Below are 192,827 nucleotides of genomic sequence, written 5' to 3' on the forward strand. Positions count from 1 at the left end.
CTCGATGCGGGCCTGATCGACCACGCTGCCATTGAGCATGAGCTCAATGGCGTCGCCGCGGTTCATGTCGGCCCACGGCGGGATAAAGATCTTCAGGCCCCTGTCGGGGTCCAGGTCCACGGCCGCGGCGATGTTGATCCCCCATTCTCCAGAGTCGAGGATCGGTTGGGTACGGTCAGGGATTTCCAGTTGCAACAACGCGTTGGGCGCGAGGTTGCGGGGGGGCTGAATGAGCATGGGCGGGACTCCAATCGCGTGTTGGGGGGTAAAAGGCGATGGCGTTATTTAGAACCGGGGGGCGGGGGCTGGCTACTGTCAGAAATTACAGGTCGGGGTGGGTTTTCGACGAACGGTTGTAGGTGGCATCATGCTGCTGGTGGTGTTTTTGTGCCTGGCGGCGCTGTATGAAAGCGGGTCGATCCCGACGCCTCGGCCCAAACCGCACACTGGCGCCTGCGGCCGATTGTCATGACCTCCCTGGTGTTCATCTTCGCCGTGGTGCCCCAGGCGATTGCCACCGGCGTCATCGGCGGCATGAGCATCGCGACGTTGGCGATGCTGTTTGTGGTGGAGATGAAAATGGTGCGCAAGCGGCATAGGGATCGTTGAAGCTTCTCTGAAGCTGGGTGTTATGCCGGTGTCTAGTCCTGAAATAGGTTTACACCTGTTTCACTCTCAAAACGCCCGATGCACCGCATCGGGCGTTTTGTATTTCAAGGCCAGATGTGGCCGCTCCGCGTTGTAGATCAGCACCGATTCATCAACCATTCTCACCGCGTCGGCCAGGTTCTTGGGGCGATGCAGCAAAAATTCCGTCTTCAAAATTCCGTTTACTCGCTCCACCATCGCGTTTTGGTAACAGTCATAGCCATCGGTCATCGAACAAGTGACCCCGTGCTTGGCGTGGAATCGCTGGTAAAGGTCGGAGCAATATTGAGCCCCCCGGTCGGAGTGATGGACCAGCGGCTGCTTGGTTTTTCTTCCTCCCACAGCCTTCTTCAGCGCCTTGAGCACCGATTCTGTATGCAGGCTCTCATGCACATGATGTCCCACTATTTTGCGTGAGTAGGCGTCGGTGATCAGGCTCAGATAAGCAACACCCTCTTGGGTAGGCAGATAGGTTATGTCCGCAACCCAAATTTGCTCAGGACCAGTGGCAACGATTTGCTGCGCGCCTGCCTTGAGCAGATTTGGATGGCGGCGAAATCGATGATGGCTGTGGGTGGTCTTGTGGTAGGCCCGCTTGCGAGGGACTAACTCTCGCGCTTCTCGCAGGATCCTGAACAGGCGATCGCGCCCCACCCGCAGCCTCGTTTCTGCTTCAGCATGCAGCAAATAGTGCAGCTTACGGGTTCCCAGCCTTGGCTGGCGCCGACGCTTCTCCAAGACGAAATCCACAACCTTTTGATCGTCGCTGGCCTTCGCATCAAAAGCTCGGTTGCGCTTGTAGTAAGCCTGACGTGAAATGCCCATGAACAGGCAAGCCCTGCTGATACTCAGGTCTTTGATTTGCCCTTGCGTGAGGACTTGCCGGGTCGCTTTTTTACGATGGATACACCGTAATCGTTCTTCAAGACGTTGACGACAGCCTCGAAAAACTGAGCCTTTTGATTGCTCAGCTCAAGCTGTTCTTCAAGCTCTTTGATCCGCTGCTCGGGTGTCAGCGGTACCGTGGGCTCGGTCATGGGCCTGCTCCTCAGCACTCGAATAGACGCGCCCTGGCTCCAATCCTGCCGACCATGCTTGCGTAGCCACACCAACACCGTTGACCGGCCCTGGATGCCATAGCGCCGTTGAGCCTCTTTATAACTCAACTCGCCCTTTTCGACCTGGTCGACCACCGACAATTTAAAAGCCAGCGTGTAATCGCGCTGACTGCGCCTTTTCCCCGAATCCATTGCTCCCTCCTGAAAATAGGTCAGAACGTGTAAACCTTATTCAGGACGGGACACGGCAAACAAAAAGGCCCGCAACGATGCGGGCTCAAGGGCTTTTCGATAACACCTGTGGTGAGCGAGCAAGCCCGCTCGCCACGGGCCTTTAGAAGTAATACGGGAACTTGAGGCTAAAGGAGAAGTCCGGCGCATCCGGGGTCATGCCCAGGGACAGTTGCGGCACGATGGTCAGGTGGTCGGAGGCGGCGATGGTCATGCCAATGTTGAAGTAGCCGGCGTTGGCGTCGCTGGAGACCACCGATTCCCAATCTCCGCCGTCCGGCTTGAGCTTGCTGCGGCGCTGGATCAGGTCGGACATCGAGAACGACATACTCATCTTCTCGTTCAAGGCGAACGCGATACCCATGCCGACCTGGAAGCTGTCGCCGATCTTCACGTCACCCGGTTGTTTCTGGCTGACCTGTGCGCTGATGTCGCTGAACGATTCCTGCAGGTTGTGGGTATAGGAGAGTGTGCCGAACAGCACGGCCGGATCGAACGTCTTGACCAGCGAGAGGCCGGGCGTAATCGACCACACGCCGTTGCCGGTGGGTAGGCTTTCCGGTACGAACAGGTTGTTGTTGCCCGGCGACTCGATCAGCTTGATCCCAAATGGGTCCTTGCCTGTCGGCGCCTTGACCCGCAACGTGAACACCGCATCAGGGGTGTTGGCCGATTCGTCGAGGAACTTGTAGGCGACCCCAGCGTTGATATCGCCAATGGTCGGGTCGCGGCTCACGTCCTCCTGGCTGGTAACCTCCGCGCCGCCGCTGTTGGCGCCGCCTGACTGGTACGTGGACTCGCGATAGATCACGGGCACGTTGAGGTCGAACTGCCAGCGGTTGTTGTAGTTGTAGCGACCGGTCAGGTCCAGGGTCCAGGTGTCGGCCTTGATTCGATCCAGGTTGATGTTGCCCAGGAAGATCGAGTCCAGCGCGAGGAAGCCGTTGAGGGTCAATTGCTTGGTGTCGTAGTGCGAGTAGGTCAACCCGGTCTCGACACTGAACTTGCCGCCGCCGAAGAAGCCGCTGGCCTCGTCATACAGGTTGGACACGCTCTGCGCCGGTTGTGAGTCGTCGGCCAGGGATTGACCGTAGGATGAACCGCTGCCGCCACCGCCCGCGCCCCCCGACGCTGCGCCTGCACCGGTGCCGCTTTTCTGGTTGGCACCGGCCAGCGCGGCCGGTGACTTGACCAGGCGCTTTGGCTGCGGAACGGCCGGTTGATCCTCGACCTGGCGCACCCGTTGTTCGAGCACGGCCAGGGCTTTTTGTTGCATGTCGTAGCGTTGTTTCAGTTCCAGCAGTTCTTGTTTTAGTGCCTCTACATCTGGGTCCGATGCGGCCTGCAGCGCCGCGGCAGGGAAAAGGGTACTCAAACAGATGACAGCGCGTAGAGAGGCCGATCGATACATGAAATAAGCCGTCCGTTGAAGACCAATGATCGAAAATCAGCGTAGTTCAATATCCCAGGTTGCGTAGTCCTTTGAGTTGACTGAGGTTCTGCATTGTCCCGGCATTTGGGTTGAGGTTGTTGTTGAGCACCACATTGAGCTGGGTGAGGTTGCTCACCGCGTTGCTGTTGCCCAGTAGGGTGGTGTTTTGCAGCAAGCCACCCTGGGCTGCCTGTTGCAGCACCGAGCCCTGGTTGTTGTTGGCCTGGATCGCCATTTGCACGCCGCCATTGACCGCCGCAACCGTCGCGCTACCGGCCGCGTTGCTGGTGATGAACGTCTGGCCGCCCAGCAATTGACCTTGTGGCGGGGGCAGGTTCGGTGCGCTACTGGCTTGGCTGACATTGATCGAGACATTGTTGTTGGACGTGTTGCCATCGCCGGCGGCGCGCGTGACTTGGGTTACGCCCTGGGTGGTGTTGAGCCCGGCGCCGCCGATGACATTGCCGTTGCCTTGGGTCGGCGCCGGGTTGCCGTTGCCGTTGACCGGTTGATTGATGGGGGACACATAGAATTCGGGTTTTACCGTCGAGGCCTGGATCTGCATGCTACTGCTGGCACCGATCAGGTCGCCGTTGGCGTTGCGCCAGGTGCTGCTCATGACCACGCCAAAGCTGATGATGCGCCCCGGCATGACATAACGACCGCGCAACTCGGACAGCTGCTGATCGCTCACTTCGATAGGTTTGAAGCCTTCGGCGGCGAAGCACGAGGCGCTCGCTGCCAGGCAGGCGGTGGCCAGCCAGTATGAGGTTTTCATCTGCTGCTCCCGGAGCATCCTGCCCCTTTGTTTTATAGGCGCTAAAAAAAGTCACTCTGGATGAAGCCGAAATCCATCAGCTCGGCATCTCTGACCGGGCTGAACTCGTCGAGCTTGCTCTTGGCGGTCAACGGCACGGGAGGATCGCGCAAGGCGTTGTTCTTGTCGTACCCCGAGCCGACGATGGCGAAGACTATACCGTTCCAGCCTTTGGCAAAGTCGTCATGGCTGTAACGCTTGTGGCCCAGCACTGGGTCGCCGATGTAGACCCATTGTTTGTCGGCCCGTTGCAGCACCACGAAATGCTTGTAGCCACGAATGTCCAGCAGCACCACGACAGGGATCGACACCGATTCGAGCTTTTCAGATGGGATCCTGTAGCCCCTGGCACGCATGCCGATGCTTTCGACGTAGCGTTTCATGTCCAGCATGGAAAAACCTTGAGTACGCACCAGGTCCGGGTCGGCGGTGACCAGCATGCCCTTGATGGTGTGTTCCTCATCGACGTCGAGCCAATAGGCTTGGCGCAGGATGGTCGCGAGTGCGGCGGCGCCGCAGCTGAAGTCGGTTTTCTGTTCGACAATGTCGCTGAACTTGCGCTCACGAAGACTCTGCACCTGCTTGTAGACCAGCATGCCGCCAGGCAGGGCGGCAACGGGTATCTGGGCGGCCTGGGTGACACCACACAAGCACAGCAGTACGGTGAGGGCGGCCATGCGCATGATCGATATGCCTTTATCTGGGGAGTGGAAAAGCCCCGTTACCGGGGCTTTGATCACTTGCGCAATTACCGAGCGGAGTTGACTGACGAGATGGAGGTGTTGTTCACCTGCATGTTGCCGGTACCCGCCGATACGTTGCCGCCGATGTTGCCGGACGAACCGTTGAACGCGTTGGTCAGCGAAGCATTGTTGACCACCGGATTGGTCCAGCCAGTCTGCACCAGTTGTTGCGAGGTGGTGGTGCTTTTCAGGTCAAAGTCGCCAGCGACTTTGATTTTTTGAGGCTTGTTGTTGTTGTAGTCGTGGTCGTCGTCGCCACCTTTTTTGTCATGGTCACCACCGCTACCCTTAATTGGAGTCAGAGTACCTTCGGCGTCGAACGTGCCACTGCCTTTGGTGGAGGAGGTGGTAGTCACAGTTTTGTATTCCGGTGTGCCGATGTTGTTAACCAACAGCTTGGTGGACTTTTGATCAGTCGAGGCGTTCGCAGTGGCTACACCGCTACCGGCAGAGGCAATGGCGGTGTTGTTTTTCTGTTGGTTGAACTGACCGGCGGTCACGTTCAGGCCCAGGTTGCCGGAACTGCCGTTGCCGGAATCGTTGATCGACGCTTTGTTGGGCGTCGACAGGTTCAACGCGGTGTTACTGGTGTTAGTTTGGGTCGCAGTCGACGAAGCACTGGCGCCACCGCCACCGAAAATGAAGCTTTCATCCGAGGACGCGATAGCCAGCTGGTTGTCTTGCTGGTTGCCGTCGCCTGCCGCCACGTTGCCGTTGATGTTGCCGCTGGAGCCGTTCATGGTGTGGTTGGCCTTGGCAGTGTCTTTAGTGCCATAGTTGTTCACCACGTTGTTTTCGCTGGTTTGCGTGTCTTTTACGGTGGCGCTGGAAACGTGGTTGCCGCCGTAGAAGTCGTTACCTGCTTGTGCTGCCATTGCCATCACTGCTGCCAGAGCGAAAACCAGTGGTTTAAGAGCCATTGTAGGTTTCATGGTGTTTCTCCGTGACGCTTGTTGGTTGGTTAAGTGTTGGATCACTTGTCGCACTGCAAATTGGGTCAGTTCGCGACCCGGATGCTCAGGGTGTTGGCCATGCTGTTTCCCACCCCTGCACTCTGGTTCACCTGGATCACTCCACTGCTGCCGGTGAAGGCCTGGTCGCTGGTAACGACCTGGCGGCTACCGTGTGAGGTCCCAGTTGCTCCTGAGCTTGCTGCAGACACCGCCACGTTCTGTTGGGACAGGGCGCTGTCATCAACGCCTTGCGGAGCAGCACCAATGCTGATCCGCAGGGCGTTGGCCATCTGGTTACCGGCCCCGGCGCTCTGGTTGACGCCCAGGACTCCGTTGCCATTGCTGAAAGAGTTGCCGCCGATGGTGGCCGACGCGTGCGTCGACGGGTTGGCGGGGGTATCGATGTGCTGGTCCACGCGAGTGGTCGCCGAGCCGCCTGTGGCAATGGCCCGCACGTTGGCTTGCTGGCTCTGGTCGCCGGCCGCTTGGTTGATGTCCAGGATGCCGTTGTACTGCGCACCGGAGTTGTGGATGCTCGCGTTGTTCTGCACCGGGGCGCTGGAGTCGGCCATGGCGCCGGTACTGGCCAGCAGGGCGATGACGATCAGGGCGCGATTCATTTCATTGCCCCCCCGAGGGCGCCAAGCGGGGCAAGGCCGGTGGACAGGGCACCGTTGACGGTGTTCGCGATCGAGGCCCCGGCGCCTGCACCGACACCGCTGCCACCGCCCACGCCAGGCAGGTTGCTGGCACCGGTCATCGAATTGATGTTCTGCGCACCGTTATGGTTGGCGTTGAAGTTGACCATGTTGGCAATCGACGAGCCGCTGGCGACGCCGGCGAGTTCACCGTCGGTGGTGACGGCCCGAACGGTGGCCGATGGATTGGCACTGACACTGGTCTGGATAGTGCTGGTGCCATAGTTGCGACCCCAAGGTGTGGGGTCGACATTACGTTCCAATACGATGTTGCCATTGGTGCCCTGGGCCTGGGCACTGAGACTGACGATCGAGCTGGCTGCAGCTGCGATCAGCAGTAGGCATGTCATGCCTTGATTGAGAGTTCCCACGGCAGCAATTCCTTCTATCAGTGGGCTGGCCTTTGTCAGCGTTGTGAGGGAGAGAGCAGGAGCTGTGCCGCTTTTCGATTAATCAATGAATTCAGTGGGTTAAAAGAAGGCGTTGAAAAAGAAGGGCGATTGGGTGTTTCAGTGTTGAGACAGTGTTCAGCACCGTTACCCGGTATCGGCGCTTGTATGGCTCTAGAACAAGGGTTTGCGCAAAGGTGTTGCAGTGACTTAACAGTCAGTGTTGCAACGCGATGAACCCCCTAAACTGGGGCATCAGAGGGGCGCGGGGTGTTTCACCAGCGTAACAATCAAGGCCTAAACCAATGAACAGGAGCGGCAAAAAACCAGGTCGGTGGGCAGGTGATTAATACTTAAGCAGTAACTCGACCGCCGCAAACGCCTGGCGACGACGCTGGGCCCAGTCGCCTTCGATCAGTTGGAACCGTTCCCGATGTTGCACCAGCCAGTGTTGCGTGGCGTCAAAAAAGGCCTGGCGCTGACTAAGGTCCGGCTGGCAGCGTTGGCCGTCATCGGTCCAGTCCACCGCTTGCGGGGACAGCAGCAAGTGCAGGTCATAGTGACGGGCCAATAGGGCCTGCTCGAGCCAGGGTGGGCAGTCGCCGAACAGGGTCCGGCTCCAGAGCATGTTACTCAGCAGGTGGGTGTCGAGGATCAGCAAGGGGGGCTGGTCGGCCCGGGCGGCGTCTTCCCAGGCCAGTTGCCCTCGGGCGATCTGCGGGATGTCCGCCAGGCAGGTGTCAATGCCGGTCTGGTCAATGAAGTGGCGCACGTACTCACCCACCAGCAGCCCACCAAAGTGCGCGTGCAGCTCGGCCGACAACCAGCTTTTGCCGCTGGACTCGGGCCCCGTCAGTACCAGCACCTTCATGTGCGCAGCGCCGGGGCGACCCGCCATTCACGCAGGCCCTGGACGGCCAGCAGGGTGAACAGTGCATACAGTCCGGCCGTCAGGTACAGCGCTTTGTAGATAAATAACCCGACAAAGATCACGTCGACCGCAATCCACAGCGACCAGCACTGCACGCGCTTTTGCGCCATCCACCACTGCGCCACCAGGCTGAAGCCGGTCAAGGCCGCATCCAGCCAGGGCTGTGCCGCATCGGTCCAGTGGGCCATGGCCGCGCCCAGCGCCAGGCTGGCAACGGCGCCGATGGCCAGGTCCCGCGCCATTGTCCCGCGCCCCAAGCGCGTGACTTGCCGACCCTGGTGGCTGTCGCCGCCGCGCGTCCACTGCCACCATCCGTACAGTTGCAAGCCGGCGTAGATCACCTGTAGCAGCATGTCCGAGTAGAGCTTGACCTCGAAGAAGATCCAGCTATAGAGCAGCACCATGACCAGGCCAATCGGCCAGCACCAGGGGTTCTGTTTGACCGTCAACCAGACGGCGATCACGCCGAGGGCGGCAGCAAACAGTTCAAGCCCGGACATGGCGGTTCCTTGGGGAAATCGAAGAGGGCGCCGATTGTACAGTGCCCCGCACGTTTTTAGGCGCAGTGGGAGCGAGCCCGGCTTGCCGGCGAAGAGGCCGGCCCAGTCAACATCACCATTGACTGACCCACCGCTTTCGCGAGCGGGCTCGCTCCCACGGGGATCCGTGTCGAGCGCCGGATTTGCATTCGCTGAGGACTGAGCGTGGGAGCGAGCCCGCTCGCGAAGGCGCTGTATCAGTCGGCATCTCAGTCAGCTGACAGGCTGCATTCGCCGGCAAGCCGGTCTCGCTCCCTGGTCCACGGCGAACACACATCCGGGGGCAGCTCAATTCCTTGTAGGAGCGAGGCTTGCCCTAATGCCAGTCAGTTAAGGCGCCAAACCTGTGGGAGCGAGCCTGCTCGCGAAGACGGCAACACAGCCAACATCTCCGTTGACTGACCTACTGCTATCGCGAGCAGGCTCGCTCCCACGCGGGTTTCGCTTAACTGACTGGCATTAAGGCTTGCCCGCGAAGGCGGTAAGTCTGGCGACATCGATGTTGAATGGGGCAAGCCTCGCTCCTACGGGCTCAACCCAGATTCCTGCTCGCAATGGCGGTGACGAGCGGCATGGCTAAGACAGTTGCTCCCACGTTGGTCGACGCCGGACACAAAGCCTGCACCCAGCTCAGATCCTTGTGGGAGCAAGCAGGCTCGGCTTTCGGGCCGGGGGCTACACCCGGAACTGCCTGAGCAACCCATTCAACTGCTCGCTGAGGTCTTTCAACTGTACGCTGGCGGCACTCGACTGTTCGGCGGCCAGGGCGTTGCTGTGGGACAGCCCGGCGGCCTGGGTGACGTTCTGGTTGATGTCTTCCACCACGTGGGCCTGTTGCAGGGTGGCGCTGGCAATCGAGGCGTTGAGGCCGTTGAGTGTGCGCAGGGCCTGGCCGATGGCGTTGAGGCTCTCACCGGCCAGTCCGGCCTGTTCGATGGTCAGTTGCGAGGCGCGGCTGCTGTCGCCGATCACCTGCACGGCGGCTTCGGAATGACGCTGCAAGCGCTCGATCATCGACTGGATCTCGGCGGTGGACTTCTGCGTGCGCTGTGCCAGCAAGCGGACCTCATCGGCCACCACGGCAAACCCGCGCCCCTGCTCACCGGCCCGCGCCGCCTCGATGGCCGCGTTGAGTGCGAGCAGGTTGGTCTGGTCGGCAATCGAGCGGATCACTTCCAGCACGCCACCAATCTGCGTGCTCTCACTGGCGAGGGTGCGGATCACCTCGACCGCCTGGTCGATGGTGCCCGACAGTTGGTCGATCTGCTGCAGGCTGTTGTCGATGTTGACCTGGCCTTGTTGTGCCTGGACCTCGGCGTCGCGCACTTCGCTGGCCGCGTGTTCGGCATTCTTGGCCACGTCTTGCACGCCGTAGGTGACCTCATTGATGGCGGTGGCCACCTGTTCCATCTGTTGCGACTGCTGCTGGCTGCGGGCCTGAGCCTGGGTAGCGTTGTCGTCCAGATTGCTTGAGGACTGGCCCACGGCACTGGCGGACACCTGCAATTGGCTGATCACCTGGCGCAGCTTGGCGGTAAAGGCATTGAAGTGTCGGGCCAGGTCGGTGACTTCGTCCTGGCCATGGGTGTCGAGGCTACGGGTCAGGTCACTTTCGCCGCTGGCGATGTTGGCCATGGCCTCCACGGTTTCGCGCAGCGGGCGCACGATGCTGCGAGCGATCAGCCGCACCAGCAGCGCCATCACCAGGGCGATGGTCAGCCCGGCAACGGAGGCTTCCCAGACCTGGGCGCGGAACTCGGCTTGCATGTCGTCGATGTACACCCCCGAGCCGATGATCCAGCCCCAGGGTTCAAACAATTTGACGTAGGAGGTCTTCTGCACCGGGGTGCTGGCGCCGGGCTTGGGCCAGGCATAGTTGACCATGCCGGCGCCCTGGGCCTTGGCGATGGTGACCATCTCGTTGAACACGGCAAAGCCGTTCGGGTCCCTGATCGCCGACAGGTTCTGGCCATCAAGCTTGGGATTGGCCGGGTGCATGATCATCACGGGGGTGAGGTCGTTGATCCAGAAGTAGTCGTCCTGGTCATAGCGCAAGCCACGCACCACGCTCAGGGCCTGCTGTTGCGCCGCGTCGCGGGTCAGGGTGCCGGCGCTTTCCAGGCCGTGGTAGTAGGCCAGCACGCCACTGGCCGCCTGGACCACGTGCTGGGTCTTTTGCGCCTTGGCCTGATACAGGTCGTCGTGGATCTGCTTGAGCATCAGCACACCCAAGGTCAACAGCATCAGCACGGCCACAATCAAGATGAGCCACAAACGTCGGCTGATCGACATACCGCGCAAGCTATTCATACACATCGCTCCCCGTTCTTGTTCTTGTCATCAATCCGTACTGGCATTCAGGCATGCTTTGCCAGCGGCGCCTATGCGACTCAAGTCCAATAACGACACAGCGCTATTGAGGCATGTCTGATAGGCTTTCGGCCCTGCACGAGAAAACCTTAATAGGCGCGCATTTCACGGGATTTTTACGGGCTCACGTAGATCCTGCGGGCCTTGCGCTGCTGTAAACACCTGAACACTATTAACGTGGCATGCCTGGGGGCATCGCCTCATGGGGGATTGATGGATCTTTGGACCGCCGCACAGGCATTGATTTTGGGGGTTGTCGAAGGGCTGACCGAGTTCCTGCCGATTTCCAGCACCGGGCACCAGATCATCGTCGCCGACGTGCTCGACTTCGGTGGCGAGCGGGCGATGGCCTTCAACATCATCATCCAGCTCGGCGCGATCCTGGCCGTGGTCTGGGAGTTTCGCCGCAAGATCCTCGACGTTGTCACCGGGTTGCCCACCCAGCGCAACGCGCAACGGTTCACTGCCAACCTGTTGATCGCCTTCCTGCCGGCCGTGGTGCTCGGGGTGATCTTTGCCGACTTCATCCACCATTACCTGTTCAATCCGATTACCGTGGCCACCGCGCTGGTGATCGGCGGGATCATCATGCTGTGGGCCGAGCGCCGTGAACATACGGTGCATGCCGAGACGGTCGATGACATCACCTGGAAGGATGCACTCAAGGTCGGATTCGCCCAGTGCCTGGCGATGATTCCCGGCACCTCGCGCTCCGGTTCGACCATCATTGGCGGCTTGCTCTTCGGCCTGTCGCGCAAGACCGCCACCGAGTTCTCATTCTTCCTGGCCATGCCGACCATGGTCGGTGCCGCGGTGTATTCGGGCTACAAGTACCGGGACCTGTTCCAGGCCGCCGACCTGCCGGTGTTCGCCGTCGGCTTCGTCACCGCGTTCATCTTCGCGATGATCGCGGTCAAGGGCTTGCTCAAGTTCATTGCCAGCCATAGCTACGCCGCGTTTGCCTGGTACCGGATCGCGTTCGGCCTGTTGATCCTGGCGACCTGGCAATTCGGCTGGGTGGACTGGGCAGCCGCCAAGCCATGAGTGCGCCGGCCAGTGGCCGCGGGATTCAGCACCCGCGGCTCAAAGCGCTGGTCTTGGTGGCGCTGTGCGCGCTGCCGGCCGCGGGCTCGATCCTGATGGGGCTACGCGGGGTCTCGTGGCTGCCATTGATCGCCTACGGGGCGGTCAGTGTGCTGGCGTTCTTCCTGTACTGGAGCGACAAGCGCAAGGCGCGCACCGACCGCTGGCGCACGCCGGAGAACGTCCTGCATGGGGTGGAATTGGCCGGTGGCTGGCCGGGTGCGCTGATTGCCCAGCAAGTATTCCGGCACAAGACGCGCAAGGTCTCGTACCAGGTGCTGTTCTGGATCATCGTGTTGCTGCACCAGGTGTTCTGGATCGATCAACTGTTCCTGAGCGCGGGGTTGTTCAGCCTGCTCTAAAGCAGCAAGCCAACCTGCACCCGCTTGGGCAGCTTGCCCACCACCAGTTGGTGCGAGCGTTGCAGCAAGCCTTGCAGTTCATCGGCGCCCAGCGGGTAGGGCGTTTGCATGATGATCCATTGGGCCCGCGCCAGATAAGGCGCCGGCCCGATGCCCGGGCGGTCGACGTGGCCCAGGAACAGTTCCTTGTCGACCTTGAAGGCCAGGGACTCACCACGCAGGTTCTGCAGCGCGAACATCTTGTTGCCCGCCACCGAAAACACCCGCACGCCGCCCCATTTGTAATCCTCCCGGGCGCCCGGCAGGCCCAGGCAGAAACGGGCGACGTCGTCTTCGTTCATCGGTTTCATAGCGCGCGGTCCCCGCAGTCTTTGAATGATTCCGTCAGATGGTCGATCCAGGCCCGCACCGCCGGCAGCAAGCCGCGTCGATGGGGATAGACCGCCAGCAACCAGCCGCCGGGTAACGACCACTCGGGCAGCAATTGCACCAGGGTGCCGGCTTGCAACTCTTCTTCGCAATACATCATCGGCAGCAGGGTGAAGCCAAGGCCGGCGAGGGTGCAGGCCTTACGCACGATGAAGTCGTCGATGCCCAGGCGCGCCTCCAGCGCCAGGTCGCAGCTCTGGCCCTGGCCATCGAGCATGCGGATATGCACCAGGCGGTCGGCCTCCAGGGCGCCAATCACCGGCACCTGTTTCAGGTCCTCGGGGACGCTGATTGGATGAGCCGCGGCAAAGGCCGGGGTGGCGATCATCACCATTTGCGCCTGACGCAGACGCCGGGTTACCAGGAGCGGGTCTTCATCGCCCAGGTCACGAACCCGCAAGGCCACATCGACGCCCTCGGTCACCAGGTCGACCCGGCGATTGAGCAGTTGCATCTCCAGTTGCACCAAGGGAAAGCGTTCGAGAAAGCTGCTGATCACCGCGGGCAGGAACTCATGGGCCAAGCCCACCGGGCACGACACCCGCAAGCGTCCACGCGGCTCGCTGGACATGCTGGCGACGGCTTCGTCCGCCATCTCGGCCTCCAGCAGCATGGCCTGGCAGTGGCGCAGGTAGCGTTCACCCACGGCGGTCAGCTTGAGCTGGCGGGTGGTGCGCTGCAACAGGCGGGCGCCCAGGCGCTCTTCCAGTTCGGCGATGCGCCGCGACAGGCGCGACTTGGGAATGCCCAGCAGCCGCCCGGCGGCGGCGAAACCACCGGCTTCGACCACCTTGGCGAAGTAGAAAAGATCGTTGAGGTCTTGCATGGCGTGGCTCGACTGTCCTATCAGTGGGACGAACTATCGCATTCTTACTGACTAATCAGCTATTGGTTTCGCCTGTAGGATTGTCCCAACTCGATCGCCCTGTGGCGATCCTCACTTGGAGAGCCCACATGAAACTTCTACACATTGATTCCAGCATCCTTGGCGACAACTCGGCTTCCCGTCAATTGAGCCAGCGCGTCGTCCAGGCCTGGAAAGCCGCCGATTCCGAAGTGGTGGTCACTTACCGCGACCTGGCCAGCGATGCCATCAGCCATTTCTCCGCCGCGACCCTGGTGGCCGCCGGCACCAGCGCCGAACTGCGCGATGCCGCGCAACAGCACGAAGCCGACCTCGGTGCCCGGGCCCTGAGCGAGTTCCTGGCCGCCGACGCGGTGGTGATTGCCGCGCCGATGTACAACTTCACCATTCCCACCCAGCTCAAGGCCTGGTTCGACCGCATCGCCGTTGCCGGCCAGACCTTCCGCTACACCGAAGCGGGCCCTGAAGGCCTGTGCGGCAACAAGAAAGTCATCGTGGTCTCCACCTCGGGCGGCCTGCACGCCGGCCAAGCCACCGGTGTGGCGCACGAAGACTACTTGAAAGTCATGCTCGGCTTCATGGGGATCACCGATGTCGAGTTCGTCCGTGCCCATGGCCTGGCTTACGGTGACGAAGTTCGCACCAAGGCGATGAACGATGCCAACGCACAGATCAGCGAGCAACTGTTCGCCGCAGCCTAAGGTGTTGCTCAAGGGTTAGCCGTTCACGCGGCAACCACTGGCTCCGCGCGTTGATCGAGAGTAAAACGATCAAGGCGCGGAGCTTTTTTGTTTCAGTCGTTAGCAGGACGCCCGGCAAACTTGGCCCGGGATATGCACTCCCAGGTTATTGGCGCCGTTCTACGCAAGCCTTCAGGCCAGCCCTTGCGGGCAACGGCGCTGAATCCCAGGGGATTGGGCGCGAACGGCTATTTCAATCGGGTAATACGGTGGGGCATCCCATGTCACGTCTCAGGGCACTGTTACTGATCTGCCTGCTTGGCAGCCTGGGATCGGTGCATGCCGCGCCTGCGCCGCCGCCGCATTGGAGCGTCGGCTACCACGCGATGAGCTTCCTCGATCCGCTGGACCTGCAACCGATGCGCGCCATCGCCTTTTATCCCTCGACCGGCATCGAACACGCCAGCAAGGTCGACGGCTACCTGATCCAGGCCACCGAAGACGCCCGCGTCGCCATTGGCCGCTACCCGATCCTGATGCTGTCCCACGGCAACACCGGCACGCCGCTGGCCTTGCACGACCTGGCCACGTCGCTGGCGCGCAAGGGCTTTGTGGTGGTGGCCGTGATCCATCCCGGCGATAACGCCCAGGACCACAGTCGCTTGAACACCCTGAGTAACCTGTATGGGCGGCCGATCCAGATCTCCGAAGCGATCACGGCGACCCTGTCCGACCCGATGCTGTCGCCCTTTGTCGACGCCGAGCAGGTCGGGGTAATCGGTTATTCGGCGGGGGGCGAGACCGCGTTGATCCTGTCCGGTGCCACGCCCGACCTGGACCGCCTGCGCCGCTATTGCCAGGAGCGTCCGGACGACCGCGACGCCTGTAACACCCAGGGTGAATTGATCGTCGACCGCGATGACTTGCAACCGGTGGCCGACCCGCGGGTACATGCGTTGATGTTGCTGGCGCCGTTGAGCCTCAAGTTCGGCCGGCAGACCTTGGCCGGTGTGCATGTCCCGGTCCTGCTGTACAGCGGCGATGGTGACACGCTGGTGGCCGTCGATAAGAACGCCGAGGCCTTGGCGCGCAAGTTGCCCGTGCCCCCGGACTTCAAGCTGTTGGCCGGCGCCGGGCACTTTGTGTTCATGGCGCCGTGTACCGAGGAGCAATTGCACGCGATGCCGGCGTTGTGTACTGATGCCGATGGTGTTGATCGCGAGGATATTCACCGGCATTTGATCAATGAAGCCGGGCGTTTCTTCTCTCAGGCCCTGACCAAGCCGAACCGGGCAGGGATGCAGACGGTGGATCAGTAGGTGTGGGAGCAACTGTCTTAGCCATGCCGCTTGTCACCGCCATCGCGAGCAAGAATCTGGGTTGAGCCCGTAGGAGCGAGGCTTGCCCGCGAACCGGCCAGCCCATTCAACATCGATGTCGTCAGGCTTACCGCTTTCGCGGGCAGGCCCGCTCCCACAAGGAATCCGGGCCTGACACGGGATGTGTGTTCGCCGTGGACCAGGGTGGGCGTGGGCTTGTCGGATCGCCGCACCGTCGCGAAGGTGGCCTTCCGGTGATCTGTCTCCTGTGGATGTATCCAGGTCCACTGTGGGAGACACACTGTGGGAGCGAGCCCGCTCGCGAAGGCGGCCACATTGCCGGCCAATCTCTTGCTGATGCACCTCAATCCCTTTGGGAGCGAGACCGGCTTGCCGGCGAAAACGGCCCTTCGCTCGACCCATGTCTAGCCACCGGACACCGCTCTCGGCGGCTCCAGGTCCTGGCTGAATGCTAAGATGGCGACCCAATTCACCCAGGGCCCGCCACGCGCCATGTCGGAAAAAGACACCATCTCCATTCACTTGGTACGCGAAGCCCTGCTGCAGGGATGTGCGCCAGGTGCTGTCAGCGCTCAAGTGCTGCAAAAGGTTGGGATTGACCCAGGGGTGCTCGACGTGGCCGAGGCCCGGGTGCCGGCCGCTGCGTATGCCAAATTGTGGCGTCTGCTGGCCCGGCGTGGCGATGATGAGTTTTTTGGCATGGACCCGCGCCGGCTCAAGTCCGGCAGTCTGGCGTTCCTGTGCCAATGCGCGATGGCCCAGCCGACCCTGGCGGCGGGGCTGGTGGCGGGCCTGGGGTTTTTGTCGTTGATGCTCGAACGCCTGCCCGCGCAACTGGTTCGCCAGCAGAGCCTGGCGGAGATTGTCCTGCTTGAAGACGCCGCGCCGCGCCGCGCGTTTACCTATTTCACCTACTGGATGATTGTCCATGGGGTGGCGTGCTGGCTGGCGGGGCGGCGGATTCCGATCCTGGCCATCGAGTTGCGCTGCGCCGAGCCGGACTTCTGCGATGACTACAAGGTGATGTTCTCCGAGAACCTGCGCTTTGACCGGCCCCGCACCCGGATGATTTTTGCCGCCGATTGCCTCGATCTGCCGATCAAGCGCAGCACGGATGAACTCAAGCGTTTCCTGGCCCATGCGCCGGCCAATATCCTGGTCAAGTACCGCGATCCGCAGAGCCTGGCGAACCGGATCAAGCACGACTTGCGCCATCTGAACGCCGAGCACTGGCCGGAAACCGAGCGCCTGGCCCAGCAGTTGTGCATGTCGGCGTCGACCCTGCGCCGGCGCCTGGCGGAAGAAGGGCAGACCTATCAGGGCTTGAAGGACAGCGTGCGCAAGGAGCTGGCGATTGTCTGGCTGGCCGAGCCGGCCATCAGTTTCAGCGAGATCGCCACCCGCCTGGGGTTTGCCGATACCAGTTCGTTCTACAAGGCGTTTCGCAAGTGGTCGGGGTCCAATCCCGGGCATTACCGGGCCTTGATTCTCAGTGAGGTTGGCTGATTCAGCGGCTGGGTTCTTCGCCTGCAAGCCGGTCTCGCTGCCACTGTGAACGGCAATCCCCTGTAGGCGCGAGGCTTGCCCGCGAAGAGGCCCACCCAGCCAGCACAACACCTGACGCTTGGCCAAACCAGTCAAGCAACTTGAAAGCTTTGACCATTGTCCCCCGCGCCCCGCAGCGCCAGTATTTCGCGGATTCTCGAGGTTCCCCCACGCCAATAAAAAGTACAGAGGGATGCTGGTCATGCGCGATTACGGGTCTGCGACTTCACAGTTCAACTATCAGCACACCGTCGATGCGACGCTTGCCGGCTCGTTGACGGCGCTCAACGCGTGCGTCGAGTGCTGCGACCGGCATGCCTTGCCCGGGCGTATTGCCTTGTTCTGGGAGGGTCGCGATGGCGCCGACGCCACCTATACCTTCAGTGAGCTGCAGGACCAGGCCGCGCGCTTTGCCAACTTCCTCAAGGCCCAGGGCGTGAAGCCGGGCGACAAGGTCGCGGGCCTGTTGCCGCGCAATGTCGAGCTGCTGATTGTGGTGCTCGCCACCTGGCGCCTCGGCGCGGTCTACCAGCCGTTGTTTACCGCGTTCGGCCCCAAGGCCATCGAGCACCGCCTGGGCAGCTCCGGCGCCACCGTGGTGGTGACCGATGGGGTGAACCGACCCAAGCTCGCCGAAGTCGCCGGTTGTCCCACGGTCGTCACCGTCGGCGGGCCGAAGGGGCAGGGCATCGTGCGGGGCGACTTCAGCTTCTGGGCCGAACTGGCCCAATACTCCAATCAATGCGAGCCGGTGCTGTTGACGGGCGACGACCCGTTCCTGCTGATGTTCACCTCGGGCACCACCGGCCCGGCGAAAGCCTTGTCGGTGCCGCTCAAGGCCATCGTTGCGTTCCAGGGCTACACCCGCGATGCCGTGGACCTGCGCCCCGAAGACGCGTTCTGGAACCTCGCCGATCCGGGCTGGGCCTACGGCATCTACTTCGGCGTGACGGGCCCCTTGTCCATGGGCCATCCCATCACTTTCTACGATGGCCCGTTCACCCTCGAAAGCACCTGCCGGGTGATCAACAAATACGCGATCAGCAACCTCACCGGCTCACCGACCGCGTACCGGCTGTTGATTGCCGGTGGCGAGGCGTTCGCCCGCTCGATCAAGGGCCGGCTGCGGATTGTCAGCAGCGCCGGCGAGCCGTTGAACCCGGAAGTGATCCGCTGGTTCGCCGACAACCTGGACGTGGTGATCCACGACCACTACGGCCAGACCGAACTGGGCATGGTGCTGTGCAACCACCACGGCCTGGCGCACTCGGTGCACGTCGGCGCGGCGGGCTTCGCTTCGCCGGGGCACCGGATCGTGGTGCTCGACGATGCCTGTAACGAACTGCCGGCCGGCGAGCCGGGCATCCTCGCCATCGATCGCAGCCAGTCACCGATGTGCTGGTTCGCCGGCTATGAAGGCGCGCCGACCAAGGCGTTTGTCGGTAACTACTACCTCAGTGGTGACACCGTGGAGCTGAACCCGGACGGCAGCATCAGTTTTGTCGGGCGCAGCGATGACGTGATCACCACCTCCGGCTACCGCGTGGGGCCGTTCGATGTGGAAAGCGCGCTGATCGAGCACCCGTCGGTGGTGGAAGCCGCCGTGGTCGGCAAGCCTGACCCGGAGCGCACCGAGTTGGTGAAGGCGTTCGTGGTGCTCGGCGCGCAGTACCGCGCCTCGCCGGAGTTGGCTGAGGAGCTGCGCCAACACGTGCGCAAGCGTCTGGCGGCGCACTCGTATCCCCGTGAAATCGAATTTGTCAGTGACTTGCCCAAGACCCCGAGCGGCAAGTTGCAGCGCTTTATCTTGCGCAACCAGGAAATCGCCAAGGCCCAAGAGGCCGCGGTCGACAAGACTTCCGCTTGAACCCAAGGACACCATGATGCAGATCCAGAACAAGGTTTTTATCGTTACCGGCGGCGCGTCAGGCTTGGGCGCGGCCACCGCTGAGCTGTTGGTCGGCGCCGGCGCCAAGGTGATGCTGGTTGACCTCAACGCCGAGGCCGTCGCGGCCCAGGCCCAGCGGATTGGCGCCCGAAGCGTAGTGGCCGACATCGCCAACGAAGACGCCGCCCAGGCGGCCGTCGAGGCAACGGTGGCAGCCTTTGGCGGCCTGAACGGGTTGGTCAACTGCGCCGGGATCGTGCGCGGCGAGAAGATCCTCGGCAAGAACGGTCCGCATCTGTTGGCCAGCTTTAGCCAGGTGATCAACGTCAACCTGATCGGCAGCTTCAACATGCTGCGCCTGGCCGCCGCGGCCATCGCGCAAACTGACGCCGATGCGCAGGGCGAGCGCGGGGTGATCATCAACACCGCTTCGGCGGCTGCCTACGACGGGCAGATCGGCCAGGCGGCCTACGCGGCGTCCAAGGGCGCGATTGTCAGCCTGACCTTGCCCGCCGCCCGTGAACTGGCGCGCTTTGGTATCCGCGTGATGACCATCGCCCCCGGCATCTTCGAAACCCCGATGATGGCCGGCATGCCCCAGGAAGTCCGCGATTCCCTGGCCGCCGGCGTACCGTTCCCACCGCGCCTGGGCAAAGCATCCGAGTACGCCGCGCTGGTCAGGCATATCATTGAGAACAGCATGCTCAACGGCGAGGTGATCCGTCTCGACGGCGCCTTGCGCATGGCCGCCAAGTAAGGAGTTTTGATCATGAGCCACGCCAACGATCCGATTGTCATTGTCAGCGCCGTCCGCACGCCCATGGGCGGTTTCCAGGGCGACCTCAAGAGCCTGACCGCGCCGCAACTGGGCGCCGCCGCGATCCGCGCCGCCGTCGAGCGTGCCGGCATCGCCCCAGAGGCGGTGGAAGAAGTGCTGTTCGGTTGCGTGCTGCCCGCCGGCCTCGGCCAGGCCCCGGCCCGCCAGGCTGCGCTGGGTGCCGGGCTGGACAAGTCGACCCGCTGCACCACCCTGAACAAGATGTGCGGCTCGGGCATGGAGGCCACGATGCTGGCCCACGACATGCTGCTGGCCGGCAGCGCCGATGTGGTAGTGGCCGGCGGCATGGAAAGCATGACCAACGCCCCGTACCTGCTGGACCGCGCCCGTGGCGGCTACCGCATGGGCCACGGCAAGGTCATCGACCATATGTTCCTCGATGGCCTGGAAGACGCCTACGACAAGGGCCGCCTGATGGGCACCTTCGCCGAGGACTGCGCGCAAGATCACGGTTTCAGCCGTGAAGCCCAGGACGCCTTCGCCATCGCCTCCACCACTCGCGCCCAGCAAGCGATCAAGGACGGCAGCTTTAAGGCCGAGATCGTGCCGCTGACGGTGACGGTCGGTAAAGAGCAGAAGCTCATCACCGATGACGAACAACCGCCCAAGGCCCGGCTGGACAAGATCACCAGCCTCAAGCCGGCGTTCCGCGACGGTGGTACGGTGACCGCCGCCAACGCCAGCTCGATTTCCGACGGCGCCGCTGCCTTGCTGCTGATGCGCCGCAGTGAAGCCGAAAAACGCGGGCTCAAGCCCCTGGCGGTGATCCACGGTCACGCCGCCTTTGCCGACACGCCCAGCCTGTTCCCGGTGGCGCCGGTCGGGGCGATCAAGCGCTTGATGAAGAAGACCGGCTGGACCCTGGATCAGGTCGAGCTGTTCGAGATCAACGAAGCGTTCGCGGTGGTCAGCCTGGTGACGATGGCCCAGTTGGAGATCCCCCACGCCAAGGTCAACGTGCATGGCGGCGCCTGCGCCCTGGGCCACCCGATTGGCGCCTCCGGTGCGCGGATCCTGGTGACCTTGCTCTCGGCCCTGCGCCAGAAAGGCCTGAAACGCGGCGTCGCGGCGATCTGCATCGGCGGCGGCGAAGCCACAGCCATGGCGGTTGAGTGCCTGTACTAACAGGACGCGATCCAAGGTGGGAGCGGGCTTGCTCGCGAAAGCGGTGTACCCGTCAACACGGATATCGACTGACAGGTTGCATTCGCGAGCAAGCCCGCTCCCACCCTTTGACCTGCATTATTTTTTAGGACTGCCCATGCTCCCCAACGACGAACAACAACAGATCCGCGAAGCCGCCCGGCAGTTTGCCCAGGAGCGCTTGAAACCCTTTGCGGCCGAGTGGGACCGCGAGCATCGCTTCCCCCGGGAAGCCATCGGCGAGATGGCCGACCTCGGCTTCTTCGGCATGCTGGTGCCGGAGCAGTGGGGCGGGTGCGACACCGGCTACCTGGCCTACGCCATGGCCCTGGAAGAAATCGCTGCCGGGGACGGCGCCTGCTCAACCATCATGAGCGTGCACAACTCGGTGGGTTGCGTGCCGATCCTCAAGTACGGCACCGAGGAGCAGAAACAACGTTTCCTCACGCCACTGGCCAGCGGCGCCATGCTCGGCGCCTTCGCCCTGACCGAGCCCCAGGCCGGTTCCGACGCCAGCGGCCTGAAGACCCGAGCCCGCCGCGACGGTGACCATTACGTGCTCAATGGCTGCAAGCAGTTCATCACCTCCGGGCAAAACGCCGGGGTGGTGATCGTGTTCGCGGTGACCGATCCGGCGGCGGGCAAGCGCGGCATCAGCGCCTTTATCGTGCCCACCGACTCCCCGGGCTATAAGGTCGCTCGGGTTGAAGACAAGCTCGGCCAGCATGCGTCCGACACCTGCCAGATCCTGTTCGAGGACGTGAAGGTGCCGGTAGCCAATCGGCTGGGCGAGGAGGGCGAGGGCTACAAGATCGCCCTGGCCAACCTGGAAGGTGGCCGCGTGGGCATTGCGGCGCAATCGGTGGGCATGGCCCGCGCCGCGTTCGAGGCGGCCCGTGACTACGCCCGTGAACGGGAAAGCTTCGGCAAACCGATCATCGAGCACCAGGCCGTGGCCTTTCGCCTGGCGGACATGGCCACCCAGATTGCGGTCGCCCGGCAAATGGTGCATTACGCTGCCGCCCTGCGCGACAGCGGCCAGCCGGCGCTGGTGCAAGCCTCGATGGCCAAGCTGTTTGCCTCGGAGATGGCGGAGAAAGTCTGCTCGTCTGCCTTGCAAACCCTCGGCGGTTACGGTTATCTCAGCGACTTCCCGTTGGAGCGGATCTACCGCGACGTGCGGGTTTGCCAGATCTATGAAGGCACCAGTGATATTCAGCGCATGGTCATTTCGCGCAATCTTTGAGAAGGAACGCTTGAACATGAGTTACCAAACCATTTTGTTGGAAGTCCAGGGCCGCGTAGGCCTGATCACCCTGAACCGGCCACAGGCGCTCAATGCCCTGAACGCGCAGATTGTCAGCGAACTGAACCACGCCCTCGACGGCCTGGAAGCCGATCCGCAGATTGGCTGTATCGTCCTGACCGGCTCGAAAAAAGCCTTCGCCGCCGGTGCCGACATCAAGGAAATGGCCGAGCTGAGCTATCCGCAGATCTACCTCGACGACCTGTTCAGCGACAGCGACCGAGTGGCCAACCGCCGCAAGCCGATCATCGCCGCGGTCAACGGCTTTGCCCTGGGCGGCGGTTGTGAGCTGGCGCTGATGTGCGACTTCATCCTGGCGGGCGAAAACGCCAAGTTCGGCCAGCCGGAAATCAACCTCGGCGTGCTGCCGGGCATGGGCGGCACCCAGCGCCTGACCCGTGCGGTGGGCAAGGCCAAGGCCATGGAAATGTGCCTCAGCGGGCGCCTGATCGATGCCGTGGAAGCTGAGCGTTGCGGCATTGTGGCGCGCATCGTGCCGTCGGATGAGTTGTTGGATGAGGCGCTGAAAGTCGCGGCCCTGATCGCCAGCAAGTCGCTGCCGATTGTGATGATGACCAAGGAAAGCGTGAACCGCGCCTTTGAAGTCAGCCTGTCCGAAGGCGTGCGCTTCGAGCGCCGGGTGTTCCATGCCGCGTTCGCCACCCAGGATCAGAAGGAAGGCATGGCGGCGTTCATTGCCAAGCGTCCGGCTGAGTTTGTCGGTAAGTGATGTAGCGCCCCTACTGACGCCATCGCGAGCAAGCCCGCTCCCACAAGGTCCTGCGGGTGCACACCAACCGCGTGTACGACCCAAAACACTGTGGGAGCGGGCTTGCCCGCGAAGGCGGCATGTCTGGCGCCATAACCGGCGCCTGACACACCCTTTTCGCGAGCAGGCTCGCTCCCACAAGGTCCTGCGGGTGCACACCAAACGCGTGTACGACCCAAAACACTGTGGGAGCGGGCCTGCCCGCGAAGGCGGCATGTCTGGCGCCATAACCGGTGCCTGACACACCCTTTTCGCGAGCAGGCTCGCTCCCACATGGTGCTCAGTGAGCACCAAATCGATGATCCTCTGTGGGCGCGAGCACGGGCCCCCGTAGGAGCGAGGCTTGCCCGCGAAGCGATTAAAGGTAGTGCTTCAGTTCCCGGGCAATCACCATCCGCTGGATCTCGCTCGACCCTTCATAGATCTGGGTGATTCGCGCATCGCGGTAGTAGCGTTCCACCGGGTAATCCTCCAGGTAGCCATAGCCGCCGTGGATCTGCATCGCCGATGAACAGACCTTTTCCGCCATCTCGGAGGCAAACAGCTTGGCTTGCGAGGCCTCCGACAGGCAGGGCTTGCCGGCGCTGCGCAGGCGGGCGGCGTGGAGGATCAGCAGGCGGCTGGCGTTGATGCGTGTGTGCATGTCGGCCAGCAGGTTGGCGATGCTCTGGTGTTCGATGATCGGCTTGTCGAACTGCACCCGTTCACGGGCGTAGGTCAGCGCGGCCTCGAACGCCGCACGGGCAATGCCCAGCGCCTGGGCGGCGATGCCGATGCGCCCGCCTTCGAGGTTGGACAGGGCAATCGCCAGGCCCTTGCCCCGTTCGCCCAGCAGGTTGGCCTCGGGAATCGTGCAGTTGCTCAAGGTCACCGCACAGGTGTCGGACGCGCGGATGCCCATTTTGTGTTCGGTGCGGTCGACGATGAAGCCTGGGGTGTCGGTGGGCACCAGGAACGCCGACAGGCCTTTCTTGCCCAGGTGCGGGTCGGTGACGGCGAACACGATGGCCAGCTTGGCGCGCTTGCCGTTGCTGACGAACTGCTTGGCGCCGTTGATCACCCATTGTCCGTCGCGCAACTCGGCGCGGGTACGCAGGTTGTGGGCTTCGGAGCCGGCCTGGGGTTCGGTCAGGCAAAAACAGCCGATGGCCTTGCCGCTGGCCAGGTCCGCGAGCCAGGTGTGCTTTTGCGCGTCGCTGCCATAGTTGAGCACCGGCCCGCAGCCCACCGAGTTATGGATGCTCATGAACGCGCCTGTCGCGCCATCGCCGGCGGAGATCTCTTCCACGGCCAGGGCGTAGGCCACGTAGTCGACGTAGGTGCCACCCCATTCCTCGGGGACGACCATCCCCAGCAGGCCCAGTTCACCCATCTTCGCCACCAGGGCGTCGTCGATCCAGCCGGCCTTTTCCCAGGCGTGTGCGTGGGGCGCGATTTCGCCGCGGGCAAAGTCGCGGGCCATGTCGCGGATCATCACTTGTTCTTCAGTCAGCTCGATATCGTGCATGGCTCAGCTCCCGCTCTGTTCAAAACCGTCGAAGAAGCTTGCCACGTGCCTGGCGTCCAGCGCCTGTACGGTGGGCGGATTCCAGCGCGGGGCCTTGTCCTTGTCGATGAGCAAGGCACGCACGCCTTCGATCAGGTCGCCACGCTCGAACCATTGACGGTCCAGGTGCAGCTCCAGGGCAAAACAGTGTTCCAACGGCAGTTGCCGACCGCGGCGCAGCATCTCCAGGGTGACCGCCATCGCCAGGGGCGAGCGACTCTCCAGCAGGTCCGCGGTGGCCAGCGCCCAGTCGTGGCTGTCGGCGACCGTCACGCTGCGCAGTTGCTCAACGATACTCGGTACATCGGGCAGGGCGAAGAAATGGTCGATGGCCGGGCGCAATGCATCCAGCGGGGCGTTGGGCAGTTGCTGCACGGCCATTTTCGCCAGCAGGCCTTGCAGGTCCTTGAGCGGGGTGTCGTGCCATACGAGCTGATCGAGGCCCTGGTCCAGTTCGGCCAGCTTGGCGCTGTCCAGGTACCAGTCGGCCAGGCCGCAGTACAGGGCGTCGGCGGCGCGAACCTGCACGCCGCTGACCCCCAGGTAAATCCCCAGTTCGCCAGGGATGCGTGACAGGAAGTAGCTGCCGCCGACATCCGGGAAGTAACCGATGCCCACTTCCGGCATCGCCAGGCGGCTGCGCTCGGTGACGACCCGCAGGTCGGCGCCCTGTACCAGGCCCATGCCGCCACCGAGGACATAGCCGTCCATCAGCGCCAGTACGGGTTTACGGTAATGGTGGATGGCCAGGTCGAGGGCGTACTCCTCGACGAAGAACGTTTCATGCAGCGTGTCGCCGCTTTTGAAGCTGTCGTAGAGCGAGCGGATGTCGCCACCGGCACAGAACGCCTTCTCACCCGCGCCACGCAGGACCACCGCGTGCACCTCGGGGTCCTTGGCCCAGGCGTCCAACTGCTGGTGCAGATGGCGGACCATCTCCAGGGTCAGGGCGTTGAGCCCGGCGGGACGATTGAGGGTCAGGTGGCCGATGTGATTGCGTACCTGGGTCAGTACGTCATTGGCTGCGGCGTCAGCGCCGTGGACAGCCTGGGATGAAACCTGAGCAGTCATCACTAACTCCCTGCTTTTATTGTTCTTTAAAGGTGTTCGCACGCGAACGATCCCGGATCGTAACAGCGCAAATTTGCGATGTACAACCGGGATAGATGCAGGTCTGGTGTGCATTTTTGCAGTGAAGATGTTGCCCGTGCCGAGCTTAAGTGAACAGCATTAGCTGCTACAGGGGGGGCTTTGGTCGGCGTGGCCTAGCGCTCAACCCGCTCGGCCAGCACTTGGCCGATGCTGCGGCGCCTGGCGTGCAGTTCGCTGGCGTGGATCAACTGTTCGAGGTCTTCGGGGGTGACATCGAAAAACGCCTGCATGTCCGCCAGGGCCAGCTTGAGGTCCTCGGCCGTGATCGCGTGGGGGTCCATGGGCCGTTGCTCCGCGGGCACCATGGGCACCGGCTCGCTGGGCCCCTTGGGGTAGCGGACCCGCGTCAGGTTGTTGTACGCCAGGGCAGACAACAGCAACACGGCGGCGGCGAGCATCACCGGGCCCAGGACCCGCCAGTCCAGGGCGACGGTCGTCGGGTCCGCCAACACCAGCAGCAAGCCCAACGCCCCGGCCGGTGGATGCAGGCAGCGTAGCCAGCACATCAATATCAGGCCAAGGCCGGCCGCCAGGCAGGCGCTGCCCAGGGTGCGACCGATCAGGTGGGCCACCAGCAACGCCATCACGCTCGCGCACAGATACCCACCGAGGATCGACCAGGGTTGTGCCAGGGCCCCGGATGACACCGCAAACAGCAGCACCGCCGAGGCGCCCAGTGGGCCGATCAGGTGCAGGGCGATGTCCATGCCAAAGACCTGGGCGCAGAGCCAGACGCTGAGCAGGGTGCCCAGGGACATACCGATGGCGGCGCGACTCCATTCGCTGGGGCGGGTGTTGATGGCGGCGGGGATCCAGCGTTCAAGCATGACAGGCAGGGTTCCGGGACAAAGGGCAGGCAAAAAGAAGGGCTCGTCTGGGTGAGCAGAAAGCCCTTTAACGGTTCCAACATTTGGGGGAGGAACGGCGCGCAGTGTGCCGAGCAAACGATCCACTTACAAATTCATATTAATGCGCTTTAAGTTCACTAATTTTGATGCTTGATGACGCGACGCCCACTGAAAAAACACAGGGCGCCACCCATGGCGGCCAGCGCGGCCAGCGCATAGAACATGCTGGCGGCCGGGGTGTGGGCCAGCAGGAAGCCACAAATCACCGGGCTGGCCGCGCCGCCCAGGGCGGCGAGGTTTTGCGCGCCGTAGTAGCTGCCACGCAGTGGCTCGGGCGCCAGGGTGTCGACGAACAGGAACTCGGCCGGGTAGATGATCATCTCGCCCAGGGTGAAGATGAACATCGCCAGGCACCAGTGCACCAGGTTCTGGGCAAGGCTGAAGCCGATCAGCCCGACAATGAACAGGGCCGTCCCCAGCGCAATCCAGTAGCGCAGGTGTTCGCGCTTGAGGAGGCGGCCGACCTGATACTGCAACACGATGACGGTGATCGCGTTGCAGGCCATGATCGCGGCCATGGTTTGCAGGGCGACGGCTTCGTCCTGAGTGACCAGCAGGTATTGCGACAGGTACAGGGTGAAACGGCCATGGACCACGGTGCTGAGCAAGCAGCCGACGGTGAACAGGATGAGCGTGCGGTCGCTCTTGAGGGTGACCAGGGTCTTGATGAAGGACGCCGGCGCGGGGCCGGCCGCGTTCTTGGCGGTCTTGGGCAGCGTGGTGAGGGCACACATGCTCAATAGCGCAATCACCCCGGACACCAGAAATGGCGCTTGAGTCTGCGCTCCGGCAATCGTCACGCCGAGCATCGGGCCGAAGGAGTAGCCAATATTGCTCAGGGTGTAGTTCAACGAGAAGGCCTTGGCGCGCTGGGCCACCGGCAGGTGCTCGCTGAGCATCGCCTTGGAGCCGATCAGGAACAACGCCGTGGCGGTCTCCGTGACGATCAGGGTCAAGGTGGCCAGGTACAGGTTGTGGGCGAAACTCAGTAGCACCATGCCGATGGCGGTCGAGAGCATGCTCAGCACCAGCAGGCGGCGCTTGTCCAGCCGGTCGACGATGTAACCGCCGTACAGCGCCAGCAGCGTCGCGGTGAAGACGCAGATGCCCAGCAACAGGCCAACGTCCTGGGTATCCAGGCCCAGTTGCCGGCTGAGGAACAGGGTCAGCAGCGGGCTGATCAGGGCCCGGCTGATGACCATGGTCAGGGAGCTGAGCAGCAGCCTGCGAATCAGGGGCGAGTAAGTGGCCACGGGCGTGTCGATGTCCTTATCCGAATCAGTGGTCAGTGTGCACAGGCGGTTGGGGTTTGTCTTGGGCGGATGGGGGATTATTGACTGACCTGGCGCCATCGCCGACAAGCCAGTCTCGCTCCCGCAGGAATCTGGGTTGAGCCCGTAGGAGCGAGGCTTGCCCGCGAAGAGGCCAGCCCATTCAACATCGATGTCGCCAGGCTTACCGCCTTCGCGGGCAAGCCTTAATGCCAGTCAGTTAAGCGAAACCCACGTGGGAGCGAGCCTGCTCGCGATAGCAGTAGGTCAGTCAACGGAGATGTTGGCTGTGTTGCCGTCTTCGCGAGCAGGCTCGCTCCCACAGGTTTGGCGCCTTAACTGACTGGCATTAGGGCAAGCCTCGCTCCTACAAGGCGTTGAGCTGCACCCCGGATGTGTGTTCGCCGTGGACCAGGGTGGGAGCGAGCCTGCTCGCGAAAACGGCAGGCCCCGGTGGTTCACGGCAAGCGCAGCAGCACGTAGCGGTCTTTATCGAAGTTGCCGACCAGCGCCGGTTGCAGCGTGCCCAGGGGTGACGACTTCAGGGCCTGGAACTGGCTGTCGTCCATGATCAGCCACACCGGTCCCGCCAGGGCTTGCAGGTCCTGCAGCGAATGGGTGAACTGCGGTTGCAGGTCCTGGTCGAGGTTGACCATGAACTTGATGGCCTTGGCGTCCTTGCCCATGGCATGCAGCACCACGGGGGCCGGGTCCTTCTGGATCAGCGCGAAGGCGGCGCGGCTGAAGGTGCGGGTGTCGTACAGGGCGTGCTGCACCGGCTCGAACACCAGGATGTAGGCCGACCACACCCCGAGCACGGCGCTGAATGCCAGGCCCACGGCGCGCACGCGGGGCTTGAACAGCATCCCCAGTGCGATGACCTGCAACACGCCGAGCACGACCATCACCGCCGTGACAGAACCGAGGTACTCGGGAAAGCGCCGCTTGGCCACCACTAAACCCACGATCAACAGCCCCGGCAGCAGCAGCCACAACGCTTGCATCAGTACGCGCAGCCCCTGCAGCGCCCGGCCTTGGGCGCCTTGGAACGGGTATGCCGCGATGATCGCCGCCATGGGCAGCATCGGTAGCATGTAGCGGGCTTTTTTCGCCATGGGGATCGACAAGCCGATCATGATGATCAGTCCGGCTGCGGTGCACAACGCCAGCAGGCGCAGTGCCGGCCCGCGGTCTTTGCGCCCCACCAGCAGCACCACGGCCAGTACCAGCACCGCCAGTGGATAGGCCAGCGCATAGTTGCCCATGGAACTGGTGAAGTAATACAGCGTGTCACTCGCGCCTTCGCGGCCATCCAGGCGGCCCATGAACTGCATGCGGATCACGTCCTGGACGAAGGTCTCGCCGCCACTGACCTTGGCCAGCCAGAGCAGCAGGCCGATCCCGGCGGCCAGCAACACGGCCGCCAGCACCCCGAACACGATCATCCGTCGCCACTGCCCCGTGAGCAGGTAATAGCTGCACAGCACGCCCGTCGGCACCACCAGGCCAATCGGCCCGCGAATCGCGAAGCCCAGCACCAGCAGCGCGAGAATCAATGGCAGGCGGCGCGGTGCCTGGAAGTGGTCGGCGGCATAGCCCAGGTAGAACACCGAGAAGGTCACGGCCGCGACCATCTGGTCGAGGGACACGGCGCGGGTTTCGGTGATGAAGGTGTTGGACAGCAGCAGCAGGGCGATGCTGATCAGCGCCCAGGTCCGGGAGTAGGGCGCGACCAGGCGGTACATCAGTGTCACGATCACGGCCGAGGCCAGTGCGCTGGGTAGCCAGGCGGTCAATGCGTTGACCTGGCCGAACGGCAGCGACAGCAGCCAGGTAAAGACGGTCGACGTCGCCCAGTAGTCGGCGTAGGGCTGGCCATAGGTGGTGGGGAAGAATCCCGGCCCATGGCGCAGCATTTCCTCGGCAAACAGCACGAAGCGGGTATCGAAGCCAATCGCGGTCTGCTGGTAGACCCCGGCGCAAAACAGCAACAGCGCCAGCACGCCCAAGGCGAGCGAATGCTGGGCAATCCTTGTCGATGAAGATGGGGACACGCAGCCTCCTAGGCGACGACGGTTGGGGATAGCCCTTGTGGGTGCTGGGAAACCGGCAGGTTGTGGGATTCACCACGGCCCATCGGAAAGTAGGTGAAGCCGGCCCGCGCCATGCGCTCGGTGTCGTAGAGGTTGCGACCGTCAAAGATCACCGGGGCCTTGAGGCGCGACTCGATGATCTTGAAGTCCGGGGCCTTGAACTGCTGCCATTCGGTGCAGACGATCAAGGCATCCGCGCCCACGAGGGCTGCTTCCGGGGTCCCCATCAGCGACAGGTTCGGCTGGTCTGGGTACAGGCGTTGGGTTTCCTGCATGGCTTCAGGGTCAAACGCCCGCACTTGCGCACCGGCGGCCCACAGGGCCTCCATCAACACCCGGCTTGGGGCGTCGCGCATGTCGTCGGTGTTGGGCTTGAAGGCCAGGCCCCACAGGGCGAAGGTCTTGCCCCGCAGGTCACCCTTGTAGAACGCGTTGATGCGCTCGAACAGCTTGTGCTTCTGGCGCTGGTTGATCGCTTCGACCGCTTGCAGCAGGTCGCTGGAGCAGTTGGCAGCCTGGGCGCTATGGATCAGCGCACGCATGTCCTTGGGGAAGCACGAGCCGCCATAGCCGCAACCCGGGTAGATGAAGTGGTAGCCGATGCGTTGGTCCGCACCGATGCCCATGCGTACGGCTTCGATGTCGGCGCCCAGGTGTTCGGCCAGTTCGGCGATCTGGTTGATGAAGCTGATCTTGGTGGCCAGCATGCAGTTGGCGGCGTACTTGGTCAGTTCGGCGCTGCGCAGGTCCATGAAGATGATGCGGTCGTGGTTGCGGTTGAAAGGCGCGTAGAGATCACGCATGACCTCGCGCACTTCTTCGCGCTCGCAGCCGATCACGATGCGGTCCGGACGACGGCAGTCGGCGACCGCCGAGCCTTCCTTGAGGAATTCGGGGTTGGAGACGATATCGAACTCAAGGTGCCGACCGGCGCTGTCCAGGGCTTGCTGGATGTACGCGCACAGGGTGTCGCCGGTGCCGACCGGGACGGTGGACTTCTCCACCAGGATCAACGGTTCGACCCGGTGACGGGCAACCGCATCGCCCACCGACAACACATACTTGAGGTCAGCCGAGCCATCTTCATCCGACGGCGTGCCCACGGCGATGAACAGCACCTGGCCGTGCTCGATGGCCATTTTCTCGTCACTGGTGAACTGCAAGCGTCCGCTTTCCAGGTTCTCCTTGACCATGGTCTCAAGACCGGGCTCGAAGATGGTGACGTGGCCCTTTTGCAGCAACTTGATCTTGTTCTGATCGACGTCCATGCACACAACGTCGTGACCGACTTCGGCCAGGACAGTTGCTTGAACCAGGCCTACATAACCGCTACCAATTACGCTGATTTTCATACGGAGTCTCGAGGACAAGGTGTACGTGATGAGTTGATGGTGATCACCCCCAGCATGACCAATGCCACGCCCAGGGTTTTGTACAAACTGAACGATTCGTTGAACAGCGGCAGGCTGGCCGCCAGCAGGTACACCAGCGCGTAGCTGATGCTCAACAGTGAGTAAGCGCGGCCCAGTGGCAGGTCCCGCAGGGCCATCAACCAGCACAGCATTGACAGCGCGTAGGCGAAGATCGACAGCATGACCACACCCAGTGCCAGCCAATCCACCGTGCCGTTGCCCAGGGCCGCCAGCCACTGATCCGGCTGGGGCAGGTGGCTCATGCTCCAGCGCATGCCCAGTTGGGCGCTACTGACCAGTAGCACGCTGCCCATGGCAAAACCGATTCCACGACGCGGGTTCATGCGTGACGCCCCAATAGCACGACACCGGCAATCACCAGCGCCACACCGATCCAGTGCCGGCGATCGATCGTTTCATGGAACACGAAGCGGGCCACCAGGGTGATCAGCACAAAGTTGAGGCTGAGCATTGGGTAGGCGATCCCGACTTCCAGGCGCTGCAACACCAGCAACCAGACCAGCAGGCCCACGCCCAGGCTGGCCAGGGCCAACCACAACCAGGGCGAGCGCAATTTCGTGGCCCAGCCCGAGTCCACCCCGCGCCAGCTTTCAACGGCGTACTTTTGGGCGACCTGGCCCAGGCAGGTGAGCAGGCACGCGCCCAGCAACAAGGCCCAGGTCATGGCGCGCTCTGCGGGATGATCAGGATGACCATGTTGCCGCGCTCGTAACGCTTGCCCTCGTTGGGCAGCAGTTCGACTTCGCGCACTTCATCGTCGCCCTTGACCCGCATCACCACGCCTACCGGGCCGCTCTTGCGTGCTTCGCTCATCCATTGCTGGACGTGCTCGGTGTCGACGCGGCGTGCGGCGGCATCCGGGTAGGACAGGCCGTACTTCACTTCGCCGATGGTGTTGTAGAGCGCCACCTGCGGACGTTGCAGGCGCCAGGCCAGGGCCGAGGCGGCGCCCAGGTCGTTGCTCAACAGGCTCTTGGCCTGGCTCAGTTCGTCGAGGTGTTCCAGGACAAACTGGTCCGGCGTCTTGTTGTACACCGTCGCATGAGGCAGGGCGGCCGGCAGGATCGCCACCAGCAACAGGCTGCCAATGGCCGGTGCGGCCCAGGCACTCCGCGGCCGTACAAGCTGCATCAGGTTGGCCAGGATCCAGCCCATGATCACGATGAACACCAGCACCAGGCTGCCCAGCTCATCGACGTACACCGGCTTTTTCAGTTGCAGGTAGACAATCGCCAGCAGCGTCAGCAGGCCGATGGCCAGGTTCAGTCCGCCATTGACCTTGAACAACCGGGTTTGACCCTGGTTCAGGCGGTCGACGAGGGTGTTGGCCATCAGCAGTACCAGCGGGAGCAGGCACGGCAGGATGTACGCCGGCAGTTTGCCTTTGCTCAGGCTGAAGAATGCCAGCGGCAGGACCAGCCACAGCAGCAGGAAGCCAGTGCTGCCTTGGCGGCGCTTATCCCAGGCCTGTTTGAGCGCGGTCGGCAGGAACGCCACCCAAGGCAAGCTGAAAGCCACCAGCAGCGGCAGGTAGAACCACCAGGGCGAGGCGTGTTGGGCGTCGTCGCCGGCAAAGCGACGAATGTGTTCATGCCAGAAGAAGAACCGCCAGTAGTCAGGCTCCTGGGCATGGACCGCCAGTGCCCACGGCAAGCTGATGACCACCGCGACGGCGACGGCCAGTGGTCCGTAGACCAGCAGTTCACGCCAGCGCTTTTGCCAGATCATGTAGGGCAGGGCGATCAGCACCGGCAGCAACCAGGCGAGAAAGCCCTTGGTCATGAAGCCCATCGCGCAGGCCAGGCCCAACACCGCCCAACTGATCAGCCGGCCGCCGCGGGTGCGGCTGTCCAGGGCAAACCACAGGGCGACGAAACTCAAGTTGACCCAGAAAGTGAACTGCGGATCGAGGTTGCCATAGCCACCCAGCGCGGCGACCACCGCCAGACTCATGTAGAGCAGCGCACTGGCGATGCTTTTGCGGGGGTCGTTCCACAGGCGGCGGGCGATCAGGTAGGCCAGGACGATGCTCAGGCCGGTGGCGAGTGCCGAGGCAATCCGCACGCCGAACAGGTTGTCACCGAACACCGCCTGGCCGATGGCGAACATCCAGTAGCCGGCAACGGGCTTCTCGAAGTAGCGCAGGCCCATGAAGTGCGGCGCCACCCAGTTGCCGCTCAGGAGCATTTCCTGGCTGATCTGGGCGTAGCGGGTTTCATCCGGGATCCACAGGCCATGGGTGCCCAACGGCGCCAGGTAGGCCAGGGCGAAGGCGATCAACAATAAGGGCAAGGCCCAGCGCTTACTCATGTGCCTTGCACTCCCAGCCAGCCTTCACGGCCTTCGAGGGCACCGCGCAGCACACGGCCGGCAGGCAAGCTGCTCGGGTCGGCGGGCAGCAGCGCGCCCAGCGGCTGGAACTTGATGTCACGCGTGCGCGCATCCACCAGCAATTGACGGAAATGGTCTGCCATCAGAATCCCTTCTACCTCGGCATGGATGGTGTAGACGTTCAGTTTCGAGGGACTGAACCGGTCCAGAATGTAGGCGTTGAAAGCATCGGCGGAGACCACCGGACCCACCACTTCATCGAAGGTCGGCAAGTCGACCGGAATCTGTGGTGCGCCAAGCGCGCCGTTCGCCAGTCGCGGCACAAACAGGCTTTGCCCACGACAATCACTGTTGTAGCGAAAGCCAAAACGCTCCTTGGCTTCGATGACGCGCTCATCCGCTCGCCAGCCGGCAGACGCCGAACAGTCAATGGATTGGCCGAGGATATCGCTGAGGGTGTCGACCCCCCGGCGCATCTGTTCGCACAACTGCGCATCGCTCCAGCGCCCGGCATTGGCCTGCCAGCCATGGTGATCCCAGGCGTGCAGGCCGACTTCGTGGCCGGCAGCGGCAGCCTGGCGCATCAAGTGCCCGAGGTCGCGGCCAATGGGTTTGCCCGGCCAGGCGGTGCCGGCCAGCAGAATGTCCCAGCCGTACAGGCCGGCAGCATTGGAACGCAGCATCTTCCAGAGAAATTGGGGGCGGATCAGGCGCCACAAGTGGCGCCCCATGTTGTCCGGGCCGACGCTGAAGAAAAACGTCGCCTTGACCTGTGCTTCATCGAGCATTTCCAACAGCCGGGGCACCCCCTCGCGGGTGCCTCGGTAGGTGTCGACATCGATGCGTAGACCTGCCTGCATTAGCGCTTGTCCGCGATTTCGAGCATGGCCTCGCGCAAGAAGAAGTCCAGCGTGTTGCCGATGGTCTCGCTCATTTCCACGGTGGGCTCCCAGTTCAGCAGGCGCTTGGCGTTCTGGATGCTTGGCTTGCGGTGTTCCACGTCCTGGTAACCGGCACCGTAGAACGCCTTGCTCTCGACATCGCGGAAACCGGCGAACGGCGGGAAGTTGGCGCGCAGTGGGTGGGCTTCGAACTGACGCAGCAGCTCTTCGCCCAACTGACGGATGCTGGCTTCGTTGTCCGGGTTGCCGATGTTGATGATCTGGCCGTTGCAGGCGTCGTTGTCGTTGTCGACGATGCGTGCCAGGGCTTCGATGCCGTCGGCGATGTCGGTGAAGCAACGCTTCTGCTCACCCCCGTCGAACAGGCGGATGGGCGTACCTTCCACCAGGTTGAGGATCAACTGGGTGATAGCGCGCGAGCTGCCGATACGGGCCGAGTCCAGGCGGTCCAGGCGTGGGCCCATCCAGTTGAACGGACGGAACAGGGTGAAGTTCAGGCCCTTGGCGCCGTAGGCCCAGATCACGCGGTCCAGCAGTTGCTTGGAGACCGAGTAGATCCAGCGCTGCTTGTTGATCGGCCCGACGATCAGGTTCGAGGTGTCTTCGTCGAAGTTCTTGTCCTGGCACATGCCATACACTTCGGAGGTCGACGGGAAGATCACGCGCTTGTTGTACTTGACGCAGTAGCGCACCAGCTTCAGGTTTTCTTCGAAGTCCAGCTCGAACACGCGCAACGGGTTGCGGGTGTATTCGATCGGGGTGGCGATGGCCACCAGCGGCAGGACCACGTCGCACTTCTTGATGTGGTACTCGATCCACTCGGAGTGGATGCTGATGTCGCCTTCCACGTAGTGGAAGTTGGGGTGGCTGCGCAGGCGCTCGATGGCGTCGGAACCGATGTCCAGGCCATACACGTCGTACTTGCCGTCGCGCAGCAGGCGCTCGGACAGGTGGTTGCCGATGAAGCCGTTGACGCCGAGGATCAGCACGCGGGTGCGACGCGGGGCGCGGCCCGATTCAGCGCCACGCAGTACGGAGCCATCGACCAGGCCCAGTTCGGCCGCCAGTTGCGGACCGCGCAGGAACAGGCCGTTGTCGTTGCGTTGGCCCGAGGTGATCACCAGCGAGTCTTCGCCACAGGCGATGCGCAGCGGATCGACGCTGATCACCCGGCCTGGAGCCAGGCCTTCATTGCCCTTGGCGACTTCGGCGCTCCAGACAATCAGCTTGTGCTCGCCCACGGCGCAGAATGCCCCGGGGTAGGGTTGAGTCACCGCGCGAACCAGGTTGAACAGGGTTTCGGCAGGCTTGTTCCACAGCAGCTTGCCATCGGCAGGGGTGCGACGGCCGTATACGCTGGCCTTGGATTCGTCCTGGGCAGTCTCGGTGATCTTGCCCTCGATCAGTTGCGGCAGGGTGTCGCGCAGCAGGTTGCTGGCCGCGTCGCGCAGCTTGCCGTGCAGGGTCAGGGCGGTGTCGGAGCGCTCGATGGCCACGCGTTGCTGGGCCACGATGGCGCCGGCATCGGCACGCTTGACCATGCGGTGCAGGGTCACGCCGGTTTCTTTCTCACCGTTCACCAGCACCCAGTTCGCCGGGGCGCGACCGCGGTAGGTCGGCAGCAGGGAACCGTGCAGGTTGAACGCGCCTTTGCGGGCAACGGCCAGCAGGGGTTCGGTCAGCAGGTTGCGGTAGTAGAACGAGAACAGGTAGTCGGGGTTGAGCTTGGCAATGCGCTCGATCCACAGCGGGTGGTTGGCGTCTTCCGGTGCGTGCACCGCAATGCCTTTATGGGCACAGAGTTGGGCGACCGAGCCGTAGAAGGTGTTTTCCTTCGGATCGTCGGCGTGGGTGAACACGGCAGCAATCTCGATGCCTGCGTTGAGCAGTGCTTCGATGCCTGCACAGCCAATATCGTGGTAGGCGAAAACAACGGCTTTAGAACTCATGGCGAAACCTGATCAGTAGTGGTGGAAGGCAGACCGTCGACAATGACAACGGGAGCAGGGGTAGCGGGGTCGTTGCGTAAGACTTTTTCGATGAAGAACCGTGGGCGGGCCCGGACGTCGCCGTACATGCGGCCCAGGTACTCACCCAGCAGGCCCATGCCGATGAACTGGCCACCGGTGAACACGAACAGCACCGCGAACAGGACGAAGGTGCCACCGCCTGCCCACTGGGCACCGAAGGCCAGGCGCAGGACGACCAGCAAGACCGCGAACAGGGCGCCCAGCGCTGCCATGCTGAAACCGATGATGCTCAGCAGGCGCAGCGGGGTGGTGGTCATGCACGTGATCAAGTCGAACATCAGGTTGATCAGGCGCATCGGGCTGTATTTGGAGTCACCGTGCTCGCGCTCGGCGTGCTGCACCAGGATCTCGGTGGTGTGACGGGCAAAGCTGTTGGCCAGGATCGGGATGAAGGTGCTGCGCTCGCGGCAGGCCAGCATTGCGTCGACCACGGTGCGGCGGTAGGCGCGCAGCATGCAGCCATAGTCGCTCATGGCCACGCCGGTGGAGCGCTGCACGGCCATGTTGATCAGTTTCGAGGGGTAGCGACGCAAGGCCGAGTCCTGGCGATTGTTACGCACCGTGGCGACCACGTCGTAGCCCAGCTCCGCTTGTTCGACCAGGCGCGGGATTTCTTCCGGCGGGTTCTGCAGGTCGGCGTCGAGGGTGATCACCACGTCGCCCTTGCACTGCTCGAAGCCGGCCATGATTGCCGCGTGCTGGCCATAGTTGCGGTTGAGGATGACGGCGACAATATGGCTGCCTTCGCGCGCCGCGGCGTCTTCGAGTTGCTGCGCCGAGCTGTCGCGGCTGCCGTCGTCGACCAGGACGATTTCATAGGCTTGCTTGAGCTGCTTGCAGGCCGCTTCAGTGCGGCGCAGCAGTTCCGGCAGGCTTTGTTCTTCGTTGTAGACCGGGATGACGATCGACACGCAATTAATCGGATAAGGCTTCAATGGCTTGGGTCCAGGATTTGTTCAATGGCACCAACGACGCGCTCGACGTCATTGGTCGTCATGTCAGGGAACAGCGGTATCGAACACAGGCGTGCCGAGTTCCATTCGGTATTGGGCAGGTGGACGCCCGGGAAGCGTTGACGGTAATAGGTGTGCAGGTGCGTGGCGATGAAGTGAATGCCGGTGCCGATGTTTTGCTCCTGCAAGGCTTTCATGAAGGCCTCGCGGTCCATGCCGCAGCGTTGTTCGTCGATGCGCAGGATGAACAGGTGCCAGGCGTGCTGTTGCGGGTAGGCCGGTACGCTCAGTGGCTGCACGGGCAGGCCTTCGAAGCGTTGCAGATAGGCCTGGGCAAGCTCGGTGCGCTTGGCGTTGATCGCGTCCAGGCGCTGCAACTGCACCAGGGCAATGGCAGCGTTGATGTCGGCCAGGTTGTACTTGAACCCGGGCTCGATCACCTGGGCCTGGGGCTTGCGACCGCCAGTCAAGCGGTCGTAGGCGTCGACACCCAGGCCGTGGAACTTGAGCATGCGCACCCGATCCGCGAGTTTCTGGTCGTCGGTGACGAACATCGCCCCTTCGGCGCAGGTCATGTTCTTGATCGCATGGAACGAAAAGATCGCCGTGCCCTGGGCACCGATAGCGCGCCCGCGATAGCGAGTGCCGGCAGCGTGGGCGGCGTCTTCGATCACGGCGATCCCGTGTTTGTCGGCCAGGGCGTACAGCGGATCGAGGTCGAAGGCGGCACCGGCATAGTGCACCGGGATGATGGCCTTGGTCCGTGGGGTGATCGCGGCCTCAATCGTCGCGGCGTCGGTCATCAACGTGTCGCGATCGACATCGACGAACACCGGCGTGGCCCCGAGCAGGCAGATCATGTTGGCAGTGGAGACCCAGGTCTGGGACGGTGTAATCACCTCATCGCCGGGGCCGATGCCCAATGCCAGCAGGGTGATGTGCATGCCGCCCGTGGCCGAGGACAAGGCAACTGCATGCTTGCAACCGACGTAGGCGGCGAACTGTTGCTCAAGTTCCTGGTTTTTGGGTCCGGTAGTAATCCAGCCCGAGCGCAGTACTTGCTCGACGGCAGCCATCTCCTCGTCGCCAATCGTGGGACGTGAGAAGGGGAGAAAAGCCTGGTTCATGTGGACCTCGGGTCAGTAAGTAGCAACAACCGCTATAACCTTTGAATGAGCACCAAGCCGGGCTTGCGCGCATCCTCCATGACAGCGTAGTTCAATAAACCAAAACCATATCAATCTGTTAGCCTGCAAATGTGAACCAATACATCAATTGGTGCTGCTCGGCGGGGTTGGCAGGGTGGAACCGTTCGAGTGACTCAATACAGATGCGCAGAGATTAAGCGCGAAAATGTGAAAGCGACATGAAAAAGCAGTGTCCGAATTGTTTTAGTTAATCTTTTACAGCAACTGTTCAGGCTTTCTACCCGAGCACAGAGATCTGGGAAAACGCTTGCGTGCTACATAGGGTGTTAGTAATGAAAACAATTCCAGTTACGCTGTTCGACCGTTAATAGGCTTGAATCCAAAGCAGTGCCCTGTTGACCCACTTTAAAGGCTCCTTCAGCGTGTTCGAGTTACCTGATACACACCAATCGCCTGCCCGCCAGCCCAATCCCCTGAGCCTGTACCTGATGCGCCTGGCACCGTCGAGCCAGTCCACCATGCGCTATGTGCTTCAGGATGCGGCCGATCGCCTGGGTTTTGATGAGCTGAATATAGAAGAGATTCCCTGGCATGCATTGCAACCTGAGGATGTGATCGCCCTGGTGGCGACGTTGCGCCGCGACGGGTATGCGCCCAACACCTCTTCCTTGTACGTCAACGCCGTGCGCGGGGTGATGAACGAAGCCTGGCGCATGAGCTTGATCAGCCAGGAACACCTGTTGAAAATGCGCTCGGTCAAGGGCATCGCGGGCACGCGGCTGTCCCAGGGCCGCAACCTCAAGCGCACACTGATCCACGACTTGATGGCGGTGTGCGACGCCGACCCGCGCCCCCAGGGCCTGCGGGATGCTGCAATCATCGCGATGTTGTATGGTTCAGGGATGCGCAAGTCCGAGTCGGTCAACCTGGACCTGGCGCAAGTCGACTTTGCCGAGCGCAGTTTGCAGGTGACAGGCAAGGGCAATAAGCAGTTGATCAAGTACGCCCCGAGCTGGGCGTTCGCCAAGCTGCAGGCCTGGCTTGAGCTGCGGCGCTCGATGTTGGCGCCGGGGCAGGCGGACGATGGTTTCCTGTTCAATCGCATTCGCCGGGGCAGTCATATCACCCGCGAGCGCATCACCAAGCATGCGATCTACTACATCGCCCGGCAACGCGGCGCCCAGGTCGGGGTGAAAATCATGCCCCATGATTTTCGTCGCTCGTTCATCACCCGGGTGATCGAAGAGCACGACCTGTCGATTGCGCAGAAGCTGGCGCACCACAGCAATATCCAGACCACCGCCAGCTACGACGTGCGTGACGACAACGAGCGGCGCCGGGCAGTGGATCGGTTTGATCTTTGATTTAAAATCATTAATAAACAATGAATTATATAGTATTTATAAAGTACTACTTTAATTTCAGTTCAGCGCCTGTGCTCGCTCGATGTGTCCAGGACATGGGCATCCCCCAGCGTTGAAATGTGCACGGTGCTGCCGGTCGGCGGTGCGCCAAGCCCGGAGCTGCGCACCAGCAACGAGCGGTGGGTGGTCTGCCCGCTCACCGCACACACCTGTGGGTGCAACTCGACGGTCAAGGTGCAGACGTTGCCGCCGAAGTCGCGGTCGGTGATGACTCCCAGGCAGCCGTTGACGTGGCGACTGTCGCGGGTGTCGGGCACCACCTGCAGTTGCTCGGGGCGCAACATGATGTCGGCGGCGCCGCGGTGATCCGGGTTGTTGACCGGAATGCGCCCCAGGTCGCAGGTGGCCCAGCCGCCGTCGACCTGGGCCGGCATCACCACCGCATCCCCCAGGAACAAAGCGGTCTGGGTGTCGACGGGCCGCAGGTACAGGTCCATCGGTTGCCCGGCCTGAACCAGTCGACCTTGGCGCATCACCGCCAGTTGATCGGCAAAGGACAGCGCCTCGGCCTGGTCGTGGGTCACCAGGACAGTGGTGATCCCTGCCTCCGACAGCAACGTGGCCACCCTCTTGCGCAGGGTCGCGCGCAAACCGGTATCCAGCGCCGAAAAGGGCTCATCCAGCAGCATCAGGCGCGGCCGTTGTGCCAGGGCCCGCGCCAGGGCCACACGTTGCTGCTGGCCACCGGAAAGCTCATGGGGCCAACGGTTGGCCATCCGGGTCTCCAGGGCGACCATTTCCATCAACTCCGCGATCCGCTGTTGCTTGGACGCTGCGGTGCCAGGCAAGCCAAACCCGATGTTGCCAGCCACCGTCATGTGCGGGAACAGTGCGCCGTCCTGGGGCACGTAGCCGATCAAGCGCTGGTGCGCCGGGACCTGGGTGGTGGCGTCGACCAGGGTCTGGCCGCTGAGTTGGATACTGCCGGTATCGGGAAACTCGAAGCCGGCGATCATCCGCAGCAGGGTGGTCTTGCCCGAGCCGGAAGGCCCGACGATCGCCGTGCGGCTGCCGGCTGGCACGCTCAGGTTGACGTGGTCCAGTGCAGTCACGTTGCCGAAGGTCTTGTGGAGGGCATTGAGTTCGAGAGCGTTCATCGGCCAGCCGTACGTTTGGATTGGTGGTAGAGAAGGGCGGTCAGCGGTAGCGACAGCAGGATCATGATCAGTGCGTAAGGAGCCGCCGCGGCGTAGTCGATTTCGCTGGTCATGGCCCAGAAACCGGTGGCGAGGGTGCGGGTGCCGCTGGGGGCGAGCAACAGGGTAGCGGTCAGCTCATTGGTGATTGCCAGGAACACCAGCGCCGCGCCCGCCGCCGCACCGGGGGCCGCCAGGCGCAGGGTTACCCGCCACAGCGCCTGGCTTGGCGAGCGACCGAGGCTGCGGGCGATGTTTTCCAGCTCGACCGGGGCCTGGGCGATACCGGCGCGCAAACTGACCAGGGCGCGGGGCAGGAACATCAGCAGATAGGCCAATAGCACCGTGGCCAGGGTCTGGTAGAGCGGTCGGGCGATATGGATGGTGAGGGTGACGAGGGCCAGCGCCACCACAATGCCTGGCAGCGAACTGGTGATGTAGTTACAGCTCTCCAGCACGCGTTGCAGGCGTCCGGGCGCGCGGATCGACAGCCACGCGATGGGGACTGCCGCGGCCGTGGTGATCAGCGCACCGGCGCTGGCCAGCAAGAACGTCTGTTGCAGCGCCGGCAGAATCTCGGCCATGCGCCACACCTGCAGGCCACCGGCGATCAACCATTGCCCCAGGGTCACCAACGGTACGCCCAGGGCCAGCACGCTGGTGATGACCGGCAGCGATAGTGCCAGGCTTTTGCGCCATCCCGTGAGTCGATGAGTACGCTGTGTCCGGGCACTGCCGGAGCCCACGCGCGCGTAACGGGCGTGGCCACGGGCCGCCGCCTCGACACAGAGCAGCGCCAGGCAGCACAGGGCCAGGACCCCGGCCAGCATGTTCGCCGCCGGGCCGTTAAAGCTCGACTGGAACTGATCGAAGATGGCCGTGGTAAAGGTGTCGAATCGGATCATCGCGTACAAGCCGTACTCGGCCAGCAGGTGCAAGCCCACCAACAACGCCCCTCCGCAGATCGCCAGGCGCAACTGCGGCAACACCACCTTGAAGAACACCGCCGTGGGCTTGAGTCCCAGGGACTGGGCAACATCCTCGATGGCCGGGTCCAGGCGTCGCAAGGTGGCCGCCACCGGGAGATACAGGAAGGGGAAGTAGGCGATCACCGAGACCAGGACCCCGGCGAACAAGCCGTGAATGGGCGGCACCAGGCTGACCCACGCATAGCTGTGGACAAACGCCGGCACCGCAATCGGTGCGGTTGCCAGCACCGACCACAGGCGTCGCCCCGGCAAGTCGCTACGTTCGGTCAACCAGGCCAGCGCCACGCCCAGCACAATGCACAGGGGCAGAGTGATCAGCACCAGCAGCAAGGTGTTGATCAGCAACTCGGCCACCCGCGCACGGAACACCAACTGGACGACAGTCGCCCAGCCGGTCTGGATCGAAATGCCGATGACGAACGCCAGCGGCAACAGCGCCAGCAACGACACCGCAATGGATACCACGACCACCCCGCGCGCGGCGCCGGATCGCCGGCGCGACGCCCGGCCGCCAATGGGGGTTGCTGGCGCAACCCCAGCGATGTCCTTCAATACCAAGGGCTCGCTCATCGACTTACAGCAGCCCGGCCTGGGTCATCAACTCGACCACCTTCTTGCTGTTGAGTTTGGAGGCATCCACCGCCGGTGCGTCCAACTGCGCCAGGGGCACCAGTTTGGGGTTCGACGCCGCGCCTTTACCAACGGCGTATTCGAAGGAGTTGCCGGTCTCGAGAATCGCCTGGCCATTCTTGCCGGTGATCCACTGGAGGAATGCCTGGGCCTCTTGCTGGTGCTTGCTGGAGGCCAGGACGCCGCCACCGGAAATGCTCACGAATGCCCCCGGGTCCTTGTGCTTGAAGTAGTGCAGCGCAGTGTTGTTGCTGTTCTCGCCGGTTTTGTTTTGATCGACGAAGGCGTAGTAGTGATAGATCACGCCTGCATCGGCCTGCCCGGCATTGACTGCTTTGAGCACCGCGCTGTTACCACGGTAGGCCGTGGCGTTGGCTTTCATACCCTTGAGCCAGTCCAGGGTGGCGGCTTCACCCTTGAGTTCGAGCACGGCGGCCACGATGGCCTGGAAGTCCGCACCGGCTGGTGACGCGGCCCAGCGACCTTTCCAGGCGGGCGTGGCCAGGTCCATCAGCGACTTGGGCAGTTGGGCTTCGGTCAGCTTGCTTTTGTTGTAGACAAACACGGTCGAGCGCGCCGCGATGCCCACCCACTTGCCCTGGGCTGGACGATACGCTGCACCGACCTGTTCCAGGGTCGAGGATGCCACGGGCGCTAACAGCCCGGCGTTGCTCACCAGCGCCATGGCCGGGGAGTTCTCGGTGAGGAACACGTCCGCCGCAGAGGCGCTGCCTTCCTGGACCAGTTGGTTACCCATTTCGCTGTCGTCGCCATTACGCAGGGTGACTTTGATTCCCGTGTCGCGGGTAAAGCCCTCGACCCAGGCCTTGGTCAAGCTCTCATGCTGGGCGTTGTAGACGACGATGCCTTCACTGTCGGACGCGGCATAGGCATGGCCAGCCCCCAGCAATGCGGTTGCCAGCAACGCGGTCTTTAGAAACGAAGGAAGGCGAGGGTTCATTATTAAGCTCCAGCAAAATAGTTTAAGAATCGGATGGGCGAGCCTTGAAGGTGTTCCTGCGGCATTGCGTACGACTCGCCAAACAATGCGAATCATTCGCAAACCCTGGCGGACAATTTAGGGTGGCGGATGAGAAAAAAACATTAAAAGAATGTTTAATAAGTGTTGTTCGTATTTAGATTCTGGCATTTAGAAGCAAAAAAAGTCGAACACCACGGACATGGCGTTCGACCTCTGGGCAGCGCCTAGGGAAGGGTTGGAATGAATGCCACGCTGGCGTCGGTGCGTGGGTGCAGCAAGCGTTCGCCGTTATCGGGCTGGGTCACCACCACCTGGTGATCGGTCCCCAGGTAGTCCAATGGCAGCGGTTCGCCGCGACGATAGTGGGCGACGATGATGGTGCGCCGGGGGTTCCACGTCTGGCCGCTGGTGTGCTCCAGCCAGGCCATGAACTGCGCACTGCTGCCCTGGCGGGGAAAGTCCTGGGAGGCGGCTACGTAGTAGAACGGGGCGCCGTGGTTTTGCAGGTACATCGGCACTTTGTTGTCGACGTCGACCATGACCATGCGCCATTGATTCCACGGGGCGATCCGGCTGGCCTGGGCCTTGACGTCGTCGCCGAACTGCATCACGCCACCGCCGCCGTTGCTCCAGGGCGCGATGATGCCCAGCACCAACAACACCAGCGCGCCGGCCACGCCGAAGCCGATGCGCCAGCCACGACCGACCCGCGCTTGATCCCACTGGCGGGTGACCCACCAGGCGGCCAGCAGTTGGGCGAACGGCACCAGCGGCAACACGTAGTAGCTGCGGCGACTGCCACTGGCGGTGAAGAATAGAAACAGCAAGCCCAGGCTCCAGACCAACCAGCGCGCGTTTGGCTCCAGGCCGCGCCAGTTGCGCGCCGCCACCCACAGCCCCAACAGCCAGAACGGGGCCCAGGGCAGGGTGTAGACCGGCAGGTAAATCAGGTAGGTGTAAATCGGCCCGAACTGGTCGAACGGCTGGAAGAAGCGCACCACGTTCTCCCGGAACACCAGCCCCAGGCCGCTTTGGCCGTAGGTAGGTGCACCGTAGAAGTGCGACAGCACGAACGGCAGCCCATACACCGCCGCGCCCACGATCAACGCGGCGCACAGGCGTAGGTTGAGGTGACGTCTCCAGCGCCCGTCGTGCAACAGATGGGGCAGCAACACCAGGCCTGGCAGGATGAAGCCGATCAAGCCTTTGAACAGCGAGGTGATCGACAACAACAGGAAGAACACGCAGTAGCGACTGAGTCGCGTGTCGTCCGGCCCGCGCCAGTACCACCAGATCGCCGCCAACACCCCGCAGACCGTGAGGATATCGGCGGTCGCCACCCGCGCCCAGAACACGAAGTAGAAGGTCGTGGCCAACATCCAGCCGGCGATCAGGCCGGTGCCACGGCGAAACAGCTGTTCACCGATCAAGTACACCAACCAGACACTCAGCCAGGCGGCAATCACCGAAGACAGGCGCAGGGACCAGTGCCCCAGGCCGCCGGTGAACCAACTGGCGGCAGTAATCAGCCAGTAGGAGGGCAACGGCTTGTCGTAGTAGGCGCCGCCCATGAGGTATGGGTCGAAATAGTCAGCGCTTTGCAGCATCTGCACGGCGATGTTGGCCCAGCGGGTCTCCGGGCCCCACAGCTCCCGGCTGCCCAAGCCCAGTAGTAGCAACAGTGCCGAGGCGGCCAGCAGGATCAGTAGCGCGCGCGTGTCGTTGTGCCGCGAGGTCATGGGGATCGTCCGGTGCCAGGGTCAGGGTTGTTTCGCGAAGATCAGGATCTGCAGGTTGCCGCGTCGATAGCGCTGGCCATCGATAGGCAGCAGCGCCACTTCCTGCTCCTCGGCAACATTGTTGACCCGCATCACCACACCGACCGAGCCTTTTTTACGGGCCTCTGTCATCCATTGCTGGACCCCGGCCATGTCCACTTTGCGCGACTGCGCTTCGGGGAACGAGGTGCCGTATTTCAACTCGCCAACGGTGTTGTACAGGTCCACCTGGGAGCGCTTTACCCGCCACGCCAAGGCCGACGCCGCACCCAGGTCGTTACTGAGCAGGGACGAGGTTTCACTGAGCGCCGGCAGGTGCTCGGCAATGAACTGGTCGGGCATCTTGCTGTTGACCACCGTGGCCGGCATCGCCGCGGGCAGCAGCGCCACCAGCAACCAGATCCCCAGCGCCGGCATGCCCCAGAACACCAGTGGGCGCAGGGCTTGCAAGGCGTTGGCGAGGATCCAGCCGACCAGCACGATGAAGCCCAGGGACAGGGCAAACATCTCGGTGTTTTCAAACAGTTCGCGGGTCAATTGCAGGTAGATCAAGACGATCAGCGCAACCAACGCCATGGCCGCGTTCAGCAGGCCGTTGATGCGGATTGCCCGGCCGTGTGCCTGGCTGACCTTGTCCATCAGCGTGTTGGCCATCAGCAACGCCAGTGGCAGCAGGCACGGCATGATATAGGTCGGCAGCTTGCCCTTGCTCAGGCTGAAGATCGCCAAGGGCACCAGGAGCCACAGCAACAGGAAGCCGGTACCGGCCTGGGTTTTGGATTTCCAGGCCTGGGCCAGCGTCGAGGGCAGCAGCGCCGCCCACGGCAGGCACGCCACCACCATGATCGGCCCGAAGAACCACCACGGCCGGGTGTGCTGGGCGTCATCGGCGGAGAAACGGCGGATGTGCTCGTTCCAGAAGAAGAACCGCCAGAAGTCGGGCTCCTGGCTGTGGATCGCCAGGGCCCAGGGCAAGCTGACGACAATCGCCACCACCAGTGCCACCGGGCCATAGCGCAGCAGTTCACCAAAGCGCCGTTGCCAAATCATATAGGGCACGGCCACCACTACCGGCAGCAGCCAAGCGAGAAAGCCCTTGGTCATGAAGCCCATGCCGCAGGCCAGGCCCACCAATGCCCAGGCGCCGAGCTTGCCACGCACACTGCGGTTGTCCAGGGCGAACCACAGTGCAACCAGGCTCAGGTTGACCCATAAGGTGAATTGCGGATCGAGGTTGGAGTAACCGGCCTGGCCCGCCACCAAGCCAAAGCTCATGTAGAGCAGGGCGGCCGCGAAGCTTTTGCGCGGATCGTTCCATAGACGACGGGCAATCAGGTAGGCCAGCCAGACACTCAAGCCGGTGCTGAGCGCCGAAGCAATCCGTACCCCGAACAGGTTCTCGCCAAAGATGGCCTGGCCGATGGCGATCATCCAGTAGCCGGCCGCCGGTTTTTCGAAGTAGCGAAAGCCCATGAAGTGTGGAGAGACCCAGTCACCACTGTGCAACATCTCCTGGCTGATCTGCGCGTAGCGCGGTTCATCGGGAATCCACAGGCCGTGGGTCATCAGGGGGAGCAGGTAGAACAGGCCGAAGGCCAGCAGCAGGCAAGGTAAACCCCAGCGCTTGATCATTTACCCATCACTCCTTGTGGTTGACTGGACGCTTGCCAGTGCCCGGCAGGCGCACGCAATGCTGATGGTAGATAGGTTTACGGGTGCTCTTCATGAGACGGCCTTGATATTGAATGACAGTAAAGTGCGTAACTTTCCCCGGCGCGAACGCTCGCGCAGCGAGTTACCCTCTGGCAGGCAAAGTGTTTACATATAAAAGGGATGAGTCTACGAAGCACAACCTGTCCGGTTGCTGTAAGGATCTATGACGTCCCTGCTACACAGGCAACTCTAGTTCAATTGCCGGATGACGCTCACTGTGTGGCAACGCGTTGACGCAGCACAGTGCTCCAGTCTGCGGAGTTGATCGTTCCGAGTACCTTCAGTTGCCCTTCGGCTGTGATCGAAACGAACAGTGCGCTGGTGTATTGGCTGGTCGCGGCATGCTTGAAGCCGGTCTGGGCCTCGAAGTCGCTGATGCAACCGCTGTGCGTCACCAGCACCAGATTGCGATGTGCGGTCTTGTGCGCCACGACGTCGTCGCGCATGGTCTTGCCGCATTCCACCAGCCAATCCTGTTTGGCGGCCTCTTTGCCAAACATGTACTGCGCGGTTTGCAGGGTGCGCGTGGCGGGGCTGCTGAACACGTCCGCCCGCTCCATGCCCAGGCCATTGAACCCGTGGCCCACGTCGGTGGAAGCCATGCTACCGACTTGAGTGATGCCATCGGCAGGGCCCAGGCAAGGGTTGGTCGACTGGTCGCAACGCTCGGCGTGGCGCACCAGCACGGCAATCTCGCCCGCTTGCCAGTGCTCGAAAAGCTGGGACTTTGCCAGTTGATTGCCATCTGCCAGCAACACGGGGGATCTTGTCCACCAGACCAGCCCCATCACCAGCGCGCCGACAAGCACGACGCCTGTCACTAGCGCCAGTTTCATGAACTTGCGCTTGATGGGCTGCCGGGACGGCGCCATGGGCAATGCGGGGCTCACCATGCCTTTCACCAGTCAGTAATCCTTGATCAATAAATATGAGTACCGATAAGCAAAGGCAGTCCAAATAAAACAACCCATGGCCCATCTGTGAGGGGAATGTAGAAGGTAGCAGGTGGGGGAGAAGTGAAACGGATGTGAAAAATTCGATGACGAAAATAACGCTGCATATACAGTTGCAAATCATTTCAATTAAGTGACATCGCCAGCGCACACGGCATGCAGTTATTACATGATGTGCATACCTTCAATTAATCTCTTGAAGACGCAAGTTTAGGGGCGGGTTTATCTCTCGGATTTAGCTTACATACACTGTAACGCGTTGGGTTTAAGAGAAGCTGAGGCGCCCCGGCCCCATCATCGACCGTTGGGAGTACGCACTTGAAATGGATGCCCTGATCACCGCCGCCGCACGTGCGTTGGCCGCAGGCGACCCGTTGGCGGCGCTGGACCGTGTCGCCCTGCGCGAGGATGCGCCTGCGCTGGCGTTGCGTGGCATCGCCATGGCGCAACTCGGTGAGTTTGCCCGCGCCAGGGCCTTGCTCGAAAAATCGGCGCGGGCCTTTGATCCCCATGAACGGGTGGCCCGTGCCCGCTGTGCCGTCGCGCAGGCGGAGATCGCCTTTGCCTCGCGCGACCTGGGGTGGCCGACCAAGGCCCTGGAGGCGGCCTGCACCACCCTTGAGCGCCAGGGCGACCGCATCAACGCAGCCCATGGACGCTATCTCACCTTGCGTCGCTTGTTGTTGATCGGCCGGCTGGATGAGGCCGAGCGGCGCCTGGCTGAATTCGATCCGGAGTCCCTGCCTGCGGCCTTGCAGGCCATCCACGCCCTGATCGTCGCCGGGATCGCCCTGAGGCGCCAAGATGGCCAAGCGGCGCGCACGGCATTGCGGCGGGCCACATCGGCGGCCCACCGTGCGGCGATCCCGGCGCTGCGCGGGGAAGTCGAAAGCGCCTGGCAGCTCCTCGATGCCCCGGCGGCGCGCCTGATGCGTGGGGGGCACGCGCAGCTTGTGCGCTTGGAGCAGGTGCAAGCGTTGCTGGGCTCGGGCGCCCTGGTGCTGGACCTGCGTCGGCAACTGGTACAGCACGCGGGGGTGGTGGTTTCCCTCGCTGGCCGGCCCGTGCTGCTGGCGCTGCTGGCGATGGTGGGACAACACTGGCCCGAGGCCGTCACCCGGGAAACCCTGATCGCCGAGGTGTTTCGCCTGCCGCATCCAGACGAATCCCAGCGGGCGCGCTTGCGCGTGGAAATCGGTCGACTGCGGCGATTGTTGCGGCCACTGGCGAGCCTGATCGCAACCCCGCGCGGCTTCGCCCTGGTGCCGCAGGCCGCTGACGTGGCGGTGCTGGGTTGGCCGGTCGACGGCCCCCACACGGCGGTGCTGGCGGTGCTGATGGACGGCGAGTCCTGGTCCAGTTCCGCCCTGGCCCTGGCCCTGGGTGTCAGCCAACGCAGCGTGCAACGGGCGTTGGACAGCCTGGCCGCGGCCGGCAAGGTGCAGGCCTTCGGCCGCGGGCGGGTGAGGCGCTGGGCGACGCCGCCCGTGCCTGGATTCGCGACGACTTTGTTACTCCCGCTGCCGTGGTCTTACTGATTAGCCTGTACTCACCCACCCACGAGGAGAATGTCAGCATGAAACGTTCAACAGCCAAAATTGTGCGTGAATACGGGCCCTTTGCCGGGATTGAAGGTGTGCACGGCGTGACCTGGGACGGTGAGCGCGTCTGGTTCGCCAGCAACGCAGGGCTTAATACCCTGGACCCGCAGGACGATCAGCCCCAGCTCAAGTTCAGCATGGCCGCCGATGCCGGTACGGCCTTCGATGGCCAGCACCTGTACCAGATCGCCGAGAACCAGATCCATACAATCGACCCGCACAGCGGGCGCATCCTGGGCTCCATCCCGGCGCCGGGCGGCAGTGATTCGGGGCTGACCTGGGCCGAAGGCACGCTGTGGGTAGGCCAGTATCGCGACCGCAAGATCCACCAGATCGACCCCGCGAGCGGCAAGATCCTGCGTACCCTGGAGTCCAATCGCTTTGTCACGGGCGTGACCTGGGTCGACGGCGAGTTCTGGCACGGCACCTGGGACGCCGACGAGCAATGCAGCGAGTTGCGGCGAATCGACCCCAACACCGCCGAAGTCCTGGAAACGGTCGAAATGCCGGCCGGCGTCGTGGTCTCGGGCCTGGAGTCCGATGGGGGCGACACGTTCTACTGCGGCGGCGGCTGGCACGGCGAACTCAGGGCCGTCCGGCGACCTCGCTGAACCCGCCACCTGTGGCGAGCGATCCTGCTCGCCGCAGGGCTTTCCACACGCCTGCCACGTCTGCGCTGCCGGGCTTGATCGTCGTGCTACGGGGTGGGCTCGGCCGTGCAATGGGTCTCCCCGCTGCCGGGCTTCTGGAACAGCGCGTCATTGCCGCTGGACCAGAAACTGTACTCACCCAGGCCGTCGGTGCCGGTGTAGCGCTGGTCCGCCGAACTGGGCATCTGGATCAGGCTGGCCGAGCTGGCGCCCCACTTGAGGTAGACCACATCGGGCCTGGCCCGGAAGAAGGTCGCGGCCAGCGGCACGCTCAGGCCGGCGCAGCGAAACGCCACGGGGCCATCCGTGAGGCGGTCCGGGTCCTTGGTCCGGGCAATGGCCGAACCTTGGCGCAACTGATAGGCCCGCTCGGCATAGCGGGCGAGGGTGCACGACTTGGGTTGTGCCTGGGCGGCGCACTGGTTGCGTTCCAGGGCCCAGAACTGCTGGGCGTCGACCACCTTGTCCGGCGGCGGTACCGCGTGCACGTCGGTGAGCACCAGGCGGTACAGGCGCGTCAGTTCCTTTTCCATGCGCAGCAGTTGTGGATCGCGGCACACCAGTTTCTCGATGACTGCCGTGGTCGTGGCGCAGTTGAAGCTGGTCGTGGGGGCCGGGGTGAAGGTCTCGGCACGGCTGCCGTCAAGGGCCGCCAGGGTACTGGCAGCGAGCAGGCAGGTGCACATGCGCTTGGCCGCGTTCATTGCAGTTCACTCGATTCAGGTCTCTACAGGTTAGAAGGCTGTGGCGAAAAGGTGAGGGTAAAGCAGGGAGAAAGGCCTCCGGATGTCGAAGAAAGCGAGTGGCGAGCAAGCTCGCTCGCCACAGGCGGTGTGTCACTTTTGGGCGCATGCCTGGGCGTTTCAGTAGCACGGTGAGGTGTTACGCGCGCTTCATCGCGTTACGCGTAGCGGGCAATTATCTGCTTAATCAATAGCTTGAGTTTTTGGCGAGGCAATGGCGCGCATTTTGCTTTTATGCATCCGTGGATAATTGGATACAAAAATACAAAAGGTCATGACATGCAGCCTGCCAGCGCTTTTGCCGAACGCCAACCCGTCACTGCCGAGGAGGAGGCCTACAGCTTCATTCTCGAAGCCATCTGCTGCGGTCGCTACGCCAACGGTGCGCGCCTGATCGCCGACGATATCGCCGGTGAAATCGGCATGAGCCGCATGCCCGTGCGCGAAGCCTTGCGCCGCCTCGACGCCCAGGGGCTGGTGATGCTGCGCCCCAATCGCGGCGCTATCGTCAGTGGCCTGAACATTGATGAACTGCATGAGGTGTTCGAGATGCGCAGTGCCCTCGAAGGGCTGGCCATGCGCGTGACCGTGAGCAAGATCACCGTGCGCCAGGTGGCGGCCCTGGAGCGCTTGCTCGACGAGATGGACGACTACCGCGACGAAAGCGCCGAGTGGGTGCGCCGCCATCGGGCGTTCCATGAGTACCTGTGCAACCTCAGTGGCCGGCCCCGGCTGGTCAAGCAGATTGCGGCGCTGTATTCGCTGATCGAAGCCCCCATGCGCCTGTGGTTGCAGCACGTCGAAAAGCCCCTGAGCGCCCGCCAGGAACACGCGTTGATCCTCGATGCCCTGCGCGCCGGCGATGCGATCCGCGCTGAAGCGGTGGTGCGCGAGCACATCGAAGGCACCGTGCCGGAACTGATTGCCTTTCTCCAGGCGGATACATAGAAACGGCCCTAGGGCCACCAACACACCCGTGGGAGCGAGCCTGCTCGCGATAGCAATGGATCAGTAAACATTGAACGTGAATGTGCTGGCCTCATCGCGAGCGGGCTCACTCCACAAATTGAGTGCCGCGTTCCCGTCGTACCGCTCCAGCCAACCCCCTCATCAAGGAGTTCAAGATGCGTTTATCCTCCCTGGCCATCGCCCTGTGCGCGGCCACCTCGCTGACTCACGCCCAAGCCGCCGAGCCCGTGGTGAAGATGTACAACTGGTCCGACTACATTGCGCCCGATACCTTGAAGAACTTCGAGAAGGACAGCGCCATCAAGGTGCAGTACGACATCTTCGACACCAACGAAATGCTCGAAGCCAAGTTGCTGTCCGGGCACTCGGGCTATGACGTGGTGGTGCCATCCAGCCAGTTCCTGTCCAAGCAGATCCGCGCCGGGGCCTACCAGCCGTTGCAACGTGACCTGCTGGCCAACTGGAAACACCTGGACCCGCGATTGATGCAGCGCCTGGAAGCGGCCGACCCCGGCAACCGCTATGCCATCCCGTACATGTGGGGCACGGTGGGCATCGGCTACAACGAGGAGAAAGTTCGCGCCGTGTTGGGCAAGGACGCGGTGCTGGATTCCTGGTCCATGGTCCTGGACCCCGTCAACCTGGCCAAGCTCAAGAGTTGCGGCGTGGCCTTTCTCGATGCGCCGGTGAAGATCATCCCGCAAGCCCTGTTGTACCTGGGCCTGGACCCCAACAGCACCCGGCCTGACGACTACAAGCAGGCGTCGGCGCTGCTCACCCAGCTCAAGCCTTCGGTGACCTACTTCAGTTCCTCCAAGTACACCGCCGACCTGGCGAACGGCGACATCTGCGTGGCCATCGGCTACTCGGGCGATGTGATGCAGGCCCAGACCCGCGCCAGCGAAGCCGGGAAACACATGGACATCCGCTACCTGATTCCCAAGGAAGGGGTGAACCTGTGGTTCGACATGCTGGCCGTTCCCAAGGATGCCGGCAACGTCGCCGACGCCCATAAATTGCTCGACTACCTGCTGCGCCCCGAAGTCATCGCGCCGGTCAGCGACTACGTGGGTTACGCCAACCCCAACAAGGACGCCACCGCCCTGATGGACCCCAAGGTCAGCGGCAACCCGGGGATTTACCCGAGTGACGAGGTCATCAGCCACGCGTTCGTGTCCGCCGACTTGCCGGACAACATCCAGCGCCTGATCACCCGGGAGTGGAACCGGATCAAGTCCGGTCAATGAATGGAAGGCTGTCCACCGGGATGCGATGACCCACTCGTGGCGAGCGAGCGTGCTCGCCACGGGGTGTTGCGGTCTTGAGTGAACAGCGTCCAACCCATGAATAAGCGTTTTGACGAGTGTTGAGCATGTTGAGTTTTTCTGCCCACGAGTATCCCTATCCCTCGCAGCGCCAGAGCGTGTTCGCCCGGCGCGGCATGGTCGCGGCCTCCCAACCGCTGGCCGCCGAGGCCGGCATCGAGATCATGCGCCAGGGCGGCAACGCGATCGATGCGGCGATTGCCACCGCGGCGGCCCTGACGGTGGTCGAACCCACCGGCTGCGGCCTGGGCGGTGATGCGTTTGCCCTGGTCTGGACCCAGGGCCAGTTGCATGGCCTCAATGGCAACGGCCATGCGCCGGCCGCCTTGAGCATCGACGCCGTGCAGGGCGCCGGTCACGGCAAAATGCCGACCTACGGCTGGACGCCTGTGACCGTGCCGGGCTGTCCCTCGGCCTGGGCCGAGTTATCCAAGCGTTTTGGCAAGTTGCCCTTTGCCCAGCTGTTGCAGCCGGCCATCAGCCTGGCGCGCGACGGCTTCCCGGTGTCGCCGGTGGTCGCCCATCAATGGCAGGTGGCCCTGGAGGAGTTCAGCCCCCATCGCGACGCAGTGCTTGAGCCGTGGTTCGACACGTTCCTGATCGAGGGGCGTGCCCCCAAGGCCGGGGAACTGTTCCGCAACCCGGCCCAGGCCCGGACCCTGGAAGAACTGGCCGATAGCGCCTGCGAAAGCTTCTACCGTGGCGCACTGGCCGAGCGTCTAGACAGCCACTCCCGCGCCACGGGCGGCTACCTGCGCGCCAGCGACCTGAAGGACTACCGCGCCCAGTGGGTGGAGCCGATCAGCATCAACTACCGCGGCTACGACGTGTGGGAGATTCCCCCGAGCGGCCAAGGCCTGGTGGCGCTGATGACCTTGAGCATCCTCAAGGGCATGGACTTCGATCACCGCGACAGCCAGCTCACCTGGCACCGCCAACTGGAAGCGATGAAGCTGGCCTACAGCGACGGCTTGCACTACATCACCGACCCGCTGCACATGCGCGTGGCGGTGGCCGACCTGCTCAGCGAGGCCTACAGCACGCGGCGCCGGGAACAGATCGGCGAACGCGCCCAACCGCCACAGCATGGCGACCCCCACGCCAGCGGCACGGTGTACCTGGCCACGGCGGACGCCGAAGGCAACATGGTGTCGTTCATCCAGAGCAACTACCACGGCTTCGGCTCGGGCGTGGTGCTGCCCGACAGCGGTATCGCCCTGCAGAACCGAGGGGAGGAGTTCAGCCTCGACCCCTGCCATGCCAACTGCCTGGCCCCGGGCAAGAAGACCTTCCATACCATCATCCCGGGGTTCCTCAGTCGCGCTGGCGAGCCGGTCGGCCCATTCGGCGTCATGGGCGGCTATATGCAGCCGCAGGGGCATGTGCAGATGGTCATGAACCTGGTGGACTTCGGCCTTAACCCACAAGCGGCCCTCGATGCACCGCGCTGGCAGTGGCTGGGCGGGATGAAGGTGGGCATCGAACAGGGCGCCTCACGGGACTTGGCCAACGCCTTGGCCCGACGCGGGCATCAGGTGGAGATCGCCAGCGACCTGACGGACTACGGACGCGGGCAAATCATCATTCGCGACCCGGTCAGCGGCGTGTTGTGTGGCGGCACGGAGCCGCGGGCTGATTCACATATCGCGGTGTGGTGAGGAGGTAGCACAGCATTGAGCGCCGCCACGCGCACCCAGCAACCGGATCACACAGACCTGCCATCAGCGACAACGCCCCTTCGACAGGGGCGTTGTTCATTAGGTAGCGAGGAGTCCTGACACGCGCTGCTTCGAACTCAATGCGCGGCAACGGCCTGCGCGGGCTGTGCACCCGGTTGCGTACGAATGATCATGAGTCCTGACGCCGCAATGACCAGGGGCACGACCAGCGCCATGTAATAGCCCGCCGGGCCGCCGTGTTCGAGAAACCAACCGCCACTGGCCGAGCCGATAATGGCCCCGACTCGACCCAGGGCAATCGCCCAGCCGGTCGCGGTGGCACGCAAGGCCGTGGGGTAGGCCTGGGCAACCATGTAGTTCAAGACGATTTGTTGACCACCAATACCCAAGCCCGCACAGCCGGCGAGGATGAACACCAGTGTCCAGTTGTCGCCGCTGTTGGCCAGTCCGAGGCACAGGACAATGCCGAAAAGGAACAGGGCGAGCAGCAATAGCCGGGTGTTGACCTTCGGCAACATGATCGACAGGGGAATGGCGCACAGGACAAATACCGCATTGACCGCAACGGTTCCCATGGGTGCTTGGTCCACGGGCAGCCCGGTGGCCTTGAGCACGGTGGGCAGCCAGGACAGGAACATGAACCAGGCCACCCAGTTGAACAGGTAGATGGTCCAGATGCCCACGGTATTGCGCGCGAGTCCGCCGCGGAACAGGGAGGTCACGCGGGTTTTTACATCCATCTCCGGGACACTGAACGTGCTGTTGGCCGGTAGTGGGCTGTGGGTGATGGCTGTGACGATGTGCTCGATCTTGTGCCGACTGGCCACAGGGCGGTGCCGGGTTAAAAAGTACAACGACTCCGGCAGGGCAACTATCAGGACCACCATCAGCAGCAGTGGGACGATACCGCCGACGGCAAAGATGCCTTGCCAGCCAATGGTGGGCAGCATTTTGGCGGCCAACAGGCCCCCAAGGATGGCACCGGCCGGTAGCCCGAGCAAAACGGTGGTCATGATCGTGCCACGGTGTTTCGCGCTGCCGTATTCGGCCGCCAGGGAAAGGACCACGGGTGTCGCCCCGCCCATTCCGAGCCCGGCAATAAATCGCAGCACCAGGATCTGGTCCGTGGTCTGAGCAAATGCCGTCGCCAGGGACGCGAGACCAAACAAGGCCACCGAGCCGATAATCACAGGCCTGCGGCCAAATTTATCGCCCATCAAGCCCATCGTCATGGCGCCGAGCACCATGCCGACGATGCCGGCGGTCAGGATCGGGGCTAACGCCCCAGGGCCCAGTCCGAATGCCTGGGTGATCGAGGGACCGGTGAAGGCAATCGCCTGGGTATCAAATCCGTCGAGGATGGCGACCAGGAAACACAAGCCAAAGACTCGCCACTGAAAAGCGCTTAATCGAGTCCTGTCGATTAGCTCGGGTATGGAATAGTGAGTACTCATGGACGCTCCGATCAAAGGCATTTTTTATCGTTTTTGTGCGCAGGCAAAGCCCGCAGCGTCACAAGCTAAGTTGGATGCTTGCCTGGGTCTAATATCGTTTTGGTGCGCTACGATACCTGGGAGGTATGGCTCACTTACTGCTCCTTGTGGGAGCGAGATCGGCTTGCCGGCGAAGGCGGCCTATGCGGGTGGTGTACATATCCGTTGCTGCGGTAACGGCTGCTGATGGTTTTGCCCTTACGGCGAGTCCCTTTTGGCAAACGCCGGAGTGCCGGCCCAGCCCAAAGGAACCAAAAGGTCTCGCCCCGAGCGTTCGGCCCCTCGCTCAGCCTACCGAAGGGGCGGGTGGATCAAGAGCTGCAGGCGAGCTACCGCTCGGCCTGTTGAGTGGTGAAGGGCAGGGTGGGGTGGCTGGGAGTCTGGTGGTGGTTTTGCTTTTGGTGGGAGCAACCGTCTTAGCCATGCCGCTCGTCACCGCCATCGCGAGCAGGAACCTGGGTTGAGCCCGTAGGAGCGAGGCTTGCCCGCGAACCGGCCAGCCCATTCAACATCGATGTTGTCAGGCTTACCGCCTTCGCGGGCAAGCCTCGCTCCTACAAGGAATTGAGCTGCTCCCCGGATGTGTGTTCGCCGTGGACCAGGATGGGGCTCGCCCGCGAAGAGGTCGGCACAGTCAACATCATCATTGACGGACCCACCGCTTTCGCGAGCGGGCTCGCTCCCACGGGGATCCGTGTCGAGCGCCGGATTTACATTCGCTGAGGACCCGCGTGGGAGCGGGCTTGCTCGCGAAAACAGAGTGTCAGTCACCATCGATGTCGACTGACAGCCCCCGTTCGCGAGCAGGCTCGCTCCCACCGGTTGGGTGTTTTAGCTGGTCGGGATGAACCTGTCGCAGGTTCCTTTTGATCGGCTGAAAACGCTTAGGCGTTGGCGCGGATGCAGGTGCGCAACGCTTCGACCAAGCTTTCCAGCTCGTCTACAGTGGCATCGAACGGCGGTGCAAAGACGGCTTGATCCCCCGACCAGCGCAAGTAGTAGCCTGCTTCGTAGAGTGCCTCGGTGATGCGGTGTCCGCGAATCCCTGGCTGTCCTGGGATGCTGGCGAATTCGACGCTGCCGGAGAAGCCGATGTTGCGGATGTCGATGACATTCGGCTCGTCTTTCAGGGAGTGCAGCAATGCCTGGAACACCTGCTCCTTCTCGCGCACCTTATCGGCGACGCCTTCGCTGGAAAACACCTCCAACGCCGCGAGGCCAGCGGCCACCGCCACCGGGTGGGCGGAATAGGTATAGCCGTGGAACACGTTGTTGGTGAACTCCGGTTGGTCCATGAAGGTGTTGTAGATCTCGCTGGACATAATGACCCCACCGAGCGGCTGGGTGCCGTTGGTGACGGTCTTGGCGAAGGTGATCATGTCCGGGACCACGCCAAAGCGCTGTGCCGCAAAGTTGGCCCCCATGCGCCCGAAACCGCAGATCACTTCGTCGAAGATCAGCAGGATGCCATGCCGGGTGCAGATGTCGCGCAGGCGTTGCAGGTAGCCTACCGGCGGCACGAGTACACCGGTGGAGCCAGCCATGGGCTCGACGATCACGGCCGCGATGTTGGACGCATCGTGCAGCGCCACCAAACGCTCGAGATCGTCGGCCAGGTGCGCGCCCCAGGTGGGTTGTCCCTGGGTGAAGGCCATGTGCTCGTGGCTGTAGGTGTGCGGCAGGTGATCGACGCCCGGCAGGGTCAGGGTCGAGAACATCTTGCGGTTGCCGACCATCCCACCGACCGATATGCCGCCAAACCCCACGCCATGGTAACCGCGCTCGCGGCCAATCATGCGAGTCCGTCCGGCGTTGCCTTTGAGGCGGTGATAACCCAGCGCGAGCTTCAGCGCGCTGTCGACCGCATCGGATCCGCCCGTGGTGTAGAACACGTGATTGAGAGGGTCCGGGGCAAGCGCGGCGATTTTCTCGGTCAGGGTGAACGCTGCTGGATGGCTCATGTAGAACGCCGAGACATAGTCCAGTTGGGCCACCTGCTTCTGTACCGCTTCAACGATTTTCGGATGGCCATGCCCCATGCCGGAACACCACAGGCCTGAGAAACCATCGAATACCTTTTTGCCATCGCTGGTGTGCAGGTAGCTGCCTTGGGCACCGACGATCAGGCGTGGCTTGAGCTTGAACAGGGGATTGGGGGTGAAGCCGATGAAGTAAGAGTTCAGTTGTGCTTGGGTCAGTGGGGTATTCATGGCGCGTTCCTCCGGGATTCATGGTCGTGGACGCAGAGAAGCTAACCAAGCCCGCAATGGGTGCATAGAGCCACTTTTGCTGACTGGCTAGGGCCATCCAGCATCCGCGCCGCCCCGTATCAGTACGCGGGATAGCGGGTCGCGCGCGGTTCTGGGGGCTTTCCAATTGGCTATACGCAGACCGAAAAAGTGGCTCTATTGCCCAGCGCCCATGACTCTTATTGTCCATCCCAGACAAACCACAACGTGCCTTTAACGAGCTTGGAGAAAAACAATGAAAACGAAGCTGCAGAAAGCCAAAGGCTTGGTGAGCGTGACCCTTGCTGTGATTGCAACGCTAGGCACACTGAGTGCTCGGGCGGACCTCGAACAGATCAAGGCACGCGGTTACATGACCGTCGCGACAGAGGACGACTACGCGCCCTACAACTTTGTCGTCAACGGCAAGCCTGAGGGCTTTCACAACGAGTTGCTCATTGATCTCAAGGCGTTCGCCAAGGCGAAAGGCTTTGATGTGCGCCAGGAAATCCTGCCTTGGACCGGGTTGTTGGCGTCGGTTTCCGCGGGTCAATATGACGTCGCCTTCACGGGCGCCATCGTCACCGATGACCGTTTACGGGTGTTCGATTTTGCCCCTCCGTTCGCCACCGCCCAGCATTACTTCGTCAAGCTCAAGCGCGACAACGGCATCACCCAGGACATCAAGAGCCTGTGCGGCAAGCCGGTGGGCGTGCAGGGCGGCAGTTCCTTTGAAGCGCGCTTGCCAGAGCTGGTCAACATGCTCAAGGGCGCCGGCTGTGATATCGGCCAAGTGGTCAAGTACCAGACCTATCCGGAAGCCTACGCAGACCTTGCCAACGGTCGGGTCGAATACGTCATCAACTCGCTGATTGGGGTGAACGACCTGATCAAAGTGCGCGGCAACCTTTTCGAGAAAGGGTTTGCGGTGACCGCCGGCGGCTTCAACGCGTGGCCGGTGTCAAAAAACAACCCGCAAGTGCTGCAGTTCTACACCCAGTTCATGGATACGGTTCGCCAGAATGGCCGACTGGCCGCGCTGCAAACCAAATGGTTTGGCGAGTCCTTTGCCGATTTGCCTACCGGGCCCATTACCAGCGTCGACCAGTTCCATGAGCTGGCGGGCATCCAGTAACGCGTTTCCCACGTCACGTTCGATTCTTGTGTGCTTGTGTGGAGGCGCTTCATGAATTACGAAGCCTGGTTATTGTTGTTCGAGGGGGCCTGGACCACCTTGTGGATCTCCGCGGTTGCCATCGCGCTGGGGGTAGTGTTCGGGCTATTCATTGCCGCTGGCAGGATGTCTCGGGTGCCGTTGCTCGGCCCCCTTCTAGGGATCTATGTCACGTTTGCCCGAGCAACGCCGTTGGTCACGCTGACGCTGTTCCTGTTCCTTTCTGCACCAACGTTCGGCATCGAGATGAACCGGTACGCGGCGGCGATCATTGCGCTGACCGTCAACACCGCCGCCTTCAACGCGGAAATCTGGCGCTCGGCCTTCCTGGGGTTTTCCAAGGATCAGCGTGAGGCCGCGCTATCGAGTGGCATGACGCCCTGGGTGTCGTTCCGCCGGATCATGTTCCCGCAGGTGATGATCAGCAGTTTGCCGGGGCTGGTTAACGAGATGTCGTTCCTGATCAAGGCGAGCCCGGCCATCGCGGTGATCGGGATTGTCGACCTGACCCGGGTCACCAATCGCATCACCTCGGTGACCTACGAACCGCTGCCGCCGATTCTGGCGGCCGCGCTGTTGTACATGCTGATCATCGGCAGCCTGCTCAAGTTGCAGGCGCTTGCCGAAACCAAAGCCAATCGGCTGGCCATGTGAGGGGACGATCATGAGTGAATGGGAAATCATCTGGCAGTCCCGGGACATCTTTCTCAAGGGGCTTGGCAATACCGCGCTGCTGTTCGCACTGTCGTTCAGCGGAGCGTTTCTGATCGGTTGCATGGCCAACTACTTCCTGGATCGCGGCCTGTGGGTCAGGCAGGCCTGTCGCTTGTACATGAGCGTGATGCGCATGGTGCCATTCCTGGTGCTGGTCTATCTGATCTACTACGGCTTGCCGCAGTATGGTATTCGCATCGATGCCTGGACCGCCGGTGCGATAGCGCTGGCGCTCTATCACGGCGCCTACTTTGCGGAGATCTTGCGTGGCAACCGATTGACCCTGCCACTGGGCCAGGTCGAATCGGCGAAGGCCCATGGCTTCAGGCCGTTGCCGATGTACCTGCATATTGTCTTGCCGCAATTGTTGTTTCGTTCGCGGCCGCTGATCGGCAACCAGATGGTCTACGCGATGAAGGACACGTCCTTTTTGTCGATCATCACGGTGCAGGAGCTGACGGCCGCGGCGAACACCGTGCAGTCGAGCTACTTCATTCCGACCAAGGCCTTTATTGTCAGCATCGCGTTTTACATCATCCTCAGCATGCTCATGGATCTGGGCTTGAGACGTGCGGGAACCCAAGGCGTCCAGCGAGGTTTTGAACATGCATGAACATGCAGCGGTACAGATTTCAGGCTTGTCCAAGTGTTTTGGCGGCATCGAGGTCCTCAGGGGGGTGAACCTCACTGTGTCAAAAGGTGAGGTCGTCAGCGTGCTGGGTTCATCCGGCTCAGGTAAATCGACCATGTTGCGTTGCATCAACTGGCTTGAAGTGCCGGATCAAGGCCGGATCGAGATTGCCGGCCAGCGTATTGGGGTAAACGACGCCGGCAAGGCCATGGGCCAACGCGAGTTGGCCGCGATTCGCGCTAAAACCGCGATGGTGTTCCAAGGGTTCAACCTTTGGCCACACCTCACCGTGCTGCAGAACGTCATGGAAGCGCCCATGCGCGTCAAGGGCGTGCATCGGGCCGAAGCGTTGAAGCAGGCCAGTGAGCTGCTGGAAAAGGTGGGGATGGCGGATAAGGCGCAGGCGTATCCGTTCACCCTGTCGGGCGGTCAAAAGCAACGGGTTGCCATTGCGCGCGCCCTGGCGATGAACCCGGAGGTCATCCTCTTTGATGAACCGACGTCGGCGCTCGACCCTGAGCGGGTAGGAGAGGTCCTGCAGGTGATGAAAAACCTCTCCGCCGAAGGCTACACGATGATTGTCGTGACCCATGAAATGGAGTTCGCCCGAGCCGTTTCCGATCAGGTGGTGTTTCTGGAGAAGGGCGAAATCATCGAGCAGGCCACGCCGCAGAAATTCTTCAGCAACCCCGATACCGATCGCGTCAGGAAGTTTTTGGAGCTGATGAACTAGCGCCGGGGGTTACCGCGGTCCCTGTTCGGCAGGTTAGGGTGTGACGCGCCGAGCAGGGCGCTTTATTGATGGGCGCGAGCCATGGAACGTGAGGTTTGAATGTCAGTATCGTTGATTGGCGAGCGGATCCAGGATCAGTTGGACAGACGCTCGGCCATCTCGTTGCAACAGCAGCTGTATCGGCAACTGCGCACGCTGATCGAGGAGGGCACATTGCGGCCTTCCTCGCGGCTTCCCTCAAGCCGCAGTCTGGCGAACCAGTTGAACGTTTCGCGCATTACCATCGTCGCGGCTTTTGACATGCTGACGGCCGATGGCTACCTGGTCGGCTCGGTGGGCAGTGGCACCTTCGTCGTAGAGCAACCGCCGACCCGCTCGCATGTCGCGACCGGCCAAGGGGTGGCCCCGGACGAAATTTCCTTGCGTGGAAGGCTGATACTCTCCGGTGCATCCGGGTTGCAGGAGCGCGAAGGTGCGTTCCTGCCCGGCGTACCCGATGTCTCAGCGTTTCCCTATATCGTCTGGCAACGCTTGCAAAATCGCTACCTGGGCAAAAACCTGTCGCAACTGAGCGGTTATGCCAATGGCGGCGGGTACCTGCCCTTGCGCCGAGCGTTGGCCGACTACCTGCGGGTTGCCCGTGGTGTGCGCTGTGGACCCGAGCAAGTGCTGATCACCATGGGTACCCAGCAATCGCTGGATCTCACGTTGCGCCTGCTCACCGATTCCAACGACCAGGTGTGTATCGAGAACCCCTCACACTGGGCCGGCGCCCTGATGCTCAAATCCCTCGGTGTTCGTTCAATCGCCGTGCCCGTTGATCATGAGGGGATCGTCATGACCGACGAACACTTCGCGATGAACCCCAAGCTGGTGTTCGTCACGCCCTCGCATCAGTTTCCCATGGGCAGCATTCTGTCCAGTGCGCGGCGCGAGCGCCTGCTACAGGAAGCCGAGCGGCGCAACTTCTGGATTGTCGAGGATGACTACGACAGCGAGCTGCGGTACGACATGGCACCGTCGCCCTCCTTGCAGGGTGAGGACCGGGCGGGCCGGGTGATTTACCTGGGGACCTTCAGCAAAGTGATGTATCCGGGGCTGCGCATGAGCTACATGGTCGTCCCAGCGTCGTTGAGCCAATCGATGGTGCGCGGCCTGCTGAGTCTGTACCGGCCTGGGCACCTACCGCTTCAGGCGGCGCTGTCGGACTTCCTCAATGACGGTCACTTGACCCGCCACCTGATCAACGTGCGCCCGTTGTACGCGGCACGGCAGGCCGAGCTGCGCAAATGCATGATCGAAGCGTTCGGCGAGGCGATTTACCTGAGTGGCGGCTTTGCCGGGTTGCACCTGACCTTGCGGTTTCGCGAGCTGCTGGATCTGGATCACTTACAGGCCGAGGCCGCGCGGCGGGACGTCCTGCTGCGGCGATTGAGTGCCTTCAATCACGCGGTGGGTCCTTTCCAGGATGGTTTTGTGCTGGGCTACGGCGCACTCAATCAGGACGACATCGGCGCGGCGGTAAAGCGTCTGCATGAGGCCTACCTGTGCATCCGCCAGGGCGCCCGGAAAAGCGCTAGGGCTGACGCCGGGGCAACCACAGCGACACACACAAGCCACGTTGATTCGCCTCCTCGGTGTAACCCAGGCTGATCCGTCCCCCGGCGCGCTCGACGAGGGTCTTGACGATGGACAGCCCAAGGCCGGAACCCACTTCATCGTTGCCCAGGCTGCGATAAAACGCGTCGAACACCCGCGAGTGTTCCTCACGCGCAATGCCCGGGCCGGAGTCCTTGATCTGCAGCAGCGCCAGGCCCTGGTCAAGACCTGCGCTCAAGTCGACCCGCCCGCCGGCCGGGGTATAGCGAATGGCGTTGTCCACCAGGTTCTTGACCAGGGTGGTCAACTCGACGTCATCCATCAGTACCTGCACGTCGTGGTCGCCTTCGACGCCAATGTCGATCTGCTTGGCCTCGGCCAGTGGCAGCAGGTCCTCCAACACCCGTCGATACACCCCATGCAGGGAAACGGCGGTCGTCGGCAGGCTCGGTGTGGATTGCACCCTGGCCAGGTCCAGCAGTTGATCCAGCAGCTTGCGTCCGCGTTCGATTCCCCGGTGCAATGGCCGCAGCCGTTCGCGGGCCTCGGGCGACATTTCGCTGGCCGCCAGGCGCTCGGCTTGCAAGGACAGGGCGGTCAGGGGCGAGCGCAGTTCGTGGGCGGCATCGGCGACAAAACGGCGCTGGGTTTCCATGGCGTTGGCCACCCGCGCCAGCAGGCGGTTGATGGCGACCACGAAGGGGCGGATCTCACTGGGTAGGTGATGTTCGTCGATGGGGTGCAGGTCCTGTTCGGCGCGCTGGTCGATCTCGGCCGAGAGACTGGCGATGGGGCGGAACACCTTGCGCACCAGGTCACCCACGACCAGCAGCAACACCGGGAACAGGATCAGGAACGGCAACAAGCTGCGCCAGGCGCTTTCGCGAGCGTCTTTGTCGCGCACATCGCTTTCCTGGGCGACGACGATGCGCTCGCCCAACGCCGTGGTCTTGACCAGGATCCGGAACGCCTCTGCGCCGACGTCCCGTGTCGACAGGCCATCGGCCAGGGTGGTGGGGAAGGGCAGCGGGATCGTGGCATCGTCGGTGCCGGTGGCCTTGGCGCCATCGGCCAGGTACTGGACGATCAGCCGGGACTCCTCATCGTCGGCCACCCCTTGCGGGTAGCGCAGGGTCATGTGTTGGCGGTCGAACAGCGAGGCCACCTGGCGCAGGGTGTCGTCCTGCATCTCATGGGCCTCATCGAACGCCGACACGAAGGCAAAGATCGCCGCCAGCATCGCGACCAGAAGGATCGCCAGGGACAGCGTTACCGACAACCTGAGCTGCACCGATTCCCTCAGGCGTTTTTGCCAACCATCCATCCCAGCCCCCGAACGTTCTTGATCACTTGGCTACCCAGCTTGCGCCGCAAACTGTGGATCAGGAACTCCACGGCGTTGCTTTCCACTTCATTGCCCCAGCCGTAGAGTCGGTCTTCGAGTTCACTGCGCGACAGGATTGCCCCGGGGCGTATCAGCAACGCTTGCAACAGGGCAAATTCGCGGCTGGACAGTTGCACGCCTTGGGCCTGTTCAGTGCTGGCCTGTTTGGACACCAAGTCCAGGGATACCACCGCGTTGCTCAGCAACGACAAGGCGCTGCCACCCTTGCGCCGCAGCACGGCCCGCATGCGCGCCAGCAGTTCGGCCATGTCGAAGGGTTTGAGCAGGTAGTCGTCGGCCCCGCCATCGAGGCCGCGCAGGCGCTCGTCGAGTTGGTCGCGGGCAGTGATGATCAGCAGTGGCACCGGGTTGTTGTCGGCGCGGATGCGGGCCAACACCCCATGCCCGTCCTTGCCCGGCAGGCCGAGGTCGAGCAGCACCAAGTCATAGTGCTGGGTCCGCAAGGTTGCCAGGGCGGCGAGTCCATCGCGCACCCAGTCGGTGGCATAGGCGGCGTCCTTGAGCGCGCCCTGGATGGCCTCGCCGATCATCGCGTCGTCTTCGACCAGCAAAATCCGCATGTCCCCTCCTTTTGGGAACGCTGTTTGGTGTGCATTGAAGCACTTGCCCAGGGTTAGTGACATCTCCAATCCATAACCGTGGGAGCGAGCCCGCTCGCGAAGGCTGCGTGTCAGTCACCATTGAGATTGCCTGACCCACCGATTTCGCCGGCAAGCCGGTCTCGCGCCCACAGGTTAAGCGCCTTTCATCGAGTCAAACGCCTTGAGCAGGTCGGTCATCGCCGCCTGGCAGTCGCTCAGGTCGGGACTGCTGGCGCGCAAGGCGTCGAGGGCGTGGTCCAAGGACTTGTCCAGCACATGCCAGTCGGCTGCGGCGCGGGGCTTGAGGCCGGCTTCGGCCGAGTCCCAGGCCGACTCCAGGTCTTTGATCCGCGCCTTGGCGGCGGGCAGTTGGTTGTGCTCGGCGAGGCCGGCAACGTCGGCGGCGATAGTGCGAAAGGCCGACAGGTCACCCAGCTTGGAGCCTGAAACCTGAGCGGTTGCCGGCCCCGAGGTGGAGGCGGTGCTGGGTTTGTCGGCGGGTTTGGAACAACCGGTGGCAATGCTCAGCAAGCCGATGGCCGAGAGGATAGCGAGGTGACGAACTGCTTTTTTAAGAACGTGCATGATGATTCCTTGACGGGATTATTGAGTGAGTGCTTTGCGGCCATTCGTGCTGAACTGCGCCATGGCGACCAGCAGCACGATGACGCAGAGGAAAATCGCGCTGGTCCAGGTGGCGCCCATGCCCAGTCCGCCATAGGTCTTGGCCTGGGTCAGCAGGTCGCCCAGGGAGGCACCGAACGGGCGGGTCAGGATGTAGGCGATCCAGAAGGTCAGTACGGTGTTGGCGCCCAGGCGCCAGGCAATCAGGGTCAGGGCAATCAACCCGGCGAAGATCACCGAGCCCAGGGTGAAGCCCAGGCCCAATGCTTCGGTGGCCAGGTCGCCGGCCGCCGTGCCCAGGGCGAAGGTGCACAGCACGGTGGTCCAGTAGAACCACTCGCGGCGTGGGGTGACGATCTCGCGGATCGACAGGTTGCGCTCGCTGCGGTACCAGAGCGCAAAGTTAAGCGCCAACAGCCCGGAAAACAGCGCGGTACTGGTATAGAGGCTGACGTCGAGCTTGTCGGTGAGCACATCGGTGATCTGCGTGCCGACAATGCTCACCAGCACCACGGTCAACCAGTAGATCCAGGGGGTGTAGACGCGGGTGCGCAGTTGGGTGAACAGGGCCACGGCCAGGAGCCCCAGCATGCCGAGGGTGGTGGGGCCAGCGCCCAGGCCGGCGTCGACGGCGAGAAAGTCGGCGCCGGTTTCACCCACGGTGGTGGAGAGGATCTTGATCACCCAGAAGGCCAGCGTGACCTCGGGTACTTTGTTCAGCCAGCCGGCTGTCGATGAATTCATGGGAGCGTCTCCTTGGCAAGCGCCGCCAGTGGCGCTGGGGAGGGAGACTACTGGGCGAAACTTAGCTGGGACTGAGGCCCGTAAAAACACCCCAATACCCTGTGGGAGCGAGACCGGCTTGCCGGCGAAGGGGCCAGTACTGCCACTATCCATACAGGCTGACACTCCGCCTTCGCGAGCGGGCTCGCTCCCACAAAGGAATGCCGATGGATGTTGAATCCACTCCACCAACGGTCGGTTTCCATCACGCGTGGCGGATTCGTGGCTAGAGTTCATAGCAGGCTGGCCCTGTTGCAGCCCCCGTGATAGCCCAAGAGCCTGGCCACAGTCCGGGCACGTTCAACTGATCAGGAGTGCACGATGGATCTCAACCGTCGTCAATTCTTCAAGGTCGCGGCCGTCGGACTCGGCGGTTCGAGCCTGGCCGCGCTGGGGATGGCCCCGACCCTGGCCTTCGCCGAACAGGTCCGCCACTTCAAGCTGACCCACACCCACGAAACCCGCAACACTTGTCCGTACTGCTCGGTCGGCTGCGGCCTGATCCTGTACAGCGCGGGCGATACGGCGAAGAACGTCGCGCAGAACATCATCCACATCGAAGGCGACGCCGATCACCCGGTCAATCGCGGCACGCTGTGCCCCAAGGGCGCGGGCCTGCTGGACTTCATCCATAGCCCAAGCCGCTTGCAGTACCCGCAAGTGCGCAAGCCCGGCAGCAGCGAGTGGACGCGGGTGTCCTGGGACGAAGCCCTGGACCGCGTCGCCGACCTGATGAAGGCCGATCGCGACGCTAATTTCATCGAGAAGAACGCCCAGGGCCAGACGGTCAATCGCTGGCTGAGCACCGGGTTCCTCGCGGCCTCGGCGGCGTCCAACGAGGCGGGCTACCTGACCCACAAGGTCATTCGCAGCCTCGGCATGCTGGGGTTCGATAACCAGGCGCGTGTCTGACACGGTCCGACGGTGGCAAGTCTTGCCCCGACGTACGGCCGTGGTGCCATGACCAATACCTGGACCGATATCGCCAACGCGAACCTGATCCTGGTCATGGGCGGCAACGCAGCAGAAGCGCACCCGTGCGGCTTCAAATGGGTGACCGAAGCCAAGGCGCATAACCAGGCTCGGCTGATTGTGGTCGACCCCAGGTTTACCCGGACCGCCTCGGTGGCCGACTATTACGCGCCGATTCGTACAGGCACCGACATCGCCTTCATGGGCGGGTTGATCAACTACTTGCTGACCGAGGACAAGATCCAGCACGAGTACGTGCGCGCCTATACGGACGTGTCGTTCATCGTCAAAGCCGGGTTCAGCTTCGAGGACGGGATCTTCAGCGGCTACGACGTGGCCAAGCGCACCTACACCGACAAGTCCGGCTGGGGCTATGAGATCGGCGAAGACGGCTTTGCCAAGGTCGACCCGACCCTGCAAGACCCGCGCTGCGTCTATCAACTGATGAAGGTCCACTACAGCCGCTACAACATTGAACTGGCCAGCCAGGTCTGCGGCATGCCGGTGGAGGCGATCAAGAAGATCTGGGAGGAAATCGCCACCTGCTCGATACCGGGCAAGACCATGACGATCCTCTACGCCCTGGGCTGGACCCAACACTCCATTGGCTCGCAGATCATCCGCAGCGCGGCCATGGTGCAACTGCTGCTGGGCAACGTCGGCATGCCGGGCGGCGGGGTCAATGCCTTGCGCGGGCACTCCAACATCCAGGGCCTGACCGACTTGGGGCTGCTGTCCAACTCATTGCCCGGCTACCTGACCCTGGGCGGGGACGCCGAGCAGGACTACGACGCCTACATTGCCAAACGCACACAAAAACCGTTGCGGCCGGGGCAACTGTCGTACTGGCAGAACTACGGCAAGTTCCACGTCAGCCTGATGAAAGCCTGGTACGGCGCCAATGCCACCGCCGAGAACCACTGGGCCTACGACTACCTGCCCAAGCTCGACATCCCCAACTACGACATCCTCAAGATGTTCGACATGATGGGTCAGGGCCAGGTCAACGGGTACATGTGCCAGGGCTTCAACCCCATCGCCGCGTTGCCCGACAAGAACCGGGTGATGAAGGCGCTCGCCAAGCTCAAGTGGCTGGTGGTGATGGACCCGCTCTCGACCGAGACCTCGGAGTTCTGGAAGAACGTCGGGCCCTACAACGACGTGACCAGCGCCGACATCCACACCGAAGTGATCCGTCTGCCCACCACCTGCTTCGCCGAAGAAGACGGCTCGCTGGTCAACAGCAGTCGCTGGTTGCAATGGCACTGGAAAGGCGCCGACGGACCGGGGGAAGCGCAGACCGACGTGCGCATCATGAGCGAGCTGTTCCTGCGCTTGCGCAAGCGTTATCAGGAGCAGGGCGGGGCGTTCCCCGATCCGCTGCTCAAGTTGTCCTGGCCGTACAAGATCACCGATGAGCCATCGCCGGAGGAGCTGGCCAAGGAAATCAACGGTTACGCCACCACTGACCTGACCGATGCCAGCGGCGCGGCGATCAAGGGCGGCGCGCAATTGAGCGGCTTCGCCCAACTCAAGGATGACGGCAGCACAGCGTCCGGGTGCTGGATCTTCTGTGGCAGTTGGACCGAGGCCGGCAACCAGATGGCCCGGCGCGATAACAGCGACCCGTATGGCATGAAGCAGCACCTGGGCTGGGCCTGGGCCTGGCCGATGAACCGGCGGATTCTCTATAACCGCGCCTCGGCCGACACCAAGGGCCAGCCGTGGGACCCGAAAAAGCGCCTGGTGTGGTGGAACGGCAAGGCCTGGGGCGGCACCGACGTGCCCGACTTCAAGGCCGACTCGCCACCGGAGGCGGGGATGAACCCGTTCATCATGAACCCCGAGGGCGTGGCGCGGTTCTTCGCCGTGGACAAGATGAACGAAGGCCCTTTCCCCGAGCACTACGAGCCGTTCGAGACGCCGATTGGCATCAACCCGATGCACCCGACCAATAAAAACGCGACCAGCAACCCGGCGGCGCGGATCTTCGACTCGGTGTGGGAAACCCTCGGGGTGGCCAAGGACTACCCGTACGCGGCCACCAGCTATCGGTTGACCGAGCATTTTCACTTCTGGAGCAAGCACTGCAAGCTCAACGCGGTCATCCAGCCCGAGCAGTTCGTCGAGATCGGCGAGGTGCTGGCCAAGGAAAAAGGCATCGTTGCCGGCGACAAGGTGCGGGTCAGCAGCAAGCGCGGCTTTATCGAGGCGGTGGCGGTGGTGACCAAGCGGATTCGTCCGCTGAACGTCAACGGCCAGGTGGTGCACCACGTCGGCATCCCGCTGCACTGGGGCTTTACCGGGCTGACGCGCCACGGTTACCTGACCAACACCCTGGTGCCGTTTCTCGGTGACGGCAACTCACAGACCCCGGAATCCAAGTCATTCCTGGTCAACGTGGAGAAACTCTGATGGCCAGCCAAGACATCATTGCCCGCTCGGCCACCACCACGGTGCCGCCGTCGGTACGGCTCCAGGACGAAGTGGCCAAGCTGATCGACACCACCAAGTGCATTGGCTGCAAGGCCTGCCAGGTCGCCTGTTCGGAATGGAACGAGCTGCGCGACGAGGTGGGCCACAACCACGGCACCTACGACAACCCGCAAGACCTCACCGCCGACAGCTGGACGCTGATGCGCTTCACCGAGCACGAGACTGACGCTGGCACCCTGGAGTGGCTGATCCGCAAGGACGGCTGCATGCACTGCGCCGAGCCCGGTTGCCTGGCGGCGTGCCCCAGCCCGGGCGCGATCATCAAGCATGCCAACGGTATCGTCGACTTCGACCAGGACCACTGCATCGGTTGCGGCTATTGCATCACCGGTTGCCCGTTCGATGTCCCGCGCATCTCGCAGAAGGACCACAAGGCCTACAAGTGCACCTTGTGCTCGGACCGCGTGGCGGTGGGGCTGGAGCCAGCGTGCGTGAAGACCTGCCCGACCGGGGCAATCGTCTTCGGCACCAAGGAGGACATGAAGGTGCACGCTGCAGAACGCATCGTCGACCTCAAGAGCCGCGGCTTCGATAACGCCGGCCTGTATGACCCGGCCGGCGTCGGCGGCACCCACGTGATGTACGTGTTGCACCACGCCGACACCCCTTCGATTTACGCCGGCTTGCCTGACCAGCCGGCCATCAGCCCGCTGGTGGGGTTGTGGAAGGGCGTCAGTAAACCCTTGGCTTTGCTGGCCATGGGGGTGGCGGTGTTGGCCGGGTTCTTCCACTACGTGCGCATCGGTCCGCAACGCGAGGATGACGAGGAGCACTCGCCGGTGCATGACCCTGCGGTGCACGAGGTCGATCCGGCGGTGCATACCTTCGACCCACGCGGGGAGAATCGGCCATGAACGAGAAACCGATCCAGCGCTACACCGCCAACCAGCGCAGCAATCACTGGCTGGTGGCGATCCTGTTCTTCATGGCCGCGCTGTCGGGGCTGGCGCTGTTCCATCCGGCGCTGTTCTGGCTGAGCAACCTGTTCGGCGGTGGGCCGTGGACGCGCATCCTGCACCCCTTCATGGGCGTGGTGATGTTCGTGTTGTTCATGGGCCTGGTGATCAGCTTCTGGCGCGCCAACGTTTTCATCCGTAACGATGGGGTGTGGCTGCGGCAGATAGGGCAGGTGATCCAGAACAAGGAGGAGGGCGTGCCGCCCATTGGCAAGTACAACCCTGGACAGAAGCTATTGTTCTGGACGCTGCTGGCGTGCATGTTGGCGCTGCTGGTGACCGGGCTGGTGATCTGGCGCGCGTATTTCAGTGCCTGGTTCGGCATCACCGTGATTCGCTGGTCGATGCTGTTGCATGCACTGGCGGGGTTCGTGCTGGTGCTGAGCATCATCATTCACATCTACGCCGGGATCTGGATCAAGGGCTCGGTGGGCGCCATGGTGCATGGCTGGGTCAGCCGCGCCTGGGCCAGGAAGCACCATGGGCTCTGGTACCGGGACGTGACCGACGACAAATCGGCCGAGCCGCCAATCAATAAAAAAGGATGACCACGTGGCGACGATTCTTGAACCTGGGGAAATAGAAGCCGCGGCCAGTTCGCCGCCGTTCCTGTACCTGCCGCCACCGGACCTGTTCAGCGTCCGGGCGCAGCGTCTGGAGCACCTGGCCGAGGACCATCCGCTGGCGGATTACCTGCGCCTGGTGGCCGGGCTGTGTCGTGTGCAGCAGGACGTGATCGAAGGCCCGCCGCTGGGCGCACAGCCACCGGACCCGCAACGCCAGGCCCTGTGCCGACAACACGGCTTGCCGCCGCTGAGCGCCGACAGCCTGGTGCGCGAGGACGGATGGCTGACCTATCTGCAGGCTCTGCTGCAGCGCTATTCCGTGATGGGGTCACCCACCGAGGCCGTGGTCAGCGCAGTGGCGCAGTTGCGCTACGCGGAACCCGGGCAACTCAAGGCGTGGGCGGTGGCCCTGGTCAGTGGCCAATATGCCTTGGTCCCGGCGCAGTTGGTGCCATTCCTTGGGGCCGGGCTGCAGGCGGCCTGGAGTCACTGGCTGCTGCACATGCCGAACCTCGACCTCAAGCCCGGCGACAGCCTCAGCCAATGCCCGGCCTGTGGTTCGCCGGCCATGGCCGGGGTCATCCGCCAGCGCGGCAAGCACAACGGTTTGCGTTACCTGGCCTGTTCGCTGTGTGCCTGCGAATGGCACGTGGTGCGGGTCAAGTGCATCTACTGCGAGCACAGCAAGGGGCTGGACTACATCAGCGTCGAGGATGATCGCTATCGCCCGGATCACGCGCCACTGCGGGCGGAGACCTGCGCCACCTGCAACCACTATTTGAAACAGCTCTACCTGGAACATGACGCCCACGCCGAGGCATTGTCCGCGGACTTGGCCAGCCTGGCCCTGGACATGCGCCTGGATCTGGAGGGCTATGTGCGCCTGGCGCCGAATCTGCTGCTCGCGCCCGCCGGTGACTGAAACTTTGTGTCTACACTCAGGGCTCAAGTGCTGTGGGGAGCCCTTTGATGCCGTTGACCGAACCTGTGCGTTTACCTTCCATCGACAGCCTGCTGCGCGCTGCCGCGTGCCAGCCATTGCTGGCGCGCTATGGCCGCGAAGCGTTGCTCGGCACCTTGCGCCACTTGCTCGACGACCTGCGCGAGCCGGTGCGCCTGGGCCAACTCAACGCGCTTGAACTGGGCGCCGAGGCCTTGGCGGGCCGGGCCAGCGAGCGCCTGGAGCAGCAGCACCGCAGCCGGGTGAGGCGAGTGTTCAACCTCACCGGCACCGTGCTGCACACCAACCTGGGGCGAGCCCTGTTGCCGGAGGAAGCGATCCGCGCCATTGAACAGGCGGCCCGCTACCCGCTCAACCTTGAGTTCGACCTGCACAGCGGCAAGCGCGGTGACCGCGATGACCTGATCGAAGGCCTGATCCGCGAACTGACCGGGGCCGAGGCGGTGACGGTGGTCAATAACAATGCCGCCGCCGTACTGCTGACACTCAACAGCCTGGGGGCGCGCAAAGAGGGGATCATCTCCCGAGGCGAATTGATCGAGATCGGTGGCGCGTTCCGCATTCCCGACATCATGGCCAGGGCCGGGGTCAAGCTGCATGAAGTCGGCACCACCAATCGCACCCATGCCAAGGATTACGAGGCGGCCATCGGCCCACGCACCGGCTTGTTGATGCGCGTGCACACCAGCAACTACAGCATCCAGGGCTTCACGGCCCAGGTGCCGACCGCCGAGTTGGCGCCATTGGCCCACCGCCACGGGCTGCTGTTGCTCGAGGACCTGGGCAGCGGCAGCCTGCTGGACCTGACTCGCTGGGGGTTGCCCGCCGAGCCCACGGTGCGCCAGGCGCTGCTCGATGGCGCCGACATTGTCACCTTCAGTGGCGACAAGTTGCTCGGCGGCCCCCAGTCGGGGCTGATCGTCGGGCGCAAGGAACTGATCGCCAAGATCAAGAAGAACCCACTCAAACGCGCCTTGCGCGTGGACAAACTGACCCTGGCCGCCCTTGAGGCCGTGCTCGGTCTGTACCGCGACCCTGATCGCCTGGCCGAGCGCTTGCCCAGCCTGTCCCTGTTGACCCGCCCAGCCGCAGACATTCAGGCCCAGGCCGAACGAGTCCAGCCGCTGCTGGCCCGCGTTCTCGGGGCTGGCTGGAGCGTGACGGTGCAACCGACCCTGGGCATGATCGGCAGCGGCAGCCAACCGGTGGCCCGCCTGCCCAGCGCGGCCTTGTGCCTGCGGCCAAATGTGCCAAAGCGTCAGCGCGGACGGCAGTTGCTCACGCTCGAAGCCGCGCTACGCCACCTGCCGATCCCGGTGCTGGGGCGTATCGATGACGATGCCATGTGGCTGGACCTGCGCCAGTTGGACGATGAACCGGCGTGGCGGGCGCAACTGGATGGCCTGCGGGTGGCGGGATGATTGTCGGCACGGCGGGGCATATCGATCATGGCAAGACCGCCTTGCTCAAGGCGCTGACCGGACAGGCCGGCGACCGCCGTCGAGAGGAGCAGGAGCGGGGCATCACCATCGACCTGGGGTTTGTCTATGCCGCCCTGGCGCCCGACGCGGCCCTGACCGGGTTTATCGACGTGCCCGGCCATGAGCGCTTTGTCCGCAACATGCTGGCCGGTGCCCATGGTATCGACCTGGTGCTGCTGGTGGTGGCGGCCGACGACGGGGTGATGCCCCAGACCCGCGAGCACCTGGCGATCATCGAGTTGCTGGGCGTGCCCCGGGCGCTGGTGGTGATCAGCAAATGTGACCGGGTCGAGGTCGAGCGGGTGCAAGCGGTCCAGGATCAGGTGACGGCATTGCTGGCGCCGGGACCCTATCGCGGCGCCGCGCAATTTGTGGTCTCCAGCCTGAGCGGCGCGGGGGTCGAAGCCCTGCGCCAAGCCTTGCTGGTCGCCCAGGGGGACGTGCGCCAACGCAGCCGCCACGGCGGCTTTCGCCTGGCCATCGACCGCGCCTTCAGCGTGACGGGCGCCGGGATCGTGGTCACCGGCACCGCCCTGGCCGGACAGGTGCAGGTCGGTGACACCCTGAGCCTGGGGCTGGCCGGCAAACCGGTCCGGGTACGCAGCCTGCACGCGCAAAACCAGCAGGCGTCGCAGGCGTGGGCCGGGCAACGGGTGGCGCTGAACCTGAGTGCCGAGCGCCTGGCGCTGGAGCAGATCCATCGGGGCGACTGGCTGCTCGCCGAGTGGCTGCATGCGCCGACGACACGAGTGGACATCGACCTGCAGTTGCTCGCCAGCGAACTGCACGCCTTCGAACATTTCACTCCGGTACACGTGCACTTGGGCACCCAGGATGTCACCGCGCGCTTGGCCCTGCTGGAAGGCACGCGCCTGGCGCCCGGTGCCCGGATGTTCGCCCAGTTGTTACTGGATGCACCGGTGCAGGCGGCCCATGGCGATCGCCTGGTGGTGCGCGATCAGAGCGCCCGCCGCACCCTCGGCGGCGGCCGGGTGATTGATCCGTTCGCCCCCAGTCGCCAGCGGCGCAGCGAGGCGCGCCTGGCCCAATTGCAATCCCTGGCGGGGGCTGATGCGCTGGAGCCGATGATGGCGACGCTGTTGGCCAATAGCGAGCGAGGCATCGACCCGCGGCATCTGGAGCGCCAATTCAATCGCCCGCGCAGCACCTGGCAGTTGCCGATGCAGGTCCAACTCATCCATACGCGCCAAGGACCGATGCTGTTTGACGCCCAGCGCTGGGCCGCGCTCAAGCAGCGGGTGCTGGAGCACCTGGCGCGCTGGCATGAGCAGCAGCCGGATGAACTGGGGCCCGACCGCGACCGCTTGCGCCGGTTCGCCGCCACGGCGCTGGAGCGACCGCTGTTCATCAGCCTGCTCGAAGAACTGCTGGCCAGTGGCGCCATCGCCAGCAGCGGGCCGTGGTTACACCTGCCCGGGCACCACGTGCGCCTGAACGCAGCGGATCAGGCGCTGTGGTCGCAGGCGCAGCCGCTGTTGACCCTGGGCGTGTTCGATCCGCCGTGGGTGCGTGACCTGGCAGCGGCCTGCCGTACCGACGAGGCGGCATTGCGCATGCTGCTGCGCAAGCTCGCCCGCCTGGGGCAGGTGCATCAGGTGGTGCGCGATCTGTTCTACCCGGATGCCACGGTGCGCCAATTGGCATCTATGCTGTTGCAACTGGCCGCGGACAAACCGGTGATTGAAGCGGCGGCGTTTCGTGACAAGGTGGGCCTGGGGCGCAAACGCAGCATTCAGCTCCTGGAGTTCTTTGATCGCATCGGCTTGACCCGCCGGCTCGGCGACCAGCGCCGCATCCGTGCGGACAGCGCACTGGCGCAGCCCGCCGGCGACTGATTTCAAGGAAGGCAATCGCGCCCGGTGGCGCGGCCGGGCTTCAAACCCGGTTGGGGGCGGCATCCGCTCCCGGGCAGGTTCGACTCCTGCTGCCTTCCGCCATTTTTCAACACCACGCTGCCGTGCGGTGATCAGCAGTACCCTGGGCATGTCGGTGGTGAGCGAAGGCATCGAGACCGAGGCGCAATGTCAGCAGTTGCTGGCGCTCGGTTGCACCAGGGACAGGGCTACGGGTCGTAACCGTGGCACCACCGGCGGCGCTGGCTCCTTGTTCCAATTCCCCGCGCGAGGATGTGTGGCTTTCTTGATCGATGTCAACGGCAGGGGCCGAACGCTTCTGTAGTCTCCAGGGACTAACAGCCAGTGCTCTCACCGCCCGGTGAGGTGTTCGCCATAGCGCGGGTTGCCTTTGCTCAAGGCGCAAACTCCATGATCTATCCGCTGATCCTGACCTTGCATCTGTTTGCCGCGCTGATTTTTATCGGCACGGTGTTCTTCGAGGTCCTGTTCCTGGGAAGCATCCGTCAACAACTGCCCGCCAGGGTGATGGTATGGGTCGAGCAGGGCATCGCTCGGCGAGCACGCTCACTGATGCCCTGGGTCCTGCTGGTGTTGTTCGGCGCGGGGCTTGGCATGGTCTGGTTACGCTACCTGGCTGTGCTCGCTTCACCATTGACGTCAGCATTCGGCACACTGCTCGCGTTGAAAATCGTGCTGGCGGTGAGCGTGCTCCTGCATTTCCTGGCAGCGATGTGGTTGTTCAAGCGCGGCCGGATGAGTGCGCGATACCAGCACTTGATCCACGCCAGCGTGTTTGGCCACCTGGTCGTTATCGTGTTGCTGGCCAAAGGGATGTTCTATCTGACCTGGTGATCGGCGCTGGCCGGTCGAACAGTCGGTCCGCCCGGGACCACGGCATCGTGATCTGCGACAACGGTCATTGCTCGCAATTGGCCGATGATCAACCCATGGACTGACTTCGAGCCTGCGCTCTGGCGCCAGGTAAGCAGCAAGGCAGAGGAGTGGCGGTATGCACGTGCTCGATCACCGTAAAGCGTTGGCAATCACGCCGCTGTTTCGCTTGGCCTTTCGGCCGTTGTTCCTGGCCGGCGCTCTATTGGCGCTGCTGTCCATCCCCCTGTGGCTGGCGGCTTTTAGCGGCTCGATAAGCGACTGGCAGCCGGCAGGTGGTTGGTTGGGGTGGCATCGACATGAATTGCTGTTCGGGTTCGGGCTGGCAATTATCGCGGGCTTTGTGCTGACGGCGGTGCAGACCTGGACCGGTCGTCCCGGTATCAGCGGCAAGCCGCTGGCGGCCTTGGCGTTGGTGTGGTTGTTGGCGCGCGTAGCCTGGTTGGCCAATGCACCATGGCCGCTGCTCGTGGTGCTGGAGCTGGCGTTCCCGCTGGCGGTGGCCGCGCTGATGGGGATCAACCTATGGCGCGTACGGCAGACGCGTAATTACCCGATTGTCGTGGTGCTGCTGTTGTTGACCATGGCCGACGGGGTGTCTCTGTACGGTCTGCTCGAAGGTCACGAGGGCTGGCAGCGCCAGGGCGCGTTGAGCGGCATCTGGCTGGTCGCGGCAATGATGAGTTTGATCGGCGGACGGGTCATTCCGTTCTTCACTCAGCGTGGCCTCGGGCGGGTCGATGCCGCTAGCACCTGGCCCTGGCTGGATTGGCTGTTGCTGATCGGTTCGGCCGCCGTGGCGTTGCTGTTTGCCGCCGGCCCTGCACTGAGCCCTAATGCTTGGGTGGGCCTGTTGTTTGCGGTGCTGGGGGGCGGGCATCTGATACGGCTGGTGCGCTGGCATGATCGGGCGCTGTGGCGCGTGCCGTTATTGTGGTCGTTGCACCTGGCGTACGGCTGGTTGGCAGTGGCTTGCCTGGGCATGGCCCTGTGGCATTTCGGTGTGGCGCTAAACCCGAGCCTGGCGATGCATTGCCTGACGATAGGTGCGATAGGCGGCCTGGTGCTGGCGATGATTGCGCGGGTCACGCTTGGCCATACCGGCCGTGCGCTGCAGCCTCCGCCGGGCATGACCTTGGCGTTCATCCTGATCAACCTGGCCTGCTTGAGCCGGGTTGCATTGACCCCGTTCTTTCTCATGCCCGCGTTGTGGCTGGCGGGCGTGTGCTGGGCGTTGGCGTTTGCGCTGTATGTCTGGCGCTATGGGCCGATGTTGCTGCGTACGCGGGTTGACGGTCATCCGGGTTAACCCGCTGCGCGCAGTTTTTAGTGGTGGTGATGTACCGTTCTAGGTTGAGCCCAGCCATACAAGGCTGGGCCTGTGCGGTGGCGAATCGCTGATCCGCACCGTCGTAGTGTGTTCGATTGGCCAATCACGTGGTGTATTGAATGGCACTCACCGTTCAGTGGGTGGCCTTGAGTTGCACCTCGGCGGCCGGTCGGGAGCGGGAGATCACGGTGAGGATCGACACAGCGGCGATGACCAGCCCCGGTGAGGTCGCCAGCAGCACGCCGGCGCTCCCCGCACCGGCGGCGAGGATCTGCCCGGCGGCCAGTGGGCCAGCCACCGAGCCCAGGCGGCCGATGGCCACGGCCGCGCCGACACCGGTGGCGCGTACAGCAGTGGGGTAGGACGGCGGTGCCAGCGCGTAAAGCACCAGTTGCGCGGCCATGACGAACAGCCCGGTAGCAAACCCGGCGACGGCCATTGGCAGGATGCCCACCGACAAGCCGACTCCAGTCAGTGACAGCAGCATCCCGGCGTATACGAAGAGCACCACTTTCACGCCATTGCAGCGATCGAGCAGCAGTCCGCCGAGTAACGAGCCGAGGGCGCCGCCCAGGTTGAACAGCATCTGCACCATGCCTGCCTGGGGTTTGCTGAAGCCTTGCTCCAGCAGCAGTGACGGCAACCAATTGAGCAGCATGTACATGACCGTCAGGGTGAAGAAGTAGCTTAGCCACAAGGCCAGGGTAGTGCGGGCGCGGCCTTCGCCGAACAGCGCTTGCACCGTGGAGGGGCGCACACCACCGGATGCGGAGTGTTGCTGGCGGAAGGCGGTGGATTCGGGCAGCAGCCAGACCATCAGTGGCACGACCAGCAAGGGCACCAGGCCGCCGATGATAAAGGTGGTTTGCCAATGTTCAGTGGAGAACATCGCCACCACCGCTGCGAGGGCTCCGCCCAAGGGGACGCCGCAGTACATGACACTGATGGCGGTGCCACGATTGCGCTCGTTCACCGCCTCCGCGCACAACGCGATCAGGTTGGGCAGGGCGGCGCCCAAGCCCAAACCCGTCATGAAGCGCGCCAGTAACAAGCTGGAGTAGCTGTCGACATAGGCCGTGCACAGGGAAAATACGCCAAACAGTAACACGGCACTGATGAGGATTTTCTTGCGCCCGATGCGATCAGCGATCCAGCCACCAAAGAACGCACCAGGCAACAAGCCAATGATTCCGACACTGAACACCCAGCCCATCATCTTCGGGTCCAGCGCAAAGCTTTCACGCAATCCAGCCGCTGCCGTGCCAGCGGCTTGCAGGTCGAACCCCTCGATCAGCGCAACGATAAAGCACAAAGCGATTGTCAGCGTCGAACGACGCGATGGGCTGTCCATGGTGAACCTCAATGTTATTTTTGTTTTGGTGTCGAGCGCTCCCATCGCCGTAGGCACGCTGGGGGAGGCGCCGGCGAATAAGATAACAAATATAACTATAAAGTGTGGATTTACGCCCTGTTGCCGTTCCGATGAATAAAGTCCATATAAATCAAATGACTGGGTTGGATTTCAGCGGCGTGCGTGAAAATGGTTAATGATATTAATGTTCGATTATCGGGCGAAACACCCCTGACACCACAGGTTCACGCCTGATAAACCTTCTTCAGCAAGCGCAGCAGTTCTTCGCGCTCCTGGCTGTCCAGCGCGGCGGTAGCGTCAGCGTCACTTTGTGCGGCGATCTGTTTGAGTTCCTTGAGCAGGGTCTCGCCCGTCTTGCTGAGAAAAATCCCGTAGGAGCGCTTGTCTGGCTTGCAGCGCACGCGCACTGCCAGCGCACGGCTTTCCAGCTTATTGAGCAGTGGCACCACTTGCGGTGGTTCGATGGCCAGCGCGCGGGCCAGGTCGGCCTGCATCAGTCCGGGGTTCTGGTCGATGATCGCCAGGGCCGAAAATTGCGCCGGGCGCAGGTCGTGGGCCGAGAGGCAGCCAATCAGGTTCTGGAACACTTTGAGTTGCGCGCGGCGCATGGCGTAGCCGATCAGGTCGTCCAGTGCCGAGTCCAGCGGTGCCTGCACCTCGGCGTTGGCGGGCGGGGCCTCGCGGAGGTCGGCGAGGGGGGAAGGCTTGGCCATTGCGGATGAGTCCTGAGGAGTGGAGGTTAACAAGGCTATCTATTTTGCCGTGGTTGGTGGCTGATAGCTATGCACACGATTGATCGAGGTTGATGCTACAGGTTCTTTTCAGGGCAGGTGGCGGTCGATGAATTTTGATATTAGTTAATTGACATAACTAATTGAGTGATCTAATTTCCCGTCATCTTCAAGCCAAGAACAAGAGAGCATCCGCATGAGCAACTACGAAGGTCGCTGGACAACGGTCAAGGTCGAGATCGACGAGGGCATCGCTTGGGTCATCCTCAATCGCCCGGAAAAACGTAACGCGATGAGCCCGACGCTGAACCGGGAAATGATCGATGTGCTGGAAACCCTGGAGCAGGACCCGGCCGCTGGTGTGTTGGTACTGACCGGTGCCGGCGAGGCGTGGACCGCGGGGATGGACCTCAAGGAGTATTTCCGCGAAGTGGATGCTGGCCCGGAGATCCTCCAGGAAAAAATCCGCCGCGAAGCGTCGCAATGGCAATGGAAGTTGCTGCGCATGTACACCAAGCCGACCATCGCCATGGTCAACGGCTGGTGCTTTGGGGGTGGCTTCAGTCCATTGGTGGCCTGCGACCTGGCGATCTGTGCCGACGAAGCGACCTTCGGCCTTTCGGAAATCAACTGGGGCATCCCGCCAGGCAACCTGGTCAGCAAAGCCATGGCCGACACGGTGGGTCATCGCCAGTCGTTGTACTACATCATGACCGGCAAGACCTTTGGTGGGCAGAAAGCCGCCGAGATGGGCCTGGTCAATGAAAGCGTGCCCCTGGCGCAATTGCGCGAGGTCACTGTGGAGCTGGCGCGCAACCTGTTGGAGAAGAATCCGGTGGTCCTGCGTGCGGCCAAGCATGGTTTCAAGCGCTGCCGTGAGCTGACCTGGGAGCAAAACGAAGACTACCTGTATGCCAAGCTCGATCAGTCACGCCTGCTCGACACCGAAGGCGGCCGTGAGCAGGGCATGAAACAGTTCCTCGATGACAAGAGCATCAAGCCCGGCCTGCAAACGTATAAGCGCTGAGGTACTGCGGCACTTAGCCGGGCGCATCCTGCCACAGGCGGTTGCGCCCGGGCGCCGCGGTTACATCGTGCGATCGCATTCCCGACAAAGACAATAAAGAGGAATCACCATGCTGGACGTGCCCCTGCTGATAGGCGGCCAGTCGTGCCCCGCCCGTGACGGCCGAACCTTTGAGCGCCGTAACCCGGTGACGGGCGAACTGGTCTCGCGGGTCGCCGCCGCTACCCTGGAAGACGCCGACTGCGCGGTGGCCGCGGCTCACAAGGCGTTTCCCGCGTGGGCTGCCCTGGCGCCCAATGAACGGCGAACCCGTTTGCTCAAGGCCGCCGAGCAGTTGCAAGCGCGCAGTGCCGAGTTCATCGCGGCGGCCGGCGAGACCGGTGCGATGGCTAACTGGTACGGTTTCAACGTGCGGCTGGCAGCCAATATATTGCGTGAAGCGGCGTCGATGACCACGCAGATCAATGGTGAAGTCATCCCCTCGGATGTGCCGGGCAGCTTCGCGATGGCCCTGCGCCAACCCTGTGGCGTGGTGCTGGGCATTGCGCCCTGGAACGCCCCGGTGATTCTCGCCACTCGCGCGATCGCCATGCCGTTGGCCTGCGGTAACACCGTCGTGCTCAAGGCCTCCGAACTCAGTCCGGCGGTCCACCGCTTGATCGGTCAAGTGTTGCAAGACGCCGGCTTGGGCGATGGCGTGGTCAATGTCATCAGTAACGCGCCAGCGGATGCTGCGGCGATTGTCGAGCGCTTGATCGCCAATCCTGCGGTGCGCCGAATCAACTTCACCGGTTCGACCCATGTCGGGCGCATCGTCGGCGAACTCTCGGCACGCCACCTCAAACCGGCGTTGCTGGAGTTGGGCGGCAAGGCGCCGTTGTTGGTGCTCGATGACGCCGACCTGGATGCGGCGGTAGAGGCCGCGGCCTTTGGTGCCTACTTCAACCAGGGGCAGATCTGCATGTCCACCGAGCGTCTGGTGGTCGATGCCAAGATCGCCGATGTCTTTGTCGACAAGCTGGCGGCCAAGGTTGCCACCTTGCATGCCGGTGATCCGGCGGCGCCTGAATCGGTGCTCGGTTCGCTGGTGGATGCCAGCGCCGGGACGCGCATCAAGGCATTGATCGACGACGCCCTGGCCAAAGGGGCGCGGCTGGTGGTCGGCGGGCAACTGGAAGGCAGCATTTTGCAGCCGACCTTGCTCGACGGTGTCGACGAACGCATGCGCTTGTACCGCGAGGAATCTTTCGGCCCGGTGGCCGTGGTGCTGCGCGGCGACGGCGATGAAGCGCTGCTGCGCCTGGCCAACGACTCCGAGTTCGGGTTGTCGGCGGCGATTTTCAGCCGCGACACCGGGCGAGCCCTGGCCTTGGCCCAACGGGTCGAGTCGGGAATCTGCCATATCAACGGTCCGACCGTGCATGATGAGGCGCAAATGCCCTTCGGTGGGGTCAAGTCCAGCGGCTACGGCAGTTTTGGCGGCAAGGCATCCATCGAGCATTTTACCCAGCTGCGTTGGGTTACCTTGCAGAATGGACCGCGGCACTACCCGATCTGAACAGGCGACGCCGTGTCGCGCGTCGTGCGCATGCAAGGCAAAAAATAATAACAAGGGTGCAGCCACCGGTTGCCACGCGAACACCGAGCCACTCCCGAGCGGCTCGGTGTTCGCGTCCTTGATGGAGAACAAACACGTGAGTTCCGAATTCAGATCGCCGTCCTGCGTGCAGGCCAGTGCGCCGCGCTATCGCCAGGTGTCCATCGGGCACCCGAGGATCGAGGTCACCGAGCAGCAGGGCGTGCTGCACATGCGCTCCCTGGAACCACTGGCCGAGTTGCCGATGCGCCTGCTCGATCGCTTGGTGCATTGGGCCCAGGTGCGTCCCGACCAGACGTTTATCGCCGCCCGCCAGGCCGATGGTGACTGGCGCCGGGTGAGTTATGCGCAGATGCTCGACAGTGTCCGCGCCATTGCCCAGAGGTTGTTGAGCTATGGCCTGTCGGCAGACAAGCCGCTGGCGCTGTTCTCGGGCAATGACATTGAGCATTTGCAGGTCGCGTTGGGGGCCATGTACGCCGGTATTCCCTATTGCCCCGTGTCGCCAGCCTATTCGTTGCTGTCCCAGGACTTTGCCAAGTTACGCCACGTCTGTGGCTTGCTCCAGCCGGGGCTGGTGTTCGTCAGCGACGCGGCAGCCTATCAACGTGCGATCGATGCCGTGTTGCCGGCGGACACGCCGCTGATCACGGTCAGCGGCCAGGTGCCGGGGCGTCGCCAGGAGCGCTTTGCCCGCCTGCTTGAGCAACCCGGCGGCGCCGAGGCCGACGCCGCGTTTGCCGCCACCGGCCCAGATACCATCGCCAAGTTCCTGTTCACCTCCGGTTCGACCAAGTTGCCCAAGGCCGTGATCACCACCCAGCGCATGCTGTGCGCCAACCAGCAGATGCTCCTGCAGACGTTTCCGGTGTTTGGCCAGGAGCCGCCGGTCCTCGTGGACTGGTTGCCGTGGAACCACACGTTCGGCGGCAGCCACAACCTGGGCATCGTGCTGTACAACGGCGGCAGTTTTTACCTGGACGACGGCAAGCCGACTGCGCAGGGATTTGCGCAAACCTTGCGCAACCTCAAGGAAGTGTCGCCCACCGCCTACTTGACGGTGCCCAAGGGGTGGGAAGAGTTGGTCTCGGCCCTGGAGCAGGACGCGCAGTTGCGGGAATGCTTTTTCAAGCGCATCAGCCTGTTCTTTTTCGCCGCTGCCGGTCTGTCGCAAAGTGTCTGGGATCGCCTTGATCGGGTCGCCGAGCAACACTGTGGCGAACGCATACGGATGATGGCCGGGCTCGGCATGACCGAGGCCTCGCCCTCATGCACATTCACCACTGGGCCGTTGTCCATGGCCGGGTACGTCGGACTGCCGGCACCGGGTTGCGAGGTGCGCCTGGTTCCCAGGGAAGGCAAGCTGGAAGGACGCTTTCGTGGGCCGCACATCATGCCAGGCTACTGGCGCTCACCGCAGCAGACGGCCGAGGTGTTCGACGAGCAGGGTTATTACTGTTCCGGTGACGCGCTCAAGCTGGTCGACGTGCATGATCCGCAACTGGGCTTGATGTTTGATGGACGCATCGCCGAAGACTTCAAGCTGTCTTCGGGGGTGTTTGTCAGTGTGGGCCCGCTGCGCAGTCGCGCGGTGCTGGAGGGCTCGCCCTACGTGCAGGACCTGGTGGTCACGGCGCCGGATCGCGAGTGCCTCGGCGCCCTGGTTTTCCCTCGGGTGTACGAGTGCCGGCGCTTGTCGGGCCTGACCCAGGACGCCAGCGACGCCGAGGTCCTGGCCAGCGCGCCGGTTCGGGCGTGGTTCGCCAATTGGCTGCAACGACTCAATCGCGAGGCCAGCGGGAATGCCAGTCGGGTGGAGTGGATCGCACTGCTCGACGAACCGGCGTCCATCGATCGTGGTGAAATCACCGACAAAGGCTCGATCAACCAGCGCGCGGTGTTGCAATGGCGGGCGGATAAAGTCGAGGCGCTGTATCGCGACGAAGACGCCTCGATCCTGCGCGCCGGTCCACGCGCCTGATAAGGCACTAGTGCCTGGCCGCGTCGAGGTGACGTGGCCAGACACAAGCGCAGCCGCAGGCCCCGTATCGAAAGATACGGGGCCTTTGTTTACTCGATCGCTTCGTAGGGCAGGCCTACGTAGTTCTCGGCGATGTTCAGGCGCCCCGCGGCGGAGCTGACGAAGTAGTCGAGCTCGGTTTGCTGGATGCGTCGGCCAAAGGCATCGGTGTCGGGAAAACGGTGGAGCAGCGAGGTCATCCACCACGAGAAGCGTTCGGCTTTCCACACGCGGCGCAGGCAGATTGGCGAGTACTTCTCCAGCAGGTCGGTGCGGCCTTCGGCATAGACCTTGACCAGAATGCGATACAGGGTGCTGACATCACTGGCGGCCAGGTTCAGGCCCTTGGCCCCGGTCGGCGGGACGATGTGCGCCGCGTCGCCCAGCAGGAACAGACGGCCATGCTGCATAGGCTCAACCACGAAGCTGCGCAGCGGTGCGATGCTCTTTTCAATCGACGGGCCCGTCACCAGGTTGTCGGCGAGATGGGCCGGCAGGCGCAGTTTAAGCTCATCCCAGAAGCGCTCATCGGACCAGTCTTCGAGCTTTTCCTCGGCACCCACTTGCACGTAGTAACGGGTGCGGGTCTGCGAACGCATGCTGCACAAGGCGAAGCCACGCTCATGGTTGGCGTAGACCAGTTCCGGGTGGACGGGCGGGGTGTCGGCGAGGATGCCGAGCCAGCCGAAGGGGTAGACGCGCTCGAACACCTTCAGCGTTTCTGCGGGTATGGATTGGCGCGATACGCCGTGGAAACCGTCACAGCCGGCAATGTAGTCACAGTCCAGGCGCACGGTTTCGCCGTCACGCTCGAACGTGACGTAAGGGCTGTCGCTCTGCATGCCGTGGGGCTGCACATTCTCGGCGTTGTAAACGGTGATTGCCCCGGCGGCGGCGCGGGCGTCCATCAGGTCACGGGTCACTTCGGTCTGGCCGTAGACCATCACCGTCTTGCCGCCGGTCAACTGTTTGAGGTCAATGTGCTCACAGCGACCATCGAAGGCCAGCTCGAAGCCGTCGTGCACCAGGCCGTTGGCGTCCATGCGTTCACTGACGCCAGCCTCGCGCAACAGATCGACCATGCCTTGTTCCAGGACACCGGCGCGAATACGGGAAAGGATGTAGTCAGGGTCTTTGCGTTCGATGATGACATTGTCGATGCCGGCGCGGTGCAGCAGTTGGCCGAGCAGCAGGCCAGCGGGGCCTGAGCCGATGATTGCGACTTGAGTTTTCATTATTGTCGTCCTGTTGGGTGCGACTGCAGGCAGGGCGCCTTGCAGAGCGCTATTGTTTTTATCTCCTGCATTTTTGATGGCTAAAGAGCAGATAAGAAGGCACTATTCGGCGAGTTACATGGATTTTTCGTGGATCCATGCCATTGGAAGTCAATCGTGAAACCTTCGGCTACGTCTGTCCCGGTCTTCAAACTCTATGGCGAGACCACGGTCTGGCCGACGCCTGATCTGTTGCATTGCGAGTCGATTCCCGCGCGCAGCCAATTGCATGGTTGGGAGATAAAACCCCACTGGCACAGCGATCTGGTGCAGGTGTTGTATGTGCAGGCGGGGCAGGCGGTGCTGGAGGTCGAAGGCCTCACGAGCCGGGTCAACGGTCCCGTATTGCAGGTGGTTCCCGCATTGAGTGTGCACGCCTTTAGGTTCTCCGAGGATATCCAGGGTCACGTCCTCAGCCTGGCGCAACCGCTGGCCGAGCAACTGGCGGCCTCGCTGGACAGCGCGGTGCTCACGACCCCGGGCCGTTACTCGCCGGGGCCGGAATCTGCCTACCTGGACACGCTGTTCGCCGCGATCAGCCAGGAATACAGCCAGCAACAGCCGGGGCGCGATCCGATGTTGCAGTCGTTGATCACGTTGTTGCTTGTCTGGCTCAGTCGCCGCAACCTGGCGCTTGCTGTGCCTGACATCAAGTTGCGCGAGCGTGGTCGAGCGCATCTGCAGGACTTTACCCGAGCCTTGGAACTGCGTTTTCGCGAGCACCTGCCCATCGAGCACTATGCAACGGCCTTGGGGATCAGCGCCGCTCACCTCAATGCCCTGTGTCGACGCCTGTGTGGGCAGTCGGCCCTGCAGATGATCAACCAGAGGCTGCTGCTCGAAGCCAAGCGCAACCTGGTGTACACCTCGATGACGGTCCATCAGGTGTCCGACAGCCTGGGCTTTTCCGAACCGGCCTATTTCTCGCGCTTCTTCAAGCGTGGTACTGGGCAGTCCCCCAAACAATTTCGCATCCAGAGTTAACGGATGTCAGACCTGCAAGGCAGCCAACTGCGGTGAACATCGATACCCGAATCAAATTTCGCCATCTGCTGTGCTTTCTCGAAGTGGCGCGCCAGGGCAGCCTGGCCCGTGCTTCGGATAAGTTGGCGATCAGCCAGCCGGCACTGTCCAAGACCCTCAAAGAGTTGGAAACCCTGCTCGCGGCCACGTTGTTCGTGCGCAGCAAAAGCGGCGCGGCATTGACGGAGGCCGGGGTGGCGTTCCTGCGCTATGCCGGGCCGTGCGTGCAAGCCTTGCGCGAAGGGGTCAGCAGTCTGCGCTCCGGCGAACACGAGCCGATTACCGCGCGGCTCGGCGTGTTGTCCACGGTGGAAAGCCTACTGGTGCCTGAGGTCATCTGTCGCTTGCACGCCCGTCATCCGGCCCTGGTGGTGAGTGTGGTCACCGGGCCGAGTGCCTACCTGTTGTCCCGTCTACGCGTTGGCGAACTGGACCTGGTGGTCGGCCGCATGACGGATAGCCCGCAGATCCTTGGCTTGGCATTCGAGCACCTGTACAGCGAGTCCATGACGCTGGTGGTACGTCACGGTCATCCGCTGCTGGCCGATGCTCAAGGGAGTCAAAGCCTTGAGCACTATCCATTGGTCCTGCCGTTGGCCGGGACGACGATCCGCAAGTTTGCCGACAGCCTGTTTGTGCAGCACGGCCTCAACCCGCCGCGTCAACGCCTTGAAACGTTGTCGTTGACCCTCAGCCGACGCTATGTGCAATGCAGTGAGGCGATTTGGGTCGCACCGTTCGATGCGGTAAGGGAGGACCTGAGTCGAGGCGAGTTGGTGGAATTGGACTTGGGCATTCGCGAGCCGGGTGGCTCGGTAGGGCTGTGCAGCAACCCGGCGTTGCCCATTTCGCCCGCCGCCCAATGGTGTGTCGACGTGCTGCGTGAGGTGGGGCAGGATTATCGCGAGGGACGTTATCCATAACCATTTGGATATGGATAGGGGTGGTTTTTTCAATGTTTGGAGGAGGGCGTATCGAGGGAGACTGGGCGACTGACTGCAGCCCCGCAGTCGTGGCCCATTACACCAAGGAGACCGCTATGTCTGATGCGGACAACGCCCGCTTCGTCATTCGTGACCGCAACTGGCACCCCAAGGCCCTGACGCCAGATTACAAGACCTCGATCCTGCGCTCTCCGCGCCAGGCCCTGGTGAGCATTCCCCAGTCCATTTCGGAAACCAGCGGCCCGGACTTTTCCCACCTGAAGATGAGCCGGCACGACAATGATCTGTTGCTGAACTTCAACAACGGCGGATTGCCCATCGGCGAGCGCATCATCGTTGCCGGTCGGGTCTGCGACCAATACGGCAAGCCTATCCCGCACACCCTGGTCGAGATGTGGCAAGCCAACGCCGGCGGCCGCTATCGGCACAAGAAAGACAGCTACCTGGCACCGATTGACCCAAACTTTGGTGGCGTCGGCCGGACCCTGACCGACCGTGACGGCAACTACCTGTTTCGTACGGTCAAACCCGGCCCGTACCCGTGGCGCAACGGCCCCAATGACTGGCGCCCGGCGCATATCCATGTCTCCATCAGCGGTCCGTCGATTGCCTCGCGCCTGATCACCCAGTTGTATTTCGAAGGCGATCCGCTGATCCCGATGTGTCCGATCGTCAAGTCGATCGCCAACCCCGACGCGGTGCAGAGCCTGATCGCCAAGCTCGACATGAGCATGGCCAACCCTATGGATTGCCTGGCTTATCGCTTCGATATCGTTCTGCGCGGCCAGCGTCGCACCCACTTCGAAAACTGCTGAGGAGGCACGCGCATGCCCGTTCAACTTTTGCCAGAAACCCCTTCGCAAACCGCGGGTCCTTTCGTACACATTGGCCTCGCCCTGGAAGCCGCCGGCAACCCACCCCGCGAGCAGGAAGTCTGGAACGAAATGGCCAAGCCTGGCGCACCGGGCGAGCATATTGTGCTGATTGGCCATGTGTATGACGGCAATGGACACCTGATCCGTGACTCATTCCTGGAGTTCTGGCAGGCCAATCACGAAGGCGTTTACGACAGCGACTACAACCTGGAAAAACCCTTCAATAGCTTTGGTCGCACGGCCACCGCGGATGCCGGTGAATGGACGCTCAAAACCATCAAGCCCGGCGTCGTGCATAACGCAGGCGGGGTACCCATGGCGGCACACATTAACGTGTCACTGTTTGCCCGCGGCATCAATATTCACTTGCAGACCCGCCTGTACTTCGACGACGAAGCCCAGGCCAATGCGCTCGACCCGGTACTGAATCTCATCGAGCAACCGCAACGCCGCGAAACTTTGATCGCCAAGCGCTGCACTGTTGACGGTGGTACGTTGGCCTATCGCTTTGACATTCGCGTTCAAGGCGAGGCGGAAACAGTGTTTTTCGACTTCTAACGCGTCAACCCTTGCGTGTGCTGTATCCGGTTTGTGCCAAGCGATTGAATAAAAACAAGGCAATTACACATGACCCTCTCTGTTCCCGTACCTGCTGTCGGTACGCTCGATGTCCAGGCGTTGATCAACGCCAAAGCACTGTCCACGTATCAATGGCGGGTGGTGTTGCTGTGCTTTTTAATTGTGTTTCTGGACGGCCTTGATACGGCCGCCATGGGGTTCATTGCGCCTGCACTGAGCGCGGACTGGGGCATTGATCGCGCCAGCCTGGGGCCGGTGATGAGTGCCGCGCTGATCGGGATGGTCTTCGGCGCCCTGGGCTCCGGGCCACTGGCGGATCGCTACGGGCGCAAAGTGGTGCTGGTCGTCGCCGTGTTCCTGTTCGGTCTGTTCAGCTTGCTCTCGGCCTACAGCAGCAACATCGAGCAGTTGTTGGCCTTGCGCCTGCTGACGGGGTTGGGGCTGGGGGCGGCAATGCCCAACGCCACCACATTGCTCTCGGAATACACCCCCGAGCGGCTCAAGTCGCTGCTGGTGACCAGCATGTTTTGTGGCTTCAACCTGGGGATGGCGTGTGGCGGATTCATCTCCGCGAAAATGATCCCGTTGCTGGGCTGGCACAGCCTGCTCATGCTCGGCGGGATCCTGCCATTGGTACTGGCCGTGGTGCTGTTGTTCTGGCTACCGGAGTCGGCGCGCTTTTTGGTGGTGCGTCATCACAGCGTGGAACGGATACGCAAGGCACTGGCGCCCATCGCCCCCAGGGAGGTTGCTGCAGCGACAGGCTTCAGTGTGCCGGAGCAATCCGTGGGGCAAAGCCGTAATGTGCTGAAAGTGATTTTCTCCGGGGCTTATAGCACGGGCACCTTGTTGCTGTGGCTGACCTATTTCATGGGCTTGGTCATCGTTTACCTGCTCACCAGTTGGCTGCCCACCTTGATGCGTGACAGCGGCGCCAGCCTGGAACAGTCGGCATTTATCGGCGCCCTGTTTCAGTTCGGCGGCGTGCTCAGTGCCGTGGGTGTGGGCTGGGCGATGGACAAGTTCAATCCGCACAAAGTCATCGGCATCGCCTACCTGCTGGCGGGCGTCTTTGCCTGGCTGGTCGGGCAGAGCCTGGGCAATGTCACGTTGCTGGCGACCCTGGTGCTGTTTGCCGGTATGTGCGTCAACGGCGCGCAATCCGCGATGCCGTCGCTCGCCGCGCGGTTTTACCCGACCCAGGTCCGAGCCACCGGCGTGTCATGGATGCTCGGCATCGGCCGGTTCGGGGCGATTCTCGGTGCTTGGGCGGGCGCAACATTGCTCGGGCTGGGGTGGAACTTCGAACAGGTGCTGACCGCCCTGGTGGTACCCGCGGCGCTGGCGACCGTTGCCGTCGTGGTCAAGGGACTGGTGAGCCATGCGGACGCCACCTGAGACCGGTCTGACTGACTTTTTACATACGGGAGTAACGGCGTGAGCAGCCCCACCAATCACCTCTTCGACGCCTATTTCACACAACCGGCCATGCGCCAGATTTTTTCCGACCACGGCCGGTTGCAAGGCATGCTCGACTTCGAAGCTGCCTTGGCACGCGCCGAAGCCAGCACGGGATTGATTCCCGCCGAAGTGCTCGGGGCGATCGTCACGGCCTGCCGCGCAGAACGCTACGACGTCGATGCGTTGGCCATGGACATCGGCATTGCCGGCAATTCGGCGATTCCCTTGGTCAAGGCGTTGGGTAAACAGGTTGCCGAGCAAAACCCGATGGCCGAGCGCTACGTACACCTGGGCGCGACTAGCCAGGATGTAATGGACAGCGGCCTGGTGTTGCAATTGCGCGCAGCGCTCCAATTGTTGGAAAACGATCTGGCGCGCCTGGCCGATGCGCTGGCGGAACAGGCGTTGCTTCACGCCGCAACGCCGATGGCGGGGCGTACCTGGCTGCAACAGGCAACGCCGGTGACCCTGGGCATGAAAATCGCCGGCTGGCTGGGCGCGATCACCCGGCATCGCCAGCGCTTGGTTGAAATCAAGCCGCGCTTGCTCTGCCTGCAGTTTGGCGGTGCCTCCGGCAGCCTGGCAGCGTTAGGCGATCAGGCTTTTGGCGTGGCCCAGGCCCTGGCCGCGGAACTGCAGCTGAACCTGCCCGATCAGCCCTGGCACACCCACCGTGATCGCCTGGTGGAGTTCGCCAGCGTGCTGGGCATGATCGCTGGCAGCCTGGGCAAGGTAGGTCGTGACCTAAGCTTGCTGATGCAGACCGAAGTGGCGGAGGTTTTCGAACCCGGCGCGCCTGGCAAGGGCGGGTCCTCGACCATGCCGCACAAACGCAACCCGGTCAGCGGCGCGGTCATGATCGGTGCAGCGACCCGTGCTCCGGGGCTGGTGGCCACGATGTTTGCCGCCATGCCACAAGAGCACGAGCGCAGCCTGGGACTCTGGCATGCCGAATGGGAAACACTGCCGCAGCTGTGCTGCCTGGTGTCGGGTTCCTTGCAGCAGGCGCTGCAGGTCGTGCCGGGGCTTGCGGTCGATGCCGAACGCATGTTGCACAACTTGCAGATGACCCAGGGCCTGGTCCTGGCAGAAGCCGTGAGCATCGCCCTGGCCCGATGCATCGGTCGCGACGCGGCCCATCACTTGATCGAACAATGCTGTCGTCGTGCGGTGGAGCAGGGCGCTCACCTACGTGAAGTGCTTGGCAACGAACCACAGGTCATCGCGCATTTGTCTGTCGACGCGCTCGACCGCCTGCTGGACCCCGCACATTACCTGGGTCAGGCACAACGCTGGGTCGAGCGGGCAGTGGCTGACCATCAGGCCTTCACTCTTTAACCCTGGTAAAAGGATTCGGCAATGGACGAGCAACAACGCTACGAAGCGGGCATGCAGGTGCGTCGCGAGGTACTGGGTGACGCCCATGTGAATCGCAGCCTGGAAGGGCTGACACCGTTTAATGAAGAGTTCCAGGAAATGATCACCCGGCACGCCTGGGGTGACATCTGGACCCGTCCCGGCCTGCCACGCCACACCCGCAGCCTGGTCACCATCGGCATGCTGATCGGGATGAATCGCGAGGGCGAGTTGCGCCTGCACCTGCGCTCGGCGAGAAACAACGGCGTGACCCGCGATGAAATCAAGGAAGTCTTGATGCAGAGCGCTATCTACTGCGGCATCCCGGCCGCCAACGCCGCCTTTCATTTGGCTGAAAGTGTCTGGAGCGAAGTAGGGGTGGAGTCATTGGGTAGCCTTGAAACGTAGGCTATCCGTTACGTGTTGATGGCATGAATACCTTGATTGGATAATAACTAAACTAAACAGTCATTTAGTTTAGTTATATCTTAAATGAATAATAAAAGAGTAGGGTGCTTCAACAACATCAATGCTTCAAGCCTTCACCGCTTACTTATCCACGTTGAATTTCTCTAGCAGCCAGTATGATCGACGGGCACCCATCCGGCAGGATCGGGGTCTGCGTATGGGGCCAAGGATTCATGCGGTAACAGCTGCCCATGCCATGCTGGTTTTGTTGGCTCTCAGGGTCATCCTTGGCACCGGAATCTAGCTGATATTTTCCAGCAATGCCTTCCAATTTAGCCGTCTTGGTACTGCCTGCATTGATCTCTGACAGTCGTTGCTCAGCAATAAGAACATCCTCCATATCCTCGTAATCGAAATACTCAACCAGTTCATCAATAGGGTCAGGAATCGTTGCTGCTTTTGATAAGACAATGCGCTTGTGTGTGCCTGTATAGGCCTCAGTGATGTACAAGGTGTCGCCGCCGGCCGATTCCATGTCTGATAACAAATTTGCTGGCAACGGTACGATGAGCTCACCAGTGCCATCGGCAGCGTCTTGGCAGGTCACAGTCCAGCGTTGGTTTTCAGTACCCGGCACACGGTTCATGGTTTTGAGCCCAAGGTGGTCATAGATCGATAATGCCTGCCTGTTGTAAAGCAGCCTCCACTAGCCCTGACATCCATTATGAATGATCGCATAATGTATATTATGTTAAACGAAGTGTTTATCCCTGGCCGCCGTGTATCGAGACCATTGGCTCTGAAGTAAAAATGCCCCTAGATTCCCTCTCAGTAGGCATAGTCCTGATATTTACTTCAAAACCGTATGCCGTAGAGCCAAACTTCCCTCAAATCGTATGCTGTAGCGCTAACTTCTCTATGCGCAACACCTTGCACCTTCAAAGCCGTCGGCTTCCACGCTGGGTTATCCGTCCGCCCCCAGAGCTTGCGACCCGATCACCGCAGCCAGGATCCCCTCCAATTCAATCGTGGAACGTCCAACCTTAAGCATGGCCTCGGCAGTCAGGATGACGGCGATATAGTTGCTCGAGGCCAGCAAGCCTATATCTGCGGCGTCTTCATCCACCAGCGCCCCGTCAGCTCCGTACCGGTACTCGCCTCCTCCTGCGACAGTCACCACCAACTGCAAGGCCTCCTCATCAAGCCCGATCCGATCAAAAGCACGCAGCGGCGTCACAGCGAAAAGCTCCACACCTTCTTTGAGGTCAAACAGAGCGAGCTTATGCCCATCCTCAGTCGGGCTATTGGCCGTCAGGCAGTATGCCAGGAGGCCATTACGCGAAGTCCCGCTCTGGAGGATACGGCCAAAAGCGCCGCTCGACCTCGACAAGCAGCATTTTGTTGAATTCAGCCTGCTTCAGATTCCGTCATCCGCCGTCTCGTCTGTGACGATGAGGGACTCAATACCCCAGTCGCTGGGCACGCACCACTCCTCTCCAAACAGCTCGGCCGGATGCATCGTACGTTCGGAGCCATTGCCGCACGCTAGTGACTTAGCGGGGCAATACCGGTCGCATCCCCAACAGATACGTTCGGGGTGCTTGGGGTTGACGGGGAAGTTCTTGACCATGCTGGTCTCCGATCATTGAGAGGCGCTTTACCAACCTACAGCTTCCGTGCAAAGCCATCGTTGATGGATATCAAGATATCAACATCGATTGCCTGACCTGCCCCATCGTGTTCCTGGGGCTAAGCTATTAACGGCTGAACAGACTTGGAGACGTCGCTCATGCTCAATAAAAACCCTTTGCCTAACGCTCAGATACCCGACCATCTACCGTTGTCGACATGGAACGATCAAGACGCTGCAACATCCATCGAGAGCGATGCGTTTATCACCCCACCGGCGCTGACCAACGCCGAGCTGGTTCACTTGCGTGTCCGCGTGATTGCTCTGGAAAACCTGGTCATCGCGCTGCTGGCAGAAGCCTCGGACCGTCAGCTCGCCGTTGCCCGGGAAATGGCCGATTACATTTTCCCAAGACCCGGTTTTACCCAACATCCCTTGACCGTTCATGCGGCGGCACAGATGACCCACAGCGTCGAACGCGCCCAGAGATTCCGCCAGCGTGACGAGCCAGCGGTTTAATTACTCAAAACTTGATAACAATCATTATTGTTCGCAGCAAAGCTTCCTAGACTCGAGTTCCTACTCGACAGCGCCCAGGAAGACCTTATGCGTACCTACCTCTCACTTGCCCTGCTTTTGCTCGCACCGCTGGCTCAAGCCAAGGAATACCCGATCGGCGAACCGCAGCTGTGTCCGGGACTTGAAGTCGGGGCGGTGTATTTGCAGCCGATCGAAATGGCACCGGCGGGCATTATGCGAGCTACGGCTGATTCCGATGTTCACCTGGAAGCCGATATTCATGCCACCGCTGACAACCGGCAGGGCTTTCAGGAAGGCAGCTTCGTGCCTTACCTCAACGTCTCTTTTAGCTTGAGCCGAGCGGGCAACCTGGACGAGATCAAGGGCGACTTCCATGCCATGGTCGCCAATGACGGCCCGCACTATGGCGACAATGTGAAGTTGCTAGGGCCGGGCAAATATCGGCTGACCTTCACCGTCCTGCCACCTAGCGATCACGCGTCCCTCGGGCACCATACCGATAAGGAAACCGGTGTAGCGCCCTGGTTCGAACGCTGCGAACTGCATTACGAATTCGTCTACGCCGGCATCGGTAAAAAAGGTGGTTATTGAATGAAGCGCCTGTCTCTCGCTTGCTTGATGCTCGCCGGAGCAGTTGCACCGTTGGTGGCCCGCGCGGAGTTGCCGAGCTACGAACTGATACTGCGCGATGGTCACTTCACCCCAGCCTTGCTTGAAGTCCCGGCCGGACAGCGCTTCAAGATCATCCTGAAGAACCACGGCCAGGGACCGGCCGAGTTCGAGAGCACGCCGTTGCGGGTTGAAAAAGTTCTGTCGTCGGGCGTGACCACCTTCGTCGTGATTCACCCGCTCAGGCCCGGCCACTACACCTTTTTCGATGAGTTCAATCCGCAACTACCCGAGGGCGGCATTCTCGCGAAATAACCGGAGCATGTAGGGAGTTTCCATGAATCAATCAATGTTCATCGTCTGGCGCGAAAGCGTCGAGGCCCTGCTGGTGATAGGCATTCTCCAGGCCTGGGCCAGCCAACAAGATCGGGGCAATCGTCTGGTCAAGTTCCTCCTGGGCGGAGTGGTTCTCGGGTTGATGCTCTCAGGTCTGCTCGCGATTCTGATTTTGTTTGCCGGTGAGGCCATGAGCGGCTCCGCCAGTGAATGGTTCCAGGCGTCGCTGGCGCTGGTGGCCAGCCTGCTGATGGTGCAAATGGTCGGCTGGATGCATCGCCATGGGCCCGCGCTCAAGCATGATTTGCGACAACATGCCGATAGCCACCTGGCCCGACGAAGCGGCTTGGGTCTGTTGCTGCTGGCGATGCTCGCGGTCAGCCGAGAAGGCAGCGAAACCGTGGTGTTTCTCTATGGCGCCGGCGCTCAGTTGCGCGGCCCGCAGCTCGGCCTGTTTGCGGTCGGTGGCGTCATGGGCCTGGTGCTGTCGGCCCTCACCCTTGTCCTGCTGCGCAGCAGTCACCGATTCATTTCATGGGGGCGATTCTTTGCGCTCAGCGAAGTGGTCCTACTCATGCTGGGCGCGGCGCTACTCGTCAGCGGCACCGAGCGAATAGGCGGCCAACTGCTCGCCCTCGATTTGCCGGAGCAGGCGTACAGCCTGTTTGGCGAGGCGCTTTGGGACAGCAGCGCGGTGCTGAGTGACAGTCATGGATTGGGTAGTTTTCTGGCCAGTTTTGCCGGTTATCGAGCAACCCCCAGTGGCCTCACCTTGTTGGTATGGCTGGGTTACTGGCTGGTCGTCGGCGGCTGGCTACAACAACGGACTGCGGACAACCTGGCATGCCCGACGTGAGCCGACGCAATCGATGGCTCCAGAGCCTGGGTGACGGGATGCGTCGTCATGCGCTGGTCATTCGCGCCGTGCAGTGGGTCGTGGTGCTGTTCTACGCGTTGCTGTTGATGACCCCGGCGATGTTGCCGCTGCCAGACAGCCAGGCGCGGATCGTCGACAACCTGACCTTGCTCGCACAGTTTTTGTTCTGGGGGATCTGGTGGCCATTCGTGCTGCTGTCGATGGTGTTGTTCGGACGGCTCTGGTGTGGGGTTTTATGCCCGGAAGGTTCACTCAGCGAATGGGCCAGCCACTACGGTAAAGGCTTGGGGGTGCCGCGCTGGTTGCGCTGGGGCGGCTGGCCCACCCTCGCGTTCTGCCTGACCACCCTTTACGGGCAATTGATCAGCGTTTACGACTACCCCCAAGCGGCGTTGTTGATTCTCGGCGGCTCGACCGTGGCGGCGGTCGGCGTTGGCTTGTTGTTCGCCCGGGGCAAACGGGTCTGGTGCCGTTATCTGTGCCCGGTCAGCGGCGTCTTCGCCCTGCTCGCCCGGCTCGCACCAGTGCACTTTCAGGTGGATGAACAACGCTGGATCGCCAACGCCGCGCCACGCCTGCCGCCGCCCAACTGTGCCCCGCTGCTCGATATCCGCCGCCTGCAAGGCGCCAGTCACTGCCACGCCTGCGGACGTTGCAGCGGCCAACGCGGCGCGGTTCAACTCATCGCCCGTTCCAGCAACCAGGAAATTCTTCAGGCCACCGCGCAGAGTTTGTCCCGATGGGACGCCCGGTTGCTGCTGTTTGGCGTGATCGGCCTGGCCATGGGTGCGTTTCAGTGGACCGCCAGCTCCTGGTTCGTCGCCCTTAAACAAACCCTGGCCGAATGGTTGATCGAACACGACGTACTCTGGGCCTTGGAGGACAACGCCCCGTGGTGGTTGCTCACCCATTACCCGCAACTCAACGACAGCTTCACCTGGCTCGACGGTTTCAGCATTGTCGTTTACCTAAGTCTGAGTTCGATGCTGCTTGGCACCGCACTGCAGATCTTGCTGCACCTAAGCGCTCGACTGGCGCAGGATCGCGCACTGTATTGGCCCTTGGCGCTGACCCTCACGCCTCTGGGTGGTGCGGGGTTGTTCCTCGGCTTGTCGGCAACGACGGTGAAATTGCTGCGCTACGAAGGGCTGCTGCTGGAGTGGGTTCAACCGGCGCGGGCCTGCCTGTTGCTGGGCGCGATCAGTTGGAGTTTGCTGCTGGGCTGGAAACGGCTGGGGCGCGAACATATTGTCCTGGCGCGGCGTGTGTCTGGAGGCGTTTGCCTGTTACTGGCCAACGGCCTGGTCGGGTTTGGCTGGTGGTTGCAATTCTGGGGATGAATCTGAGTACCTCAGCACCCGGTCGCCCCCAAAACCTAGACTTTAAAACGTGCCACCGTCTGGTGCAGCGCACCGGCCATCTGTACCAAATCATGACCGGCGGCCTGCGTATGGCGGGCACCTTGCAACACCTGCTCGGAAAAACTACGAATGCCCATCAGGTTGCGGTCCACTTCGCGCGCGACCAATGTCTGCTCCTCGGTGGCGCTGACAATCATCATGTTGCGCTCGTTGATCTGCGAGATGGACCGGGTGATTTCATCCAGTACATCACCCGATGCGTTGCGCCATTTCCAGGGTGGCACGCACGAGGGTGCTGCTGCTTTGCATGGCAGTCACGGCATGGACGGTGTCCCGGCGAATGTTGTCAATCATCTGCTCGATTTCCTGGGTGGACTCCTGAGTGCGATAGGCCAGGGCGCGCACTTCGTAGGCGACCACGGCAAAACCGCGTCCCGCATCACCGGCCCGCGCCGCGTTAAACGCCCGCAAATTGGTTTGATCGGCAATGTTGCGAATCACATCCAGCAGCTTGCTGATGTCCTGTAGCCGCAGCCTCAGTTACCCACGCAACACGAATACTGGAAACAACTCGCGCATGGCCTCCCAAAAATCCGGACGCAAGGCTTGTGCCGACACGCTTGACAGTTGCGGATCGAACATCTGCTCGGTGCGTACCAGTTGCACGGAAAAGCGTTTGACGCCCAGTTCATTCAAGCGTTGGGCCAGGATCAATAGGCGTGCCGGTTTGAACAGATGCCAGTGCACGGTGGTGCGGCATTCGTAATCCACACCACTGGCCAACAGATGTTCGAGGCTGCGCCAGTTCGCTGCTCCGCTGCCTTCGACCCGGGTGATGGCCTGGCAATCCTCGGGCAAAGCCTTGACATCAAAACCGATCCAGTCGGCGCCGGTCAGGGCCTTGGAAAACGCCGCCGGTTTGATCCCGGCGCTGTGCAGACCGATTCGAAAACCCATCGCCCGCACTTCATCCATGGCACTGAGCAAGCCGTCTTGCAAGGTCGGCTCACCGCCGCTGAACACCACCGCATCGAGCAGGTCCTGACGGCGTTGCAGAAACGCCAGCACCCGCCGCCAATCCACTTCATCGGTGCCGCGAGGCGGGATCAACTGCGGGTTATGGCAGTAACGACAACGCCAGGCGCAACCCTGGCAAAACAGTACACAGGCGAGTTGCCCCGGATAGTCGATAGTGGTCAGAGGCACCATGCCCCCAACCCGTAGCGTTCGACTCATTTGCGTTCGGCCTGCGCCACGCTTTCAGCGAAGTGCACCCGCTCGCGGTGCTCGGACTGTTTGCCCGGGTTGAACGCCGAAACCGGCCGGTGATAGCCCATCACCCGGGTCCAGACTTCGCAGCGTTGACGTTGAGCCTGGGGCAGTGTTTGCGATGCAGTCATGGTGAAACTCCTTGGGATTGAGTGGATCGAAATCAATGAACGGTGCCGGGTTGCTATTGGTTCAACAGCAGAACCTCGTCACATTTTGGGCAGAACTCTTGCTCGCCATCTAGGTAGCCGTGCACCGGGCAGATCGAGAACGTCGGGGTCACGGTCAGGTAAGGCAGGCGGAAACGCCCGAGGGCTTTGCGCACCAGTTGCTTACAGGCCTGGGTCGAGGAAATCCGCTCGGCCATGTACAGGTGCAAAACCGTGCCGCCGGTGTATTTACATTGCAGTTCGTCTTGCAGCTCCAGGGCTTCGAACGGGTCATCGGTGTAACCCACTGGCAGTTGCGAGGAGTTGGTGTAGTACGGCGCTTGCGTCGTGCCAGCCTGGAGAATGTCGGGGTAGCGCTTGAGGTCTTCCTTGGCGAAGCGATAGGTGGTGCCTTCCGCCGGGGTCGCTTCCAGGTTGTAGAGGTGCCCGGTTTCTTCCTGAAAACGCAGCAGCGTGGCGCGCACATGGTCGAGCAGTTTCAGGGCGAACTGGCGGCCCTGTACGGTGTGCGTGCCCTCTTTGCCGGTGGTGAAATTGCGTAGCATTTCATGCAGGCCATTGAGACCGATGGTGGAAAAATGGTTGCGCAGGGTGCCCAGGTAACGCTTGGTATAAGGGTACAGACCAGCGTCCATATGGTGCTGGATGACCTTGCGCTTGACTTCCAGGCTCTCCATCGCCAGTTCCATCAACGTGTCCAGCCGTTTGAGCAAACCGCTGGTATCGCCCTTGAACGCATAACCCAGACGCGCACAGTTGATGGTCACTACGCCGAGCGACCCGGTCTGTTCCGCCGAGCCAAACAAACCGCCGCCACGCTTGAGCAACTCGCGCACATCCAGTTGCAACCGGCAGCACATGGAGCGCACCTGATTGGGTTGCAAATCGGAATTGAGGAAGTTCTGGAAATACGGCAGGCCGTAACGTGCAGTCATCTCGAACAGGCGGTCGGCGTTTTCGCTGTCCCAGGGAAAGTCATGGGTGATGTTGTAGGTCGGGATCGGAAAGGTGAACACCCGCCCTTTCGCATCGCCGGTCTGCATCACCTCGATGTAGGCGCGGTTGAGCACATCCATTTCCACCTGCAGGTCGCCGTAGGCAAACGGCATTTCTTCACCACCGATGATCGGGATCTGCTCGCGTAAATCCTGCGGGCAAACCCAGTCGAAGGTCAGGTTGGTGAACGGCGTCTGGGTGCCCCAGCGCGATGGAACGTTGAGGTTATAGATGAACTCCTGGATCGCCTGGCGAACCTGCGGGTAGCTCAATTGGTCCTTGCGCACAAAAGGCGCCAAGTAGGTATCGAACGAGCTGAACGCCTGCGCGCCGGCCCATTCGTTTTGCAGGGTGCCGAGGAAATTCACCATTTGCCCCAGAGCACTGCTCAAGTGCTTCGGCGGTCCCGCTTCGACACGCCCCGGCACACCATTGAGGCCTTCGTGCAACAAGGTCCGCAGCGACCAGCCAGCGCAGTAACCAGCCAGCATGTCCAGATCATGCACATGCAGGTCGGCCTCACGATGGGCCTGGCCGATGGCCTCGCTGTACACCTCGTCCAGCCAGTAGTTGGCAGTGACCTTGCCCGAAACGTTCAGCACCAGCCCACCCAGGGAATAACCCTGATTGGCGTTGGCCTGGACCCGCCAGTCTTCACGGTCCAGGTATTCGTTCATCGACGTGGCCACTTCAACCAGGGTCCGGCGATCGCGACGCAAACGCCCGTGCTGTTCGCGATAGACTATGTAGGCACGCATGGCGAGGAAGTAACCGGCGTCCATCAGCACCCTTTCAACGCGGTCCTGGATTTGCTCGACATGCAGCCGGGGTAATCCTTCCAGCCGGGCCAGTACTGCCTTCAACAAACTCTCGGCTTCCTCCTCGGTATACTCCCCGGTGGCCTTGCCCGCCGAAATCAACGCCCGACGGATTTTTTCTGCATCGAAGGCGACCAGATTGCCGTCGCGCTTGTGCAAACGGTTACATCCCACTGAAATAAGCGTGCTCTGCATTAGGCCCCCAAACACTACATATAGTTTTTTACTAACTGAAAAACACAACATGCAGTGAAGACTACGGGCAATAAGCGGTTCTGCAATTGATCGATATCAAGATTTTCGGACGATTAAAAACCACGTGGGACAGCATGAATCTAGTGTGGGAGCGTACTTGCTCGCTCCCACAGGGGATCTGCGGTGTGTGGCAGAGCGGTTCAGCCACCGCTCATGTTCATGAATCGAACTATCTGCACCTCGCCGGCGGGGTTGAAGTCGTGACGCAATGGCTTGCCGCGCAGGGCTTTTTGCACGGCGTCGATCAGCGGTTGATCGTCCAGCGGATAGCGGCGCAGCAAGCCACGCAAATCCAGCGCATCATCTTGTCCAAGACACAGCAACAGCTTGCCCTCAACGGTCATCCGCACCCGGTTGCAGCTACCGCAGAAATTGTGACTGTTGGGTGAAATGAAGCCGATGCGCGTATCGGGATGGCGCTCCAGCCGCACGTAGCGCGCCGGCCCTCCGCTGTTTTCGGTGCTGTCGAGCAAGCGGTGACGACTGGCAATCAACGCCCGCACTTCGTCGCTGGAGCAAAACGATTCACCCCGTGATCGGCCCACATCCCCCAAGGGCATTTCTTCGATAAAACTGATGTCGATGCGCTGCTCGATGGCGTATTGCACCAACCCCTGGACTTCATCGAAGTTGCGCCCCTTCATCACCACGCAGTTGAGTTTGACCCGCTCGAACCCCGCATCCCGCGCTGCTTCGATGCCAGCCAGCACCTGATCGAGATCGCCGTTGCGGGTAATCGCGCGAAACTTCTGCCCGTCCAGGCTATCGAGGCTGATGTTCATCCGCTTGACCCCCGCCTCCGCCAACGGCCGAGCCAAACGGCCCAGTTGCGAGCCGTTGCTGGTCATCACCAGTTCGCGCAAACCGGGTATGGCAGCGATGTAGCGGCACAGTTCGACAATGCCTGGACGGATCAGCGGTTCGCCACCGGTGAGGCGGATTTTGCGTACACCCTGGCCGACAAACAGCGTCGCCAGGCGTTGCAGTTCCTCCAGCGTCAGGACCTGCTGACGCGGCAGGAAGGTCATATTTTTCGCCATGCAATACACACAGCGAAAATCACAACGGTCCGTCACCGACATCCGCAGATAGTCGATCTGCCGTCCAAAACCATCCTGCATCACAGCGTTCATCACATCTCCCGTTGACCCCAAGGCTCACTGCACCAGCGGTGAGTCGGCGCCCTGCAAGTGGATGCCGCGAATATCCGCCGCGCCGATCAGGGTTTGCAGGTATTGCACCAAGGCTTTTTGCCAGACGCCTTGCTGCAACTGCGTGCGGATCGTCGTCGACACCACTTCATAGGGCAATGGCATGCCTTCGATCCGCTGATCGACACTGATCACATGCCAGCCGTAACGGCTTTCCAGCGGTTTGCTGGCCAGCCCCAGTGCCAGGGTGAACAGTTGGCGTTCCAGTTCAGGCACGGTCTGGCCCTTGCTGATCTGCCCCAACGAACCGCCCTGCGCCTTCGACGGGCAGGCCGAATACTTCAGGGCCAGCTCGGCGAAACTGCCGGGGAACTGCTCCAGCCGCTGCAACAGGATTTCCGCTTGAACCTGCGCCAGTGCGCGGGCTTCGGCATCGTCCGGCGCGCATTCGAGCAGGATGTGTCGTACCGCCAGCAAAGGCGCGCTGTGAAAGCGCCCGCGATTGTTTTCGTAGTAGCGTAGGCTGGTTTCCTCGTCGCACTGCGGCACGTGCACTTCACGTTCTAGCAACAAACGAGTGGCTGCTTCTTCTTCGTTTTCTCCGGCGCCTATCTCCAGCGACACGCCGAGCTCTGTTATGCGCTGCTGCAACAACTCGCGGATCACCAGCGCCCGAGCGGTCAGATACACCGCTTCTTCGCGGTTTTCCGCCGGGTGATATTGCAGCTCCTGGGCCATTGCTTCCGAGGTGATCCACACCTCGTTGACGCTGATGATCGGCCACTCCTGTTCACTGCTGGCGATCAACTGTGCCGGGGCGTCATCGGCCGCCGCAGGCTCAACCGGCAGCGCTGAAAACTGCGTCTCTACGACCGGTGCGATGTCGAGAACATCCTCGTTTTTTTTTGAAGAACCACAGCCACCGCTGCCCCCTTTACCGCCGCCACATCCACATCCACCTGACATGATTGTCTCCTCAGTACTTCTGACGAACGATTTGATAACGACGTCCCAGGTACCAGATCGGTGCACTGATCATGTGTACGAGACGAGTGAAGGGGAACAGCACAAACAGGGTCAAACCGAGAAACACGTGCAGCTTGTAGATCAACCCGACCGGCGCGATAGACGCCGCTGCTTCCATCGGCCGCAACAGCACGGTGTTCTGCGCCCAGTCGGCGAGCATCACCATGACCGAGCCGTCCATGTGTCCGGTGGACGCGACAATGGTCAGCAGACCGAGCAGCAACTGCGCCAGCAGCACCAGCAGAATCAGGATGTCCGAAGGGCTGGACGTGGCGCGAACCCGAGGATCGGTCAACCGCCGCTTGACCAACATCAGCAGACCCACCAGGCACAGCAGGCCGAAGATCCCGCCGGAAACCATCGCCAGCAACTGCTTATTCTCAGTGCTGATCACATGGTGGTAAACCGACGCAGGGGTCAGCAGGCCAACGAAGTGCCCGGCCAGCACGAACAACACACCGATGTGGAAGAAGTTGCTCGCCACACGCATGCCGCGCTGGTTGAGCATCTGGCTGGAGCCGGCCTTCCAGGTGTACTGCGACAGGTCGAAGCGCGCCCAACTCCCAATCAGGCAAATCGCGAGGGCCACATAGGGGTAAACCCCAAACAACAACAGATTCCATTTAGACATTGCCCACCTCCTTGGCTGGCACGGAGGCCAGCGTTTCATGCTGAAAATCGACCCAGTGCAATGGCACCGCGCTTTCTTCCCGAGCCTTGCCCGGAGCGCTTGGCAACGAACTGCAACGGTCCTGCTGTTCGGCCTGGAGGAAGTCCACGGCCTCCTCTTCCCAGATCTTGTCGAGGGCTTCGAGGGAATCGTCCCGGGGTTCTGCGGCAACCTGCGCACGTAGGTCGGCCACCGCTTGATGAGGTTCGGCCCCGGCAATTTGCAGCAGCGCCCGGAAGCAACTGGCGTAAGCACTTTCACGCTCCTCCAGACGCGCCGCGAGCAAGGCCAGCAAGTGCGACACCTCCGCCAGGCCCTCGCGGGCCTCGATGTCTTCGCGGGTCGAAAGGAACTCCAGGTACAGCGGGATATAGTCCGGCAGCTCTTTAACGCCGATGGCAAAACCGGCGGCTTCGTACTGCGCCATCATGTCGACCATCGCCTGGCCACGGTCGCGGGACTCACCGTGCACGTGCTCGAACAACAACAGCGACAACGAGCGCCCTCGGCCAAACAGCGCACCGTAGTGCTCCTGTCCGTCCATCAGGTCATTGGCGCAGATCAGTTCCAGCAACTCGAACAATGCGCCGCGCTGCTTCGGGCTGATTTCCCGGGACTGGATAATCGCTTGCTCGAGCTCATCGCGCCCGCCGGTCAGGGTCTCGGTCGGGTAATCGAGCAGTAGCGAAATCACTTTGAGAATTTGCATACTATTCCTCCCACAACTGCACGGATTTGAGGATGTCGCGGCGGTTGGCTTTCTTCGCACCAAACATGTTGGTGTCGGAGCTGCCACTGCAGCCGCTGCCAAAACTGAAGCCGCACCCGGAGCGCTCGGCGAAAGCGTCGCTCATGGCGTCTTCACGGTGGGCGCTAGGGACCACGAAGCGGTCCTCATAGTTGGCAATCGCCAGGTAGCGATACATCTCTTCGACTTGGGCCACGCTCAAACCGACATCCGCCAGCACTTGCAGGTCCTGGACGCCGTCAACCTGTTCGGAACGTTTGTAGGCGCGCATCGCCAACAAGCGTTTCAGCGCACGCTTTACCGGTTTTTCATCTCCTGCGGTTAGCAGGTTGGCCAGGTACTTCAGTGGAATGCGCAGGCTATCGACGTCCGGGATCACCCCGTTCATGCCCACGGTGCCAGCGGTCGCGGCGTTCTGGATCGGCGACAGCGGCGGTACATACCAAACCATTGGCAAAGTGCGGTATTCCGGGTGGAGCGGCAGCGCGAGCTTCCAATCCACGGCCATTTTGTAGACCGGCGAACGTTGCGCCGAGTCGATCACCGACTGCGGCACACCATCGGCCAAGGCCTGACGGATCACCGCCGGGTCGTTCGGGTCGAGAAATATCTCCAGTTGTTTTTCGTACAGGTCTTTCTCGTCGGCGGTGCTCGCCACTTCGCTGATGCGATCGGCGTCATACAGCAGCACCCCGAGGTAACGGATACGGCCAACACAGGTTTCGGCGCAAACGGTCGGCATCCCGGCTTCGATACGCGGGTAGCAGAAGATGCATTTCTCGGATTTGCCGCTTTTCCAGTTGAAATAGATCTTCTTGTACGGGCAGCCGCTGATGCACATCCGCCAGCCACGGCATTTTTCCTGGTCGATGAGGACGATGCCGTCCTCTTCGCGCTTGTAAATCGCCCCGCTTGGGCAAGAGGCCGCGCAGGTCGGGTTCAGACAGTGCTCGCATAGACGCGGCAGATACATCATGAAGGTGTTTTCGTACTCGCCGTAAATGTCCGCCTGGATCTTGTCGAAGTTCTTGTCCTTGCGACGCTTGGCGAATTCGGTGCCGAGGATTTCTTCCCAGTTCGGGCCCCACTGGATTTTTTCCATGCGTTTGCCGGAGATCAACGAACGCGGACGCGCCGTTGGTTGGTGCTCGCCCAGCGGTGCGGTGTGCAGGTGCTGGTAGTCGAAGTCGAACGGCTCGTAATAGTCGTCGAGGCTCGGCAAGTCCGGATTGGCGAAGATGTTCGCCAACACGCGGAATTTACCGCCGATGCGCGGGTTGATCGTGCCGTTGGCATTGCGAATCCAGCCGCCCTTCCACTTGTCCTGGTTTTCCCATTCCTTCGGATAGCCGATGCCCGGTTTCGATTCAACGTTGTTGAACCATGCGTATTCCATGCCTTCGCGGCTGGTCCAGACGTTTTTGCAGGTGATCGAACAGGTGTGGCACCCAATGCATTTGTCCAGGTTCAGAACCATGCCGATTTGTGAGCGAATTTTCATCTCAGTTCTCCTCAATATCGGTCGGCAGCGGACGCGGCAGGTCATCACCGAACGAACCATCGAGCCAGTCGACTTTGGACATTTTGCGCACCACGACAAACTCATCGCGGTTGCAACCGACGGTGCCGTAATAGTTGAAGCCATAGGCTTGCTGGGCGTAGCCACCGATCATGTGGGTCGGTTTGAGCACGACACGGGTCACTGAGTTGTGGTGGCCGCCACGGGTCTTGGTGGTTTCGGAACCAGGTACGTTCACGATCCTTTCCTGGGCGTGGTACATCATCACCATGCCGTCCTTGACCCGCTGGCTGACCACCGCCCGGGCGGTCAGCGCACCGTTGACGTTGAAGCACTCGATCCAGTCGTTGTCCTCGATACCGGCGCTTTTCGCGTCGTTCTCCGAGAGCCAGACAATCGGCCCGCCACGGCTGAGGGTCAGCATCAGCAGGTTGTCGCTGTAGGTGCTGTGGATGCCCCATTTCTGGTGCGGGGTGATCCAGTTCAGGACGATTTCGATCTCGCCGTTGCTGCGTTTGCCTTTCACCCCTTCAATGGTGCAGGTGTTGACCGGCGGGCGATAATTCATCAGTTGTTCGCCGAACGCCTGCATCCACGGGTGATCTTGGTAGAACTGCTGGCGGCCGGTGATGGTGCGCCATGGGATCGCCTCGTGAACGTTGGTGTAGCCGGCGTTGTAGCTAACGTGATCGTCTTCAAGACCCGACCAGGTCGGGCTGGAAATGATCTTGCGTGGCTGCGCCTGAATATCGCGAAAACGAATCGCCTCATGGGCCTTCGACAGCGCCAGGTGGCTGTGGTCGATGCCGGTGAATTCCGACAGCGCGGCCCACGCCTTGACGGCCACTTGGCCATTGGTTTCCGGGGCCAGAGACAGAATAACTTCAGCAGCGTCGATGGCCGTGTCAATTTTCGGCCGACCGTGGCTGATCCCGGCGTCGCCTTCGTGATGGTTCAGTTCACCGAGAAATTTCACTTCGTCTTCGGTGTTCCAGTTGATGCCCTTGCCACCGTTGCCGTGTTTTTCCAGCAATGGCCCGAGCGACGAGAACTGCTTGTAGATGTTCGGATAATCACGCTCGACCACATGCAGATTCGGTGCGTTTTTGCCCGGTACCGGCGCCACACCTTCGCTTTTCCAGTCGGTGCCGCCAAACGGCTGGGCCAGTTCGCCGACGCTGTCGTGCATCAGCGGAATGGTCACCAGGTCCTTTTCAACGCCCAGATGCCCTTCGGACATGCTGGAAAACGCCTTGGCGATGCCTTTGTAGATTTCCCAGTCGGAACGCGATTCCCACGCCGGGTCGATGGCAGCCGACAACGGGTGAATGAATGGGTGCATGTCCGAGGTGTTCATGTCGTCTTTTTCGTACCAGGTCGCGGTCGGCAATACGATGTCGGAATAGACGCAGGTCGACGACATGCGGAAGTCCAGCGTGGTGACCAGATCGAGCTTGCCGATTGCGCCATCGTCAACCCATTCGGCTTCTTCGGGTTTGCAGTCGCCGACTTGGCCGATGTCTTCGTTCATCACGCCGTTCTTGGTGCCGAGCAGGTACTTGAGCATGTACTCATGGCCCTTGCCCGAGGAGCCCAGCAGGTTGGAACGCCAGATAAACATGTTGCGCGGGAAGTTCACCGGGCTGTCCGGCTGCTCGCAGGAGAAACGCAGCGAACCGTCCTGCAGCGACTTGACCACGTAGTCTTTCGGGTCCATGCCGGCGGCTGCGGCATCACGGCAGATGTGCAGCGGGTTGGTATTGAGTTGCGGAGCGCTCGGCAGCCAGCCGGCCCGTTCGGCGCGGATGTTGTAATCCAGCGCATGCTCGGGGAATTGGGATTTATCGGCCAGCGGCGAGAGCACGTCGTGCATGCTCATTTTCTCGTGGCGCCACTGCGAACTATGGGCGTAGAAAAAGCTGGTGCCGTTCATTTGGCGCGGGGGACGGCTCCAGTCCAGGCCGAACGCCAGGGGCAGCCAGCCGCATTGCGGACGGAGTTTTTCCTGGCCGACGTAGTGCGCCCAACCGCCACCGGTCTGGCCGACACACCCGCAGAGCATGAGCATGTTGATCAGCCCACGGTAGTTCATGTCCATGTGATACCAGTGATTCATTGCCGCGCCGACGATGATCATCGAGCGGCCCTTGGTCTTGTCGGCATTGTCGGCAAATTCACGGGCTATCTGGATGGCTTTTTCTCGGCTGACGCCGGTGATTTTCTCCTGCCAGGCCGGGGTGCCAGGCACCGAGGCATCGTCGTAATCCTTGGCTACGTTGGCGCCGCCCAGGCCACGATCAATCGCCAGGTTAGCCGCCGACAAGTCGAACACGGTGGCCACTTTCGCGACGCTGCCGTCCGCCAGCACCACCTTATGCACCGGTACACGACGGTATTGCACCGCGTCGCCCGCCACATGCTGGAAGTGCTCGTGGGACTCGCCGGCAAAATAGGGGAACGCCACTTCGGCAACGTCGTCGCCGATCAGGCTCAGCTTCAGATCGATCTCGCGACCTTCGCCACCTTCACGGGCAAGAATGTTCCACTTGCCTTTCTCGCCCCACCGATAACCGATGGAACCCTGAGGAGACACCAACTCGCCGTTGATATCGAGGGCGATGGTTTTCCATTCCGGGTTGTTTTCCTGGCCGAGGTTGTCGGTCAGGTCACTGGCGCGCAAGAAACGGTCCGGCTGATAACCGGCCCCCGGTGCCTTGTCGACCATTTGTTTGAGCAGCACCAGCACCGGCAAATCGGTGAAGCGCTTGGCGTATTCGGTGAAATAGGCGCTCGGTTTGTCCAGGTGGAATTCTTTGAAGATCACATGATTGAACGCTTGGGCCAGCGCCGCATCGGTGCCTTGTTTGGGGTTCAACCACAGGTCAGTGAGCTTGGCGACTTCCGAGTAGTCCGGGGTGATCGCGACCGTCTTGGTGCCTTTGTAACGGACTTCGGTGAAGAAGTGTGCGTCCGGGGTCCGGGTCTGCGGAACGTTGGAGCCCCAGGCAATGATGTAGTTGGAGTTGTACCAGTCGGCCGATTCCGGCACGTCGGTCTGCTCGCCCCAAACCATCGGCGAGGCTGGCGGCAAGTCGCAGTACCAGTCGTAGAAACTCAGGCATGCGCCACCGATCAACGACAGGTAACGCGAGCCCGCAGCGTAGCTGACCATCGACATGGCCGGGATCGGTGAAAAGCCGACGATGCGGTCGGGGCCATATTGCTTGATGGTGTAGACGTTGGCCGCAGCGATGATTTCGTTGACTTCTTCCCAGTTGGAGCGGATGAAGCCACCCATGCCGCGCTTGCTTTTATAGGAGTCGGCCTTGGCCTTGTCCTCGACAATGCTCGCCCAGGCTTCGACCGGTGCCATAGTCTGCCGCGCATCGCGCCACAGCTTGAGCAACGGCTTGCGGATTTTCGGGTACTTGAGCCGATTAGCGCTGTAGATGTACCAGCTGTAACTGGCACCACGCGGGCAACCACGAGGTTCATGGTTGGGTAGATCGTTGCGGGTGCGCGGGTAATCGGTCTGCTGGGTTTCCCAAGTGATCAGGCCATTCTTGACGTAGATTTTCCACGAGCAGGACCCGGTGCAGTTCACCCCGTGGGTGGAACGCACGATCTTGTCGTACTGCCAGCGGGAACGGTAAACGTTCTCCCAGTCGCGAGACTCTTTGCGGGTCTCTCCGTGACCGTCGGAAAATTCGTTTTGCTTGCGATTGAAGAACCGCAATTGATCCAGTAAATGACTCACGGTGTACACCTCTCAGACTTGCTGCGGAGTTCTGTGACCCGCCCAAGCAATGGTTGGATTCGGGCTCGACTCAGCAGGGTGTCGCGGCGCCTTTGCGCGCGTACCACCACCAGGTCACCACTATGCAGCTCAGGTAAAAGCCGACGAACATGTAGAAGGCCATCTCCGGCCCCCCGGTCTGGGCCATCGAAGTACCGAAGGATTTCGGAATGAAGAACGCACCGAAGGCGCCCATGGCCGAACTGAAGCCCAGGACGGCGGCCGATTCCTTGCCGGCATCTCTGAGCGCTTGTTCGCGCACGGCGGGTGGTTTTCCGGCAGCGCCCTTTTCATGCAGGGTGCGGAAGATCACCGGGATCATCCGGAAGGTGGAGCCGTTGCCCACGCCGGTGGTGATGAACAGCAGCATGAACATGCCGAGGAAGCCGTAGAAGTTGCCGCCAGCACCGTTCCGAGGCAAAAAGTGCAGCACTCCGAAGACCATCACGATCATCAGCACGAAGTTCCACAGGGTCACTTTCGCGCCGCCGAGCTTGTCCGCCAGCCAGCCGCCCAATGGGCGCACCAGTGCACCGACCAACGGGCCGAGGAAGGCGAATTTCAAGGCGATGACGTCCGGGAAGGAGGTCTTGATCAGCAGCGGAAACGCCGCGGAAAAGCCGATGAACGAACCGAAGGTCGCCAAGTACAACCAGCACATCAGCCAGTTGTGCTTGCGTTTGAAGATCACCGCCTGCTCGCTGAACGATGCGCGGGCGTTGGAAAGGTCATTCATACCGAACCAGGCCAGCACCGTCACCAACACAATGAACGGCACCCAGACGAACCCGGCGTTTTGCAGCCACAACTGACCACCGTCGGTCAGCACCTGCGGCTTACCACCGATGAAGCCGAACACGCCGAAGGTAATCACCAGCGGCACACAGAACTGCATCACCGAAACGCCCAGGTTACCCAGTCCGGCATTCAGGCCCAGGGCCGTACCCTGCTGGGACTTGGGATAGAAGAAGCTGATGTTGGACATGCTCGAGGCGAAGTTGCCGCCGCCAAAACCGCAGAGCAAGGCAATCAACACGAACACGCTGTACGAGGTGCTCGGGTCTTGCACCGCGAAGCCCATCCAGATCGACGGCAACAACAGTGACGCGGTGCTCACGGCGGTCCAGCGCCGGCCACCGAAGATCGGCACCATGAACGAATAAAAGACGCGCAGGGTCGCACCGGATAAGCCCGGCAATGCCGCCAGCCAGAACAACTGGTCGGTGGTGAAGCTGAAGCCGATGGCGTTTAACCGCACGATCACCGTGCTCCAGACCATCCACACCGCAAAGGCCAACAGCAACGCGGGAATGGAGATCCACAGGTTGCGGGTGGCGGTCTGTTTGCCGCTACTTCCCCAGAACGCAGGGTCCTCGGGGCGCCAGTCATGAATGACCGGGCCTTTGTCAGGCTTTTGCAGAACGGACATGTTCTTCTCCTTGGGCAATGCTGGAAAACGGGGGCGAGGTCGCTGGCGGCTGTTTGCCCAGCAACGGGCGTTTGCGTATTTCGCTGAAGTACATCCAGGTGAGGGAGACCCAGACCACGCCGTACATCAACATGAAGCAGGAAGAGCGCACGCCGGTGAGATCCACCAGAGCGCCGAACAGGATCGGCAGCACGAAGCCGCCCAGACCGCCCGCGAGGCCGACGATGCCGGACACCGCACCCATGTTTTGCGGGTAGTCATTGGCGATGTATTTGAAGACCGAGGCCTTGCCGAACGCGAAGGCGATGCCCATGACGAACAGCAGCACGGTGAACAGTGCGGGATTGAGACCAATGTGGAAACTCACCGGGCCGTTGATCGACTGCACTTGCAGTTCGGTTTGTGGGTACGAGAGCAGGAACAGGCAGATCCAGCTGACCCACAGCACCCACCAGGTCACGCTTTGCGCGCCCCAGCGATCCGACATCCAGCCGCCGACGGCACGCAACACGCCACCGGGCAGGGAGAAACAGGCCGCCAGTAATGCGGCGCTTTGCAGACTGAAACCGTATTCCTGCACGTAGTACTTGGTCATCCACAACGCAAGGGCCACATAACCGCCGAAGACGATCGAGTAGTACTGGCAGTAGCGCCACACCGCAGGGTCCTTCAGGGAACTCAGTTGCTCACACAAACTGGCGCCGGTGGCACTGCGGTGCTCTTTGTTTTCGGCACTCAGAAACCAGAACAGCAAAGCGGTAATAAAGAGGATGGCGCTGAAGACTTTCGGCACCAGTTGCCAGCTACCCGCAGCGATCAGTGCCGGTGCGAGGAACTTGGTCACCGCCGCCCCCGCGTTACCGGCGCCGAAGATGCCCATCGCGAAGCCCTGGTTCTCTTTGTCGAACCATTTGGCGACGTAGGCAATCCCCACCGAAAACGAGCCGCCGGCCAGGCCGACGAACAAGCCCAGGACCAGAAACTGCCAGTACGCCGTGGCGTAGCTGATCACGTACAACGGTGCGACGCAGGCCAGCATCAGCACGAAGAACACGCTGCGCCCACCAAAGCGGTCAGTCAGTAGGCCCAAGGGCAAACGCGCCAGCGAGCCGGTCAGCACCGGAGTGGCGGCCAGTAGGCCAAATTGGGTTTCGTTGAGCTGGAGCAGCTCCTTGATCGGCACGCCGAGCACGGCGAACATCATCCAGACCATAAAACACACGGTGAAGGCCAGTGTGCTCATGCCCAGCACCAAGCCTTGTCGTACACGGGGTTGGGGCACAATGTTCTCCAGTCAGTTAGCCATGGCTGCAGACTAGAGACGCCAACCCTTCAAAAACTTGATCCATGTCAACGAAGCCCAAAGGGGCATAGGCCTATGCTTGTACGGTCTACCTCTAAGGAGGTAGTTCGTGGATACCTGAAAAGCCTTTATTTATCAGCTTCTTAAGGGTTTACAGCCACAGCATTGCTGACAAGGAGCCGGCGACAACTCTTTAGAGGTAGCGCATCTGGGACTGGATGCAAAACCGCAATTCGAGGCGCTCCATGTCCAGTCTTTGTGTCTTTCCTCAGGATCAGCGCTGATGATGCGCTGGTTGCGCAGCTCCCTGCCCGCTCGCGCCGGGCTGGCGGTGATCCTCATCGCCATACTCGCCCTCGCCAGTTCGTTGAGCGCCGGATTGATCGCCTGGTTCAGCCAGGGCGATGCCGCCGCTATCAACACCGCCGGCTCGGTACGGATGGAGACTTACCACCTGAGCTGGAAACTGGTCGCCGGCGCCCCCCGCGAAGAAATCGCCGCCATCACCGACAGCCTTCAAACTCGCCTCAATAGCCAGTCCCTCAAAGCGGTGCTGGAAGACGGCCCGTCCACTGATCTGCAAATCAGCTATGGGCAAATCCAGCAACGCTGGAACGAGGATTTGTACCCGGCACTTGAACGCGGCGATGCCGATGCTTTTCAGCTGCAGGCCCGTCCGTTCGTTGAACAAATTAACCAGTTCGTCAACCTGTTGCAGCGCCAAAGCGAACAGAAGCAAGGTTGGCAACAGCTGATCCAGGGTCTGGCCCTGTTCACCACGATGATCGTCCTGCTGCTGGGGCTCTACGAGCTGCAGTACGGCGTCGTCACGCCGTTGCAAGAGTTGGTGGCCGCCACCCAGCGCTTTCGTCGCGGTGAGTTTCAAGTGCGGGTCAACCATCAGTCCCAGGACGAACTGGGCCAGTTGGCCACCAGTTTCAACGCCATGGCCGAGACGATCGAACAGTCCCATCGCACGCTTGAAAGCCAGGTCCAGCAAAAAACCCTCAACCTGCAACAGGCCAACGCGGCCCTGGAGTTGCTCTATCAAAGCAGCCGGAGCCTGGCCACGCGCCTGGCCAATGCCGAGGGCCTGGATGATTTGATCCGGCGCTTCCAGCAACGCCTGCCGGGCTTACGCCTGTCGCTATGCCTGCAAGGCCAATTGCAGGCTCCGGCCCAACAGTTGCTCGCCCTGCACGGTGCGAGCAGCCGGGAAGTCTGCGCCAGCAGCGATTGCGCGACCTGCCAGAAACACCACACGGCCAGCCCGCAAGCGTTCAGCATCAGCAACCAGGGCAATGAATTGGGTGAGCTCAAGGCGCACTTTGTCGACGGGCATCCCGCGCAAGCCTGGGAAACCCAACTGATCCAGGCCCTGGCCAACCTGATTGGCACCTCGCTGTCGCTCAAGCGCCAACGGGAACAGGACCATCGCCTGCTGCTGCTCGAAGAGCGCACGATCATCGCCCGCGAACTGCACGATTCTCTGGCGCAGGCCTTGTCCTATATGAAGCTGCAAGTCAGCCGCATGCAGACACTGATGCGCCGTGGCGAGCCGGTCGAAACCCTGGAAGGCGTGACCGCCGAATTGCGCGAGGGGCTGAACAATGCCTACCGCCAACTACGCGAACTGCTGACCACGTTCCGCTTGCAGATTCACGACGCGGGCCTGGCGCAGGAACTCAAGGACACCGCCGAGGAGTTCTCCCGGCGCGGCGAGTTTCAGGTGCACCTGCACGTCGACGCGCTGGCCTTTCAGCTCTCGGCGAGCGAGCAAATCCACATTTTGCAGATCACCCGCGAGGCGCTGTCCAACTGCCTGCGCCATGCCCATGCCCAAAACGCCTGGCTGGAACTGCGCCAGGACGGCGAAACCGTCAGGCTCTCGGTCGAAGACGATGGGTGTGGCTTCAACGGCAACGTCGATCAGCGCGAACACCACGGCCTGAACATCATGGATGAGCGGGCCCGCAGCTTGCGCGGCCAGCTACAGATTTTTTCCAGTGAACCGCAAGGCACCCTCGTCCAGCTGGAATTCCACCCGGAGTTTCTCGGGCAGAAAACAAAAGGTAGCGTCACATGAACCCGTCCCCACGACATAAAATCCTGCTGGTCGACGATCATCCAATGATGCGTCGCGGCATCCGCCAGATGCTCGAACTCGAAGATGATTTCCTGATTGTCGGCGAAGCCAATCATGGCGAAGAAGCGCTTACCCTGATCGAGCCGCTGCAACCAGACCTGGTGTTGCTCGACAACAACATGCCGCAGATGAATGGCATTGAAACCCTGCGCCGGTTACGGGCCATGCACTACACCGGCAAGGTGCTGCTGTTTACCGTGTCGGATGCCGAAGACGACATTCGCGATGCCCTGCGCCTGGATGCCGACGGTTATCTGCTAAAGGACATGGAGCCCGAACTGCTGATCCAGTACATCCGCGATGCCCTGAACGGCGCTTTGGTCATCAGCCCTGGCCTGACGCAAGTCATGGCCCAGGCGCTGCGCTCGCCGCCGCGTCAAGCGGTGGTGGAACTGACCGAGCGCGAACGCCAAGTATTGAAAACCATCGCCAGCGGCTTCAGCAACAAGGTCATCGGGCACAAGCTGGGCATCACTGAAGGCACGGTCAAGGTTCACGTCAAGAACCTGCTGCACAAACTGGGTTTGCGTTCACGGGTCGAAGCGGCTGTGTGGGCCATGGAGCATCTGCGCAGTGCGGGCTAAGGGGTATGCCTCGTTGGAGGTAGGCCGGTAGAGACATAGGTCAATTGCTCTGGACTCTCTACTATGAGCGTCAGCGGAGGTACGCCATGCTGACCCACCCTTCCATCGTTTTAACGCTGCGTCGTCATCATCTGTTCAACCAACTGCCGGAGAAAGTCTTCGAGGAAGTCTGTGGCCTGGCCATGCTCAAACGCCTGTCGTGCCACAGCACGCTGATGCACCAGGGCGATCCGGCCAAGCGCTTTTTCCTGCTGGTCAGCGGCCAGATCAAGCTGTACCGCCTCACCGGCGAAGGCCAGGAAAACCTGGTGGAAATCATCCAGCCCGGCCAAACCTTCGCCGAAGCCTTGCTCTTCAGCCAGACCCAGACTTACCCAGTCAGCGGCACCGCCCTCAAGGACAGCGTGCTGGTCAGTATCGAGGGCCACCATTACCGCAACGCCCTGGAGGACCAGCCGAAAGTCTGCCTGGCGATCCTGGCGAGCATGAGCGTTCATCTGCACTTGCGCCTGCGGGACATCGACACCTTGACCATGGCGAGCGCGAGCCGTCGGGTGATCAATTTTCTGTTGCAGGAACGCAACCCGGTCACCGGCCTGATTGTCTTGCAGGTGTCCAAACGCCTGGTGGCGTCGAAGCTGGGGATTCAACCGGAAACCTTTTCGCGGATTTTGCATCGACTGGTGGAGTGCGGCCTGATCGAGATGGAACGACGCAACATCAATATCCTCGTGGAAAAAGACCTGGCCGACTTCCAATAGGCGCAATTGACTGCAATCAATGCGCAAAACTGCCGGCCTTGCACACTGGAGGAGCCCAACCATGGAGAACGTCAATGTCCCCTTCAACCTTGCCTTTGGTTTACTCCTGCTCCGGCTGCTCCAATGTCGCCCAACTGGCCAATAACCTGGCTGTGCGACTGGACCGCAGCGGCGTGGCGGAAATGTCCTGCATTGTCGGGGTCGGTGGCCATGTGACCGCGCTGGTCAACAAGGCGCACTCGGGACGGCGGATCTTCGCGCTCGACGGCTGCCCACTGCAATGCGTCGAAAACTGCCTGAAACAGCATGGCCTGCATGCCGATGTGCATCTGATTCTCAGCAATTACGGGTTGCGCAAACGCTACGGCGAGGACTTCACGCAGGCGCAGAGTGATGAGTTGTTTGAAGGGATCAAACAGTTGATTGCCAGCGATGCCCGCCAGTACGAAAACCGGCAAGAAACGACAACCTGAAGCACAACAAAAGCCTAATGTGTGGGCTTGCTCGCGAATGCAAACTGACATTCAACATTGATGCTGAATGAACACCGCATTCGCGATGCAAACCCGTTCCCACAGGTGAATTGTGTGAATTAACCCGCCGCCAACCCTTTCCCCGCTCGTTCCAGATTGCGCCACAGCCAGACCGGTAAGACGTCGGGGTCAAGGCTGTCGATCAGGTTCTTCAGAGCCAGGCCCAGCTCGGTATCACCCTCAATTACCAGGCGCCGGCGAAAAAACAGCGTGTCCGGATCTTCCTGACGGCTGGCCAGCAGCAGAAACTCCCGCCAGTTGCCGCTGATGGTCACGTGCGCCGTGGCCTGCCTGGCGATCTGCAAACCCTCGCGGCCCAGGGTCAGGAACCAGGACAGCCCCAGATCCGGAATGCGCAAGCACAGCCAACGCCCCCGCAGCACTTCGAATTCACCGTTGCGCAACGGCACGGCGAGGCAGCGATTCAGCGCCTGTTGCAACGCCAGTCGTTGCACGGCAAAGGGTACTCGGCGCACCAGCGGCAGCAAGCTGTCGGCCCCTTTCAACAGCCATTTTTTCCGGTTCAACACAGGCCGGCCTCCTCGACGCGCAACATACCGGCCTGGCCGTGCCAGTAGCCGTTGCAGCCTTCGACGAACAGCGGCGGTGTCTCGCCCAGACGAACCCGTTGATAAGCCTCGATCACCTCGGCCATACCTTGCGCACGCGGACTCAGGCGCAGCAGATCGGCACCGCAGGCCACCAGCCCGGAATAATCGGCCAGCAGATTGGTCACTTCCGCCGACATCGTTTGGATGCCGTTAAGGGTGAACAACGGCTGCCCTTCCTGACTGGTCAGCGCCAGACCATCCGGGTAGTTGATGCAGCAGAACTGGCAGTCATCCTTCGGCCGGTTTTCCGCACGGGCGGTAAAGCAGCGGGCGGAATAGGCCAACGGTAAATGCCCGTAGGCGAAGATTTCCACCTCCGGTACTGGGTGGCCGAGTTCGCGGACCTGCTCGATCACATCGCCAATCAACGCTGCCGAACATTCCACTGGCGGCACCCAACGGGTCATTCCACAGTTCAGCAATTGCGTCAGCGCATGCCCGTTGTACAAGTTGAGCGCCGGGCCGCCCACGAACGGCAACTTGCGCTCGGCCAGAAACTGCACCGCGCCCATGTCGTTGGCTTCCACCAGCAATTGGCCGTTGTCGCAGAGCCGGCGCAGGCTGGAGAGTTCGGATGCGGCTTCGATCAGTGTCAGGCTGGAGATCACTAATTGAGCCTGGCTGCAGCTCTGCAACTCGCGCCCCAACCCCAGCCATTGATCCAATGAAAAGGCCCGACGTTTCGAACACACGGTTTCCCCTAGGTAAATCACATCCAGGGGCAAGGCCGACATTTCGGCATAAAAGTGACTGAGTTGCGCTTTGTCCCAATAGAACAGGACCGGCCCAAGACTGAGCTTCATGTTCTGCCCCTCATTGCCATGATCGATGATAAGCACCCAGGGTGGTCTGGCTGCCTTCGGACAAGCCGGCCAGCACCTGCCGCCATTCCTCCTTAACCCGAAAACTGCCCGGCGAACCACGGTGGGCATCCAGCGCCGCCCGCCAGACGCGGGTGACTTGCTCGACATAAGCCGGGCTGCGTTGACGGCCTTCGATCTTGACCGCTTCGACGCCGATGGCGGTCAATTCCGGGAGCAAGTCGAGGGTGTCGAGGCTGGTGGGCTCTTCCAGCGCATGAAATCGTTTGCCGCCGACCAGGAACCGCCCCTTGCATAACGTCGGATAACCGGCCGGCTCATCCGGGGTGTAGCGGTCGATCAGCACTTCGCTGAGTCGCGCGTTCAAGCCTTGGGCGTCCTCACTCCAACGCACTGCCTTGGCCGGCGAACAAACGCCGCACAGGTTCGGCGACTCGCCGGTGATGTAGGAGGACAAGTGGCAACGCCCTTCGGCCATGATGCACAAGCTGCCAAAGCCAAATACCTCGATGGGTACCGGGCTGTTCGCGGCGACCTGGCGCACCTGCGCCAGCGACAACACCCGTGGCAACACGGCGCGTCGAATGCCGTAGCGCTGAGCATAAAACGCCAGCGCCGCAGCATGGGTTGCCGAGCCCTGAACCGACAGGTGCAAGGCCAATTGCGGATGGCGCTGGCTGGCATAGTTGAGCACACCGGGGTCGGCGGCGATCAGCGCATCCACGCCGAAATCGGCGGCCCGGTCTACCGCCCGTTGCCAGCGTTCCCAGCCCTTGGGTTGCGGGTAGGTGTTGACCGCGACGTAGAGTTTGCGTTGATGCTGGCGGATGTGAGCGACCGCAGCGTCGAACTGCTTGTCGTCCATGTTTAGGCCCGCAAAATGCCGGGCGTTGGTGTCATCTCGAAAACCGACATAGACGGCATCCGCGCCTTGGCGCACCGCCGCTTTTAGCGCAGGCAGATTCCCTGCCGGACAGACCAGTTGCATGGGTAATCCTCATGAGAAAACGCGTCTCGACCCTCCTCGCAGGCCTGGGGTACCCCCTAGCCAGGATCGAAAAATGCGCTGCCAGTCTAGCGAGACCGGCAGGCAGGGCCTTGACGACAATCAATTGCAATCAATGCATCAGGTCGGCGAAGGACAGGAACATCACGTTGTCGTGTTTGAGCACTTGCTGCTCGCACTCGATCACCGCCAGCCCGTCGGCCCAACACGCAGCAGTCAACATCGCCGAGCTTTGCTGAGGGTGCAGTTGCACGCTCAACTGCCCGTCAGCGCCGGGGGTCAATCGGGCCCGCAGGTACTGGCGGCGTTTGTTGCGTTGCAACCAGTCGAACCCGGCCGGCACGGCCAACGGCACCGGCATCACATCAGTGGCGCCCTGCGCCCGCAGCAGGAACGGCCGCACGACCACCAACGCGGTAATCAGCGCCGCCGAGGGATTGCCCGGCATGCCGATCCAGGGTTTGCCAGCGACGTCGCCAAAGGCCAGGGGTTTACCCGGCTGAATGGCCAGCCGCCATAAGTCCAGACTGCCCAGTTCCTCGATTGCCTGCTTGAGGTGGTCTTCCTCACCGACCGAGACGCCACCGGAACTCAGCAGCAAATCGCACTCCGAAGAAGCCAGGCTCAGGGCATGGCGGCTGGCGGCCAACTCATCCGCCATGACGCCGTAGTCGTGCACCTCAGCGCCCCAGCCGCGTAACAACGCGGCCAGGCAATAGCGATTGCTGTTGTAAATCTGCCCGCGCGCCAAGGCATCGCCCGGCTCACGCAGCTCATTGCCGCTGCTGAGCAGACACACCTGCAACGGTCGATAAACCGCGACCCGCGCCACGCCGGCACCCGCCAGCAATCCCAGTTCTTGTGCACGCAGGCGTTTGCCGGCCTTGAGCAACAGATCCCCACGGCGCACTTCTTCACCTTCCTGACGCACGTGATCGCCCGTGTTCACCGGTGGCAACCAGACGCGTTCGCCTTCGATCCGGCAGTGCTCTTGCGGCACCACCGTATCGGAACCGGCCGGCAATGGCGCACCGGTAAAAATCTGCACCGCGTGCTGCGCGAGCAAAGGTGAACAGGCCGCGTCACCCGCCGCTATTCGCCCACCCACCGGCAAATACCCCCCCTCGGATGGCAGGTCAGCCGCCCGCAGGGCATAACCGTCCATGGCGCTGTTGTCCCAGGCCGGTAGATTCACCAGGGAATGGATGTCCGTCGCCAGTACCCGGCCCAAAGCCTGCTCCAGAATGATCATTTGCGCCAGCGGGGGCGGCGGCGCCTGATCAAGCAGACGGTGGATCGCCTCGTCCACCGGGATCAGGTGACCAAGGTCGCACACTCGAGCGGTCATGAGCGTGTCTCGCAGGCGTCGATGCCCTGCAGCGATTGCGACTTCAAATGCGGGGCGAAATTGCACGGGCCGGTGCGACTGTCCAGTTGCTCCAGCAGGATCATGTTCCAGGCGGTTCGGCAGGCACCCGGCGAACCCGGGACGCAACACACCAGCACGCCGTTGCTCATCCCGGCCAATGCCCGGGACTGCAAGCTGGACATGCCGATTTCCGCCAGGGACACCTGCCGGAACAGTTCACCGAAGCCTTCAACGTGTTTGTCGAGTAACGGCAAGACCGCTTGTGGCGTGTTATCCCGTGCGGTGAAACCGGTGCCGCCGGTCATGAGTATCACTTGTACCTTGGGGTCGGCGATCCACCGGGAAACGATGGCGCGGATCTGATAAATATCGTCCTTGACCAGCGCCCGGTCGATCAACACATGCCCGGCGGTTTGCAGCAAATCAGTCAGGGTCTGCCCTGAAGTATCGGTGTCAAAGGTGCGTGTATCGGTGATGGTCAGCACGGCGATGTTCAGGGGGACAAACGTGCGTTGCGTCAAATGGGCCATATCCAAGCCTTCCCGTAGATGAGGGTTTGGCCAAGCCTGAACCGGAATCGCGGTCTGGCCTATTCCTCCAACGAGGTACCTCCACAGGACGAATAAAGGCTCAGGGCGCCAGGCGCGCGCGACACCATTCGCCGTTCTGCAAACGGTAATCGAGGCGGTCATGCAAGCGGTCGGCACGCCCCTGCCAGAACTCCAGTCGCTCGGGGCGCAGACAGTAGCCGCCCCAATGCTCTGGCCTCGGTACGCTTTGGCCAACGAAACGCTTGATGGTGGCGGCCAACAGCGAATCAAGTGCCGCCCGACTGGCCAGGGGACGGCTCTGCGGTGACACCCAGGCGCCCAGGCGACTAGCCACCGAGCGTGAATCGAAGTACGCATCCGAGAGCAGCGGATCGAGCCTGGACACCTGGCCTTCAATACGCACCTGACGCTCCAGCCCCGGCCAGAAAAACGTCATCGCGGCATTCGGGTTGGCGGCCAGTTGCAGCCCCTTGTCGCTCTGGTAATTGCCGAAAAAGGTAAAACCCTCGTCGCTCAAGCCCTTGAGCAGCAGGACCCGGCAGTGCGGGCGCCCCTCACTGTCGACCGTCGACAACATCATGCTGTTGGCCTCGACCGGCGCGCACTCGGTATCCCGTGCCTGCTGCATCCACTGTCGGAACATGGCCAGGGGATCGTCCAGCGCCGCTTCATCCTGCAAGCCATTAAGGGTGTAGTCGCGGCGCATTTGGGCCAAGGATAGAGGCATGACGGTGATCTCCGGAGGGTTTGGCCCAGTGTGCGAGCCCCTGAGCAATGCCACCTTGATCACCATCAACATGCCGCGCCGCTCAGGCCTACTTGAGGCGAAGACGTCGGGCCAGTTTGTGCAGATTGCTGGGATCGACTTCCAGCAGTCGCGCGGCGCTGGCCCAGTTCTCTCCGGAAAGACTCAGGGCCTGGAGAATTTTTTGCCGTTGACAATCATTCACCGCATCGCCCAAGGCTTGGAACGGCGCATCCGATATAACCTCTGGCGGCCGCTCGACGAGCGTTCCCGACGCACCCATTGCGCTGTCGAGATCGAGGACTTGCGGCTCCAGCGTCATGATCAACGCGCGACTGGTGCCGCGACTGAGTTGCTTCAACGCAGCGCGGCTGATCACATGCTCCAGTTCGCGCACATTGCCCGGCCAGCTGTACGCCAGCAAGGCCCGCTCGGCGGCGGGCGACAAACGCAAACCCCGCAGGCCGAGCCGCGCCCGATTGAGTTCAAGGAAATGCCCGGCGAGCATCAATACATCGTTGCCGCGCTCGCGCAGGGGCGGGATCGGCACCGGGTACACCGAGAGCCGGTGATACAGGTCAGCCCGAAACAGGCCGTCGCGGATGCTGTCGGGCAGGTGCCGGTTGGTCGCGGCGATGATCCGTACATCGACATGTAACGGCTTGTCCGCACCCAAGCGCTGGATTTCGCCGTTCTGCAAGGTGCGCAACAGTTTGGCCTGAACGCTTAACGGTAACTCACCGACTTCATCGAGAAACAGTGTGCCGCCGTTGGCCGCATCGAAACGTCCGGCGCGGTCACTGGTGGCGCCGGAAAACGCACCTTTGACATGCCCGAACAGCTCACTTTCGGCCAGAGATTCCGGCAACGCCGCGCAGTTAACCTGTATCAGCGGCTTGTGGCTACGCCGCGACAAACGGTGCAGGCGTCGGGCAAACAACTCTTTGCCCACACCGGTTTCGCCCAGCAATAACACCGGTAGATCAGAATCGGCCAGCACATCCAGCTCATTGAGCAACTGGTGCAACGCCTCGCTCTGACCGAGAATTTCGCCATCGTCGGCGGGCGTGCTCACGTCTTGAAGGTCGCTGCGGGACAAGCGCAAGCTGCGGTTTTCTTGTTCAAGCCGGGTCACGCGCACGGCGGCTTCGATCTGCAAGGTGCAACGCTTGAGCTCCTCCCGCGCCCGGCCGTCGAAGGTGCCGGCATGCAGCGCATCGAGGGTGATAGCGCCCCAGATCCGGCCCTCCACATACAGGCTCACGCCCATGCAGTCATGCACTGGCAGTGGTTCGCCGACATGGTTGTCGAGCAAGCCGTCATAGGGGTCCGGCAGGCGGCTGTCAGGTTCGAACCAGGTCGGCTCGCGTGACGCCATGATCGCGGCCAGTCGCGGATGCTGAGCGATAACAAACCGCCGGCCCAATGCTTCATGGACCAAACCTACCGTCGCGACAGGCCTGAGGCTGTCCTCATCCAGACGCAGCAACCCCACAGCACCGCTGTTGAAGTACTCACGCAGGGTCTGCACCAGTCGTTGCAACCGCACGGCATTGGGCAACTCGACAATCAGGTCGGCTGCCAGGCTTTCTCGCAGCATGGTAGTAATCACCCTTTATGGTTCGATTCACCCTAAAGCGTCAGGGTGGCTATCACCACAACTAAAAACCAATCCATATTTATCAGTCGGTTAAATATGGCATACGGGATGCAATGAGCTTGGGGAACCGTTGAAAATCCAAATAAGGAACCCCGATGAGCCAAACCCTAGTGGAACAAAGTCTCGGCCAACTGGCCTGCGACATTCCCGGCGCCACCCGGATTTTTCACACCTTCAAACTGGACTTCTGTTGCGGCGGGCACAAAAGCCTGCGTGAAGCGGCCCTGGCCAAATCCCTCGACCCGATGCTGATTGCCGATGCCCTGCACATTTTGCAAGACGCCGGCGAAACCCAGCACGACTGGCGCAACGAGCCGTCGGAACTGTTGATCGCGCATCTGTTGGCGCGCTACCACGCCCGCCACCGTGAGCAACTGCCGGAACTGATTCGCCTGGCCCGTCGGGTCGAGCACGTCCACGGCGCACGCAGCAGTTGCCCCAACGGCCTGGCCGACCTGCTGACCGAGATTCAACAAGAACTCGAAGGCCATATGCTCAAGGAAGAACAAGTGCTCTTCCCGATGCTGCAACAGGGCATCGGCCCACAGGCTGCGCCGCCGATCCAGGTGCTGCGTTTCGAGCATGATCAACATGGCCTGGCCCTGGAAAAACTGCTCGCCCTGACCCACAACATCACCCCGCCAGCCGATGCCTGTAATACCTGGCGCGCCTTGTATCGCGGGCTGCTGGAGTTTCGCGACGACCTGATGCAGCACATTCATCTGGAGAACAATGTGCTGTTCGTTAATGCCCTCAATCCTCGTCACTGATCAATTGCCGCTTACACCAAACTCGCGCCAGCCCACCGGTTGTCGCGGGTTTTGTCTGTCGGAGGCTTTTGCTACTCAGCCATGCCAATAAAACATGGCCTTGGCGAGGATCACGATCAACACCATGTGCCCGAGGATGCTGCGACGAATCCAGCTCGCCCGGGTGGTGGTCAGGCATGAGCTTTTCAGCCAATACGCCAACAGCAAATAATGGCCGATGATGCTCAAGGCCAACAGGATCTTCAGGCTCAGCAAGGTGCCCAAACTGCTAGCCAACGGCTGACTCAAGGCGCCCCGGTATTGCCACGCCAAACTGATTCCAGCGCCATACAACAGCAACACCACGCCATGCAGCACCTTGCGCGAACGCACGGCAATCGCCTGATCCGCCGTCGACTGCGGCGCATCCGGCAACTTCTGGCGGGCGTGGTGCCAGATCACCACTTCGAAAAACAGCGTGCCGATGAAGGCTATCGCCGCGAGCAAGTGTGTCACCAGCAAAAAGGGATACAGCACTGACCACCTCCTTCCATTCGCCGGCTCAACCCGGATGACCGTCGACCCGAGTGCGCAGCAGCATAGGCCCATAGCGCCAGGCGTATAACGCAAACGCCAGCACCCAGCACAGACCGGCCAGCCACAACGCCAGCAAGGGCAAGAACAGGATCAATACGACCCGACTGAGGCACGCCAGATTGAGCAAAATAAACGCCAGGGTCATGCCCGACGGCGGTTTCAGGGGGCGGCCGGTATGACCCAGGCTGACCCGCGCAATCATCGTCAGCACCAGACCGCCCATTGCACCTATCGTCAGGCAATGCACCGCCAGACTCGGGTTGATCGGCACGCCAAAATGCCACAGAGCCATGCCCAGGCACGCTACCGCCAACCAGCCATACGCCAGGTGCAACGACCACAATAACGGCACGCGCCAAAGTGCCCAGTCATGCCAGCGAACAAGGCGCATCAGATGCCCCGCCGCCAACACTGCAAACAACAGACCCACGCCGATATTCGGTAAAAGCGCCGGTCCTGCGGCATACAGCAACGCCACCAGCGGCGAGCCGATCAACAGCAACCAATCCAGCCACGGCCGCGGCGCAACAGCCTCGACCCGGCCGAGGCCACGCTGGGTAAAGAATGGAATGACCCGCCCGCCGATCAGGCCCATCATCGCCGCCACCAGCCAGATGCCGGTCAGCACGCCCTGGCGCTGCCAGCCTTCGTGACCTTCGACCAAGCCATAAAGGGACAGCCCGTCGGCGCCGGCCAACAACAGCAACACCGCCACAATCGGGTAGTTACGTTTTTGCCGCACCGTCCATAAGGTGAAGCCCATGACTAACGCCACCGCCAGCGGGAATGCCAGTTCCAGCACCGCGAGCAGCGGCCACGGCGCATCGGCCAGCCACGCCAGTCGCGCGCACAGCCACAGCGCCGCCAGGGCGGCCAACGGCTTGCCGCTAAGGCCGGGGCGACCGCTCCAGGTCTTTACAGCAGTCAGGAGAAAACCCGCGATAATCGCCAGCCCAAACCCGAACAACAGTTCATGCCGATGCCAGCCCAGCCAGCCGCCGGCCGGTGTCCAGTGGCCAATCAAACCACTGAACGCGGCCAACCAGAGCGGTATGGCCAACACCGCCAACAGGCAGCCTGCGAGGAAAAATGGCCGGAAGGCCAGCCGTAACAGCGGCGGGATCGCCATCGCTTTACGGCGCTCAAGCACTTGCATAACGCGACTCCTCTAACGTGTTGCAGACCTGACACTCACCCGCAAGCGTCGAGGTAAACCCGGGGTCTATCATCGGGTATTAACGTTCATACGCCGTTGTCGCAGATCAAGAGTGCAAGGGCCGTGCCCCGGGGCTAATCAGCACCAGGGCTGGCGCCCGCGAGCCCAACGGCCAACCAATCTAGGTACAAATAACCCTTAAATGGTCATTACAACCCTAAATAGCTGGGTCTTTTATACCCTTAAACTGACAAGGCCCCGCCAGTAAGGACCTCCAGGCATGGCCCGCGTCTTGCTCAAGTCTCCCCATGCTTTAACAACCCTTAATCCCCTTCGGATACCTGGAGTCGTCATGAATAAAGTCATTCAGCCACTGGCCTGGTTTGTGGTGTTGTGCTCAGTCATGGCCTTGGCCAGCAGCCTTTCCCTGGGCCTCGTCTGACTCAATCGCCAGCCCTTTTTCAACCTTCAGGATCAATTGCCATGGTGCTTCATCGCGTCCACCACCAGATTTTGCGCAGTCATCATTTGTTCGAGCCGTTGAACGAAGAACAGCTGGATGAATTGATGAGTACCAGCCACTTGCTGAGCATCGACAAAGGCGAACCGCTATTTCGCCAGGGCGAGCCGGCCGACTCGTTCTATTTCGTGATTGCCGGGGCGGTGAAAATCTACCGGCTGACACCTGATGGACAGGAGAAAGTGTTTGAAGTCATCGGCGATCGACAAACCTTCGCCGAGGCGATGATGTTGATGGACACCCCCAACTATGTGGCCTCGGCCGAGGCGGTCTGCCCCACGCAGCTCTATCGGTTATCCAACAGCACTTACATGCGCCTGCTTCAGAGCAATAGCCGGCTGACCTTTGCGTTGCTCGGCAAGCTCTGCGTGCGCTTGCATCAACGAGTCAATGAAATCGAAACCCTGTCGCTGAAAAACGCCACCCACCGGGTCGTGCGTTACCTGCTGACGCAACTGGTTCGCTTGCAACCTCTCGACAGCCAATTCGAGCTGCCAATGGCCAAGCAACTGATCGCCGGGCATCTGTCGATCCAGCCGGAAACCTTTTCACGGATCATTCGCCGCCTGATCGATGAAAAAATCATCACTCAGGACGGCCGCCAGATTGCCATTCTTGATCGTCCGCGCCTGGAGCTGTTCGAGTGAACACCCTGCCCGTCTGCCTGTATTGCCAAAAAACCAACCCGTCCAAACAAGCCGAATGCCTGCAATGCAGCATGCCCTTGCCGGTGATGGCCGAACGCGCCCAGGCACGTCGACTGCGCCGGTTCAGGTGGTTCTGCATCGGCCTGACGATTTTTTGCATCGCGATGTTTTTCGGCTTGCCGCGCGGTATTAGTTGATGCCGCTTGGGCTCAAGGCTGAGTCAGTTGGCGATACAACTGTGGCAAGCGCAGCGGTAGTTGCTCAGGCTGACGGATCAAGGTGTAGCCATTGGCGCCGAACATGTACGGCAGATAATCCCCTGCCTCGCGATCAATGGTAATACAGAAAGGCGTCAGCCCCTGACAACGAGCCTCCAGCACCGCCTCGCGGGTGTCTTCAACACCGTAGCGACCCTCGTACAAATCCAGATCATTCGGTTTGCCATCCGTGAGCAACAACAGCAGTTTGCTGCGTCGCTTGCTGCTGCCAAGCAAGCGCGTGGCCTGGCGAATCGCGGCGCCCATGCGCGTGTAATATCCCGGCTTGAGCTTCTGAATACGCCCGCGGGTGTTGTCGTCATAACGTTGAGTGAAGGACTTGAGTTCCTGCATGCGCACTTGCTGACGGCGCAGCGAGGAAAACCCGTACAAGGCGAAATCATCCCCCAGGCCCGATAGGGTTTCGCTAAACAGCAGCAGCGTGTCGCGGATGACATCAATCACCCGATGCTCATCGTTCAGATGAGCGTCGGTGGACATCGACACATCGGCCAGCAACAGGCACGCCAAGTCGCGGCGCGTCTGGCGTTGCGCCATGAACAGACCGTGCTCGGCGCACTGGCCATGCTCGCGTTCAACGTGAAAATCCAGCCAGGCTTGCATGTCCAGTTCCGAGCCCTGAGTTTGCTGGCGCAACCACTGACGGTCATTGCGCAAGTGTTCGAACTGGCGCTGCAGACGCTGCGCCGACACCTTCAGCCGTGGCGGCAGCGGCTGCGCGTCACAGTCGCGGGGCACCATCATTTGCAGATTGACGAAGGCATCCTGCATCTGCTGTTTGCGATAGTTCCACTCGGGCAACTTAATGCCCTCGCCCAGCGGAATATCGTCGACATCCGAGGGAGGCAAATCCAGGTGCAGTTTCAAGCCACCGCCCTTGCGCAAGCGGGTGCGCGACAGGGTCAATTCGTCCAGGTCATCGGCGACCCTGGCGGCGTCCGGGTCTTCGCTGTCATCCGACCAGCGATCCAGGTCCACGTGCTCGGTCCAACTGAACAGATTCTCCAGACGCACCACTAGCAAGCCGCCGTCACGGGGGCTGTCATCAATGCGTTGGGCGCGTTTGCGCCCGCCTTCCTGCTCGCCGGGCGGCGTCGCCAACGACTCTTCGGATTCATCCCCCAGATCGGCCGCCAACGGGCTGGCGAGATGTTGCGGCGGGTACAACCACAACGGCAACGGCCACGCCGCCCGTTCGCTGCGCGGGAACTCCTCGACACTGCCCGGCTCGCGCAATGCCTGACATAAGGCGCGCTCCAGCGCCGCTTCACCACGGCTCAACGAGGCGGGGTCCGGGCGCAATTGCAGGTGGGCGTCGACCAGGCGCTGGTAGCGTGGAAGCAACGCTGGATAGCGCCGCAACAGACGTTGCGTCCAGCGCTGATTGTCCCGGCCCCAATGCCGCATCTGACCAGCCTGCGCCGCCAGCAACGCGAGCCAGCGATAGAGTTCCTCATTCAATGCGACTTCAGGGAACACCGCCAGGCTCGACGGCAGCCGCAGGGTGTTCTCGTCACACCAGGCCAAGGGTACTTGTTTGCAGGTACCGGCGATTTGCTGCAATACGTTGCGCCGCAACAACAGCGCGCGGTCGCTGACCGCTTCCACGCTCATGCCACTGGCACCGCCCGTGGCGCGGAACAACAGCGCCAACGGGCGTTGCTGACTGATCAGTTCAACCCGTGCTTCGGGGAAATCCGGACTGGCGCGCCGGGTGATGAAGCGATGCCAGACACTGCCGACCCACTCTTCCAATTCGACGGTAAAGGCCATGTTGTTTGCCCTGTTCGGAAAGCCAAAAAAACGGCCCGCTGTATCAGCCGGGCCGAGCTTTTCTAGTCGTTATACCGGCTCATGAAAGCACCACCGCTGCCGGAGCACGCAAAGCTTTGCGCCCCCGCTGCTTGAAGCTGAACAAATAGCAGAGCAGCCCCGCGAGGAAACCGACCCCGGCCGCCAGGCGCGCCCAGAACAGCACCTGCAAATGTTCGACCGCGGCCATGAACGGCAACGCGATTCCGTCGGGCTGCCAGCGTTGCAGGTAGACTTGCACGACACCGGCCGCGGTCAAGAACAGCGTGATCATCACCATCGACAGGGTCATCATCCAGAAGCCCCAGATCTCCAGGGTCTGCGAGCGTTCGTCACCGGCTTCACCCAGACCCCGCAAGCGCGGCATGGCGTAGCTGATCAACGTCATGACGATCATCGCGTAGGCCCCATAGAAGGCCAGGTGACCGTGAGCCGCCGTCAGTTGCGAACCGTGGGTGTAGAAGTTGACCGGGGCCAGGGTGTGCAGAAAACCCCAGACGCCCGCACCGAAGAAAGCCGTTACCGTGGTGCCCTTGGCCCATAGCGTAGCGGCGCGGTTCGGGTGTTGTCGGCGCCGGTTCTTCACGGTGCTGAAGGCGAATATCACCATCGCCAGAAAGGGCAACGGCTCCATCGCGGAGAAGATTGAACCGACCCACAACCAGACCTCGGGTGCACCAATCCAGAAGAAGTGGTGGCCCGTGCCGATGATCCCGGTAATCAGCGCCATGGCGATAATCACGTAGAGCCATTTCTCCACGACCTCCCGGTCTACACCGGTGATCTTGATCAGCACGAAGGCCAGCATCGCGCCCATGATCAATTCCCACACACCTTCTACCCAAAGATGCACCACCCACCACCAATAGAACTTGTCGCGGGCCAGGTTGCCGGGGTTGTAGAAGGAGAACAGGAAGAACACGGCCAGCCCGATCAACCCGGTCATCATGACCATGCTGACCGTGGTCTTGCGCCCTTTGAGCAGGGTCATACCGATGTTGTACAGAAAGCCCAGGCATACCAGCACAATGCCCATTTTGGTTATGGTCGGTTGCTCCAGAAACTCCCGGCCCATGGTCGGAAGCAATTCGTTGTGGGTCAGCCTCGCCAGGCCGGCATACGGCACCAACAAGTAACCAAGGATGGTCGCCACGCCCGCAGCGGCGAAGACCCAGAACAGAATGATCGCCAGTTTTGGACTGTGCAGCTCACGATCGGCCTCTTCCGGAATCAGGTAGTAGGCAGCGCCCATGAAACCGAACAGCAACCAAACGATCAGCAGGTTGGTGTGGACCATTCGCGCCACGTTGAAGGGAATGATCGGGAACAGAAAATCCCCGATCACGTATTGCAGGCCCATGATCAAACCGAACAACACCTGACCGAGAAACAGCATCAGGGCGAACACGAAGTACGGTTTGGCAACAGCTTGCGAGGCAAATTTCAGATGCGGATTAGCCATGCTCATCTCTCAGCCCTCCTTGTTGGGCGGCCAGCCATTGGTGTTGATTTTCGAGGTCCATTGGAGAAACTCGGCGATGTCATCCACCTCCTGGTCCGTCAACTTGAACTGAGGCATCGCTCGGCGGCCCGGTACACCCAACGGCTGCATTTTCATCCAAGCATGCAGGAAGGATTTGAAGCCCTCCTCCCCGCCCCGGCGCTGGAACACATTGCCCAGCTCAGGCGCAAAATAGGCGCCCTCGCCTAGCAAGGTGTGGCAGCCGATGCAGTTGTTTTGCTCCCAGACCGTTTTTCCGCGTATCACTGATTCGGTTAATTGCGCTTCATTGCTGCGCTTGGGAAAGGTTTGTTCCGTGTGGTAAGTCAAGGCCAGGAATATCAGGAAGAAGAAGATGCTTCCCCCGAAATAGATATTCCTGGCCATGCCTTTTGTGAAGGTCTCTGACATGGTCGCTTCCTCATTGCTTGGCCCGACCATGATAGGAAGCTAAGGGTTGAAACCCGCTTGATGGCGATCAAGAAAGCCAGATGGTTTTGGTCGGGTATTGCCGATAACCAAGATCGAATGTGGGATCGAGCCTGCTCGCGAAGGCAATGTGCCAGTCAACATAAATATTGAACGTGACGGCGCCTTCGCGAGCAGACTCACTCCCACATTAATGGGTTTCTTCAACGGGATAACACTAGCGTCATCCCCACTATGGCCGCCAACACCAGCGCCCAGCTCAACATCAAGCGGCGCCATAAACGCGGGGCGCGGCGCAGTTCCATGAAGCCATCGGTGATCAGCCAGGCTTTGCCCACCGCCACCAGCAAGATGGCCATCGCCAACGGCCGCGTCGCGCCGACCTGGGCCAGCGCCATCGTGCACACGCTTAACGTGTTCAGCGCGGCCCAGCAGGTCAGCAGTAATCTAGAAGCTGACATCAAGCCTCCCGTCAGTCGAGCACATAGACCAGCGGAAACAGTACGACCCAGATCAGATCGACCATGTGCCAATACAGCACGCCACATTCAAAACCGCTGCGGTTGTCGGCGTTGTACAGGCCTCGCCGGCAACGCTCGGCCAGCCATCCGAGGATGAACATGCCGAGCAGTACATGGAGAAAATGAAACCCGGTGAGAATCCAGTAGAGGGTGAAAAACGTGTTGTGCTCCATGCCGAGCCCCGAGGCCAGCAAGTGCCGGTACTCGGTGACTTTCAGCACCACGTAGAGACTCGCGGCGAGCAACGCGGTCAACAGAAAGATTGCGCCGTGGCGTGGCCGTGAGTGCCGGACTTGCTCTTGCCCCAGCGCGGCGAACAACCCCGCCGTGAGCAGGCTCAACGTCATCGCCAGCCCGGTGGCGCTGTTGAGCAACAGTCGGCTTTCAGCGAACAGTTGCGGCTTGAGCGCCTGGGTCACCGTGAACGCCAGAATCAAAACCGCGAACACCGACAACTCGGCCAGAATGAAAAACCACATCGCCAGATCGCCCGGCAAGTGGCCACGGGACACGTCGCGGGACTCAGCCGAAGTGGACATCAACCACGTCCATCAGCGCGGCAACCGTTAACGGATCATCGCTCAACGGCTCAGCCAGACACGCCATGCACGCCTCTCGCGGGCTCATGCCGGAGCGGATCATGCGCGCGGTGAAAATCAGCAGCCGCGTCGAGGCGACTTCCTCCAGGTCATGCTGATCGAGCCGGCGCAAGGCCTGCCCGAGCCTGACCACCTGCGCCGCCAACGCGCTGTCCACCTGAGCCTCCCTCGCGACAATGCGTTCTTCGTCGGCCACTGGCGGATAGCCGAAGCGCATCGCCACGAAGCGTTGTCGGGTGCTGGGCTTCATGCCCTTGAGCAGGTTTTGGTAACCGGGGTTGTAAGACACCGCTAGCATGAAGGACGACGGCGCCTTCAACACTTCGCCGGTGCGTTCCAGGAACAGTTCCCGACGATCATCGGCCAGTGGATGCAGGACCACGACGGTGTCCTGACGGGCCTCGACCACTTCATCGAGGTAACAGATCCCCCCTTCCCGCACCGCGCGGGTCAAGGGGCCGTCCTGCCACCAAGTGCCCTGAGCGCCAATCAGATGGCGGCCGATCAGGTCGGCAGCACTCAAATCGTCGTGGCACGCCACGGTGTACAGCGGCAGTTTCAAGCGATGGGCCATGTGCTGGACGAAACGGGTCTTGCCGCACCCGGTCGGGCCTTTGATCAGTACCGGCATGCCGTGGCGCCAGGCCTGCTCGAACAGCATCTCCTCATTATTCAGCGGTTGATAGAAGGGTTCGACGGGGTGTTCGCGAGACGGGATACGGTCCATGGGCTGCCTGTTCCAAAAGCGGATTCAAGGAACACGCTAAGGGCGCCTGCGACAACCTGGCAAGTGACATGACCGGCAAACTTGATCGCCGTCAAGCGAGCAGTGGTCCGCTCGGGCATAGCGCTTGCAGCGCACTAAGAACCTGCGTTCTGCGCTGCCGTTCCAGCACATCGCAAAGGTCTTGCCTGAGGAGAGATAGAATGCTGATCAGCAATAGAAATACGTTTGTCCTGACTGTCGCCACACTCTGTTCGGCGCTAGCCCCGGCGATGAGTCAGGTCGCCAGCGCTGACGAATCTGCCACGGTGGCAGCCAACCCGCCCATGGTGAAAACCGCCGGTGCGCCTGACCTGCGCCGGGCCGAGTTCGACGCGTCCAAGGAAATATATTTCCAGCGCTGCGCCGGTTGCCACGGTGTTCCGCGCAAAGGGGCCACCGGTAAACCCTTAACGCCGGACATTACCCAGTCTCGCGGCAACCGTAAGCTAATCGAGACCGGTTATGCGGTGCACATCTCGCGAATCTCCGCGTCGGGCCGCTATCTGCTGGTGATTGGGCGAGATGTTTGGTCAGCCCAAGGTGTAACCGTTATCGACTTTCCAGTCCTGACCGTAAACACCCCGGGCACCTTGGGACAGTTGAAAGACAATCACGTTGGCTACCGCCGAGGCATCGAGAAAATGGCCGGGCAATAGCCGTTTGCCAAGGGTGTTGGCGACGTCGCCAAGCTCCTCTTCGTTCAAGCCCAGGTGGTTCCACATCGAGGTCGCGGTCGGTCCGGGGGAGACTAGGTTGATGCGCACATCAAAGCGCGCGAACTCCACCGCCAAGGTACGCGCCTGAGCCGTGAGCGCAGCCTTGCTGGCGATGCAGGCTGCCAGGCCGGGGAAGCTCGAGCCGGTCAGGAAACTTCCGATAAACACCACCGACGCCGGACTGGCCAGCGTCCCGCGCAACGCCGCCAAGGTGTTCAGCGCCCCGGCACCGTTGACTGCCCACTGGCGCTGGAAGGCAGGCATGTCAAGGCTGTTGGCCATTTCGGCGATCCCCGCGTTGGGCACCAGATAATCCACGGGGCCCAGCGCCGACGCGCGCTCGGCCAGGCTGCGCAGGTCGTCCTGACAGGTGACGTCGCCGGCGCACCACTGCAGTCGGTCGCCGTAGATCTGCTGCAAGGTCGGCAATTCACCGACGGTCCGTGACATCGCCAGCACCTTGACCCCGCGCGGCAAAAGCGCGGCGCACAAGGCCAGGCCAATCCCGGAACTGGCGCCGGTGATCACGGCCAAACGATCCTGGAACTCGGTGTACATCATGTTCTCCTGGGCATCGTCGATGCCAAGCACTGGGGACATTACGGGCCCCTATCTTGGAACAAGTGCGCAAATACCGACTTGACGGCGATCAGATTTTTTTCGAAGGCGTACCGGCTCAATGAGTCGCGTGGGACATAGCCGGTTGCTGGAGCACGCTCCGATCGATATCGCTGAAGCGCAGTACGCGACCACCCTGCTCGATGGCCAGTTTTTCGGCAGACAATCGCCAGCATCGCGCGGCCGAAGCTGATCAGCGTCGCCGGCGCCAGGATCAGCCCCCCCCAACCGGTGACCGAGTCGACGTTGAACACCGGAATACGCAACAGCTCGGCATCGACGGGATGCCAATGATCCGCACTTCGCCCTGATGGCCGCCGCTCCAGAAGCCGTAGTACTCGTCGGCTCGCCGGCGCCGACATAGATTTTCGCTTGCGCATCCTTGACCGCCGCCATCCATGACTCACGGTTAGGCCGGAATATCCACCACGTCCAGGCTCTGGAACGCATAACTGATGACCTTGCCGGCAGCGGATAGCGTGCGCACCTTGTACCGGTCTTCGGGCGCGAAAACCGTATCGGTGACGGGAAACGTCTTGTCGATACGCTGCTACTCAATGTCACCGTAGGACATGGCCTGCACGGTCGCGAACACGGCGATCAGCAGCAGTAACACATCACCAGCCCGACGCTCCAGGCGTGCCGGGTGCCATGTATCGCGGGCGGATGGATTGTCATGAGTTCGCTGATTTCAAGGGGGCTGCGCTCATGTTAGGGAGCGTTGCGCGCCCTGCCCCTGATTGAAATCAACTCGCTAAAATCCTTGTGCCAGAGCAGCCATAAGCCTCAAACAGTGCGGGAAAACTGACCTTTCTGTGCGTCACACAGGTAGGCGTCAAACGCCATGGCGACGCTGCGCATCATCAAATGCCCTTGGGGCAACAGCAGCAATTGGTCGTAGTGAATCTCCAGCAGTCCGTCACACACATGCTCGTCCAACTGCGCCAGCGCGTCGGCAAAATATTCGGTGAAACAAATGCCATGTCCAGCCTCGAACTTGCCGAAATCGATCCGGCCGTGACACATCAGTTCGCTGATCACATCACGGCGCAGCAGGTCATCGGCGTTCAAACGGTAACCGCGATGCACCGGTAACAAGCCTTGATCGATGCGCGCGTAGTACTGCGAAAGCTCCTTGACGCTCTGGCTGTAGCTGTCGCCGACCTTGCCGATCGACGACACCCCCAGACCGATCAAATCGCAGTCGGCATGGGTTGAGTATCCCTGGAAATTGCGTTGCAGGGTGCCGTGGGTGCGGGCCAGTGCCAGCTCATCGTCCGGCAAGGCAAAGTGATCCATACCGATATAGACATAACCGGCCTGGGTCAGACGGCGGATGGTCAGTTCCAGCAACTCAAGCTTGCGCTCCGCTGGCGGCATGTCCTCGCGGCGAATCAAGCGTTGCGCGCGCACCAGTTCCGGCAAATGAGCGTAGCTGTAGGCAGCAATTCGATCCGGAAGCAACTCAATGATTTTGCCAAGGGTGACATCGAAACTCTGCACCGTTTGCAGGGGCAGGCCGTAAATCAGGTCGACGCTGATCGACTTAAATTGCGCCCGGCGCGCTGCGGCGACCAAGGCATAAATCTGCTCTTCACTTTGCTGGCGATTGACCGCCGCCTGCACGTTGGGGTCGAAGTCCTGCACGCCGAAACTCAGGCGATTGAAGCCTAACTGGCGCAGCGACTGGATCTGTTCGGGGCTGATGGTGCGCGGATCGACCTCGATAGAAAACTCATGGTCATCGCTGTCGTCCATGTCGAAGGCCTGGTGCAGACAATCCATCAGGTCCGCCAACTGTTCGCTGGTCAAATAGGTCGGCGTGCCCCCGCCCAAGTGCAGTTGCGTCAGCTTGCGCGTGCTGTCGAACAAGGCTGCCTGCATCGCGATTTCGCGCTTGAGGTACGTCAGGTATTCGACGGCGCGGGTTTTTTTTTGAGTGATGATTTTGTTGCAGGCGCAGTAGTAACAAAGGCTCTTGCAGAACGGGATGTGGATGTACACCGACAGCGCTTTGGGTGTCAGCGCCTGGTTGCTGTCGCAAGCCGCACGCTGATAGTCATCGACGGCGAACGCCTTATGAAACTGCGGCGCGGTCGGGTAAGAGGTATAGCGCGGGCCGGGACGGTCGTACTTTTCGACCAGGGCGCGATTGAAATCAAATGAAGTCGTCATGATCCATCCACTCGCAAGGGGGTTCATGCCCCACACCGCCTGCATCCTTTTCAAACACATTGCAGATGGCATCTACATGCGGCCGACCGGCCGGAAGAATACTGATGAAACGGTCCGACAGTTCAATCAACCCGTCACGGGTCAATTGCTCCAGCACAGGCCAGGCGGCATAAAAGTACTGGCGAAAAACCAGCCCATAACGCGTCTCGATGGCCTGGATATCCAGTTCCAGATCACACGCCAGGCGTTCCATGACCAAGTGTCGGACCTGATCGCCGGCCTCGCAGCGCCAACCGCGACTTGTCGGTAATTGGTCCATGTCCAGGTGCCGCTGATACTGCTCCAGGTCGTCGGTGTTTTGCGCATACAAATCGTCGATCTGACTGATAGCGCCCAAACCGAAGCCGATCTGGTCGCAATACCCGTAACGGGTAAACCCCTCACAATTGCGACGCAGTCGACCGCGCTCCTGAGCAATCGCCAGATCGTCGTCGGGCCGGACAAACTGCCCCATACCGATGTAGTGATAACTGGCGCCGAGTAACTGTTCAAAGCAGATCTGGCGCATTGCGCCTTTATCGTCCTCGCTGGAAAACGCCCTGAGGGTGTCGGTGGACATCAACCGATAGCGTTGGGGTGGCCGCGCATAATCAAACACCAGCAGCCGGTCCGGTTCCAGTTCTATGAGGGTGGCCAATTTCAGCGCGAAACTTTCCGGTGTCTGCCAGGCATGGCCATACCCCAGATCGACATTGATGGAGCGATAACCAAAGGTCCGGGCGGCATCGATCAGCGAATGGATAGGTGCCGGGTTCTGGTAGCAGTCCACCGACATCCCACTGTCGGCACCGATGTCCGGAACGCCGATGCTGACATGGTTGAACCCCAGTTCACGTAGCACGCCCATGGTCGACCAATCGGTGTGATGAAGGTCGACCTCAACGCTGTACTCACCGCATTCATGGCCAAGAAAGTTGAATCGGCCACGAAGGTGACTCATCAGCCGGCTCAGGTGGGCGATGGCGGGTGTTCCGCCCCCCAAATGAAACTGCTCGACCCGCTGGCCCGTTCCCAGATGACAACCAACCAGGTCAATTTCATGTTGCAGACGCTGCAGATAGCGCTCGACACCACTGTGCCCGCATGAAATATCGCGAGGGGAACACAAGGCAGGCCCCCCCAGGCTAGAAGGCAGTTGCACGCTCAGGGACAACGGACGACGCCTCTGGCGACTGCTGCGCAAAGCCCGAAGCAGATCCAGAGAACCGATGCCGTCATGGAACTTGTTGGTCTCGACATGGCAGTTGGGGTCGAGCACGCCTTGATCGCACCGAGCGTTAAGCTCGCCGGGCTGGTGAAATAGATTGAGCATGACAGGTCTCCGAGACTGGCTGCGGACCACCAGTGTCGGGGGCTGGCGCTCAATGGTCCTTGATTTACATCAAGCATGACCAAAGTGCTCGTTTCGCACCCGATCAGCGGACACGTCGAATCACCACGTCAGATAAAACATGCCCTTGGCCAGCAGCATGACCTTGGTTGGGGAGCTGTTTGCGGATACGTTCCAGAAACAGGACTTCGAAGAACACCGTGCCGATAAAAATCAGCGCGGCAAACAGATGCTACGTCTAAAACAGCGGATAGAGCATGGGATTCTCGCTCTCATTTCAGCTCGACACGATTCACTCACGGCGGGGAATCATCAGTCCCATCGTTGCACCGCCGCGCGATCACTGTCGCGAGCCTCGACCCAATGGGAACTCTCGGCCACCTGCTCTTTCTTCCAGAATGGCGCGCGAGTTTTCAGGTAATCCATTACAAACGCACAGGCATCAAACGCCGCTTGACGATGACTGCTGCTGATGCCGACAAAGACAATGGGCTCTCCCGGTTGCAACTCTCCGATTCGATGGATCAGCACCAGTCCCAGTAACGGCCAGCGCTGCCGTGCTTCGTCGGCGATCTTGCCCAGCACTTTTTCGGTCATACCGGGGTAATGTTCAAGAAACATCCCCGCAACAGTTTGTCCGACGCTGGTGTCACGTACATACCCGACAAAGCTCACCACGGCGCCGACATTCAGGCTCAAAGCCTGCAGAGTGTTGATTTCGGTGCCGGGATCGAAGCGGTCTGCCTGTACTCGAATCATCGATTCACCCACCCGTTACGGTGGGGAAAAACCCCACCTCATCACCGTCTCTCAACGGTTCATCGAGCCCACACATCTCTTGATTGCGAGCACACATGAGGTTCTGTTCGGCCAGTACCCGCCAGACACCAGAACGGTTTACCAGGTAAGCGCGTAATTGATCGACGGAAGTGAATTCACCTTCGATCGTTTCATCGACAAGGCCCAGCGTTTCGCGGTACCGCGAAAAATACAAAATATTCAGCTTCATTGTCTCGGCGCCTGATATTCACCACTTTTGCCGCCGCGCTTCTCCAACAACCTCACCGATTCGATACTCATGCCCCGGTCCACGGCCTTGCACATGTCGTAAAGGGTCAGGGCCGCCACAGTGACGGCGGTCAGCGCCTCCATCTCGACACCGGTTTGCCCGGACAACTTGCACCGGGAAACAATGCGTACACGTTGGTCACCTTCAAAACTCAACTCGACGTTAACGCTGCTTAAAAGCAGCGGATGACAGAGCGGGATCAACTCGCTCGTGTGCTTGGCCGCCTGGATGCCAGCAATCCGCGCGACCGCAAACACATCACCTTTAGGGTGGGTGCCACTGGCAATCAGTTGTCGGGTTTCGGCAAGCATATGCACCCATGCCTCCGCCGCGGCTTCTCGGGAGGTCACGCTTTTATCCGTGACATCGACCATGCACGCGCGCCCCCGTGAGTCGAGGTGAGTCAGCGTTAATTCAGTCATAAGCAAAAAACCTTGCCCTTCCAGTTATCGGTTGCTACGCAGAATACAGAGCAAGCCAACTCATGCGGTTGACTTCAATCAAGTGATCCAAACAAGCCACTCCTACAACCTTGCGTAACGGTTATCACTTGGACGGCGGACGGCCCAACCAGGCCATTCAGATCTAGAAGCTTACGCTCATCTGCTGGTCGACCTCGATTCTGACGAAATGCTTGGGCTAATTCTCAAATCTAATGCGCTGAACTTTTCACTTCTAATGAACCAACCTCACCTACAACCCCCCGATTTAACGTTGTTAGATTCTCATTTCTAATGGTTACCAAGGGAGACCATTGTCGTTGAGTCTGCAACTGGGCTACCGACAGGTATAATTAATCACCTTGGGGAAATGCATTAGTCGCTTGTTCGCAGGTACAGCCATGAAACGTATCGATCCGCCGCTTTTACTAGCGCTCTGCTTGACCGCCACCACAGGTGTCAGGGCTGACGACGCTCAGATGCAGACGAACACATCCAACAGCGAGTTCAACTATTACGGGGCGGATCAGCCTTTTGCCCACCCGGCGCCACCTTCTCTAAGCACTATACCGCCAGGATCTTACATCCCGGTCGCACCGAGAACCTTCATCCCGATTGCCACTGATCATGGATTTTCCGACTCCCGTCTACCGACCGTCGCAGACGCCACTGTTCGTGTGTTCATCCGATCCTACGATTCGGTACGCGGCGTTTATGTAAACCAAGAGGTCTTCAGCCCGACCTGCCTGCTCGCCTGCCTCAGCCGCCAGGAGCCCGCGCTATAAACCTACTCACCACTGGCGTTTGTCTGGGCGTTCGAGGCCGAGTTTTTCGATTCGATAACGCAGCATGTCCCGGCTCAAGCCCAGCAACCGCGCAGACTTGGTGACGTTCCAATCAGTCTTGTCGAGCATCTTGCGCACCATGTCGCGCTCAACTTCTGGCAAGTTCATCGACTCGCTGTCGTTATACATCGGCCGAGGCTCGTGTGGCTGCACGTCCTGCAGCGCCGGTAGGTCATCCACCAGGCTCAGGCAAACGTTCAGTTGATGTGCGGCGATAGTATCGCTCTGAGCAAGCAACACGGTTTGCTCAAGCATGTTGCGCAGTTCACGCACATTGCCGGGCCAGCTGTAGCTGAGCAGCAATCCTTCGGCCTGTTCGCTGAAATGCAGGTGCGGTTTACCATAGCGCTTGCCATGGCTGGCAAGGAAATGCCGCGCCAACAACAGAATATCCTGACCTCGTGCATGCAGCCGCGGGACCTTGATCGAAATAATGCGCAGGCGAAAGAACAGATCCCGACGGAATTTTCCCTGCTGAACCATCTGTTCGAGGTTGCAGTTGGTGGCGCTGATCACGCGAAGATCGACCTTGCGCTCCTTGACAGAGCCCACGCGGCGGATGGTCCGGTCTTCGAGCAGCTTGAGCAGTTTGGCTTGCAGTAGCAGGTCCATCTCCCCTACTTCGTCGAGAAAAAGTGTGCCGCCATCGGCCGCTTCGACCAGTCCGACACGGCGATCCTTTGCGTCGGTGAAGGCGCCTTTCTCGTGACCAAACAGTTCAGATTCCACCAGGTTGGACGGAATCGACGCGCAGTTGAACTCAATGAACGGGCCTTTGCTGCGCGGCCCGTCGAAGTGCAGCGCCCGTGCCACCAGTTCCTTGCCGGTTCCGGTCTCGCCTTCCACCAGCACGGGCGGCAGGTCAGTGTTGTCCATGCGCCGCTCAGCGTTGAGCAACTGGGCAATGGTGCTCTTGAGATATTGCATGGGCGCAGATTCGCCAATCAGCGCCTGAACCCCCGATTTTTGGGCTTCACGCTCCTGATAAAATGACAGGGTGCGCTCCATTCGGTCAGTGGCCAGGGCCTTGTCCAACAGCAACTTGAGCTCGGGCAAGGCCACCGGCTTGGTGACATAGTGAAAAGCGCCCTCCTTCATGGCGATCACCGCATCCTCGACGTTGCCGTAACCGGTCATCATGATCACCTTCAGATCAGGCGCACTGACGCGCAGCTTCTGAATCAGATCATGCCCGCTCATGCCCGGCAGCGAGTTGTCGGTTAGCACGACGTCTGGAGTGAAGGCAGTCAATTGCTCCAATGCATCTTCAGCCGAATGGCAGACCGTCACCTCGAAGTTCTTGCGTTCCAGGTAGGTCTGAATATTCTCGGCGAGAAGTTCGTCATCCTCGACTAGCAGTATGCTGTGCTCCATATTCCTCTCCCGTTGCCACTTTGAAAGTGAGTCGCACGCGGGTTCCTTCCTGTTCTCGGCTGGTCAGTTCGACCGAGCCTTCGAAACGCTCCATTATTCTTTTAACCAACGCCAGGCCGACGCCCAACCCGCCTTGCTTGGTGGTAAAAAATGGCTTGAAGACCATCTGTTGTTGCTGTGGGCTCATGCCTTTACCCGTATCGCTGAGGGTCATGCTCAGTTGCCCCCGCTGCGGCGACTCGATCTCGATCGTCAACACGCCGCCCTTGGGCATGGCTTCCAGGGCATTGGCAAACAGGCTATTGAGAATTTGCGTGAGCAGCACTTGCTGGCTGACGACAGACTCAACCGCCGGCGCACTGAAGTGCACTTCGACGTTGGAACGTTGAATCTGTGCCTCAAAGGCGCTCAGGGTGTCTTCAAGTGCCAACACCAGATCCACCGCTTCTGACTCATCGTTGGCCGGACGCAAGGACACCAGAAGCTCACGGACCCAACGTGACATGCGGTCGACCTGGCTGATAATGTCACCGATGTTTTTCTGCGCACTCTGGCTTGCGATGTCAAGCGCCAGTTCGGCGCTTGACCGGATGGTCGCCAGTGGATTGCGCAAACTGTGGGCAATGGCTGAAGACATCTCCCCCAGCGCGACGAAGGTTTCGTTGGCTATCAGCTGTTTTTGCTGACTTTCCAGTAAGCGGGCGGCGCGCCGTACGATCCAGAACAACGCCAGGTAGATCATGAGTCCACCCATGAGCGTTGCCAGCCAGATACTCTTGAAGCCGCGCTGGATACGTGCCACCAGATCCGCAGGCTCCTTATAGATTTCTACCATGGCGATGACGTGGCTTTTGTCGGCGTTGAACATCGGGATGTAGTTTTCGACAAACAGGTACAGGGGCTCGCGCAGCAGTCGCTGCTCAGGACGTTCATCATCAATTTCATGGTAGCTGGTGGACACCGCCTCCTTCATTTCAAAGGATTGATCCAGTTCATCGTCGTTCTCGATACGCACGCCGATGAGTTCTGGATTGGTCGACCAGACCACCGTGCGATCAAGCGCATAAACGGTGGCCAGGAGGAGATCCGGCAGGTGCTCCACGTGGTCGAGAAACTCGATACGCGCAGCCGCTCGGGTCGCAGGGGGAACGTCCGGATAAGCGTTGTCCATGCGAGGATCGAGCATTTCGCCCATGGTGTGGTTGGGCGTAATCGAGGCGTGCCGGATCTCGGCCGCGCCAATGGCCTGGATGAACTGGGCGGTCAGAATCGAATCCCGTTCAATACTCTCCTTGACCACAAAGCGCGTGGAAATGTAGCCCAACCCAAAGGCGACTGCCGCGATGATCAGAAAGCTGCCTGCAGAAAACCAGCGCAACAGGTTGAATTGCCCTCGCGAGCCCATACGCTGGAGTAACGCCGAGTCGGAGACCTTTTCGGGAGGTTCGAGTAACGGCATGGATGTCCCCCGGTGGCTGCTTTCAGCTTTTGTATAAGCGGTTCGGATCAGTGTAGGCGGCAATGATCAATACGAGCGACAACACTGATGGTATTTAGCCGCTACTGCTTTTTTATTGCCAGTGGGTGCTGGCGATCCGTCTCTTGCTGCAGAAAACCGATGATTGCCTGTGCCGAACTTTCATCCAGTCGCAGGTTGGGCATCGAGATTTTTTCGTAACGCTCGAACAGTTCCAGCGCAATAGGATCCTTTTCCGCCAGCATACGGTCCGGCTCGCGGATCCAGCGGCTCAGCCACGCAGGCGAGCGCTGGCGAGTCACACCGATCAGGTCGGGGCCGATATTGCGCATACCGATGCCCTGCCCGTCCTGCGGGCCGAGGCTGTGGCATGAGGCGCAACGGGTACGAAACAGCTCCTCGCCGTTGCTCGGCGGTCGAATTTGCGGAGCATTGGCATAACTTTCTTCAAGGCTGGGCTGCTTCCAGTTCTGCAAGGTGTTGGCCAATTGATCGGCCAGAATCCATGGACTTTCAAAGGGCGAGGCCTTCATCCAGCGGCCGGTTTCCTGGTTGCCTACGATCAAACTGAGGTTATGGTCCTTGGTCCGACCATTGTCGACACCTTCAATAAACAACCCGAGCTTGTGCCGCAGCTCAGTGACCGCTTCGAATTCTCCCGTGAGAAATTGCCAGCCTGGGCCGACCTTGAAACGTTGCGCATAAACCTTCAACACTTCGGGCGTATCACTCAACGGGTCGATACTGATGGAGTAGAAAAAAATGTCCTTGCCGACCCGGTCACCCAGCAGTTTCTGCACTTGGCGAAGACGCGCCGTTTCCAGCGGGCAGGAGTCGCTGCAAGTGGTGAAGATAAAGTTGATCACCACCACCTTGCCCTTGATCAGGTCATCGAAAAAATGCATCTGCTGGCCGTCCTGATTGGTCAGTAGGGTATTGGGGAAATAGTCGCCACCCCAGGGTGTCGCTTGTTCGCTGATCGGTGACGGCTCGACCTTGTGGGTGACCCACATCTGAGCGCCGAGCAGGTAGATGACCAACAGCAACACCAGGAGCATCCCCGAAGCGCGTAAGCGCGGCGCATGCAGGAAATTATCGGCTAACCGGCGGCTCATTTGGTCACCTGTACCTGGGGACCAAAGCCATCGCCATTGCGGAAGGTAGGCAATGCGGCCGAATTGACATAGCGCACGCCATCCCAACTTGGCAGAGGAGTCGGCATCAACTGGAATTGCCCCGGCTTCTCAATGTCCCAACGCAACAGCATGGAATTGTCCTCATGCTGGGTGTTGTGACAATGCTCCATGTAGGTGCCGGCAAACTCACGGAAGTTGATCGCCATCTCGACGCTGTCCAGCCCATCGCTTTCCGAGCCGATACGGTACACATCCTTTCGAGCCCACTTTTCCCATTCCGGTGGAGTCTTGCCGCCGCGACTGAGGATGATGCCTTCCTCGAAGTGCACATGCACCGGATGGCTCCAGCCCTTGCCGCCGGCCTTGATATTCCATACTTCCAGCGTGCCGAACCCGGCTGTGCCCGCATCGGTGGGACCGCTGGCCAACTGGGCCGAAGCATTGAGCCGCCGCGGGTCCATGTGGAAGCCGAAACCGCCATCGGTCTTGACAGTCCACGGCGCTTCGTCGGTGCCGTCGGAGCGGCCGAATATGAATGTGCGGTGGCGGGCCTTCGCCAACAGCGCCTTGTCGGCCGCATTGTCGCGGTGCAATTTGAGCGGGATCATCACCAGCCCTTCAGCCTTGCCCGGTTTGGCGGGCTCGTAGGCAGCCGGGTCCATGGCCAGATCCTGGCCGGTGTAGGCCTTGACGTTGAACTGCAACACCTTGCCGACCGCCGGATCACCCTTGTCCCACTGCGGGCCTTTGCTCGACGGCTTGATCACGGCCAGGTATTTCTCCGAAAGCACATCGCCAAGTGGCACGGGCTCTTTCGGGCCCTTGCCATCGTCATGCACCAGCAGGTTGACCAGGAACAGCTTGTCCCCGGGCTTGATACCGTTCTTCGAGAAATTGACGATGATGTCGAAGCGCTCGGCGATGCCCTGGGTCGGTAGGATTGCGTTGTGATTTTGCTTGTCGCCGTCGGCATCCAGGTCCATGGAGCCATCGAAAGGCACGCTGTGTTCCATGATGTTGCCGTCGTTGGCGATCATGTGGAACGGCACACGGGCATAGGACACCCCGGAGCCTTTGGGCCCCTGAAACTCGCCACTGGAGCCTTTGACTTCACGCACCATAGCCAGCTTGTAGTAGCGCGACACTGAGCCGTTGAGGATGCGCAGCCGGTAGCTGCGCGCGCGCACGTCGAGGGCCGGCTTCCACTGCCAGTTCACCAGCATTTGATCGCCGATAAAGCCATCGGTGTTGAACGGGTTGAACCACAGTTGGCCGTTCTGATCCCAGGCCTTGTCGGCAAGCACCAGGTTGACGTCGTAGTCGCGGTTGCCCCAGGCCAGTGCGCTACCACTGGGAAAGCGTAGGTTGACACCATCGTTGACCGACTCGTTGCCGCGGTCCAGGGCGCTGTAGTAGTTCATCATCGCCGCGTTGCCCTTGTAGACGTTCTGCGCGGTGAAATCGAGCATGTGGTCGTGGAACCAGTGAGTGCTCATGGTTTCGCGCCAGTCGCCGCGGATCTTGATCGTGCCGTTTTCGCAGGTCTTGCGGCTCGGGTTAGTGTCGTTGGTCCACAGGGTTTCACCAGGCGAACACGGGAACGCCGCGCGTGGATCATGTGCGTCCGTGTTGATGCTGTCGTATCCGGCCAGTTGAATTGGCCAGCGATAGTCATAATATTGCCCGGGGAAGAAAAACGCGTTGGCATAGCCGTCGCTTTCCGCAGGTGCGTGACCGTTGTGCTCATGGGTGCTGATGGTGTGCAGGCCAAACCCCATGTTGGCCGACGGGTCAATCGGCAAACCGTTGTAATGGCGCATCAGCACGGGCTGCCCGTAGCGCACCATCAATAGTTTGGGTGGCAAGGTGCCGTCGAAGGTCCAGACCGAGTTGTGATTCTGCACGGGCATGCTCGGGTGGAAGCGTGCATCGACCCCCCTGGCCGTGCCATCGGTTACCGGAACGCCGGCAACGTTGTGATAGAGACCGCCGGGACCGAATTCACCTAGCGCATAACCATGCATCTGCCGGCTGTCCCTTAGACCACCATTGGTTCGGGCTCCAGTCTGTACGGTCTTGTAGGCCAGTTGTGGGTAAAACTCATTCCAGCGTTGATGAGACCAACCCTTGCCTGGCGGACGCCCTTCGGCAGAGGAGCCAATGCGGCGGTTGAGAAAATACTCGATCTGCGCCTGCCACGGATTGCGATCCACAATGTTGGAAAACTGGCTGGGGAACGGTGTCAGCCCCGGTTGGCGCAAGAAGGCATCGAGTGCCGCACCCGGCGGTGCACTGCGTGCGGTGCTGGTGGGGTCTTGTTGTGGCAACGGGCCAATGGCCGCCGGTGGAAATCCCAGCGGTGCAGCCGGTGTGGTCGGATCGAGCTTTTCCGGACCAAACTCTTCGAACAGCAGCAACTGCTGGGTAAACGGTTGGGCGCCGAATAGCGGGCTCGGTTTGCCATTGGTGGGGTAATTGAAGTTGGTCTGGACGGTCGGCGGCAGGATGTTCTCCTGACGTATGGTGTCACGATTACCTTTGGCGCCATCGGGCAGGTCAAAGGAATCCAGGTTGGCTTCCGGCATGCTCAAGATCGCATTCAAGGCTGCCGGTTTATCTTCCGGCTCATTGTAGTAAGCCGAGGGGTCCGAAGGCTCAGGCTGTCGCTCGTCGTCAATGGGGCTGGCGCGCACCAGCGTTGAGCCCAGCAACATTGTCAGCAGGACGCCAAACCACACGAAGGGGGGTCGCTCTGTTCTGTCCATCACCAGCCGCCTCGAAGTTTTGAAGGGGGTAATGGGGGTAAAGCAAAGACCTCGCCAGATTGTAGTAAATACTTACAATGAAATTAACATATTTAAATTCAATTACTTAACGGTTCCATTCAGCCATGACCAGGAAAGATGGCTGGGGAACGACACCCGCTAACGGGGAAAGTTCACCCCCGATTTGCGGGGGACCAACTTGAATGATAAATGAACGCAGGTGCCCTTCCCCTCGAGACTCTGCAAGCTCGCCGAGCCGCCGAAGCGCTCCATGACCTGTTTGACCAGTGCCAGGCCGACCCCAAGTCCGCCCTGTTTGGTGGTGAAAAACGGACGAAAAGCCATGCTGCGTTGCTCTTCGTTCATGCCTCTGCCGTTATCACCCAACACGACACTGACACTGTGCGCATCGCTTGAGTCCAGGAGGATCGTCAAGGTGCCGCCCTTGTCCATGGCCTCCAGAGCATTGGACAACACACTGCCGAGAATCTGGCTCAACGGCATCGGCTGGCTCAGTACCAGCGGTGTGTATTGCGGCTCGAACTCTACCCGGATCGAAGCCCTGGCAATCTGCTGCTCGAAAGCCACCAGGCTGTCATACAGCGCAGCGACCAGATTGACCGGTTCGGCCTGCTCGCTGAGTGGACGCAAGGATTGCAGCAGCTCGCGAACCCACTTCGACATCCGGTCGACCTGGCCAACAATGTCGTTGATGTGCTTGTGCGCAGCGCCACTGTCGAACTCCAGCGCCAGTTCGGCACTGGAACGAATGGTTGCCAAAGGGTTGCGCAAACTGTGGGCCACGGCCGAGGACATTTCGCCCAGAGCGACAAAGGTTTCGTTGGTGACCAGCTGTTTCTGCTGTGCCTCAAGCAGTATCGCGGCGCGGCGCATTATCCAGTACATCCCCAGGTAAATCAGCCCTGCGCCCACGGCCGTGGCGAGCCAGATCAGCAGCAAGCCACGGGCCATGCGGTCGATCAGGTCATTGGGCTCCTTATAGATCTCGATCATCGCCGTGACCTTGTCGCCATCGGCATCGAACAAGGGAATGTAGTTTTCAATAAAGATGTATTTCGGTGGTACGACAAACTTCTGCTCCATGCGGCCTTCGTCGACACTGTGGTATCTGGCCGACACCGGCATTTTGGAGCTGAAGGCCTTATCCAGGTCTTCATCGGTGTGGATCGTCGTGCCGATCAAGGCCGGATTGGTCGACCAAATCACGCTGCGGTCAGTGGCGTAGATGTTCGCCAGTATCACGTCCGGCAAGTGCTCGATATGGTCGAGAAATTCACCCCGTGCACTGGCGCGGGCCTGAGGGTCAACGTCAGGAAAGTCCCGGTCATGACGCGGGTCGAGCAATTCGCCCATGGTCCTCACGTTGGGGATCGAGACATGGCGCACTTCAGCCGAGGCAATGGCCTTGAGGAACTGAGAGGTCAACAACGCATCACGGTGCACGCTCTCGTCAATCACGAATTGTGTCGAGACGGCACCTAGAGCCACCGCCACTGTAGCAATCACCGCCAGGCTGATCATCGAGAACCAGCGCAGCAGATTAAACGGCGGTTTACGTGACCCCGGGCGATCATCTGTCTGGTCGGTCCGAAGTGTTTTAGTCAGCACGCTCATTGACATTGTTTCCGACGGTTCCCCTCTAAGGTTATAGCCCACTTGCCGGCGTTTGCCCGACTCCGGGTACGGTTCCCCAACCCGCCCCCCGCTGGCCCCACCCCACCCAACTGTGGGGGCAGACGCCCGCTGGGCGGATCGGCTCGTAGCCGGTCCGACACGCTACGGGCCACTCAGTCCGTGGCTCCCAGGGCTACCGCCTGCAATTGGTACGGAACTTGCCAAAACCCTCCCAACTGGCCCACCTCCGAGGGGCAGGTCTCCAATAGAGGGAATACACATGCACCCTTTACTGTCCAAAACGACGGTGGTTCTAGTCGTCAGCGCACTGGCCCAAGGTATCGCTCAGGCGGCGCTGTTTGCCGTCGATCCCGGGCCTTACACACCTGCCAACGGAGGCTTCGCGGCCTGGTATCAGGACAGCCATGGCCGAACCCTCGACTTGTGCCTGTCCAAGGCGGTGAGCTCCAGAGTGCCAGGCGCGCCGGGAGCACCTACTTACATGTGCAACCTGCTGCCGACCCCCGGAGTGTTTGATGACGCACAACCGGTGGTGTTTCCCACCAACTTCCCTGATGAAGCATTCTGGTTCACGGCTGATGCCGCCATAGTCGATGCTGGCCGAGGCATCAACCTCGCCTACGGCTCAGCCATCGAAGCAGCATTTTCCGCCGGAGAGCCGATCGAAGGTGATCAGATCAGCTTTGCCCGCGTGCGGATTCGCGTCGATGTGCCCACTGCCGGCACGTACATCATCACCCACCCTTACGGTGTCGAGGTGTTCAAGATCGACACCCCCGGACGCCGAGCGATCAACATGACACGGGACATCGGCATCGGCGCGCCGAAAACCTACGATGGCGCCCTCAAAGGCGATATCGGCCCGTTCCTGCGCAGCGTCAACGGACCCTATACCGAAACCAACCCGGTCAGCGGTAGCGCCGAGCAATTCATCGGTGATCCAAACCTCAACGAAGCAGTGACCGGCAGCCCGTTCAACACCAACTTCATTCGCATTGAAGGGCCTGGCGGTCTGGACTTGCGCAGCACGGTGTTCGCAATCTCGGGCAAGTTGTCGGCCGTGGTACGCCCGACCCCCCTGATCATTCAGCGCAGCACCTACTCGCGTAAAGCGGGTGATAGCGCGCCCGTCGCTCAGCAGGACGTGTTTGTCCTGGCGCCACCGCCTCCGGCCACTGTCGCGCTGACCAGCAACTCACCCGCGCTGGACCTGACCGAGGCCGACACCACGGGTAGCTGGTATGCCCAGAGTTCGATCAACCCGAGCTTGCCGAGCACCTTGCAAGTCACCGCCGACAATCATCTGGCGATTGCCAGCAGCACGCCGACCACCTTGCCCATGGCCCTGACCGACCTGGTGGTGATCCAGCGTGCCGAGTACAGCCTGAGCTCCGGGCAACTGACGCTCGTGGCCTCGACCAGCGATGAAACCTCGCCGCCGGTGCTGACCGCAACATCCGACAGTGGTACCGCCATCGGTGCATTGAGTGGTGACGGTGCGGTGAAAAGTCTGGCCACTGGTATCTCGCCGATTCCACCGGCCAAAGTCCGCGTGACGTCATCCAACGGCGGCAGCGATACCGAAGAAGTGGTCATTGTGCAATGAACGCTCACATGCCCAGATCCTCATCAGGAGGCATCATGAACAATTGGCCACGCCTGGCGCTCAACGCCCTGGGACTGACTCTATCGCTGTCCGGCAGCGCCTTCGCGCAACTCGCTGCCGTCGACCCGGGCCCCTACACCTTTGCCACGGGGAAATTCCCCATTTGGTATCAGGACAATAACCTGCTCTCGATGGAACTGTGCCAGTCGCGGGCGGCGAGTTCGCGGGTACCGGCCAGCGTGCCACCGGCCTATATGTGCACGCTGCTGCCGGAGCCGGGGATCTACGACGACACCCAGCCGATGGTTTTCCCGGATAACTGGCCGCCTGAAGCGTTCTGGTTCCTGGCCGAGACCAGCATTCCCGCTGTGGGTAACAGCGGCTTTGAACTGGACGCCTACGTGGCCGGGATAGAGGCCGCCTTTGCCTCGGGAAACCCGGTGGATGGCGATCAGCAAAGCTTCGCGCGAATCCGCATCAGAGTCTCAGTCCCCACGGCGGGGGTCTATACCATCACCCACCCGTACGGTGTGGAAACGGTCAACGTGACCACCTCCGGGCGCCGGGCAATCAACATTACCCGAGACATCGGCATCGGTGCTCCAGGCAACTTCAGTGGAGCCGTAAACGGTGCCATCGGTCCCTTCCTGCGCAGCCTCAACGGGCCTTATACCGAAGTGAACCCAGACACGGGGGCTATCGAAAGCTTTATCGGTGACCCCAACCTGACTGAACTCGTCACCGGCAGCCCCTACAACACCAACTTCGTACGTATCACTGGCCCGACGGGCAGCATCCAGACCAGCCTCTTCACGGTTGCCGGCAAGGTGCTCGACAGTCGTGCGCAAACACCGGTGGAGATTGCCCGCGCAACGTATCGGCGGACGCCCGCCGGCAGCGGCAGCAACACTCGGGTCGAAGTGTTTGCCCAGGCCCAGAACAGTTCGGACCTGTGCTGGCGCGAATCCATTGCCCTGGTCCCCGGCCCACCGTTGTCACCTTGTCAGATCAACCTGACTGGCGATAACAACGGTCTTTACTTCGGCGAACACCTGCTTAACGGTGCCGTGCCGCCAGTGATCGTGGTGACCGCCACCAACCCGGCCGGTACGACACGCCCGACAGCGGTGTCGAGCAAGCTCACTGATCTGGTGAAAATCCAGACCGCGCGCTACAACTGGGCCACCAGCAGCCTGCTGATCGAGGCGACGTCAACCGATGAAGTGGCCATTCCTGACATGGTTGCGCAAGGCTACGGGCGACTGTCGAAAAACGGCACGTTGCAAAAAATCACTGTCGCGGACCTGTCGCAGCCACCGGCCAGTGTCACGGTCATATCCGCAGCAGGTGGTCGTGATACCGAAGCCGTCGTGGTGGTCGGGACGGCCCCGGACATAGGCGCGAACCAGCCGCCGGTGGCCATTGCCGACACGGGCAGCACCAGCTTCGGCGTACCCATCACTCTCAACGTACTGGCCAACGATAGTGACCCGGATGGCAACACGCCCCTGAGCATCACTTCATTGACCCAACCGGCCACCGGGCAAGGCACGGTGAGTTTGAGTGGGAGTACCGCGGTGGTCTACACCCCACCGGCGGTGGTCAATGCACCGCTGACCACCACGTTCACCTACAAGGCACAGGACGCCAAAGGCCTCGCCTCGACCGTTGCCGCCACCGTGACCATCACGGTGACGCCGAACCAGCCACCGGTGGCGGTCAACGATGCCGTGGCGACCCTGGGTGTTTCCATTCCAATCAATGTGCTGGCCAACGACACTGATCCGGAAGGCAACGTACCGCTGGCAGTCGCCAGCTTCACTCAACCTGCGGCGGGTCGCGGCACGGTCAGCAGCAACGGCACGGTTCTCACGTACACCCCTCCCGCTACGGTGACAGCAGCCTTCACCACAACCTTCACCTACGTCGCACGGGACAGCTTCGGTGCCCTCTCGACCGCGCCTGCCACGGTCACCGTGCAAGTCTCGCCAAGGCCGGCGGCTGAAACCTTTACGGTCACCACCGCAACCGTCTCGGCACGCTCCAACAATCGCTTCACCTGGGACTTTGCAGGCACCTCGTCGGTGATCACCGGCAACACCATCACCCTCCAGGTTTCCACGCCGACAGGACTGGTCACCCTGGGCAGTACCACGGTGCCGGTGACCGGACGCTGGCGCCTGACGGTGAACAACACCACCACAGTGGTACCGTCGGCGAACCCCACCGCAACCATTACCTCGTCCCAAGGCACCGTACGCACAGTGTCGGTGACCGCGAACTGAGCCCGCGCCCCATCAGCCTTGCGCTGATGGGGCCGGTCTCCTGCCAAAGGACCCTACCATGAACACTGCGAGCGCCGCCCTGCTCTGCCTGCTGACGATTTTCAGCAGCACGGGCGTGCGGGCTGACGATTTGATGGAAAACGATGACCTCGGGGCCGCCACTGACCTCGGCGAGTTACCCGCGCCTGTTGGCCAACAAGCGCTGATCGATCAGAGCGGACAGGCCAATGTCGCGCGGGTGCAACAGAACGGCCAGTCAATGCTGGGCACCATCGTCCAGTCGGGCAGCAATCAGGAAGCCTACATCCTGCAACATGGCAACGACCTGATGGCGACGATCACTCAACAAGGGAGTGGCAACAGTGCCGGCATCACCCAGGCCGGCAGCCACAACCGCGCACAGATATCCCAGAACGGCAATAACAACGACGCCACCATTGACCAGGCGGGTGCGGGGCTACAAAGCGCCGTCAACCAATCGGGTAATGGCATGAGCGTTTCAGTCAAACAATATCGCTAAAGCACTGCACTACCTGGAGGTTTCATCATGTTTAAATTGACGCCCCTCACCGCCGCCATCCTGGTCATTGTTAGTGCCCAGTCCATGGCTGACGACAGCCTGTCCACCCAAAACCAGTCCGGTACGGCAAACATCGCCGCTGTGAAACAGAGCCAAGCCTCGTTCAGCACCGCCACCCAGCTGCAGTTTGGCGAGGGCAATGATGCGGCCGCCGTGCAGGACAACGCCACCGGCGCCATCGACCAGCATCAGTCTGGCGATTACAACGCCGGTTACGCGGAACAACTGTTCGAGAACGCCAGCACCATCACTCAGCAACAGTTCGGCGTTTTCAACATCAGCCACGCCAGCCAGTCAGTCGGCGCAGGTGGCAACGTAGCGGAGCAACTGCAGCAAGGGACCGGCAACTTTTCGTTCATTTATCAGGACACTCAGGACGGCACCTCCGGCAAGACGTTACAGTTTGGTGACGGCAACGAAGCCTACATCGAGCAGATTGACCCGGGCATCGCCAACAATGCCGTGATCACTCAGTACGGCAACCTCAACTACGGCACCGCTGAACAGATATTTCACACGGCTGGCCAGATCGATATCCAGCAGTCTGGCGAAGGCAACTATGCCTACGGCGATCAGCGCAACGGCGTAGGAGGCAACCTGACAATCAACCAGTTCGGCGATTACAACGGCACCGAAGTCTGGCAAGACACCCAGACCGCCAGCCAGACCACCATCAATCAGTACGGCCAGACCAACGAAACCGTGGTTGACCAAAGCTTTGGCCAGAACAACGTTGCCCAGGTGCTGCAGGTGGGCGATGTCAATGCCATCTACGCCGACCAATTCGAAGCGGTCGGCTCGAGCCTGGCGCTGTACCAGCAAGGCACAGGCAACGTGCACTTCACCTATCAGGCCGGTGAAAATCACGTGCTCACGGCCACCTCACTGGGTAACGAGAACAAGGTCTACGCCAGCAACTGGAAAGGCCCGCAAGCAGGAGGCCAGTTTGGCAGCAACCAGCGTGCGACGATTAACCAGAGCGGTACCGCCAACGCGGCCAACTTCACCCAGGAGGGTGTTGGCCACATCATGACGACCCATCAGTCGGGCGTCGGCAACCAAACCATCGTGAGTCAGGCCGACAACTTCAACGAGTTGTATTTCGAGCAGAACGGCAGCGACAACATCCTGATCGCCGACCAGCGCGGGACCACCAACCTGGCCCTGGGTTCGTCCAACGGCACCGGCAACAGCACCGAGTTCGAACAGTCCGGCAGCGGCAACCAGGCATTTACCACGCAGTTGTATGGCAGTGACAACCAGATCACCGTCAAGCAGGCAGACACAATGAACGTGGCGTATGTGACGCAGGGTGGGACAGGCAACATAGCCAGCGTCGACCAGAGTGGCGTGACGCAAATGGCGATTGTGCAACAGTACGGTTCGGCCAACCAGGCGACTGTGTTGCAGCAGTAAGCCCGAGGCCGATATAAACCGCGGTGCTTTCAGACAGGCCGCGGTTTTTTTGCGCCGATTTTTTGGGCTGACTCACACGAAGCCCTCGGCAGGTGCAAAGGGTGTTCGCGCCTGCCAAGGGCCTGGGGTGTTGCCAAGGACTGTCTCCATCGAGACAGTCCTTGGAAAGACGTTACTCGCTGTCCGAGTCGATCTTGTTTTGCGACAAGTAACGATCCAGGGTTTCGTTCGGCGCTGGGACGCTATTGTCCCCGGCCACCTGCCACAAATTGCGTTCAATCCCCTGGGCCAGCAAATGCCCGACCGCCGACTCGATCGCCGACAACACACACAGCTGCGCCGGTTCGTTGGTGGTGTAGCCGACTTCTGCTTCCAGCAGTTTCTTGAACTCGATGAACTTGAAGACTCCTGCACTGCGTCCGACCGAATAGATGGTCTTGCTGGTCATGACATTGGCCAGTACCTGGCCGCTGCGCACATCCACCGCCCGCAGGTTGACCGAGACCTGATCGACTCGATACTCCCGGGAAATGTCGATGCCCAGGTACCGCGCCCCTTCCCCGCCGCTACGCACGTTGGTGTCGTAGGCAACGATGCCGCCTTCAAGCATGAGGTTCGCTGCCTGCAGCGGTGGCAATTCACCCTGGATATTGACCGGGGTGTTGGCCTTTTTCTGGGAGGCTCGAATGATCTTGCGCTCGGTCAGCAAGTTTTGCAGCCCCTCACGTTCGAGTACCACGAACCAGCCACTGGCCTGCATGGCGTCCATCAACATGCTGGCCGCGCCCTGGGTCACACTCGTGGAAAACGAGCTGGCCGGGGTCGGTTTGTACTGCCCGGTTTGATCGCGGAAGTTGTAAACCACGGCCATCAAGCGACCTTTGGGTCGGGGCATTTTCAGCAAGTCGTAGTAGGTCGACGCTCGTGGCGTCAGGGTTGGTGCTTCGGTGTCCTGCTCGGCCGTTACTGTGTCGCGCAGGCTGCAACCTTGTAGGGTCGCCAGCAACATCCCCAGCATCAGTATTTTTTTCATGTCCGTTACTCCCCCTCGCCCCAAAACTCCGTCAAGGAGTGAGGCCATTGACCTGGATTTCCGAGATCTCGCCGGTCGCCCTGTCGGTCACGACAATAGTCAGTGCGCCGGAGTCATCGGTGACGGAGACGATAAAAGCGTCAGTGGACAGGCTCCCGGTGTTGCCGGTGGAGATGTTGTCCAGCAACTGCCCCAGCAACCGCGACTGCAGTTGACTGGTGAAGCGTTCAAGGGCTGAGGCCCCGGTCGGCGTAATGCGGGGCTTGATATCGGGATCGTCGTAGTCGTTCTGCGATTGAGCGTTGTTGAGCAACCAGGTACCGTTCAGCGGGTTACCACCGAAAGACGGGTTGATGGGTGTGTAGACCAGCTCCGTGGCCTGGACCCAACCGCAACTTCCCAGGCAGAGCAACCAGAGGCAGGCGCGCTGCGAACGTTTTTTTGTTTTCATAACTCGTCCCTCTCAAGGTCCGTGGTGTCTTGCAACAAAGTTTCCAGCTTGCTCTGGACAATCTGTCCGCGAACCCAGTCGGCGGCTTCATAGGCCTCCTCCTTGAGTTCCACAGTGTTGGGGGCCAGAAAACGCCGGTACACCAGGCGTTGTTGATATTCCACAGTGACCAGACTGCCCCAGCGAGCTGAGGGACGTTCGCGCACGACCAGGTTGAAATCCATCGGGCTGGTGGCCCGCAGGCGTTCGCTGAAGGCGTAGTAAAAGTCGTGGCCGATATGGGAGATCGTGTCATCGACGATAAAACCGAGCATTTCTTCATCCGCCCTGACCGAAGCGGGCGGGAGCAACAGGAGCAGGGTCAGGCCCACGGCGATCCGCCAGCAGCGGTTCATGGCTGCCCCTCCTGCAGGCCGCCGGGCTGCCCTTTGGCCCGGCCGGAACTCCCCTCCAGAAAGGCTTTCTCGGCAACAAACTGCCAATCCTTGTAGCTGGCCATGCCGTCGAAGTCCGACCATTGACTGGGGAAGCCCGCCTGCTTGAGCGGCGTGTCAGTCGATGAGCTGCTGACGCCGGTGATACGCCCGTCAAAACCGCGCTGCAAGCTCCATTCAGCGCCACCTATGGGGTCTGGATAGAGCTGGCGGATATGATGTTTGGCCGTGGGGAAACGCTCGTCCTGCAACAGGTCCTCCAACGCCTTCGGGTACTGGGCCAGGCCAGGCGAGGCGCGGTAATAGCTGCGCAGCGCCTGGGCATACTGAGTGCCGACCCAGAGCAGTTGGCGCTCGCGGTCCCGGCGCGACGCGGTCGACCACAACTCACCGGCGCTGGCCAGCCCCATGCCCATGAGCATGATCAGAAACAGCACGCCCAGGTAGGTAAAACCACCCTCGCCTGACGGTCTACCACTCGGAGTAAAGGCTGCCATCGCGCGCCCTCCCTGTGGCTCCGCTCTTGATATCAGCCACTGCGCCCGGCACACCGTCGGGAGGCGCGACCATCACCCAGGTGTCCTCGCGTTCGGCAATCGGGTCCATGGGCGGGTTGCGCAGGTAGCGTTGTTCCACCAGTTGTTCGAGGGAATCGGGATAGTGCCCGGTGTCGCCGTAGTAGTGATCGAGCGCTTCGCGCATCGCCGACAGGCTCTGACGTAGGGTCGTTTCCCTGGACGCTTCGAGGCTGTTGAAGTAGCGCGGCAGAGCGATGGTCATCAGGGTGGCAATGATTGCCATGACCACCATCAATTCGAGCAGGGTAAAACCTTTATCCCGGCGCATGATCTCACCACTCCCGGTACGCGATGCCGTTGAGCCCTTTGCCCCGGGCCTTGGAGTAAACGTCGAACACGTCCTCACCTTCACGCGGGCTTTGCGCCGGACTGTCGTAGGCGCGCAGTCCCCAGCCACCCTCGTCATCGCGCTTGACGGATGTCAGCGGGTCATGAGGCACGCGCCGCAAAAAGTAGAACTTGGCCCCCTTGGCGCTGCGCACGTCACGTACGCCGTCCACCAGCACTTGCAGGTTGGGCGGGTAGCCGCTGCTATTGAGCGACTTCTCGATGTAGCCGGCATCGAATGCACGCTTGTAGGCGTCGATGGCATCGCGGAGTTGGTACAGGGCGCTGCGCAGCTCCTGTTCCTTGCCCCGGCGTACCACGGTCTCGGTCAACGGCGCCGCCATGCCGGCCAGCAGACCGATCAGTGCCAGCGTCACGACGACTTCGATCAGGGTAAAACCACGTTGCGAGGCGTCCATGATCAAGGCTTCTCGACGACAACATGGGCGGTGCTCGCCACGGGCGCACTGAAGGCTTCGGTGCGAATCGCCGTACTCATCGAGCGATCAGGCGCCTGAATGTGCATGCTGGTTTCAGTGCCCGTCGGGAACTCCATGTCCGAAGGGCTCTGGTACGGCAGGTTACGTACGATTCTTGGGGTGATCGAGAGCACCAGCTCCGACTTGCCGACGGTGTCCTTGTTACTCCCGAACAGTCGACCCAGCACTGGAATGTCACCCAGGCCGGGGATCTTGTTGCCGGTGGCGCCATGGTCGTTGCGTACCAGCCCAGCAAGAATCTGAGTTTCGCCGTCGTGCAGGCGCAGCGTGGTCTGGGCGTTGCGAGTGTCAACCTGGACCGGAATCGTGCCTTGGCGGGTTGGCGTCAATGGCGTGGCGTTACTGACTTCCAGGGCAATCTTGATCGCTACTTCGTTGTTCAGGTGCACGGTGGGCTGCACTTCGAGTTTCAGGCCGACATCGAGGTAAGTAACGCTTTCAGTGATGACCGGGCCCTGGGTCGAGGGCACCGACGTGGCACTGATGATGGGGACGCGCTGACCAATGTGGATGCGTGCCTGCTCCCGGTTGCTGACGCGAATCACCGGACTGGCCAGTGTGTTGATGTCGTTGTCCTGGACGTTGATCTTGGCTTGTGGAGACGGCGAGATAGAGATTCGGCTGGAGTCGATGCCTCTGAGTTGATCAAGCACAGTGACTTCTCCACCGGCACTGTTCAGGACCCCAAAGGTACTGGGCCATTGCAGGCCAAGGTCGAGAATACGCTGGCGGGCTACTTCCATGACCTCCACTTCCAGCACCACTTCCGGGTTGGATTGGTCCTGGGACTGCAGGAGCTTTTCCGCCATGCGAATGGCGTCTTCACTATCACGCATGGTCAAGGTGTTCAGGCGTTCATCGACGAACACGTCGCGGGTCTTGAGCATGGTCTTGATCATGTTCAACGCGGTATTGGCGTCGATGCTGGTCAGGTAGAAGGTCCGCATCACCAGCTCTTGATAATCCTTGAGCTTCTGCGGTGAGTCCGGGTAAATCAGCAAGGTGTTTTCGTTCACTACTTTCTGGTGCAACTGGTTCTGTTGCAGCAGCAAGGCCACCGCGTCTTCGATGCGCACATCTCGCACGAAGATGGTGGCTTTCATATCCGGGCGCAGGTCTTTATCGAAGATGAAATTTAACCCGGCGACCTGGGACAGCACCTCGAAAATAGTCTTGAGGTTGGCATCGCGAAACTCCAGGGTCACCGGCCGGTCGAGACGTGTACGCAGTTGCGGGTATTGCACGACATTGCGGCTCTGTACGAGACGAATGCTGCCTTGCAACTCCAAGGCGCCTTCATTTTTCGGGTCCAGCTCGAGAATCTGTTTGACCTGGCGGTCGGCACCATAGATATCACCGCGCCGCAGGTCGCCACGGGCCAGTTCCAGCTTCTCATCCATGCTGCGCAGGTAGTCGAGTTGGCGCAGGGCGTCCTGGGCACGACGGTTGTTGGGTTCGATCGTCAATACCCGGCTATAAGCCATGCGTGCTGAGGCAAAGCTGCGCTGGCTGCGGTCCTGATCGCCCTCGGTCAACAGTGCCGTGATCGCACGGGCCCGGCCAGTGTTCAACGCCAGGTGCAATTCGGTATCGCGAGGATTCTCCCGCAGGCCTTCCTCAAGCCGGGCCAGCCCAGCTTCATACTGGCCAGCCTCGATCAAGTCAGTCGCTTCCTTATTGGCCACCTGCGCGGAGCTGCACGCAGCCAGTGCTGCGCACAGGCCAAGGCTCATCATTAAACGGGATCGGTTCATTGCGTGCTCCCTACAGACAGTGTCTGGGACAAATGCAGAGGCAGGTAGACGAAGCTCAGTTCCACATCGGAAATGCTGTCGATCCGCCATGTTTCGTCGATCACGTCACCTTTACGCACGACGTATATTTTTTCACCGTCCTGCAAGAACACCTGTAAATCTCGCCGGTCTTCGAGGCGGCCGACAAACTGAAAAGGCATGGGTGGTGCGGTGGGGGCTGGTACAACCGGGGTGATGTAGGCGGGTTGTTCCGTGACCGTGGCGAGGACCGCAGCAGGTTTCCAGCTACGGGCGGAGAACAGATCGCCGACCGGGCTCAGATCGCGAATCGCTGCGGTTTTGCCTGTGTCCGAAGTACCGGGCAAGGCACCTTGCGGCGTGTTTTTGGCTGGGCTGGCGACGACGGCAAGCCCATCGTCGCCCTCCTCTGCAGACTGGAAGTATTCAGGCACCCAGGTCAGCGCTGCGGCCACGCTGAAGAATGCAACCCAGCTCACTGCGCGCTTGATATTCATCATGACCTCGACAGATAGAGGGTCATCCGGATCCGCCCGGTCAGGTCGGTGTCGGCGATTTTCTTGCGTTGAAACTCAACGTCTTCCACCACCACGGCGGGCAACTGCCCGAGCAACGCGTGGAGGAACCGACGCAGCTGCGGGTAGCTGCCGCGTACCGGCAACAGAATCTGATAACGCGCCAGGTGGGTTTTGGGGTCGATGCCCAAAGAGTACTCGCCCCGCGCCAGGGTGATGTGCTCCTGGGTGGCCAGTGCATAAATCTTGTCGATGGCCACCGTTGCCTGTGGCTGGGAGGGTAATTTGCTGTGGAAGTCATCGAGCTGACGTTGCGGTCCGGTGGGCGCCGCCACGCTGCCGTCTTCAACACGGGCCAGGTATTCGCCCGCTTCACGGGTTTGTTGACTGAGCTGTTGCAGGGCGTGCCAGTCCGGCATCAAGCCAACCAGGCCATACACCAGCGCACCCAACACCAGTGTCACGCCGGCCAGTGCGGGAATGCCCAGGCCTTTCAGGTATTCATGGACGATCAGTCTAGGGATTTGCATCGCCAATCTCCCAGGTAGCCGACAGATTGAATAGCACGGGGTGTTCCGGCACGTTTGCGGCGATTTCGTGGCTCAGCAGTGAGACATCTGACAGCTCGTCACTCGCCTCGAGGCGCTGGTGAAAGTCGAGCATGGCCTCCAGATCGCGCGCTTCAGCAGTGATTCGTACCTGGCCTTTACGTGCGTCCGGGGTGAGGGTCAGCAAGGCAATGTTGTCGCGCGGCAAGCTTTCGAGGGTGGCAAACAGACGCTCCCACGGGCGGCGCAACTGCTGGGAGACTTTGCGCATCTCTGCGAGGTTCTGCGCCTGTTCGCGAGTTTGCGCCGGCGTCAGGCTGACCTTGGCTCCGCTGTTGCCGGTGAGCACGCGCTGGGTGGTCTGCAAATCACCTTGCTGTTGTTGGGCCTGGCTGTTGAGGTGCTGCTGCCCGACAAGACAGCCCAGAGCCAGCAACAAGCCGACTGCCAACAGGCTCCAGCCCAAAGGCCCCGAACGGCGCCGAGGTTGAAAATCGAGTTTGAGTGCGCGCATGTCAGGCCACCGCCCGGGACATGACGTACAGGCTGTCACGTACGCCGGTCCGGTCTTCATCCATGGCACAGATCCGCACACCCTCCATCTCGGGCAGCGCGTCGAGACGGGCTGGCGCATGCAGGTAAATGCTCAAGGGGCGGTCGTTGCTGGACGCTTGCAACTGGATTTCTCGGCCGATCAACGCGTTCAACGCCACATCGTTGTCGCTGCTGCCCACCGAACGCACGGCACTCCAGCGCCCCTCCCGTGCCAAGAGCAGCACGCTGCGAACCGGCTCAGCCACGACAAACAGAAAATCACCGGCCGGCAAGCTTTTATCGAAGTAGTTAAACGCAACCATCAAGTACGGCTGGACCGAACACAGACGCAGGCTGCGGCCATTGGCCAGACTGCGCAAACGATCCAGCAGTGCTAGCGGCAGCGCTGCGGCAATCCGATCGTGACCCGCTGGCTCAGCCGACAGAACCAGGCTCCAGGCTTGGCTCGGCGCGCCGTACAGGTCCTCAAGGCACAATGTGGCGAACCCCAGCAGTTCATCCGGGGTGTTGATCTGTTCGCTCCATGGCACCAGACAAAAGCGGCTGAAATGCCCGGATATCACCACGCTCAATTGAGCACCGGGTGCAGTGTGTTCGCCCAGAAGGCGGTCGAGGGTTTCCAGCGCCACCGCCCAGCCATGGAAGCCTTCGTCAATAAAACCGATGCTGCTCAGCCATTGGGTTTCGCTGCCGCGGCGCTGGCCCAGACCGACACCGCTGGCGCCGAGCACGGCGATATAACGATCACGAGATAAAAGTGACACGATTGATCTCCTCGAGCGTGGTCCGCCCTTGCAGCACCAGTTCCAGCGCTGACTCACGCAGCAGGCGCAAGCCACGGCTACAGGCCAAGGCCTTGATTTTTGCAACAGGCTGGCGCTCGACGATCATCTGCCGCAGTTCGTCGTCCAGGTGCAGCAATTCGGCAATCGCCGTCCGTCCGCGATAGCCGGTGCCACGGCAATGGCCACAGCCCTTGCCGTGGACAAAGTGGTAGTGAGCAACCTGATCCGGGGCGAGCCCGGAGAGTTGCAGTTCATCGGCACTGGGCTGATGAGGCGCGCAGCAAGTCGCACAAACCAGGCGAATCAACCGCTGGGCGAGCACCGCGTTGAGGGCCGAGACCAGGCTGTAGGGGTCAATTTCCATCTGGGTAAAACGGCCGATCACGTCGAATACGTTGTTGGCGTGAATGGTGGTGAACACCAGATGACCGGTGAGTGCCGATTGCACGGCGATCTGCGCGGTATCTGGGTCACGAATTTCACCGACCATGATCTTGTCGGGGTCATGGCGCAGGATCGAGCGCAGGCCACGGGCGAAGGTAAGGCCCTTCTTCTCGTTTACCGGGATTTGCAGGACCCCCGGCAGTTGATATTCCACCGGATCTTCAATGGTGATGATCTTGTCCACGCCATGGTTGATCTCGGTGATCATCGCGTAGAGGGTGGTGGTCTTGCCGCTGCCGGTGGGCCCGGTGACGAGCACCATGCCGTACGGCTCGGCTGCCAGGCGCCGTAGTTGACGCAAGGTTTCATCGGCAAAACCAAGGGCCTGCAACTGAACGCCGTTGACTTTGTCGGCCAGGTCCTGCTTGTCCAGCACCCGCAATACAGCGTCCTCACCAAATATGCTCGGCATGATCGACACCCGAAAGTCTATCTGCCGGCCACTGATACCGATCTTGAAGCGACCATCCTGAGGGACGCGCTTTTCGCCAATATCCAACTCGGCCATGACCTTGACCCGGGAAATCACCTGCTCGGCGAACTCGCTGCCCTGGATTTTGCTGATGTTGTTCAGTACCCCGTCAATCCGGTACTTGATCACCAGACCATTGCCGGTGGTACCCAGGTGGATATCACTGGCGTGCATTTTCAGCGCGTCATAGAGGGTCGAGTTGACCAGCTTAACGACGACGCTGGCGTCTTCACTGATGCTGGTCAGGGACAGGCTCTGCAGGTTGTCGCGCTCGACATGTGTATCGGCCTGGGCATTGAGCGATTCCACGGCATGAAAGCTCTCTTCATGCCGGGCCAAATAGGCCTTGAGGTCATCGGCATGCACCAGGTACAGCGGTGCACCGTGCAGACAATCATCGATCCAGGCTAGGCGTGCGGTATCGAAGGGATCGGCGAACACGCCAATGACCATTTCGTCATGGCGCAGCAGCATGAATTCGCGCTTGAGGCATTGGGCCAGGGTGACCCGATCGAATACCGGGGTAGCCCGGAACAGAGTATCGGTGTCCAGAACGGGGTAGTGCAGCGTGACGCCGAGGCATTCGATGAAGGCCATGGGGCCCAATTCGCAGAGCACCCCAAGGGCTTCGAGCACCCGCTCGCCGGAGGTGACGGAACGAGCGCGGGCCTGGGCGAGTTGTTCACTGGAAAAACGAAGCGGTACGCAGTCCGGTAGCGCCGGTTCAACGGCAAGGGATAGACGGTCCATGACTTGCTCTCCAACGCCGGGGGCTTTGAGCCCTGTCGACGCGGCGAGCCAGTGCGGCCAAAGGCGCAATGTCCTGTCGCGTCACGACTTCCCGGTGAGCACGTGTTCGTCGTCCGGGGCTACGGACGCCGGAGTTCGTCGGCGATCCGCCAGCACCCAACTGCCGTCGTACAGCTGCAGCGGGAAGCTATCAGTCTTGCTCTGGCGTCGTTCGACGAATCCTTCGGAGCGGCTCGCCGCGGTCTGGTGTTCGTGTCTTATCCCTAAAAGGTCATTGACTGCACGGGCCAGCTCCGCCAGTGGAAACGGCTTGAACAGGATATGACTGACTCCTAGCGTTCGGGCCCGATCACACACTTCAGTGGTGGGGTGCCCGGTAATCAGTACAAAGTGACACTTCCTGCTCTGGCGAACGGCATCGAGAACGTCAAAACCTTCCATATCGGGCAAGCGGTAATCGAACACCATCACATCGGGTGCAAAACCCTCGGCTACACCAATGGCTTTGGCACCTTCGTGCGCTATCCGGACTTCCAGCCCTTGCGCCTGCAGATAATCCTGGAGGTTTTGTGCAAGCAGCTGTTCATCTTCAACAACCAGTACTTTGTTCAACAAGGTGGACTCCTTGTAACTGCAGGTCCGAGTGTCGAGCCTGACGGAGTGCGCGCCCTACTTAGGCTTGAGCACACTTCATGCCAAGCCCCGCGGCGGCTTTAAGACTATTACAGGCCATTGATATTCATTGAAAACATCCCCTTCCCCCGCCCCCCCAAAGACGGGGCACACACGGGTATGGCTTGAAGTTTTTCCCCACTATTGGGGGCCAGGCTTCAATCGTCATCAATCCGTTCGATGCGATTACGCGACCGTAACTGTGCCAAGGCCTGGTTGCGCGCCTGCGTCTGTTGCTGACGCGCAAGGTAAGTGCGAACCATTGCAAATCCCTGTTCCTCTGTGACATTGGCTCCCTCCATTCGGTTCTGTAGATAGATCAGATGCCATCCCACCGTCGTGCGTACCGGTTGGCTGATGTCGCCAGGGGCCATGGCAAAAGCCGCTGCATCGAACTCAGGAAGCATGCGCCCCTTTGGAAAATAGCCCAGATATCCGCCGGTGCTGGCAGAAGCATCCTCGGAGCGGTTTGTGGCAACATTGGCAAAGTCGGCTCCCTGGGTAATTTCTCGACGAATCGCCAACAACCGTAGCCGTGCAGCCTCAACCGTGGCGGCATCGGCATCCTGAGTCACTTTAATCAGGATATGCCGGGCCTGTACTTGCTCCGGCTGATTCATCTCGGCGCGGTGCTCCTCATAGAAGGCACGGACTTGCTGGTCATTCGGCGCGGCGACCATCGTCAGTTCGCTATACACTTGCAGCGCCGCCAGTTCGCGTCGGGTGTACTCGGTAAAACTGGCCTCGTCGAAACCGGCGTCGTTGAGCCGACGGGCAAACACTTGGGCCCCGCCCATCGCCTGGCGTGTCTGCTCGACTTGCGCACTCACTGCCGCATCGCTGATCACCACCCCGCGCTTAACGGCTTCCTGCCAGAGCAATTCCTTGTCAATCAATGCGTCCAGCGCCTTTCGCCGCAACTGCTGGTAGGCCTTGGGGTTTCGAATGCTGCCCACTGACCTCCCCTGATCCTCCAGGTATTCGGCGAAATAGCGCTCAAGGCGAAATGCGGAAATTTCTTCGCCATTGACGCGTGCCACGGCGGGCTCATTGCCGCACCACGCGACAGGCACCCAGAGGGTCAGCAGCATTAACCAATGATTGAGCTTCATGAGCAGGCTCCGGTCAGGGCATCGCCGCAATGGGTTTATAAGGGGCCACCAGGTAAAAACGCTGATCCGGCAGTTCCAGAGTGACGACATGGGCGCCGCTCAAGCCCAGGCGGCGACCAGGACCGAAGCTGATCAGCGGCGTCAGACCAGTGGCGAAATCATGCAGCCCCTCCAGGGCACTGATCAGCTTTTCGCGGCTGGTATCCCTTCCCGACTGCTTCATGCCTTCGTTGAACAGCAGCATCGAGCTGAAGGCGCCCACTTGCACAAAGGCATGCTCGCTGCCAATCCCTTGGGCTTTGCGGACCTGAGTCAACGCCAGGCTTCCAGCGTGCGTCCAGTCACTGGGCACGAAGGGATAGGCGAGAAATACCCGTCGAGAAAAGTCCGCGGGAACCTGCAACAGATCGCCTGCCACCTGATTCGCCGTGGCAAACAGATAAGGCACCTGCCCCGCCGCCTGCAAACGGCTGGCCAGACGACTGAAACCGCCGTCACTGCCCAGGTAAAACACCGAGCGGGAATCGGGCAGGAGGTCCTCCTGCGCCGGGGCGGCCGGATCGTAGGTGTGCAACCGTACGTTTTTCCAGGCATGGGCCTGCAGGTATTGGCCCAGGCCTTGCGCGGCCAGTTGTTGGCCGGGTGCGTTGGGGTAAATGATCAACGTCGGCCCCGACAGCACCTGAAGGTTATGAGTGGCGTAGTCGGCCAGCGCAATCAGTTGCTCGCGCAGGCCCGACAAGGGGTCGAAAATCTGCCGGCTGGGCTGGGTCGTGCCGAGCAACGACAGCGCACCGATCAACGGAATACCGGCCTGTTCCAGGCGCGGCGCAAGCTCGGCGTCGAGTGCCGGGACCAGCGGCGCAATCAACGCGAAGACCTGTTGCTCATCAATCAGGCGGCCCAGCGCCTGCTCTGCACTGGCGCGATCCGGGCCGGGATCGAGGATGGCCAGGCGTAATTGCCGGCCATGAATACCGCCGGCCTGGTTGATTCTCGCCACACTGCCCTTGAGTACCGCTGCAATCGTGGCGCCTTCCTCCGCCAGCGGCCCTTGGCTGGGCAGTAAAGTGCCCAGGTGCACACTATTGGTATCGAGACCAGGGTCACGATCATCGGTCACACGCTTGAGGTATGCCGTGAGATTGCGCACATCGTCCGGCGACAGGGCGAACCGCGGCATGGCCGTGTCAAGCCGATTGCCGGCGGGGTCATGGCCCTCTTGAATAGCCAGGGCCAGCGTGCCATCGGAATACGCGGGATAGCTGCGCCCATTAACGTGCTGTTGACCGTGGATACTGCTGAGCCGTGACCAGTTCAGCGCTGGCGGTCGTACGCCACCCTCCGGGCGCCCGAGCCCATCGGCGCCATGACAGTTGGCGCACGGCAGGCTAGTCGCGGGCAACAACATCCCGGAGACGCCGACCCGGGCCATGATCGGTTCTGCGCTCACCGAAACCCCTTCACGGTACAGCCGCTTGCCGGCACTTTCACTGGGGGTCAGTGGCAATGCCTGGGCACAGGCAAGTACGCCACCAAACAACAACATGCCAAGGGCCAGAGCGGTGTTCATGGCGCGCGCTCAGCGACCGGCCACAGGCATTGTCAGCAACAGCAAGCGCTGGGCAATGGCGGCGGCCGGGGCATCGGGGCGGATCTTGCTCCAGCGCTTGTTGGCCACATCACCGACAATCAGCTGCGTGGAGTGTTGCTCGGGGGTGGGCACGATCTGGCCGATGCGTCCCAGCACCCGTTCGATCTGCGCCTTGTCACCGGTCAAAAAAAGCCAGTGGGGGTCATCGACTCCTTGTTTCAAGGTGTAAGCCTTGAGCACCGCCGGAGTGTCGCGCAGCGGATCACTGGTAAGGGAAATGAAGGTAATACCGTTGGCCTTGTCGCCCAGGACTTCACGAACCTCCTTGAGCTTGCGGGTAATCAGCGGGCAGGCATCGTTGCAATGGGTGAATATCACGTTCAGCAGCACTACACGGTTGTGCAAGGCGTCGCTGTAGAAACGCAAAGTCTCGCCGTTCTGGTCCTGCAAGAGTGTGTCAGTGAACCAGGTTTTGGCATCGCGGGTGCCGGTCGGTTGTGCCGTGGCGCCAACCGTCGCGGACTCCTCAGGGACAGAGAGCTCATGCCCTACGTGGGCAACCGCCACCGCACTGAAAAAGCAGGCGCAGAAACTCAGGGCAATCCAGTCGAACGCTTTCATGGCTGTTGCTCCATCGCAATCGAGGTGTGTCTGGCGTGGCGGTTGCGCTGGTTGCTGAGCCTCTCCACTTCATGGATCAGCACCACCGGATCGGTAAAACCGTAATAACGGGTCCAGTGCCGGCTATTGCCATCGCCCACCAGAATCAGCGGTGCGTGACTTTTGAAGTCGCCGCTGAAAGCCCCCAATCCCTTGAGCGTTTCATTGACCGACTGAGTCGAGCCCGTCAGCCAGCTCCAGCCCGGACCATTCTGGAAGGAACGGGCGTAATCATTCAGGCGCCTGGCATCGTCACGCTGCGGGTCGATGCTGATGGAGACCAACTGCACTTCGCCACCGACCCTCGCGCCCAGTTGTTTCTGGACCTTGCCCATGATCGAGGACACTACCGGGCAGACGGTGGTGCAACTGGTGTAGATGAAGCTCATGACCACGATTTTGTTGGCCACCAGGTCAGGCTCCAGATACACCGCCTTGCCGTTCTGATCTTCCAGCGTGACATCGGCAAACTTGACCTCGGTCGACTGGGACCGGGTGGTGACAGCCCCCGTCTCATGGCCGGCATGTTCATCCGCCGAATGGGCAAGCGCCTGACCGACACCACAGGGCAGCAGGCAGAAGGTCAGCACACCACAATGTAAAAATCGATTCATGTCGATGTTCTCTTCAGTGGGTAGCGCCGGGGTTAACCCGGACACTGGCAAAAATCGTGTCATCGAAGCGCGCGCCAAGGGATGCGGCGCGCACATGCAGATACCAGGCACCGGGCTGATCGAGGATCAGGGGGACTTGGTAGACACCGTCCCCTGTTTCCTGCGCCGTCACGGTTTGCACCCTTGAAGACGGAGCGCGGAAGTAGCGCACCTGAACATCCTTGACCCCGCTGCGGCGGTTTTTTTGCTTGCCCTGGACGATGCGAAAACGCACGAGGTAAGGCGTACCCAGGGCTGTCGTAGCGGTATCAAGCATGAATTCGACCTTCGGCAGGCCCGGTAGATGGGCGACATTCGTGGCCGGTTCAACCACTGCCGTGAAGCAATGGATGATGCTGGGCTGGTTGAGCAGGAAGGCCACATCGTAATGTCCGGCCGGCGGCAACTTGATCCGCGCGCTGTAGAGGCCCGGCTCGACTTCCCGCAGACTGCGGTCGATTACCAGCGCTGCCCGCGCCACTTGTCCCCGGTTGGGGTAACCGGACATGGGAGCGTTCATGCCTTCGGCGTAGAAGTAGGTGGTGTTGTCCACCGGGTTGACCACGAACACGGCGTTGTCGTCCCGCGACACCGCCAGGCTTGAGGCCAGCGGTAAATCACCGGCCAGGCGCGGTGCCTGTGGGCCGGCTTCGAAGCCCTGGCTGATCGGCGTGCGCCCCTCCCCGAGCGAGGCGAGATTAATCATCGTGACCTTGGCCGACGCCAGGCCGCGTATGTAGGCATAGGCTTGTGTGAACACCACCTGATAGGGTTCGGCAGACACCGCTAGGTCGTGAAGCAGCGAATCATTGCCCGCATCGATGACAGAGGCCAGGTTCTCCAGCGTGTTGAGCACAATGCCAAAGCGCCCATCGGCACTGAACCCCATTGGGCCGAGTCCCTTTTTGAGCTGAATCACTTGGCGTACCGACAGGCTGACGGTGTCGATAACGGTCACCGTGCCATCCTTGCCGTCGGCGACATACACCGCTTGAGACAGTGGCGAATAGGCAACCGACAAGGGGTTGGAACCCGTCTTGAGCCGCTTGCTGAGGGTCAGGCTAGCGATATCGATGATGCTCACCGTGCCATCATCGCGGTTGCTGACAAAGGCGTAGCGGCTGTCCTTGCTGAAGGCGATCTCGTGATGGCCGGCACCGGTGGCCAAGTGTTTGAGCGGCTTGAGACTCTGTGTGTCAATGATTGTGACCCCGGACAGGTCGGCGGACTTGGCGTTGTTGCCGACCCACAGCAGGCGCTCGTCGGGTTGCAAGGCCACCCGAACCGGGTGGCTGCCTGCCGGGACCGAATCGATGAGCTTGAATTGTTCACTGTCGATGACCGCCACTTCACCGGCCTCGGGCATGGAGACGAATACCCGCTTGTTGTCCCTGGGCGTGACCCAATCCATCGGCGGCTGCTTCAAATCGATCCGCGCCAGCGTGCTGGTGATCCCTCCTACAGAAACTTGGGGGTCGACCACCGAAACACTCGCATCGCGATTCATCACCATCAGGAAGTAACTGTTGAGATCGAGCAACGGCCGCGCGCCGATGCTCGACTTGAGAAACACCCCGACCCGCGACTTGCAACTGCGCTCGCGCCCCTGGGCCAGGTCAGCGGCAACGGCTTGGGGGTCGAGCCAGGCACCCGGCGACACACCGGCCAGCGGTTGACCGGACGTCGTGTCGGTCACCCGAAAGCGCACATCGGCAAACTCACCTTCACGCAGCATCGCGTCCTTGGCCAAGGGCTGCAGCCGAAGCTCGACCGAAACACCGTCTCGTACCAGCCTCTGTCCGCCCTCGCCCAGCGGCGCTTCAGAGGCCCGCAGACTTGCCCCTTGGACGATCAGCGCTGCACCGACCAGGCCTACCCTCACAGCGACCCCAATAGCTTTTCTCATCGTCTCTCCCCCCATCAAATACCTGTTCGCCGCCAGCCTTTCTAAGGCGCCGGTGCCGGTTCGGGCTCGTTGGTCACTCGCAGTAACCCCCACAACCCCGCGGTGTTGCCATACGCGGCGTAATCACGGAACAGGTAGTCGCCCGGTATTGCATTGGTGCCCCCGGCGCTCGGGTGCATGAAGCTGAAGTGCGCCGCCGGCAGCACGCTTTCGTGGGCGCCAACGTACATCGACATCGGGTTGTAGCCAAAACGCACCGAGCCCACTCCGGGCGTGCCCATCGGATATCCACCGGTATCGCTTTTCTCCGATTGGAATGGGTTGACCGACCAGACGTGGCCGTCCAACTGGAACGTAGTGCCACGACTGCCGCCGGTCGGCATCATGATGTGGGTGCGGAACGGTTGCCCCGGCTTCACATAAAGCACCGGCGTTTGCGGATCACCTCCCACCAGCGCATTGCTGTAGGCCATGTGCGCGTTGGGTACGTCAGCGTACCCGGCACCCTGGGCGTGACCGAACGGTGCATCGGGCGCCAGTGCGAAGCGATACCACAGCGGCTCTGCCTTGTAGTTGATGGCCATGCTGGAGTTGTCCTGCGGATCGGTCGGTACCCCCTGACCTTCAGCGGCGATGCCTTCCACTGGCCGGCCGTTGGCCCAGCGGGTGTTCAGGGCTTTTTGCCAAACCATCGCAAAGTCGCGATAAACAGCCTGGCCCGGTGCAGTGACGGTGGCATTGGCCTTGCGGGTGTCTTCTACCCAGGTGGCGCCGATCGGCAGGATGCTCATCGCCCCGCCCAGACCTTTTTGCGGCTGCTTGATCACATCCGACGGGGTGAAATTCAGGCCGCCAAACTCCACTGCCGTCGCGTTGATATTGTCGACACTGCGGCCCAGTTGTGTGATCGGTTTGCCTTCACGCTCCAGGTGCCCGGCGTAGTACTGGTAGATACGGCTTGGGTACGCACCGCTGTTGCCGGCCCGAGGGGCGACGGTCTGGGTGGGGTTCGCACCGACGTTGGCGCCATCCGATTTGGTGATGTCATATGCCAGCAATTGCGCATGCAGGCCAACATGGCTGGACGGCCGCATCAAGTTATTGCTGAAGGTGGTCGAGCCGTCCCCGCTGTTACGATCGCGCTTGACCACGCCTTGCATCACCGCCGTCTGGGTCAAGTCGGGCATGACGTTCGGCAGGCGGTTCTCCAAGGTAATGTTGAGGCAATCCCCGGCGGCAGCACGCAACACCAGCGGCTCTACCGGTACGCCGGGTCTGAGTTTGCCGCTGACCGGGTCCAGATCCGCCTTGCGCACATAGAGGACGGCGGTCGGGTCATGCAAGGGGCCGCTTTGCCCTCCGATGGTCATGGTCACGCCATCTTCGGGATCGGTCACAGTCACCTGCGGGATGCTCACCGGCCGCGAGTTGTAAACCAGGGTTCCGCCCGCTGGATTCAATGGCCCGCCCACATGCTGGCCCAGCCCCGCCGGATCACCAAGGGTCAGTCCCAATGGATTGGCGAGGATGTCGTTGGCCAGTGCCGCGACGACTTCATAGTTGCGTTGCACGGTCGGGCGGGTGCCAATGCCATTGGGGTTGGCACTGATCCGCGGGCAGGAGCCCTCGAAGGCCACGGTGTTGCGCATGCCGGCCGGCTTCGGGTTATTCGGCAAGGCAAACAGGTCGGCACGTTGCGCTGTGTAATTGCGCATCACGCCCCAGATCCCGCTCCAATACCCCTCGATCGAAGCGTCCATCGAGTACAGATAGTCGCCAGTGGTGGCCGCTGAGCTGGACAGCATCGAGACTGGCGCGATAAAGCCCATCTGCTCGGAAATCCCGATCATCTGCGAGGCGCGCCAGCCGGAGTTGGTACTGTTGCCGTAGCCGGAGCCACTTTGCAGCCACTTCACTCCGTGCAGTGTCACGTTATGCTCTTCTTCATGGCCGCCGGCATGCACCCGCAGCCGCACATTGTCCCCGGTATAGGTGCGCAGCATCGGGGTAAACGGATCACCTGGCTCGGCGCCGCCACGGTTGATGTGGGGTGGAAACAAGGTAGTGCCGCCGGTTGGCCCGGTTGCGGACGTGACAAGGTTCGGTGCCAGGTTCATCGCCGCAATTGCCCGGTCGGTACGGCTTTGCAGGGCATAGGAGAGATCACCGCCCAGGCCATCAGCCTGCATGCCACGCTTGCCGTCGGGGCCGACCTTGTTCGGGTCGTACACCCGCAACGCCAGCGGTTCGTTGCGGTAATTGATCACGAACATGCCCGGGTCATCGACCGAAATGGCTTGTGGGCATGGCCGGCTCGGACAGCCCGGTACCCTGCCGCCCTGCACTTCGACGATCCCTTCAAGCAAGTTGCTGGCGTTGTTGCGCACCGGTGGGTTGATGGCGTAGCGGAAGCTGTCTGCCGTGGCCGGGAAAGCCTGTGGGTTGGGGATGCCATTGGGCCCTGCGCCTACATAGACACCGGCTTCATAGGCGTGCTGGAAGTCGCTGTATTCGAGGAAGAACTCACGGAAACTGTCGTTTTTGCCATCACCGTCCAGGTCCCCGGTGGACACCACCGCTTGCCACGAGGTCGGCCCGCCATCCTGGCGCGCGCCGCTGTACAACGGCTCGCCGGTTTCGGCGTGGAACCAGCTGGAACCGGCCGGTTCAGCCAGTACGGTGGCGTATAGGCCAATTTGCTGATGGGTCGATGGGCCAAGATGGTCGTGGGTGAAGATGGTCCCCAGGCCACGATCGATACCTTTGGTGTTGACCACAGGGTCGATAAACCAACGTTGCATCGCAGTGCGCGCGCCGACCCAGTCGGCCCGACCGAATTGACCGAAGTATGGATGACTCCGAGGTTTCGGACAGGCTGGTGTCCCATCACGCACATCCGTCCCCTCGCACTGGTTGAAGGTGCGAATGGCGTGGATGCGCTCTTGTACGGCCCCTGGGGAAAGAACGCCGTCTTCGTAGTTCCAGCCGTTGGCTGAACCGTCAGCAGCCGTCAGGTCCCATTTGGGCAGGTGAATATGCTGGCCAATGACGTCGGTTGGCGTACGGACCTGATAGTCATCCATCTCATAAGTGGCCGGTACCAGGTTGGTCTGCTGGTACTGCACACAATCAAAGGTGTTCATCCGCATCACCAGTGGTTCTGGCGGACGCTGTTTGGTGATCACCGGCCAGGCGTCTTCCCACAAAGCAAGAATGCGGGCTTGCGAAAAGTGGTAGCCGACCTTGTTGTAGACCGCGTCGAACTGAATGTTCGCCGCCTTGTAGATACGCGGGCGGTCAGCGGTGAAGTTCGAAGAACCTGTGAACGACAGGCCGTCAATGCGTTCGCCGCTGTTGAACTCGCCAGTACCGGCGCTACTGGTCAGGCGTTTTTGCCGGTCATCCATGCACGGTTCGTAATACGGCGCACCGGCAATCGGCAACGCGCCATTGGTGCGAAAATTGCGCGCAACAATCTGATTGCCAGGCAGCAGAGCAAAGCTGGGATGATCCTTTTTCGCATGAAAGGCCATGGCTGCCTGCTCGACCTCCGTGCCCTCTTCCGGCATGTAGATCGGCTTGGCCCGAGTCACTTCCTTGGAAAAATCCAGCGAAGTGGTCACAGTGCGAGCCTCGCCACCGGCAGAGAAGCCACCCAGCGAATGTCGCCCCAAACCACCGTCCCAGCCGCCGGACTGAGCCGGATCGAGGTTGGCCCATAGCGCTTTACCCGTGCCTTTGAGAGCCTGAGCCTTGGCCGCGTCGAGCATGTCCAAGGGGGGTGTCGGTGGTCGTTGGCCCACCGAGCTCTCCATGCCGCCAATCCAGAACGGATAGCCGGGGTTTATCAGGCTGCCGTCAGCATTGCGGTTGGCCTCGCTGCGATCCACCAGGACCAGCGAGCCAATTGCCTGGCCACGGGTGCCGTGATGCGAGCCGTCGTCGGCTTCATCGTCGTCATCGTCATCAGCGACCAGGTGTTCGCTCATTCTGGGAACCACGGCCACCTTGCCCGGCATCGGAGCCATCGCCTTGCCGGGCAAGGGCACGACGGCGGGTATCGGTGTGCCGGCTACGATTTCGCCATCGGGCAAGGCACGGGCGCCCGCTGCCGGTTTACCGCTGCGCAAGCCGTAAGGTTCGGTGTGATAACCGTCACTGCCCTGTTGCGACACTTCAAGCCGGGTGCCTTCTTCAAACACGTCATGCACCCGCCACATGGCCCACATACCCTGGGCAAAGTGCGGGTAGAAGTGGCAGTGATAGATAGCGTCGCCCGCTACACGGTTGCGGTTTCCCGATCCACCGTTGGCAATCTCGTAGGTATAGCCGGCGCCCGGACCGATCCCCTGGGCATCCACATAGTCGGAGTTGTCATCGTTGGGATTGAACAGCCACTGATGGCCATGCAAGTGGAAGATGTGCTGCTCGTGACCGTTGTGCGTGTTGCGAAACTTGACGAAGTCACCAATGTAACTGTGGTTAACGTTGGACGGCTCCGACGGGTACAACGCCATGGTCGCCTTGACCCCGATCTGATCGGCGCGTGGTACTTCACCGGGACGAATGTTTTCAAGCCCTGCGTTGGCCGGTACATCCACCAGCATCGCCACATCGCCAACCGTGTGTGAACTCAGGAAAAACTCTTCGTACGCGCAAGACAAGCAGTCATGCATCGGCCCGACGCCGAGGCGGTTGGCGACGACTTCGGCGCCCATGCCGCCAGAACCATAGTTAATCATGAACGAATCGCGGGTCGGCTCCAGTACGTGGGCCATTACCGGGTCAGCCCAATACGCAGGGAAAGCCTGGGTGGCTGCGGTTTCGTCCTGGAACTGCGAAGCAAAATCACGGAACGGTTCTAACCGATTGGGCAAGGCCGGATTGCGCTTTCCCATGGACTCCAGCGGATAAGTCGAGGGCGGGAAGCTGCCGTCGGCGTTGCTGCCCATCACAATTGCATCGCTTTCACTGGAGATGATTTCATTGCCGTCGACCATATTGATGATCGGCGTACCGGCCTTTCCTTCCCGAATCCACGGCTCGCGCTGCGGGTAGCGGGCTTGGTAATCGACAATCGGTTGGCCCGTCGGGGTGCGGCCGGTGGAAGCCAGGCGCATCTCTTCCTCGGTCACAGTATTGCGATAGTGGCGGCCGCCCTTGGGCATCACCACCACTTCACCGAACAGACCGTTGGCGACATTGCCGGCATCCCCTTCGCCACCAAAGGTCGCGCCCCGGCTGCTGGCGGCAAAAGCGCCTTCGCGCTCGGCGTATAAGGTGTAGGAACGACTGGCACCGGGGGCAACCAGGGTGTTGGCGTTGCGCCCGGTATAGGCGGAAATGTCATCGATACTGTTGACCGCTTGCAGGCCATTGACCTGAAAACCGACATGGCGGTCAGTCACCTGCTCATCCACCTTGAAGCCATCGTTGCCCATTTCAACCTCACCTTCCACCTCGCCCTCTTCGCCCTCTTCGCCATTGTCGGGGCTGCCAGGGTTGGCCTGGTACGCCAGCAAGTTCTGCAAATTGATGGTCAGGCAGTCACCGGCGGCGACCCGCAACACCAGCGGCCGCGGGCGCTTGTCGGGCCGCAGCGACACGTTACCCGGCACCGCCGCACCACCCAGGGCCAGGGACCGGTCATGGGCGTCGACCACGTCCCGGCGCAGGGCGAACATCATGCCGTTAGCGTTCTGCGCGCCGAGACGGTTGAACATCAGCGGCTGATCCAGCGCGACGATGTTGGCTACCAGATTGCGTTCACAGCGTGCCGCAGCGTGCGCCACCTCTATGCCCAACAGCGGCGTGAGCAGTAGCAACAGGTTTAATACGTGATGAGCCTGGGGAATGCCGGTCATGATCACGGGCCTCGCTGTAGGTGCTCATGGGGAATGGTGCTCGCCAAACTCAATGAGCAAACTGCATGCCATTAATAAAACGTATATTTTTCATAAACATATGATTGAGATTTGATGATCCGGGGCATATTCCCCACCCGTTTCCCCACTTTTTGTCGTGCTCACCCTGCCCCATTGTTGGGGAAAACACCCCCGGGTCGGACTCACAGAGGTGCGTCCGCCGCCATGCCCTGCAATCGCCGGTACTGGCGCAGAACACTGGGCACATAACGCTGGGTTTCGGCGAACGGCGGGATCACTCCGCCACGACTGAGCACCGCTTGCGGACCGGCGTTGTAAGCCGCCACGGCAAGCGTGATGTCGTTATCGAACAGGGTCATCAGGCGCTTGAGGTACTTGGCGCCGCCCTGAATGTTGGCCTTTGGGTCGTAGACGTTCGTCACCCCCATTTCCCGAGCCGTCTCGGGCATCAACTGCATCAACCCGCCAGCACCTTTGGGGGACGTCGCACCCGCGTCATAGTTGGACTCATGTTGAATCACGGCGTACAACAGCGCCGCCGGTAACTGATTGGCCGATGCCGCCGCCAACACCCACTCGGCATAGGGTTGGGCGGCAATCATCTGCGGTTGTTGATCGAGGCTGGTCTGTGCCACCGCGGATTCGCGAATCACCCGTTCATAGTGGCGTCCAGGGCGGTGAACGTTGGACAACACGTAGCTGCCGTTGGCGTCCAGGGAAACAAACACATCGGCGTGTACGACACCGGTCAGCAGCAACCCAGCCAGGAGTGCGGTGGTAAGTGTCTTGGTCATCTTTGCCTCCCCCGACCTGCCCCGAAAAATGGGGCTAATGCCCCAATGGCCGATCGTGAATCAGCTATACGCAAGCACTGTGCCGCAACCTAAAAGGGTTGTTCCAAAAGGGTTTCAGGGCCGTGTCGGGACATGAGCATGGCAATTGCATAAGCCTTGCTGGCAACTGTGCTGCCGACTGTGTGAGGTCATCATGAATCAGCGTCTGTGTTGTGCCCCGCGTATCCAACGCGGGTTCACCCTGCTCGAGTTGTTGGTGGTGCTGGTGGTGCTCGGGCTATTGGCCGGCATCGTCGCACCCAAGTATTTCGCTCAATTGGGCCGCTCCGAAGTGAAAGTGGCCAAGGCGCAGATCGAGGGCCTGGGCAAGGCACTGGACCTGTACCGCCTGGAAGTCGGGCATTACCCCTCGACCGAACAGGGCTTGCAGGCGCTGGTCACCGCACCCAGCGATGAAACCCGCTGGACGGGGCCATACCTGCAGAAAAAGCTGCCTCAGGATCCCTGGGGGCGTAACTACACCTACCGCTACCCCGGTGAAAACGGCGAGTACGACCTGCTGTCCATGGGCAAGGACGGGCAACCCGGTGGCGATGGTGAAAACGCCGAAGTCACCAGTTGGCAATGACGGGAGTGACAACGATGCGCTTTCATCTCAAGGCTGTCGGCAAAGCGGGCGTGGTCTCAATGAGTGTCGAGGCCCAGGGCGATAGCGAAGCGCGGCGCATGGTCGAGGAACAGGGTATGCGGGTGGTCAGCCTGCACCCCGAGCGCCGCTGGCGAGCGTTGCATCTGCACAAGGGCGAAGCCTTCAACCTGGTGTTGTTCAGCCAGGAGCTGACGACCTTGCTCAACGCCGGCCTGCCCTTGATCGATGCGCTGGAAAGCCTGGTCGAAAAGGAAAACGCGCCCCAGGCCCGCAAAACCTTGAGTGAACTGGTTCGCCTGCTGTACGAAGGAAAGTCCTTCTCCCAGGCATTGGCCCAGTTGTCGGCGGTGTTTCCTGCGCTCTACGTTGCGCTCGTGCAATCCAGCGAGAAGACCGGGGCCGTGGGCGACGCCCTGGGCCGTTATGTCAGTTATCGCCAGCGCATGGACGAGGTACGCCAGAAGATCGTCAGCGCGTCGATTTACCCGCTGCTGCTACTGGTCGTGGGCAGTGGTGTGGTGTTGTTCTTGATGGGCTACGTGGTGCCCCGTTTCAGCCTGGTGTTTGAAGGCCTGGGTAACAATTTACCGTGGATGTCGCAGGTACTGATGAGTGGCGGGATGTTTTTGCATGCTCATCAGGGCGAGTTCTTCGGTGCCCTGGTGGCGAGCATCGTCGCCCTCACCTTCCTCCAGCGCCAGCCAGCCTTTCGCCGGGGCGTCGATCGGGTGATCGAAAAGCTCCCGGCGGTCCATCAACGCATCTTCATGTATGAACTGGCGCGATTTTATCGCTCCCTTGGCATTCTGCTGCAAGGCGGCATTCCCCTCGTCACCGCCATGGGGATGGTCCGTGACCTGCTGACAGTCGCTTCTCGCCTGCGCCTCGACCAGGCCTGCGAACGGGTCCGCGAGGGCCTGTCGCTGTCGACCGCACTCGAACTCAATCACTTGGTGACACCGGTATCTCTGCGCCTGCTGAGGGCCGGCGAGCAGTCCGGCAATCTGGGACAGATGATGGAACGCAGCGCCGAATTCTACGATGAAGAAATCGGGCGCTGGATCGAATGGTTCGTGCGACTGTTTGAACCTTTGCTGATGACCTTCATCGGTCTGCTGATCGGGGTCATCGTGATTTTGATGTACATCCCGATATTCGAACTGGCCTCGAGTATTCACTGATGAAGAGGCCGGCGCGTGCCCCAAACGGATCGCTGGTGGCCACCGCCCCCTGACGTGGTGAATATGAATGCGTATTGGTAGCGACAGACTGCTCATCGGATTGTGATCCGGCACACTTGATCTGATAACAGGTCAGCGCTATTTCTTAGGCCTGCCAACATAATAAAAACAGCCAAGGAATACTGTGATGTCCAGATTCGTTGTTGTGCCTGCGGTACCCGAGGAAACCGGATCAATGCGCAGTGGAACGCGCTTTTACTGTACGACTGCCCCTATAGGTTTCAACATCTATGACAATGAAGCCAAATGCAGGTTGCCAGGCTGTTATCCGGCTCGAACAGAGGCTGACGGAGCCTGCAAACAGCTCAACACCGTGAGTCTTCAAAACATGAAGGCTGAAAGTTCTTACGCCCGTTGAGACTGATATTGGTCTGCACTTGGGTGCAATACCCAAGTGCAGATCGAGACCACCTGATCACAGGTCACCCATGGGGCAACGAAGCACTCTACAAATCTCGGAAACCACCTGCATCGCTGCGTCTTCGATTGTCCCTTCATTACGGCATAGCACCCAGCCGTGTTCCGCAGCCGCTCGTTCGAACATTTCGGTACACGCGACATGCTCTTCGTGCTTTTGGATCACTGTGCTGCCGAGTCCTCTCGAGCGTGCCGCGGCCCTTGCCCATGAAACATCAGCTGCCGTGACAACCCCGACATGCAGGTCTGGCACGCGTACGTTGCGCGCCATGTTCAACTGGAGAATCTCTGCAAACGGGACGGTGTGGCGAAAGGCAGCGTCCGACGGGTACCAGCGATCGATCAAGATGATGCTGTCAAGCGGCTGTTGAGTCAGCACATGCCGGGAAATCCAGCGACGGCTTTCAGCAAAGCGCTGACAAACAGCCCACTCCAGATCCCGGGAGGGATGTCTGGCTAATGTATTCACGAGGGCCATTGTTTCGCCCCTGTAGGGATCGCTTTTTTTCTCGCAAAGTCGAATCACTTTTTTGTTGTCTACCCTCAGTGCTTTCGTGATGGCCTCTAACAGTGTGGTTTTGCCGGTGCCCTTGGGCCCATCTAGAGACACAAACAGCGGGCGATTCATTTCGGCTTTCCTTTGCGTGTTTGCGATAAGGAGGATGGTCAATACATGACGAGTTTAAATGCAAACTAAGCCCCTGCCCTGACGGTATTTCATATTCCGCTTCCCAAGCCCGCCGGTGATCCTCCACGGATAGCCCCAAGCCTTGCTCATGACCTGTCGACAAAGGTTTCCTCTATTGGCGGTTATCCAGCGCTTGAATTAACGTTCTACCCACCTGATCAACGCACCGAACCCAGCGCCCCCTCTGCGAGGGACCGGCTTGATAGGCCGGTATTCATTGCGCAACACCAGCAAGGAAGTTAACCAGCTGACGAATTAAAGTGAATATCAAAGAGCAGCCTTGCCAGCGTGTATCGGAACCGCAACAGGTGACGCGAACCTGTGCGCTTTGTCGACAATCACACCTGCTGGTTCCGCTGAGCCTGCTGTGCATGGCCCTCGCGGGCTGTACCGTGGGACCTGACTTCGTACGGCCCGATGTGGCCACGAATGCCGACTACTCACGCGAACAGCTCACAACCACCGCCCAGGCAGACATCGCTGCCGGCGGCGCAGCACAGCGGTTGGTTGCCGGGATGGACATTCCCGGGCAATGGTGGACGCTGTTCCGCTCACCCTCACTCAATGCCTTGGTCGAAGAAGCACTGCGCGCTAACCCGGATGTCAGTGCCGCTCAGGCAGCATTGCGCCAGGCCAACGAGTTGGTCTATGCCGACCAGGCGGCGCTGTTCCCTTCGGTGAGTGGCAATGTGTCGAAAACCCGCGAGAAAGTATCGGGGGTCGCATCGGGCTTCCCGACGTCGCCCATTCTCACGGTGAGTTCGGCGTCACTGAGTGTGTCCTATGCCCCGGACGTATTTGGTGGCACTCGTCGGCAAATCGAATCCTCCACCGCGCAAGCCGAATACGAGCGCTTCCAGTTGGAAGCGACCTACCTCACCTTGTCCGCCAATGTGGTCAATACCGCCGTTAGCTTGGCGTCTGTGCGCGATCAAGTGGTCGCCACCGAAGCCATCATCCGGCTCCAGAGTGAACAACTGGACCTGCTGGATGCCCAGCGGCGGCTGGGCGCGATCGCGGATACCGACGTCCTCACACAACAGACCGCACTGGCACAAACGCGTGCCACCTTGCCGCCGCTGCAGAAGCAATTGGCACAGACTCGCAACCAATTGATGGCCTACCTCGGCCGGTTCCCCAATCAAGACCAGGGCGAGCGCTTCAACCTGGCCTCCCTGCACCTGTCGCAAGCACTGCCGGTCAGCCTGCCCTCGGCAATCGTTGGCCAGCGGCCCGATGTGCGTTCGGCACAGGCGCAACTGCATCAGGCCAGCGCCAACATTGGCGTGGCCACCGCCAATCAGCTACCCCAGTTCAGCATTACCGGGACCTTGGGCTCGACGGTGGCGGGCGGCACCCAGCTGTTTTCGGCGGGCAGCGGCGTCTGGAGTCTCGTGGGATCGATCGTCCAACCCCTGTTTGATGCCGGCAAGCTCGAACACCGCAAACGCGCAGCCGTCGCGGCTTATGACGAGTCGGCGGCCCGCTACCGTGGCACCGTGGTGGCCGCGTTCCAGGATGTCGCCAATGCGCTCCGGGCCCTGGAAGCCGACGCCGATGCGCTCAACCAGCAGGTCGCGGCTGAACGCTCCGCGCAAGCCAGCCTTGACCTGGTGCAAGCACAATTCCGACTCGGGGCCGTGGCGTACATCAACCTGCTCACGGCACAACAAACCTACCAAAACACCGTGCTGGCCCGCGTCAAGGCACAGGCCGCCCGATACAGCGATACCACCGCCCTCTTCCAGGCATTGGGTGGCGGTTGGTGGAACCGGACTGACGTGAACCCCGCGACAGCCGGCAGCCCTGATCGCTTCGGCCTGCCGTAGCGGCACGGTTCGACGCAACGGCGTCATTGAAACAGTGAGAACAGCCATGGCTGATATCGAGACCACCTCTGCCCCGTCACCCCAGCCGAGCGCAAAACGTCGACTGTGGCGCCCGATGTTGATCATGCTCGTCGTGGTCCTGGTGATTGTGGCGATCATCGCCGGGGTGAAGTTTGCGCAGATTTCAGCGTTGATGGCCCAGGCGAAAGTCCCCTTGCCCGCCGCCGTCGTGACGGCCATGCACGTCCCCTTCGACGATTGGCAACCCAGTGTCTCCGCCGTGGGGTCAATGAAGGCAGTCAGGGGGGTGGATGTGACCACTGAAGTGGGTGGCATCGTGCGCACCATCGGCTTCAAGCCCGGCCAGGACGTCGAGGCCCAGGCGATGCTCGTACAGTTGAATGCCGACTCGGACATCGCACAACTTCACTCGCTGGAGGCCACTGCGGACTTGGCGGTGATCGTGCTCAAGCGCGACAAGGCCCAATTGGCCGTGAACGCGGTGTCGCAAGCCCAGGTTGATACGGATACCGCAGACTTGAAGGCCAAGCTCGCCGCCGCAGAACAACAGCGGGCGCTGGTGGCGAAAAAAACCATCCGCGCACCGTTTGCCGGACGTATCGGGATTACCAGCGTCAACCCCGGCCAATACCTCAACCCCGGCGACAAAATCGCCACGCTGCAAACCTTCGATCCGATCTACATCGACTTCACCGTGCCCCAGACCCAGTTGGAGGCCATCGCCATCGGGCAACAGGTCTCGGTGACGGCCGACGGGCTGTCCAACCAAACCTTCGCAGGCCGGATCAGCACCATCGACACTCAATTCGACGCGACCACGCGCAACATCACCGTAGAAGCGACCGTGGACAACCCCAAGCAAAGCCTGGTTCCCGGGATGTTCGCCCGCGCGATTGTCAACGCCGGCACACCGCTGCGCTACCTCACCGTTCCGCAGACGGCGATCACCTACAACCCTTACGGCACCACGGTGTTCATCGCGATATCGAACAAGAACGACAAGGGTGAGGAAGTGCTGACCGCACACCAAACCTTTATCAAGACCGGGCGCACCCGGGGTGACCAAGTCGCGATTGTGTCCGGTGTGAAGGAAGGCGACCTGTTGATCACCAGCGGCCAGATGAAGCTGAAAAATGGCTCGCCGGTGCAGATCAACAACAGCGCCGCGCCACTCAACGAGCCCACCCCGACTCCCCAAGAACATTAAGGGTGTCCCATGAAGCTTACCGATACCTTTATTCAGCGACCGGTCTGGGCCGTGGTGGTCTCGCTGTTCATCTTGATCCTGGGGCTGCGCTCGATCTTTGAGTTGCCGGTGAATCAATGGCCACGCACCGAAAATGCCGTGGTCACCATCACCACCGCCTACTACGGTGCGGACGCGGCCACGGTGGCCGGTTTTATCACCCAGCCACTGGAATCGGCCATCGCCCAGGCCCAGGGCATCGACTACTTGTCCTCGTCGAGCATCACCGGGGTCTCGACCATCACCGCGACGCTGCGGCTCAACTATGACGCCAGCAAGGCGCTCACCGAGATCAATACCCAGGTCAACTCGGTCAAGAACCAACTGCCGGCACAGTCCCAGGAGCCGGTGCTGACGGTCGCGGTCGGACAGACCACGGACGCCATGTACCTGGGCTTCTACAGTGACACGCTGGCGACCAACAACATCACGGATTACCTGGTGCGGGTGGTCAAACCCAAGCTGGACTCGATCCAGGGCGTGCAAACTGCGGAGATTCTTGGCGGACGCCAGTTCGCCCTGCGCGCCTGGCTTGACCCGGACAAACTGGCGGCGCATAGCGTGACCGCGCAGGACGTGTCCACCGCCCTGGCCAACAACAACTACCTGTCGGCCGTCGGCTCGACCCGGGGGCAAATGGTCACGGTCGACCTGACCGCCGGAACCGACTTGCACACGGTGGATGAGTTCAAGCGGCTGGTGGTCAAACAAAAAGGCGATGCACTGGTGCACCTGGAGGATGTCGCAACCGTCACGCTGGGCGCGGAAAGCTACGACAGCAGCGTGGCGTTTTCCGGCAAGCGTTCGGTGTTCATCGGCATCAAGGTAGCGCCCAACGCGAACATCCTGACGGTCGCCAGCAGCGTGCGCGAGGCATTTCCCGAGCTACAATCGCAATTGCCCACCGGGGTGCGCGGCGACATCGTCTATGACTCCACAGCGTTCATCAATACCTCGATTGTCGAGGTGGTGAAGACCCTGGTTGAGGCGATGATCATTGTCTCGGTCGTCATCTACCTGTTCCTCGGCTCATTCCGGGCCGTGGTTGTACCGTTGGTGGCGATCCCGCTGTCGCTGGTCGGGACGTTCTTCGTCATGTTCCTGCTGGGTTACTCCATCAACCTGCTGACCCTGCTCGCCCTGGTGTTGGCGATCGGCTTGGTGGTGGACGATGCGATTATCGTGGTCGAGAACGTCGACCGGCATATCAAGGAGGAAGGCAAAGGTGTGCTGGAGGCCGCGCTGATCGCGGCGCGGGAACTGGGTGGCCCGATCATCGCGATGACGGTGGTGTTGATTGCCGCGTATGTGCCCATTGGCCTGCGCAGTGGTCTCACGGGCGCATTGTTCAAGGAGTTTTGTTTCTCGTTGGCGGGTGCGGTAACCGTGTCGGCCGTGGTGGCCTTGACCCTTTCGCCGATGATGACCTCCCGGCTGTTCAAGTCCGGCCAGGAAGAAGGTCGCTTCGCCCGTCGACTCGATCAGTACTTCGACTGGCTGCGGGGGCGCTATCACCGCGTCCTGTCAGCGGGCTTGAACATCTGGCCGGTGCTGGTGACGTTTGGCTTTGTGCTGTTCCTGCTGGTCGCCGCCAGCGGCATCACCGCCAAAAGCGAACTATCGCCGACCGAGGACCAAGGGTTGGTGTTCATGCAGATCAAAGGCGCACCGACGGCGTCGCCCCAACAGATGGAGCGCATTGCCGACCAGGCCTTCCAGATCGCCAACAAAGAGCCGGAGTACGCGCAAATGTTCCAGTTGACCGGGCTGCCCGCACTCAATCAGGGCCTGGGCGGGGTGCTGCTCAAATCCTGGGGTGATCGGAAGCGCTCACAAGCCGAGCTGGTGCTGGACCTGCAACAAAAGTGGAGCCAGGTACCGGGCGCAACCATCGCCGCATTCCCCCTGCCCTCGCTGCCGGGAGCCCAAGGCTTGCCGGTGCAATATGTCATCACCACCACCGACTCGGTGGAAAACCTCAATGAAGTCGCCCAGGCGATGATGGATGAAGCCCAGAAGCAACAGCTGTTCTGGTTCGCGGACATGGATTTGAAGATGGACAAGCCACAAGCCAAGTTGGTGGTTGACCGGGAAAAAATTGCCGCCCTGGGCATGACCCAGGCAGACGTCGGTGCCGCCCTTTCGGCCGCCCTGGGGGGCAACTACGTGAATTACTTCTCGACCGCCGGGCGCTCTTACAAAGTGATTCCCCAGGTGTTGCAGGTTGATCGCCTGAACCCGGAGCAAATCCTCGACTACTACATCCGCACGCCCTCCGGGGCCATGATCCCGGCACGCACGGTGGCGCATATCGAGACCTCAACGCAGCCTGAATCGATCAACCACTTCCAGCAACTCAACTCGGCGACCCTGTCGGGCGTCAGTGGCGTGGCCCAAGGCGAACTGCTGGCCAAACTCGACACGATGCTCAATACCCTTGCGCCGTCGGGCTACACCTCAGACTTCTCCGGCGAGTCGCGGCAATTCGTCCAGGAGTCGGGCGGGTTTGTCGGGCTGCTGCTGTTCTCGATTCTCATCGTCTACCTGGCCCTGGCGTTCCAGTTCGAGAGCTTCCGCGACCCGGTGGTGATCCTGTTCTCGGTGCCGCCAGCGCTGTTTGGTGCGTTGGCGTTCATCACCATGGGATACGCCTCCATCAACGTGTACACCCAGGTCGGCCTGGTGACGCTGCTGGGGCTGATCACCAAGCACGGGATCCTGATCGTGCAGTTTGCCAACGAGCTACAGCGCGCAGGTCGCAGTAAGCGTGAGGCGATTGAAGAGGCCGCGGCCGTTCGCCTGCGGCCGATCCTGATGACCACGGCCGCGATGGTGCTGGGCGTGGTGCCACTCGTCTGGGCCTCCGGTGCCGGGGCCGCGGGGCGCCATGACATGGGCCTGGTGATCTTCGCCGGGCTGTCGATCGGCACCGTGCTGACGCTGTTCATGGTGCCGGCCATGTACCTGTTCATTGGCGCCACGCACCACCAGGAAACCGAGCGGCCGCTCCCTGGCCAGCCGGCCTGAGTCGAGCGTCAAGCGTGCTGGCGACACTCAAGGTGTTCTCGGCGCTTGTGCCGGCGCCTTGTACCAATCCTCGCGAGGCACCCGCTTCTCTTGCTGGGGATCACTCAAGTAGTGCGGCGACATGATCTGCACGTTGAACTCGTTGAACACGTCCTGGATGTTGGCGTGCAGCATGCTCAGCAGCACCGCCCGTGGCCGGGGCTCGCTGGGAATGGCCTGGGCCACCAGGCGGTACTCGGGGTAGAAGTCCGAGAGTGCCGTCTGGAACACTTGGGGCGCCGGGTCGTCAAGGACGCCGTTGGTGCGCCGGGCCGCTTCCAACAACATCGCTTCCACCTGGCGCCACGGCGTGTCGTAACCGATGGTCACCACCGTATCGACGACATACCCTGGCCCCTTGACCGTGCGCGAGTAATTCTTGGTCACGTTGTTGGTGATCATCGAATTGGGGATGGTCAGCACCTCGCCAAGGCCCGTGCGGATACGCGTGGTGAACATGCCCATCTCCGTCACCGTGCCTTCATATTCGCCAATGCGCACGAACTCGCCGGGACGCAAGGTGCGGGTGTAGGTCAGGATCAACCCCGCCGCCGCCTGCCCCACCACGCTGCTCGCACCGAGGGAAATCATCAGGCCGATCAGCACCGACAAGCCCTTGAATGCATCGGTGCCCGCCCCCGGCAAATACGGATAGGCCATCGCCAGGGCGAACAGCCAGATCGCCAGGGCGGTCAGGCGTGTCGTCGGTTGCAGGGTTTCGTGATTCAGCCAACTGAACGTGCCCGGCGTGGCCATCCGGCGCAACACCCGACAGCTGAAACTCACGGCACCCCGGGCAATGAAGAAAATCGCCAGCGCGATCCCAAGCCCCGGGATCGTGCCGATAATGCTTTCGAACAGGTAGCTGGCGACATTGAGCAGGTAGTGGTTGAGGCTTTCACCCCACGGCCGGGTATAGGGGAAGCGCGACAGCACAAAGCCCAGCCACTGATAACTGAGCAACAACACGACCGCCCAGCGCACGAACCAGAACACCCGGCCAATCAACGGGTACAGGAAATTGGCGTCGATCACCTGGACCCGCCCAATTTTCAGCGCTTGGGTGTGCCGGCGCATCATGTCGGGCAGGCGCTTGAGCAGGCGCCGACGAATGAAAAAGATCAGCCAGATCAGCACCAGATAGACCGCGGTGGCAATGGCGGTGGCCACCAGCGCCCTGAAGATCAAGTCCAGGCTGCGCGCCTCATGGGTCTCGGCCACCACCTGGCGCAGGTTGTCGGCCGCCTCGTCCGCCGCCTGCCGCACCGAGGCTAATTGCAGCGGGTCGACATCCTTGGGCGAGACGATAAAGGCGCGCTGATTGCCCAGCAGCACCAGGAAGCTGTTCTGGATCGGGTCGACGCTGACGACCGGGCTTTCGACCTCTTCCAGTTTCTCGTTGATCACCCTCCTGGCCCGATTGACCCGCACTTCTGGCCCCTCACCGAGCAACGTGGCGCGAAACACCACGATGCTGCGGTTGGCCACCTTCAACTCGGCCGTCGGTGCGCTGTCCTGAGGCTCACCGGCCGCCCAGGCCAACACCGACCAGCACACCCCCAATACGGCAAACACCCTGACCAGCGCCCTGTTGCGCATGCTCCAGCTCCTTAGCCCGGCAATGTATCGCAGCGTAGTTCAGATTGCTGGTGCTGCCGGGGCCAACGCGTTGCTGCACCCTCCCTCTTGCGGTATCAGGCGGATCTCGACGCGGCGGTTGGCACTGCGTCCAGTCTGCGTGTCATTGCTGGCGATGGGTTGGTTGGCCGCATTGCCCTGCACCAGGAAACAGTGCTCGGGGATATCCCCCATGCGCTGCAGCCAACTGCGCACGGCCCAGGCCCGGGCGTAGGACAGTTGCAGGTTCTGAGTGTCAGCCCCGGTCGCGTCGCTATGTCCGGTGATGACAATCAGCCACCCAGGCCGGGCCTTGATGTCGACCAACGCGTTGACCAGGCCCTTGGTCGAGTCGGGTTTGATGTGCGCGCTGCCGGCATCGAACAGGCCCTCCAGCAACACCGGGGCGGGAACCGTTTGCGCCTGCTGCACGCGCTCAGCGCCATTGCCTGCGACGACCCACCACCACCAACTGCCGCCACCGATCAGCGCAATGAGCAGCGTCGCCCAGAGCCACCACAGCCCGAGGGAGCGCTTGCGGCTTTTGATGTCGGGCATCGGGGCGGGCGGGAGGATCACAATCGGCATCACGAACGCCGGCTCAGGCATCACCCGCATTGCAGGCAGTAGGACCTCAGGCGAGGCACTGTTGCGCTCCAAGCGCTGGATCAAGCCGGCGACCTGCTGACGCAAGCCCTGCAAGGTGACCAGGGGGATGGACGCCTGGCGCTGCAGCCGCTGGTCCAAGCGCCCCAGTTCGCGGTCCAGGTGGAGCAACGCCGGCACACTGCGTGGGCTCATCTCCACGCGGCGCAGCAACGGCTGCAACTGCGCGAACAGCCAGGCCAGGGTCTCCAGCTTCTCCGTCGTCTTCGTGGGCCACAGGGCCGGCCATTCGCCGCAAATCGCCTCGATCAGGGTCACACCTTGCGCCATGCCCTCCAGGCCATGGCCTTGACTGCGGGCCAGGGCGTAGGCGCACGCGGTTTGCAGCTCTGCACCGTTTTCACGAAACAGTGTCAGACACAGTTGCTCCACCCTGGACCACTCCACATCCGGGCACGCCGGATGGTTCAGTTTGGCCAGTTCCTCGCGCAGCGCCGTGAACTCGACGAAGCCGCGCGGATCACCGCCTATTCGAATACGCATTTCAAACAACGCCGTCATCCAGCCATTTCCTTTTGTCTACGGGTTTACGGCTTCGACAGGTAGTTCTGCCGCTTCAAATGTCGCACCAGCACTTTGCCCTCGGGCGCCAGGGTGGTGCCGAACGTCACCCGCTCGCCGCTCTTGAGCTGGGCGTCCAGGGTGTACTCCAGATGGCCCGGCAGGACTTGTTCCAGCATCTGGATGTCGACGGCAGCCAGGCGCGGCTCGTACTTGAGCAGCGTCTGGGCCATCGTGCCCATCAGTTCATGGGCACTGGCGGGCAGGCCCTGAAGGATCTGGCTCATGTCCGTCAAGCCGTAATCCGGCAGATGACTGAGTGTGCCGGCGCGGCTGTTGAGGATGCGTTGCAGGTTATCCAGCACCGAGAGGGTGTGTAGGTCTTCTTCGCTGACCTGGTACAGGTCCAACTCACCGTCGAAGTTCTGCAGGAGCATCTCGTAGAGCGAAGGATTGAGTTCGGGCATGCCTCAGTCCTTCGCCAGGGTGCGCAGGGTCAATTGGTTGTCCCCCAGCCAGACCGTTCGCGCCTGGTCCGGCTCCAGCTCATCGCGCGCCAGGATCAAGCGCCAGGTGTTCGCCTCGATGTCGGGCGTGCGCAGCAGCGCCACCACCACGACAAACTGTGCGTCCTTGTCCAGGGGCACATTCAACTGGGCGCCCTCCTCGGGCTTGACCACCACGGCGTGCTTGTCCAGCAGGTCGGCGCTCAGCAGTTGGTCATCGTTGGCCAGCAGGCTGTCATAGGTGGCCCGCTCCATCGCCTTGCGATCACGCAATTGGTACACCCGCAACAGGGTCGGCACCGACATCGCGTTCATGTCCGCCGCGTCGGTATTCGCCGCCGCCCGGGCGCTGAAGTCCAGGCGCAGGGTTTTCACCTGCTTGTAGAAAATCGAGCGGGTGGTGGCGGTGGTGGCATCCGCCACGGTCTGGGTCAGGCCGCAGCCGCTGAGCACTACAACGAACGTTGCCAGCAGCAATGGGTTAAAAACGGTACGCGACATAGTGTGTCTCCCTGTTCTGAGGGTTGTTCAACAGACCTCGATAGCGGCCCAAATTGATGGTGATGGTCTCGTGCTCCCCGACCTGCCAGGCCTCGCCGCCCAGGCCCAGCACCGCGGTCATGCCCAGTTGCAACGGGGCGTGCCCCAACAACGGCGGTGGCAGGCTGCGCAGCGGTAGCGACAGTTGCAGCTTGGCGGTGCACCGCCAGCCGAGGTAGACCCGCAACAGCACCAGCAAGTCGCTGTGCAACGTGCCTCCCGGTAACCAGCCGCGGGCCTCAATCAGGTCCTCGGTGAACAGCGCCAGGTGCAACTGGCTGTTGGCGTCGTGCCCGACACTGCCCAGCGGCGTGCCTTGGAACAGGCTCACTGGCCGGCTGCTGGATAAGCGGGCCGGATGCGCCAGGGGGATTTTCTGTGGCCAGTGGGGCGTTATCCGGGTCCCGGTGTGGGGAGCCAGCAGCTTGACCAGCGCGCTGATGCCTTCGGCGTTGCGGGTGGGCAGGCGCATCACCCCCAGCAGCGCCAGGAAGCGTGAGATCGGCGTGGCGATCTGCTGGGCCGTGCCAGGAATGCCCAGGCCAATCAGCCCCAGCAGGCACTGGGACGTCGGGTCCGTGCCACCGGCCTCGAATGTCGCCGGGTAGGAGTACTTGCGCCAGACCCGATAGAACTGGGTGAAGATCCGGTGATTGAACATGTCGAGGAAGCCTTCCAGGGCCTCATGGCCCTCCCGGCGCTGGGCGATGTCGTCAAGAAACGCGGTGGGCATCGGCGAGTCGACACCGTACAGCCCCAGCAAACGGGTACGCACGGTCGCCGGACGATCCGGATAGGCCTCGTCGGTCTCAATCGCCCGCAGCTCGCTGGCGGGAAACCCCATGCCGGGGTCGGGCCGAAAGCGCACCGGGTCATCCGCCGGGTTCGCGGTGCTACCCAAGGGGGGGTGACCGGGCAGTGCCTGTTCAAGTAATTGGCAGAAACGGTACAGGTTGGCCTCGGCCACCCGCCCCTCCAATGCCTGCAGCAATCCGGCGGCTTTCAGCCGGGAATACGCTGACTGTGGTTCTCGTTCCATCGCAGGCACTTTCCAGTAGGTTGCAGGATCAGCGTGAGCTGGGTGAACAGGTGAATGTCGGCATACAGGCCAAAGAAGCGGTTGAGCATTTCACCAAACAGGCTGATGTCGCCCTCGCCGCAAAAGCCGTTGGCGTCCAGGGTGATTTCGATGTCCACCCCGCGCAGCAAAAAGCCCTTCTCGAAGCGTTGGATCAGGTGATGCCGCACCTCGACGATGGCCGCCAGGCGCCGACGATTCAGCTCGCTGCCGGTCCAGTCGTACAGCGCCAAGGTGCCGCGCAGCACTTCGGCGCTGTCGAGCATCGGCAGGAAGTTGGAGCCCAGGTGGCTGAGCACCCGCCAGTGGAAGCGGTCGCGATTGGGCGGGTAGCACGGCTGGGTCGGCGCG

The 192,827-nt window shown here is 61.3% G+C and carries 170 protein-coding genes, 1 tRNA gene and 5 pseudogenes; 64 read left to right on the forward strand and 112 right to left on the reverse strand.

Annotation, left to right across the window (positions count from 1 at the left end):
* Positions 1-237: hypothetical protein (locus BMW74_RS17245; protein ID WP_139208424.1), on the reverse strand; the 237-nt coding region annotated here is incomplete at its 3' end.
* A gap of 100 nt (positions 238-337) precedes the next feature.
* On the opposite strand from BMW74_RS17245, the pseudogene BMW74_RS25625 reads away from it, so the two are divergent.
* Positions 338-609 (forward strand): annotated as a pseudogene (locus tag BMW74_RS25625) (hypothetical protein); the annotation flags it as partial.
* Positions 610-675: 66 nt separating this feature from the next.
* Here BMW74_RS25625 and BMW74_RS17255 read toward each other — a convergent pair.
* The 10 genes from BMW74_RS17255 to BMW74_RS17300 all read right to left on the reverse strand — a co-directional run bounded on the left by BMW74_RS17255 (position 676) and on the right by BMW74_RS17300 (position 10,749).
* A protein-coding gene (locus BMW74_RS17255) for an IS3 family transposase (protein ID WP_175479248.1) occupies positions 676-1,898 on the reverse strand; the annotation gives its coding sequence in 2 pieces (ribosomal slippage) (positions 676-1,547 and positions 1,547-1,898; 1,224 coding nt in all).
* Between the two features lie 142 nt (positions 1,899-2,040).
* Positions 2,041-3,348 carry a coiled-coil domain-containing protein gene (locus BMW74_RS17260; protein WP_093424046.1) on the reverse strand — a complete coding sequence of 436 codons (1,308 nt, stop codon included), beginning with the start codon at positions 3,346-3,348 and terminating at the stop codon, positions 2,041-2,043.
* Between the two features lie 46 nt (positions 3,349-3,394).
* Positions 3,395-4,147, reverse strand: a complete 753-nt coding sequence (locus BMW74_RS17265) for a hypothetical protein (RefSeq protein ID WP_175479249.1) — start codon at positions 4,145-4,147, stop codon at positions 3,395-3,397.
* Positions 4,148-4,188: 41 nt separating this feature from the next.
* On the reverse strand, positions 4,189-4,869 hold the full coding sequence (locus tag BMW74_RS17270; protein ID WP_093424054.1) for a C39 family peptidase: 681 nt from the start codon (positions 4,867-4,869) through the stop codon (positions 4,189-4,191).
* A gap of 65 nt (positions 4,870-4,934) precedes the next feature.
* A complete protein-coding gene (locus BMW74_RS17275; protein ID WP_093424057.1) occupies positions 4,935-5,861 on the reverse strand; it encodes a hypothetical protein in 927 nt (308 codons plus the stop codon).
* A gap of 65 nt (positions 5,862-5,926) precedes the next feature.
* A complete protein-coding gene (locus BMW74_RS17280) occupies positions 5,927-6,502 on the reverse strand; it encodes an adhesin (RefSeq protein WP_093424060.1) in 576 nt (191 codons plus the stop codon).
* Positions 6,499-6,951, reverse strand: a complete 453-nt coding sequence (locus tag BMW74_RS17285; protein WP_093424063.1) for a hypothetical protein — start codon at positions 6,949-6,951, stop codon at positions 6,499-6,501. Before BMW74_RS17285 ends, BMW74_RS17280 begins: the two co-directional genes overlap by 4 nt.
* 364 nt (positions 6,952-7,315) lie before the next feature.
* Positions 7,316-7,840 (reverse strand): AAA family ATPase, encoded by a 525-nt coding sequence (locus BMW74_RS17290; RefSeq protein ID WP_093424067.1) that lies wholly within the window; start codon positions 7,838-7,840, stop codon positions 7,316-7,318.
* Complete coding sequence (pnuC, locus tag BMW74_RS17295) at positions 7,837-8,400, reverse strand: nicotinamide riboside transporter PnuC (protein ID WP_093424071.1); 564 nt, start codon at positions 8,398-8,400, stop codon at positions 7,837-7,839. The genes BMW74_RS17290 and pnuC overlap by 4 nt, the downstream gene beginning before the upstream one ends.
* Before the next feature lie 714 nt (positions 8,401-9,114).
* The gene (locus BMW74_RS17300) at positions 9,115-10,749 is read right to left on the reverse strand and encodes a methyl-accepting chemotaxis protein (protein ID WP_093424073.1); all 1,635 of its coding nucleotides are present in this window, start codon (positions 10,747-10,749) and stop codon (positions 9,115-9,117) included.
* 273 nt (positions 10,750-11,022) lie between these two features.
* On the opposite strand from BMW74_RS17300, the gene BMW74_RS17305 reads away from it, so the two are divergent.
* Both BMW74_RS17305 and BMW74_RS17310 read left to right on the forward strand, forming a co-directional pair.
* A complete protein-coding gene (locus BMW74_RS17305) occupies positions 11,023-11,853 on the forward strand; it encodes an undecaprenyl-diphosphate phosphatase (protein ID WP_093424076.1) in 831 nt (276 codons plus the stop codon).
* Entirely contained in the window at positions 11,850-12,254 is a 405-nt protein-coding gene (locus BMW74_RS17310; protein ID WP_093424079.1) for a DUF1294 domain-containing protein, read from the forward strand. The genes BMW74_RS17305 and BMW74_RS17310 overlap by 4 nt, the downstream gene beginning before the upstream one ends.
* On the opposite strand, the gene BMW74_RS17315 is transcribed toward BMW74_RS17310, so the two are convergent.
* Positions 12,251-12,595 (reverse strand): MmcQ/YjbR family DNA-binding protein, encoded by a 345-nt coding sequence (locus BMW74_RS17315; protein WP_093424608.1) that lies wholly within the window; start codon positions 12,593-12,595, stop codon positions 12,251-12,253. The two genes, BMW74_RS17310 and BMW74_RS17315, sit on opposite strands and share 4 nt — an antisense overlap.
* A gap of 5 nt (positions 12,596-12,600) precedes the next feature.
* Positions 12,601-13,509 (reverse strand): LysR substrate-binding domain-containing protein, encoded by a 909-nt coding sequence (locus BMW74_RS17320; protein ID WP_093424083.1) that lies wholly within the window; start codon positions 13,507-13,509, stop codon positions 12,601-12,603.
* A 128-nt stretch (positions 13,510-13,637) separates the two neighbouring features.
* Here BMW74_RS17320 and BMW74_RS17325 point away from each other — a divergent pair, with 128 nt between their 5' ends.
* From BMW74_RS17325 to BMW74_RS17360, 8 genes are all read left to right on the forward strand, one after another.
* Positions 13,638-14,249 carry an FMN-dependent NADH-azoreductase gene (locus BMW74_RS17325; RefSeq protein WP_093424086.1) on the forward strand — a complete coding sequence of 204 codons (612 nt, stop codon included), beginning with the start codon at positions 13,638-13,640 and terminating at the stop codon, positions 14,247-14,249.
* Between the two features lie 260 nt (positions 14,250-14,509).
* Positions 14,510-15,547: an alpha/beta hydrolase family protein gene (locus tag BMW74_RS17330; RefSeq protein WP_093424089.1), complete on the forward strand. Its 1,038-nt coding sequence runs from the start codon at positions 14,510-14,512 to the stop codon at positions 15,545-15,547.
* A gap of 513 nt (positions 15,548-16,060) precedes the next feature.
* The gene (locus BMW74_RS17335; RefSeq protein ID WP_093424611.1) at positions 16,061-17,074 is read left to right on the forward strand and encodes an AraC family transcriptional regulator; all 1,014 of its coding nucleotides are present in this window, start codon (positions 16,061-16,063) and stop codon (positions 17,072-17,074) included.
* A 241-nt stretch (positions 17,075-17,315) separates the two neighbouring features.
* Complete coding sequence (locus tag BMW74_RS17340; RefSeq protein ID WP_093424614.1) at positions 17,316-18,980, forward strand: AMP-binding protein; 1,665 nt, start codon at positions 17,316-17,318, stop codon at positions 18,978-18,980.
* A gap of 16 nt (positions 18,981-18,996) precedes the next feature.
* A complete protein-coding gene (locus BMW74_RS17345; protein ID WP_093424092.1) occupies positions 18,997-19,758 on the forward strand; it encodes an SDR family NAD(P)-dependent oxidoreductase in 762 nt (253 codons plus the stop codon).
* Positions 19,759-19,770: 12 nt separating this feature from the next.
* Positions 19,771-20,964, forward strand: coding sequence for an acetyl-CoA C-acyltransferase (locus tag BMW74_RS17350; RefSeq protein WP_093424095.1), 1,194 nt, complete (start codon positions 19,771-19,773; stop codon positions 20,962-20,964).
* A 136-nt stretch (positions 20,965-21,100) separates the two neighbouring features.
* Positions 21,101-22,228, forward strand: coding sequence for an acyl-CoA dehydrogenase (locus BMW74_RS17355; RefSeq protein WP_093424099.1), 1,128 nt, complete (start codon positions 21,101-21,103; stop codon positions 22,226-22,228).
* A 16-nt stretch (positions 22,229-22,244) separates the two neighbouring features.
* The gene (locus tag BMW74_RS17360) at positions 22,245-23,018 is read left to right on the forward strand and encodes an enoyl-CoA hydratase (protein ID WP_093424102.1); all 774 of its coding nucleotides are present in this window, start codon (positions 22,245-22,247) and stop codon (positions 23,016-23,018) included.
* 397 nt (positions 23,019-23,415) lie between these two features.
* Here BMW74_RS17360 and BMW74_RS17365 read toward each other — a convergent pair whose 3' ends face one another.
* The 13 genes from BMW74_RS17365 to arnB all read right to left on the reverse strand — a co-directional run bounded on the left by BMW74_RS17365 (position 23,416) and on the right by arnB (position 38,803).
* Positions 23,416-24,564: an acyl-CoA dehydrogenase family protein gene (locus tag BMW74_RS17365; protein WP_093424106.1), complete on the reverse strand. Its 1,149-nt coding sequence runs from the start codon at positions 24,562-24,564 to the stop codon at positions 23,416-23,418.
* A gap of 3 nt (positions 24,565-24,567) precedes the next feature.
* Complete coding sequence (locus tag BMW74_RS17370) at positions 24,568-25,674, reverse strand: enoyl-CoA hydratase/isomerase family protein (protein ID WP_093424109.1); 1,107 nt, start codon at positions 25,672-25,674, stop codon at positions 24,568-24,570.
* A 194-nt stretch (positions 25,675-25,868) separates the two neighbouring features.
* On the reverse strand, positions 25,869-26,582 hold the full coding sequence (locus tag BMW74_RS17375) for an HPP family protein (protein ID WP_093424112.1): 714 nt from the start codon (positions 26,580-26,582) through the stop codon (positions 25,869-25,871).
* Positions 26,583-26,740: 158 nt separating this feature from the next.
* On the reverse strand, positions 26,741-27,916 hold the full coding sequence (locus tag BMW74_RS17380) for an MFS transporter (RefSeq protein ID WP_093424116.1): 1,176 nt from the start codon (positions 27,914-27,916) through the stop codon (positions 26,741-26,743).
* A 476-nt stretch (positions 27,917-28,392) separates the two neighbouring features.
* Positions 28,393-29,988 carry a glycosyltransferase family 39 protein gene (locus BMW74_RS17385; protein ID WP_093424119.1) on the reverse strand — a complete coding sequence of 532 codons (1,596 nt, stop codon included), beginning with the start codon at positions 29,986-29,988 and terminating at the stop codon, positions 28,393-28,395.
* A gap of 8 nt (positions 29,989-29,996) precedes the next feature.
* Positions 29,997-31,379 (reverse strand): UDP-glucose dehydrogenase family protein, encoded by a 1,383-nt coding sequence (locus tag BMW74_RS17390; protein ID WP_093424123.1) that lies wholly within the window; start codon positions 31,377-31,379, stop codon positions 29,997-29,999.
* The gene (gene arnF / locus BMW74_RS17395) at positions 31,376-31,783 is read right to left on the reverse strand and encodes a 4-amino-4-deoxy-L-arabinose-phosphoundecaprenol flippase subunit ArnF (protein ID WP_093424128.1); all 408 of its coding nucleotides are present in this window, start codon (positions 31,781-31,783) and stop codon (positions 31,376-31,378) included. Before arnF ends, BMW74_RS17390 begins: the two co-directional genes overlap by 4 nt.
* Positions 31,780-32,124: a 4-amino-4-deoxy-L-arabinose-phosphoundecaprenol flippase subunit ArnE gene (gene arnE, locus BMW74_RS17400; protein WP_093424133.1), complete on the reverse strand. Its 345-nt coding sequence runs from the start codon at positions 32,122-32,124 to the stop codon at positions 31,780-31,782. The genes arnF and arnE overlap by 4 nt, the downstream gene beginning before the upstream one ends.
* Positions 32,121-33,770, reverse strand: coding sequence for a lipid IV(A) 4-amino-4-deoxy-L-arabinosyltransferase (gene arnT / locus BMW74_RS17405; RefSeq protein ID WP_093424138.1), 1,650 nt, complete (start codon positions 33,768-33,770; stop codon positions 32,121-32,123). The genes arnE and arnT (BMW74_RS17405) overlap by 4 nt, the downstream gene beginning before the upstream one ends.
* Complete coding sequence (gene arnD / locus BMW74_RS17410; RefSeq protein ID WP_093424142.1) at positions 33,767-34,651, reverse strand: 4-deoxy-4-formamido-L-arabinose-phosphoundecaprenol deformylase; 885 nt, start codon at positions 34,649-34,651, stop codon at positions 33,767-33,769. Before arnD ends, arnT (BMW74_RS17405) begins: the two co-directional genes overlap by 4 nt.
* On the reverse strand, positions 34,651-36,642 hold the full coding sequence (gene arnA, locus BMW74_RS17415) for a bifunctional UDP-4-amino-4-deoxy-L-arabinose formyltransferase/UDP-glucuronic acid oxidase ArnA (protein WP_093424146.1): 1,992 nt from the start codon (positions 36,640-36,642) through the stop codon (positions 34,651-34,653). The genes arnD and arnA overlap by 1 nt, the downstream gene beginning before the upstream one ends.
* On the reverse strand, positions 36,639-37,658 hold the full coding sequence (gene arnC, locus BMW74_RS17420; protein WP_093424150.1) for an undecaprenyl-phosphate 4-deoxy-4-formamido-L-arabinose transferase: 1,020 nt from the start codon (positions 37,656-37,658) through the stop codon (positions 36,639-36,641). The genes arnA and arnC overlap by 4 nt, the downstream gene beginning before the upstream one ends.
* Complete coding sequence (gene arnB / locus BMW74_RS17425; protein WP_093424153.1) at positions 37,655-38,803, reverse strand: UDP-4-amino-4-deoxy-L-arabinose aminotransferase; 1,149 nt, start codon at positions 38,801-38,803, stop codon at positions 37,655-37,657. Before arnB ends, arnC begins: the two co-directional genes overlap by 4 nt.
* A gap of 509 nt (positions 38,804-39,312) precedes the next feature.
* On the opposite strand from arnB, the gene xerC reads away from it, so the two are divergent.
* Positions 39,313-40,188 carry a site-specific integrase gene (xerC, locus tag BMW74_RS17430; RefSeq protein WP_175479251.1) on the forward strand — a complete coding sequence of 292 codons (876 nt, stop codon included), beginning with the start codon at positions 39,313-39,315 and terminating at the stop codon, positions 40,186-40,188.
* A gap of 62 nt (positions 40,189-40,250) precedes the next feature.
* Here xerC and BMW74_RS17435 read toward each other — a convergent pair whose 3' ends face one another.
* The 6 genes from BMW74_RS17435 to BMW74_RS17460 form a co-directional block, all read right to left on the reverse strand.
* Positions 40,251-41,345 carry an ABC transporter ATP-binding protein gene (locus BMW74_RS17435; protein ID WP_093424156.1) on the reverse strand — a complete coding sequence of 365 codons (1,095 nt, stop codon included), beginning with the start codon at positions 41,343-41,345 and terminating at the stop codon, positions 40,251-40,253.
* Positions 41,342-42,943 carry an ABC transporter permease gene (locus tag BMW74_RS17440; protein ID WP_093424159.1) on the reverse strand — a complete coding sequence of 534 codons (1,602 nt, stop codon included), beginning with the start codon at positions 42,941-42,943 and terminating at the stop codon, positions 41,342-41,344. The genes BMW74_RS17435 and BMW74_RS17440 overlap by 4 nt, the downstream gene beginning before the upstream one ends.
* 4 nt (positions 42,944-42,947) lie before the next feature.
* Positions 42,948-43,964 (reverse strand): iron ABC transporter substrate-binding protein, encoded by a 1,017-nt coding sequence (locus BMW74_RS17445; RefSeq protein ID WP_093424168.1) that lies wholly within the window; start codon positions 43,962-43,964, stop codon positions 42,948-42,950.
* A 245-nt stretch (positions 43,965-44,209) separates the two neighbouring features.
* A complete protein-coding gene (locus BMW74_RS17450; RefSeq protein ID WP_093424173.1) occupies positions 44,210-45,724 on the reverse strand; it encodes an ArnT family glycosyltransferase in 1,515 nt (504 codons plus the stop codon).
* 21 nt (positions 45,725-45,745) lie between these two features.
* Positions 45,746-47,395, reverse strand: a complete 1,650-nt coding sequence (gene arnT / locus BMW74_RS17455) for a lipid IV(A) 4-amino-4-deoxy-L-arabinosyltransferase (protein ID WP_093424176.1) — start codon at positions 47,393-47,395, stop codon at positions 45,746-45,748.
* A gap of 293 nt (positions 47,396-47,688) precedes the next feature.
* A complete protein-coding gene (locus tag BMW74_RS17460; protein WP_371911769.1) occupies positions 47,689-48,369 on the reverse strand; it encodes a lipopolysaccharide core heptose(II)-phosphate phosphatase PmrG in 681 nt (226 codons plus the stop codon).
* Positions 48,370-48,752: 383 nt separating this feature from the next.
* Between BMW74_RS17460 and BMW74_RS17465 the strand changes: the two genes are divergently transcribed.
* Together BMW74_RS17465 and BMW74_RS17470 are read left to right on the forward strand one after the other, a co-directional pair.
* Complete coding sequence (locus BMW74_RS17465) at positions 48,753-49,967, forward strand: helix-turn-helix domain-containing protein (RefSeq protein WP_093424179.1); 1,215 nt, start codon at positions 48,753-48,755, stop codon at positions 49,965-49,967.
* Positions 49,968-50,005: 38 nt separating this feature from the next.
* Positions 50,006-50,641, forward strand: a complete 636-nt coding sequence (locus BMW74_RS17470; protein ID WP_093424182.1) for an NHL repeat-containing protein — start codon at positions 50,006-50,008, stop codon at positions 50,639-50,641.
* A gap of 86 nt (positions 50,642-50,727) precedes the next feature.
* Here BMW74_RS17470 and BMW74_RS17475 read toward each other — a convergent pair whose 3' ends face one another.
* Positions 50,728-51,384 (reverse strand): MliC family protein, encoded by a 657-nt coding sequence (locus tag BMW74_RS17475; RefSeq protein WP_256562597.1) that lies wholly within the window; start codon positions 51,382-51,384, stop codon positions 50,728-50,730.
* Positions 51,385-51,702: 318 nt separating this feature from the next.
* Between BMW74_RS17475 and BMW74_RS17480 the strand changes: the two genes are divergently transcribed.
* From BMW74_RS17480 to BMW74_RS17490, 3 genes are all read left to right on the forward strand, one after another.
* Entirely contained in the window at positions 51,703-52,371 is a 669-nt protein-coding gene (locus BMW74_RS17480; RefSeq protein WP_093424186.1) for a GntR family transcriptional regulator, read from the forward strand.
* Between the two features lie 176 nt (positions 52,372-52,547).
* Complete coding sequence (locus BMW74_RS17485; RefSeq protein WP_093424189.1) at positions 52,548-53,639, forward strand: polyamine ABC transporter substrate-binding protein; 1,092 nt, start codon at positions 52,548-52,550, stop codon at positions 53,637-53,639.
* A 125-nt stretch (positions 53,640-53,764) separates the two neighbouring features.
* Positions 53,765-55,375 (forward strand): gamma-glutamyltransferase family protein, encoded by a 1,611-nt coding sequence (locus tag BMW74_RS17490; RefSeq protein ID WP_093424191.1) that lies wholly within the window; start codon positions 53,765-53,767, stop codon positions 55,373-55,375.
* A 137-nt stretch (positions 55,376-55,512) separates the two neighbouring features.
* Here the strand turns inward: BMW74_RS17490 and BMW74_RS17495 are convergent, their stop codons facing one another.
* Together BMW74_RS17495 and BMW74_RS17505 are read right to left on the reverse strand one after the other, a co-directional pair.
* Entirely contained in the window at positions 55,513-56,775 is a 1,263-nt protein-coding gene (locus tag BMW74_RS17495) for an MFS transporter (protein ID WP_256562599.1), read from the reverse strand.
* 998 nt (positions 56,776-57,773) lie between these two features.
* Positions 57,774-59,099 carry an omega-aminotransferase AptA gene (locus BMW74_RS17505; RefSeq protein WP_093424200.1) on the reverse strand — a complete coding sequence of 442 codons (1,326 nt, stop codon included), beginning with the start codon at positions 59,097-59,099 and terminating at the stop codon, positions 57,774-57,776.
* Positions 59,100-59,373: 274 nt separating this feature from the next.
* Here BMW74_RS17505 and BMW74_RS17510 point away from each other — a divergent pair, with 274 nt between their 5' ends.
* The 5 genes from BMW74_RS17510 (at position 59,374) to BMW74_RS17530 (ending at position 64,022) form a co-directional block, all read left to right on the forward strand.
* Positions 59,374-60,252: a transporter substrate-binding domain-containing protein gene (locus BMW74_RS17510; protein ID WP_093424205.1), complete on the forward strand. Its 879-nt coding sequence runs from the start codon at positions 59,374-59,376 to the stop codon at positions 60,250-60,252.
* A 51-nt stretch (positions 60,253-60,303) separates the two neighbouring features.
* The gene (locus tag BMW74_RS17515; RefSeq protein WP_093424208.1) at positions 60,304-60,945 is read left to right on the forward strand and encodes an amino acid ABC transporter permease; all 642 of its coding nucleotides are present in this window, start codon (positions 60,304-60,306) and stop codon (positions 60,943-60,945) included.
* A 10-nt stretch (positions 60,946-60,955) separates the two neighbouring features.
* A complete protein-coding gene (locus BMW74_RS17520) occupies positions 60,956-61,618 on the forward strand; it encodes an amino acid ABC transporter permease (protein WP_093424211.1) in 663 nt (220 codons plus the stop codon).
* Complete coding sequence (locus BMW74_RS17525) at positions 61,611-62,369, forward strand: amino acid ABC transporter ATP-binding protein (protein WP_093424215.1); 759 nt, start codon at positions 61,611-61,613, stop codon at positions 62,367-62,369. The genes BMW74_RS17520 and BMW74_RS17525 overlap by 8 nt, the downstream gene beginning before the upstream one ends.
* 99 nt (positions 62,370-62,468) lie before the next feature.
* Positions 62,469-64,022 carry a MocR-like pyridoxine biosynthesis transcription factor PdxR gene (locus tag BMW74_RS17530; protein ID WP_256562600.1) on the forward strand — a complete coding sequence of 518 codons (1,554 nt, stop codon included), beginning with the start codon at positions 62,469-62,471 and terminating at the stop codon, positions 64,020-64,022.
* On the opposite strand, the gene BMW74_RS17535 is transcribed toward BMW74_RS17530, so the two are convergent.
* The 4 genes from BMW74_RS17535 to BMW74_RS17550 form a co-directional block, all read right to left on the reverse strand.
* Complete coding sequence (locus BMW74_RS17535) at positions 63,946-65,292, reverse strand: ATP-binding protein (protein ID WP_093424219.1); 1,347 nt, start codon at positions 65,290-65,292, stop codon at positions 63,946-63,948. The genes BMW74_RS17530 and BMW74_RS17535 overlap by 77 nt on opposite strands.
* Complete coding sequence (locus BMW74_RS17540) at positions 65,268-65,933, reverse strand: response regulator (protein ID WP_093424223.1); 666 nt, start codon at positions 65,931-65,933, stop codon at positions 65,268-65,270. Before BMW74_RS17540 ends, BMW74_RS17535 begins: the two co-directional genes overlap by 25 nt.
* 174 nt (positions 65,934-66,107) lie before the next feature.
* Positions 66,108-66,539 carry a hypothetical protein gene (locus tag BMW74_RS17545; RefSeq protein WP_093424227.1) on the reverse strand — a complete coding sequence of 144 codons (432 nt, stop codon included), beginning with the start codon at positions 66,537-66,539 and terminating at the stop codon, positions 66,108-66,110.
* A gap of 18 nt (positions 66,540-66,557) precedes the next feature.
* Positions 66,558-67,322: a COG4705 family protein gene (locus BMW74_RS17550; RefSeq protein WP_093424232.1), complete on the reverse strand. Its 765-nt coding sequence runs from the start codon at positions 67,320-67,322 to the stop codon at positions 66,558-66,560.
* A 360-nt stretch (positions 67,323-67,682) separates the two neighbouring features.
* Here BMW74_RS17550 and fdnG point away from each other — a divergent pair, with 360 nt between their 5' ends.
* The 9 genes from fdnG to BMW74_RS17605 all read left to right on the forward strand — a co-directional run bounded on the left by fdnG (position 67,683) and on the right by BMW74_RS17605 (position 78,870).
* Positions 67,683-70,748 (forward strand): formate dehydrogenase-N subunit alpha, encoded by a 3,066-nt coding sequence (gene fdnG / locus BMW74_RS17560; protein WP_139208427.1) that lies wholly within the window; start codon positions 67,683-67,685, stop codon positions 70,746-70,748.
* Positions 70,748-71,683, forward strand: a complete 936-nt coding sequence (fdxH, locus tag BMW74_RS17565) for a formate dehydrogenase subunit beta (RefSeq protein WP_093424245.1) — start codon at positions 70,748-70,750, stop codon at positions 71,681-71,683. The genes fdnG and fdxH overlap by 1 nt, the downstream gene beginning before the upstream one ends.
* Positions 71,680-72,333, forward strand: a complete 654-nt coding sequence (locus tag BMW74_RS17570; RefSeq protein ID WP_093424249.1) for a formate dehydrogenase subunit gamma — start codon at positions 71,680-71,682, stop codon at positions 72,331-72,333. Before fdxH ends, BMW74_RS17570 begins: the two co-directional genes overlap by 4 nt.
* 4 nt (positions 72,334-72,337) lie before the next feature.
* Positions 72,338-73,273: a formate dehydrogenase accessory protein FdhE gene (fdhE, locus tag BMW74_RS17575; protein WP_093424253.1), complete on the forward strand. Its 936-nt coding sequence runs from the start codon at positions 72,338-72,340 to the stop codon at positions 73,271-73,273.
* A gap of 47 nt (positions 73,274-73,320) precedes the next feature.
* Positions 73,321-74,733, forward strand: a complete 1,413-nt coding sequence (gene selA, locus BMW74_RS17580) for an L-seryl-tRNA(Sec) selenium transferase (RefSeq protein ID WP_093424258.1) — start codon at positions 73,321-73,323, stop codon at positions 74,731-74,733.
* The gene (selB, locus tag BMW74_RS17585) at positions 74,730-76,649 is read left to right on the forward strand and encodes a selenocysteine-specific translation elongation factor (RefSeq protein WP_093424263.1); all 1,920 of its coding nucleotides are present in this window, start codon (positions 74,730-74,732) and stop codon (positions 76,647-76,649) included. Before selA ends, selB begins: the two co-directional genes overlap by 4 nt.
* Positions 76,650-76,655: 6 nt before the next feature.
* Positions 76,656-76,751: transfer RNA gene (locus BMW74_RS17590), tRNA-Sec, on the forward strand.
* Between the two features lie 327 nt (positions 76,752-77,078).
* Positions 77,079-77,522 carry a CopD family copper resistance protein gene (locus BMW74_RS17600; RefSeq protein WP_093424273.1) on the forward strand — a complete coding sequence of 148 codons (444 nt, stop codon included), beginning with the start codon at positions 77,079-77,081 and terminating at the stop codon, positions 77,520-77,522.
* A gap of 157 nt (positions 77,523-77,679) precedes the next feature.
* Positions 77,680-78,870: an NnrS family protein gene (locus BMW74_RS17605; RefSeq protein WP_093424278.1), complete on the forward strand. Its 1,191-nt coding sequence runs from the start codon at positions 77,680-77,682 to the stop codon at positions 78,868-78,870.
* 154 nt (positions 78,871-79,024) lie between these two features.
* On the opposite strand, the gene mhpT is transcribed toward BMW74_RS17605, so the two are convergent.
* Together mhpT and BMW74_RS17615 are read right to left on the reverse strand one after the other, a co-directional pair.
* A complete protein-coding gene (mhpT, locus tag BMW74_RS17610; protein WP_093424282.1) occupies positions 79,025-80,242 on the reverse strand; it encodes a 3-(3-hydroxy-phenyl)propionate transporter MhpT in 1,218 nt (405 codons plus the stop codon).
* A gap of 245 nt (positions 80,243-80,487) precedes the next feature.
* A complete protein-coding gene (locus BMW74_RS17615; RefSeq protein WP_093424285.1) occupies positions 80,488-80,976 on the reverse strand; it encodes a MarR family winged helix-turn-helix transcriptional regulator in 489 nt (162 codons plus the stop codon).
* A 214-nt stretch (positions 80,977-81,190) separates the two neighbouring features.
* Between BMW74_RS17615 and BMW74_RS17620 the strand changes: the two genes are divergently transcribed.
* The 3 genes from BMW74_RS17620 to BMW74_RS17630 all read left to right on the forward strand — a co-directional run bounded on the left by BMW74_RS17620 (position 81,191) and on the right by BMW74_RS17630 (position 85,599).
* Entirely contained in the window at positions 81,191-82,021 is an 831-nt protein-coding gene (locus BMW74_RS17620; protein ID WP_093424288.1) for a p-hydroxycinnamoyl CoA hydratase/lyase, read from the forward strand.
* Between the two features lie 109 nt (positions 82,022-82,130).
* Complete coding sequence (locus BMW74_RS17625) at positions 82,131-83,579, forward strand: aldehyde dehydrogenase (protein ID WP_093424293.1); 1,449 nt, start codon at positions 82,131-82,133, stop codon at positions 83,577-83,579.
* Between the two features lie 136 nt (positions 83,580-83,715).
* Positions 83,716-85,599, forward strand: a complete 1,884-nt coding sequence (locus BMW74_RS17630) for a feruloyl-CoA synthase (RefSeq protein ID WP_093424297.1) — start codon at positions 83,716-83,718, stop codon at positions 85,597-85,599.
* 89 nt (positions 85,600-85,688) lie between these two features.
* Here the strand turns inward: BMW74_RS17630 and pobA are convergent, their stop codons facing one another.
* Positions 85,689-86,873, reverse strand: coding sequence for a 4-hydroxybenzoate 3-monooxygenase (pobA, locus tag BMW74_RS17635; protein WP_093424301.1), 1,185 nt, complete (start codon positions 86,871-86,873; stop codon positions 85,689-85,691).
* Positions 86,874-87,026: 153 nt separating this feature from the next.
* On the opposite strand from pobA, the gene BMW74_RS17640 reads away from it, so the two are divergent.
* The 7 genes from BMW74_RS17640 (at position 87,027) to pcaC (ending at position 93,558) form a co-directional block, all read left to right on the forward strand.
* Positions 87,027-87,896, forward strand: coding sequence for a helix-turn-helix domain-containing protein (locus tag BMW74_RS17640; protein ID WP_093424625.1), 870 nt, complete (start codon positions 87,027-87,029; stop codon positions 87,894-87,896).
* Between the two features lie 32 nt (positions 87,897-87,928).
* Positions 87,929-88,858 (forward strand): pca operon transcription factor PcaQ, encoded by a 930-nt coding sequence (gene pcaQ / locus BMW74_RS17645; RefSeq protein WP_093424306.1) that lies wholly within the window; start codon positions 87,929-87,931, stop codon positions 88,856-88,858.
* Positions 88,859-88,974: 116 nt separating this feature from the next.
* Positions 88,975-89,694, forward strand: coding sequence for a protocatechuate 3,4-dioxygenase subunit beta (gene pcaH / locus BMW74_RS17650; RefSeq protein ID WP_093424311.1), 720 nt, complete (start codon positions 88,975-88,977; stop codon positions 89,692-89,694).
* A gap of 12 nt (positions 89,695-89,706) precedes the next feature.
* Positions 89,707-90,312 carry a protocatechuate 3,4-dioxygenase subunit alpha gene (pcaG, locus tag BMW74_RS17655; protein WP_093424316.1) on the forward strand — a complete coding sequence of 202 codons (606 nt, stop codon included), beginning with the start codon at positions 89,707-89,709 and terminating at the stop codon, positions 90,310-90,312.
* Positions 90,313-90,381: 69 nt separating this feature from the next.
* The gene (locus BMW74_RS17660; RefSeq protein WP_093424321.1) at positions 90,382-91,731 is read left to right on the forward strand and encodes a 4-hydroxybenzoate transporter PcaK; all 1,350 of its coding nucleotides are present in this window, start codon (positions 90,382-90,384) and stop codon (positions 91,729-91,731) included.
* A gap of 39 nt (positions 91,732-91,770) precedes the next feature.
* Complete coding sequence (locus BMW74_RS17665; RefSeq protein WP_093424326.1) at positions 91,771-93,132, forward strand: 3-carboxy-cis,cis-muconate cycloisomerase; 1,362 nt, start codon at positions 91,771-91,773, stop codon at positions 93,130-93,132.
* A 21-nt stretch (positions 93,133-93,153) separates the two neighbouring features.
* Positions 93,154-93,558: a 4-carboxymuconolactone decarboxylase gene (gene pcaC / locus BMW74_RS17670; RefSeq protein WP_093424331.1), complete on the forward strand. Its 405-nt coding sequence runs from the start codon at positions 93,154-93,156 to the stop codon at positions 93,556-93,558.
* A gap of 145 nt (positions 93,559-93,703) precedes the next feature.
* On the opposite strand, the gene BMW74_RS25265 is transcribed toward pcaC, so the two are convergent.
* The 3 genes from BMW74_RS25265 to BMW74_RS17685 all read right to left on the reverse strand — a co-directional run bounded on the left by BMW74_RS25265 (position 93,704) and on the right by BMW74_RS17685 (position 95,188).
* On the reverse strand, positions 93,704-94,204 hold the full coding sequence (locus BMW74_RS25265; protein WP_175479250.1) for a hypothetical protein: 501 nt from the start codon (positions 94,202-94,204) through the stop codon (positions 93,704-93,706).
* A gap of 318 nt (positions 94,205-94,522) precedes the next feature.
* Positions 94,523-94,795 (reverse strand): hypothetical protein, encoded by a 273-nt coding sequence (locus BMW74_RS17680; protein WP_256562603.1) that lies wholly within the window; start codon positions 94,793-94,795, stop codon positions 94,523-94,525.
* Between the two features lie 180 nt (positions 94,796-94,975).
* Positions 94,976-95,188, reverse strand: coding sequence for a DUF3079 domain-containing protein (locus BMW74_RS17685; protein WP_093424336.1), 213 nt, complete (start codon positions 95,186-95,188; stop codon positions 94,976-94,978).
* A gap of 159 nt (positions 95,189-95,347) precedes the next feature.
* Between BMW74_RS17685 and BMW74_RS17690 the strand changes: the two genes are divergently transcribed.
* From BMW74_RS17690 to BMW74_RS17710, 5 genes are all read left to right on the forward strand, one after another.
* Positions 95,348-95,707: a hypothetical protein gene (locus BMW74_RS17690; protein WP_093424340.1), complete on the forward strand. Its 360-nt coding sequence runs from the start codon at positions 95,348-95,350 to the stop codon at positions 95,705-95,707.
* A gap of 87 nt (positions 95,708-95,794) precedes the next feature.
* Entirely contained in the window at positions 95,795-96,319 is a 525-nt protein-coding gene (locus BMW74_RS17695; RefSeq protein ID WP_093424344.1) for an iron transporter, read from the forward strand.
* Positions 96,320-96,652 carry a cupredoxin domain-containing protein gene (locus BMW74_RS17700; protein ID WP_093424349.1) on the forward strand — a complete coding sequence of 111 codons (333 nt, stop codon included), beginning with the start codon at positions 96,320-96,322 and terminating at the stop codon, positions 96,650-96,652. It abuts the gene before it with no gap.
* Between the two features lie 22 nt (positions 96,653-96,674).
* Positions 96,675-97,529, forward strand: a complete 855-nt coding sequence (locus BMW74_RS17705; RefSeq protein ID WP_093424354.1) for an FTR1 family iron permease — start codon at positions 96,675-96,677, stop codon at positions 97,527-97,529.
* Positions 97,517-98,890 (forward strand): 4Fe-4S binding protein, encoded by a 1,374-nt coding sequence (locus tag BMW74_RS17710; protein ID WP_093424358.1) that lies wholly within the window; start codon positions 97,517-97,519, stop codon positions 98,888-98,890. The genes BMW74_RS17705 and BMW74_RS17710 overlap by 13 nt, the downstream gene beginning before the upstream one ends.
* Before the next feature lie 35 nt (positions 98,891-98,925).
* Here BMW74_RS17710 and BMW74_RS17715 read toward each other — a convergent pair.
* The 12 genes and pseudogenes from BMW74_RS17715 to BMW74_RS17770 all read right to left on the reverse strand — a co-directional run.
* A pseudogene (locus tag BMW74_RS17715) lies at positions 98,926-99,400 on the reverse strand (methyl-accepting chemotaxis protein); the annotation flags it as partial.
* A 51-nt stretch (positions 99,401-99,451) separates the two neighbouring features.
* Positions 99,452-100,147 (reverse strand): anaerobic ribonucleoside-triphosphate reductase activating protein, encoded by a 696-nt coding sequence (locus BMW74_RS17720; RefSeq protein WP_093424363.1) that lies wholly within the window; start codon positions 100,145-100,147, stop codon positions 99,452-99,454.
* Positions 100,144-100,311 carry an anaerobic ribonucleoside-triphosphate reductase gene (gene nrdD / locus BMW74_RS17725; RefSeq protein WP_093424368.1) on the reverse strand — a complete coding sequence of 56 codons (168 nt, stop codon included), beginning with the start codon at positions 100,309-100,311 and terminating at the stop codon, positions 100,144-100,146. Before nrdD ends, BMW74_RS17720 begins: the two co-directional genes overlap by 4 nt.
* A 53-nt stretch (positions 100,312-100,364) precedes the next feature.
* Complete coding sequence (locus BMW74_RS17730) at positions 100,365-102,359, reverse strand: ribonucleoside triphosphate reductase (RefSeq protein ID WP_093424373.1); 1,995 nt, start codon at positions 102,357-102,359, stop codon at positions 100,365-100,367.
* Positions 102,360-102,559: 200 nt separating this feature from the next.
* Positions 102,560-103,552: a GTP 3',8-cyclase MoaA gene (moaA, locus tag BMW74_RS17735; protein WP_093424377.1), complete on the reverse strand. Its 993-nt coding sequence runs from the start codon at positions 103,550-103,552 to the stop codon at positions 102,560-102,562.
* Between the two features lie 24 nt (positions 103,553-103,576).
* Positions 103,577-104,536 carry a peptidylprolyl isomerase gene (locus tag BMW74_RS17740; RefSeq protein WP_093424382.1) on the reverse strand — a complete coding sequence of 320 codons (960 nt, stop codon included), beginning with the start codon at positions 104,534-104,536 and terminating at the stop codon, positions 103,577-103,579.
* Positions 104,537-104,546: 10 nt separating this feature from the next.
* Positions 104,547-105,227, reverse strand: coding sequence for a respiratory nitrate reductase subunit gamma (gene narI, locus BMW74_RS17745; protein WP_093424386.1), 681 nt, complete (start codon positions 105,225-105,227; stop codon positions 104,547-104,549).
* Positions 105,220-105,975, reverse strand: coding sequence for a nitrate reductase molybdenum cofactor assembly chaperone (narJ, locus tag BMW74_RS17750; RefSeq protein ID WP_093424391.1), 756 nt, complete (start codon positions 105,973-105,975; stop codon positions 105,220-105,222). Before narJ ends, narI begins: the two co-directional genes overlap by 8 nt.
* A 1-nt stretch (position 105,976) precedes the next feature.
* A complete protein-coding gene (narH, locus tag BMW74_RS17755; protein ID WP_093424396.1) occupies positions 105,977-107,515 on the reverse strand; it encodes a nitrate reductase subunit beta in 1,539 nt (512 codons plus the stop codon).
* Between the two features lies 1 nt (position 107,516).
* A complete protein-coding gene (locus tag BMW74_RS17760) occupies positions 107,517-111,290 on the reverse strand; it encodes a nitrate reductase subunit alpha (protein WP_093424628.1) in 3,774 nt (1,257 codons plus the stop codon).
* 70 nt (positions 111,291-111,360) lie between these two features.
* Positions 111,361-112,758, reverse strand: a complete 1,398-nt coding sequence (locus BMW74_RS17765; RefSeq protein WP_093424400.1) for a NarK family nitrate/nitrite MFS transporter — start codon at positions 112,756-112,758, stop codon at positions 111,361-111,363.
* A complete protein-coding gene (locus tag BMW74_RS17770) occupies positions 112,736-114,040 on the reverse strand; it encodes an MFS transporter (protein WP_093424403.1) in 1,305 nt (434 codons plus the stop codon). The genes BMW74_RS17765 and BMW74_RS17770 overlap by 23 nt, the downstream gene beginning before the upstream one ends.
* Positions 114,041-114,344: 304 nt before the next feature.
* Here BMW74_RS17770 and BMW74_RS17775 point away from each other — a divergent pair, with 304 nt between their 5' ends.
* The 4 genes from BMW74_RS17775 to BMW74_RS17790 all read left to right on the forward strand — a co-directional run bounded on the left by BMW74_RS17775 (position 114,345) and on the right by BMW74_RS17790 (position 118,025).
* Positions 114,345-116,147 carry a HAMP domain-containing protein gene (locus BMW74_RS17775; protein WP_093424406.1) on the forward strand — a complete coding sequence of 601 codons (1,803 nt, stop codon included), beginning with the start codon at positions 114,345-114,347 and terminating at the stop codon, positions 116,145-116,147.
* A complete protein-coding gene (gene narL, locus BMW74_RS17780) occupies positions 116,144-116,791 on the forward strand; it encodes a two-component system response regulator NarL (protein WP_093424409.1) in 648 nt (215 codons plus the stop codon). The genes BMW74_RS17775 and narL overlap by 4 nt, the downstream gene beginning before the upstream one ends.
* A gap of 86 nt (positions 116,792-116,877) precedes the next feature.
* On the forward strand, positions 116,878-117,552 hold the full coding sequence (locus BMW74_RS17785) for a Crp/Fnr family transcriptional regulator (RefSeq protein WP_093424411.1): 675 nt from the start codon (positions 116,878-116,880) through the stop codon (positions 117,550-117,552).
* Positions 117,553-117,626: 74 nt separating this feature from the next.
* On the forward strand, positions 117,627-118,025 hold the full coding sequence (locus tag BMW74_RS17790) for a putative zinc-binding protein (RefSeq protein WP_093424414.1): 399 nt from the start codon (positions 117,627-117,629) through the stop codon (positions 118,023-118,025).
* Positions 118,026-118,144: 119 nt separating this feature from the next.
* Here the strand turns inward: BMW74_RS17790 and BMW74_RS17795 are convergent, their stop codons facing one another.
* The 7 genes from BMW74_RS17795 to norR all read right to left on the reverse strand — a co-directional run bounded on the left by BMW74_RS17795 (position 118,145) and on the right by norR (position 124,788).
* Positions 118,145-118,615 (reverse strand): ubiquinone anaerobic biosynthesis accessory factor UbiT, encoded by a 471-nt coding sequence (locus BMW74_RS17795; protein ID WP_093424417.1) that lies wholly within the window; start codon positions 118,613-118,615, stop codon positions 118,145-118,147.
* A complete protein-coding gene (locus BMW74_RS17800) occupies positions 118,609-119,499 on the reverse strand; it encodes a U32 family peptidase (protein ID WP_093424419.1) in 891 nt (296 codons plus the stop codon). Before BMW74_RS17800 ends, BMW74_RS17795 begins: the two co-directional genes overlap by 7 nt.
* A 10-nt stretch (positions 119,500-119,509) precedes the next feature.
* Entirely contained in the window at positions 119,510-120,505 is a 996-nt protein-coding gene (locus tag BMW74_RS17805) for a ubiquinone anaerobic biosynthesis protein UbiU (RefSeq protein ID WP_093424422.1), read from the reverse strand.
* Positions 120,506-120,635: 130 nt separating this feature from the next.
* Positions 120,636-121,871, reverse strand: a complete 1,236-nt coding sequence (gene glp, locus BMW74_RS17810; RefSeq protein WP_093424425.1) for a molybdopterin molybdotransferase MoeA — start codon at positions 121,869-121,871, stop codon at positions 120,636-120,638.
* Entirely contained in the window at positions 121,868-122,422 is a 555-nt protein-coding gene (gene moaB, locus BMW74_RS17815) for a molybdenum cofactor biosynthesis protein B (RefSeq protein WP_093424428.1), read from the reverse strand. Before moaB ends, glp begins: the two co-directional genes overlap by 4 nt.
* A gap of 100 nt (positions 122,423-122,522) precedes the next feature.
* On the reverse strand, positions 122,523-123,170 hold the full coding sequence (pdxH, locus tag BMW74_RS17820; RefSeq protein WP_093424632.1) for a pyridoxamine 5'-phosphate oxidase: 648 nt from the start codon (positions 123,168-123,170) through the stop codon (positions 122,523-122,525).
* An 88-nt stretch (positions 123,171-123,258) separates the two neighbouring features.
* Positions 123,259-124,788 (reverse strand): nitric oxide reductase transcriptional regulator NorR, encoded by a 1,530-nt coding sequence (norR, locus tag BMW74_RS17825; protein ID WP_093424430.1) that lies wholly within the window; start codon positions 124,786-124,788, stop codon positions 123,259-123,261.
* 155 nt (positions 124,789-124,943) lie between these two features.
* On the opposite strand from norR, the gene ytfE reads away from it, so the two are divergent.
* On the forward strand, positions 124,944-125,618 hold the full coding sequence (gene ytfE, locus BMW74_RS17830; protein WP_093424433.1) for an iron-sulfur cluster repair protein YtfE: 675 nt from the start codon (positions 124,944-124,946) through the stop codon (positions 125,616-125,618).
* A 75-nt stretch (positions 125,619-125,693) separates the two neighbouring features.
* Here ytfE and BMW74_RS17835 read toward each other — a convergent pair whose 3' ends face one another.
* Together BMW74_RS17835 and BMW74_RS17840 are read right to left on the reverse strand one after the other, a co-directional pair.
* A complete protein-coding gene (locus BMW74_RS17835) occupies positions 125,694-126,131 on the reverse strand; it encodes a hypothetical protein (RefSeq protein ID WP_093424638.1) in 438 nt (145 codons plus the stop codon).
* A 28-nt stretch (positions 126,132-126,159) separates the two neighbouring features.
* Positions 126,160-127,350: an NnrS family protein gene (locus tag BMW74_RS17840; protein WP_093424436.1), complete on the reverse strand. Its 1,191-nt coding sequence runs from the start codon at positions 127,348-127,350 to the stop codon at positions 126,160-126,162.
* Between the two features lie 483 nt (positions 127,351-127,833).
* On the opposite strand from BMW74_RS17840, the gene BMW74_RS17845 reads away from it, so the two are divergent.
* Both BMW74_RS17845 and BMW74_RS17850 read left to right on the forward strand, forming a co-directional pair.
* Positions 127,834-128,517: a Crp/Fnr family transcriptional regulator gene (locus tag BMW74_RS17845; RefSeq protein ID WP_093424439.1), complete on the forward strand. Its 684-nt coding sequence runs from the start codon at positions 127,834-127,836 to the stop codon at positions 128,515-128,517.
* Positions 128,514-128,714 (forward strand): protein DnrP, encoded by a 201-nt coding sequence (locus BMW74_RS17850; protein WP_093424442.1) that lies wholly within the window; start codon positions 128,514-128,516, stop codon positions 128,712-128,714. Before BMW74_RS17845 ends, BMW74_RS17850 begins: the two co-directional genes overlap by 4 nt.
* A gap of 12 nt (positions 128,715-128,726) precedes the next feature.
* Here the strand turns inward: BMW74_RS17850 and BMW74_RS17855 are convergent, their stop codons facing one another.
* The 6 genes from BMW74_RS17855 to BMW74_RS17880 form a co-directional block, all read right to left on the reverse strand.
* A complete protein-coding gene (locus BMW74_RS17855) occupies positions 128,727-130,568 on the reverse strand; it encodes a nitric oxide reductase activation protein NorD (protein ID WP_093424445.1) in 1,842 nt (613 codons plus the stop codon).
* A 79-nt stretch (positions 130,569-130,647) separates the two neighbouring features.
* Entirely contained in the window at positions 130,648-132,075 is a 1,428-nt protein-coding gene (locus BMW74_RS17860) for a cbb3-type cytochrome c oxidase subunit I (RefSeq protein WP_093424448.1), read from the reverse strand.
* Positions 132,076-132,078: 3 nt separating this feature from the next.
* Positions 132,079-132,519 (reverse strand): c-type cytochrome, encoded by a 441-nt coding sequence (locus tag BMW74_RS17865; protein ID WP_093424451.1) that lies wholly within the window; start codon positions 132,517-132,519, stop codon positions 132,079-132,081.
* Between the two features lie 221 nt (positions 132,520-132,740).
* On the reverse strand, positions 132,741-132,998 hold the full coding sequence (locus tag BMW74_RS17870; RefSeq protein ID WP_093424454.1) for a cytochrome C oxidase subunit IV family protein: 258 nt from the start codon (positions 132,996-132,998) through the stop codon (positions 132,741-132,743).
* 11 nt (positions 132,999-133,009) lie between these two features.
* On the reverse strand, positions 133,010-133,597 hold the full coding sequence (locus BMW74_RS17875; RefSeq protein ID WP_093424457.1) for a cytochrome c oxidase subunit 3: 588 nt from the start codon (positions 133,595-133,597) through the stop codon (positions 133,010-133,012).
* Positions 133,581-134,384 carry a CbbQ/NirQ/NorQ/GpvN family protein gene (locus BMW74_RS17880; protein ID WP_093424460.1) on the reverse strand — a complete coding sequence of 268 codons (804 nt, stop codon included), beginning with the start codon at positions 134,382-134,384 and terminating at the stop codon, positions 133,581-133,583. The genes BMW74_RS17875 and BMW74_RS17880 overlap by 17 nt, the downstream gene beginning before the upstream one ends.
* A 200-nt stretch (positions 134,385-134,584) precedes the next feature.
* Between BMW74_RS17880 and BMW74_RS17885 the strand changes: the two are divergent.
* Positions 134,585-134,947: pseudogene (locus BMW74_RS17885) on the forward strand (cytochrome D1 domain-containing protein); the annotation flags it as partial.
* Between the two features lie 6 nt (positions 134,948-134,953).
* Here BMW74_RS17885 and BMW74_RS17890 read toward each other — a convergent pair.
* The 8 genes and pseudogenes from BMW74_RS17890 to moaC all read right to left on the reverse strand — a co-directional run bounded on the left by BMW74_RS17890 (position 134,954) and on the right by moaC (position 140,813).
* The gene (locus BMW74_RS17890; protein WP_093424640.1) at positions 134,954-135,697 is read right to left on the reverse strand and encodes an SDR family NAD(P)-dependent oxidoreductase; all 744 of its coding nucleotides are present in this window, start codon (positions 135,695-135,697) and stop codon (positions 134,954-134,956) included.
* 281 nt (positions 135,698-135,978) lie between these two features.
* Positions 135,979-136,117: pseudogene (locus tag BMW74_RS17900) on the reverse strand (hypothetical protein); the annotation flags it as partial.
* A 52-nt stretch (positions 136,118-136,169) separates the two neighbouring features.
* Positions 136,170-136,435: pseudogene (locus BMW74_RS25520) on the reverse strand (regulatory protein NosR); the annotation flags it as partial.
* A gap of 108 nt (positions 136,436-136,543) precedes the next feature.
* Positions 136,544-137,932, reverse strand: coding sequence for an oxygen-independent coproporphyrinogen III oxidase (gene hemN / locus BMW74_RS17910; protein ID WP_093424463.1), 1,389 nt, complete (start codon positions 137,930-137,932; stop codon positions 136,544-136,546).
* A complete protein-coding gene (locus BMW74_RS17915) occupies positions 137,916-139,304 on the reverse strand; it encodes an oxygen-independent coproporphyrinogen III oxidase (protein ID WP_093424466.1) in 1,389 nt (462 codons plus the stop codon). Before BMW74_RS17915 ends, hemN begins: the two co-directional genes overlap by 17 nt.
* 330 nt (positions 139,305-139,634) lie before the next feature.
* Positions 139,635-140,081, reverse strand: coding sequence for a molybdopterin synthase catalytic subunit MoaE (gene moaE / locus BMW74_RS17925; protein ID WP_093424642.1), 447 nt, complete (start codon positions 140,079-140,081; stop codon positions 139,635-139,637).
* Positions 140,082-140,085: 4 nt separating this feature from the next.
* Positions 140,086-140,331 carry a MoaD/ThiS family protein gene (locus BMW74_RS17930; protein ID WP_093424469.1) on the reverse strand — a complete coding sequence of 82 codons (246 nt, stop codon included), beginning with the start codon at positions 140,329-140,331 and terminating at the stop codon, positions 140,086-140,088.
* Positions 140,328-140,813, reverse strand: coding sequence for a cyclic pyranopterin monophosphate synthase MoaC (gene moaC, locus BMW74_RS17935; protein ID WP_093424472.1), 486 nt, complete (start codon positions 140,811-140,813; stop codon positions 140,328-140,330). Before moaC ends, BMW74_RS17930 begins: the two co-directional genes overlap by 4 nt.
* A gap of 419 nt (positions 140,814-141,232) precedes the next feature.
* Between moaC and BMW74_RS17940 the strand changes: the two genes are divergently transcribed.
* Positions 141,233-141,616 (forward strand): hypothetical protein, encoded by a 384-nt coding sequence (locus tag BMW74_RS17940; RefSeq protein WP_093424475.1) that lies wholly within the window; start codon positions 141,233-141,235, stop codon positions 141,614-141,616.
* Positions 141,617-141,622: 6 nt separating this feature from the next.
* Here BMW74_RS17940 and BMW74_RS17945 read toward each other — a convergent pair whose 3' ends face one another.
* From BMW74_RS17945 to BMW74_RS17965, 5 genes are all read right to left on the reverse strand, one after another.
* Positions 141,623-143,050 carry a sigma-54-dependent transcriptional regulator gene (locus BMW74_RS17945; protein ID WP_093424477.1) on the reverse strand — a complete coding sequence of 476 codons (1,428 nt, stop codon included), beginning with the start codon at positions 143,048-143,050 and terminating at the stop codon, positions 141,623-141,625.
* Entirely contained in the window at positions 143,019-144,455 is a 1,437-nt protein-coding gene (locus BMW74_RS17950) for a sensor histidine kinase (protein ID WP_256562606.1), read from the reverse strand. The genes BMW74_RS17945 and BMW74_RS17950 overlap by 32 nt, the downstream gene beginning before the upstream one ends.
* A 155-nt stretch (positions 144,456-144,610) precedes the next feature.
* On the reverse strand, positions 144,611-145,642 hold the full coding sequence (locus BMW74_RS17955) for an SCO family protein (protein WP_093424484.1): 1,032 nt from the start codon (positions 145,640-145,642) through the stop codon (positions 144,611-144,613).
* Positions 145,639-148,428, reverse strand: coding sequence for a multicopper oxidase domain-containing protein (locus BMW74_RS17960; RefSeq protein ID WP_093424487.1), 2,790 nt, complete (start codon positions 148,426-148,428; stop codon positions 145,639-145,641). The genes BMW74_RS17955 and BMW74_RS17960 overlap by 4 nt, the downstream gene beginning before the upstream one ends.
* A gap of 159 nt (positions 148,429-148,587) precedes the next feature.
* The gene (locus BMW74_RS17965; protein ID WP_093424489.1) at positions 148,588-150,063 is read right to left on the reverse strand and encodes a sensor histidine kinase; all 1,476 of its coding nucleotides are present in this window, start codon (positions 150,061-150,063) and stop codon (positions 148,588-148,590) included.
* Between the two features lie 280 nt (positions 150,064-150,343).
* Here BMW74_RS17965 and BMW74_RS17970 point away from each other — a divergent pair, with 280 nt between their 5' ends.
* Genes BMW74_RS17970 through BMW74_RS17985 form a run of 4 tightly spaced genes read left to right on the forward strand, consistent with a single transcriptional unit; the run spans position 150,344 to position 155,971 of the window.
* Positions 150,344-151,690, forward strand: a complete 1,347-nt coding sequence (locus BMW74_RS17970) for a hypothetical protein (RefSeq protein WP_093424492.1) — start codon at positions 150,344-150,346, stop codon at positions 151,688-151,690.
* 35 nt (positions 151,691-151,725) lie between these two features.
* Entirely contained in the window at positions 151,726-153,975 is a 2,250-nt protein-coding gene (locus BMW74_RS17975; RefSeq protein WP_093424494.1) for an Ig-like domain-containing protein, read from the forward strand.
* Positions 153,976-154,033: 58 nt separating this feature from the next.
* Positions 154,034-154,495, forward strand: a complete 462-nt coding sequence (locus tag BMW74_RS17980; RefSeq protein WP_093424497.1) for a curlin — start codon at positions 154,034-154,036, stop codon at positions 154,493-154,495.
* 27 nt (positions 154,496-154,522) lie between these two features.
* On the forward strand, positions 154,523-155,971 hold the full coding sequence (locus tag BMW74_RS17985) for a curlin (RefSeq protein WP_093424499.1): 1,449 nt from the start codon (positions 154,523-154,525) through the stop codon (positions 155,969-155,971).
* 172 nt (positions 155,972-156,143) lie between these two features.
* Here BMW74_RS17985 and BMW74_RS17990 read toward each other — a convergent pair whose 3' ends face one another.
* The 20 genes from BMW74_RS17990 to BMW74_RS18085 all read right to left on the reverse strand — a co-directional run bounded on the left by BMW74_RS17990 (position 156,144) and on the right by BMW74_RS18085 (position 178,411).
* Positions 156,144-157,004, reverse strand: coding sequence for a CsgG/HfaB family protein (locus BMW74_RS17990; RefSeq protein ID WP_093424502.1), 861 nt, complete (start codon positions 157,002-157,004; stop codon positions 156,144-156,146).
* Positions 157,005-157,035: 31 nt separating this feature from the next.
* Entirely contained in the window at positions 157,036-157,455 is a 420-nt protein-coding gene (locus BMW74_RS17995) for a curli assembly protein CsgF (RefSeq protein ID WP_093424505.1), read from the reverse strand.
* Positions 157,452-157,850 (reverse strand): curli production assembly/transport protein CsgE, encoded by a 399-nt coding sequence (gene csgE / locus BMW74_RS18000; RefSeq protein WP_093424508.1) that lies wholly within the window; start codon positions 157,848-157,850, stop codon positions 157,452-157,454. Before csgE ends, BMW74_RS17995 begins: the two co-directional genes overlap by 4 nt.
* Positions 157,847-158,386, reverse strand: coding sequence for a type II secretion system protein (locus BMW74_RS18005; protein ID WP_093424511.1), 540 nt, complete (start codon positions 158,384-158,386; stop codon positions 157,847-157,849). The genes csgE and BMW74_RS18005 overlap by 4 nt, the downstream gene beginning before the upstream one ends.
* Positions 158,361-158,735 (reverse strand): type II secretion system protein, encoded by a 375-nt coding sequence (locus BMW74_RS18010; RefSeq protein ID WP_093424514.1) that lies wholly within the window; start codon positions 158,733-158,735, stop codon positions 158,361-158,363. Before BMW74_RS18010 ends, BMW74_RS18005 begins: the two co-directional genes overlap by 26 nt.
* Positions 158,736-158,739: 4 nt before the next feature.
* The gene (locus BMW74_RS18015) at positions 158,740-159,213 is read right to left on the reverse strand and encodes a type II secretion system protein (protein ID WP_093424516.1); all 474 of its coding nucleotides are present in this window, start codon (positions 159,211-159,213) and stop codon (positions 158,740-158,742) included.
* Between the two features lie 2 nt (positions 159,214-159,215).
* Positions 159,216-161,048, reverse strand: coding sequence for a secretin N-terminal domain-containing protein (locus BMW74_RS18020; protein ID WP_093424519.1), 1,833 nt, complete (start codon positions 161,046-161,048; stop codon positions 159,216-159,218).
* Positions 161,045-161,563, reverse strand: a complete 519-nt coding sequence (locus BMW74_RS18025; protein ID WP_093424522.1) for a hypothetical protein — start codon at positions 161,561-161,563, stop codon at positions 161,045-161,047. The genes BMW74_RS18020 and BMW74_RS18025 overlap by 4 nt, the downstream gene beginning before the upstream one ends.
* A complete protein-coding gene (locus BMW74_RS18030; protein ID WP_093424526.1) occupies positions 161,563-162,111 on the reverse strand; it encodes a GspMb/PilO family protein in 549 nt (182 codons plus the stop codon). Before BMW74_RS18030 ends, BMW74_RS18025 begins: the two co-directional genes overlap by 1 nt.
* Positions 162,098-162,643 carry a pilus assembly protein gene (locus BMW74_RS18035; protein WP_093424533.1) on the reverse strand — a complete coding sequence of 182 codons (546 nt, stop codon included), beginning with the start codon at positions 162,641-162,643 and terminating at the stop codon, positions 162,098-162,100. The genes BMW74_RS18030 and BMW74_RS18035 overlap by 14 nt, the downstream gene beginning before the upstream one ends.
* A 1-nt stretch (position 162,644) precedes the next feature.
* On the reverse strand, positions 162,645-163,448 hold the full coding sequence (locus tag BMW74_RS18040) for a hypothetical protein (protein ID WP_093424536.1): 804 nt from the start codon (positions 163,446-163,448) through the stop codon (positions 162,645-162,647).
* Entirely contained in the window at positions 163,429-165,135 is a 1,707-nt protein-coding gene (locus BMW74_RS18045; protein WP_093424539.1) for a GspE/PulE family protein, read from the reverse strand. The genes BMW74_RS18040 and BMW74_RS18045 overlap by 20 nt, the downstream gene beginning before the upstream one ends.
* Positions 165,136-165,216: 81 nt before the next feature.
* Positions 165,217-165,750: a response regulator gene (locus tag BMW74_RS18050; protein ID WP_093424542.1), complete on the reverse strand. Its 534-nt coding sequence runs from the start codon at positions 165,748-165,750 to the stop codon at positions 165,217-165,219.
* A 215-nt stretch (positions 165,751-165,965) separates the two neighbouring features.
* Positions 165,966-166,919, reverse strand: coding sequence for a peptidylprolyl isomerase (locus BMW74_RS18055; protein WP_093424546.1), 954 nt, complete (start codon positions 166,917-166,919; stop codon positions 165,966-165,968).
* 13 nt (positions 166,920-166,932) lie between these two features.
* Positions 166,933-168,492 carry a cytochrome c/ABC transporter substrate-binding protein gene (locus BMW74_RS18060; RefSeq protein ID WP_093424549.1) on the reverse strand — a complete coding sequence of 520 codons (1,560 nt, stop codon included), beginning with the start codon at positions 168,490-168,492 and terminating at the stop codon, positions 166,933-166,935.
* A 9-nt stretch (positions 168,493-168,501) separates the two neighbouring features.
* On the reverse strand, positions 168,502-169,134 hold the full coding sequence (locus tag BMW74_RS18065; RefSeq protein WP_093424554.1) for an SCO family protein: 633 nt from the start codon (positions 169,132-169,134) through the stop codon (positions 168,502-168,504).
* Positions 169,131-169,787 (reverse strand): SCO family protein, encoded by a 657-nt coding sequence (locus BMW74_RS18070; protein ID WP_093424559.1) that lies wholly within the window; start codon positions 169,785-169,787, stop codon positions 169,131-169,133. Before BMW74_RS18070 ends, BMW74_RS18065 begins: the two co-directional genes overlap by 4 nt.
* 13 nt (positions 169,788-169,800) lie before the next feature.
* Complete coding sequence (locus tag BMW74_RS18075; RefSeq protein ID WP_093424562.1) at positions 169,801-171,732, reverse strand: cytochrome D1 domain-containing protein; 1,932 nt, start codon at positions 171,730-171,732, stop codon at positions 169,801-169,803.
* Positions 171,733-171,773: 41 nt separating this feature from the next.
* Complete coding sequence (gene mnxG, locus BMW74_RS18080; protein WP_093424565.1) at positions 171,774-177,596, reverse strand: manganese-oxidizing multicopper oxidase MnxG; 5,823 nt, start codon at positions 177,594-177,596, stop codon at positions 171,774-171,776.
* A gap of 203 nt (positions 177,597-177,799) precedes the next feature.
* A complete protein-coding gene (locus BMW74_RS18085) occupies positions 177,800-178,411 on the reverse strand; it encodes a lytic transglycosylase domain-containing protein (RefSeq protein ID WP_093424568.1) in 612 nt (203 codons plus the stop codon).
* A gap of 193 nt (positions 178,412-178,604) precedes the next feature.
* Between BMW74_RS18085 and gspG the strand changes: the two genes are divergently transcribed.
* A complete protein-coding gene (gene gspG / locus BMW74_RS18090) occupies positions 178,605-179,039 on the forward strand; it encodes a type II secretion system major pseudopilin GspG (protein WP_093424571.1) in 435 nt (144 codons plus the stop codon).
* Between the two features lie 14 nt (positions 179,040-179,053).
* Positions 179,054-180,241 carry a type II secretion system F family protein gene (locus tag BMW74_RS18095; protein WP_093424574.1) on the forward strand — a complete coding sequence of 396 codons (1,188 nt, stop codon included), beginning with the start codon at positions 179,054-179,056 and terminating at the stop codon, positions 180,239-180,241.
* Positions 180,242-180,716: 475 nt separating this feature from the next.
* Here the strand turns inward: BMW74_RS18095 and BMW74_RS18105 are convergent, their stop codons facing one another.
* Complete coding sequence (locus BMW74_RS18105) at positions 180,717-181,346, reverse strand: dTMP kinase (RefSeq protein ID WP_093424580.1); 630 nt, start codon at positions 181,344-181,346, stop codon at positions 180,717-180,719.
* A 431-nt stretch (positions 181,347-181,777) separates the two neighbouring features.
* On the opposite strand from BMW74_RS18105, the gene BMW74_RS18110 reads away from it, so the two are divergent.
* The 3 genes from BMW74_RS18110 (at position 181,778) to BMW74_RS18120 (ending at position 187,529) form a co-directional block, all read left to right on the forward strand.
* Positions 181,778-183,235 carry an efflux transporter outer membrane subunit gene (locus tag BMW74_RS18110; RefSeq protein ID WP_093424584.1) on the forward strand — a complete coding sequence of 486 codons (1,458 nt, stop codon included), beginning with the start codon at positions 181,778-181,780 and terminating at the stop codon, positions 183,233-183,235.
* A 115-nt stretch (positions 183,236-183,350) separates the two neighbouring features.
* Complete coding sequence (locus BMW74_RS18115; protein WP_371911775.1) at positions 183,351-184,463, forward strand: efflux RND transporter periplasmic adaptor subunit; 1,113 nt, start codon at positions 183,351-183,353, stop codon at positions 184,461-184,463.
* 9 nt (positions 184,464-184,472) lie between these two features.
* Entirely contained in the window at positions 184,473-187,529 is a 3,057-nt protein-coding gene (locus BMW74_RS18120; protein ID WP_093424590.1) for an efflux RND transporter permease subunit, read from the forward strand.
* Between the two features lie 27 nt (positions 187,530-187,556).
* Here the strand turns inward: BMW74_RS18120 and BMW74_RS18125 are convergent, their stop codons facing one another.
* From BMW74_RS18125 to BMW74_RS18150, 6 genes are all read right to left on the reverse strand, one after another.
* On the reverse strand, positions 187,557-189,167 hold the full coding sequence (locus BMW74_RS18125; RefSeq protein ID WP_093424593.1) for a mechanosensitive ion channel family protein: 1,611 nt from the start codon (positions 189,165-189,167) through the stop codon (positions 187,557-187,559).
* 39 nt (positions 189,168-189,206) lie between these two features.
* Complete coding sequence (locus BMW74_RS18130; protein WP_093424596.1) at positions 189,207-190,352, reverse strand: OmpA family protein; 1,146 nt, start codon at positions 190,350-190,352, stop codon at positions 189,207-189,209.
* Positions 190,353-190,378: 26 nt separating this feature from the next.
* Positions 190,379-190,819, reverse strand: a complete 441-nt coding sequence (tssE, locus tag BMW74_RS18135) for a type VI secretion system baseplate subunit TssE (RefSeq protein ID WP_093424599.1) — start codon at positions 190,817-190,819, stop codon at positions 190,379-190,381.
* Positions 190,820-190,822: 3 nt separating this feature from the next.
* On the reverse strand, positions 190,823-191,359 hold the full coding sequence (tssJ, locus tag BMW74_RS18140) for a type VI secretion system lipoprotein TssJ (RefSeq protein WP_093424602.1): 537 nt from the start codon (positions 191,357-191,359) through the stop codon (positions 190,823-190,825).
* Positions 191,340-192,437: a type VI secretion system baseplate subunit TssG gene (gene tssG, locus BMW74_RS18145; protein ID WP_093424605.1), complete on the reverse strand. Its 1,098-nt coding sequence runs from the start codon at positions 192,435-192,437 to the stop codon at positions 191,340-191,342. Before tssG ends, tssJ begins: the two co-directional genes overlap by 20 nt.
* Positions 192,401-192,827 (reverse strand): type VI secretion system baseplate subunit TssF (locus BMW74_RS18150; RefSeq protein WP_139208428.1); only part of this gene is annotated, 427 nt, incomplete at its 5' end. The genes BMW74_RS18150 and tssG, both read right to left, overlap by 37 nt.

The sequence above is a fragment of the Pseudomonas sp. ok272 genome, assembly GCF_900109995.1.
Taxonomy (GTDB): Bacteria; Pseudomonadota; Gammaproteobacteria; order Pseudomonadales; family Pseudomonadaceae; genus Aquipseudomonas.

Bases quoted from the DNA above. Each gene is read 5' to 3' on its own strand.
- BMW74_RS17260 (WP_093424046.1), bottom strand. From the start codon at position 3,348: ATGTATCGATCGGCCTCTCTACGCGCTGTCATCTGTTTGAGTACCCTT.
- BMW74_RS17265 (WP_175479249.1), bottom strand. From the start codon at position 4,147: ATGAAAACCTCATACTGGCTGGCCACCGCCTGCCTGGCAGCGAGCGCC.
- BMW74_RS17270 (WP_093424054.1), bottom strand. From the start codon at position 4,869: ATGCGCATGGCCGCCCTCACCGTACTGCTGTGCTTGTGTGGTGTCACC.
- BMW74_RS17275 (WP_093424057.1), bottom strand. From the start codon at position 5,861: ATGAAACCTACAATGGCTCTTAAACCACTGGTTTTCGCTCTGGCAGCA.
- BMW74_RS17280 (WP_093424060.1), bottom strand. From the start codon at position 6,502: ATGAATCGCGCCCTGATCGTCATCGCCCTGCTGGCCAGTACCGGCGCC.
- BMW74_RS17290 (WP_093424067.1), bottom strand. From the start codon at position 7,840: ATGAAGGTGCTGGTACTGACGGGGCCCGAGTCCAGCGGCAAAAGCTGG.
- pnuC (WP_093424071.1), bottom strand. From the start codon at position 8,400: ATGTCCGGGCTTGAACTGTTTGCTGCCGCCCTCGGCGTGATCGCCGTC.
- BMW74_RS17300 (WP_093424073.1), bottom strand. From the start codon at position 10,749: ATGAATAGCTTGCGCGGTATGTCGATCAGCCGACGTTTGTGGCTCATC.
- BMW74_RS17305 (WP_093424076.1), top strand. From the start codon at position 11,023: ATGGATCTTTGGACCGCCGCACAGGCATTGATTTTGGGGGTTGTCGAA.
- BMW74_RS17310 (WP_093424079.1), top strand. From the start codon at position 11,850: ATGAGTGCGCCGGCCAGTGGCCGCGGGATTCAGCACCCGCGGCTCAAA.
- BMW74_RS17315 (WP_093424608.1), bottom strand. From the start codon at position 12,595: ATGAACGAAGACGACGTCGCCCGTTTCTGCCTGGGCCTGCCGGGCGCC.
- BMW74_RS17320 (WP_093424083.1), bottom strand. From the start codon at position 13,509: ATGCAAGACCTCAACGATCTTTTCTACTTCGCCAAGGTGGTCGAAGCC.
- BMW74_RS17325 (WP_093424086.1), top strand. From the start codon at position 13,638: ATGAAACTTCTACACATTGATTCCAGCATCCTTGGCGACAACTCGGCT.
- BMW74_RS17330 (WP_093424089.1), top strand. From the start codon at position 14,510: ATGTCACGTCTCAGGGCACTGTTACTGATCTGCCTGCTTGGCAGCCTG.
- BMW74_RS17335 (WP_093424611.1), top strand. From the start codon at position 16,061: ATGTCGGAAAAAGACACCATCTCCATTCACTTGGTACGCGAAGCCCTG.
- BMW74_RS17340 (WP_093424614.1), top strand. From the start codon at position 17,316: ATGCGCGATTACGGGTCTGCGACTTCACAGTTCAACTATCAGCACACC.
- BMW74_RS17345 (WP_093424092.1), top strand. From the start codon at position 18,997: ATGCAGATCCAGAACAAGGTTTTTATCGTTACCGGCGGCGCGTCAGGC.
- BMW74_RS17350 (WP_093424095.1), top strand. From the start codon at position 19,771: ATGAGCCACGCCAACGATCCGATTGTCATTGTCAGCGCCGTCCGCACG.
- BMW74_RS17355 (WP_093424099.1), top strand. From the start codon at position 21,101: ATGCTCCCCAACGACGAACAACAACAGATCCGCGAAGCCGCCCGGCAG.
- BMW74_RS17360 (WP_093424102.1), top strand. From the start codon at position 22,245: ATGAGTTACCAAACCATTTTGTTGGAAGTCCAGGGCCGCGTAGGCCTG.
- BMW74_RS17365 (WP_093424106.1), bottom strand. From the start codon at position 24,564: ATGCACGATATCGAGCTGACTGAAGAACAAGTGATGATCCGCGACATG.
- BMW74_RS17370 (WP_093424109.1), bottom strand. From the start codon at position 25,674: ATGACTGCTCAGGTTTCATCCCAGGCTGTCCACGGCGCTGACGCCGCA.
- BMW74_RS17375 (WP_093424112.1), bottom strand. From the start codon at position 26,582: ATGCTTGAACGCTGGATCCCCGCCGCCATCAACACCCGCCCCAGCGAA.
- BMW74_RS17390 (WP_093424123.1), bottom strand. From the start codon at position 31,379: ATGAAAATCAGCGTAATTGGTAGCGGTTATGTAGGCCTGGTTCAAGCA.
- arnF (WP_093424128.1), bottom strand. From the start codon at position 31,783: ATGAACCCGCGTCGTGGAATCGGTTTTGCCATGGGCAGCGTGCTACTG.
- arnE (WP_093424133.1), bottom strand. From the start codon at position 32,124: ATGACCTGGGCCTTGTTGCTGGGCGCGTGCCTGCTCACCTGCCTGGGC.
- arnT (WP_093424138.1), bottom strand. From the start codon at position 33,770: ATGAGTAAGCGCTGGGCCTTGCCCTTATTGTTGATCGCCTTCGCCCTG.
- arnD (WP_093424142.1), bottom strand. From the start codon at position 34,651: ATGCAGGCAGGTCTACGCATCGATGTCGACACCTACCGAGGCACCCGC.
- arnA (WP_093424146.1), bottom strand. From the start codon at position 36,642: ATGAGTTCTAAAGCCGTTGTTTTCGCCTACCACGATATTGGCTGTGCA.
- arnB (WP_093424153.1), bottom strand. From the start codon at position 38,803: ATGAACCAGGCTTTTCTCCCCTTCTCACGTCCCACGATTGGCGACGAG.
- xerC (WP_175479251.1), top strand. From the start codon at position 39,313: ATGCGCCTGGCACCGTCGAGCCAGTCCACCATGCGCTATGTGCTTCAG.
- BMW74_RS17435 (WP_093424156.1), bottom strand. From the start codon at position 41,345: ATGAACGCTCTCGAACTCAATGCCCTCCACAAGACCTTCGGCAACGTG.
- BMW74_RS17440 (WP_093424159.1), bottom strand. From the start codon at position 42,943: ATGAGCGAGCCCTTGGTATTGAAGGACATCGCTGGGGTTGCGCCAGCA.
- BMW74_RS17445 (WP_093424168.1), bottom strand. From the start codon at position 43,964: ATGAACCCTCGCCTTCCTTCGTTTCTAAAGACCGCGTTGCTGGCAACC.
- BMW74_RS17450 (WP_093424173.1), bottom strand. From the start codon at position 45,724: ATGACCTCGCGGCACAACGACACGCGCGCGCTACTGATCCTGCTGGCC.
- arnT (WP_093424176.1), bottom strand. From the start codon at position 47,395: ATGATCAAGCGCTGGGGTTTACCTTGCCTGCTGCTGGCCTTCGGCCTG.
- BMW74_RS17460 (WP_371911769.1), bottom strand. From the start codon at position 48,369: ATGGTGAGCCCCGCATTGCCCATGGCGCCGTCCCGGCAGCCCATCAAG.
- BMW74_RS17465 (WP_093424179.1), top strand. From the start codon at position 48,753: ATGGATGCCCTGATCACCGCCGCCGCACGTGCGTTGGCCGCAGGCGAC.
- BMW74_RS17470 (WP_093424182.1), top strand. From the start codon at position 50,006: ATGAAACGTTCAACAGCCAAAATTGTGCGTGAATACGGGCCCTTTGCC.
- BMW74_RS17475 (WP_256562597.1), bottom strand. From the start codon at position 51,384: ATGAACGCGGCCAAGCGCATGTGCACCTGCCTGCTCGCTGCCAGTACC.
- BMW74_RS17480 (WP_093424186.1), top strand. From the start codon at position 51,703: ATGCAGCCTGCCAGCGCTTTTGCCGAACGCCAACCCGTCACTGCCGAG.
- BMW74_RS17485 (WP_093424189.1), top strand. From the start codon at position 52,548: ATGCGTTTATCCTCCCTGGCCATCGCCCTGTGCGCGGCCACCTCGCTG.
- BMW74_RS17490 (WP_093424191.1), top strand. From the start codon at position 53,765: ATGTTGAGTTTTTCTGCCCACGAGTATCCCTATCCCTCGCAGCGCCAG.
- BMW74_RS17505 (WP_093424200.1), bottom strand. From the start codon at position 59,099: ATGAATACCCCACTGACCCAAGCACAACTGAACTCTTACTTCATCGGC.
- BMW74_RS17510 (WP_093424205.1), top strand. From the start codon at position 59,374: ATGAAAACGAAGCTGCAGAAAGCCAAAGGCTTGGTGAGCGTGACCCTT.
- BMW74_RS17515 (WP_093424208.1), top strand. From the start codon at position 60,304: ATGAATTACGAAGCCTGGTTATTGTTGTTCGAGGGGGCCTGGACCACC.
- BMW74_RS17520 (WP_093424211.1), top strand. From the start codon at position 60,956: ATGAGTGAATGGGAAATCATCTGGCAGTCCCGGGACATCTTTCTCAAG.
- BMW74_RS17525 (WP_093424215.1), top strand. From the start codon at position 61,611: ATGCATGAACATGCAGCGGTACAGATTTCAGGCTTGTCCAAGTGTTTT.
- BMW74_RS17530 (WP_256562600.1), top strand. From the start codon at position 62,469: ATGTCAGTATCGTTGATTGGCGAGCGGATCCAGGATCAGTTGGACAGA.
- BMW74_RS17535 (WP_093424219.1), bottom strand. From the start codon at position 65,292: ATGGATGGTTGGCAAAAACGCCTGAGGGAATCGGTGCAGCTCAGGTTG.
- BMW74_RS17540 (WP_093424223.1), bottom strand. From the start codon at position 65,933: ATGCGGATTTTGCTGGTCGAAGACGACGCGATGATCGGCGAGGCCATC.
- BMW74_RS17545 (WP_093424227.1), bottom strand. From the start codon at position 66,539: ATGCACGTTCTTAAAAAAGCAGTTCGTCACCTCGCTATCCTCTCGGCC.
- BMW74_RS17550 (WP_093424232.1), bottom strand. From the start codon at position 67,322: ATGAATTCATCGACAGCCGGCTGGCTGAACAAAGTACCCGAGGTCACG.
- fdxH (WP_093424245.1), top strand. From the start codon at position 70,748: ATGGCCAGCCAAGACATCATTGCCCGCTCGGCCACCACCACGGTGCCG.
- BMW74_RS17570 (WP_093424249.1), top strand. From the start codon at position 71,680: ATGAACGAGAAACCGATCCAGCGCTACACCGCCAACCAGCGCAGCAAT.
- selA (WP_093424258.1), top strand. From the start codon at position 73,321: ATGCCGTTGACCGAACCTGTGCGTTTACCTTCCATCGACAGCCTGCTG.
- selB (WP_093424263.1), top strand. From the start codon at position 74,730: ATGATTGTCGGCACGGCGGGGCATATCGATCATGGCAAGACCGCCTTG.
- BMW74_RS17600 (WP_093424273.1), top strand. From the start codon at position 77,079: ATGATCTATCCGCTGATCCTGACCTTGCATCTGTTTGCCGCGCTGATT.
- BMW74_RS17605 (WP_093424278.1), top strand. From the start codon at position 77,680: ATGCACGTGCTCGATCACCGTAAAGCGTTGGCAATCACGCCGCTGTTT.
- mhpT (WP_093424282.1), bottom strand. From the start codon at position 80,242: ATGGACAGCCCATCGCGTCGTTCGACGCTGACAATCGCTTTGTGCTTT.
- BMW74_RS17615 (WP_093424285.1), bottom strand. From the start codon at position 80,976: ATGGCCAAGCCTTCCCCCCTCGCCGACCTCCGCGAGGCCCCGCCCGCC.
- BMW74_RS17620 (WP_093424288.1), top strand. From the start codon at position 81,191: ATGAGCAACTACGAAGGTCGCTGGACAACGGTCAAGGTCGAGATCGAC.
- BMW74_RS17625 (WP_093424293.1), top strand. From the start codon at position 82,131: ATGCTGGACGTGCCCCTGCTGATAGGCGGCCAGTCGTGCCCCGCCCGT.
- pobA (WP_093424301.1), bottom strand. From the start codon at position 86,873: ATGAAAACTCAAGTCGCAATCATCGGCTCAGGCCCCGCTGGCCTGCTG.
- pcaH (WP_093424311.1), top strand. From the start codon at position 88,975: ATGTCTGATGCGGACAACGCCCGCTTCGTCATTCGTGACCGCAACTGG.
- pcaG (WP_093424316.1), top strand. From the start codon at position 89,707: ATGCCCGTTCAACTTTTGCCAGAAACCCCTTCGCAAACCGCGGGTCCT.
- BMW74_RS17660 (WP_093424321.1), top strand. From the start codon at position 90,382: ATGACCCTCTCTGTTCCCGTACCTGCTGTCGGTACGCTCGATGTCCAG.
- pcaC (WP_093424331.1), top strand. From the start codon at position 93,154: ATGGACGAGCAACAACGCTACGAAGCGGGCATGCAGGTGCGTCGCGAG.
- BMW74_RS25265 (WP_175479250.1), bottom strand. From the start codon at position 94,204: ATGAACCGTGTGCCGGGTACTGAAAACCAACGCTGGACTGTGACCTGC.
- BMW74_RS17685 (WP_093424336.1), bottom strand. From the start codon at position 95,188: ATGGTCAAGAACTTCCCCGTCAACCCCAAGCACCCCGAACGTATCTGT.
- BMW74_RS17690 (WP_093424340.1), top strand. From the start codon at position 95,348: ATGCTCAATAAAAACCCTTTGCCTAACGCTCAGATACCCGACCATCTA.
- BMW74_RS17695 (WP_093424344.1), top strand. From the start codon at position 95,795: ATGCGTACCTACCTCTCACTTGCCCTGCTTTTGCTCGCACCGCTGGCT.
- BMW74_RS17700 (WP_093424349.1), top strand. From the start codon at position 96,320: ATGAAGCGCCTGTCTCTCGCTTGCTTGATGCTCGCCGGAGCAGTTGCA.
- BMW74_RS17705 (WP_093424354.1), top strand. From the start codon at position 96,675: ATGAATCAATCAATGTTCATCGTCTGGCGCGAAAGCGTCGAGGCCCTG.
- BMW74_RS17710 (WP_093424358.1), top strand. From the start codon at position 97,517: ATGCCCGACGTGAGCCGACGCAATCGATGGCTCCAGAGCCTGGGTGAC.
- BMW74_RS17720 (WP_093424363.1), bottom strand. From the start codon at position 100,147: ATGAGTCGAACGCTACGGGTTGGGGGCATGGTGCCTCTGACCACTATC.
- nrdD (WP_093424368.1), bottom strand. From the start codon at position 100,311: ATGACTGCATCGCAAACACTGCCCCAGGCTCAACGTCAACGCTGCGAA.
- BMW74_RS17730 (WP_093424373.1), bottom strand. From the start codon at position 102,359: ATGCAGAGCACGCTTATTTCAGTGGGATGTAACCGTTTGCACAAGCGC.
- moaA (WP_093424377.1), bottom strand. From the start codon at position 103,552: ATGAACGCTGTGATGCAGGATGGTTTTGGACGGCAGATCGACTATCTG.
- BMW74_RS17740 (WP_093424382.1), bottom strand. From the start codon at position 104,536: ATGTCAGGTGGATGTGGATGTGGCGGCGGTAAAGGGGGCAGCGGTGGC.
- narI (WP_093424386.1), bottom strand. From the start codon at position 105,227: ATGTCTAAATGGAATCTGTTGTTGTTTGGGGTTTACCCCTATGTGGCC.
- narJ (WP_093424391.1), bottom strand. From the start codon at position 105,975: ATGCAAATTCTCAAAGTGATTTCGCTACTGCTCGATTACCCGACCGAG.
- narH (WP_093424396.1), bottom strand. From the start codon at position 107,515: ATGAAAATTCGCTCACAAATCGGCATGGTTCTGAACCTGGACAAATGC.
- BMW74_RS17765 (WP_093424400.1), bottom strand. From the start codon at position 112,758: ATGTCCGTTCTGCAAAAGCCTGACAAAGGCCCGGTCATTCATGACTGG.
- BMW74_RS17775 (WP_093424406.1), top strand. From the start codon at position 114,345: ATGATGCGCTGGTTGCGCAGCTCCCTGCCCGCTCGCGCCGGGCTGGCG.
- narL (WP_093424409.1), top strand. From the start codon at position 116,144: ATGAACCCGTCCCCACGACATAAAATCCTGCTGGTCGACGATCATCCA.
- BMW74_RS17785 (WP_093424411.1), top strand. From the start codon at position 116,878: ATGCTGACCCACCCTTCCATCGTTTTAACGCTGCGTCGTCATCATCTG.
- BMW74_RS17790 (WP_093424414.1), top strand. From the start codon at position 117,627: ATGTCCCCTTCAACCTTGCCTTTGGTTTACTCCTGCTCCGGCTGCTCC.
- BMW74_RS17800 (WP_093424419.1), bottom strand. From the start codon at position 119,499: ATGAAGCTCAGTCTTGGGCCGGTCCTGTTCTATTGGGACAAAGCGCAA.
- BMW74_RS17805 (WP_093424422.1), bottom strand. From the start codon at position 120,505: ATGCAACTGGTCTGTCCGGCAGGGAATCTGCCTGCGCTAAAAGCGGCG.
- glp (WP_093424425.1), bottom strand. From the start codon at position 121,871: ATGACCGCTCGAGTGTGCGACCTTGGTCACCTGATCCCGGTGGACGAG.
- moaB (WP_093424428.1), bottom strand. From the start codon at position 122,422: ATGGCCCATTTGACGCAACGCACGTTTGTCCCCCTGAACATCGCCGTG.
- pdxH (WP_093424632.1), bottom strand. From the start codon at position 123,170: ATGCCTCTATCCTTGGCCCAAATGCGCCGCGACTACACCCTTAATGGC.
- norR (WP_093424430.1), bottom strand. From the start codon at position 124,788: ATGCTGCGAGAAAGCCTGGCAGCCGACCTGATTGTCGAGTTGCCCAAT.
- ytfE (WP_093424433.1), top strand. From the start codon at position 124,944: ATGAGCCAAACCCTAGTGGAACAAAGTCTCGGCCAACTGGCCTGCGAC.
- BMW74_RS17840 (WP_093424436.1), bottom strand. From the start codon at position 127,350: ATGCAAGTGCTTGAGCGCCGTAAAGCGATGGCGATCCCGCCGCTGTTA.
- BMW74_RS17845 (WP_093424439.1), top strand. From the start codon at position 127,834: ATGGTGCTTCATCGCGTCCACCACCAGATTTTGCGCAGTCATCATTTG.
- BMW74_RS17855 (WP_093424445.1), bottom strand. From the start codon at position 130,568: ATGGCCTTTACCGTCGAATTGGAAGAGTGGGTCGGCAGTGTCTGGCAT.
- BMW74_RS17860 (WP_093424448.1), bottom strand. From the start codon at position 132,075: ATGAGCATGGCTAATCCGCATCTGAAATTTGCCTCGCAAGCTGTTGCC.
- BMW74_RS17865 (WP_093424451.1), bottom strand. From the start codon at position 132,519: ATGTCAGAGACCTTCACAAAAGGCATGGCCAGGAATATCTATTTCGGG.
- BMW74_RS17870 (WP_093424454.1), bottom strand. From the start codon at position 132,998: ATGTCAGCTTCTAGATTACTGCTGACCTGCTGGGCCGCGCTGAACACG.
- BMW74_RS17875 (WP_093424457.1), bottom strand. From the start codon at position 133,597: ATGTCCACTTCGGCTGAGTCCCGCGACGTGTCCCGTGGCCACTTGCCG.
- BMW74_RS17880 (WP_093424460.1), bottom strand. From the start codon at position 134,384: ATGGACCGTATCCCGTCTCGCGAACACCCCGTCGAACCCTTCTATCAA.
- BMW74_RS17890 (WP_093424640.1), bottom strand. From the start codon at position 135,697: ATGTACACCGAGTTCCAGGATCGTTTGGCCGTGATCACCGGCGCCAGT.
- hemN (WP_093424463.1), bottom strand. From the start codon at position 137,932: ATGACGACTTCATTTGATTTCAATCGCGCCCTGGTCGAAAAGTACGAC.
- BMW74_RS17915 (WP_093424466.1), bottom strand. From the start codon at position 139,304: ATGCTCAATCTATTTCACCAGCCCGGCGAGCTTAACGCTCGGTGCGAT.
- moaE (WP_093424642.1), bottom strand. From the start codon at position 140,081: ATGATTCGAGTACAGGCAGACCGCTTCGATCCCGGCACCGAAATCAAC.
- BMW74_RS17930 (WP_093424469.1), bottom strand. From the start codon at position 140,331: ATGAAGCTGAATATTTTGTATTTTTCGCGGTACCGCGAAACGCTGGGC.
- moaC (WP_093424472.1), bottom strand. From the start codon at position 140,813: ATGACTGAATTAACGCTGACTCACCTCGACTCACGGGGGCGCGCGTGC.
- BMW74_RS17940 (WP_093424475.1), top strand. From the start codon at position 141,233: ATGAAACGTATCGATCCGCCGCTTTTACTAGCGCTCTGCTTGACCGCC.
- BMW74_RS17945 (WP_093424477.1), bottom strand. From the start codon at position 143,050: ATGGAGCACAGCATACTGCTAGTCGAGGATGACGAACTTCTCGCCGAG.
- BMW74_RS17950 (WP_256562606.1), bottom strand. From the start codon at position 144,455: ATGGGCTCGCGAGGGCAATTCAACCTGTTGCGCTGGTTTTCTGCAGGC.
- BMW74_RS17955 (WP_093424484.1), bottom strand. From the start codon at position 145,642: ATGAGCCGCCGGTTAGCCGATAATTTCCTGCATGCGCCGCGCTTACGC.
- BMW74_RS17960 (WP_093424487.1), bottom strand. From the start codon at position 148,428: ATGGACAGAACAGAGCGACCCCCCTTCGTGTGGTTTGGCGTCCTGCTG.
- BMW74_RS17965 (WP_093424489.1), bottom strand. From the start codon at position 150,063: ATGAGCGTGCTGACTAAAACACTTCGGACCGACCAGACAGATGATCGC.
- BMW74_RS17970 (WP_093424492.1), top strand. From the start codon at position 150,344: ATGCACCCTTTACTGTCCAAAACGACGGTGGTTCTAGTCGTCAGCGCA.
- BMW74_RS17975 (WP_093424494.1), top strand. From the start codon at position 151,726: ATGAACAATTGGCCACGCCTGGCGCTCAACGCCCTGGGACTGACTCTA.
- BMW74_RS17980 (WP_093424497.1), top strand. From the start codon at position 154,034: ATGAACACTGCGAGCGCCGCCCTGCTCTGCCTGCTGACGATTTTCAGC.
- BMW74_RS17985 (WP_093424499.1), top strand. From the start codon at position 154,523: ATGTTTAAATTGACGCCCCTCACCGCCGCCATCCTGGTCATTGTTAGT.
- BMW74_RS17990 (WP_093424502.1), bottom strand. From the start codon at position 157,004: ATGAAAAAAATACTGATGCTGGGGATGTTGCTGGCGACCCTACAAGGT.
- BMW74_RS17995 (WP_093424505.1), bottom strand. From the start codon at position 157,455: ATGAAAACAAAAAAACGTTCGCAGCGCGCCTGCCTCTGGTTGCTCTGC.
- csgE (WP_093424508.1), bottom strand. From the start codon at position 157,850: ATGAACCGCTGCTGGCGGATCGCCGTGGGCCTGACCCTGCTCCTGTTG.
- BMW74_RS18005 (WP_093424511.1), bottom strand. From the start codon at position 158,386: ATGGCAGCCTTTACTCCGAGTGGTAGACCGTCAGGCGAGGGTGGTTTT.
- BMW74_RS18010 (WP_093424514.1), bottom strand. From the start codon at position 158,735: ATGCGCCGGGATAAAGGTTTTACCCTGCTCGAATTGATGGTGGTCATG.
- BMW74_RS18015 (WP_093424516.1), bottom strand. From the start codon at position 159,213: ATGGACGCCTCGCAACGTGGTTTTACCCTGATCGAAGTCGTCGTGACG.
- BMW74_RS18020 (WP_093424519.1), bottom strand. From the start codon at position 161,048: ATGAACCGATCCCGTTTAATGATGAGCCTTGGCCTGTGCGCAGCACTG.
- BMW74_RS18025 (WP_093424522.1), bottom strand. From the start codon at position 161,563: ATGAATATCAAGCGCGCAGTGAGCTGGGTTGCATTCTTCAGCGTGGCC.
- BMW74_RS18030 (WP_093424526.1), bottom strand. From the start codon at position 162,111: ATGCAAATCCCTAGACTGATCGTCCATGAATACCTGAAAGGCCTGGGC.
- BMW74_RS18035 (WP_093424533.1), bottom strand. From the start codon at position 162,643: ATGCGCGCACTCAAACTCGATTTTCAACCTCGGCGCCGTTCGGGGCCT.
- BMW74_RS18045 (WP_093424539.1), bottom strand. From the start codon at position 165,135: ATGGACCGTCTATCCCTTGCCGTTGAACCGGCGCTACCGGACTGCGTA.
- BMW74_RS18055 (WP_093424546.1), bottom strand. From the start codon at position 166,919: ATGAAGCTCAATCATTGGTTAATGCTGCTGACCCTCTGGGTGCCTGTC.
- BMW74_RS18060 (WP_093424549.1), bottom strand. From the start codon at position 168,492: ATGAACACCGCTCTGGCCCTTGGCATGTTGTTGTTTGGTGGCGTACTT.
- BMW74_RS18065 (WP_093424554.1), bottom strand. From the start codon at position 169,134: ATGAAAGCGTTCGACTGGATTGCCCTGAGTTTCTGCGCCTGCTTTTTC.
- BMW74_RS18070 (WP_093424559.1), bottom strand. From the start codon at position 169,787: ATGAATCGATTTTTACATTGTGGTGTGCTGACCTTCTGCCTGCTGCCC.
- BMW74_RS18075 (WP_093424562.1), bottom strand. From the start codon at position 171,732: ATGAGAAAAGCTATTGGGGTCGCTGTGAGGGTAGGCCTGGTCGGTGCA.
- mnxG (WP_093424565.1), bottom strand. From the start codon at position 177,596: ATGACCGGCATTCCCCAGGCTCATCACGTATTAAACCTGTTGCTACTG.
- BMW74_RS18085 (WP_093424568.1), bottom strand. From the start codon at position 178,411: ATGACCAAGACACTTACCACCGCACTCCTGGCTGGGTTGCTGCTGACC.
- gspG (WP_093424571.1), top strand. From the start codon at position 178,605: ATGAATCAGCGTCTGTGTTGTGCCCCGCGTATCCAACGCGGGTTCACC.
- BMW74_RS18095 (WP_093424574.1), top strand. From the start codon at position 179,054: ATGCGCTTTCATCTCAAGGCTGTCGGCAAAGCGGGCGTGGTCTCAATG.
- BMW74_RS18105 (WP_093424580.1), bottom strand. From the start codon at position 181,346: ATGAATCGCCCGCTGTTTGTGTCTCTAGATGGGCCCAAGGGCACCGGC.
- BMW74_RS18110 (WP_093424584.1), top strand. From the start codon at position 181,778: ATGGCCCTCGCGGGCTGTACCGTGGGACCTGACTTCGTACGGCCCGAT.
- BMW74_RS18115 (WP_371911775.1), top strand. From the start codon at position 183,351: ATGTTGATCATGCTCGTCGTGGTCCTGGTGATTGTGGCGATCATCGCC.
- BMW74_RS18120 (WP_093424590.1), top strand. From the start codon at position 184,473: ATGAAGCTTACCGATACCTTTATTCAGCGACCGGTCTGGGCCGTGGTG.
- BMW74_RS18125 (WP_093424593.1), bottom strand. From the start codon at position 189,167: ATGCGCAACAGGGCGCTGGTCAGGGTGTTTGCCGTATTGGGGGTGTGC.
- BMW74_RS18130 (WP_093424596.1), bottom strand. From the start codon at position 190,352: ATGACGGCGTTGTTTGAAATGCGTATTCGAATAGGCGGTGATCCGCGC.
- tssE (WP_093424599.1), bottom strand. From the start codon at position 190,819: ATGCCCGAACTCAATCCTTCGCTCTACGAGATGCTCCTGCAGAACTTC.
- tssJ (WP_093424602.1), bottom strand. From the start codon at position 191,359: ATGTCGCGTACCGTTTTTAACCCATTGCTGCTGGCAACGTTCGTTGTA.
- tssG (WP_093424605.1), bottom strand. From the start codon at position 192,437: ATGGAACGAGAACCACAGTCAGCGTATTCCCGGCTGAAAGCCGCCGGA.